Origin of the sequence: Streptomyces sp. NPDC029041 (assembly GCF_040637515.1) — a bacterium.
GTDB lineage: Bacteria > Actinomycetota > Actinomycetes > Streptomycetales > Streptomycetaceae > Streptomyces.
This window is the reverse complement of the sequence record NZ_JBEZWO010000008.1, coordinates 349,414-555,433: the sequence shown is the minus strand read 5'-3', so window position 1 is coordinate 555,433 and position 206,020 is coordinate 349,414. Positions and strand designations below refer to the sequence as shown.

Sequence of the window (206,020 nt, the reverse complement as noted above, 5' to 3'; positions counted from 1 at the left end):
GCTTTCCAGGTTCTCGCTTTCGCGTTTCCCTTTCCGGCGGTTCCGACTCTATCAGATCCTTTCGGGCCTGATCCCCGGTCAGCGGGGTTTGTCTTTGCGGCCGTTGGGCCGTTCCGACGAGTGAGACTTTAGCGGATTCCCCGGCTCCCGAGCCAATCGGGGGCCGCGTCCTTTCGAACGGGGATTCCTCAATCCGTAAATACACACGCCAATGAAGCGACGACAGAAGTACTGCGCGTCGAATACGTGGTGAGTACCTGCGGATTGGCCGCCCGGGGACCGACCGGAGTCGGCGCTCACGTCGGGCAACTCGGAGAACACTACGGATGGGGGTAGGGCGTGTCAACTCAGGGGCGGGCGGCGCTCTCGGGGCGTAGCCTGAGGTGCATGACGACGCGTACGTGCACCCAGCTGTGGTGGGCCGCCTGACGGCGGCCGCGCTCACGTACGCACTCAACGGCCGCCGCTTCGGCGGCCGTTTTCGTTTCTCCCTCCCGGAACCACGGAGGGGCGGCCGCCCGGGGCGGCGGTCCCGACCGGAAGGTGGAGGAGAGATGACGCGGGTCTTCAGCGGGGTCAAGCCGACGGGGCATCTGACGCTGGGGAACTATCTGGGGGCCATGCGGCGGTGGGCTGCCGTGGACCAGCACGAGGCGGAGGCGTTGTTCTGTGTCGTCGATCTGCACGCACTGACCGTGGACCACGATCCAGCTCGGGTACGCAGGCTGAGCCGGCAGTCGGCGACGCTGCTGCTGGCGGCCGGGCTGGATCCGGAGCTGTGCACGGTGTTCGTGCAGAGCCATGTGGACGAGCACGCCCGGCTGTCGTACGTGCTGGAGTGCGTGGCCACCGACGGTGAGATGCGGCGGATGATCCAGTACAAGGAGAAGGCCGCGCGGGAACGGCGTCGGGGCGGGAGTGTGCGGCTGTCGCTGCTGACGTATCCCGTGCTGATGGCGGCGGACATCCTGGCCTACGGGGCCGACGCGGTGCCGGTCGGGGACGATCAGCGGCAGCATGTGGAGCTGGCGCGGGACATCGCCGTGCGGTTCAACCAGCGGTACGGGCACACGTTCGTGGTGCCGCGGGCCACGCGGCCGGAGGTGGCGGCGCGGGTGATGAACCTGCAGGACCCGGAGTCGAAGATGGGCAAGAGCGACGACGTCGGGCCGGGGATCGTCTATCTGCTCGACGAGCCGGACGTGGTGCGGAAGAAGGTCATGCGGGCGGTGACCGACAGCGCGCGGGAGGTCGTCTACGACCGGGAGGGCCGGCCGGGGCTCGCGAACCTGCTGGAGATCCTCGCCGCGTGCACCGGTGGGGGTCCCGAGGAGCTGGCCGGGGCGTACACGTCGTACGGGGATCTGAAGAAGGACACCGCCGAGGCCGTGGTCGAGGTGCTCCGGCCGCTTCGGGAGAGGCACAAGGGGTTGTGCGCGGATCCCGCGTATGTGGAAGCGGTGCTGCGGGAGGGGGCGGAGCGAGCCCGGGGGATGGCCCGGCCGACGGTGGATGCCGCGTACCGCGCGATCGGGCTGCTGCCGGCCGTGCCGGAGGCGGCCGGGGCCGTGGTGGCCGTGTGAGGTGACGTCGGTGCGGGGGCGGGGTGTGGGCCCGCCCCCGGTGTCAGCTGTTGTTGCCGGAGGCCAGGGCGCGGCTGCGGTCGCGGGCGGCTTCGAGGGCGGCGATGAGGGCGGCCCGTACGCCGTGGTTCTCCAGTTCGCGGATGGCGTTGATCGTCGTGCCGGCGGGGGACGTGACGTTCTCGCGCAGCTTGACCGGGTGTTCGCCGCTGTCGCGGAGCATCGTCGCGGCGCCGATGGCGGACTGGACGATGAGGTCGTGGGCCTTGTCGCGGGGCAGGCCGAGGAGGATGCCGGCGTCGGTCATGGCTTCGACCAGGTAGAAGAAGTACGCCGGGCCGGAGCCGGAGAGGGCGGTGCAGGCGTCCTGCTGGGACTCGGGGACGCGGAGCGTCTTGCCGACGGCGCCGAAGATCTCCTCGGTGTGGGCGAGGTGGTCGGCGGTGGCGTGCGTGCCGGCGGAGATGACGGACATGGCCTCGTCGACGAGGGCGGGGGTGTTCGTCATGACGCGGACGACGGGGGTGTCGGGGGCCAGGCGCTCCTCGAAGTAGGCCGTGGGGATGCCGGCGGCGCCGCTGATGACCAGGCGGTCGGCGGGGACGTGCGGGGCGAGCTCGTCGAGGAGGGTGCCCATGTCCTGCGGTTTGACCGTGAGGATCAGGGTGTCGGCGGTCTTGGCGGCTTCGGCGTTGGTGACCGGGGTGACGCCGTAGCGGGTGCGGAGTTCTTCCGCTCGTTCCTGGCGGCGGGCGGTGACCAGGAGGTCGGACGGGGACCAGCCGGCGCGGATCATTCCGCTGAGCAGGGCTTCGCCGATCTTGCCGGTGCCGAGGACTGCGACTTTCTGGGTCATGGCGCGGGATGCCTCCGAAGGGTGCGTCGTCCGGGGTCCATCCTCGCACCGGGGAGTGGGGGACGGCTCGGGTGTCCGCTGGGCGGGATGTCGCGCCGGGCCGGCTACGCCGTCCGGCGCCTCAGGGTCGCGGCGCCCAGGGTGAGGACCAGGAGGGCGCAGCCCGCGACGATCAGGGCGTCCCGGACGAAGGTGGCGGTCATGTCGGTGTGGCGCAGGACCTCGTTCATGCCGTCGACGGCGTAGGACATGGGCAGGACGTCGGAGATGGCCTCCAGGACCGGGTGCATGTTGTCGCGCGGGGTGAACAGCCCGCACAGCAGGAGCTGCGGGAAGATCACCGCCGGCATGAACTGGACCGCCTGGAACTCCGAGGCCGCGAAGGCCGAGACGAAGAGGCCGAGGGCCGTGCCGAGGAGGGCGTCGAGGAGGGCCACCAGGAGGAGGAGCCAGGGGCTGCCGGTGACGTCGAGGCCGAGGAACCAGACGGCGAGGCCGGTGGCCAGGGCGGACTGGATGATCGCGAGGGTGCCGAAGGCGAGGGCGTAGCCGGCGATGAGGTCGCCCTTGCCGAGGGGCATGGCGAGGAGGCGTTCCAGGGTGCCGGAGGTGCGTTCGCGCAGGGTGGCGATGGACGTCACCAGGAACATCGTGATGAGCGGGAAGATCCCGAGGAGGGACGCGCCGATGCCGTCGAAGGTGCGGGGGCTGCCGTCGAAGACATAACGCAGCAGGAGCAGCATCACGCAGGGGATGAGGACCAGCAGCGCGATGGTGCGGGGGTCGTGGGTGAGCTGGCGCAGGACCCTGGCCGCGGTGGCGGTGGTGCGGGAGGCGTTCAGAGCCCTGGGCGGGGTGGTGGTCATCGGGTCGTCTCCTTCGTGCGGGTTGCTGCCTTTGCCTCGTCGACCAGGTGGAGGAAGGCGTCCTCGACCGTGTCGGTGCCGGTGCGGGCGCGCAGGGCGTCGGGGGTGTCGTCGGCCAGGAGTTCGCCGTCGCGCATGAGGAGGAGGCGGTGGCAGCGTTCGGCCTCGTCCATGACGTGGGAGGAGACCAGGAGGGTGGCGCCGCGGCGGGTCGCGATGTCGTCGAAGAGGTTCCACAGGTCGCGGCGCAGGACCGGGTCGAGGCCGACGGTCGGTTCGTCGAGGACGAGCAGGTCGGGGGCGCCGAGGAGGGCGACGGCGAGGGAGACGCGGTTGCGCTGGCCGCCGGAGAGGTTGCCGGCGAGGGAGTCGGCGTGGGTGGTGAGGTCGACGTCGGCTGTCGCCCGGGTGACGTCTTCGGCGCGGCGGTCGGCGGCGGCCCGGCCGGGGTTCAGGATCGCGGCGAAGTAGTCCAGGTTCTGGCGGACGGTCAGGTCGTCGTAGACCGAGGGGGCCTGGGTGACGTAGCCGATGCGGGTGCGCAGGGTGGGGTGGCCGGCGGGGTGGCCGAGGACGTCGAGGGTGCCGGTGACCTTGGCCTGGGTGCCGACGACGGCGCGCATGAGGGTCGATTTGCCGCAGCCGGAGGGGCCGAGGAGGCCGGTGATCTGGCCGCGGGGGACGGTGAAGCCGAGATGGCGCAGGACCGTGCGGGGGCCGCGGACGACGGTGAGGTTCTCGGCGTGGACGGCTGGGGTGTCCGGGGTCGGCGGACGGTCGGGGGTGGGGGCGGGGCCCGGGCGTGGTGAGCCTCCGGGAGCATTATTCATCATGCGATGAATAATGCTCCCGGGTGTCGGTCGCGTCAAGCGGCCGGGGGGTCTGAAGGCGGGTGCGTGGCCGCCTTGGGGCGGGTGTGCGTCAGGCCGGGGTCTCGGCGAGGAGGAGGACGACCTCGTAGACCTCCTCCACGGCTCCGTCCGGGAAGGCGCGGAGGAGGTGCTCGCGTTCCGCGGCCAGGAAGGATGCGGTGCGTTCCGGGTCGTGCGTGAGGAAGACCGAGTGGCTGCCGATGTTGGCGAGGTGCGTGTCGACCGGGACCCGGCGGCTCCAGCGGACCGTCCGGCGGGTGAAGTCGAGGAGGCCGGTGGGATCGGCGGCGCGGGCGTTGACGTTGCGCTTCTCGGCGGAGACGTCGATGCGGAAGTGGCGCTCGGTGCGGGCGGCGGCCTCGGCGATCCAGGGGACGTCCAGGGCATCGGTGTTCCACCACAGGGCGAGGGCGCCGCCGGGGCGCAGGACCCGCAGGGCTTCCGGGACGGCTCGGGCGGGGTCGGTCCAGTGCCAGGCCTGCGCGTAGGTGAGGAGGTCGACGGAGTCGTCGGTGAGGGGGAGGTCGTCGCCGGTGCCGCGGATGATCGGGATGCCCGGGAGGGTGCGGCGGAACTGGGCCGCCATGCCGTCACCGGGTTCCACGGCGATGACGTGCGCGCCCCTCGCGTGCAGGAGGGCGGTGGCGATGCCGGTCCCGGCGCCGACGTCCGCGACGCGGGTGCCGGTGAGGGGGCGGCCGGTCAGGTCTTCTATCGCGTCGAAGAGGGCCGGGGGGTAGGAGGGGCGGTTGGCCGCGTACTGGGCTGCGGCGGCGTTGAAGGAGTGGGCCCGGGCGGATCGGGCGGGCTCGGCGGTGCCGGCAGGGGGGTCGGGGGTCGGGTCGGTCCCGGTGGGGTGGTGGGCGGAGGGCGATGTGGTCATACGGCCATGGTGGCCGGGGGCGGGGTGGAGTGCGGTGAGATTTCGGTGAGATCGGCGGGGGGCCGGGGTGGACCCCTTTCCGCGAGGCTCAGTTGCCCGAGCAGATGCCGAAGTGGGGTGGGCGGTCGGGCTGTTCGGGAGTCGAGGGCTCGGGGAATGCCCTAGCGGCGGGTGAGGCGGGTGAGGGTGACGCCGCCGGGGAAGGCGGTGCGCTCGGCGACATCGAAGACAGTGGGGTCGAAGGCGCCGTCGAACGCCGGTACTCCTGCGCCGGCGACCACCGGGTAGTGCTTGACGATCAGTTCGTCGATCTCGGGCAGGAGGGCGCCGGCGAGCTTGCCGCCGCCGCAGAGCCATACGTTCAGGCCGGTGTCCTCATCCTTCTTCAGGGCGCGGACCAGACCGAGGGGGTCGCCCGGGACGACGGTGACGGCGGGGTCGGCGTCGGGCCGGAGCGTGCTGGACACCACGTACTGGCGCAGGTGCGCGTAAGGACTGGTGATCCCCTGTTCGAAGGGGGCGCGGTAGGTGCCGAGGCCCATGACGACGGTGTCGAAGTACCGGTTGGGGGTGTCGGCGAGGCCGGCGGCGGCGCGGTAGGCGGTCGGGACCGTCTCGGGGTACAGGGTGTTGACCCAGGCGCCGTAGGCGGCGCTCTGCCGTTCGTCGCCGGAGGGGAAGAAGCCGTACTCGCCGTGGGGGCCGGCGATTCGGCCGTCGAGCGTGACGGCGATGTAGTACACGAGCTTTCGCATCTCTTGTAACTCCATACGTAGTACTCTCCTTGAAGTGGTGTGAAAGTAGTACTACAACTGGAGTGGTGTCAATGGTGCGACGGAACGACCAGCGGCGTGCCGCTCTCGTCGACGCGGCGATCGAAGTACTGGCCAGGGAGGGTGCGCGGGGTCTGACGTTCCGGGCGGTGGACGCCGAGGCCGCCGTACCGGCGGGGACCGCGTCCAACTACTTCGCCAACCGGGACGACCTCCTCACCCAGGCCGGCGCCCGGGTCTACGAGCGGCTCCAGCCCGACGACGCGACGATCGCCCGGCAGCGGGACGCCGACCGCGACCGGGAGACCTACGTGGTGCTGATGCGGGAGCTCGTCGGCCGCGTCGCCGCGTTCCGCACCGGCTACCTCGCCCTGCTCGAGCTGCGCCTCGAGGCCACACGCCGTCCCGAGCTGCGCAAGGTCCTCACCGAGCGGGTTCGCGCGGACGTCGACGCCAACGTCGCGTACCACGAGGCCTCCGGCCTGCCCGGCGACGCCCTGGCCGTCAAGCTGCTCATGCTGACGCTGAACTGGCTGATCGTCGAGCAGCTCACCCTGCCGGACGTCTTCACCGAGGCGGAGCGCGAAGAACTGGTGGCGGCGGCGGTCGAGCGCATCGTGGCGGAGCGGTAGGCGGCAGGGCCCCCGCTGTTGGCGGCAGGGCCCCGCTGGTGGCGGCTACGCGCGGCGGCGGTTCTTCGGGTTGCCCGAGCGGCGCGACGTGCGCCTCTCGTACTGCTTGCGGGCCTCCTCGTACTCCTCGCGGTGGAGCTTCTCGCCGGGTGCCTCGGTGAGGGAGCGCAGGAAGTAGGCGAGGAGGGAGCCGACGAAGCCGACGGCCAGGAGGCCACGCAGGGACGCCTGGCGTTCGGGGTCGGGGCGGCTGATGAAGCCGGCCCAGGTCTGGCGGAAGGCCATCGCGCTGCAGAGGGCGAACATCGCGACCATGAGCACCGTGACGAAGCCGCCGATCGCGGCGATCTGGAGGCCCTGGTAGGCGAGGCGGAGGACGAGGCACGAGACGGCCGCGGCAGCGAGGGAGCCCACGGCGACGGCGATCCGGCGGGGCGCGTAGCCGTGGTCGTGGTTCAGCCAGGTCGTGCCGAAGAAGCGCAGGGGCTCGGGCCGGGGGCCGGGGGCCCCGGCCGTGGAGCCCGCGGCGGCGGCAGGGGTGCTGTCTTCTGCACTCACGGGTCGATTATGACCCTTGCCGGGCCGCGGGCTGGGGGCGGGCTAGCCGCAGCGGGAGGCGACGTAACCGTCGCTGCCCGTCTTCACGTACGCGTCCGCGACGAACTCACCGTTGCTGATGTTGTCCCAGATGTTCGACGTGCCGTACGTGCCGGTGACGGTGGTCCCGGGGGTCTGGCAGTAGATCGGCACCTGGGCGCCGACGGGGAGGTAGCGGATGATCCCGTACGAGGTGCCGGGCCCGCTGCGGACGGCGAGGCTGACGCCGGGTGCGACCGGGTATTAACGCACAGCCGCCTCCGCGGTGGCCGCGCCGACCATGAGGAGCGCTCCGGTGAGCCCGGCGAGCATCATGGATCTGCGTTTCAAGGAGGGCATGGGTGGTCCTGGCGTAGTGGTGGTGGGTTCAGGCGCAGCGCGGGCGGACATAGCCGTCGCTGCCGGTGTTCACGTAGGCGTCCGCGACGTACTCGCCGTCGTCGATGTTGTCCCAGAGGTTCGAGGTGCCGTAGGGGCCCGACACCGTGGAGCCGGGCCGCTGGCAGAAGATGGTGACCCTGGCTCCCTCGGGCAGGACGCGGACGATGCCGTAGCCGGTGCCGGGGCCGCTGCGGACGTTCAGGCGGACGCCGGGTGCGACGGCGTACGAGCGCAGGGCCGACGCCGCCGTGGTGACGGTCTCGCCCTCGCCTGCGCCCTCGAGTGCCTCGACATGGTCGACAGACATGGTTTTTGCTCCCCCGTTGAACCCCATGGCCGCCATGGCCGCCATAAGGTGCCGTTGATTCCCTCGAGTCACACGATGAAACACATGTGCGCAACTCGTGCGTGGAGGCTAGCAAGCCGCCTCTGTCCCGTACGAGTCTTCGACTAGGCTCCGTGCGTCGCGCGCGCGGACGAACAGCACGGGGGTGGTTCCATGGCGCCGCAGCGGAATGCCGGAGCGGGCGCGGAAGCGGAACTTCCCGAACACGCCGGTCACTACCGTCTGGAGTCCCGTCTGGGATCGGGCGGGATGGGTGTCGTGCATCTGGCTTGGAGCACGTCCGGGATGAAGCTCGCAGTGAAGGTCGTGCACGCCCAGTTCGCCAAAGACCCTGATTTCAGAGGGCGTTTCCGGCAAGAGGTGGCGGCCGCGCGCAGGGTGAGCGGCGCCTTCACCGCGCCCGTCGTCGACGCCGACCCGGACGGTGCACGGCCTTGGATGGCCACGCAGTACATCGCCGGCCCGACCTTGTCCGACCATGTGAAGCGGAACGGCCCCATGGAGCCGGCTCAACTGCGGCGCCTGATGGCGGGGCTGGCCGAGGCGCTGCGTGACATCCATCGTGCCGGGGTCGTCCACCGGGATCTGAAACCGAGCAATGTCCTGCTCGCCGACGACGGACCGAAAGTCATCGACTTCGGCATCTCCCGGCCGGTGGACAGCGAACTGCGCACCGAGACCGGCAGGTTGATCGGCACGCCGCCCTTCATGGCGCCCGAGCAGTTCCGGCGCCCGCGCGAGGTCGGTCCGGCCGCCGACATCTTCGCGCTCGGGTCGGTGATGGTGCACGCGGCCACAGGGCAGGGGCCGTTCGACTCCGACAGCCCGTACATCGTCGCCTACCAGGTGGTGCACGACGAGCCCGATCTGACCGGTGTACCGGACGAGGTGGCGCCGCTGGTACGGCGGTGTCTCGCCAAGGAGCCGGAGGAGCGGCCGACCCCGGACGAGTTGATGCGGGAACTGCGGTCGGTGGCCGCCTCGTACGACACACAGACGTTCATACCGGCTGAGCGGACCTGGGACACCGAAGGATCGGGGCCGCCCGCCGGAAGACCTGCCGCTGCGGTGGAAGCCCGTCCTGCAGCGGAAGCCGGTCGTGGCAGGAAGCGGTGGCTCGGCAGGCGGGCGGCCCTGGGAGCCGGGGTGTTCGGCCTGGCCGTCGTCGGTGCCCTGGTCTCGCTCCCGTTGCTCGACGGCGACAGCGGTTCACCCCGGCACGCCTCCCCGCGGACCACGTCCGCAGCGTTCAGCGGGTGGCGGACGACACCGGCGGCCGGGGACGGCGCCCCCCTGTGCTCCCACGGGGCGGGAAGGCTGCTCTGCGCCAGGTCCGGACTGGTCTTCGCCCTCGATCCGTCCGACGGGCATCTGCTGTGGCGGTACCCCGTCGGCGGCGGGCCCCGGAAGGAGCCGCCGGTGCTGGCGGGAGGACTCGTGCAGCCCTCGATGGATCCTGGGGGTCGCCTGGAGGCGCTCGATCCGGTCTCGGGCGAGGTGCGCTGGCAGCGGGACGCACCGGGGACCGGTAGTGCGGTGTACGCCGGCGGCATGCTCCTGGTCACGGGCTCCGACGGGAAGGTCACCTGTGTGGACGGCGCCTCCGGTGATCAGCGGTGGAGCCACCGGATGCCGGGTCATGAGATGCCGTACGTCGCCGCCTTCACCGGCGACCCGCTGGCGTACCTCTCCACCGTGTCGGAGGACGGGAGGAGCACCCGGGTCACCGCCGTCGATCCGGAGACGGGCGACGTGCGGTCGGATGCCCGACTCGACGGGACGTTGAAGCCCTTCGGCGCGACGAACGGATCGGTGTTCCTGCTGTCCCTCGACGCGGTGCACGGCGATGTGCGGGCCGTGGTCCGCTACACCCCGGGGACGGGTGAGACCCGGCGGGTGCCCCTCACGGTCCCCCTCCAGCAGGCCCATGGCACCGTGCGCGGGAATGCGGCCTACCTCCTGGGGACCGGGGGTTCCATGGTGGCCGTAGACCTCGATGCGCGTGAGCGTCTGTGGGGTCTGGAGACGGGCACGATGCGGGGGTCCGCGCCGGTCGCCGGTGACCGGTACGTGTACGTGACGGCATCGGACGGACGGCTGCTCGCCGTCGACGCGAGGCGCGGGAAGCTGGTCGGGCAGACGTCCGCCCGGCTGGGCGACCGGTCGGACCGGTTCGTGGCCGAGCTGCCCGAGCCCGTGGTCGTGGGCGACCGGGTCTACGGCAGTGCGCCGGACGGGAGCGTGTTCGCCGTCAACGGGCGGGATCCGGCGGCCTGGTGAGCGCGTACGGCGAGGGCCGCCCCCCGGGTCGGGGAGGCGGCCCTCGGCGTGTGTGTGGTGCGGGCTCAGCCCAGCTTGGACACGTCCCGCACGGCGCCCTTGTCGGCGCTGGTCGCCATCGCCGCGTAGGCGCGCAGCGCCGCCGAGACCTTGCGCTCGCGGTTCTTCGGGGCGTACACGCCGTTCAGCGCCTGCTCGCGGCGGGCCAGTTCGGCGTCGTCCACCAGCAGCTCGATGGAGCGGTTCGGGATGTCGATGCGGATCCGGTCGCCGTCCTCGACCAGGGCGATGGTGCCGCCCGCGGCCGCCTCGGGCGAGGCGTGGCCGATGGACAGGCCGGAGGTGCCGCCGGAGAAGCGGCCGTCCGTGACCAGCGCGCAGGACTTCCCGAGGCCGCGGCCCTTGAGGTACGAGGTCGGGTAGAGCATCTCCTGCATGCCGGGGCCGCCCTTGGGGCCCTCGTAGCGGATGACGACGACGTCGCCGTCCTTGACCTGCTGGGTGAGGATCTTCTGGACGGCCTCCTCCTGCGACTCGCAGACGACCGCCGGGCCCTCGAAGGTCCAGATGGACTCGTCGACGCCGGCCGTCTTCACCACACAGCCGTCCACGGCCAGGTTGCCCTTGAGGACCGCGAGGCCGCCGTCCTTGGAGTAGGCGTGTTCGGCGGAGCGGATGCAGCCGCCCTCGGCGTCCTCGTCCAGCGCCTCCCAGCGCTCGGACTGGGAGAAGGCCTCGGCGGAGCGGACGCAGCCGGGGGCCGCGTGCCACAGCTCGACCGCCTTCGCGGAGGGGGAGCCGCCGCGCACGTCCCAGGTCTTCAGCCAGTCGGCGAGGGAGGGGCTGTGCACGGAGTGGACGTCCTCGTTGAGCAGGCCCGCGCGGTGCAGCTCGCCGAGCAGGGCGGGGATGCCGCCGGCGCGGTGCACGTCCTCCATGTAGTACGTGCGGTCCTTGGCCACGTTCGGGGCGACCTTGGCCAGGCACGGCACGCGGCGGGAGACCTCGTTGATCTCGTCGAGGCCGAAGGGGACACCGGCCTCCTGGGCGGCGGCCAGCAGGTGCAGGATCGTGTTGGTGGAGCCGCCCATGGCGATGTCGAGGGCCATGGCGTTCTCGAAGGCCGCGAAGGACGCCACGCTGCGGGGCAGGACCGTCGCGTCGTCCTGCTCGTAGTAGCGGCGGGTGATGTCCATGACCGTGTTGGCCGCGTCGACGTACAGCTGCTTGCGGGCCGTGTGGGTGGCGAGGACCGAGCCGTTGCCCGGCAGGGACAGGCCGATGGCCTCGGTCAGGCAGTTCATCGAGTTGGCGGTGAACATGCCGGAACAGGAACCGCAGGTCGGACAGGCGTTCTCCTCGATGCGGAGGATGTCCTCGTCCGAGATCTTGTCGTTCACGGCGTCGGAGATCGCGTCGACCAGGTCCAGGGTGCGGACCGTGCCGTCGACCAGTGTGGCGCGGCCGGACTCCATGGGGCCGCCGGAGACGAAGACCGTCGGGATGTTCAGCCGCAGGGCGGCGTTGAGCATGCCCGGGGTGATCTTGTCGCAGTTGGAGATGCAGATCAGGGCGTCGGCGCAGTGCGCCTCGACCATGTACTCCACGCTGTCCGCGATGAGGTCGCGGGAGGGCAGGGAGTAGAGCATGCCGCCGTGGCCCATGGCGATGCCGTCGTCGACGGCGATGGTGTTGAACTCGCGCGGGATGCCGCCGGCGGCGACGACCGCCTCACTGACGATCCGGCCGACCGGCGCGAGGTGCGTGTGCCCCGGCACGAACTCGGTGAAGCTGTTGGCGACCGCGATGATCGGCTTGCGGCCGATGTCCCCGCCCGGTACACCGGAGGCGCGCATAAGGGCGCGGGCGCCCGCCATGTTGCGGCCGTGGGTGACTGTGCGGGACCTCAGCTCGGGCATCGTCGCTCGCTCCTTCAGAGACGGCGTCAGAGAGTTCGGAGATTTCTGACTGCTACCGAGCGTACGCCCGTCATCCAGTGGGCGGGACGGAGCGTCCGAAATGCGGGACGCCCGTCTCGGACGACGGCACCCGTGACGGTCCCGCAGGCCTCACGGATCGGTCAGATGTCCCTGCACGACGGGGGCCAGTCGCGCGATGACCTGCTCCGGGTCCGCCGAGGCCAAGGGCTCGATCCTGAGCACGTACCGCAGGATCGCGGTGCCCACGAGCTGGGCGGCGGCCAGCTCGGCCCGCAGCTCGGCGTCCGGCAGCTCCAGCCGCACGGCGATGCGGCGCAGCACCTGGGTGGCGATGATCCGCCGGAAGACGGCGGCCGCGGTGTCGTTGGTGAGGGCGGAACGGACGACGGCGAGCAGCGGCGCGCGGGTCGCCGGGTTCTCCCAGACGCCGAAGAAGAAGCGGGCCAGGCGCTCCCCCACGCCGTCGAGCGGGCCCTCCTCGATGGCCTTGGGCGCTTGCAGGGCCGGTCCGAAGGACTGGGTGATCGCCGCCTCGAAGACCTGCTCCTTGGTCCCGAAGTAGTGGTGCACGAGCGCCGAGTCGACCCCGGCGGACTTGGCGATGCCGCGCACGGACGTCTTTTCGTAGCCGCGCTCGGAGAACTCGTCGCGGGCGGCGGTCAGGATGCGGTCGCGGGTGTCCGCCGACTCCGTGCGCGGGGGGCGGCCGCGGCGGCGGGCGGTGGTGCCGGACGCGCCGTCGGCCGGGGACGCACCGGACACGCCGTCGGCCGGGGACGCACCGGACACGCCGTCGGCCGGGGACGCACCCGACGCGCGGCCGGCCCGGGGCGTGCCGGTCATCGCCGTGGCACCTTCACCAACGAGGCCAGGTGCAGGCGGGTGAAGGCCAGGGCCTCCGCCAGGTCGGCCTCGCGCTCGGCGCTCGACATCGCGCGGCGGGTGTTGACCTCGATGACGACGTGCCCGTCGAAGCCGGTCAGGGCGAGGCGCTCCAGCACCTCGGCGCAGGGCTGGGTGCCGCGGCCGGGCACCAGGTGCTCGTCCTTGGCCGAGCCCCGCCCGTCGGCGAGGTGCACGTGGCCGAGGCGGTCCCCCATGCGGTCGACCATGTCGAGGGCGTCGGAGCGGGCCGTCGCGGTGTGGCTGAGGTCGATCGTGAAGTGCCGGTAGTCGTCCTTGGTGACGTCCCAGTCGGGGGCGTACGCGAGCATCTCGCGGTCGCGGTAGCGCCAGGGGTACATGTTCTCGACGGCGAACCGTACGTCCGTCTCGTTCGCCATGCGCCAGATGCCGGCGACGAAGTCCCGGGCGTACTGGCGCTGCCAGCGGAACGGGGGATGGACGACGACCGTGCTCGCGTCGAGCTTCTCGGCCGCCGCGCGGGCCCGCTGCAGCTTGGTCCACGGGTCGGTGGACCAGACCCGCTGCGTGATGAGCAGGCAGGGGGCGTGCACGGCCAGGATGGGGATCTGGTGGTAGTCGCTGAGCCGGCGCAGGGCCTCGATGTCCTGGCTGACCGGGTCGGTCCAGACCATGACCTCGACCCCGTCGTAGCCGAGGCGCGCGGCGATCTCGAAGGCCGTGGCCGTCGACTCCGGGTAGACCGAGGCCGTCGACAGGGCGACCTTCGCGTCCGGGATCTTCACGGCTGGGTCTGCCATGCAGGACAGATTACGGGGTGTGGTCGGGGTGGGGTGGGGGTCCTCCTGGCCGTTGTGGTGTTTGCCATAGCGTTCGGCCCCCTGACACCTGTCCTACTCGGACTCCATGTGATCCAGGCGACGCAGGATCACGCCTTCGCGCAGCGCCCAGGGGCATATCTCCACGCGCTCCACGCCGAAGAGGTCCAGCGTGGCCTCGGCGACCAGGGCGCCCGCCAGGAGCTGGCCGGCCCTGCCCTCCGAGACGCCCGGCAGCTCCGCGCGCTCCCGCTCGGTCATGGCGGCCAGTCGCGGAACCCAGCCCTCCAGGGACTCCCGCTTGAGCTCGCGCTGGACGTACAGGCCCTCCGCGGAGCGGGCCGCGCCGGCGATGCGGGCCAGCTGCTTGAAGGTCTTGGACGTGGCGACGACGTGGTCGGGCGTGCCGAAGCGGCTGAACTCGCCGACCGTGCGGGCGATCTCGGTGCGGACGTGGCGGCGCAGGGCGCGCACGTCCTCCGGGTCCGGCGGGTCACCGGGCAGCCAGCCGGCGGTGAGGCGGCCGGCGCCCAGCGGCAGCGAGGCGGCCGCGTCGGGCTCCTCGTCGATGCCGTAGGCCACCTCCAGGGAACCGCCGCCGATGTCCAGGACCAGCAGCTTCCCGGCCGACCAGCCGAACCAGCGGCGGGCGGCGAGGAACGTCAGCCGGGCCTCCTCGGATCCGGTGAGGACCTGGAGCTCGACGCCGGTCTCGGTGCGCACGCGCTCGAGGACGTCGTCGGCGTTGCGGGCCTCCCGCACGGCGGAGGTCGCGAACGGGAGGACCTCCTCGACACCCTTGTCCTCGGCGGCCTGGAGCGCCTCCTTGATGACCGAGACCAGCCGGTCGACACCGTGCGGGCCGATCGCGCCGTCGTCGTCGAGGAGCTGGGCGAGGCGCAGTTCCGCCTTGTGCGAGTGCGCGGGCAACGGGCACGCGCCGGGGTGCGCGTCCACCACGAGCAGATGCACCGTGTTCGATCCCACGTCGAGGACACCGAGTCTCATGTACGGAACGCTAGCGCCCTGTGGGCCCTCCGCCGTCCTCGGCGGGGGTACAAGGCCGGTGGCGGGGCCCGTACCCTGGACTCGTGCCAAAGACGAAAAAGGCGAAGCGCGACAAATCACCGGCTGTCGTGGACTCCGACGAGAAGGGCCTCGACTTCGCTCGCGCATGGGTGGAGTTTCCTGATCCGGCGGACGACGAGCAGGTGTTCCGCTGCGATCTGACATGGCTGACCTCTCGCTGGAACTGCATCTTCGGCAGCGGCTGCCAGGGCATCCAGGCGGGCCGCGCGGATGACGGGTGCTGCACGTTGGGTGCCCACTTCTCCGACGAGGACGACGAGAAGCGCGTCGCCGAGCATGTGGCCAGGCTCACGCCGGACATCTGGCAGCACCATGCCGAGGGCACACGGGGCGGCTGGGTCTCCGAGGACGAGGACGGTGAGCGGCAGACGCGGCCCTTCCAGGGCTCGTGCATCTTCCAGAACCGGCCCGGCTTCAAGGGCGGTATGGGCTGCTCGCTGCACATCCTCGCCGTGAAGGAGGGCCGCGAGCCGCTGGAGACCAAGCCGGACGTCTGCTGGCAGCTGCCGGTGCGCCGGACGTACGAGTGGATCGACCGGCCCGACGACACGCGTGTGCTGCAGGTGTCGATCGGTGAGTACGACCGGCGCGGCTGGGGCCCCGGCGGCCACGACCTGCACTGGTGGTGCACGTCGGCGACCTCGGCGCACGGCGCGGGCGACCCCGTCTACGTCTCCTACCGGCCCGAACTGATCGAGCTGATGGGCAAGGCCGGCTACGACCGGCTGGTCGAGCTGTGCGAGGAGCGGCTGGCCTCGCAGCTGCCGCTGCTGGCTCCGCATCCCGCGGATCCCGCGCATCCGGCGGGTCCTGCGGCCTGAGGGGCCGGCTATGACGTGACCGGGTCCGGGTCGCCGCTGTCCGAGGGCGGTGGCGTCGAGCCCTCGGGATCGGTCGGGTCCGGGTCCGTCGGCGTGGGTGTGGGGTCCGGGTCGGTCGACGGGGGCGGGGTGGTCGGCGTCGGGTCGGGGTCCGGGGCGGAGGTCGTGGGTGTCGGGTCGGGGTGGGTCGGCACCGGCTCGCCCGGGTCGCTGGGGCGGGGGTCCGGGCCGGAGGGGGTGGGCGCGGTGCCATAGCCCTCGATGCGGACGACGGCGCCCCCCGGTGCCACCGCCACCTGCGCCTGCCAGGCGCCGGCGGGCTCGCGCAGGTGGTCGACGTACACCTTGATCGTCAACGACTCGCCGGGCCGGAGCGTTCCCGAGGACTGGCTGAGGTAGAGCCAGGGGGCTCCGGTGGAGGCGGACCAGCGGACCGGGGCCGGGCCGCTCGCGGTCAGGGTGATCAGGGTGGTGTCGCCGCTGTTGTCGGCCGTGATCTCCAGGGCGCTCTCCCGTCCCGCGCCGGCCACGCCGAGGACCTCCACGGAGACGTCGGCCTTGCCGTCCTTGCCGAAGCGGGGACCGGGGCGCGTGCTCGCGTTGCCCGTGTTCTCGTAGCCGCCGCCCGCCATCTCCCCTTCCAGGCCGAACGGGTCGTCCACCTCGAGCGCGGAGGCCGAGCGGCCGTCCTGGCCCTCGCCGACGGGGGTGCCCCGGTAGGCGGCCCACAGGGCCAGCACGGGGGCGGCCACGACGGTGGCGACGACGGTCGTGGTGACGGCACGCGCGCGAAGGCGGTCCCTGCGGGCGGCGTGGTCCTTGGGATCCATCGGGAAGCCCCGCCGGTCGAAGCGGGGAGCGGCGCTCCGCGCGCGCGGGTGGTGGGCCATGGCGATGTGCACGGCCGCGCGGGGCGCCGGCAGGACGGGCAGTTCGGCGGGCGTGACGCTGGTACCGGGCCAGCGGCCGGGGATGGCGCGTTCGGCGGTGCGGCGGCAGCGCGGGCAGTCGTCGACATGCCGGACGAGTTCGCGGCGCAGGGCCGTGCCGAGGACGAGCCGGTCGTCGCCGACGAGGTGCGCGACGCTCGGGCACGCCCCGGTCTCGACCACGGCGAGGGCCGCACGCGTGCGTTCCACCTCGCAGGCGGCGGAGGCGAGCAGATCGCGCGCGGCGGCCAGGTCCTTGCCGAGGACGGCGGCGACCTCGTGGGCGGCGAGGTGGTGGCGCACGGCCAGTTCGAGCGCCTCGCGCTGCTCCGGGGTGGTGCCGGCGGCCTCCGGCCAGGCCAGCAGGGCCAGTTCGCGACGGCGCTGCTCCTGGACCTCCTCGGAGGGGGCGGGGGCGGCGGGACGGTCGGCGCGCTGCCGGTCGGTGCGGCCCGCCGCGTGGCTGCTCAGACGTTTCTGCTTGGCCTCGGCCAGCTTGCGCAGGCACGCCCAGCGGGCCAGCGCGTACAGCCAGGCCCTGCGGTCCCCGGGTGCCCCGGGTGCCTGCCGGCCGCGGCGTTCGGCGAGTGCGAGGACGTCGCCCAGGGCGGTGGTCGCCGCCTCGTGGTCGCACAGCACCGACAGGCAGTAGGTGAACAGGCCGTCCAGGTACGGCTCGTAGCGCGCGGGCGGCCGCTGCGCCAGCGTGCGCGCCGCCCCGCGGTCGCGCGCTTCCCGGTGCGCCCGGTGCGCGCCGGTCGAGCGGGTCGAAATCTCCGGAGTACTGCTCATCATTCGGCGACCGTAGGGGGCCGGGAGTGGCACCTTCCGGCGGCTTGGGCACTTTTAATCCGTACGGGTGAAACGATCCCTCAATCGGGGACATGAACCGGTTGTTCCGCCGCCGGCGGGGGGTGGCGAACCCCTGGCGCGCAGGAGGCCGCCGTCGGCCGGTCCCCGCGATGTCAGTGCCTGCGGCTACGGTTCCGTCCATGGCTGCCCGTACGAAGACCACCAAGGACCGCCCGTCCTACCGCTGCACGGAGTGCGGCTGGCAGACGGCGAAGTGGCTCGGCCGCTGCCCCGAGTGCCAGGCCTGGGGGACGGTCGAGGAGTACGGCGCGCCCGCGGTGCGTACGACGACACCGGGCCGGGTCACCACCTCCGCCCTGCCCATCGGTCAGGTGGACGGACGGCAGGCCACCGCCCGCCCCACCGGCGTGCCCGAGCTGGACCGCGTGCTCGGCGGCGGGCTGGTGCCCGGCGCGGTGGTGCTGGTCGCGGGCGAGCCGGGGGTCGGCAAGTCCACGCTGCTGCTCGACGTCGCGGCCAAGTCCGCGAGCGACGAGCACCGCACGCTGTACGTCACGGGCGAGGAGTCGGCGAGCCAGGTCCGGCTGCGGGCCGACCGCATCGGCGCCATCGACGACCACCTGTACCTGGCGGCCGAGACGGATCTGGCCGCGGTGCTGGGCCACTTGGACGCGGTGAAGCCGTCGCTGCTGATCATGGACTCGGTGCAGACGGTGGCCTCTCCCGAGATCGACGGCGCGCCCGGTGGCATGGCCCAGGTGCGGGAGGTCGCGGGCGCCCTCATCCGGGCCTCCAAGGAACGCGGCATGTCCACGCTGCTGGTGGGCCATGTCACCAAGGACGGCGCGATCGCGGGCCCGCGCCTGCTGGAGCACCTCGTGGACGTCGTCCTGCACTTCGAGGGCGACCGGCACGCGCGCCTGCGTCTGGTGCGCGGCGTGAAGAACCGCTACGGCACCACCGACGAGGTCGGCTGCTTCGAGCTGCACGACGAGGGCATCACGGGCCTCGCCGACCCGAGCGGCCTCTTCCTGACCCGCCGGGCCGAACCGGTCCCCGGCACCTGCCTGACCGTGACCCTGGAGGGCCGCCGACCGCTGGTCGCCGAGGTCCAGGCGCTCACGGTCGACTCGCAGATCCCCTCCCCGCGCCGCACCACCTCGGGCCTGGAGACCTCCCGCGTCTCGATGATGCTCGCGGTACTGGAACAGCGCGGGCGCATCAGCGCCTTGGGCAAAAGGGACATCTACTCCGCGACGGTCGGCGGGGTGAGGCTCTCGGAGCCGGCCGCCGACCTGGCCGTCGCCCTCGCCCTGGCGAGCGCCGCGAGTGACACACCTCTCCCGAAGAACCTCGTCGCGATCGGGGAAGTGGGCCTCGCGGGTGAGGTGAGACGCGTCACTGGTGTGCAGCGCAGACTGGCCGAAGCGCACCGTCTGGGCTTCACACATGCCCTGGTACCGGCCGATCCGGGCAAGGTCCCGCCGGGCATGAAGGTCCTGGAAGTCGCGGACATAGGGGACGCCCTGCGGGTCCTTCCCCGCTCCCGTCGCCGAGAGGCCCCACAGGACGAGGAGGGTCGCCGGTAGACTTTGCCCTGGTCTCGCCCGTCCGTGCGAACCGAGCGCGCGACACGGGGGCGCCCAGAACCTGCGACCGGAGGAGTGCAGTGGCAGCCAACGACCGGGCATCGGCTCCCGGAAAGTCCGGCGGGAGTGCCGGTACCGATGGCCTGATGCGCGCCTCCCTGAGCGCCGTGGCACCCGGCACCGCCCTGCGTGACGGCTTGGAGCGGGTGCTTCGCGGCAACACCGGCGGGCTCATCGTGCTCGGCTCCGACAAGACGGTCGAGGCGCTGTGCAGCGGCGGTTTCGTCCTGGACGTCGAGTTCACCGCGACCCGTCTGCGCGAGCTGTGCAAGCTGGACGGCGGCATCGTGCTGTCCTCGGATCTGTCGAAGATCCTGCGCGCGGGCGTGCAGCTGGTCCCGGACCCGACGATCCCCACGGAGGAGACGGGCACCCGGCACCGCACCGCGGACCGCGTCAGCAAGCAGGTCGGCTTCCCGGTGGTCTCCGTCTCCCAGTCGATGCGGCTGATCGCCCTGTACGTCGACGGCCAGCGCCGCGTCCTGGAGGACTCGGCGGCGATCCTGTCCCGCGCCAACCAGGCCCTAGCGACCCTGGAGCGCTACAAGCTCCGCCTCGACGAGGTCGCGGGCACACTGTCGGCGCTGGAGATCGAGGACCTGGTGACCGTCCGGGACGTCTCGGCGGTCGCCCAGCGCCTGGAGATGGTCCGCCGCATCGCCACGGAGATCGCCGAGTACGTGGTGGAGCTGGGCACGGACGGCCGGCTGCTGGCCCTCCAGCTCGACGAGTTGATCGCGGGCGTGGAGCCCGAGCGTGAGCTGGTCGTGCGGGACTACGTCCCCGAGCCCACGGCCAAGCGCTCCCGCACGGTCGACGAGGCCCTCGCCGAACTCGACGCCCTCAGCCACGCCGAGCTTCTCGAAATGTCGACGGTGGCCCGGGCGTTGGGCTACACCGGCGCGCCCGAGACGCTGGACTCGGCGGTCTCCCCGCGCGGGTTCCGCCTGCTGGCCAAGGTGCCCCGGCTGCCCGGCGCGATCATCGACCGCCTGGTCGAGCACTTCGGCGGGCTGCAGAAGCTGCTCGCCGCGAGCGTCGACGACCTGCAGACGGTGGACGGCGTGGGCGAGGCCCGGGCACGCAGCGTCCGCGAGGGCCTGTCGCGGCTGGCGGAGTCGTCGATCCTGGAGCGGTACGTCTAGGGCCTGTCGCACAGGCCTGACGCGCACGGTGCCTTGTGGCAACGGCTGAGGGCGGTACCCGGCAAGGGGTACCGCCCTCGGACGTTTCCGCGACCGTCTCTTCTGCTGACCCTCTGTGCCGGGCTCTGTCCCGGTTACTGGGCCGGCTTCTGTCCCGGCCTGTGCCCCGGCCTGCGCCCCGGCTTCTGCCCGGCCTCGGCGCCGGGACCTAGTCGGCCGAGAGCACGAACGACGTCTGCACCTTCCCGAAGCCCGGGGTCTTTGCTTCCACGAGGTACGTGCCCGACCCGGCCGAGCCGGCGGGAGGCGTGGCGCACTTGGGAGCGCTCGGCTTGCGGTCCCACTTCACGGTGTAGGTGATGTCGCTGCCGGCGGCGACCCGGTACAGCTGGTGCGCGGCGGCCTTGGGGCAGTCCCCGGAGGACCAGTAGTCGTCGTCGCTGCTCGCCGGGGCGATGGTGAACACCGTGTTCTTCGGCCCGAGATCGATCTTGCAGTCGCTGCCGGAGACGTTCCGCGCGGTCAGCAGGAACGTGGGCGTCTGCTCGGGATCGTAGGAGTTGTGCCGGCTGCGCAGGCTGAACTTGACTGCGGCCGCGGTGCAGTTGGGGAGGGTGGAGCCGGACGGCAGGGTGTCGCCCGCTCCGGCGCCGCCGGCGGAGGCGCCGCTGCCCGAGCCGCCCTCACCGCCCGCTCCCTCGGAGCCGCCGGTGCCGGAACCGTCACCGGAGCCGGAACCGTCGCCGGAGCCGTCTCCCGACCCGTTCCCCGAGCCGTCACCGGAGCCGTCGCCCGAGCCTGACGACGAACCGCCGGAACCGCCGCCGCCCGACTCGTCGCGTCCGCCGGGTGCTTGGCTGATGGCAGGACCCGAACCCGACGGCCCGGGTGTGATCGAGGGCGCGGGATTCTTGCCGTTGGCGCCGTTGCCGCCGTCCTTGCCGCCCCCGCCGCCCATCATCACGATCCAGGTGGTGAGCAGCGCCAACACGGCGACCACACACACCAGTACGACCCTCCGACGCCAGTAGATGGAGGAGGGGAGCGGACCGACCGGATTGCGCAGAGATCCCACGGCGCAAACCTTACGAGAGATCGGCGCGCCAACCCGTCCCACCCGCCGCGCGAAGTGACAACTTTTCCTGATCATCATTCCGGAAGTCGGGTTCTCACCCCCGTCTTTCGTCAGGTGCACAGCCTGACGATCGCTGGGTGTGACGGAACAGGCCATTCACCTACCGTCCGTGACCATGACCTTCCAGGACACGACGCTCTACCGCGACATCACCGACTTCGCCCGGACCACCCCCTCGTGGCTGCAACACGGAGCCACGACATGGACGGAGGCAGGACTGCTCGTCTTCGTCGCACTGTTCGCCGCCGGCTGGTGGCGGGCCCGCCGCGACAGCCCCCACGCGTTCGCGACAGCGGTCCTTGCACCTCTGGCCGCTGCTGCGGCGTACCTGTGCAGCGAGGTCCTCAAATCCGTGGTCACGGAGGAACGTCCGTGCCGGGCGGTGGCCGGTGCGGCCATGTCGCTGGCCGAATGCCCACCGCACGGCGACTGGTCCTTCCCGTCGAACCACGCCACGATCGCGGGCGCGTCGGCGGCAGCCCTGGCCCTGGTCCGGCGTGCGCTGCTGTGGCTGACCGCGCCGCTCGCCCTTCTCATGGCCCTCTCCAGGGTCTTCGTCGGCGTGCACTACCCGCACGACGTCCTGGCGGGCCTCGGGCTCGGCACACTCGTCGCTCTCGTCGCCGTACCGCTGGGCGCCAAACCGATGGCACGGCTGACCGGGGCACTGCGCACCTCGTCGGCACCGGCGGTGCGGTGGGTGCTGGGGCCGGGCCCGGCGCTCACCCCGGCGTACGAGACGGCCGCGCACCGGTGAGCCGGGACGCACGGCGCACAGCCGGGCCGAGACGCCCGCGCGCTGCTCAGCCGCTCCGCACGCGCGGGGCTGTGCCGCGGAGTGGCGCGCGTGTCCTGGAGCGGTTCGCGCCCGCACCGCCGACCGGTCGTCCGTCCTTCGCCGAACCACCGTGAGCCCCGGAGTCGTTCACGGCTCCACCAGCCCCGCCTCGTACGCCACGATCGCCGCCTGCACCCGGTTGCGCACGTCCAGCCGGTCCAGGACCGCACTGACGTAGGCCTTGACCGTGCCCTCGACCAGGTGCAGCCGGGCGGCGATCTCCGGGTTGGACAGGCCTGCGCCGACCAGGCCGAGCACCTCGCGCTCGCGGGGGCTCAGGACCGCCACCCGCGCGCGTGCCCGGGCCTCGCGGGTGAGGCGCCCGCCGCTCATGCCCTCGTCGATGACGAACCGGGCCACCTTGGGCGAGAGGAACGCGGCGCCTGCGGCCACCGCCCGCACACCCGCCACGAGTTCGTACGGATCCCCGGACTTCAGCAGGAAGCCGGTGGCGCCACCACCCAGGGCGCGCGTCACGTAGGCGCCCTCGGAGAAGGTGGTGAGCATCGCTACGGCCGTGCGGGGAACGGACCGCACGATCTCCTCCGCCGCCCGGAGGCCGTCCAGACGGGGCATGCGGATGTCCAGCAGGGCAACGTCAGGGCGGTGCACGCGGGCCAGCTCGACCGCCTCGCGCCCGTCGCCCGCCTCGGCGACGACCTCCGTCCCTCCACCACTGCCCAGGATGGCGCGTACCCCGGCCCGTACCATCGCCTCGTCGTCGGCCAGCAGCACCCGGATCGGTGCCCTGCTCGGGTCTCCTGTGCTCACCGTGCGAACTCCTCGTACTCTTCCCGGCCTTCGCCGGACATCCCGACCCCGGGGACCACGTCCTTGGCGACCAGCCGCCCGGCCTCGAAGCACAGTCTGAAGTGGTCCACGGAGACGAACAGTTCGCCGCTCGCGCGGTAGTAGCGGCACTCCGCCCCCGCGGGCGGAGCGGGAGCCCGGTCGGCGGGCGGGTCGTTCACATCGCGCTCGGGCAGCACGCGTTCGACCTCGGCCTTCGGGGCACCCTGGCGCAGTTTCGCGTACACGGCCGGTTCGAGCACCGAGTGTGTCTCGGCGTACGCGTACCAGCCGAAGGCGGCGCCGAGGAGCACGATGCCCGCGCCGGACGCGGTGCCGAGGCCGATGGCGACCCGGCGGCGGACCTGGGTGAACGGCGACCGGGCGGGGCGCGGAGGGGTGACGGCGGTCCGCTGCCGGGGGACGTACGCCCGCACCCGGAAGCCCTCTGCGTGACGGCCGGCCTCGAACTCCCCGCCGACCGAGGTCACCGCGGCCCGCAGCCCGAGCAGGCCCGTACCGCCTCCGGAAGGCGGGGAACCGTCCTGTGTCGCCCGGCCGCTGGTGATCGTGACGGCGGTGCCCGCGGCGTGTCCGGTGACCGCCACGACCACGGGGGCGCCCGGCGCGTGCCGTGCCGCGTTGGTCAGTGCCTCCCGGGTCACGCGGTGCAACAGCCGCTCGGCGACGTCGCCGAGGTCCGCGGGCGGGTCGTGTCCGGCGGGCTCCCAGCGCACGGGAAGGCCCGACTCGGCGGCACGGGTCACGAGTTGCTCCAGCGTCTCGCCCGCCGGGGTCAGCGGCACCGGCTCGTCGTCGTCCTCGCGCAGGACGCCGATGATGCGGTGCAGCCGGTCGGTGGCGTCGGCGGCGGCCACGCGCAGGTCGGCCGCCGCGGCCCGGTGTTCGTCGCCCAGGCCATGGGTGACCTGGAGGGCACCCGCGCGCAGGGCGATGAGGCTCAGCTCGTGGCCGAGGGAATCGTGCATGTCCTGGGCGATCCGGGCCCGTTCACGCAGCCGGGCGCGCTCCTCGGCGAAGCGGGCCTCGTCCTCCAGCCGGGCGGCACGCAGCCATCCCGCCTCGGCCAGCTCACGGCTCTGCCGCCAGTAGCGCCCGCCGAGCCAGGGAAAGACACAGCCGAAGAGCAGCGTGGCGGCCATGACGAGGCACTCGGGAGCCGGGTCGGCCCCGACGAGCGCGCTTCGCGCGGCGCCCGCGAAGCCGACGGCCGCGAAGCACACCAGGGCCGGGCCCGCCCGGCCCGCCCGCAGCCCGAGCAGCAGTGCGCACACGGCGAGGGCGGGACCGTAGGAGACGGTGAAGAGGGCCGGGGCGGCGGCGAGACTCAGGGCCGCCACCAGCCCGTAGGCGACCAGAGGCAGCCGCCGGGACGTGGCGGCGGCCCCGGCCAGCACGACCACACCGAGCAACTGCTGCCAGCCCGGCCGCGGCTCGTTCAGCCCGACCCGGTCCGCCGTGAGCGCCGGGACGGCGAAGGCGGCCCAGAGGAGGGCGCCACGGGCGAGAGAGGCCACGCCAGGACGTTCCATGCGCCTGACGCTACAAGCGCCCGACCCGCCCGCACTGCTGTCGATCGTCAGGTAGCTGTCTCCTTCAGGGGTGGCGGTTCAACCGAACAGGGGCCTCTGCGTGGCACCATCGAGAGGCCATGACTGCTCCCACGAAACCCCCGTGCCCCACCACCGCCTCCCCCTCCGCCCCCTCAGGCACCTCCTCCGGCGACACCCCTCCGGGCCCGGCCCTCGGAGAGAACCTGCACTCCCCCGTCATCGACTGGTTCGGCGAGCACGCCCGTGACCTGCCGTGGCGGCGTCCCGAGGCCGGGGCGTGGGGGGTGATGGTCAGCGAGTTCATGCTGCAGCAGACGCCGGTGAGCCGTGTGCTGCCCGTCTACGAGCAGTGGCTGGAGCGCTGGCCGCGGCCGGCCGATCTGGCCAAGGAGGCGCCCGGTGAGGCCGTTCGCGCCTGGGGGCGGCTCGGCTACCCCCGCCGCGCGCTGCGGCTGCACGGCGCCGCCGTCGCCATAACCGAACGGCACGGCGGTGACGTACCGGCCGACCACGCCCAGCTGCTGGCGCTGCCCGGCATCGGCGAGTACACGGCCGCCGCCGTCGCCTCCTTCGCCTACGGGCAGCGGCACCCGGTGCTGGACACCAACGTGCGCCGGGTCTTCGCCCGCGCGGTCACCGGTGTGCAGTACCCGCCGAACGCCACCACCGCCGCCGAGCGCCGGCTGGCCCGCGCGCTGCTGCCCGAGGACGAGCCGACCGCCGCCCGCTGGGCCGCCGCCTCCATGGAGCTGGGCGCGCTGGTGTGCACGGCGAAGAGCGAGTCGTGTCACCGCTGCCCGATCGCCGCGCAGTGCGCGTGGCGGCTGGCGGGCAAGCCGGAGCACGAGGGGCCGCCGCGCCGGGGCCAGACGTACGCGGGCACCGACCGTCAGGTGCGCGGACGGTTGCTCGCCGTGCTGCGGGAGGCCCCCGGGCCCGTTCCGCAGGCGGCTCTGGACCGGGTGTGGCACGAGCCGGTGCAGCGGGCCCGCGCCCTCGACGGTCTCGTCGCCGACGGCCTGGTGGAGCCGCTGGCGGGCGGTTCGTACCGGCTGCCGCTGACCTGATGTACAGACGGGTCACAGCCGCGGACCGGCGCCCGTAACAGAGAACGGGTGGACAAATCACCCCCAATCCGCCTCAACGCCCCCACCGCCCTACCCCGTTCGGATTTCCGTTACACAACCGACGGACAGCCGAGCGCTGGCCGCAGGCTGCTTCGGACAGTGCCGTGACAACGCCTCCGTACCTTCAGATGCGTTCCCGCAGGACAGGGGACGACTGAAGACCACAGCAGTGCACGGGCGGCGGGGAGCCGGCCCGAAACGGGGAAACGGGAGGCGGTTCACCATGGCGCAGGGCGAGGTGCTCGAGTTCGAGGAGTACGTCCGCACCCGGCAGGACGCGCTGCTGCGCAGTGCCCGCCGCCTGGTCCCGGACCCGACCGACGCGCAGGACCTGCTGCAGACGGCGCTGGTCCGGACGTACGGCCGGTGGGAGACCATCGAGGACAAGCGGCTGGCCGACGCCTACCTGCGCCGGGTGATGATCAACACGCGCACCGAGTGGTGGCGGGCGCGGAAGCTGGAGGAGGTCCCGACCGAGCAGCTCCCGGACGCCTCGGTCGACGACGCCACCGAGCAGCACGCGGACCGCGCCCTGCTCATGGACGTCCTGAAGGTCCTCGCCCCGAAGCAGCGCAGTGTCGTCGTGCTGCGACACTGGGAGCAGATGTCCACGGAGGAGACGGCCGCCGCCCTCGGCATGTCGGCCGGAACGGTCAAGAGCACGCTGCACCGGGCGCTCGCCCGGCTCCGCGAGGAGCTGGAGTCCCGCGATCTGGACGCACGCGCGCTGGAGCGTGAGGAGCGGGAGCGGTGCGCGGCCTGACCGGCGAGGGTTCTGCACGGACCCGGGGCAGTATCCAGGCGGTGAGCGCGGCCCTGGCCGTGCCCACCGCCCTCGCCCTTTTGGTGTCCGGCTGCGGTGCGGGCGGCACCGGCGCCCGTGACGAGGGCCCGGCGCACGCCGACGCGGTGGCCGGCGCCGCCGCCACCCCGTCCGCCGCGCCGTCGAAGTCGAAGTCCCCCGACAACGTGAACCCGGTCGCGCTCATCAAGGACGACCCGAAGGTCGCACCCGAGGTGAAGCGCGAGCTGAAGCCGTGCGTGGCGAACGAGTACCCGGTGGACGTCTCCTACGGCAATTTGACCTCAGGATCCGCCGACGACGTCGTCGTCAACGTGCTGACCTGCGGTGACGCGGTGGGCGTCGGCAGTTACGTGTACCGCGAGCAGGGCGGCTCGTACAAGAACGTGTTCACGTCCGAGGAGCCGCCGGTCTACGCGGAGATCGACCGCGGCGACCTGGTGGTGACCAAGCAGGTGTACGACAAGGGTGACCCGGTGTCGAGTCCGTCCGGGGAGAACGTGATCACGTACAGATGGACCTCCGGCCATTTCGCCGAGAAGTACCGCACGCACAATGACTACGGGAAGGTCGCCGTCGACAGCCCGACGCCGGCGCCCGCGAGCTGACGCGGGCGGAAGGTCGCGTGAACCGATCGGGACACTCGGACCGATCCCTCCGTGAACGCGTCGGGCGGACCGTGCGTCCCAGCAGGAGAACGCATCTCCATCAACCGCACATGCGTCCACAGCCGTAGAACGCACCCCCCATGGACCACAGAGGACAGAGAGCACCGGGATGGCAGACCAGACCCACGTCCTGTTCGTCGAGGACGACGACGTCATCCGCGAGGCCACGCAGCTCGCCCTGGAACGCGACGGCTTCGTGGTCACCGCCATGCCCGACGGGCTGTCGGGTCTGGAGGCCTTCCGGGCGGACCGCCCCGACATCGCACTGCTGGACGTCATGGTGCCCGGCCTCGACGGGGTCAGCCTGTGCCGCCGGATCCGGGACGAGTCGACCGTGCCGGTGATCATGCTGTCGGCGCGGGCCGACTCCATCGACGTGGTGCTGGGCCTGGAGGCGGGCGCCGACGACTACGTGACCAAGCCGTTCGACGGTGCCGTCCTGGTCGCCCGGATCCGCGCGGTGCTGCGTCGCTTCGGGCACGCGGGCGGCGGCCGGGGCGAGGAGCCGGCGGCCCCGGCGAGCGGCGGTGTCCTGGCCTTCGGGGACCTGCAGGTCGACACCGAGGGCATGGAGGTCCGCCGCGCGGGGCAGCCGGTGGCGCTGACGCCGACCGAGATGCGGCTGCTGCTGGAGTTCTCCTCCGCGCCCGGCACGGTGCTCTCCCGCGACAAGCTGCTGGAGCGGGTGTGGGACTACGGCTGGGGCGGGGACACCCGCGTCGTCGACGTGCATGTGCAGCGGCTGCGGCAGAAGATCGGCCAGGACCGGATCGAGACGGTCCGCGGCTTCGGCTACAAGTTGAAGGCCTGAGCAGGGGCAGGGGTATGAGGGGGCACTTCCGGCGCCTGGTCGCCGCGGGCTTGGAGCGTGCGGGCATCCGTACGGGCCTCAGATGGAAGCTGAGCGCTGCCATCGCCCTGGTGGGCGCACTGGTGGCGATCGCGCTGAGCCTCGTGGTGCACAACGCCGCACGAGTCTCGATGCTGGACAACGCGCGCGATCTCGCCGACGAGCGGATCATGATCGCCCAGCGCAACTTCGAGCTGTCCGGGCGGATGAACTTCCCCAACACCAAGATCAACGACCCGGATCTGCCGCAGGCGCTGCGGGAGCGGGTCGAGGCGGGCCGGCGGGCGACGTACGTGGCGGACCGGCCGGGCGACGTGCCCGACATATGGGCCGCCGTGCCGCTGAAGAACGGGCAGGTGATGTCGCTGCACTCGGGCTTCACCGACCGCAGCTCGGACATCCTCCAGGATCTCGACCAGGCCCTGCTCATCGGGTCCATCGCGGTCGTGCTCGGCGGCAGCGCGCTCGGGGTGCTCATCGGCGGGCACCTCTCGCGGCGGCTGCGCAAGGCGGCCGTCGCGGCGGGCCAGCTCGCCGGCGGCGAGACCGACGTGCGCGTGCGGGACGCCATGGGCGGGGTCGTACGGGACGAGACGGACGACCTGGCGAGCGCGGTGGACGCCATGGCGGACGCGCTGCGCCAGCGCATCGAGGCCGAGCGGCGGGTCACCGCCGACATCGCGCACGAGCTGCGCACCCCGGTGACCGGGCTGCTGACCGCCGCGGAACTGCTGCCGCCCGGGCGCCCCACCGAGCTGGTGCTGGACCGGGCGAAGGCCATGCGCACGCTGGTCGAGGACGTGCTGGAGGTGGCCCGGCTCGACGGGGCCTCCGAGCGGGCGGAGCTGCAGGACCTCATGCTGGGGGAGTTCGTCGCCCGGCGGGTGGCGGCCAAGGACCCCGCCATCGAGGTGCGCGTCGTGCACGAGTCGGAGGTGACCACCGACCCGCGCCGTCTGGAGCGCGTCCTGTTCAACCTGCTGGCCAACGCGGCCCGGCACGGCAAGCCGCCCATCGAGGTCAGCGTGGAGGGCCGGGTCATCCGGGTGCGCGACCACGGCCCGGGCTTTCCGGAAGAACTGCTCGCCGAGGGGCCGAGCCGCTTCCGCACGGGCAGCAAGGACCGGGCCGGGCAGGGTCACGGGCTCGGTCTGACCATCGCGGCCGGGCAGGCCCGGGTGATGGGCGCCCGGCTGACCTTCCGCAACGTCCGCACCCCCGGGACACCGGAGCATCTGCCGGCCGAGGGCGCGGTCGCCGTGCTGTGGCTGCCGGAGCACGCGCCGACGAACACCGGCAGCTATCCGGTGCTGCCGGGCTCGTGAGCCTCCCGGGCCTTCGGGACCGGCCGTGTCGACGTGGTCAGCAGGACCAGTCCTGGTCCATGTCGAGGCCGCCCTCGCGGGGCTGGGTGAACGAGAACCAGTTGCCGGAGTCGTCGCGGAAGAGCGCCTCCGTGCCGTACGGGCGCTCCTGCGGCTCCTGGAGGAACTCCACGCCCTTGTCCTTGAGCTTCTTGTAGTCGCCGTGGATGTCGTCGGTGGTCAGCACGCCCGCGCCGAGCGCGCCCTTCGTCACCAGCTTGCGGAGCATCTCGGCGGACTCGGGGTCCATCGCGGGCCCGCCGGGCACCATGAGCGTCAGCTCGACGTCGGGCTGGTTCGGCGAGCCGACCGTGAGCCAGCGCATCCCGCCCTCGCCCATGGTCATGTCCGTACGGACCTCCAGGCCCAGTTTCTCGGTGTAGAACTCCTTGGCCCGGTCCTGGTCGAGGACCCAGACGGTCGAGATGGCGAGACCCTTGATCATGGCGAACTCCTGCTCTGACGCTGCGGCCGGTGGTGCCTGCCCTGCCACGGTAGGCAGCGGGGGTGTCAGCGCGCTTCTCCGGAATTGCGCTTCTCGCCGGCGCCGGGCGCCGGACGGAAACCGCCCGCCCAGAGCATGGCGTAGCAGCCGGGTATGAGGGCGGCTCCCCGGCCCACGTGCTTGGTCCGGTACTCGCTCGGGGTGAGACCCGTCCAGGTCTTGAAGCGCGCCGAGAACGTGCCCACGCTGCTGAAGCCGACCAGGTGGCAGATCTCCGTCACCGACAGGTTCGCCGTGCGCAGCAGGTCCTCGGCGCGTTCTATCCGGCGGTGCGTGAGGTACTGGCCGGGGGTCTCGCCGTAGGCCTCCTTGAAGGCGCGGATGAAGTGGTAGCGCGAGTACCCGGCGTGGGCGGCGACGGTGTCCAGGTCGAGTCCGGGATCGGCCCAGTCCCGGTCCATCGCGTCCTTGGCCAGCCGGATCTGGCGCGTCTTGTCCATGCGACCGATGGTGGCACGGGGGTCCGACAACGGCCCCCGGCTCGCGGCCGGGCATGACGACAGGCCCCCGGGCGGACACTCCCGGGGGCCTCGTGCGGCGTGGTCAGACGGCCTCGACCATGGGCGGCTGCGCCGCCGGCGTGTCGGGCTTGCCGTCCTCCTTCGGTCCCGCCCCCTTCAGCGGCACCTCCTTGACGAACACGGCCGCCACGAGGGCGACCACCGCCACCACGGCCCCGAGCAGGAACGCCGCGTGCGTGCCGGCGGACACCGCGTGCTGGTACGCCTCCCGGACCAGCACCGGCAGCTTCTCCAGGCTCTTCGCGTCGAGCTGCGCCGACTGCTCGGTCACCTTGGAGCCCAGCGCACCGGCCCGCTCGCTCATGACGTCCTGGACGCGGTTGTTGAACAGCGCACCCATGATCGCGACGCCGAAGGAGGAGCCGAGGGTGCGGAAGAGCGTGGTGGAGGAGGACGCGACGCCCATGTCCTTCATCTCCACGCTGTTCTGCGCGACCAGCATGGTGATCTGCATCAGGCAGCCCATGCCGAGGCCGACCACGGCCATGAAGACGCCGGACGTCAGACGGGAGGTGCCGGTGTCCATCGTGGACAGCAGGTACAGCCCGACGATCATCAGCGCGCTGCCGAGGACCGGGAAGACCTTGTACTTGCCGGTGTTCGTGGTCACCCGCCCGGCGACCATCGAGGTCACCAGCATCGCGCCGAGCATCGGCAGGAGCAGCAGCCCGGAGTTGGTCGCGGAAGCGCCCTGCACGGACTGCTGGTACAGCGGCAGGAACAGCGTGGCACCGAACATCACGAAGCCGGTGATGAAACCGATGACCGACATCAGCGTGAAGTTCAGGCTGCGGAAGATGTGCAGCGGAACCACGGGCTCCGCGGCCCGGGTCTGCCAGAACACGAACCCGACCAGCGCGGCGACGCCGATGCCGATCAGCTCCATGATCCGCGCGGAGCTCCACGCGTACTCCGTGCCGCCCCACGTCGTCACCAGCACGATCGCGGTGATGCCGACGGTCAGCAACGCGGCGCCCAGGTAGTCGATCCGCGCCTTGGAACGCTTCCTCGGCAGGTGCAGCACGGCACTGACGGCGACCAGCGCGACCACGCCGAGCGGCAGGTTGATGTAGAACGCCCAGCGCCAGCCCCAGTTGTCGGTGATCGTGCCGCCGACCAGCGGGCCGCCGATCATGGCCAGCGCCATGACGCCGGCCATCATGCCCTGGTACTTGCCGCGCTCCCGGGGCGGGATCAGGTCGCCGATGATCGCCATGACGCCGACCATCAGACCGCCGGCGCCGAGGCCCTGCACCGCGCGGAAGCCGATCAGCTCGCCCATGTTCTGCGCCATGCCGCTCAGCGCGGAGCCGATCAGGAAGATCACGATGGACGACAGGAACGTGCCCTTGCGGCCGTACATGTCGCCGAGCTTGCCCCACAGCGGGGTGGAGGCCGCGGTCGCGAGGGTGTAGGCGGTGACGACCCAGGAGAGGTGTTCGAGCCCGCCCAGCTCACCGACGATCGTCGGCATCGCGGTGCCGATGATCATGTTGTCGAGCATCGCGAGCATCATCGCGATCATCAGCGCGAGCAGCACGACCCGTACGCTCTTGGGCTGTTTCTCCTCCGCGGCGCCTGCCGCCGGTGTGTCCGTCTTGTCCGCCATCGCTTCCCACTCCCCCAGCTACCGCTACTTACTTGCCGACCGGCTAGTGACTACACTCGGAAGCTAGCCGCGTAACTAGCCGGGCGTCAAGTAAGTTTTATGGAAAGCGGGGGGCGTAGGAGGATGGGCGGCACCATGGACGGCACCAAGCAGCGGCGCCGCGGGGACACCCGCCGGCGCATCCAGGACGTGGCCCTCGAACTCTTCGCCGAGCACGGCTACGAGAAGACCTCCCTGCGCGAGATCGCGGAGCGCCTGGAGGTCACCAAGGCGGCGCTCTACTACCACTTCAAGACGAAGGAAGAGATCCTCGTCAGCATCTTCGAGGACCTCACCCAGCCGATCGAGGACCTGATCGAGTGGGGCCGGCGGCAGCCGCACACCCTCGCGACCAAGCAGGAGATCATCCGCCGCTACGCCGACACGCTCGCCGAGGCCGCGCCGCTGTTCCGCTTTATGCACGAGAACCAGGCGACGGTACGGGACCTGCGGATCGGCGAGTCCTTCAAGGCGCGCATCCAGCGTCTGCGCGACATCATCGTCGACCCGGACGCGGACCTCGTCGACCAGGTCCGCTGCGCCAGCGCGATCTTCACGCTGCACGCCGGCATGTTCCTGCTCCAGGACATGGGAGACGACCCCGAGGAGAAGAACAAGGCAGTCCTCGAGGTCGCCACCGACCTGGTGACCCAGGCCCACCGGGGAGCCGGGGGCTCCTAGGCCTGCGCGGTCAGGCCGGTCAGACCGTCACGCCCTTGGCGCGCAGGAACTTCACCGGGTCGACCGCCGAGCCGTAGTTCGGGGTCGTACGGATCTCGAAGTGCAGGTGCGGGCCGCTGGAGTTGCCGGTGTTGCCGGACTTGGCTATCTCCTGGCCGGTCTTCACGATCTGGCCGACGCGCACCTCGACCTTCGACAGGTGGGCGTACTGGGAGTACGTGCCGTTGCCGTGCTTGATGACGACGGCGTTGCCGTACGCCGGACCGTCACCGGCGCCGTTGCCGCCGGCCTTGACCACGGTGCCGCCGTGGGTGGCGACGACCTGGGTGCCGCTCGGCACGGCGAAGTCCTGGCCGCTGTGCTTGTGCGCCCACATGCCGCCGTTCTGGGCGAAGCTCGCGGAGAGCGTGTACTTCTTCACCGGGTCGACCCAGGACGGCTTGGCCTTCTTGGCAGCCGCCTTCTTGGCGGCGGCCTTCTTCTCGGCCGTCTTCTTGGCGGCGGCGGCCTTGGCGGCCTTCTCGGCCTTCACGGCCTCGGCCTTGGCGACCTTGGCCTGGGCGGCGGCCTGCGCCTGGACGGCACTGGCGGCCCCGGACGCGGCCGTGGTGTCGGCGGCGGACGCGACCCCGGCTCCCAGTGCGACCGAGACACCAAGGCCGGCGGCCAGCACGGTCGCACGGGTGCGGAGCTGGGACGTACGGGAAGAACGGGACGTGACGCGCTGGGACATCGAAACCTCGTGGGGAAGGGGACGGAGAAAACCACCCGGCGCACAACCGCTCGCCGTGTGGCCATCCCTTGGTAACCCGAAGCCCGACAAAGCCCCAAAAGCGTGATCTACGGCTTTCTTTAGTAATTTGGTTCAGTGTTCTACGTCTCTTGACACAGCAGCCATTCGGGACAAATCAGGGCACTAGCCCCTACTTCCGCCCGTATCGCGGGCGGAGAATCCCTTTTCTTCCGGCCGTTCATCCACTATTCCGGCTAGTAACGGACATATCGCCTGTGCGCCATGTCACCGGGGGCCCTCTTCGGCCATTCAGAAAATGTGGCGCAGGCCTCTAGGCGCCTACCGTCCGGTAACCCTACGGTTCCCCTCACGCCACCCTCGAGCACAAGCATGCACACGACATGTTGGCAGCGTCACGGACGTGAGAGGACCCCCACGACATGCAGATCCGACGCCCCTGGTTGCGCCGCGCCTCAGTCACCGCCGTCTCGGCGGCAGCCCTCGTGACGATGGCCGCACCGGCCGACGCCGCGACCGCCGCACCGGCCTCCGCGACCACCACCGCCGCGGCCACGTCCGCGGCCGCAGACGTCGACTACGGCACCTGGCAGAAGGACTGCCAGGCCGTGATGGACCAGGCGCTGCCCTATCTGAAGCAGCGGATCGCGGCCACGAAGCCGGGCGAGAAGCAGGCGATCGTCTTCGACATCGACAACACGGCGCTGGAGACGGACTTCGGTTTCGCCTACCCGCAACCGGCCAACAAGCCGGTTCTGGAGGCCGCCAGATACGCACAGGAGCGCGGCGTCGCCCTGTTCTTCGTGACCGCCCGGCCGGACATCATCGCCTCGTTCACCCAGTACAACCTGAAGCAGACCGGCTACCAGGTCTCCGGACTCTACGTCCGCAACTTCATCGACCTCTTCAAGAACGTCGCCGACTACAAGACGGCCCAGCGCATCGACGTCGAGAAGAAGGGCTACACGATCATCGCGAACATCGGCAACAGCGCCACCGACCTGTCGGGCGGCCACGCCGAGAGGACGTTCAAGCTGCCGGACTACGACGGGCAGCTGTCCTGACCGCGACGGCTCAACTCCGGGTACGCTCGGCCCCGTTCACGCGATCACGGGGGTGCGGCGGTTGGATCCGACGGTACTCGGCGGCAAGCTGGCGTCCGGACTGGTCGCCCCGCTGCTGAAGAAGCTCGTGCGCCCGGACGGACCGGGAGCGGGCCTGGTCGACAAGCCCGTACGCCTGTCCGCTCTCGTGTCCTTCCGGGGTGAGAAGCGCACCCTCGACGAGCGGGACGTCCGGAAACTCGCCGCGCAGCTCGTGGCGCAGGCGGTGGACTCCCCCGGCGAGCCGCCCTTCCCGCCCGACGAACGGATCGCGGTCACCGACACGCTCGCCCGCAGACTGCTCGCCCTCGGCGACCTCGACATGGACGACGTACAGGCCGTCCGCCTGGGACACCGCGCACTGGCCGGGAAGCTGCACCGCGCGGCCCCGGCGCCCGACGGGTTGACCGCGGACTCCTGCCACTTCCTGGATCAGGCGACCGAGTGGGCGTGCCTGAACATCCTGGAGTTCTTCACCCGCCGCTCCACCTTTGTCGCCCGCACCCTCGTCGAGCAGACCCGCGGTCAGGCGGAACTGATCGCCAAGGTCGACGACCTGCTCACCCGCGCACCCCGTCCGTCCGCACAGGACGCCGCCTTCGAACGCCGTTACCGGTCGTACGTCACCGAGCGCCACAACCACCTCACGATCTACGGCATCGACCTGCGCGACTCCCCCGACAGCTGGCCGCTGGAGGTGGCGTACCTGACGCTGGAGGCGACCGCCGACCGGGAGGACGACCGGGCGGTCCCGCCCGGCGGGGAACAGCCGGCCCGCACCGGACGGATGCCCGCCGACGAGACGCTGAACCGGGACTCCAGGGTGCTGCTGCGGGGCGACGCGGGCTCCGGGAAGACGACACTGGTGCAGTGGCTGGCGGTGACCGCGGCCCGCGCCGGAACGCACATCCCGTACGTCCTCCCGCTGCGCACCCTGATCCGCACCGGCCCGCTGCCCGCACCGGCCGCCTTCCTGAGCGCCGTCGGCTGCCCGTTGTCGCCGCCCGGCGGCTGGGCGGAACGCGTGCTGGCCGCGGGCCGCGCGCTGGTCCTGGTCGACGGTCTGGACGAGGTCCCGGCAGCCGACCGCCACGGCACCCGGGACTGGCTGCGCGCCCTCATCCACGCCTACCCCGGCAACCGCTGGCTGGTCACCACCCGGCCCACCGCCGTACGCGCCGAGTGGCTGTCGCGGGAAGGCTTCCGGGAACTGTCCCTGGCGCCGATGGGCCGAGCCGAGGTGGCCACCTTCGTCCACCGCTGGCACCGGGCGGCACGCGCCCCGGAGTACGAGCAGCGGCTGCTGGACTCCCTGCGCACCAAGCGCGACCTGGCCCGCCTCACCTCCAACCCGCTGATGTGCGGGCTGATCTGCGCTCTGCACCGCGAGCGCCGCGGCTACCTGCCCACCGGCCGCAAGGAGCTCTACGACGCCGCCCTCGCCATGCTGCTCTCGCGCCGCGACCGGGAGCGGGGCATGGGCCCGGTCCACGGGGTCGAGCTGGGCGAGGAGGTTCAGCTGGAGTTGCTCCAGCGCCTCGCCTACGCCCTCGTGCTGAGCGGACGGACCGAGATGGACCTCGAGACGGCCGAGGGCATCGTGGGGCGCTGCCTGCCGACGATCGCACGGGTTCCGGATCAGCGGGACGCGGCCGAGGTGCTGCATGCCCTCATGCTCCGCAGCGGCCTGCTCCGCCAGCCGACCGAGGGCGTCGTCCACTTCGTCCACCGCACCTTCCAGGACTACCTGGGCGCCCGGTACGCCGTCGAGGAGGGCCACCTGGACGTCCTGGCCGGCCACGCGGGCGACAGCCTGTGGGAGGACGTGATCCGCATGGCGGTCGCGCACGCCCGGCCCCGGGAGCGGGCGATGCTGCTGCGCCGCCTGCTGGCCGAGGACACCCCACGGCTGACCCTCCTCGCCCTGGCCTGCCTGGAGCACGCCGCGGCCCTGGACCCCGGGGTACGGACCGAGGTGGAGGAACGGGCCGGAGCGCTCATCCCGCCACGCACGACGGAGGAGGCGAAGGCCCTGGCGGAAGCGGGTCCACTGGTGCTGGAGCTGCTGCCGGGCCCGGAGGGACTGACCGACGAGGAGGCCCACGGAGTCACCGTCACCGCGTCACTCCTCGGTGCCGAGGAGGACGAGGGCGCGCTGGCGGTGCTGCGCCGCTTCCGCGAGCACCCGGACCTCGACGTACGGCGCCAGCTGGCGGGCACGTGGAGCCGGTTCGACGCGCGGGAGTACGCGGTGGAGGTGCTCGACCATCTGAAGCGGGACGGACTCTCCGTGGTCTGCGAATCCGCCGAGCAGAGGGCGACGCTCCGGCTGATGCGCCCCTGGGGGAGGCTGCGGTTCGACGGCCCGCTGACCGCGGCGGAACTCCTCGCGTGCGTCTCGGAGCCCGCCGAGGTCCACCTGCTGCACCTGTGGAACAACCCGGTCCTCGGGCATCTGCGGGACCTGCGGGCGTTCCGCTCGCTGACCGGTCTGTGGCTCAGCCGCTGCACCGGCACGGAAGGCCTGTCGAGCCTGGCGGAACTGCCGCTGACGGACCTCGTGCTCTTCGACCGCGGAGCGGACCTCACCGGGCTGGGGACGCTGCGCCGGCTCACCCAGCTCTCGCTCGACCAGAACCTCCCGGGAGAATTCCTCACCGAGAGCCTGCCCACCGACGCGCCCCTGCGGCATCTCTTCCTGGGGATGGAGTCCATCCACTCGACCGGGCTGCGTGGTCTGAGCGGGTGGCCCACGCTCAGGTCGCTCGCCGTGGGTGTGTCGAGCCGGAGGCACCTGAGCGCCGAGGACTGGCACGAGGTGGCCGCCCTCCCGGCGCTCACCAACCTCCGTCTCTACGGGCGCTCGGAACACTACGGTTTCGACGCCATGCCGGAGCTGCCGGGCATCGAGGACTTCGAGTTTCCCGGGGACGGCGACCTGGGAGTTCTCCACGTCATCGCATCCCGGCTGCCCCGCCTGCGCAGGCTGACCGTCTCCGAGGCGCTCACCGGTACGCACTCCCCCGACGCGTGGGCCGGCATCTTCCCCACCGTCGAGATCGTCCGCGTCTGACCCCGGACACGGCGAAGGGGCCGGCGCCCCGGAAGGCGCCGGCCCCTCTCACTCTGCTGTGACGCTTACGCGTCCTTGCTCAGGTTCGGACCCGAGCCGCCGGCCGCCTGCTCGATCGGCGGGACGTCCGGCAGGGCCGCCTTCTCCTCGCCGCGGAAGGTGAAGGTCTTGGTCTCGCCCTCGCCCTCCGTGTCGACGACCACGATGTGACCGGGGCGCAGCTCGCCGAAGAGGATCTTCTCCGACAGCGAGTCCTCGATCTCGCGCTGGATGGTGCGACGCAGCGGACGCGCACCCAGCACCGGGTCGTAGCCCTTCTTGGACAGCAGCTCCTTGGCGGACTGGGAGAGCTCGATGCCCATGTCCCGGTCCTTCAGGCGCTCGTCCACCTTGCCGATCATCAGGTCGACGATCTTGAGGATGTCGTCCTGGCTGAGCTGCGGGAAGACGACCACGTCGTCGACACGGTTGAGGAACTCGGGCCGGAAGTGCTGCTTGAGCTCGTCCTGGACCTTGTTCTTCATGCGCTCGTAGTTGGTCTTCGTGTCACCCGAGGCCGCGAAGCCCAGGTTGAAGCCCTTGGAGATGTCCCGCGTGCCGAGGTTGGTCGTCATGATGATGACCGTGTTCTTGAAGTCCACGACCCGGCCCTGGGAGTCGGTCAGGCGACCGTCCTCCAGGATCTGCAGCAGCGAGTTGAAGATGTCCGGGTGCGCCTTCTCGACCTCGTCGAAGAGGACGACCGAGAACGGCTTGCGGCGGACCTTCTCCGTCAGCTGGCCGCCCTCCTCGTAGCCCACGTAGCCGGGGGGCGAACCGAAGAGACGCGAGACCGTGTGCTTCTCGCTGAACTCCGACATGTCGAGGGAGATCAGCGCGTCCTCGTCACCGAAGAGGAACTCGGCGAGCGCCTTGGACAGCTCGGTCTTACCGACACCGGACGGGCCGGCGAAGATGAACGAGCCACCGGGGCGCTTGGGGTCCTTCAGACCGGCACGCGTACGGCGGATCGCCTTCGACAGCGCCTTGACGGCGTCGTTCTGGCCGATGACCCGCTTGTGGAGCTCCTCCTCCATGCGCAGCAGGCGGGAGGACTCCTCCTCGGTGAGCTTGAAGACCGGGATGCCGGTGGCGGTCGCGAGGACCTCGGCGATCAGCTCGCCGTCGACCTCGGCGACGACGTCCATGTCGCCGGCCTTCCACTCCTTCTCGCGCTTGGCCTTGGCGGCGAGGAGCTGCTTCTCCTTGTCGCGCAGGGACGCGGCCTTCTCGAAGTCCTGCGAGTCGATCGCGGACTCCTTGTCGCGGCGGACGCCGGCGATCTTCTCGTCGAACTCGCGCAGGTCCGGCGGCGCGGTCATCCGCCGGATGCGCATCCGGGAACCGGCCTCGTCGATCAGGTCGATCGCCTTGTCCGGCAGGAAGCGGTCCGAGATGTACCGGTCGGCCAGGGTGGCGGCCTGGACCAGCGCCTCGTCGGTGATGGAGACGCGGTGGTGGGCCTCGTACCGGTCGCGCAGTCCCTTGAGGATCTCGATCGTGTGCGGCAGGGACGGCTCCGCGACCTGGATGGGCTGGAAGCGGCGCTCCAGGGCCGCGTCCTTCTCCAGGTGCTTGCGGTACTCGTCCAGCGTGGTCGCACCGATGGTCTGCAGCTCACCGCGGGCCAGCATCGGCTTCAGGATGGAAGCGGCGTCGATGGCGCCCTCGGCGGCACCCGCACCGACCAGCGTGTGCAGCTCGTCGATGAACAGGATGATGTCGCCGCGGGTGCGGATCTCCTTGAGCACCTTCTTCAGGCGCTCCTCGAAGTCACCGCGGTAGCGGGAGCCGGCGACCAGGGCACCGAGGTCCAGGGTGTAGAGGTGCTTGTCCTTGAGGGTCTCGGGCACCTCGCCCTTGACGATGGCCTGGGCGAGGCCCTCGACGACGGCGGTCTTGCCGACGCCGGGCTCACCGATCAGCACCGGGTTGTTCTTCGTACGGCGGGACAGCACCTGCATGACCCGCTCGATCTCCTTCTCGCGCCCGATGACCGGGTCGAGCTTGGACTCACGAGCGGCCTGGGTGAGGTTCCGGCCGAACTGGTCGAGGACCAGGGACGTGGAGGGGGTGCCCTCGGCAGGACCGCCGGCGGTGGCGGTCTCCTTGCCCTGGTAACCGGAGAGCAGCTGGATCACCTGCTGCCGCACGCGGTTCAGATCTGCGCCCAGCTTCACGAGGACCTGGGCGGCGACGCCCTCGCCCTCGCGGATCAGGCCGAGCAGGATGTGCTCCGTGCCGATGTAGTTGTGGCCCAGCTGAAGGGCCTCGCGGAGCGACAGCTCCAGGACCTTCTTGGCACGGGGGGTGAAGGGGATGTGGCCGGACGGGGCCTGCTGGCCCTGGCCGATGATCTCCTCCACCTGCTGGCGGACCGCCTCGAGCGAAATCCCGAGGCTCTCAAGGGCCTTGGCGGCGACACCTTCACCCTCGTGGATCAGGCCCAGGAGGATGTGCTCAGTGCCGATGTAGTTGTGGTTGAGCATCCGGGCTTCTTCCTGAGCCAGGACGACAACCCGCCGCGCGCGGTCGGTGAACCTCTCGAACATCGTTAATCGCTCCTCAGAGCGGTCAGGCAGTGGGGGGAACTTCCCCTCCCTGTCCTTCCGCAGCTTAGTCCCGCAAGCGGGGACCGCTCATTCCAACTGCCGACACCGTCGATGGCCTCCTGACCCGTGACGCCGACATCTGCTCCAACCCGATGGTGCGAGACGATGTTCCCGCAGGCCAGGCAGATACCCCACTCGCCAGTACGCCGATGGCGAACGCGAGACGCCCTTTCCTGCGTGTCGCCCCCTCCCACTAGGGATGTCTTACCCGCGGGGACCGGAAGTCCATGCCGAGCGGCCCCGTTCCCTCCGCTACGGGCGAACAACCTTGCGCCTCCCCGCACCCCCTTCACGCCCCCGATTCGCCACCCTGTGCGTCCGTGGAGCCACCCAGCGTAACCCGCACGGTCTTCCGGCTGTTGCACTTGGCATGTTCGGTGCCCCTCGTCCGGTGACCGCTTCCGCCTCCCCGGTCCTCCCGCTCCCCCGCCGGCCGCCCGAGTCGGCCGTCCACGCCGCGAGCGGCCCGGGCACGAGCCGTTCCACGAGCGGTCAGGTCCGGCGGTGGTACGAGGACGGGCTGGGCTGGCCCACGGCGCCCGGCGATCCCCTGCGGCTGGTGGTGGGGGTGCGCTACGACGTCCTGGACGTGCCGGGCGAGGTGGGGCACGCCGCTCTGCGGCACTCGGCGCCGGGCTCTCCCGTCGCCCTGCGCGGCGACCGGATGCTGCTCTGGGTGGCCGCGGGCAGCGCGGAGGAGCTTCCGGGGCTGCTGGAGTGGCTGGACTGGGGGGACCTGCCGCTGGATCTGGTGGCGATCGGTGCGGGTGGCCTCATGGAGGCGCCGTCACCCCCGGGGCCTCACGGGGAGAGGGCGGTGCCGTCGTCGTGCGCGTCGCACGCAGCGGCGCCCTGCGGGGCGGGTGTTCCGCCTGCTCCGCCGGGCCGGGTCGGTTCCCAGGGGGCCGCCGTGTGGCTGCGGCCCCCCGAGCCGGGATGCGAGGTCGAGGCCTCGCTGCCGACGCTGTCGGCGCCGGGGGGCGCTGGGGACGCCCCCGATCTCGCGCGGCTGGTGAACGCGGTGGCGACACAGTGCCACCGGGTCCGGCTGCGGCGCGCGTGCGCCCAGCCGCCGGCCATGCCCGCGCAGGGTCGGTAGTGCCGCTGTTCAGCCGTTGGCCTTCTCGTACGCCTCGCGGATGGTCGCGGGAACACGGCCGCGGTCGTTGACCTCGTAACCGTTCTCCTTCGCCCAGGCGCGGATCGCCGCGGTGTCCTGGCTGCCGCTCGAAGCCGCGCGCGCCTTTCCGCGACCGCCCGAAGCACGGCCTCCGGTACGACGACCGCCCTTCACGTAAGGCTCGAGAAGGCCACGGAGCTTGTCCGCATTGGACGTGGTGAGATCGATCTCGTACGTCTTGCCGTCCAGCGCGAACGTCACGGTCTCGTCCGCCTCGCCACCGTCGAGGTCGTCGACAAGAAGGACCTGAACCTTCTGTGCCACCGGATTTCCTTTCATCGATATCTTCAGGGCCGGGGGTGTGCCGGCGTCCGCCGTATCGCCGTCCCCTGTTATATGCAGTACTGCAGTACCTCGGAAAGCAAACCGCTTTTCCCGGGAAAACACAAACCCCCGGGAGAGACCGGCAGCCCGGGCTCGGCCCGGAAACGTGCGCGTTTCGGACATAGGGCACCGGGGCAGGGCGGGCCCGCGGAATATGCCTTGACGAACCCGACCGGCCCTCTTGCGACCGGCTAGTGGCCGACGATCACAGATGCAGAAGCATCCGACTGTTGCCCAAGGTGTTCGGTTTCACTCGTTCGAGTCCCAGGAACTCCGCGACACCCTCGTCATAGGAACGCAGCAGCTCCGCGTAGACATCCGTGTCGACGGGTGTCTCGCCGATCTCCACGAAGCCGTGCTTGGTGAAGAAGTCGACTTCGAAGGTCAGACAGAAAACGCGGCGAACACCGAGCCAACGGGCGGTCTGCAGCAACTTCTCCAGCACCCGGTGCCCGACGCCCGCGCCCTTCAGGCCGGGCTTCACCGCGAGAGTGCGGACTTCCGCGAGGTCTTCCCACATCACGTGCAGCGCACCGCAGCCGACGACCTCGGCGTTGTCGTCCCGTTCCGCGACCCAGAACTCCTGGATGTCCTCGTAAAGCGTCACCGTCGCTTTGTCGAGCAGGATGCGGTCGCGCACGTAGGCGTCAAGGAGGCCGCGCACGGCCGGGACATCGCTGGTGCGGGCCCGCCGGACGGTGATGGCTTTTGCGGTGACTTCGGGGCTGTTCGCGGACATGGCGGGACGCTATCGCCCGCCGAGGTCCTGAGGGGAGGCGGGGTTCTCCCCGGGACCTTCCCCGCGTTCCGGCCGTTCCGCCCGTTCCGAGGATTCCGACGGTTCGGTCGGTTCCTGGGTTTCCGGGCCCTGCACGATGCGCACGGCATCACTGAGAGACCGCCGTTGTTCCTCGCTCATCATGCCGAAGAACGCGACGAGAGCGGCGGCGGGGTTGTCGCTCTGCGACCAGGCGTCGTTCATCAGGGCGGCTGCGTAGGCGGCGCGGGTGGAGACCGCCTCATATCGATAGGCACGGCCTTCCGCCTCGCGGCGCACCCAGCCCTTCTGATGGAGATTGTCCAAAACGGTCATCACGGTGGTGTACGCGATGGACCGCTCCTTCTGAAGATCTTCCAGGACTTCTCGAACGGTCACCGGGCGGTTCCACTTCCACACCCGCGACATGACCGCGTCTTCGAGTTCTCCCAATGGGCGAGGCACAGCTCAGAACAATAGTGGGAGATCCCGGTAATGGCGTGGCGGACGTGCGCTTCACCGGCGAACGGGAACAAAAAGGGCGTACGGCTCGGAAGTGGCGGGCGCCCGCGGGGCGGGTCCGCCGAGTCGTACGCCCTCGGAGGGGGGTGGGTCAGGCGTCGGTCTTCGAAGGCGCCGTGCCGGACTGGCGGGCGCCCTCCGCGCGCGCGAGGGCGGCGTCCACGGCCGCGTCCTCCTTGGCCTTGTTGGCGCCGCCCTGGGTCTTCACGATCACCCGGATCACGCCGATGAAGAAGACGGCCATGACGACCGGAGGCAGCAGCGCGGAGACGTAGTCCATGGAGTCCAGGGTAGCCACGTCAGCCCGCGGCGAGCTGCTGGGGGTTCCCGGGTGGCGGCGGGGTCGGCTTGCGACGCGGGAAGACCTCGCCCGGGGTGGGGATCGGGCGGGAGGGCTTGGGCGTGCCGGGGGCGGGGGCCGGGGCGGGTTTGGGGGGTGCCGGCTTGCGTGTGGGCTTCTTCTCGGGCTGCTTCTCCGGACCGTCGGCGGCGGCGTCAACGGGGGCGCGGCGGCCGCCGGGGATCGACAGGAGGCGGGCGCGGGTGCGGATTTGGGCGTGGGGGGCGATGCCTGAGCCTGAGCCGGAGTGCGTGCGGGAGCCGGGAACGGCGGCCGCCGGGGCGGGTGCGGCGGGCGTGGGGGCGGGCGTGCAGCGGGCCAGGAGGGCTGCCGCGGCGGGATTGCCGCGCAGGGCGCGCAGGGCCGCGAGGTCGTCGGGGAGGGGGCGGTGACCGGCACCCAGGGCCTCGTCCAGGAGGGCGAGGTAGCCGGCGGCGGTGCCGGGGAGGGCGGCGCGGTAACGGCCCAGATCGGCCACGAGGAAGGCACGCAGCCTGGCCCCTTCCCGCAGCGCCTCGTCGAGCGACTCTGCGAGACGGAGACAGTCCTGGACGTCGTCGGCCGAGGCGGGGGCGGGGTGGAGGGCAAGGGCGAGGGCGCGGCGGAGCACACGCAGCTCCTCCACACCGAACGCCATGCCGCCGCGGGATCCGTGTGGCGTGGGCATGCGGCGACGATACGCGCTAATCAGACAAATCTCACATAGGGGGCACGGGTGTGGCGTGCGGGACCACTCGGGTGGGCGGGGTGCGCGGCTTCTGGGTGGGGTGCGTGTCTTCGCGTGTCGCTGGGTGGTGGGTCGGGGCCGCGCCGGGGGGTGTCCGTCCTCGGAACGTCGCGATGGGGTTGCGTGCCGACTGACTGTGCGTTGACGCGACAACCGCTGCGGGCGGACACCCCCCGACACGACCCCTTCCCGCCGTACGCGGGTGCGGGAGCGTCTCCGCTCAGCCTGCGGGCAGTCGTGCCGCCTGGGGCGGCACGGGTGGGCGCAGGCGGCACCACGCTCCGCCGGGTTGCGGACCCACCCGGCCCCGGCAAAGACGCCGAGCGGCGGCTCACATGCGTGACACGTTGCGCTCGTACACCAGGCGCAGCCCGATCAGCGTCAGCCACGGTTCGTGCTCGTCGATCACCGACGACTCGCCCAGCACCATCGGGGCCAGCCCGCCCGTCGCGATGACCGTGACGTCGTCGGGGTCGTCCGCCAGCTCGCGGGCCATGCGGTTGACCACGCCGTCGACCTGGCCGGCGAAACCGTAGATGACGCCCGACTGCATCGCCTCGACCGTGTTCTTGCCGATGACGCTGCGGGGCCGTGCCACCTCGATCTTGCGGAGCTGGGCGCCTCGGACGCCGAGGGCCTCGACGGAGATCTCGATGCCGGGTGAGATGACCCCGCCGACGTACTCACCGCGCGCGCTGACGGCGTCGAACGTCGTCGCCGTGCCGAAGTCGACGACGATCGCGGGACCGCCGTAGAGCTCGACCGCCGCGACCGCGTTGATGATGCGGTCCGCGCCGACCTCCTTGGGGTTGTCCATGAGGATCGGCACGCCCGTCTTGACGCCCGGCTCGACGAGGATGGCGGGCACGTCGCCGTAGTAGCGGCGGGTCACCTCGCGGAGCTCGTGCAGGACCGAGGGGACGGTGGCGCAGATGGCGATGCCGTCGATGCCGTCGCCCAGCTCGTCGCCGAGGAGCGGGTGCATGCCCATCAGGCCCTGGAGGAGGACCGCCAGTTCGTCGGCCGTGCGGCGCGCGTCCGTGGAGATGCGCCAGTGTTCGACGATCTCGTCGCCGTCGAACAGGCCGAGCACGGTGTGGGTGTTTCCCACGTCGATCGTCAGCAGCATGGCCCGTACCGCCCCTACTCCGCCGGCCGCAGGTCCAGGCCGATGTCCAGGATCGGCGAGGAGTGGGTGAGGGCTCCGACGGCGAGGTAGTCGACGCCGGTGTCCGCGTACGCCTTGGCGTTGTCGAGGGTGAGGCGGCCCGACGCCTCCAGGGCGGCGCGGCCCTGGACGATGGCCACCGCCTCCTCGCACTCGCCCGGCGTGAAGTTGTCCAGGAGGATCAGGTCGGCGCCCGCGTCCAGGACCTCGCGAAGCTGGTCCAGGGTGTCGACCTCGACCTCGATGGGCACGTCCGGGAAGCGTTCGCGGACCGCCTGGAAGGCCTGGGCGACGCCGCCCGCGGCGACCACGTGGTTGTCCTTGACCAGGGCCGCGTCCGAGAGGGACATGCGGTGGTTGACGCCGCCGCCGCAGCGGACCGCGTACTTCTCGAGGCTGCGCAGGCCGGGTGTCGTCTTGCGGGTGTCGCGGACCTTCGCCTTGGTCCCGTCGAGGGCGTCCGCCCACGCGCGCGTGGCCGTCGCGACGCCCGACAGGCGGCACAGGATGTTCAGCGCGCTGCGCTCGGCCGTGAGGAGGTCGCGGGTGCGGGTGGTGACCGAGAGGAGCTTCTGGCCCGCTTCGACGCGGTCGCCGTCCTCGGCGTGGCGCTCGATCTCGAGCTCCTCCTCGCAGACGACCGAGATGACCGCCTCGGCGACGCGCAGGCCGGACACGGTGCCCGCCTCGCGTGCGGTGAAGTCGGCCGTGGCCACCGCGTCCTCGGGAATGGTCGCCACCGTCGTCACGTCCACGCCGTGGGCCAGGTCCTCCTGGAGGGCCACGTTGGCGATGTCCTCGACCTCGACGGGGTCGAGACCGGCGTCGGCCAGGAGCTGGGCGAGTGCGGGGTCCAGGCCGCACTCCAGGTAGGCCTCGTCGTCCGCGCCGCAGGCGCAGCCGTCTCCGCAGCCTCCGGAGGAGGCGAGGGGAAGGTCGGGGGTGCTCACGTCGGTCACTGCTCCTGGGGGGCCTGGGTGGGGAGGGTCGGGGGAAAGTCTGTGGTGTCCGTGGTGTGCACGGCCAGCGTGCGGTCCGGATTCAGGGTCACGACGATGTGGCGCCGCCAGGCGTCGTCGTCGCGCTCGGGGCGGTCCTCGCGCCAGTGGCACCCCCGGGTCTCCTCGCGCAGCAGGGCGGCGGCGACCAGGACGCGGGCCACGCACAGCAGGTTGGTGGCCTCCCAGGTGTCGACGCCGGCCTCGGCCGTCCTGCCGTTCTCGGCGAGGGCCTCCCTGGCGTCGGTGTGCAGCCGCTGGAGCTGGTCGGCGGCCTTGGCGAGGGAGCCGGCCGAGCGCAGCACGCCCGCCCCGCCCGTCATGATCCGCTGGATCGCGAAACGGGCCTGAGCGGTTTGCAGGGGGTGCTCGGGGCTCTCCGGGTGCGGGACCGGCTGGGGCACGCGCGCGTGCAGGCCGTTCGCCGCGATGTCGGCCGCGATGCGCTCGGCGTAGACGAGGCCCTCGAGCAGGGAGTTGGACGCCAGACGGTTGGCTCCGTGCACGCCGGTGCAGGCGACCTCGCCGCACGCGTAGAGGCCCGGGACGGTCGTGCGGCCGTGGGAGTCCGTGCGGACGCCGCCGGAGGCGTAGTGGGCGGCCGGGGCGACCGGGATGGGGTCGGTGACCGGGTCGATGCCGTGGGCGCGGCATGCGGCCAGGATCGTCGGGAAACGGTGCTCCCACATGTCCGCGCCGAAGTGCCGGCCGTCGAGGTACATGTGTTCGGCGTCCTGCTCCAGCATGCGGCGCAGGATGCCCTTGGCGACGATGTCCCGGGGGGCGAGTTCGGCGAGTTCGTGCTGTCCGGCCATGAAGCGCACGCCGTCGGCGTCGATCAGGTGGGCGCCCTCGCCGCGCACGGCCTCGGAGACCAGGGGCTGCTGGCCCTCCGCGTCCGGGCCCAGGAACAGCACGGTCGGGTGGAACTGGACGAACTCCAGGTCGCTGACCTCCGCGCCGGCCCGCAGCGCGAGCGCCACGCCGTCGCCCGTCGACACCGACGGGTTGGTCGTCGCGGAGAAAACCTGGCCCATGCCGCCGGTCGCGAGGACCACGGCGGGGGCGTGGACGGCCCCGACGCCGTCGTGCGCGCCCTCTCCCATGACGTGCAGGGTCACGCCGGCGGTGCGGCCCTCGGCATCCGTGAGGAGGTCGAGGACGAGCGCGTTCTCGATGGTGCGCATGCCCCGCGCGCGTACGGCCTCGACGAGGGCGCGGGAGATCTCGGCGCCGGTGGCGTCACCGCCGGCGTGGGCGATGCGGCGGCGGTGGTGGCCGCCCTCGCGGGTCAGTTCGAGGTCGCCCTCGGAGGACTCGTCGAACCGCGCGCCGGTCTCGATGAGACGGCGCACGGCGTCGGGGCCCTCGGTGACCAGGAGCCGGACCGCGTCCTCGTCGCAGAGGCCGGCTCCCGCCACCAGGGTGTCGTCGAGGTGCTGTTCGGGGGTGTCGCCCTCGCCGAGCGCCGCGGCGATGCCGCCCTGGGCCCAGCGGGTGGAACCGTCGTCGAGGCGGGCCTTGGTGACGACGACCGTCCGCAGGCCGGCGGCCTCGCAGCGCAGGGCGGCGGTCAGTCCGGCGACCCCGGAGCCGACGACGACCACGTCCGCGGTGATGGACCACCCGGGGGCGGGGGCGTGCAGTCGTATGCCTGTGGTGCTCACGAGGCGGCTCCGAAACTGGTGAAGGTGAGCGGGACGTTGTCGATCAGCCGGGTCGCCCCGACCCGGGCGGCGACGGCGAGGATCGCGTCGCCGGTGAAGTCGTCCCCGATCTCGGTGAAGTCGGCCGGGTCCACCAGGGCGAGGTAGTCCAGCGCGAGCGGTGGTTCGAGGCGGGCGGCCTCGTCCAGGACCTGGCGGGCGGCGGCGCGGACGGCCGCCGGGCCGCCGGGGACGGCCGTCGCCACGGCGTGCGCGTCCGCCGCCGCGCGGGACTCGCCTATGGCGCTGAGCGCCTCGGCACGCGCACGCGTGGCGGGCACCTCACGCGCCCGGGCCCGCAGTGCCTCCTGTGCGGCGTGCCGGTCCTGGCCCGCGAACAGGGCACCGGACAGGGCGAGGGCGGTGCGCCGCTCGGCGGCCGACAGGTAGCGGTTGCGGCTGGACAGGGCCAGGCCGTCCTCCTCGCGGACGGTGGGCACCCCGACGATCTCCACGCCGAAGTTCAGGTCCCGCACCATGCGGCGGATCAGCGCGAGCTGCTGGGCGTCCTTCTGCCCGTACAGGGCCACGTCGGGGCGCGTGAGGTGCAGCAGCTTGGCGACGACGGTGAGCATGCCGTCGAAGTGGCCGGGGCGGGAGGAACCCTCCAGGCGCTCGCCCATGGGGCCCGCGGTGATGCGGACCTGGGGCTCGCCGCCCGGGTAGACCTCGTCCACGGCGGGCGCGAACACGACGTCCGCGCCCGACCGGCCGGCGAGTTCGACGTCGGCGTCCAGGGTGCGCGGGTAGCGGTCGAGGTCCTCGCCCCGGCCGAACTGCAGCGGGTTGACGAAGACGGTGACGACGACCTCGCCGTCCGGCCCGGCGAGGGTGCGCGCGGTACGGATCAGCGTGGCGTGGCCCTCGTGCAGCGCGCCCATGGTCATCACCACGGCGCGGCGGCCCGCACGCGCGCGTGCGTGCAGGTCGGCGGCGGTGCTGAGCACGGTGGTGGTCATCGGGCGTCCCCTTCGGTGCCGTCGGTGCCGTCGGTCCCGTCGGCGAGTACCCCGAGGAGATCCTCGGCCAGTTCCGGCTTCAGCAGGCCGTGCGCCAGGGCCCGGTCGGCGGTCGCGCGGGCCATCGCCAGGTACCCGGCGACGGCCTGCGGGGCGTGCCGGCGCAGCTCGGTGACGTGGGCGGCGACCGTGCCGGCGTCGCCGCGCGCGACCGGGCCGGTGAGGGCCGCGTCGCCGGAGCGCAGGGCGTTGTCCAGGGCCGCGCCGAGCAGCGGGCCGAGCATCCGGTCGGGAGCCGTGACGCCGGCCGCGCTCAGCAGCTCCATGGACTGGGCGACCAGCGTGACCAGGTGATTGGCGCCCAGGGCGAGCGCCGCGTGGTAGAGCGGACGGTTCTCCTCGGCGATCCACTCCGGCTCGCCGCCCATCTCGATGACCAGGGCCTCGGCGGCCAGGCGCAGTTCGTCGGGGGCGGTGACGCCGAAGGAGCAGCCGGCCAGCCGCTGGACGTCCACCGGCGTGCCCGTGAACGTCATCGCGGGGTGCAGGGCGAGCGGCAGGGCGCCCGCGCGCAGGGCCGGGTCGAGGACCCGTGCGCCGTACCGGCCGGAGGTGTGCACGAGGAGCTGCCCCGGCCGGACGGATCCGGTGTCGGCGAGGCCGGTGACGAGGTCGGGCAGGGCGTCGTCGGGGACGGTCAGCAGCACCAGGTCGGCCCGCTTCAGCACCTCGGCGGGCGGCATCACCGGCACGTCGGGCAGCAGGTGCGCGGCGCGGCGCCGGGAGGCGTCCGAGACGGCGGAGACGGCGACCGGGCGGTGCCCGGCGAGCTGCAGGGACGCCGCGAGCGCGGGCCCCACACGGCCGGCGCCGACGACGCCGACGGTGAGCCGCGCGGGGCGGTCCTTGGGGTCTGGCTGTGGGGTTGTGTTCACTCGACGGCGGCCTTCCCGTTCCAGTCCGCTCCGGGTACCGGACGATTTCTCGTCATGTTAACGCGATCGGTTCGAGGGGCGTTCGGTCGTCCACAGGCTGTGCATGCCGGTGCGGCATACCCGTCGCCGCATCCGGACATGGCGCCGCTTGCGGAAATGCGGATGCCCGGCCGCCCGCGCGCGGGGCAGGATCGCGGGCATGACGGATACGGCGGAGCACGACGCCCGGGTGACGGGCGAGAACCGGGTGACGGACGAGGGCTCGGTGACAGATGAGGGCTCGGTGGCGGACGAGGGCTCGGTGACCGGCGAGAGCGCGGTGACCGACGAGGACCGAGGGGCCCACGGGGACCGAGGGACCGACGAGGACCGGGTCGGGCGGCTGCGCGAGCGGCGGCTGGCCGCCCATCGCGGGGCCCGGCGCGTGTTCGCGCGCTTCGGCTTCCACCAGAGTCTCCGGGAGCGCCTGGCGCTGCTGGAGGAGGCGGCGGCCGTCCACGACCTCGACGAGCTGTCGGACGTGTACGGCGACGGTGTCGTCGAGGCGCTGGAGACGAAGGTCGCCGGGCTGCTCGGCACCGAGGCCGCCGCGTTCTTCCCGACGGGCACGATGGCCCAGCAGGTGGCCCTGCGCTGCTGGGCGGGCCGCACCGGGAACCCGACCGTCGCCCTGCACGCGCTCAGCCATCCCGAGGTGCACGAGCGGAACGCGTTCAGCGAGGTCGGCCGGCTGCGCCCGGTGCGGCTGACGAGCGAACCGCGGCTTCCGACCGCCGCCGAGGTGCGCGACTTCGAGGAGCCCTTCGGGGCGCTGATGATCGAACTGCCCCTCAGGGACGCCGGTTTCGTCCTCCCGGCCTGGGAGGAACTCACCGCGGTCGTCGAGGCAGCGCGGGAACGGGACGCGGTGGTGCACTTCGACGGGGCGCGCCTGTGGGAGTCCACCGTCCACTTCGGCCGCCCGCTGGAGGAGATCGCGGCCCTGGCCGACAGCGTCTACGTGTCGTTCTACAAGTCCCTCGAGGCCTTCGGCGGCGCGGCACTCGCGGGCCCGAAGGAGCTCGTCGAGGAGGCGAAGACCTGGCGGCACCGGTACGGCGGGATGGTCTTCCAGCAGTTCCCCACCGTGCTGTCGGCGCTGGTCGGGCTGGAGCGGCAACTGCCCCGGATGCCGGAGTACGTGGCCCACGCGCGCGTGGTGGCCGCCGCGATGCGCGAGGCGTTCGCGGCGGCCGGGGTGCCGTGGGCGCGAGTGCACCCCGAGGTGCCGCACACCCATGACTTCCAGGTGTGGCTGCCGTACGAGCCGGAGGTCCTCGGGGAGGCGGCGGTCCGCGTGGCCGAGGAGACGGGGGTCGTCCTGTTCGGAAACGGCTGGGACCGGGGCGGTCCCGGGCTGGCGCACACGGAGGTGCACGTGCGGGCCGACGGGCTGCAGTGGAGTGCCGAGGACGTGAAGGCGGCGGTGGCGGAATTCGTGGCCCGGCTGCCGGAGCAGGTCAGGTAAGGCGCCGCCACCGCCTCAGGGCGTCCCGGAGCGGGCTGCGGACCGGGCGGCCCGCAAGCGCGGCACGGAAGTTCCGTTCGTCGCGCCACTCCCTCACGACCTGCCAGTCGTGGGTGCCCGGCGCGGGCGGGGCGGGCTCGCCGAGGGAGCGGGCGCGGTAGGTGTCGAAGAGGTGCTGCTGTGTGATGCTCATGGTGAATGGCCTCTGCTGGACGGGGTGATGGAGGTCCGAAGGCTCCGCGGCTGCCCCGGTGGTCCCACCGTGCGTCCCAACGGGCAGCGGCGTCGCGTCGATTGACGGGGGACGTCAATCGACGGGGGCGTTGTCGGTGGCCGGGTGCACCATGAGGTCATGAGCGTGCACATCGACATCGAGGGGCTGCGGCCCGAGGCGGTCGCCGTCGTGCCGTCGCCCCTGGCCGAGCTCGGCATGGCCCTGCACGCGCTGTCCGAACCGGCGCACCACCCGGGCCTGCAGGGCTGGGTGACCGGGGTGACGGCCCGGCTCGACCCGCATCTGGCCGACCGGATGTGCGAGGCGGACTTCCTGTGGCGGACGACGTTCTCGGACCTGTTCCTGCCCTGGGCGGGCCTGCCGGACCGGCGCACGCTCCCGGCCGCGACCCTTGCCGAGGAGCTGGACCAGCTCGACAAGCTGTCCGACGAGCAGTTCGTGGACGCGGCGATGGAGTTCACGTGTGGCACCTGCTACGGCGACCAGGGACGGACGACGCTGTCCGACCCTGAGACCCGCCGCCGGGCACTGGAGCTGGCCGCCGCGCGCGGCCCGCGGCAACTGCGCTTCGGTGAGCGGCTGCTGGCGGACCCGCCCACGATCCGGGCCTGGCTGCGGCAGTTCCTGCGGGACTGCGAGGAGGCGTTCTTCGCGGAGGCCTGGTCCCGGCTGCGTCACCAGCTCGCGGCGGACGCCCGGCACAAGACGGATTTGCTGCGGCGCAAGGGCCTGGCCGAAGGGCTGGCCGCGGTGTCGCCGGCGATCACGCTCGACGCGGCCGGCACCCTGATCACGGTCGACAAGCTCGGCGACGGCCGTACGACCACGGGCGACGGCGGCCTGCTGCTCGTCCCGACGAGTCTCGGCTGGCCGCATCTGATGGTCCTGCACCGGTCCGGCTGGCAGCCGGTGCTGCACTACCCGGTGGGCCACCCGGAGCTCGCCGCACCGCAGGCACTCGAACAACTGGCCCTGCGGATGACCGCACTGTCCCATCAGGTGCGGATGCGCATGTGCCGCCATCTGGCCCGCAGCGCGCACACCACCAGCGAGCTCGCACAGGTGCTCGGCATGACGGCGCCGGAGATATCCCGGCACCTGGCCGTGCTGAAGAAGGCGGGCCTGATCACCACCCGCCGCCGCGGCCGCTACGTGCTGCACCAGCTGGACGTGACGGTGGTGGCCCGGCTCGGCAGCGAGTTCCTGGAAGGGATCCTCAGGTAACCGGCCCGCGCCGGCGGGCCGCCGGCCCGCCGCCCTCAGGTAACCGGCCCGCGCCGACGGGCCGCCGGCCCGCTCGGACGGGTCCGGTCGGGTCGGCGCGGACAGTCAGCCGTGCCCTCCGGCCCGCACCAGCCCCGTCTCGTAGGCCAGCACCACGACCTGCACCCGGTCCCTGAGCCCGAGCTTGGTCAGGATGCGGCCCACGTGCGTCTTCACCGTCGCCTCCGACAGCACCAGCCGCGCCGCGATCTCGCCGTTGGACAGGCCCTGCGCGACGAGCACCATGACCTCGCGCTCGCGGTCGGTGAGCCGCTCCAGCTCCTTGTGCCGGGGCTGCTGGGTGCCCGGCAGCATGGGGGCGAAGCGGTCCAGCAGCCGCCGGGTGGTGGAGGGCGCGACGACCGCGTCCCCGCTGTGCACGGCCCTGATCGCGGTCAGGAGCTCGGCCGGCGGGACGTCCTTGAGCATGAAGCCGGAGGCGCCCGCCTTCAGCCCGGAGAAGGCGTACTCGTCGAGGTCGAAGGTGGTCAGGATGAGCACCTTCGGCGGGTCGGTGTCCGCGCAGATCCGGCGGGTCGTCTCCACCCCGTCGAGCTTCGGCATGCGGACGTCCATCAGCACGACGTCGACCTCGGTCGTCCGCAGTTCCTGGAGGGCCTCGACGCCGTCACCCGCCTCGGCCACGACCTCCATGTCCGGCTGGGCGGCGAGCACCATCCGGAACCCGGTGCGCAGCAGCACCTGGTCGTCGACGAGCATCACGCGGATCGTCATCGGGCCTCTTCCATGTCGGGATCGTCCACAGGGGTCGTTTCAGTGCGTTACAGGGCGTTGCAGGTGTCGGCGAGGGGCGTGCGGCGGCGTCAGTGCGCGGGTTTGAGCGGCAGCAGGGCACTGATGCGGAATCCTCCGCCCGGGCGCGGGCCCGCGTCCAGGGTGCCGCCGACCATACCGACCCGCTCGCGCATGCCGATCAGCCCGTGGCCCTGGCCGTCGAACCCGCCCTCCTCGTACAGCTCGTGCGGGGCGCCCTTGCCGTCGTCCTCGACGAGCAGGCCGAGGCCGTCGTCGAAGTAGACCAGGCGCACGCTGGCGCCCGCGTTGGGCCCGCCGTGCTTGCGGGTGTTGGTGAGCGCCTCCTGCACGATGCGGTAGGCGGTGAGCTCCACGCCGCTGGGCAGCGGCCGGGGCGTGCCCTCGATCTTGAAGTCGACGGGCAGTCCGTGTCCCCGGCACTGCTCGACCAGGTCCTCGATCTGCTCGACGTCGGGCTGCGGCACGTACTCGCCGGCCTCCTGGTGCTCGCCGGTGCGCAGCACGCCGAGCAGGCGGCGCATCTCGGCGAGGGCCTGGCGGCCGGTGGAGGAGATGGTCTCCAGGGCCTTCTTCGCCTGGTCGGGCGCGGCGTCCAGGACGTAGGCGGCGCCGTCGGCCTGGACGACCATCACCGAGACGTTGTGCGCGACGACGTCGTGCAACTCGCGCGCGATCCGGGCCCGCTCGGCGGCGACGGCGACCTTGGACTGTGCCTCGCGCTCCTTCTCCAGGCGGGCGGCCCGCTCCTCCAGCTGCGCGAAGTAGGCGCGGCGGGTGCGGATGGAGTCGCCGAGCACCCAGGCGAGGGCGAAGGGGACCGTCTGGAGGACCGCCAGGGCGATGTCGCCCGCGACCCCCGTCTGCTCGTTCGACCAGCGCAGCTGCGCCAGGGGGGCCGCGCACAGGCCGGCGACCAGGGCGAAGCGGGAGGCCCACCGGGCCCCTTCCACCGCGACGGTGTAGACGATCACCAGCATGGCGAAGTCGGCGGGCAGGATCGCGACGTCGGTGACCAGCTGCGCCACGCCGACCGCCGCCGCGAGCAGCAGCATCTTCTCCGGCATCCGGCGGCGCAACGCGACCACCAGGCTCAGCAGCACCGTGATCGGGACGACCACGGACCAGGGGCCGACCTGCTCGGCCGCCGCTCCGCCCAGCACCGAAATCCCGAGGAGGACGACGGCCCAGGTGCCGTCGACCCACGTCGGGTGCCTGCGGAGGAAGTCATAGAGGCGCTGCACGTAACCCAGCGTAGGGAAGCGCGATAGGTGCAGGGGTCAACCGGAGGGCCGATCCGCACCGGGCGCGCGTACTCCGCAAGGTGGAGTTGCGTTCGTTCTGTCCACATAGCCTGGCCCGGTGACGGCAGGAACACGGGACGAGCGGGGCGAGCGGCACGAGGGGCAGGAGTGGCGCGGGTGGCGTGCGGCGGCGCAGGACGCGCTGTACGCGCCGGGGGGCTTCTACCGGCGCGTGGAGGGACCGGCCGGGCATTTCCGCACGTCCGTGCACGCGTCGCCGTTGTTCGCGGGGGCCGTGGCCCGGCTGCTGTGCCGGATCGACGAGGCGCTGGGGCGGCCCGCGAAGCTGGACTTCGTCGACATGGCGGCCGGGCGGGGCGAGCTGACGGGCGGGGTCCTCGCCGCGCTCCCCGCCGACGTGGCGGCGCGTACGCGCGCGTACGCCGTGGAGATCACCGAGCGGCCCACGGGGCTCGATCACCGGATCGAGTGGCTCGACGCACCCCCGGAGGGGGCGACCGGGTTGCTGTTCGCCAACGAGTGGCTGGACAACGTGCCCGTGGACGTCGTGGAGGTGGACGCCGAGGGCGTCGCGCGCCTCGTCATGGTCCGGCAGGACGGGACCGAGCTACTCGGGGAGCCGGCGGGCGGGGCGCCGGCGCGGTGGCTGGAGCGGTGGTGGCCGCTGCCCGGCGAGCAGGGGCTGCGCGCGGAGATCGGCCTGCCCCGGGACGAGGCCTGGGCCGGGGCGGTCGCGACGCTGCGGCGGGGGCTCGCCGTGGCCGTGGACTACGCGCACACGGCGGGCACCCGGCCGCCCTTCGGCACGCTCACCGGGTTCCGGGAAGGCCGCGAGACCGCCCCCGTCCCGGACGGCTCCTGCGACATCACGGCCCATGTCGCCCTGGACGCGTGCGCGCTGCCCGGCGGACGCCTGCTCCCCCAGCGCGAGGCACTGAACGCCCTGGACGTGACCGGCGCACGCCCCCCGCTGTCGCTGGCCTCCACCGACCCGGCCGCGTACGTACGCGCCCTCGCGAGCGCCGGTGAGGCCGCCGAGCTCACCGCGGCGGGCGGTCTCGGCGACTTCGGCTGGCTGGTCCAGCCGGTCGGGGTCGCGGACCCGTTCCCGGGGTGAGCCCCTGCCTTTCCGCGCGTGGGCCCTACTCGTGGGGCCCTACTTGTCGATGTCCCCGACCACGAAGAACATCGACCCCAGGATCGCCACCATGTCCGCGACCAGCGTCCCCGGCAGCAGCTCCGTCAGCGCCTGGATGTTGTTGTACGACGCCGAGCGCAGCTTCAGCCGGTACGGGGTCTTCTCGCCCCTGCTGACGAGGTAGTAGCCGTTGATGCCGAGCGGGTTCTCGGTCCAGGCGTACGTGTGCCCCTCGGGTGCCTTCAGGACCTTCGGGAGCCGCTGGTTGACCGGCCCGGGCGGCAGCTCGGCCAGCCGGTCGAGGCAGGCGTCGGCCAGGTCCAGCGCGTTGTGCGTCTGCTCCAGGAGGCACTCGAAGCGGGCGAGGCAGTCGCCCTCGGGCCGGGTGACCACCTTCAGGGTGTCCTGGAGGTCGCCGTAGGCGAGGTACGGCTCGTCCCGGCGCAGGTCGAAGTCGACGCCCGAGGCCCGCCCGATCGGCCCGCTCACCCCGTAGGCGTGCACGGCCTCCGGCGAGAGGGTGCCCACGCCCCGGGTCCTGCCCCGGAAGATCTCGTTGCCGAGCACCAGGTCGTCGAAGCGGTCCATGCGGGAGCGGACGTCGGCGACGGCGGTGCGTGCGCGCGTGGTCCATCCGGCCGGCAGGTCCTCCTTGAGGCCGCCGACGCGGTTGAACATGTAGTGCATCCGCCCGCCGGAGATCTCCTCCATGACGTGCTGGAGCTCCTCGCGCTCCCGGAAGGCGTAGAAGATCGGGGTGATCCCGCCGAGCTCCAGCGGGTACGAGCCGAGGAACATCAGGTGGTTGAGCACCCGGTTCAGCTCGGCGAGCAGCGTGCGCAGCCACACCGCGCGCTCGGGCACCTCCATGCCGAGCATCCGCTCCACGGCGAGGACGACGCCCAGTTCGTTGGAGAACGCCGACAGCCAGTCGTGCCGGTTGGCCAGCATGATGATCTGGCGGTAGTCGCGCGCCTCGAACAGCTTCTCCGCGCCGCGGTGCATGTAGCCGATCACCGGCTCCGCGTGCCGGATGCGCTCGCCGTCCAGGACGAGCTTCAGCCGCAGCACGCCATGGGTGGACGGGTGCTGGGGCCCGATGTTGAGCACCATGTCGGTGCTCTCCGCGGCGCCGCCGATTCCGACCATGGTCTCCGTCGTAGGAGTCATGGACACAGTCTCTCCTACGTACGCTGGCCCCATGGATACGGGGAGTCCGCACGAGGTGGGGCCGGACGGGACACAGGGCACGGTCGAGGCGGCCGGGGACGAGCCGGTGTGGATCGCACTGCCGCCCGGGCTGCTGAAGATGCGCCGGCTGCTGCTGGTCGTGTGGCTCGGGCTGATCGCCCTGGCGGCCGGGCTGCTGCCGGGGCTGCTGGCCGGTCCCGCCTGGGCCGCCTTCGCCCTGCCGCCGCTGGCGCTGCTGGCCTGGGGCTGGGTGATGACCGAGCGCAACTGGCGTTCCTGGCGGTACGCCGAGCGGGCCGACGACCTGCTGATCAGCCGGGGCGTGCTGTGGCGCGAGGAGACGGTCGTGCCGTACGGGCGGATGCAGCTGGTCGAGGTCACGTCCGGGCCCGTGGAGCGGCACTTCGGGCTGGCCAGCGTGCAGCTGCACACGGCCGCCGCGGCCACCGACGCGACGATCCCCGGCCTGGACCCGGCCGAGGCGGAACGGCTGCGCGACCGGCTCACCGAGCTGGGCGAAGCCCGGTCGGCGGGGCTGTGACGGCGCCGGAGGCCGCCGGGGCCCCGGAGGCCGCCGCCGAGGTGGTGGAGCGGCGGCTGCACCCCGTCACCCCGCTGCGCCGCGCCTGGGCACCGGTCGCCGTGCTCATCGGCTGGGCCGTGCACGACCCCGACGGGGCGCAGCGCCATCTGACCCGGCTGACCACGACCACGCTGCTGATCGGCCTCGCCGTGCTCGTCCCGGCCGCCGCCCTCTACGGCTTCTGCTCCTGGTGGTTCACGCACTTCGCGGTGACCGGGACCGAACTGCGCGTCCGTACCGGGCTCGTCTTCCGGCGGACCGCGCACATCCGGCTGGAGCGGATCCAGGCCATCGACGTCACCCAGCCGCTGCTGGCCCGGGTCGCGGGTGTCGCCAAGCTCAGACTCGACGTCATCGGCACCGACAAGAAGGACGAGCTGGCCTTCCTAGGCGCGGACGAGGCACGGACGCTGCGGGCCGAACTGCTCGCCCGGGCGGCCGGTTTCGCGCCCGAGACCGCGCACGAGGTGGGTGAGGCACCGTCCCGGCGGCTGCTGCGGGTGCCGCCCGGCGTGCTCGCCCTGTCGCTGGTGCTGACGGGTGCCACGTGGATGTCACTGGCCGCGGCGCTCGTCGTCCCGCCGGTGCTGTGGCTGGTCACCCACAGCCTGTGGACGGTCCTCGCGGTCGCCCTGCCGCTGCTGGGCACGGCGGGGGCGAGCAGCGTGGGGCGGTTCGTCGCCGAGTACGACTGGACGGTGGCCGAGTCGCCCGACGGGCTGCGCATCGACCACGGGTTGCTGGACCGGGCCCACGAGACGGTGCCGCCGGGGCGCGTGCAGACCGTGCGGATCGTGGAGCCGCTGCTGTGGCGGCGGCGCGGCTGGGTGCGGGTGGAGCTGGACGTGGCCGGTTCGTCCAACTCCGTGCTGGTGCCGGTCGCCCCGCGCGAGATCGCCGAGGACGTCGTCGCGCGCGTGCTGCCGGGGGTGAGCGTGCCGGGGCCCGCGGCCCTGTCACCGGCGCCGCGCGGCGCCCGCTGGTGCGTGCCGCTGTGGTGGCGCGGCTACGGACTCGCCGTCACGGACGCGGTGTTCGCGGCCCGGTCCGGGCTGCTGCGACGCAGCCTGGCGCTGGTGCCGCACGCCAAGGTGCAGAGCGTGCGGATGACGCAGGGGCCGTGGGAGCGGGCCCGGGGCGTGGCCGACGTGTGCGTGGACACGGGCGCGAACAAGACGGTGCGGGCCCGGCTGCGGGAGGCCGGTGAGGCGCGCGAGCTGCTGGCCGCGCAGGCGGAGCGGTCCCGGACGGGGCGCAGGGACGCGCGGCCCGACCGGTGGATGGCGTGAGGGCCGAACGGCGAAGGGCCCCTCGGTCATGACCGAGGGCCCTTCGTCACCACGGGCTTCAGGACACCGCGCTGCGCAGTCCCTGTACGTCGATCTGCTCGGTCTCGTCGTGTGCCGTCAGGTCGATGACCTGGCCGATGCCGCGCGACTCCTCGTCGGCCGGCTTGTAGCGGGCCTCGGTCTCGGCCTTGTGCAGGGCGAGCGCCTCCTGGCCGACGACATCGGCGAGGTCCTCGTTCTGCACGGCCTCCAGGGCCGCCGGGGACGTACCGGCCTTCGTGCCGAAGAAGTCGAACCCGCCCCCGGCCTGCGGGCGCCGCACCGGCGCCTGCGGCGGAACGGCCACGGCGGTCGGCACGGTGTAGTGCCCGGAGAGCCGGCCGGCGGGCTGCTCGGGCCGGGCGGACCGGTCGGGGCGCTCGGGCTGGCCGGGGCCGGTGACCTGTTCGGCCCGGGCAGACTCCTCGGGGCGCGCGGATTGCGGGAGTTGCCCTGACTCGATCCCCCCGGCCGGCACGGAGGACCCGGCCTCGTCGGCCGGCACGGTTCCCGCCACCGGCACGGTCGTCTCGGCCGCCGCGCGCTCGTGGCCGTCGGCCGCCTCGGACCGCTCCCGTGCCTCGCCGTCCTGCGCCTGCTCCCGCTGCTCCGCCTGGTCCCGCTCCGGCCCCTGCACGGCCTCCGGGACCTCGTCCTCGTCCTTGTCCTCGTCCTTCGGCACGCCGTCGCCGTCGCCGCCGCCGTCCGGGTCCGGCACCGTCTCACCGTCGAACCGGGCGAGTGCGGCCGCGGCCCGCCGGAACAGGCGGGAGCCCTCCGGGGAGAACACGGCGGGCACCGCGGGCTGCTCCTCGACGCCGAGTGCGGCAGGCGCGGCGGGCGCCTCGTCCGGCTCCGGCGATGCCGCCACCGCGTCCGGCGCCCCGGCCGGCAGCGCGGCCCGGACCGGAGCCGTCGCCTCTATCTCGAGGACCCGGCGTTCCTCCAGGACGCTCGCGCGTTCCGCCTCCGCCGTGGCGTACCGGCGCAGCAGCGCGGCGTGTTCGTTGCGCAGTCCGGCCAGCTCCGTGCGCTTGGCGCGCAGCCGCTGCTCCAGCTTCGCGCGCAGCTCGCGCGACTCCTCGAGGTCGGCCTCCAGTTCGGCGACGCGTTCCTCGAAGCGCCATTCGTCGCTCGCCCGCGCGCGCGTGAGGTCGGCGACGCGCTTGCCCGCCTGGGTGTCCCAGCGGCGCAGCACGACCGCGCCGATGACCGCCGTCGCCGCGGCGGCCGCGGCCAGACCGCGGAGCACCATCGGCTCCGTGAACACCCAGGGCCCCAGGGCGCAGACGAGGGAGACGCCTGCGATCGCCGACGGGGGCAGCATCCTGTGCAGGGGCGGGGAATGGCGGTGACGTCCACGTGGCATGGCCAGAAACTTACCGCGCGTAGGCGATTCATGGTGACCCACCCCGCAAAAACAAAGCCGTACCGAAACGTTCACACCACTTCAGAACTCGGCAACAACCGGAATCGTCCGCTCACTCCATTCTCAAGATCATTCTCAAGGCCCGGTCAGCCGCCCGCTCATCCACTCCAGGGCCGCCGGAATCTCGCGCCGCCAGGTGTTGAAGTTGTGCCCGCCGCTTTCGAGGATGATCGACGAGATCCGCGTCCCCCCGGTGCCCTCCACCCGCTCGATGAACCTCAGCGTGTCCTTGTAGTTGGTCTCTCCCTGTTTGCTGCTGCTGACCAGCAGGGAGGTATCGGGAGCGGGCTCGTGCGCGAGGTACCACTGCAGATCCGCGCGATTGCGCAACGCCTTGTCGCCCTGGAAGAGATCGCCTGTCGTGGCGTCGATCGGTGCCTTGTAGTAAGCCGACAGGCCGGCCCCGGCGGCGTAGACACCGGGATGGTGCAGGGCGATCTTCAAGGCGCAGTAACCCCCGGTGGAGTTGCCGATGATGCCCAGACCGCCCGGCTTTTCGGCCACCCTGTAGTGCGTGCGCAACGCGTCGGGAAGATCCTTCGCGAAGAACGACTCGGTCTGCGGACCGCCCGGGACGTCGACGCACTCCGTGTCCCGGGGCGGTGCCACGGTCGGCCGCAGCATCACGAGGATCATCGGCTTCGCCCGGCCCGCCCGCGCCAGTTCCAGGGCCGTACGCGGATAGCGGAGCTTTTCCACCAGCGCCGAGGCCGTACCCGGATAACCCGTCAGCACGACGGCGGTGGGAAAGCGCTGGGTGCGATACCGCGGCTGGAAGTACTCCGGCGGCAGATAGACGTACGCGGGTGTGGCGATGTGCGTCGTACGGCCCACGATGTCGACGTGCTGGATCCGGCCGCCGGCCTGCGGCAGCGCACCGCCCGCCCCCGGCACCCGGCGTGAGCCGAGCACCTTCAGCGGACCGCCGCCCGGGGTGTGGTCGACGACCACGCCCTGGTCCTTCTCCTGCCCGAACAGGTCCGCCCAGCTCGCGTAGAACCCGAAGGACTGATTGGCGGCCAGGCCCACCGCGGCGAACAGCGCCACCTGGGTGCCCAGCAGCAGGGCGACCCGCCCGCTCACGGCACGCAGGCTGCGCCGGGCCAGCCGCGGCCACAGCCACACCGTGCCGGCGAACAGCAGCACGGCGGACAGCACGGCCAGTGCCAGCACCTCGTTGCTCGTCAGACCCATGGATCGGTCACCTGTCCGCGCTCTCCGCCCGGGCCGCACCCCCTGACACCTTCGCAAGGGCTTGTCCCGGACTTTCCTCGGCCTTTGAAACGCCTTTGACGTGGGGAGTGAACCTCTCTCCCCGAGACACCGTCCTAGAGGGCGCAATGTCGCCGGATGCCCCAATCGGCACCGGATCCAAGGTCTCTCGCAGAACTACGGGATGCGATGTCTGTCAGGACAGATGAGGAAATGTCGGGTGGGGTTCCGCGTCGCGGCAGCGGCACGGCCCACCCGGGCCGGATGAGCCGGATACTGAGCGGACCGCGCCCCGAGGCCGTCCCCGCCCTCGTCGGCAGAGCCTGCGCCCTGGTGGGCGTCCTGGACATCGCCGCGGGCGTCTTCCCCCGCTTCCGGCACAGCAGGATGCACGCCGTCGCCGAGGTCCTGCCCGGCGCGCTCGGCCCGTTCGCGGCCGCCCTCTCCCTCAGCACCGGCGTGCTGTTGCTGCTGCTCGCCCACGGCCTCAAGCGCGCCAAGCGCCGGGCCTGGCGGGCGGCGGTGGCACTGCTGCCCGCCGGTGCCGTCGCCCAGTTCACCTACCGGCACTCGCTCGTCGGCGTCCTGATCTCCCTGCTGCTGCTCGCTCCCCTGCTGCGCCACCGCGACCAGTTCAACGCCCTGCCCGACCCGCGCAGCCGCTGGAAGGCCCTCGCCAACTTCGTGCTCATGAGCGCAGGTTCACTCGCGCTCGGACTGCTCGTCGTCAGCGTCCACAGCGGACGCATCATCGGCGACCCCAGCCTCGCCGACCGCATCACCCACGTCATCTACGGCCTGTTCGGCTTCGAAGGCCCGGTCGCCTACCGGGGCGACACCTCCTGGACCGTCGCCTTCTCCCTCGGCGCCCTCGGCCTGCTCACCGCCGTCACCACCATCTACCTGGCCTTCCGCCCCGAGCACCCGGCCGCACGGCTCACCGAGGAGGACGAGGCCCTGCTGCGCGCCCTGCTGGAGAAGCACGGGCGCCGCGACTCCCTCGGCCACTTCGCGCTGCGCCGCGACAAGGCCGTCGTCTTCTCCCCCAGCGGCAAGGCGGCGGTGACCTACCGTGTCGTCGCCGGCGTGATGCTCGCCAGCGGCGACCCGATCGGCGACGTCGAGGCCTGGCCCGGCGCCATCGAACGGTTCATGGACGAGGCCAGGGCCCACTCCTGGACCCCCGCCGTCATGGGCTGCTCCGAGACCGGAGGCGAGGTGTGGACCCGCGAGACCGGGCTCGACGCCCTCGAACTGGGCGACGAGGCGGTGGTGGACGTCGCGGATTTCTCCCTCGCCGGCCGCGCGATGCGCAACGTGCGCCAGATGGTCAAGCGCATCGAGCGCGCCGGTTACGAGACCCGGGTACGACGTGTCCGTGACCTCGGCGAGGCCGAGCTGGAACGCGTCCGCCGCGCCGCCGACGACTGGCGCGGCACCGACACCGAACGCGGCTTCTCCATGGCCCTGGGCCGCGTCGGCGACCCCGCCGACGGCGACTGCCTCATCGCCACCGCCCACAAACAGGACGACCACCCGGGCCCCTACGGCGACCTGAAGGCGATCCTGCACTTCGTGCCGTGGGGCACCGACGGCGCCTCCCTGGACCTGATGCGCCGCGACCGCTCGGCCGACCCCGGCATGAACGAGCTGCTCATCGTCGCCGCCCTCCAGGCCGCCCCCCGGTTCGGCATCACCCGCGTCTCCCTCAACTTCGCCATGTTCCGCGCGGCACTGGCCCGCGGCGAGAAGATCGGCGCCGGCCCGGTGCTGCGCGCCTGGCGCGGACTGCTGGTCTTCCTCTCCCGCTGGTTCCAGATCGAGTCGCTCTACAAGTTCAACGCCAAGTTCCAGCCACGCTGGGAGCCGCGCTTCGTCGTCTACCGCGCCCCGGCCGACCTGCCCCGGATCGGTTTCGCCGCCATGCAGGCCGAAGGCTTCGTCTCCCTCGCCCTGCCCCTGCCGCGCTTCCTGCGCCGCCGGCGCCTGACCACACCCCGCCCCTGCGCCCACGGCACCCCGGCGGAACGGGACGTCCGTGCGGCGTGAGACCGCCCCGCGGCGGGACCGTCACCCGGGCCGCAGCGCCGGACGGCCCCCGCCGGGGCCTACGCTGAACATATGAGCAACCTGAGCGGACGCGGGCGCGTGGCGGGCCTACCGGAACAGGACCGCTGCGCGGTCATGGGGGTCGTGAACGTCACCCCGGACTCCTTCTCCGACGGCGGCCGCTTCTTCGACACCACGGCCGCCGTCAAACGCGGCCTCGGCCTGGTCACCGAGGGCGCGGACCTGGTCGACGTGGGCGGCGAGTCCACCCGCCCCGGCGCCACCCGGGTCGACGAGGACGAGGAGCTGCGGCGCGTCATCCCCGTCGTCCGCGGCCTGGCCTCCGAGGGCGTCACCGTCTCCGTCGACACCATGCGCGCCTCCGTCGCCGAACGGGCCCTCGCATCCGGCGCCGCCCTCGTCAACGACGTCAGCGGAGGGCTCGCCGACCCCCGCATGATCCCGGCCGTCGCCGACGCCGGCGCCCCCTTCGTCGTCATGCACTGGCGCGGCTTCCTCCAGGGCGGCAACGTCAGGGGCGAGTACGCCGACGTCGTCACCGAGGTCGTCGACGAACTGCACGCGCGCGTGGAGGCCGTCCTGGCCGGCGGCATCGCCCCCGACCGCGTCATCGTCGACCCCGGCCTCGGCTTCTCCAAGGACGCCGAACACGACCTCGCCCTCCTCGCGGGCCTCGACCGGGTCCTCGCCCTCGGCCACCCGCTGCTCGTCGCCGCCTCCCGCAAACGCTTCCTCGGCCGGGTCCTCGCCGGCCCCGACGGCCCGCCGCCGCCCGCGCGCGAACGCGACGCGGCCACCGCGGCCGTCTCCGCGCTCGCGGCACACGCCGGCGCATGGGCGGTCCGCGTCCACGAGGTGCGCGCCACCGCGGACGCCGTACGGGTCGCCCGCGCCGTCGAAGGAGCCCGCACCGGCGCAGAAGGAGCCCGGTGAGCGCCCCGCACACCGACGTCGAACAGGTCGAGGCCGCCAACACCGCCTTCTACGAGGCACTGGAGCAGGGCGACTTCGAGGAGCTCGCGTCGCTCTGGCTGACCCCCTCCGACCTGGGCGTCGACGAGACCTACCACGACCCGGCCGACACCGGCGTGGTCTCCTGCGTGCACCCCGGCTGGCCCGTGCTCACCGGCCGCGGCGAGGTCCTCAGGTCGTACGCGCTGATCATGGCGAACACCGACTACATCCAGTTCTTCCTGACCGACGTGCACGTCTCGGTCACCGGCGACACCGCCCTGGTGAACTGCACGGAGAACATCCTCAGCGGCGGCCCCGCGCCCGAGGGCGCCGGCGAGGAGCTCGGCCCGCTCGTCGGACAGCTCGTGGTCGCCACCAACGTGTTCCGGCGCACGCCCCAGGGGTGGAAGATCTGGTCACACCACGCTTCCCCCGTCCTGGCGGAAACAGACGAGGACGAGCAGGACGACACCCCCGACTGAGTGGGTACGCGCCAGGAAGTGGTTGGAATCACGGACGCCCGGGTAGGGGCGGCTACCAACCTGTGCACCGGCGCCTTCCCCAGGGGAAACGCCGGATGAACCCTGCCGGACCCGGCGCCGGCCCAGGCCCCCGCGGCCCGGCCCCGCCCGTGCGCGCAGGTAGATTCGACCGAGGCCGGTGTGCCGACCGCACACGGCACCCACCGGCCCTGACCGACGATTGCAGGAGTGATTCGCGTGGATCGTGTCGCGCTGCGCGGCCTGAAGGCCCGCGGGCACCACGGCGTGTTCCCCGAGGAACGCGCGGAGGGCCAGACCTTCATCGTGGACCTCGTCCTCGGCCTGGACACCCGACCGGCCGCGGCCGACGACGACCTGGCGAAGACCGTGCACTACGGCATCGTGGCGGAGGAGGTCGTGGCCGTCGTCCAGGGCGAGCCCGTCGACCTCATCGAGACGCTCGCCGAACGCATCGCCCAGGCCTGCCTGAAGCACGAGGGAGTACAGGAGGTCGAGGTCTGCGTCCACAAGCCGAACGCCCCGATCACCGTCCCCTTCGACGACGTGACCGTCACCATCACCCGGAGCCGAGCATGACCGCGCCCTTCATCAAGGGTCCGACCGACCCGACCGTACAGCCGGTGCCCGCCTCCGTCGTCGAGAAGGTCGACGCCGCCGACACGACCCTGTCCAACCCCAAACGGGCCGTGGTCGCCCTCGGCTCCAACCTCGGCAACCGCCTGGAGACCCTCCAGGGAGCCGTCGACGCCCTGGAGGACACGCCCGGCGTCCGCGTCAAGGGCGTCTCCCCCGTCTACGAGACCGAGCCCTGGGGCGTGGACCCCGGCAGCCAGCCCGCCTACTTCAACGCCGTCGTGGTCCTCAAGACCACCCTCCCGCCGTCCTCGCTCCTGGAGCGCGCACACGCGGTCGAGGAAGCCTTCCACCGCGTCCGGGACGAGCACTGGGGCCCCCGCACCCTCGACGTCGACATCGTCTCCTACGCCGACGTCGTCTCCGACGACCCGCACCTCACCCTCCCCCACCCGCGCGCCCACGAACGCGCCTTCGTCCTGGCCCCCTGGCACGACCTGGACCCCGAGGCGCAGCTGCCCGGCCGCGGTCCCGTCGCCGGTTTCCTCGACACCGTCACCCGGGCCGGGGTCGCGCCCCGCCCGGACCTGGAACTCCGGCTGCCCGAGTAGCCGTTAAGGTCAAGACGGCCGCGAACCGGGCCGGAAGCCGGGGGAACGAAGGGACACCGTGAGAGAGCTGCGTATCCGGGTGCTGGCCGGCGTCTTCGTCGTGGCCGGCGTCCTGTCCTGGGCGGGAGCCCGCCTGTGGAACTCGGTCGGGACGCTCCCCAGCGTCCCGCTGGCCGCCCCCATCGTCCTGGCCGTGATCGCCGTGGTCCTGCTGGCCACGGCGCTGTCCATCCGCTCCCGTCTCAAGGCCCAGCGCGAGCGCCGCCCCGAGGCGAAGGGCGTCGATCCCCTCATGGCGGCCCGCGCGGTCGTCTTCGGCCACGCCAGCGCCCTGGTCGCCGCCCTCGTCGCCGGCATGTACGGCGGCACCGGCGTCTTCCTCCTGGAATCCCTCGACATCCCCGCCCGCCGCGACCAGGCCGTCTACGCCGGCTTCTCCGTCCTCGCGGGCATCGGCGTCATAGCGGCAGCCATCTTCCTGGAGCGGGTCTGCAAGCTCCCGGAGGACGACGAGAACGACGGCACGGGGGTGGCACCTACGGTCTGACGCCGTCGGCGCTCACCAGGGCTGACGGGCGAGATGCCCGTTGACGAGGAAGCCGGGTGGGGGTCGAGGCGGTAGCTGTAGAGCGTGAACGGTTTGTTGCTCGTCGTCCGTCGCCGGACCTCATTCACCTGGACCCACGTTGTCTCGCGTAGTTGCAGCGGGTGGTGCTCGGACTTGAAGGTGCCTCGGGAGAACCAGCTGTCGGCAATCACCAGGTGCGCTGCCGCCCCACCGCGACGCGGTGTGAATCTCGCTCCGACCACGTGTGCCAGCTCCTTGAGGAACGGCACGTTCTCACTGACCAACAGCCGTCCGGCCCAGGTCTTGGGCCGGTACCCATCACCGTCCGCGTACCCGTCCAGAAAACCCTCCAGGGTCTCCCTGTCCCGCAGAACGACGCGAGGAAACTGTTGCCGCATGTGGTGCGCGTCCCCGCCCACATACTGCCTCATGAGGTCTGCCAGGTAAGACGAGACCACGCGTACGCGGAAGCCGGGGACATCACGCTGGAGATAGCCGGAGGGCCGTGTCACCGGTTCCAGCCGAGCAGCCAACCCGGTGGCAGCTGTCAGACAGACCGCGTAGCGAGCAGCGAAGTCCTCGCTGTTGACGACGAGCGACACATAGTTCTTACCGACGGTCCCGTCGGCGCATGTGGCCCCGATGAAGTAACCGAAGTCGTAACCGGGCTTGATCGTCAGCCGCTCTCGGCACAGCTTCCGTGCGGGCGTCCAGACCAGGACGGTCCCTTCGGAGTCACGTGCATGCACCCAGCCGTCAGGCGTTCCCAGCATGTGATCCGGCGCCACCGTGAATGTCACATGGTCGGTAACGACATCCACGACCTCGCGGACCTGCCCAATCACCACTTTCATCGCGCGCCCGTAGGCGACCACCCACGGCGTTCACCGTCTGCCTGCTCGGCAACCCGTAGCTCACTCATTCCCCCTGATCAGCGCACAACCACACTGATCAGGAACGGTAGCGGGCACCACTGACAATCGGGCTATCGCGCCATGATCAGGCTCATGGCCTCATTACGGGTCGCCGGATCGCGAAGCTGCCCCCGGACCGCCGAGGTGATCGTTTTTGCGCCCGGCTTGCGGACCCCGCGCATCGACATGCACATGTGCTCGCATTCGACGACGACGATCACGCCACGCGGCTCCAGGATCGCCATCAGGGAGTCGGCGATCTGCGTGGTGAGCCGCTCCTGCACCTGTGGGCGCCGGGCATAGACGTCCACGAGGCGAGCCAGCTTCGACAAGCCTGTGATCTTGCCTTCGATGGACGGAATGTAGCCAACGTGCGCAACGCCGACGAACGGCACGAGATGATGTTCGCAGGAGCTCAGGACTTCAATGTCCTTCACGAGCACCATCTCGTCATGCCCGAGGTCGAACGTCGTCGTCAGTACGTCCTCCGGCTGCTGCCACAACCCCGCGAATATCTCCTTGTACGCCCGCGCCACCCGCGCCGGTGTCTCGCGCAGGCCCTCGCGGTCCGGGTCCTCGCCGACCGCGATCAGGAGTTCGCGTACGGCGTTCTCGGCGCGCTTCTCGTCGAACTCGCCGATCTGGCCGTCGCCGTCCAGCGCCACGGGGTCGGTCATCTGCTGCCTCGTTCCTCTGTCCTTCACGGGGCGGCCTGCGGAAATGGCGAAAAGCCGCGCCCCCCAGGCTAAAACCTGGGGGGCGCGGCATCCATTCCGGGGCGGTGGGCCGCCGGGAGAGCTCGGGTCAGCTCTCGGGCCGGTCCTCCGTGGTCCGCTCGGGCGCCGGGGCGGGCTCCGCCGCGGTGCTCTTCGCGGTGGAGATGGCCGGCGTCGCGCCGTTCGCCCCGTTCGTCAGGGCCAGCTCCTTGGGGGAGAGGACCGGCGGACGGGTGGACGGCGTACGGCGGGAGGAACCCGTCCAGGCAGGTCGCGGCGGGCGCTTGACGATCGGCGCGAAGATCTCGGCGATCTCCTCCTTGCCGAGCGTCTCCTTCTCCAGCAGCTGCAGCACGAGGTTGTCGAGGACGTCGCGGTTCTCGACGAGGATCTCCCAGGCCTCGTTGTGCGCCGTCTCGATGAGCTTCTTGACCTCTTCGTCCACGAGCGCGGCGACCTCTTCCGAGTAGTCGCGCTGGTGAGACATCTCACGGCCGAGGAAGGGCTCGGTGTTGTCGCCGCCGAACTTGATCGCGCCGAGCCGCTCGGTCATGCCGTACTGCGTGACCATCGCGCGGGCCAGGCCCGTGGCCTTCTCGATGTCGTTGGCGGCACCCGTGGTCGGGTCGTGGAAGACGAGCTCCTCGGCCGCGCGGCCGCCCAGCATGTAGGCCAGCTGGTCCAGCATCTCGTTGCGCGTGGTCGAGTACTTGTCCTCGTCCGGCAGCACCATCGTGTAGCCGAGGGCGCGGCCTCTCGACAGGATCGTGATCTTGTGGACGGGATCGGAGTTGGGCGAGGCCGCCGCGACCAGGGCGTGTCCGCCCTCGTGGTACGCGGTGATCTTCTTCTCCTTGTCCGACATGATCCGGGTCCGCTTCTGGGGGCCCGCGACCACACGGTCGATCGCCTCGTCGAGCATGTGGTTGTCGATCAGCTTCTGGTCGCTGCGGGCCGTCAGCAGGGCGGCCTCGTTCAGCACGTTGGCCAGATCGGCACCCGTCATGCCGGGCGTGCGGCGGGCGACGGCCGACAGGTCGACGTCGGGCGCGACCGGCTTGCCCTTCTGGTGGACCTTGAGGATCTCCAGACGGCCCTGCATGTCCGGGCGGTCGACGGCGATCTGCCGGTCGAAACGGCCGGGGCGCAGCAGCGCCGGGTCGAGGATGTCGGGCCGGTTCGTCGCGGCGATGAGGATCACGCCGCCCTTGACGTCGAAGCCGTCCATCTCGACGAGGAGCTGGTTCAGGGTCTGCTCGCGCTCGTCGTGACCACCGCCGAGGCCGGCGCCGCGGTGGCGGCCGACCGCGTCGATCTCGTCGACGAAGACGATCGCCGGGGCGTTCGCCTTGGCCTGCTCGAACAGGTCACGGACGCGGGAGGCACCGACACCGACGAACATCTCGACGAAGTCGGAACCGGAGATCGAGTAGAACGGGACGCCGGCCTCGCCCGCGACGGCACGCGCGAGCAGGGTCTTGCCGGTGCCGGGAGGCCCGTAGAGCAGGACGCCCTTGGGGATCTTGGCGCCGACGGCCTGGAACTTGGCCGGTTCCTGGAGGAACTCCTTGATCTCGTGGAGCTCCTCGACGGCCTCGTCGGACCCGGCGACGTCGGAGAAGGTGGTCTTGGGGGTGTCCTTGGTGATGAGCTTCGCCTTGGACTTCCCGAAGTTCATGACCCGGGAGCCGCCGCCCTGCATCTGGTTCATCAGGAACAGGAACACGACCACGATCAGCACGAAGGGCAGCAGGGAGAGCAGGATGCCGACGATCGGGTTCTGCTTGGACGGCGAGACCGTGTAGCCGTCCGGGATCTGCTTGTCCTGGTACTTGTTCTGCAGCGTGTTGGCGAGGTCGACGCCTTGGGTGCCGATGTAGCTCGCCTGGATCTTGGAGCTGTCCTCGACCTTTACGCCGTCCTTGAGCGTGACCTTGATGATCGATTCGTCACCGGTGGTCAGCTTGGCCGACTCGACCTTGTTCTGGTTGATCGCCTGGACGACCTGGCCGGTGTCCACCGTCTTGTAGCCGCCGGACGAGCCGACGACTTGCATCAACACGACCACGGCGAGGACGGCCAGCACGATCCACATGACCGGCCCACGGAAGTATCGCTTCACGTCCATCCATACGGAGCGGTGCCGCCCCGTCCCTCCTGCCATAGTGAGTTTGATAAAGACTGTTCTTCGGACGGTACCCCAGCATTGTCACCTGAAGCCGCGTGGGACAGCTGGCGATCCGCCTACGCCTGCTCCAACGGCGGGACGCCCGCTGGGGTTCCCGATCACCGTCACGGCACTCCGGCCGTGTTCTCAGCCGCCGTACACGTGGGGCGCGAGCGTACCGACGAACGGGAGGTTGCGGTACTTCTCGGCGTAGTCGAGTCCGTACCCCACGACGAATTCGTTGGGGATGTCGAAGCCGACCCATTCCACGTCGATGGCGACCTTCGCGGCCTCGGGCTTGCGCAGCAGGGTGCACACCTTGAGGGATGCGGGCTCGCGCGAGCCGAGGTTGGAGAGCAGCCAGGACAGGGTCAGGCCGGAGTCGATGATGTCCTCGACGATCAGGACGTGCCTGCCCTTGATGTCGGTGTCGAGGTCCTTGAGGATCCGCACCACACCGGAGGACTGGGTGCCCGCCCCGTACGAGGATACGGCCATCCAGTCCATGGTGACGGGGGTGGACAGTGCCCGCGCGAGGTCGGCCATGACCATCACCGCGCCCTTGAGCACTCCGACGATCAGCAGGTCCTTGCCCGCGTACTCCGCGTCGATCTTCGCGGCCAGCTCGGCCAGCTTGGCGTCGATCTCTTCCTTGGTGATGAGCACCTTCTCGAGGTCGGCACCCATGTCTTTCGCGTCCACCCGCATCACTTTCGGTCGTCCCACCGGCCGATCGGGCCCCTCCGCCGGCTGCGGGGAGGGGGCCTGGTTCAGCCTTGCCGAATCACCAGTCTGCCACCCTGGCGCCGGGCCACGACTTTGCCGGGGAGGTTGATGGCTCCCTGACCGCGCCAGCCGGTGATCAGCCGGTCGACTTCCTCGATGTGGCGGGCGAACAGGGAGCCGGCGGGCGCACCGGCCGCGATGGCGGCCCGGCGCAGGATGCGGCGGCGTACGGCGGGCGGCAGGGCGTAGAGCTTGGCGCAGTCCAGGAACCCGGCGGCGTCGCGGACGGTGGCCTCGGCCTGGCCGGCCCAGGAGTCCAGGGCGTCGGCGTCGTCGCGGGAGAGCCGGGCCGTCCGGGCGAGGGCTTCGACGACGCCTTTGCCGAGGGCCTTCTCCAGGGCGGGCAGGCCCTCGTGGCGCAGCCGGGAGCGGGTGTAGGCCGGGTCGGCGTTGTGAGGGTCGTCCCAGACGGGCAGGGACTGGACCATGCAGGCCTTGCGGGCGGTCTGCCGGTCGAGTTCCAGGAAGGGGCGCCGGTAACGGCCGCCGGCCCCCGAGACCGCGGCCATTCCGGACAGGGAGCGGATGCCGGAGCCGCGGGCGAGACCGAGCAGGACGGTTTCGGCCTGGTCGTCGCGGGTGTGGCCGAGCAGGACCGCGGCGGCGCCGTGGCGTTCGGCGGCGGTGTCGAGCGCGGCGTAGCGGGCGTCGCGGGCGGCGGCCTCGGGCCCGCCGGAGCGGCCGACGGTGACGGCGACGGAGTCGACGGGGTCGAGGCCGAGTTCGCGCAGGCGCTGGACGACTTCGGCGGCGCGCAGGTCGGAGCCGGTCTGGAGGCCGTGGTCGACGGTGACGCCGCCGGCCCTGATGCCGAGTTTGGGGGACTCGAAGGCGAGGGCGGAGGCGAGGGCCATCGAGTCGGCGCCGCCGGAGCACGCCACGAGCACGAGCGGCGGGGGTGGGGGCTCGTGCGAGAGGGCGTGCGGGACCGCGGCGGGGGCGCGGTGGTGTTCGGTGAGGAGGTCGTGGAGGACGCGGCGGACCGCCAGGCGTATCGCCGCGACCGCAGGATGGGGACCCATGTCCGGTTCCCTTCATGAAGTTTTCGGGGGGTGAGCCCGCGTGCCGGTCACGCAGAGTGTGTAGATGGTGACAGAACCGGGCCGTTCCCCGAGCATTGCACGCCTACCCCTGCCTCACGGTCCCTCGGACGGGTGATTGGAGGGGCGTTTGCCTGCCGTCGGCCGGTTTCCCTTCACGACCTTCCCGCGATGTTCACTACTCGGCCCTGCGATGCACCCGCGCGACCCAGTCCGCCGGTTTGGCGATCTCCGACTTGGTGGGGAGGGTGTTGGGCGAGGTCCACACGCGGTTGAAGCCGTCCATGCCGACCTCGTCGACGACGGCCCGCACGAAGCGTTCGCCGTCCCGGTACTGCCGGAGCTTGGCGTCCAGGCCGAGCAGCTTGCGCAGGGCCAGGTCCAGGCGGGAGGCGCCCTTGGCGCGGCGCTGCTGGAATTTCTCGCGGATCTCCCCGACGCTCGGCACGACGTCCGGGCCGACGCCGTCCATGACGAAGTCGGCGTGTCCCTCCAGCAGGGACATCACGGCCGTGAGGCGGCCGAGGATCTCGCGCTGGGCGGGGGTCTGGACGATCTCGACGAGGGAGCGGCCGCCGTCGTCCTCCTCGGCCTCGGGGCGGCCCCCGGCGAGGCTCTGGGCGGCTTCCCGGACGCGTTCCAGGACGGTCATGGGGTCGACGTCGGTCTCCTGGAGGAACGACTGGATCTCACCCTCCAGGTGGTCCCGCAGCCAGGGCACGGCGGTGAACTGGGTGCGGTGGGTCTCCTCGTGCAGGCAGACCCAGAGCCGGAAGTCGTGCGAGTCGACGTCGAGTTCGCGCTCGACGTGGACGATGTTCGGGGCGACGAGCAGCAGCCTGCCGCCGCCCGGTGCGCCGGGGGACCCGCCGGAGGGGAGGTCGCCGGTGGCGGGGGCGAAGGTCTCGTACTGGCCGAGGACGCGGGAGGCCAGGAAGGACAGCAGCATGCCGAGTTCCACGCCGGTGACCTTGCCGCCGACGGCGCTCATGACGGCACCGCCGGTGGTGCTGCCGCGCCGCTCCTGCATCTTGTCGAGCAGGGGCCGCAGGATCTCCCGGAACCCGGCGACGTTCGCCCGGATCCAGCCCGGCCGGTCGACGACGAGGACGGGGGTGTCGTGCCCCTCCTCGGTGCCCAGACGGGTGAATTCCCGGACGTGTACCTCCGAGGCCTTGGCATGCCGGCGCAGCTCCGCGACGACGGCCCGGGCCTCGTCGCGACTGACCTCGGGGCCCGGCCTCACGAGCCGGGTCGCGGTCGCCACCGCGAGGTTCCAGTCGACCATGCCGGTTGAAGCACCACCGATGCTCGTCATGCGTCAACCGTACGTGAGGCCCGCCCGCTGGGGCAGGGCGGCGACGGCCGGAGCCCCACCGGCACGCACGCCCCGGCCGAGGCACACCGGCGACCACGCGAACCCCGCCGGCGCGGGCACGTCCCGGTGCCGGAGCAGGTGCGGGTGGCCGAGGCACGCGCCGAGCCGCCGGTCCCGTCCGTCACCTGCAGCCGCACGCCGCCAGAGCCGTCGCGATCCGGTCCAGGGCCCGCTGGGACGCCGTCGGCGCGCCGGGGTCCGTGCCGGAGGCCATGAACGCGAAGGCCAGCAGGCGGCCGTCCTCGTCGACCAGGGTGCCCGCGAGGGTGTGGACACCGGAGAGCGTGCCGGTCTTGGCGCGGACGACACCGGACGCCCCGTCGTGGTAGCGGGTGGCGAGGGTGCCGGTGAAACCGGCGACGGGAAGGCCGGTGAGGGCCGGGCGCAGCTCCGGGCGGGAGGGGTCGCCCGCCTTCGCGAGCAGGGCGGTGAGGAGGCCGGGGGTCAGCCGGTCGGCGCGGTCGAGGCCGCTGCCGTCCTTGAAGGCGGCTCCCTTGAGGGGGAGGCCGAGCCCGCGCAGCTGTGAGCCGATGGCTTTGCCTGCTCCGGCGAAGTCGGCCCGTTCGCCCGTGGCGATCGCCGTCTGGCGGGCGAGGGCCTCGGCGATGTCGTTGTCGCTGTTGGTCAGCATGCGCTCGACCAGGGCGGAGAGCGGGGGCGAGGAGACGGCCGCGAGGGTCTCGGCGCGGGTCGTGGCCTTGGACGGGCCGGGGGCGGTGGTCTTGATGCCGTACGACGTCAGGAACTCCCCGAACCGGCGCGCCGCGTCCGCCGCCGGATCCTTCACTCGCTCGACCGGGCCGCGCACCGAATCGTCCGTGCGGCCCTCGTCGGCCATCAGGGGGCTGACGAGGGCGAGGTTGGGGTTGTCCCCGATCGGGTGTTTTTCGTCGCCCGCGTACAGGGTCGTGTCGTAGGAGAGGGTCGCCTCGCGCACACCCCGGTCGGCGAGCGCGGCGGCCGTCCGGGCGGCCAGGGCGCGCAGGCTCGCCGAGCCTCCGGGCTTCTCCCGGGCGGTGAGCGTGGGGTCGCCGCCCCCGACCAGGACGACTTCCCCGGTGTCGGGTTCCAGGGCGGCGCGGGTGGTGAGGCGGTGGTCGGGGCCCATCGCGGACAGCGCGGCGACGGCCGTGGCGATCTTCGTCGTGGAGGCCGGGGTGAGCCCGGCGCCCGCGCCGGAGCCGAACAGGCGCCGTCCGGTGGTCACGTCCATGACGGCCGCGGCGGGCCGGGGGCCGAGGGCGGGGTCCGCGAGCAGGGGGCGCAGGACGTCCGCGAGCGCCGTGCCGTCCGGGACGGACTTCACGGTGCTGACGCCGCCGAGGCCGGTCAGCACGGGTCCGGCGCTGGGGGCGGGCCGGGGCCGACCGGGTGCGCCGGGCGCCCTGCCGTGATCTGCGCCACCCGCGCGGCCCAGGGCCACTGCCCGGTCCCGCTCGGCCGTACGCTGACCCGAGGAGTCCCAGGGACCGGCGGCGGACACCACGCCGGCGGTCAGTGCGAGTCCGGCGGTGGCGGCGCCCGCGGTGTACTGCCAGGTCTTCGGCCGCGTAACCTTCGTGACCTGCGGTTTTCCGGTTCGGGCGAGCCGCGCGAGCCGTGGTTTCGCAGCCGCTGCGGCCCGGGCCAGGCGCGGTCGAACGGCATCCGCGAGCCGCACCACGTGCGGTTTCGCGGCCCGCCAAGGCCTCAGCTCTGGCACGACCACCAGCCCCTTTCGCGATCACACACCTGCGTGAGGGACACTTAACCACCAGAACTATGTGTTGATCATGGAGGAGCCACCGGTGGAGTTCGACGTCACGATCGAGATTCCGAAGGGTTCGCGCAACAAGTACGAGGTGGACCACGAGACCGGTCGTATCCGCCTGGACCGGCGACTCTTCACCTCGACCGCCTACCCGACCGACTACGGCTTCGTCGAGAACACCCTCGGCGAGGACGGCGACCCGCTGGACGCGCTGGTCATCCTCGACGAGCCGACGTTCCCGGGCTGCCTGATCCGCTGCCGCGCGATCGGCATGTTCCGTATGACGGACGAGGCCGGCGGCGACGACAAGCTGCTGTGCGTGCCGTCGACGGACCCGCGCGTGGAGCACCTGCGGGACATCCACCACGTGTCCGAGTTCGACCGCCTGGAGATCCAGCACTTCTTCGAGGTCTACAAGGACCTGGAGCCCGGCAAGTCGGTCGAGGGCGCCGACTGGGTGGGCCGCACCGACGCCGAGGCCGAGATCGAGCGGTCCTACAAGCGTTTCAAGGACCAGGGCGGTCACTGACCCCCTCCCCTTGATGCTCACGGGCCGCACGCCTGCGTGTGCGGCCCGTTCGTCCGTCTGTGCGCATACTGAGGCTGTGGGGGGTACGAGGCTGACGTGTCGTACAGGGAGCGCCAGGCAGTGACGGAAGCGGAGGACCGCAAACCGAAGTCGGACGAGGCGCGGAGTGCGTTCGTCCCTCCGGCCGGGACCGGCGTCGACGGGGACATGTCGACGACGTCGGAGTTCGCGATCCCCGAGGGGCTGGCCCTGCACAGAACGGCCGGTGCGGACTCCGACACGACGTCCGAGTTCGCCGTGCCGCACGGGCTGGACGTCCAGGCCGCGCCCTCGGCGGAGCAGGAGGGGTCGGCTTTCACCCCGCCGAGCACGTACAGCTCGAAGCACGCTCCGTCGGCCTTCACTCCGCCGAGCGGGATTCCCGTGGTCAGCCTGACCAAGGACGTGCCCTGGCAGGACCGGATGCGCACGATGCTGCGCATGCCGGTGGCGGAGCGGCCGGCGCCGGAACCGACCCAGCGCGGCAGCGACGACAGCGGGCCCGCGGTGCCCCGCGTGCTCGACCTGACGCTGCGTATCGGCGAGTTGCTGCTGGCGGGCGGTGAGGGCGCCGAGGACGTGGAGGCGGCGATGTTCGCCGTCTGCCGGTCGTACGGGCTGGACCGCTGCGAGCCCAACGTCACCTTCACGCTGCTGGCGATCTCGTACCAGCCGTCCCTGGTCGACGACCCGGTCACGGCGTCCCGGACGGTGCGCCGCCGGGGCACGGACTACACGCGGCTGGCGGCCGTGTACCAGCTGGTGGACGACCTCAGTGACGACGAGACGGCGGTCTCCCTGGAGGAGGCCTACCGGCGCCTGGCGGAGATCCGCCGTAACCGGCATCCGTATCCCGGCTGGGCGCTGACCGGGGCGAGCGGGCTGCTGGCCGGTGCGGCCTCCGTGCTGGTGGGCGGTGACCTGATCGTGTTCGTCGCCGCGGCGCTGGGCGCGATGCTCGGTGACCGGCTGGCGTGGCTGTGCGCGGGGCGCGGGCTGCCGGAGTTCTACCAGTTCACGGTGGCCGCGATGCCGCCGGCCGCGATCGGGGTCGCGCTGACGATCGGCCACGTGGACGTGAAGGCCTCCGCGGTCATCACCGGTGGGCTGTTCGCGCTGCTGCCCGGGCGGGCGCTGGTGGCGGGCGTGCAGGACGGTCTGACGGGCTTCTACATCACCGCGTCCGCGCGGCTGCTGGAGGTCCTGTACTTCTTCGTCGGCATCGTCGCCGGTGTGCTGCTGGTGCTGTACTTCGGCGTGCAGCTGGGCGCGCGGCTCAACCCCGACCAGGCGCTCGGGGCCTCCGACGACCCGGTGATGATGATCGGCGCGTCGATGCTGCTGTCACTGGCGTTCGCGGTGCTGCTCCAGCAGGAACGATCCACCGTGATGTGGGTGACGCTGAACGGCGGTGTCGCGTGGATCGTGTACGGCGCGATGCACTACGTGGGCGACATCTCACCGGTGGCGTCCACCGCGGCGGCCGCCGGGCTCGTGGGGCTGTTCGGGCAGTTGCTGTCCCGGTACCAGTTCGCCTCCGCCCTGCCCTACACGACGGCGGCGATCGGGCCCCTGCTGCCGGGTTCCGCGACGTACTTCGGGCTGCTGGCGATCGCGCAGAGCGAGGTGGACGAGGGGCTGGTGTCGCTGTCGAAGGCGGTGGCGCTCGCCATGGCCATCGCCATCGGGGTGAACCTCGGGTCGGAGATCTCCCGGATGTTCCTGAGGATCGGCTCCGCGGAGAAGCGGCGGGCCGCCAAGCGCACCAGGGGCTTCTAGCGCCGAGTGCCGACGGGGGCCCGGGCTGTGCGTGCGTCGGCGGCCGCGGGCCCGTGGGGCTGTTCGCGCGGTTCCCCACGCCCCATGGGAGGGCCGGCTCAGTAGCCGTTGTTGTAAGGCCCCTGCTGCGTGCCGTAGGGCTGCTGCTGCTGCTGCTGGGTGCCGTAGGGCTGCTGCGGCTGCTGCTGCCCGTAGCCCGGGCTCTGCGGGTACTGGTTGTAGTACTGCTGGTCGCTGTAGCCGTTCTGGTTTCCGTACTGCTGCTGCTGCGGCTGGTGGTGGGGCGGCTGGTCGTCGGGCGTGATGCGGCGGAGCTGGGTCGTCGCGTCGTCCCTGACGGGGGGCTGCTGCCGCTGCTCGGGAGCCTCGGCCGCCGCGCGCTTCTTCTTCGAGCGGTCCCGCAGGTACTCGATGATGATCGGGACGACGGAGAGCAGGACGATCAGGACGAGGATCGCCTCGACGTTCTTCTTGATGAAGCCGATCTGGCCGAGCCAGTAACCCGCGAGGGTGACGCCGGTGCCCCAGGCGATGCCGCCGATGACGTTGTACGTGAGGAACGTGCGGTACTTCATGCGGCCGGCGCCGGCCACGATGGGGGCGAAGGTGCGCACGATGGGGACGAAGCGGGCCAGGACGATCGCCTTGGGGCCGTACTTCTCCATGAACTCGTGGGCCTTGTCCAGGTTCTCCCGCTTGAAGAGCTTGGAGTTGGGACGGTTGAAGAGCTTCGGGCCCAGGAACTTGCCGATCATGTAGCCCACTTGGTCGCCGATGACGGCGGCGAGCACGATCAGCGTGCAGACCAGCCACAGCGGCTGGCTGATGTACTGCCCCTGGGCTACGAAGAGGCCCGCGGTGAACAGCAGCGAGTCGCCGGGAAGGAAGGCGAAGAGTCCGGACTCGGCGAAGACGATGAGCAGGATGCCCGGCAGGGCGAAGGTCTCGATCAGGTAGTCCGGGCTGAGCCACTCGGGGCCGAGCGCAAGCGTGGTCACGGGGATGTGGCTCCTGCTGCAGTGGGGTACGGGCGGGGGCTGGCTGCCTCAAGGTATCAACGCAGCCGTCATGGCCCAGGTTCCATGGGCGTACTCAGGATGCACTGTGCGCCCTCCCGGTCAAAGCTGTGCACCATGGGCATCGATGACTACGGCGGCGGACAGGGCCCGGAGCCCGAGGTTCTCGTCGTCACGACGAACGACGTACCCGGCTACCACGTGCGGGAGGTGATCGGCGAGGTCTTCGGCCTGACCGTGCGGTCCCGGCACGTGGGGAGCCAGATCGGCGCCGGGCTGAAGTCCATCGTCGGCGGCGAGCTGCGCGGGCTCACCAAGACGCTGGTGCAGACCCGCAACCAGGCGATGGAGCGGCTGGTGGAGCAGGCACGCGCGCGTGGCGCCAACGGCATCCTGGCCTTCCGCTTCGATGTGACCGAGGCGGCGGACGTGGGCACCGAGGTGTGCGCGTACGGTACGGCGGTGGTCCTGACCCGGGAGTGAGGCACTCCCGGGCCGGGATCAGGAGGTGTGGCGTGCCGCGTTGGCGGCGATCGCGTCCTTCAGGTGCTCGGCGAGACCCGGGCGCATCCCGTCGTAGAACGCCTTGAAGCGCTCGTCGGAGACGTACATCTCGCCGAGGCCGCGGTGCAGTTCGTGGGAGCACGCGTAGTACCACGTGCAGATGTGCTGCCGGTGCTCCTCCGCCAGGGCCATGGCCGCCTCGCCGGCGGGCGGCTCGTCCGCCGCCATCAGGGCGGCGTAGCGCTCCGCCCAGTCGGCGGCCTCGGCCTGGATGCGCTTCCAGTCCTCCTTGGTGTAGCGCGCGGTGCGGCGCTGCGACTCGGCGTACCGGTCCGTGCCGCCCCAGCGCGCTTCCGCCTCGTCGGCGTACTGCTCCGGGTCCTTGTCCCCGAAGACCTCGAACTTCTCCTCGGGCGTGAGGTCGATTCCCATCGTGCGTGCCTCCATGGCGTGCTCCACGGCCGCCGCCATCTTCCGCAGCTTCTCGATCCGGGCGGTCAGCAGGTCGTGCTGCCGGCGCAGGTGTGCGCGCGGGTCCGCGGCCGGGTCGTCGAGCAGGGCGGCGACCTCCTCGAGCGGGAAGCCGAGCTCCCGGTAGAACAGGATCTGCTGCAGCCGGTCGAGGTCGGCGTCGCTGTAGCGCCGGTGCCCCGCGTGGCTGCGTTCGCTCGGGACGAGCAGACCGATGTCGTCGTAGTGGTGCAGCGTGCGCACCGTGACGCCGGCGAAGCCCGCGACCTGTCCCACGGAGTAGCTCACTTCCGCGCCCTCCTTCTTCCGTCTTCTTCCGGGCTCCACGGTCGGTCCTCACGCCGCGTGAGGTGCAAGCGTGTTGCACGCTTATCCTGTTTGTACGAATTGATCCGTTTATCGTGTGCCCGTGGTCCAGGACTCAGAAGACCGGGCGCCCGCCGTCACCCCGTCGGCCCCCGCCCGCGCCCTGCTGCCGTCGGTCCTGCCCGCCGTCGTCGTGGGCGTGATCTCCAGCCTGATCCTGGTGGGGGTGGAGGCCGCCGCCGAGCAGCTGCAGGACGTGCTGTGGGAGACCGTGCCGGACGCGCTCGGGGTGGGCCGGTACTCCGTGGCGTGGATGTTCGCGGTGCTCTTCGCGACCGGCGTCGCGGTCGGGCTGGTGGTGTGGAAGGTACCGGGGCACGCCGGCCCGGATCCGGCGACCGTCGGACTGGACGCCCCGGTGCTGCCGCCGCTCGTCCTGCCGGGGCTGGTGCTGGTGACCGCGCTGATGCTGGCCGGCGGGCCCAGCCTCGGCCCCGAGAACCCGATCATCACCGTGAACGTGGGCCTCGCGGCCTGGCTGGGCGGCCGGTTCGTCCCCCGGGCACCGGGCCGGATCTGGCCGGCGCTGGCGGAGGCGGCGACCATCGGCGCCCTGTTCGGCACGCCGGTGGCGGCCGCCCTGGCGATCTCCGAGCTGCTGGCCCGCCGGGAGTCCCGCGGCGCGCTGTGGGACAACCTCTTCGCGCCGCTGACCGCCGCGGCCGCCGGTTCCCTGACCGTCACCCTCCTCGACCACCCGAGCTTCGCCCTGAACCTGCCGTCCTTCGGCCGGGCGGGCTGGTCCGATCTGCTGGCGGCGGTCGTGGTGGCCGCGGTGGGCACGCTGCTCGGCCTGTGCGCCGTGCGGGCCTTCCCCTACGTCCACGCGGCGTTCCGGCGGCTGCGGCACCCGATGCTGATGCTCCCCGCAGGCGGGCTCGTGCTCGGCGCTCTCGCGGCGGTGGGCGGCCATCTGACGCTGTTCAAGGGGCTCGACGAGATCGTCACGCTGGCGCACGACCCGGACGGCTGGTCGGCCGGGGAGTTCGCCGTCATGACGGTGGTGAAGCTGGCCGCGCTGGTCGTCGCCGCGTCCTGCGGTTTCCGTGGCGGGCGGATCTTCCCCGCCGTGTTCGTCGGCACCGCCCTCGGCCTGTGCGCGCACGCCCTGGTGTCCGGGGTGCATCCCTCGGTGGGGGTGTCCGCCGGTGTGCTCGGGGTGCTGCTGGCGATCACACGGCAGGGCTGGATCAGCCTGTTCGTGGCCGCGGTGCTGGTCGCCGAGCCGGGGATCATCGCCCTGCTCTGCATCGCCTCGCTGCCGGCCTGGCTGCTGGTCACGGGCCGGCCGCAGATGCAGCTGCGCAAGGACGGCACGTCGGTGCGCTGAAGCTCCCCTCCGAATCACCCCGTGAGCACCCACCCCTGGAGGCACCCATGCCGCTCCACGAAGGTCCCCGCCGGGCCGCGGAGAGCCGCCTGTCCGTCAACCCCTTCTACGGCCGCGCCAACCCGCTCGGCGACATGGCCGAGGCCCCGCCCACCCACCGGCTCCCGGACCGGCCCATCGCACCGGCGACCGCCCACCAGCTGGTGCGCGACGAGCTGATGCTCGACGGCAACGCCCGGCTGAACCTCGCCACCTTCGTCACCACCTGGATGGAGCCCGAGGCCGGGCTGCTGATGGCGGAGTGCCGGGACAAGAACATGATCGACAAGGACGAGTACCCGCGCACGGCCGAGCTGGAGCGGCGCTGTGTGGCGATGCTCGCCGATCTGTGGCACGCGCCCGACCCGGCGAGCGCCGTGGGGTGTTCGACGACCGGGTCGAGCGAGGCGTGCATGCTCGCCGGGATGGCACTGAAGCGGCGCTGGGCGAAGCGCAACGCCGACCGCTACCCGGGCGCCCGGCCCAACCTGGTGATGGGCGTCAACGTGCAGGTCTGCTGGGAGAAGTTCTGCAATTTCTGGGAGGTGGAGGCCCGGCTCGTCCCCATGGAGGGCGAGCGGTTCCACCTGGACCCGCAGGCCGCGGCCGAGCTGTGCGACGAGAACACCATCGGGGTGGTCGGCATCCTCGGCTCCACCTTCGACGGGTCCTACGAGCCGATCGCGGACCTGTGCGCGGCGCTGGACGCGCTGCGGGACAGGACCGGGCTGGACGTCCCGGTGCACGTGGACGGGGCCTCCGGGGCCATGGTCGCGCCGTTCCTCGACGAGGACCTGGTGTGGGACTTCCGCCTGCCGCGTGTGACGTCGATCAACACCTCGGGGCACAAGTACGGCCTCGTCTACCCGGGTGTCGGCTGGGCGCTGTGGCGGGACGCGGAGGCGCTGCCGGAGGAACTGGTGTTCCGGGTGAACTACCTGGGCGGCGACATGCCGACGTTCGCGCTGAACTTCTCCCGCCCGGGCGCGCAGGTCGTGGCGCAGTACTACACGTTCCTGCGGCTGGGCCGGGACGGCTACCGGGCCGTCCAGCAGGCCGCGCGGGACGTGGCCACGGGGCTGGCCGGGCGGGTCGGGGCGCTCGGGGACTTCCGGCTGCTGACCCGCGGCGACGAACTGCCGGTGTTCGCCTTCACGACCGCCCCGGACGTGACGGCGTACGACGTCTTCGACGTCTCCCGGCGGCTGCGCGAGCACGGCTGGCTGGTGCCCGCGTACACCTTCCCGGAGAACCGTCAGGACCTGTCCGTGCTGCGGGTGGTGTGCCGCAACGGCTTCTCCGCCGACCTCGCCGACCTGCTCGCGCAGGACCTGGAGCGGCTGCTGCCGGAACTGCGCCGGCAGCCGCGCCCGCTGACCGAGGACAAGGGCGCGGCGACGGGCTTCCACCACTAGGGCCTAACGGCTCAGTCGTCCGAACCGCCGTACCGCCAGCGGGAAGAACACCGCCAGCAGGGCCAGGGGCCACAGGACCGCGGCCCAGGCGTGCCCGGGCTCCGTGCCGGGCACGCCGAACAGGTCGCGTACGGCCGTGGCCGTGTGGGACATCGGGTTCCACTCGACGACCGTGCCCAGCCAGCCGGGCATCGATCCGGGCGCGGCCAGGGCGTTGGAGAGGAAGCCGACCGGCCAGACCAGGATCTGCACGGCCTGGACCATCTCCGGTCTCCCCGCCACCAGGGCCAGGTGGATGCCGATCCACAGCATCGCGAACCGGAACAGAAGCAGCAGGCCCACGGCCGCGAGGAGGGCCTGCGGGCCGCCGCCGGGCCGCCAGCCGAGCGCGGCGCCCACGCCGATCAGCACGACCAGGGCCATCGCCGACTGGAGCATGTCGGCGGCCGAACGGCCCACCAGTACCGCCCCGTTGGCCATGGGCATCGAGCGGAAGCGGTCGATGACGCCCTTGTTGAGGTCCTGCGTGACGGCGAGCATCGTGCCCTCCAGGCCGAAGGCCATGGTGAGCGCGAGCATGCCGGGGATCAGGTAGTCGCGGTATTCGCCGCTCACCCCGCGGCCGCCGCCGATGAGGTAACCGAACATCAGCAGCAGCATGACCGGGAAGACCAGATTGACGGCCAGCTGGACCGGCTGCCGCCCCCAGCGGGCGAGTTCCCGGCGGGTCATGGTCCAGGAGTCGGTCAGGGCGTGCGCGCTCACGCGGCCTCCTTCACCCGGTGGTCGTCCCCGGTGCGGTCGTCTCCGGTCAGGTGCAGGAACACCTCGTCCAGCGTCGGGCGGCGCAGGGCGACGTCCTCCGCCTCGATCTCGCCCTCCCGAAGGGCCCGTACGACCCCGGACAGCGCCTCCATGCGGTCGCTGACCGGGGCGCTCAGCAGCCGGCGGTCGGCGTCCACGCTGATCCCGGTCAGTGGCAGCAGGGCGACCGCGGCGCCCAGCTGACCGGCGTCGCGCAGGACCACGTCGATGCGGTCACCGCCCGTCTCGGCCTTCAGCTCGTCCGCCGTGCCCTCGGCGACGACCCGGCCGGCGTCGACGACCGAGATGCGGTCGGCGAGCTGGTCGGCCTCCTCCAGGTACTGGGTGGTGAGCAGGACCGTCGTGCCGCCGCCGACCAGGGAGCGGACGGACGACCACACCTCGGCCCGCCCGCGCGGGTCCAGACCGGTGGTCGGCTCGTCCAGGAACAGCACCTCCGGCTCGGTGATCAGGGACGCGGCGAGATCCAGCCGGCGCCGCATGCCGCCGCTGTACTGCCGTACCGCCTTGCGGCCGGTGTCGGCCAGACCGAAACGCTCCAGGAGTTCGTCCGCACGCGCGCGTGCCCGCCGCGCGCCCAGGTGGTGCAGCCGGCCGAACAGCTCCAGGTTCTGCCGTCCGCCGAGCTCCTCGTCGAGCGCGGCGTGCTGACCGAGCAGGCCGATGCGCAGCCGCACGGCGTAGGCCTCGCGCACCACGTCGCGCCCGGCCACCTCGATCCGGCCGGCGTCGGGCCGCAGCAGGGTGGACAGGATCCTCACCAGGGTGGTCTTGCCCGCGCCGTTGGGTCCGAGCACTCCGTGCACCGTGCCGCGCGCGACCGTGAGGCCGAGCCCGTCCAGCGCCTTCTTGTCGCCGTAGGTCTTCTCCGCGCCCTCGACGGTGATCGCCGTGTCGGCCACCAGGCCTCCCTCTCTAGTCAAACTTGACTACATGCTCGAAGGTAACCTGCGGGACGCCATTCGTCAAACTTGATTAGTGAGCGTCTCCGGGGTGCCGCTCCCCCGTCGCGTAGGGGTTCTCCTCGTCGTCGGCCAGGACGCCGACGAACGGATCGCCTTCGTCGGCGAAGGTGTAGGCGCCGCCCTCGATGCGCTCGATGAGACCGCGGGTCCACTCGCCCTCGGAGTCGGCCGTGTGGACCCACATGTTCATGATCTCGCCGATGTGCCCGAGCTGCCCGGGTCCGTCCTCGGGCACGTAGTGCTCCAGGACGGAGGCCCGCCACTGCTCGATCCGCAGGGTCCGTTCCTTCAGCAGCGCCACCGCCTCGGCCCGCGGCAGGTCGACGACGAAACCGACGGCGGCCGTCTTCACGTCCCCGCGCTGGTCGTAGGTGACCAGCGCCTCCCGCAGCAGCCGGAAGTACTCCTCGGTCCCCTGCTCGGTGATCTCGTACTCCGTGCGCGGAGGGCCGCCGGCCGTGGACGGGGCGATCTCGTGCGCGTGCAGCAGCCCCTGCTTCGCCATCTGTTTGAGGGCGTGGTAGATCGAGCCGGGTTTGGCGTTGGACCACTCGTGCGCGCCCCAGTACTCCAGGTCGTTGCGCACCTGGTAGCCGTGGGCGCGGCCGTGCATACGGACCGCGCCGAGCACGAGGAGACGGATCGCTGACATGCGGTCCAGGTTAGGACCCGGCCGCCGCCCGCTGTTCCTCGGCCACCAGCTCGAAGGCGGTCCTGCCGTCCAGGGACTCGCGGATGAGGTCGGCGTGACCGGCGTGCCGAGCCGTCTCGCGGATGAGGTGCAGGCAGAGCCAGCGGTGGGAGACCCGGCCGTCCGGCGGGAACCAGGGCTGGGCCGGCAGTGCGAAGGTGTCGTCGAGACTGGGGACCGAGCGGATGTACGCCTCGGTCTCGGCGGCGACCTTCTCCCAGTACGCCAGCTGCGAGGCGACGGTCTCGCCCTCGACCAGGCGGAAGCACTCGTGCCAGTTGCTCTGGTCCCGCACGACGGCCGGCGGCTCGCCCTTCGCGAGGGAGACCCACATCTGCTCGACCTCGGCGACGTGCTTGACCAGCCCGGCCAGGGACAGCTCGCTCGCGCTGGGGCGGGACGACGCCTGCTCGTCCGTCAGCCCGAGCACCGCCCGGCGCACGCCGCCGCGTTGCTCCGCGATGAAGGACAGGAGCGCTCCGCGCTCGTCGCCGTGTGCTTCCGCCGGAACGTGAGTGACCATGACCGCCGCCTTTCGCCACAACCGGGGGCTTCTCCCCCGACACCGACAAAGCTACGGGCCCTTGCGGTCAGGTTCTGTCCGCAAGGGCCCGGGGACGTACGAGGTCTAGAACGGGAACCCGCTCCGGCCGTGCTGCACCGAGATCCACTTGGTCGTGGTGAACGAGTCGAGCATCGTGTCGCCGTTGAGCCGGCCGATCCCCGAGTGCTTCTCACCGCCGAACGGGACGATCGGCTCGTCGTGCACGGTGCCGTCGTTCACGTGGAACATGCCCGTGTCGATCTGCCGGGCGAAGGCGACACCCCGCTCGACGTTCCCGGTGTGGACGGCACCGCTCAGGCCGTAGGGCGTGTCGTTGACGAGGCGTACGGCCTCCTCCTCACCGTCGAACGGGACGAGGAACGCGACCGGCCCGAAGACCTCCTGCCTCAGCAGCGCCGAGTCGGCGGGCAGGCCGGTCAGCACGGACGGCTCGACGAGGTTGTCGGTGCGCCCGCCGCGCAGCAGGGCCGTGGCCCCCTCGGCGAGGGCCTGCTCGACCACTGAGGAGACGGCGTCCGCCTGGGAGGAGTTGATGACCGGGCCGATGACGGTCTCCGGGTCGCGCGGGTCGCCCGCCTTGAGGGTCTTGACCTTGGCGACGAACTTCTCGGTGAACTCGTCCGCGACCGACCGGTCGACGAGGACCCGGTTGGCCGCCATGCAGACCTGGCCCTGATGGACGTACCGGCTGAAGACGGCCGCGTCGACCGCGTAGTCGACGTCGGCGTCGTCGAGGACCACCAGCGCGCTGTTGCCGCCCAGTTCGAGGACGGAGCGCTTGAACAGCCGGGCGCAGACGGTCGCCACGTGCCGTCCGACCGCGTCGGAACCGGTGAAGGAGATGACCTTGGGGACCGGGTGCTCGAGGAAGGCGTCGCCGATCTCCGCGATGTCGGTGATGACGACGTTCAGCAGACCGCCGGGCAGCCCCGCGTCCTCGAAGATCTTCGCCACCAGTGAACCGCCGACGATCGGGGTGTTCTGGTGCGGCTTGAGCACCACCGCGTTGCCCAGCGCCAGCGCCGGGGCGACGGACTTGATCGACAGCAGGAAGGGGAAGTTGAAGGGGCTGATCACGCCCACCACACCGACCGGCACGCGGTAGACGCGGTTCTCCTTGCCGTCCACCGGCGAGGGGATGATCCGCCCCTCGGGGGCCAGCGCCAGATGGACCGCCTCGCGCAGGAACTCCTTGGCGAGGTGCAGCTCGAAGGCGGCCTTCAGACGCGTGCCGCCGAGTTCGGCGATGATGGCCTCGGAGAGCTCGGCCTCGCGCTCCTCGATCAGGCGCAGCGCCTTCTCGAAGACCGCCCGGCGGGCGTAGGGGTTGGTCGCGGCCCACTGTTTCTGGGCGCGGGCCGCCGCCCGGTACGCCTGATCGACCTCGTCGGCCGTGGCTATGGTGATCGACGCCAGCTTCTCGTCGTCGTACGGGTTGAAGTCGATGATGTCCCAGGAACCGGTACCCGGGCGCCACTCACCGTCGATGTACTGCTGTGCGAGGTCGGTGAAGCAGGACGACGACATGTGTGATCCCTCGATCCCTGGAAGATCTCCGATCGCGCCTTCACGATCTGATCACACGTCATCGTACTGATGTTTCAGGCGAGTTGGAGGAGTACTTCAGGAGAGCTGGAGGAGGCCCCGCAGAAGGTCCCGGCTCTCCGAGGGACCCGGACTGTCGCTCTGCAGCTCCTTGAGCGCCTTCTCGTACTGGGCGACGTCCTCGGCCTTGTCCAGGTACAGCGCGCTGGTGAGCTGCTCCAGGTAGACGACGTCCGACAGGTCGGACTCCGGGAAGCTGAGGATCGTGAACGCGCCACTTTCACCGGCGTGGCCGCCGAGGCTGAACGGCACCACCTGGAGCCGTACGTTGGGCCGCTCGGAGATCTCGATGAGGTGCTGGAGCTGGCCCCGCATCACCTCGCGGTCGCCGTACGGGCGGCGCAGGGCGGCCTCGTCCAGGATGATGTGGAAGTCGGGAGCGCGCTCGTCGAAGAGGTACTTCTGCCGCTCCAGCCGCAGCGCCACCCGGCGTTCGACGTCGGCCTCGCTCGCGCCCTGCATGCCCCGCCGGACCACCGCGTGGGCGTACGCCTCGGTCTGCAGCAGACCGTGCACGAACTGGACCTCGTACGCCCGGATCAGCGAGGCGGCGCCCTCCAGGCCGACGTAGGTCGGGAACCAGCTGGGCAGCACGTCCGAGTAACTGTGCCACCACCCGGCGACGTTGGCCTCCTTGGCCAGGGACAGCAGGGAGGAGCGCTCCTGCTCGTCGGTGATGCCGTACAGGGTCAGCAGGTCCTCGACGTCTCTGGTCTTGAAGCTCACCCGGCCCAACTCCATCCGGCTGATCTTCGACTCGGAGGCGCGGATCGAATAGCCCGCCGCCTCGCGCGTGATGCCCCGCGCCTCACGCAGTCGCCTGAGTTGTGATCCGAGCAGCATGCGCCGCACCACCGATCCCGGCTCTCCCGCGCTCACGTTCGCCAGCCTCCCCAACGTCTTCAGGGGCCGCAGTCTGCCACTAAAACACTCCGAGCAGTACTCGTCCGGTTACGGAAACGGAATCGAGACGGTCGACGCTCGCGCGCGGGGGCAAGAAGAAGGCAAGTGAACGGCCAAAGAGCGACGCGAAGATGACGGAAAAATTGGCCAACAAGCGGTACGGGACATCTCATTCCGGTCACGTGCACGTGCATCTGCCCTTGCATCTGCTGTACGCATCCGAAACCATGGTCCCGCACCACCGCCGCATCGCACCGACCGCGAATTCCCGGGAGTGCCTCGCATGGGGACGAATGGATCGACCATGCTCGAGCCGTTACGGCAGGGCCTTCCGCCGCTGGATCCCGCGGCCGTGTCCGACGCCGCCTCCTGTGCTCTTCCCGCCCGCTACGAAGCGGTGCGCGAGGCACGGCGGTTCACCCGCGGAACCCTCGACCAGTGGGACATGGGCGAGCGGTTCGACGACGTCTGCCTGGTGGTCTCGGAACTCGTCACCAACGCGCTGCGGCACGGCCTGCCGGCGGGCAACGCGTGCACCGGCGACCGCGAACCCCCGGTCCGGCTGCACCTGATGCGGTGGGCCGAGCGGCTGGTGTGCGCGGTGCGCGATCCCAGTCACGACAGTCCGGTCGCCCGGGAGAGCGACGACTTCTCGGCCGAGTCGGGACGCGGACTGTTCCTCGTCGACTCCTTCAGCGACAGTTGGGGCTGGCACCCGCTCGCGGGCGCGCTCGACGGCAAGGTGGTCTGGGCGCTGTTCCGGCTGCCGCCCGCCGGTTCACGACCCCGCGGGGAATGAAAGACCGCGGCGCCTTCTCGCGTCGCGGTTCTACGCGCGTCACCGCGTATTGAGGGGCGGATCGCCCCGAGGTCACCGGGGGCTGCCGGAGTCTCAGCCGCCGACCAGGTGGTCGAACTCGCCGTCCTTCACGCCGAGCAGCATCGCCTCGATCTCCGCACGGGTGTAGACCAGCGCGGGACCGTCGGGGAAGCGCGAGTTGCGCACGGCCACGTCACCGCCCGGCAGCCGGGCGAACTCCACGCACGAGCCCTGCGAGTTGCTGTGCCGGCTCTTCTGCCAGGCCACACCGCGCAGTCCGGCGGCCGCCATACCGTTGTACACGTCGTGGTCCACAGGTCGCTCCCCGGTGGTGCACTGGCTGGTGTGGCCATTGGTGCAGTGGTCAACTGACCCGGATCATAGCCCTGTTCATGTGCAGATGCATGGGCAGATGCACGTGCACGCGGGGTGGTCCCGCGGTTACAGCTTTGACGACCGCTTGACCGAAGCCCTCGTCTGTTTGACGGCTCGTCCCCACCTCTCGTTCCCTGCGGCCCGCACCGAAGCGGCCCGGTCCGGGGAGGTCCGGTGGAGGCGGAGCATCCGCTCGGCGGCGGGGCGAGGCGGCGGCGCGGGGGCCGCACCGCAGAAGCGGGAGCTGAGGCGCACGGCCGCCCGAAGGGCGTTCGACCGGCCGACCCGCATCCGGAAGGCGGCCGTGGCCAGGGAGGACGGGGAGAAATGGGCCGGTCGCAGGAGACCGGGGTCGTCCTGGTGGCCGGTGCCCGGCTCGGACCATCGCCGGACACCCACTCAGCCGGCGTGCCCCCGCCGACTCGCGCGGCCCGCGCCCCGGACCACCCCGGCACGGCTCGCGGGAATGCCGCCGCGCGGCCCGTCCGACCGGCGTCCGGCCCGGTCCCCGGGGGGCCCGCCGCGCACCGTTGAGCCGGACGACAGGCGGTGGACCCCGGCCCCGTCGCGGCACGGGCAAAAGGTCCCCCACCCGTCAAGCGTGGGGAACCTCACCCGGGCCCCGGCGGGCTCGGCGTCAGCGGCCGGCGTACGGCAGGAGCGCCATCTCGCGCGCGTTCTTGATGGCCTTGGCCAGCTGCCGCTGCTGCTGGGACGTCACCCGGGTGACGCGACGGCTGCGGATCTTGCCGCGGTCGGAGATGAACTTCCTCAGCAGGTCGGTGTCCTTGTAGTCGATGTACGTGATCCCGGCCTGGTACAGGGGGTTGGGCCGGTCCTTGGCGGGCTTGCGGTCGGGCTTGCGGGGCATGGCGGGTCAGACCTCCAGGAGGGTGTCGAAGGCGTGCGGCAGGCGCTGCCAGGCATCGGGGCCTGCGGCGTACTCGGCGTCGGTCAGCAGGCAGGACTCCAGCAGCCGTTCCAGGCCGTCCCGGTCGAGGCCGGGCGAGGTGAAGACCAGGTGCTGGCCGCGGTCCCCGTGCTCGGGGTGCCAGTCCAGCGCGGCGGCGGCACGGCGCACCGGCGGGACCATCTCCCAGGCCGCGTCCGGGAGGGACGCCAGCCACGGGCCCGCGCTCTCCACGCACAGGGCCCCGCCCGCCGCGTCCCAGTGGAACAGCGTGTCGGGCTTGTCGGCGAGCCAGAACCGGCCCCGGCTGCGGGCGGCCGCGCAGGTCAGGTCCTCCAGCGCGGCGTACAGCCGCTCCGGGTGGAACGGGCGGCGCCGGTGCCACACCAGGGTGGAGACGCCGTGCGCGTCGGCCTCGGCGGGGAGCAGCGCGCAGGCCGGATGCTGGGCGGCGGCCGCCGCCTCGACGTCGAAGCCGGCCAGGGCGGCCTCGGCCAGGGGCGAGAGCGGACGCCTGCGCGGGGTCGGCACGGTCAGGCCGTCGTCGTCCCGGTCCGCGGGGGCACTCTGCCCGACCGGGGCCCGGCGGGCCGTCGGGTGCAGCTGGGCGAGCAGCTCGCGGTCCTCGTCGTCGGCCTCCGGGGAGTCGGCGACGGCGAGGACGGGGGCGTACTCCAGCTGGCGCGCGAAGGTGTCGGCGACCGTGCGCTGGTCGGTCGCGGCGGCGGCGAGACCGGCGTCGGCCAGGTCGTCGCCGTTGCCGAGGTACGGCAGGACCAGGGCCGGGTCGACGGCGGTGATCACGCCGGTGACGGTGAGGCCGCCCGCCGTGACGACCTCGGCCATGGCCTTGGGCTCGACGGAGTCCCACAGCTCGACGACGGCGAGCCGGGTGGATCCGGCGTCCCGCAGCCGCTCCAGCTCCGGCACCAGGTCCTCCCGCAGGGCGCAGCACGCGCAGTCGTTGACGAGCGGCGCCTCCCCCGCGTCGAGGACACCGGAGGTGTCCCGGATGGTCCGTACGACCGTGCCCGCGGCGGCCGTCGACAGGTCGTGGTGCAGGACGACACTGCCGGGCACGTCGGCGAGCAGCCGCGCGACGGCCGCCCTGCGGGCGTCGGCGTGCAGCCCGCCGACGATCACGACGGGGAGCCCAGGGGGGACAGCCACGGGATCAGCCCTTCTTTCCGTACCGGCGCTCGAAGCGCTCCACGCGGCCGGCGGTGTCCAGGACGCGGGCGGTACCGGTGTAGAAGGGGTGGCTGACGTCGGAGATCTCGACGTCGACGACCGGGTAGGTGTTGCCGTCCTCCCACTCGATCGTCTTCTCGCCCGCCGTGGCGGACAGGGTCGAGCGGGTGAGGAAGGCGTAGTCGGCGGCACGGTCGCGGAAGACGACGGGGCCGTACTCCGGGTGGATTCCCTCGCGCATGGTCAGCGCTCCTCTCGGAAGTCGACGTGGCGGCCGACGACCGGATCGAACTTGCGCAGGGTCATGCGGTCCGGGTCGTTGCGGCGGTTCTTGCGGGTCACGTAGGTGAAGCCGGTCCCGGCGGTGGACCGGAGCTTGATGACCGGACGGAGCTCGTTGCGTGCCATGCCGCTATGATACTGAAAATGAAATCCATTTCCACAACTTGAGCAGAGAGGTACGTCACCACCCATGTCCGCGCACTGCATGCTGACCGGCACACAGCCGGGCTTCGGCAACCGCATCTCCCACTCCCACCGGCGCACGCCGCGCCGGTTCGACCCCAACATCCAGTCCAAGCGCTACTGGCTGCCGAGTGAGGGCCGGTACGTCCGGCTCCGGCTCAGCACCAAGGGGATCAAGACCGTCGACACGATCGGGATCGAGGCGGCCGTCGCCCGGATCCGCGCCCGGGGAGTGAGGATCTGATGGCGAAGAAGAGCAAGATCGCGAAGAACGACAGGCGGCAGGAGGTCGTCGCGCGGTACGCCGCCCGGCGGGCCGAGCTGAAGGAGATCATCCGGCGGCCGTCGTCGACGGAGGCCGAACGGCTCGCCGCGCAGGCTGAGCTGCGCCGGCAGCCCCGCGACGCGAGCGCCACGCGCGTACGCAACCGCGACCAGGTGGACGGCCGGCCGCGCGGCTACTTCCGGGCGTTCGGGCTGTCCAGGGTGAGTCTGCGGGAGCAGGCGCACGCGGGGTATCTGCCCGGGGTGCGCAAGTCGAGCTGGTGAGGGGCGCTCCCGGGACGCATGCCGGACTGGGCGAACCGTCCCGGCAACCCGGTAAGGGGCGTTCCCGAGGGGCTCTTGACCGGCCCTGGTAGCTTGCTGCGGTCGTTCCGGCCACGGGCCGGCCGGTGCCGTCCGGGCCGGTCGGCCGGCTACACCTTGGGGGCTTGCAGTGACTTCGGTGATCTTCTCGCGCCGCTCCGGTGCCGTGCGCGTCGCTGCGGCGGCCGCGGGGCTGGCGGGCGCGCTCGTGCTGAGCGCGTGCAGCAGCGGCGGCGACTCGGGCGACGACGCGTCCGCCGGCCCCTCCCCGTCGGCCTCGTCGTCCGCCCCGGCGGGAGACTCCGGCTCCGGCGCCGGCGCATCGTCCGGTGGCCCGCTGGCGGGCAGCTGGCTCGCGACGACCGGTGGCAAGGCCGTGGCCCTGGTGATCACCGGCAAGCAGGCGGCGCTGTTCGCCACCGGCGGCAGTGTGTGCAGCGGCACCGCGGGCGAGGAGTCCGGCATGCGGATGATCCGACTGAAGTGCACGGACGGCTCCAAGAACCGGGCGACCGGCATGGTCGACTCGGTGGACAAGAACAGCCTGAAGGTCACCTGGGAGGGCGGCCTCGGCGCGGAGACCTACACGAAGGCCGAGGGCGGCAAACTGCCGACGGGCCTTCCTACGGCGAGCCTCGGCTGACGCACCGCCGACGGGCCCGGGGGCAGCGAGCCCCGGCCGACCGGCCGCCCGGGCCTGCCGGGACGGGCCCGGCGGACTCGCTGCCGACGGGCCCGGCGACGCAAACCGCGACTGACCCACTGCCGACGGGCCCGGCGACACAAACCGCGACTGACCCACTGCCGAGGACCTGCCGACACGGCAAGCCCCGGCAGACCCACCGCCGACAAACCCGACGACCGTTGAACCCCGGCAGACCCACAGCCGAGAAGCCTGCCGAGGGCGTGCCCCGGCGGGCACACCGGCTCCGTGCTCCCGGCCGCGGATCGCCCGTCGGCGCCGCGGCCCTTCCGGGGTGTGGATGCGTCGGGCGATCCGCGGCCGGGTCATGGGGGTACCACGCGTACGTACCGGAGTCCGGCGTTCGGGGGAATCGCAGGGGGTGCGTGGCCGTGCGGTGCGGGTGTGCGTGATGATCCAGGGGCCCGATGCCGCTTTCGTTCGACACGTCCAGAGGACCTCATGCGCACCTACCCCCTCACCCTCGCCGCCGCCCTCGCCGCTACGGTCCTGCTGACCGGCTGCAGCGACGACCCGTCCGGTGGTGACGACGTCAAGAACGCGGACCGGCCGAGCGACGCGGCCTGTGCGCTGGGCGACATGGGAGTGAAGGTCGGCGCCGCCGCCGCACCGGCCGCCGGCGACACCGGCACCGTCACCGTCACGCTCACCAACAAGGGCAAGCAGTGCACGCTGAAGGGCTTCCCGGGCGTGGACCTGCTGGCCGACGACAAGACGACGTCCGTCTCCCCGGACGAGGGCGCGAAGGCCCAGTCGCTGACCCTCGCGAAGGGCGCCACCACGTCCTTCACGATCACCTACGTCCGGGGCGAGGCGGGCTCCGCGGAGAGCCTCGCCGTACACAAGGCGTCCTTCACCCTGCCCGGCGACACCAAGGCCGCGCACGAACTGGCGTGGTCGTACGGCGAGGTCGACCGGGCGGAGGGCAAGGAGCCCTCGGTGAGCGGTTTCGAGACGTCGGGCGACTGACGGCACCCAGCGCGCCGAGGGCATTGACGGCAGGTCAGCGCAGGGGCGGCCGGTGCCTGACCCGGGCCCGGTCCGCTGCCTGCGCGCCCTGCGTCCAGCCCTCCGCGTCGCGCACCCCGCGCAGCCGGGTCGTGGTCGTCTCCGGGAACATCCGCTCCAGCCGTCCGGTGACGGCGACCTCGCGGGAGGCGAGGACCGGCAGCAGCTCGCCGGTCACCTGGGTCTCGGCGGCTGCCGCCAGCCGGGTGCCGATGCGATGGGCGTAGGCCGCGAGGAACGCCTGCCGGAACGTCTTGGTGCGCTTGCGGCCCCCCGCGCGCTGCGCCGCCTCCGCCTTCGTCATCGCGGTCGTGGCCTGCACGAGGAGTGAGGTGTGGAGGAGTTCCACCGCCTCCAGGTCGGTCTCGAAGCCGACGACGGTGGAGAAGCCGAGGGGTTCGTTCCACACCGCCCGGCAGCGGTTGGCACGGGCGACGGCGTCCAGCAGCACCGCCTTGGCCTCTTCGTACGGCGGCTCGACCCCGATCCGGCAGGCCCCCGGCGTGTCCGGCGAGGGTGCTCGCACCGCGAGAAACGCCTCGTCGACACTGTGCCGGGCCATCAGCTCCTGCGCCTTGGCGCTGAGCGCCTCCGCCTCCTCCGGGAACCCGGTCGCCTCGGCCTTGGCCAGCAGGGCACGGATGCGGGTGAGCATGCGCGACGCGCCCCCTGCATCCCCGGGCGCCGCTCCGCGCGCCTCGTCGAGGGCCTCCAGGGCGGGCAACCGCAGCAGCAGGCGGTACAGCTCCAGCACGGCCGTGGCGTACGAGAAGCGGTCGGTGCGGGGCGGGGCGTCGGCGGGGAGGTCCGCGAGCTGCCCCTTCCAGCGGCGGCCCCGGGGCACGTCGTCGGGGGCCTGGGCCCGGATCAGCGCCGCCGTGAGGAGCACGTGCACGTCGTCCAGCTCGCGCCGCACGATTCGTACGACGTCCGCCGGCTGCCAGCCGCGCCGCCAGGCCGCCGCCACGAACTCCTGTCCGCGCCGGTCGAGTTCGGTGTCCGCCGCCGGGTCGGAGGCGAGCAGGGAGGCGCCGGTGTCGAGGGCCGTCTCGCCGGTCTCGTAGAGGGCCGCTGCGAACGCGCGGTCGACGGTGCTGGACGTACTCACGGGCCGATGGTGCCATGGCCTCCCGGGGCGCCCGGCACCCCGGCCCCTGCATCTCACCCCCGAAACCGGCCCGCCCGCCGGCGGCGCGGCCACGAGGATCGCCCCCGTGGTGGACACGTCCCTGTACGCGGCGTTCCTCGTCGCCACCTGGCTCGTGGCCATGGGCTTCGGCCGGGACGGCAGCGTGGGCCTGGCCTCGCGGCGGTTGTCCCTGTTCCCGCGACGGTGTTCACGGGGCTCGCGGTGCGTCTGGTGGCGACCTCACCGAAGCAGCCGCGCAAGATGTCAACCCGTGGTTGACGCTCACGGGGGCGCAACCTACGGTTGACACATGACGAACCCCGACACCACGTCATCCGTCCGTCTCGACGACCTCATCGCGGCCATCAAAAAGGTCCACCAGGAGCCGCTCGACCAGCTCCAGGACGCGGTGATCGCCGCGGACCACCTGGGCGACGTGGCCGACCACCTGATCGGCCACTTCGTCGACCAGGCCCGGCGCTCCGGCGCGTCCTGGACCGACATCGGCAAGAGCATGGGCGTCACCCGGCAGGCCGCGCAGAAGCGGTTCGTGCCCAAGGAGTCGGCCGATCTCGACCCGAGCCAGGGCTTCAACCGGTACACGCCGCGCGCCCGCAGCGTGGTGATGGCGGCCCACAACGCGTCCAAGGCCGCTCACAACGCCGAGGGCCTGCCCGAACACCTCGTCCTCGGTCTGCTGGCCGAACCGGAGGGACTCGCCGCGAAGGCGATCGCCGAGCAGGGGGTCTCCCTCGACACGGTCCGCGCGGCGGCGACGGCGGCGCTCCCGCCGGCCGTCGAGGACGCCCCGGAGCTCGTGCCGTACGGCCCGGCCGCCAAGAAGGTCCTGGAACTCACCTTCCGCGAGGCTTTGCGCCTCGGCCACAACTACATCGGCACCGAGCACATCCTGCTCGCCCTCCTGGAGCACGAGAACGGCCAGGGGGTCCTCAGCGGCCTGGGCATCGGCAAGGAGCGGACCGAGCGGTTCGTGACCGAGGCTCTGGAGAAGATCGTGCAGGCGCGGAAGGACGTGCCGGACGAGTCCTGAGCCGCGCCGGCGGCGGCAGGAGGCATTGTCAGACCCTCCTGTCACACTCACCGCATGGCCGACCGCTGGGCACTCGCCCCGGCCGAGGACGGTGGCGTGGACGTCGCCCCCCTCGGCCCGGACGGGCTGCCCGCCGGACCGGTGCGGCGGGAGGCGGACGCGGCGGAGGCCGTGCGGAGCCGTCCCGGCGTCACACGATGGGTGTGGCGGTCCACCGCCGAGGTCTACCCGCGCCTGCTCGCCACGGGGGTGCGAGTCGAGCGGTGCTACGACATCGAGGCCGCCGAGACGCTCCTCCTCGGCCACGAGGGGCGGTACGGGGAACCACGCTCGGCCGCGGCCGCCCTGGCCCGGCTGCGCGGCGGCCCCGTACCGCCCGATCCGCCGCAGCGGTCCGCGGAACCGGGCTCCCAGTCCTCGCTGTTCGAGCCTCGGGGCGTCCATCTGCCCCTGGCGGACCTCCTCGCGGTCTACGCCGAGCAGCAGCGGCGGCACGACGGCGCCGAGCACCCCGACCGCATGCGGCTGCTCACGGCCGCGGAGTCGGCGGGCATGCTGGTGGCGGCCGAGATGAACCGCGCCGGGCTGCCCTGGAGCGCCGAGGTGCACCGCACACTGCTGCACGACCTGCTGGGCGAGCGGTACGCGGGTGGCGGCGAGCCACGCCGGCTCGCCGAACTGGCCGAGGAGGTGTCCACCGCGTTCGGCCGCCGCGTCCGCCCCGACCTGCCCGCCGACGTGGTCAAGGCCTTCGCGCAGGCCGGCATCAAGATCTCCTCGACCCGGAAGTGGGAGATCGAGACGGTCGACCATCCGGCCGTGAAGCCACTGCTGGAGTACAAGAGGCTGTACCGCATCTGGGTCGCCCACGGCTGGTCCTGGCTGCAGGACTGGGTCCGCGAGGGCCGCTTCCGGCCGGAGTTCCTCGCGGGCGGGACGGTCACCGGCCGCTGGGTCACCAACGGCGGGGGCGGGCTCCAGATCCCGAAGGTGATCCGGCGGGCCGTGGTCGCCGACCCGGGCTGGCGGCTCGTCGTCGCCGACGCCGACCAGATGGAACCGCGCGTCCTCGCCGCGATCTCCCGCGACCCGGGCCTGATGGAGGTGGCCGGCCGGGAGAGCGACCTGTACCAGTCGGTCTCCGACCGGGCCTTCTCCGGCGACCGCTCCCAGGCCAAACTCGCCGTGCTGGGCGCGGTGTACGGCCAGACCTCCGGCGACGGCCTGAAGAACCTCGCGGCGCTCAGACGCCGCTTCCCCCGGGCGGTGGCGTACGTCGACGACGCGGCCCGGGCCGGTGAGGAGGGCCGGCTCGTGCGGACCTGGCTCGGCCGGACCTGCCCGCCGGCGGCCCGCGGGACGGACGACGCGCCCGAGGAGGCGGGCATCCCGGCCGCCGCGGCGGACCAGCCCGACGACAGCGCCGCGTGGGTGCCCGGCTACGCCTCCACCAACGCGCGCGCCCGCGGCCGCTTCGCCCGCAACTTCGTCGTCCAGGGCAGCGCCGCCGACTGGGCGCTGCTGCTGCTCGCCGCGCTGCGCAGGACCTGCGCGGAGCTGGCGGCCGAGCTGGTCTTCTTCCAGCACGACGAGGTGATCGTGCACTGCCCCGCGGAGGAGGCCGAGCAAGTCGCGGCGGCGATCCGCGAGGCGGCGGCCCTGGCCGGGCGGCTGACGTTCGGCCGGACGCCGGTACGGTTCCCGTTCACGACGGCCGTGGTGGAGTGCTACGCCGACGCCAAGTGATCGTCGGGGAGCCGCCGGGACGTACGCCATGGCGGTCCGCGGTCGTTCAGGCAGCTGCGGATCCCGGAGGGACGTCGTCCCGGCCGAGACCGGGCCCCGCGGCCGCGGCGAGGACCTGCTCGGCGACGGCGGCGTACCAGCGCAGCGCCGAGCCGGCGGTGTCGACGTCGCTCCGCACTCCGGCCCGCTCACGGGCGAAATCGCGCACCAGGGGATGCGGCGCGTAACGGCCGTACGTCGTCTCCTCCAGCAGGGCCACGTCGAGGAGGCGGTCCAGGGCCGCCTCGGTGCGGGGTTCGCCGATGCCGGTGAGCCGGGCGAGGAGGGAGACACCGTAGCCGGGCAGGTCGAGCGTGCCGATACCGCGCAGGGTGCGGGCCGCGTCCCGGTCGGCCTCGCGCCCGGAGGCGGCGAGCGCGTCGTACGCGGCCGCCAGGGAGCGGCGGACGCTCAGGTCGTCGTACTCCAGGTGACGCAAGCGCCCCTCCGCGGTGGCGAGTTGCCGGGCGAGCGTCTCGGGCGTCAGGGCCCGGCGGGCGGCGAGCCGCGCGGCGAGGACCCGCAGCGCCAGCGGGAGTCCGCCGGTGAGCTCGACGAGGAGCCGGGCGGCGTCCGTGCCGTCCAGGCCGTCGCGCCCCGAGGCGCTGCGCAGGAGTTCGGCGCTCTCCTCCTCCGGCAGGGGGGCGAGCGGGAACCGGGCCGCGCCGTCGAGGGCGGTCAGCGGCGAGCGGCTGGTGACGATCACCGCGCACCCGGCACCGCCCGGCAGCAGCGGCCGTACCTGCGCGGCACTCGCCGCGTCGTCCAGCACCAGAAGGGTGCGGGCCGGTGCGAGCAGCGACCGGAGCAACGCGGCCGCGGCGTCCGGCTGCCCGGGGATGCGGCAGGGCTCGGTTCCGAGGTCCCGCAGCAGCGCGGTGAGCGCCTGAGCAGGGGTGAGAGGCCGCATGCCCGGAGTGGCGCCGTGCAGGTCGAGGTGCACCTGCCCATCGGGGAAACGTTCCGCCACCTGGTGGGCGACGTGCAGGGCGAGCGCGCTCTTGCCGACGCCGGCCATGCCGCTGATGACGGCGACGGGATGAGGGCCTGGCGCCGTGAGCGCGCGACGCAGACCCTCGCGTACGGCATCGCGGCCGACGAAGTGGGTGGGTGACGGGGGCAGTTGGGCGGGCGGAGGTACCGGCCGGCCCGGTTCACCGGTTGACGTCCCGCCGGGCGGACACACCGGCGTCCCGCCGCTGTCCCCCGGCTTCCCCGCACCACCGTCACCCACGGTCCCGCGCAGCACCTCCACGTGCGCTTGCCGCACCCCCGCCCCCGGTTCGATGCCGAGCCGGCCGACGAGGCGGTCGCGCAGTTCCTGGTGGACGGTCAGGGCCTCGGCCTGACGGCCGGTGCGGTGCAGGGCGAGCATCAACTGCCGGTGGTAGACCTCCCGCAGCGGGTACTCGCCGGTCAGCGCGGTCAGCTCCGGCACCAGCTCGCGCAGCCGCGGTCCGCCCAGCGCCAGCTCGGCGTCGTAGCGCCATTCCAGCAGCAGCAGCCGGGCCTCGCACAGCCGCTGCGCGAAGGCGTACCCGCCCACCTCGGGCGACAGCCCGGCGAGCGGCGCACCCCGCCACAGCCCGAGCGCCGCCGTGCTCACGCGCACGACCCGCTCCCAGGCCTGCCCCGTGTGCGCGGCACGCGCGGCGGTGACGTGTCCGTCGAAGACGTGGACGTCCAGCTCGCCCTCGTCGAGCCGCAGCACGTATCCGGACGGCACGGTGCGCAGCCGCCCGGGGTCGTCCAGCAGCCGCCGCAGCCGGGCGATGTGATTGTGCAGCGAGGCCCGGGCGGAAACGGGCGGCGCCCCGCTCCACAGCGCGTCCTCGAGCGCTTCGGCGGAGACGACCCGTCCGGCTTCGAGGAGCAATGTGGCCAGCAGGGCGCGGGACTTGGCGCTTGCGACGGGCCTGGCCTCGCACCGGGACCCGCCTTGGCCGTCGTTGAACAGCACCGGTGGGCCCAACAGCCCGAACCGCATCATCGCGCCCATCCCCCCGTGCATCCCGCCGCGCTCCCGCCCTGGCGGGTTTCCACCCCTGGGCGACGGGTTTCCGCCACCCGGCCTCACCTGCCGCGTCGGGATCAGCCGATGCCCCGGCCGTCCTCCGCCTCGGTTCGTCGACTTCCGGCCGATCGGCGGATGACGCAACGGCGAAGCATTGGCCACATGTTAGCGATCCGTTGGCAAAGCCTGATGTGATCACTACATCGGATCTGGCCCGGCGGTGCGCGCGTCTGGACGCGCAACTCGGGGGAGTGTCGCCGCCGCGGCCGGGTCCGGGTCCCGGTCGGCGAGGTGAACGGCCGGGGCCCTCTCCACCTTTCCGGCACGGCGGTCCCCCGTACGCCGGCAGGTCACATGACGGGCGGCCGTCCCAGCCGGGTCAGTCGCCACACCGTCCGCCACCGCATGGGACGCCGCTCCCCCGCCGGCTCCCGTACGCCCTCCACGAATCCGCCGAACCACGCGCGCAGCCCGGCGCCCGAACGGTTGCGGGCGAGGGTGAGCAGCACCCACACGCCCAGATGGACGGGCACGAGCGGGAGCGGCAGCCGGCGCCGGGCCAGCCAGACCCGGTTGCGGGCGTTCACCCGGTAGTAGATGGCGTGCCGTGCGGGCGAGGTCCTGGGATGCCGGAGCAGCAGCTCGGGCGCGTACAGGATTCGCCACCCGGCATCCACCGCCCGCCACGCGAGGTCGGTCTCCTCGTGCGCGAAGAAGAACTCGGCGGGCCAGTCGCCGATCTCGTCGAGCATCGCCATCCGCAGCCCGTGTCCGCCGCCGAGGAAGCCGGTGACGTAACCGCCCCGGTGAGGATCCGAGTTGCCGAGGCGGGGCACGTGCCGCTGCTGCGTCTCGCCGAGCTCGTCGGCGATGCGGAAGCCGACGATGCCGAGCCGCTCGTCGGCGGCGAACAGGTCCCGCACGCGACGCAGCACGTCGGGGTCGACGAGCAGTCCGTCGTCGTCCAGATTCACCACGACGTCGATGTCGCCGAACTCCCGCAGCCGCTCCAGGGCGGCGTTGCGCCCGCCGGGGCAGCCGAGGTTCTCGTCGAGCTCGACGGCGGTGACCTCGCCGGGCAGCGACAGCCGGCCGGCGAAATCGGGCAGCGGGCAGCCGTTGCCGACGACGACGATCCGCTCGGGCGGCACGTCCTGCTTGGCCACGGACTCCAGCAGGGCGTCGACCTCGTCGGGCCGGTTGCCCATCGTCACCACGGCGACGGCGATCCTGGGCGCCCCCATGTCCTCACCTCGTACCGGTCGGCAGCTGACTGATCGACGGGCGATGCTAGCCGTTCACTGTAGGGCCGTCCTAAGGACGCCTGCCGGACGGCGGTGCGCCTACGCCGTTCGGCGCAGGGCGGCACCCGACCGGAGCGGGCACAGGATGTCGGGTGCGGCAGGGCACGCGCTGCCTAGCGTGAGGGCACGAAAGGAAGGAGACCGGACGTGCTGGACCGGCTCAACCAGGCGATGGACCGGATCGAACGCGACCTCGGCCACACCGTCGACGCGGCCGAACTGGCGCGTACGGCATGCACGTCGGAGTACCACCTGCGCCGCATGTTCTCGGCCCTCGCCGGTATGCCGCTGTCGGAGTACATCCGCCGCCGCCGGCTGACGGTCGCGGGCGCGGAGGTGCTGGCGGGGGACGTGACGCTCCTGGAGATCGCGGTCCGCTACGGCTACGGCTCCGGGGAGGCGTTCGCGCGGGCGTTCCGAGCGATGCACGGCGTGGGCCCGGGCGAGGCCCGGCGCACCGGCGCCGCGCTCGTCTCCCAGCCCCGGTTGACCTTCCGCCTCACCGTCGAAGGGAACAGCAGCATGCACTACCGCGTCATGGACCGCCCGGCCTTCACCGTCACCGGCTTCAAGACCCGGATCCCCCTGATCCACTCCGGCCCGAACCAGGCGATCATCGACTTCGTCCGGGGCCTCGACAAGCCGGCCCTGGAACACCTGGAGAAACTCTCCGGCCAGGAGCCGCAGGGCCTCGTCGCGGTCTGCGACGACCTGGATCCGGGCCGCGCGGAGGGCACGGAACTCGACTACTACCACGCGGTGATCACCGCGGACCCGGCTCCGGCTCCGGCCCCCGAGGGCACCACGGTCCTCCCGGTCCCGCCGGGCACCTGGGCGGTCTTCACCACGTCGGGGCCCGCCCCGCAGGCCATCCAGCGCCTCTGGCACGACGTGTACACCGAGTGGTTCCCGTCCAACCCCTACCGCACCCGCCCCGGCCCGGAGATCCTCCGCACCCGCCTGTCACCGGACGGCGGGGAGGCGGACGCGGAGCTGTGGCTGCCGGTGGAGCGGGAGACCTCCCGCTGACACGCCCGGTCCCCCGCCACTCTGCGGACGTTGGCGGGGGACCTACCCGACACACTGCCCAAGTGCTCCGACGCCACGGCCGGTTGGGCTGCGAGCCGGGCCGTTCGCCGGGCGGGTGCCGAGTCCGCCGCTCCGGTTCCGCTGAGCGACAGATCACGACATACCGCTGTTCATGCTGCCGTGGCCGACACCCGATTGTCTGGCGCACGACCGCGGATCCCGCCTGCGATCCCCAGGGAAACGCGCAGTCCCCGAGCTCGTGACGCACAGGAGTGAGACACACATGAACAGCACGATCAAGCGGTCCGTGACGGCGGCCGCGGCTGTCGTGATGGCGGCGGCGGGCATAGTCGCCGCCGGCCCTCAGGCCAGTGCCAACCCGGCAGTGGGCACCAACATCCGCGGCAAGGAGTCCTTCAACACCGACACGTTCATGGACAAGCTCTGCGGCGACATCAGCACGCGGGACAAGGCGTTCGTCTTCAACGTCCACACGGGCGAGGTCGTGGACTCGGCTGCCGCGTACGAGAAGAAGCCGTACTACCAGCTCGTCGCCGGCGACTCCCACAAGGCCTACACCACCGCCCCGTACGGAACCCACTGGGCGCTCTCGCCGGGCTGGGAGGTCTTCGGCGGCACCTGCGAGTACCCGCAGTCGTCGACCTGGACCTGGTACGACAAGGAGCGGAAGATCTCCAACGACACCGTGACCAACTGCGGTTCCGGCACGGCCAGCCTCTCCGTCAACGAGTCGTACGCGACCACGAGCACCACCACCAAGACGGTAGGCGTCAACGCCAAGGCCTCGGCCAAGGTCCGCGACATCTACACCGGCGAGGTCGGCGCCAGCTTCAACTACTCCTGGGCCTTCAGCAAGACGCACACACTGGGCCGGCAGGCCACCATCTCGGTGCCGCCCGGCCGCCAGGGCTACATCAGCGCCCGCCCGCTGAAGCGGACGGTCCGCGTCAACCCGGTCTTCCACGTCGGGAGCTACACCTGGAGCGACGGCCAGTCCGAGAAGGGCACGACCGTCCACAACTGGCGGGGCCGCGGCTACGACCGCATCTGGTCCTACGGCTTTTTCACCGACGGCATCGCCGACGTAACCAACAGCGACGGCACCCCCGCGATGGACTACGTCACCCGCGACAAGGCCGGCCGCTGCTGAGCGGTCCACCCCGGCACCGAGAAACAAACGGAAAAACCGCAGGTCAGATTCCTGACCTGCGGTTCTCCACAGAGCCGCCTTCGGGATTCGAACCCGAGACCTACGCATTACGAGTGCGTTGCTCTGGCCATCTGAGCTAAGGCGGCGCGCTGTCCGCACTATGGTGCGATCAGCAACGACGGTAAGTCTACACAGTTTCCAAGGGTGCTCCGCACCAGCCCCGGAGGCGGGCCTTCCGGGGCCGGCAGCAGGGCTATGAGCAGCGCTTTCCGGCCGTGGGCGGGGTGCCGCGCAGGAGGTAGGCGTTGATCGTCTTGTCGATGCAGGAGCTGCCGCGGCCGTAGGCGGTGTGGCCGTCGCCCTCGTAGGTGAGCAGGCGTGCGGAGGACAGCTGGCCGGCCAGGGCCTGTGCCCAGCGGTAGGGGGTCGCCGGGTCGCGGGTGGTGCCGACCACGACGATGGGCGCCGCGCCCTTCGCCTCGATGCGGTGGGGCTCACCCGTGGCGTGCACCGGCCAGTAGGCGCAGTTCAGGGAGGCCCAGGCGAGGCCTTCGCCGAAGACCGGCGACGCCTTCTTGAACTCGGGCAGGGCCGTGCGCACCTGCTCCGGGGTGTCGAAGGCGGCCGGCAGGTCCAGGCAGTTCACCGCCGCGTTGGCGAACATCAGGTTGCTGTAGGCGCCGTCGGCGTCCCGCTCGTAGTAGCCGTCGGACAGCATGAGGAGTCCGGAACCGTCGTTCTCCTTCATCGCGGACGTCAGCGCCTCGCGCAGCTGCTCCCAGGAGCCCTCGTCGTACATGGCCGCGATCACACCGGTCGTCGCGAGCGACTCGGTGAGCCGGCGGCCGTCGGCGCCGCCGGTGGTCAGGGGCCGGGTGTCCAGCTTCCCGAAGAACGCCTTGAGGTTCGTGCCCACCCGCTCGGGCGAGGTGCCCTTGCCGCCCAGCGGGCAGTCGGCCTGACGCACGCAGTCCTTCGCGAACGACCGGAAGGCCGTCTCGAAGCCCGCCGTCTGCTCGAGGTTCAGCCGCCGGGCCGGCAGCGAGGGGTCCATCGCCCCGTCCAGCACCAGCCGGCCCGCCCGCTCGGGGAACAGCCCTGCGTACGTCGCCCCGAGGAACGTGCCGTACGAGGCCCCGACGAAGTTCAGCTTCTTGTCCCCGAGTGCCGCCCGCACGATGTCCATGTCCCGGGCCGCCTCCACGGTGGACACGTGGCGCAGCAGCCGGGGCGCGTCCGCGCCGCAGCCCTCGGCGAACGTCCGGTACGCCGCGACCAGCCCGTCGGTCTCCTTCGCGTCGTCGGGCGTGATGTCCGTGCGCGTGTACCTGTCCATCCCCGGCCCGTCCAGGCACTCCACGGGCTCGCTGCGGGCGACGCCGCGCGGGTCGACCGCCACCATGTCGTAGCGGGCCCGCACCTCGGCCGGGTAGCCGATGCCCGCGTACGTCTGCACGTACCCGATCGCCGAGCCGCCCGGCCCGCCCGGGTTCACCAGCAGGGAGCCCAGCCGTTTGCCCGGGCCGGTCGCCTTCTTACGGGTCAGGGCGAGCCGGACGTCGCCGGCGGACGGCTCGGCGTAGTCGAGCGGTGCCTTCAGGGTCGCGCACTGGAATCCGGGGGCACCGCAGTCGCGCCAGGCCGGCTTCTGCCCGTAGTACGAGGTGAGCGCCGCGGGCGTGGCCTTCGGCAGCGCGCCCAGGGCCGCTTCCTGAGCCGCGGAGGCGGCGGAGGTCGTCGCGCTCCCCGAGGAGCAGGCGGAGACGAGCAGCGCGGCCGCGGCGAGGAGACCGACGGCGGTCTCGGCCCGGTTGCGTGTCCTGCGGTGGAGACCCCCGGAACCGGAGGCGGAACGGGGGGTACGCCGTGTATCCATCCAGCGATCGTAACTCTGGGCGACGGCATGGGTGCCCTGTGTGCACGTCGTGCCTCGCACGAGTTACGGCGTCGACCGCATGCGCGGCGCTTGTGTCCCGCTTGCCCGGCCCCGGTGTGCTGCCGGGTCTCAGCCCGCTCTGAGCGCCATCGTCATCGCCTCCACCGCGAGCAGCGGCGCCACATTGCGGTCGAGGGCGTCCCGGCAGGCCGCGATCGCCTCGATACGGCGGAGTGTGGCCTCCGGGGAGCTGCCGCGGGCGAGGCGCTCCAGGGCGTCCTCGGCGTCCCCGTTGGCGATGGCCACGCGCGAGCCGAGCTGGAGGGCGAGGACGTCGCGGTAGAAGGCCGTGAGGTCGGTCAGGGCGAGGTCGAGGCTGTCGCGCTGCGTGCGCGTTCTGCGACGCTTCTGCTTGTCCTCCAGGTCCTTCATCACGCCCGCGGTGCCGCGCGGCATGCGACCGCCTTGGGCGGCGCCGAGAGCGGCCTTCAGTTCCTCGGTCTCCTTGGCGTCCGTCTCCTCCGCGAGCTGTTTGGCGTCCTCGGCGGCCGCGTCGACGAGTTCCTGGGCGGCCCTCAGCGCGCCGCCGATCTCCTCGACGCGCAGCGGCAGCCTGAGCACGGCGGCACGGCGTTCGCGCGCGGCCGGGTCGGTGGCCAGCCGGCGCGCCCGGTCGACGTGGCCCTGGGTCGCGCGGGCCGCCGCGGCGGCGACGTCCGGCTCGATGCCCTCGCGGCGGACGAGCATGTCGGCGATGGCGTCGACCCTCGGTGTGCTCAGGTTCAGGTGGCGGCAGCGGGAGCGGATGGTCGGCAGGACGTCCTCGATGGAGGGGGCGCACAGCAGCCACACCGTACGCGGGGCGGGCTCCTCCACGGCCTTGAGGACGGCGTTGGCCGACTTCTCGTTCAGCCGCTCGGCGTCCTCGACGAGGATGATCTGCCAGCGGCCGTTCGCCGGTGACGTGAACGACTTGCGGACGGTGTCGCGCATGTCGTCGGCGAGGATCTGCGTGCCGACGGCGGCGACGGTGGTGACGTCGGCGTGCGTGCCGACGAGCGCCGTGTGGCATCCGTCGCAGAAGCCGCAGCCCGGGGAGCCGCCGAGGGCCCGGTCGGGGCTGACGCACTGCAGCGCCGCCGCGAACGCACGCGCCGCCTGGTTCCGCCCGGCCCCGGGAGGGCCCGTGAACAGCCAGGCATGCGTCATCTTCGACGCCTCGGGCGGCGGGGCGCCGGTGGCGGCCGCGGTGACCAGCGCGTCGGCGTCCCGGGCGGCGGCGGCCAGCTGCTCGCTCACCCTCTCCTGCCCGACGAGGTCGTCCCACACGGTCATGGGTCACGCCGCCCTTTCGTCACGTTCCGCGTTGCGGGATCCATTGTGGGGGCGACCACTGACAGCGCCCGCCGCCCCCGGCCTCGCAGTCCGGTTCCCTGGTTCCCGCACCGGCCCGCCGGAGGCCTCAGCGCCCCCGGCCGCCCCTCCCGCGGCGCCCGCGGCCCTCGTCCGGCTCGTCGTCGTGCGGTCCGAGCAGCTCGTCCGCGAGCGAGGGCAGGTCGTCCAGCGGCGTCTCCTCGGCCCAGTCCGACCGGCGGCGGCGCGGCGTCCCCTCGGCGTCGACCTGGGGCATCTCCCGCGTACGGTCCTCGGTGCCGTCGGGCCGGGCGGCCGGGGCCTCCTTCCGGAAGTAGCCGGGCGGAACCCGGTCCGCCGGATCGTCCCCGCGCACCGGCGGAAGTACGGCCGTCTCCTCGGCGTCCTCGGACCGGACCGGGGGCAGCACCGCCGTCTCCTCGGCGTCACCCGGCCGGACCGGAGGCAGCACCGCCGTCTCGTCGGCCGCGCCGGAGGCGTCGGGTTCGCGCACCTGCGGCAGCACCTCGGTCTCGTCCCCGGGGCGGGGCGAGAACGGGGGCCGGACCTCCGTCTCCGACCCGGCCACCGGCGAAACCGGCGGCTTCGGCAGCTCGGCCGTCACCTCGGCGTCGGACTCACCGGAGGTCCGCCCCCGGTCCGCACGCTGCTCGTCGTCGCGCACCGGGCGCAGCACGGTCGTGTCGTCGGCCGCGCCGCCCGGTGTCACCACCGGCGTGGGGACGGTCGCCGCGTTCTGAGCGGTCGCCGGACCCGGGGCGCCCTTCTTCGCGGTGGAGCTCTTCGGGCCGGCCTCGGCCGCCGCGGCAGCCGCCTCCGCGAGTCGCCGGGCCTCCTCGGCCCGCAGCAGCGCCGCCTCGGCCTTGCGCTGCTTCTCCAGGCGGAGCGCCTCGGCCTCGGCACGCAGCCGCGCCTCCTCCTCGGCCTGCTTGCGGCGCCGCTCCTCCTCGGCCTTGCGGCGGGCCTCCTCCTCGGCGCGGGCCTTCTCCTCCGCGAGGAGCCGGGCCCGCTCCTCCTCGGCCTTCCTGCGCGCTTCCTCGGCCCGGCGGCGGGCCTCCTCCGCCTGCCGTTCGGCCTCGCGGCGCTGCGCCTCCTCCAGCTCGCGGCGCTTGCGCTCCTCCTCCTCGGCCCGCAGCTTGGCGAGCTGCTCCTGGCGCTCCCGCTCCAGGCGCTCCTCCTCCGCCTTGCGGGCGGCCTCTTCCTCGGCCTTGCGGCGTGCTTCCTCCTCGGCCTTCCTCCGCGCCTCCTCCTGGGCCTTGATCTCGGCCTCGGAGAGCGGCAGCACCTGGTCGAGGCGGTGCCGGATGACGGTCGTGACGGCCTCGGGCTCCTGGCCGGCGTCCACCACCAGGTACCGCCCGGCGTCGGCGGCGGCCAGGGTCAGGAAACCGGCCCGCACGCGCGCGTGGAACTCCGCGGGCTCCGACTCCAGCCGGTCCGGCGCCTCGGTGAACCGCTCGCGCGCGGTCTCCGGGGCGACGTCCAGCAGCACGGTCAGATGCGGCACCAGCCCGTTCGTCGCCCAGCGGTTGATCCGGGCGATCTCGGTCGGCGACAGGTCGCGGCCGGCGCCCTGGTAGGCGACGGACGAGTCGATGTACCGGTCGGAGATGACGACCGCGCCGCGCTCCAGGGCGGGCCGTACGACGGTGTCGATGTGCTCGGCCCGGTCGGCCGCGTACAGCAGCGCCTCCGCGCGGTGCGACAGGCCCGCGCTCGACACGTCCAGCAGGATCGACCGCAGCCGCTTGCCCACGGGCGTGGCCCCCGGCTCGCGCGTGAGCACCACCTCGTGGCCCTTGGCGCGGATCCACTCCGCGAGCGCCTCGGCCTGGGTGGACTTGCCGGCCCCGTCGCCGCCCTCCAGGGCGATGAAGAAGCCGGAGGCCGCGGCCGCCTGTTCGGGGTCGTCGCCGCCGAGCAGGGCGTCCTTCAGGTCCTTGCGCAGCGGCACACCGGAACGGTCGTCGACCTTGGCCAGCACCAGCGCGGCGACCGGCAGCAGCAGGGCGCCGGTCAGCATCAGCGTGAAGGCCGCGCCGCCGTGGGCGAAGACGAACTTGCCGCTCTCCAGCCGGTGCGGTCCGATCGCCGCCGCCACCAGCGGGGCGATCACGGCGCCGAGCGCGACGCAGACCCGCACGACCGCGTGCAGGTGCTCCGTCGTGCGGGCGCGCCGGCTCTCCTCGGTCTCCTGGTCGAGCAGGGTGTGCCCGATGTTGGCGGACAGGCCCGCGCCGACGCCGGCCAGCGCGAGGATCAGCAGCACGGTGGTGACGTCCGGGACCACTCCGGCGGCCAGCAGGGCGACACCGGTGAAGGCGATCGTCAGCGCGAGCAGCCGGCGGCGCGAGAGGGCGGGCACGAGGGCGGGCGCCGTACGGATGCCGACGACCACGCCGCCGGTCAGCGCGGCCACGAACAGGCCGTAGAGGACCGGACCGCCGCCCAGGTCCTTGGCGTGCAGGACGGCCACGGCGACGGCGGCGGACACCGCCGCGGCGACGGCCGCGCAGGACAGGACCAGCAGCGGCATCGCGCCGGTGCGGCCCTTGTCGGCGCCGTGGGTGGTCTTCGGGCGGCGCAGTCCCTCGAGCGGCGAGCGCGCGCGGGGGGTGCGCGTGCCGGGCAGTTCCAGGAAGGTCAGCAGGGACAGGGACGCGGCGAACAGTCCGGCGGCCACGTAGGAGGCGAGGGCCGCCTGATGCTGGCCGAACCAGTCGATGCCGGCGCCCAGCAGGTTGTTGAACAGGGCCGCGACGACCAGCACGACGGCGGCGAGGGGGATGGCCGCGAAGCCGGTGCGCAGCGACAGGCGGCGCAGGGCGTCCATGTGGTCGGGCAGCGGCCGGACCGTCGCCCCCTCCGGCGGCGGGGCGGGGAGCAGCGCGGGGGCCGCGCTTTCGCGGCACACCGTCCAGAGCCGCTCGGCGACCCCCGTCACGAAGGCCGTCACGAGGAGGAGGGCCAGTGCGTTGTCGGGCGTCCAGTCGATCCACAGGGGCGCGACGATGAGGAGCGCCGCGCGCACCCCGTCGGCGCCCACCATGGTCCAGCGGCGGTCGAGCGGGCCGTCCTGCGAGGTGAGGGCGGTGAGCGGGCCGAGCAGAACGGCGCCGAAAAGGAGTGTCGCGAGGATGCGCACCCCGAAAACGGTCGCCACTGCGAACGCCACGCCTCGGTAGCCGCCCCCGAACGAGCCTTCGGCGACGGCCGCCTGGAGTGCCAGGAGGACCAGTACGAGAAGGGCGAGGGTGTCCCCCACGCCGCCCACGAGCTGTGCGCTCCACAACCGCTTCAGCTGCGGTCGTCGCAGCAGGGCGCGGACGGCACGCTCGCGGGAGTCCGCGACCAGGGCGTCGTCGGGGGCGGGCTGAGGGGCCGTTGGGTGGTCGGCTCGCGTCATGCGTTCAGCCTATCGGGCGCCACCGACACCCCGGAGGGCGCGGGCTGGCATGCGCACGCCCCGACACCGAAGTGTTGCCGGGGCGTTCGCTTTCCGAACCCCGCGCGAATTACCGGACGCGGTCGTCCGGTTTCCGGACGGGCTCGAACGACCGCGATCCTCCGCTGACTTGAGGCGAATCCGTCGCTCAGCCGTCCACGGAGCTGGAGCGATCCGTCGCTCAGCCCACTACGGACCTGAAGCGATCCGTCGCTCAGTCCTCCGCGGAATTGGCGGCCGTCGCCGTCTTGGCGGCCGTCTTCTTCGCGGTGGTGGTCTTCTTCGCCGTCGTCTTCTTCGCGGTAGTGGTCTTCTTCGCCGCTGTCTTCTTGGCCGTCGTCTTCTTCGCCGGCGCCTTCTTGGCCGCCTTCTTCGCGGTCTTCTTCGCCGGACCCTTGGCGCGCTTCTCGGCGAGCAGCTCGAAGCCGCGCTCCGGGGTGATCGTCTCGACGCTGTCGCCGGAGCGCAGGGTCGCGTTGGTCTCGCCGTCGGTGACGTACGGGCCGAAGCGGCCGTCCTTGACCACGACCGGCTTCTCGCTCACCGGGTCCGTGCCGAGCTCCTTCAGCGGCGGCTTGGCCGCCGCCCGGCCACGCTGCTTGGGCTGGGCGTAGATCGCCAGCGCCTCCTCCAGCGTGATCGTGAACAGCTGCTCCTCGGCCTGCAGCGAGCGCGAGTCGGTCCCCTTCTTCAGGTACGGGCCGTAGCGGCCGTTCTGCGCGGTGATCTCCTGGCCCTCGGCGTCGGTGCCGACGACACGCGGCAGCGACATCAGCTTGAGGGCGTCGTCGAGGGTCACCGTGTCCAGGGACATCGTCTTGAACAGGGACGCCGTGCGCGGCTTGACGGCGTTCTTGCCCGTCTTCGGGGTGCCCTCGGGGAGGACTTCCGTCACGTACGGGCCATAGCGGCCGTCCTTGGCTACGATCGCGTGGCCGGTCGCCGGGTCCGTACCCAGCTCGAAGTCGCCGCTGGGCTTGGCGAGCAGTTCCTCCGCGAGGTCGACGGTCAGCTCGTCGGGCGCCAGGTCGGCGGGGATGTCGGCGCGCTGATGCTGCTCGGTGTCCTTCTCGCCGCGCTCGATGTACGGGCCGTAGCGGCCGACCCGCAGCACGATGTCATGGGCCACCGGGAACGACGACACCTCGCGCGCGTCGATCGCGCCCAGGTCCGTCACCAGCTCCTTGAGGCCGCCGAGGTGGTCCCCGTCGCCGTTGCCCGCGTCGGCGGCGGCGCCGCCGACCGTGCCCTCGCCGAAGTAGAACCGCTTCAGCCACGGCACGGACTGCGCCTCACCGCGGGCGATCCGGTCGAGGTCGTCCTCCATCTTGGCGGTGAAGTCGTAGTCGACGAGCCGCCCGAAGTGCTTCTCCAGGAGGTTGACCACGGCGAAGGACAGGAAGGACGGCACCAGGGCCGTGCCCTTCTTGAACACGTAGCCGCGGTCCAGGATCGTGCCGATGATCGACGCGTACGTCGACGGGCGGCCGATCTCGCGCTCTTCCAGCTCCTTGACCAGGGAGGCCTCGGTGTAGCGGGCCGGGGGCTTGGTGGCGTGCCCGTCGACCGTGATCTCCTCGGCGCTCAGGGCGTCGCCCTCGGAGACCTGCGGCAGCCGGCGCTCGCGGTCGTCCAGCTCGGCGTTCGGGTCGTCGGCGCCCTCGACGTAGGCCTTCAGGAAGCCGTGGAAGGTGATCGTCTTGCCGGACGCGCTGAACTCGACGTCCCGGCCGTCGGCCGCCGTGCCGCCGATCTTCACCGTGACGCTGTTGCCGGTCGCGTCCTTCATCTGGGAGGCGACGGTCCGCTTCCAGATCAGCTCGTACAACTTGAACTGGTCACCGGTCAGTCCGGTCTCGGCGGGAGTGCGGAAACGGTCACCCGAGGGGCGGATCGCCTCGTGGGCCTCCTGCGCGTTCTTGACCTTCCCGGCGTACGTCCTAGGCTGCGGCGGCAGGTAGTCGGCGCCGTACAGCTGCGTGACCTGGGCGCGGGCGGCGGAGACCGCCGTGTCGCTCAGGGTCGTGGAGTCCGTACGCATGTAGGTGATGTAGCCGTTCTCGTACAGCTTCTGCGCGACCTGCATCGTGGCCTTCGCGCCGAAGCCGAGCTTGCGGCTGGCTTCCTGCTGCAGCGTCGTCGTACGGAACGGGGCGTACGGCGAGCGGCGGTACGGCTTGGACTCGACGGAGCGCACGGCGAACCGCGTCTGCTCCAGGGCGGCGGCCAGGGCGCGGGCGTTCGCCTCGTCGAGGTGGAGGGTGTTCGCGCTCTTCAGTTGTCCCAGGGAGTCGAAGTCGCGGCCCTGCGCGACCCGCCTGCCGTCGACGGTCTGCAGGCGCGCGACCAGCGACGACGGGTCCGACGGATCTCCCGCGCGGCCGGTCGCGAAGGTGCCCGTCAGGTCCCAGTACTCAGCCGAACGAAAGGCGATGCGCTCACGTTCCCGCTCCACGACGAGACGGGTCGCGACCGACTGGACACGGCCCGCGGACAGCCGCGGCATGACCTTCTTCCACAGGACCGGCGAGACCTCGTAGCCGTAGAGGCGGTCGAGGATGCGGCGGGTCTCCTGGGCGTCGACGAGCTTCTGGTTGAGCTGGCGCGGGTTGGCCACGGCGGCCTGGATCGCGGCCTTGGTGATCTCGTGGAAGACCATCCGCTTGACCGGGACCTTGGGCTTGAGCACCTCCTGGAGGTGCCAGGCGATGGCCTCGCCCTCGCGGTCCTCATCGGTGGCGAGGAAGAGTTCGTCGGACTCCTTCAGGAGGTCCTTGAGCTTCTTGACCTGTGCCTTCTTGTCGGCGTTGACCACATAGATCGGCGCGAAGTCGTGTTCGACGTCCACACCGAGGCGGCGGACCTCGCCGGTGTACTTCTCGGGCACCTCGGCGGCGCCGTTGGGAAGGTCGCGGATGTGCCCGACGCTCGCCTCGACGATGTATCCGGGGCCGAGATAGCCCTTGATCGTCTTCGCCTTGGCGGGCGACTCGACGATGACGAGTCGGCGGCCGCCCTCTGCGGTCTCGCTGGTCGGGGACAACTTCGCTCTTCTCTCCGGTCGACGCTGGGGCCTCCCCGGAGTGCTCACCGGGGCTGGGTACGTGGTGACGCTGCGGAGTGTGACGGTACATCCCGCCCCCGTGTCAAACGGGAAAAGCCCGCAACGGCCACTCGAACGGTAACCCGACTACCACCGATCCTGCCGCCCGGAGTCCCGGGGCCCGGCCTTGCCCTGCGCGGAACGCGACCTCCCGGTCACCGGCGGTTGCGTCGTCGGCGCGACTCTCAGAGGCGGCTGAAGCACCACGCTCCGAGCACCAGGGCGAGCACCGCGACGACGCTCGCGAGGGCCGCCGAGGGGACCGGCCTCACCCCGTCGGCGACGGGCAGGTGCCGCCGCACGCGCATCGTGGTCCAGGCCAGCAGTGCGCCTCCGAACAGGGAGAACACCACTCCCGCGAAGATCGCTGGTTCGCTCTCCATGCCCCGTCGTGCCCCTTTTCCCCTGTCGCGCGTCCCCGGCGACGGGAGGCTGACACGCGTGGGCGGCGGGCAGGCGAACCCGAGGTGAACGCCGGGGCGACGCGACGGTGGATCAAGGGCCTCCGCTTCTCCGTGACCCGTTTCGGACGAGGTGTTCAAATCGACTCGAATTTATTGGCGGGCCCCCTCGACGCCCTCGGGCGGCCGCCCCTCGGCCGGCCGCTCAGCGGACCGGTTCGAGGAACCCCTGCTCGACCAGCAGCCGGATCTGGGCCGGGGTGCGGTCGCGCAAGCGCACCGGGTCCTCGCCGATCAGCTGGGCGATCGCGTCGAGGATGCGGCCGGCGCTCATCGTGCCGTCGCAGACCCCCGCGAAGCCCGCGCCGACCGTGTCCACCCGGGTCGCCCGGCGCATGCCGCGGTTCTGGCGCAGCACGACGTGCTCGGGGTCCTCCGCGCCGGGCAGCCCGACCTGCTCCTGCACGATCTCGGCGGCGAGCCGGAAGTGCCCTTCGAGCAGGGCGGCGTCGTCGTGGTCGCGCAGGTGGTCGAGCCGGTCGAAGTGGGCGCGGATCGTGTCGCCCAGCGGCTGCTCGACCGGGTGCGGCCACTCCTCGACCGTGAGCGAGGGCACGGCGGCGTCCGTCCTGCGCAGGGTGATCCAGCCGAAGCCGACGGCCTTCACCTTGCGCGCCTCGAACTCGTCGAGCCATGCGTCGTACCGCGCCTGGTACTCCGCCGCGTCGCCCTGGTGGTCACCGGCGTCCCGCAGCCACAGCTCGGCGTACTGATTGATGTCCTGCACCTCGCGCTGCACGATCCACGCGTCGCACCCGCGGGGCACCCATGACCTGAGCCTGTCCTGCCAGTCCTCCCCTTCCACGTGCTGCCAGTTGGCGAGGAACTGCGCGAACCCGCCCTGGTTCAGCCGCTCCCCTGCCTCCTGAACGAGCGTGCGGCACAGATCGTCCCCGCCCATCCCGCCGTCGCGGTAGGTGAGCCGGGCGCCGGGCGAGATCACGAACGGCGGGTTGGAGACGATCAGGTCGTACGTCTCGTCGCCCCGGACCGGTTCGAAGAGGGAGCCCTCGCGCAGGGCGGCGGCCGCGGTGCCGGACAGCGCCAGCGTGAGGCCGGTGATGTGCAGGGCGCGCGGGTTGAGGTCGGTGGCCACCACGCGCGTGGCGTGCTGTGCGGCGTGCAGGGCCTGGATGCCGGAGCCGGTGCCGAGGTCGAGTGCCGCGGCGACGGGCGTACGCACGGTGATGCCGGCGAGGGTCGTGGAGGCGCCGCCGACCCCGAGGACGACTCCCTCGTCCCGTCGGCCGATCCCGCCGGCGCCGCCGACCGCGCAGCCGAGGTCCGACACGATGTACCAGTCCTCGCCGCCGGGACCGCCGTAGGGCCGGACGTCGACCGTCGCGGAGATGTCGGTTCCGCCGGTCCGGGTCAGCCAGCCGGTCTCCAGGCAGACGTCGACGGGCAGGACCTCCGCCACGCGCGCGTGCGGCACGGGCTGCTGGAGCAGGAACAGCCGGACGAGCATCTCCAGCGGCGTGTCCCCGCGCGTCGCCCGGAGCGCGGGCACGGTCTCGCTCCGGGCGAGCGCCGCGTACGCGGGGGCGCCGAGCAGGTCGAGCAGCCCGTCGGCGGTGAAGGAGGCCGCGAGCAGGGCGTCCCGGAGCCGGGCGGCGACATCGGGACGGTCGGAGGAGGGCAGCGGGGGCAGGGGTGTCTGGCTGGCGTTACTCACGCCCCCATTGTGGCCGCCGGGGCGGATGCCGCACGTGCCCGTGCAGGGGCGAGCTGCCCCTGCGGCGCGTTTTCCCTCAGCTCTGGGTGGCCCCCGCCGACGCCGTGGCCGCCTTGCAGCTCGGCTGCTGGGCCATCGCCTGGCCGACCTCGCCCTCCTCCAGGTTCCTCAGGGCGTCGTTCCCGCTCTGGCTCAGCTTGTCCAGCTCGGTGGCGATGTCCTTCAGACCGTCGGCGAACTTGCCCTGGTCCTTGGTGTCGAGCTCGTCGACCTGCTTCTTGAGGGAGGCGTACGAGGCGGAGATCGAGTTGAGCTCCTTGACCGCGTCTTTCTGCTTCTTCTCGCCGTTCTCGACGTCGGGCGCCCCGGCCTTGTTCACAGCGTTCCCGATCGCCTTGTAGGCGTCGGACATGTCCTGGAAGGCCTGCGCATCGGTCTTCTGGACGTCCTTCGGCGTGCTGTTGTCCGAGGTCTCCTTCTGGATCGCGGCATTGGCCGACTCGATCTTCTTGGCCTGCGGCTGAACGGCGTCACAGACCTGCTTGGCCCAGGAGTCCAGCTTGTCGTTGCCGTCGTCGCCGCCGCAGCCCGACAGCGCCAGTACCAGTACCGCACCGCCGGACAGTGCGGCCGCGAGCTTCTTGTTCACCGGATTGGTCCCTTCCATGGCTCTCGGCCCCGGAACATACACGCCAGATGCACGACAACCGCACGCCAGTCATCTATTAAGACCGTTTTGTAACCTTTTGCATCAAGCGAGAGAAGGCTCACGCGTGATCGTGTACCCACGCAGCGCGGGCGGACGACACGCCAACGCGTGCCGCCCGCCCGCACCTTGAGCTGGGGCTGGACAAACCTCCCTACGAAACCACCGCCGGATCGGCGGACTTGGGCTGTGATCCGGCGTTGTCTTCATCACCCATGGCGATTCCGCGCCGCTTTGAGACGTACACCGCCCCGGCGATCACCAGGAACGCCAGGACGGCGATCATGATCCGCACCCCGATGCTCCTGTCCGGGCCGTAGGAGAACTTGATCACCGCGGGCGCGATGAGCAGCGAGACCAGGTTCATGACCTTCAGCAGCGGGTTGATCGCGGGGCCCGCGGTGTCCTTGAAGGGGTCGCCGACCGTGTCCCCGATCACCGTCGCCGCATGGGCCTCGCCGCCCTTGCCGCCGTGGTGGCCGTCCTCGACGAGCTTCTTGGCGTTGTCCCAGGCGCCACCGGAGTTGGCGAGGAACACCGCCATCAGCGTGCCCGCGCCGATCGCGCCCGCCAGGAACGCCCCGAGCGCTCCCACACCGAGCGTGAAGCCGATGAAGATGGGAGCCATCACGGCCAGCAGACCGGGCGTGGCGAGCTCGCGCAGGGCGTCCTTGGTGCAGATGTCGACGACCTTGCCGTACTCCGGTTTCTCGCTGTAGTCCATGATCCCGGGCTTCTCACGGAACTGCCGGCGCACCTCGTAGACCACCGAACCCGCCGACCGGGACACGGCGTTGATCGCGAGCCCCGAGAAGAGAAAGACGACCGCCGCGCCTGCGACGAGACCCACGAGGTTGTTGGGCTGCGAGATGTCCATCATCAGGCTCATCGGGGCGCCTTCCCCGCTGAGTTTCTCGCCCACGTCCCGTGCGCCGGTGATGATCGCGTCGCGGTAGGACCCGAACAGCGCCGCCGCCGCGAGCACGGCCGTGGCGATCGCGATGCCCTTGGTGATCGCCTTGGTGGTGTTGCCGACCGCGTCCAGGTTGGTGAGCACCTGCGCGCCCGCGCCCTCGACGTCACCGGACATCTCCGCGATGCCCTGGGCGTTGTCGGAGACCGGCCCGAAGGTGTCCATCGCGACGATCACACCGACCGTGGTGAGCAGGCCGGTGCCGGCCAGCGCCACCGCGAACAGCGCCAGCATGATCGAGGTGCCGCCGAGCAGGAACGCCCCGTACACACCGAGCCCGATCAACAGGGCGGTGTAGACGGCCGATTCGAGACCGACGGAGATACCGGCGAGGACAACGGTGGCCGGGCCGGTGAGCGAGGTCTTGCCGATGTCCCTCACGGGCCGGCGGGTGGTCTCGGTGAAGTAGCCGGTCAGTTGCTGGATGAGGGCGGCGAGCACGATGCCGATGGCCACCGCGACCAGCGCGAGGACCCGCGGGTCGCCGTCCTTGCCCAGGATCGCGGTGTCGGTGACCCCGTCGAGCTCGGAGTACTTCCCCGGCAGGTACACGAAGACGGCGACCGCGACCAGCACCAGCGAGATCACCGCGGAGATGAAGAACCCCCGGTTGATGGCGCTCATGCCGCTGCGGTCGGCGCGCCGGGGCGCCACCGCGAAGATGCCGATCATGGCGGTGATCACACCGATCGCCGGCACGAGCAGCGGGAAGCCGAGCCCCACGTCGCCGAAGGCCGCCGAGCCCAGGATGAGCGCGGCGACCAGGGTCACGGCGTACGACTCGAAGAGGTCGGCCGCCATGCCCGCGCAGTCGCCGACGTTGTCGCCCACGTTGTCGGCGATGGTCGCGGCATTGCGCGGATCGTCCTCCGGAATGCCCTGTTCGACCTTGCCGACCAGGTCGGCGCCGACGTCGGCGGCCTTGGTGAAGATGCCGCCGCCGACCCGCATGAACATCGCGATCAGCGCGGCTCCGAGACCGAACCCCTCGAGCACCTTGGGCGCGTCGGCCGCGTAGACCAGCACGACGCAGGACGCGCCGAGCAGGCCGAGGCCCACGGTGAACATGCCGACCACGCCACCCGTACGAAAGGCGATCTTCATCGCCTTGTGCGAGACGGCGGTCAGATCCTTTTCCGGCTCGCCTTCGGCCGGGGTCGCTTCACGTGCCGCCGCGGCGACACGCACATTGCTGCGCACGGCGAGCCACATGCCGATATAGCCGGTGGCCGCCGAGAACGCCGCTCCGATCAGAAAGAACACCGACCGTCCGGCACGCTGGCTCCAGTCGTCCGCGGGCAGCAGCATGAGCAGGAAGAACACGACCACGGCGAATACGCCGAGCGTGCGCAGTTGCCGGGCCAGATAGGCGTTGGCGCCTTCCTGGACCGCTGCCGCGATCTTCTTCATGCTGTCGGTGCCCTCGCCGGCCGCGAGCACCTGGCGCACCAGGACGCCCGCGACCGCCAGCGCCGCCAGGGCGACGACCGCGATGACCACGATGAGAACGCGGTTGCCATCGGTCAGTACGGCGGCTGCGAGGTCTGTGGGATGGCCCGACTGTGATGAGAGGGAAAGCCCCGCCATTCGTCCTCCTTGACGCTTGGGCTGAGCTCAAGATGTGGACGGGATTGTAGGTATCGGAACCTGATCAAAACAGAGCGCGATAAACGGAATTGGCCTTCCGGGGTAATGCCCTGAAAGCATTCTGGGACTACCGGGAGCACGCGAATGATCGTGAACGAATTCACGCATTGAACGGCTCAGGAACTACTGTAAAGGCGACCACTGACACCCGCACATGACGAAGGGCCCCACGGGTGGGGCCCTTCGGAAGAACGGGTGTGCGCGGTGGCGGTGTCAGACCAGAATCGTCGGCGGCGGCGTGGTCGGCCAGGTCATCTTGATCAGCCCGCCGTGCTCGCCCGCGCTGACCTCGACGTCGTCGACGAGACCGCTGATGACCGCGAGGCCCATCTCGTCCTCGTCGGCCTCACCGTCGGAGTCGCCGGGTCCGTCGCCGGGGGCGCGCCCGCCGGCCACCATGTGCGGGGCCTCGTCGCCGACCTCGATGGAGAACTGCTTCTCCTCCTCGATCAGCAGCACCTTCACCGGTGCCGAGATCCCGACGGTCTGGTGCAGCCCGACCGCCCGGCTGCACGCCTCGCCGACGGCGAGCCTGACCTCGTCGAGGACGGCCTCGTCCACTCCGGCCCTGCGCGCCACCGCTGCCGCCACCAGCCGGGCGGTCCTGACGTGCTCGGGCAGCGCGCTGAAGCGGAGCTCAACGGTGGCCATGCATCCCCCTCGCAACTTCGGGCGTGCTGTCGAGAGGCTCCGGGCCGCCGAAGCCCGGGCCCCCTCGGTCTTCTTTCGCCGACCGTCGGCCGTCCCGGGCACATGGCCCGGGACCGGCGTCAGTCGGTGGCCGCAACCGCTTCCTCGACCGAGGTGTGAATCGGGAACACCTTGGTGAGGCCGGTGATACGGAAGATCTTCAGAATGCGCTCCTGGTTGCAGACCAGGCGCAGTGAGCCCTCATGGGCTCGCACACGCTTCAGGCCGCCGACCAGTACGCCGAGTCCGGTGGAGTCGAGGAAGTCCACGCCCTCCATGTCGACGACAAGGTGGAAACTGCCGTCGTTCACCAGCTCGACCAACTGCTCGCGCAGCTTGGGCGCGGTATATACGTCGATTTCGCCACCGACCCTGACGATCGTGCGATCGCCCATGGTTTCGGTCGACAGGGACAGGTCCACGGATCCTCCAGCACCTTGCTATCGAGCGGTCGCCCTTGGGGCATTCGGCTTCAGCCCCTGGACGCTTCGCCAGCCGCGATGGCATTCAATCACTTACCGGCAGGCGTGCACGACGCCTTGGCTCCATTGTCCGTCACTCCAGTGACACACTCGGTGCCGATGGCCAAGAATCACCGATCCGATCGGACCCCGACGGGCCCCGCCTCCCGGCCCGCGCCGGGCGCGGTCCTGGACCGCCTCGCGTCCGGTCCGGGCAGGGCTTCGCGCATTACTCATACGGAGCACTTGCCCCCGCGCGAGGGTCGGCATGCCGTCTGGCCCGACCGGATCCGCGCGGAGGTCGTGGCGGCCGTGCGGGCCGCGGGCATCGAGCATCCCTGGGCCCACCAGGCACGGGCGGCCGAGCACGCCCTGGACGGCGAGTCCGTCGTCGTCGCCACCGGCACGGCCTCCGGCAAGTCCCTGGCCTATCTCGTGCCGGTCCTGTCCACCCTCCTGGAGGGTGCCGAGGCCCCGAACGGCCGCGGCGCGACCGCCCTCTACCTTGCTCCGACCAAGGCGCTCGCGGCGGACCAGTGCCGGTCGGTGAAGGAACTTTCACACCCGCTGGGCCATTCGGTGCGCGCGGCCGTGTACGACGGCGATACTCCGTTCGAGGAACGCGAGTGGATCCGCCAGTACGGCAACTACGTCCTGACCAACCCGGACATGCTGCATCGGGGCATCCTGCCCTCCCACCCCCGCTGGTCCTCCTTCCTGAAGTCACTGAAGTACGTCGTCGTCGACGAGTGCCACACCTACCGCGGTGTCTTCGGCTCGCACGTCGCCCAGGTGCTGCGCCGACTGCGCCGTCTGTGCGCCCGCTACGGCGCGTCGCCCGTGTTCCTGCTGGCCTCGGCGACGGCCGCGGAGCCCTCGGTGGCCGCCCGCCGCCTCACCGGCCTGCCGGTGCTGGAGGTGGCCGACGACGCCTCCCCACGCGGTGAACTGGTGTTCGCCCTCTGGGAACCGCCGCTGACCGAGCTGCACGGCGAGAAGGGCGCCCCTGTCCGCCGCACGGCCACCGCCGAGGCCGCCGACCTGCTGACCGACCTCACCGTGCAGGGCGTGCGCTCGGTCGCCTTCGTCCGGTCCCGGCGTGGCGCCGAGCTGATCTCGGTCATCTCCCAGGAGCGTCTCGCCGAGGTGGACCGGTCCCTGACCCGGCGTGTCGCGGCGTACCGGGGCGGCTATCTCCCGGAAGAACGCCGCGCTCTCGAACAAGCCCTCCATTCGGGTGAACTCCTGGGCCTCGCCGCGACGAACGCCCTCGAACTCGGCATTGACATCTCCGGCCTCGACGCGGTCGTCATCGCCGGCTACCCGGGCACCCGGGCCTCCCTGTGGCAGCAGGCGGGCCGGGCCGGACGGTCCGGACAGGGGGCGCTGGCCGTCCTGGTCGCCCGCGACGACCCGCTGGACACCTTCCTCGTCCACCACCCCGAGGCCCTGTTCGACCAGCCCGTCGAATCGACCGTCCTCGACCCCGACAACCCCTACGTCCTCGCCCCGCACCTGTGCGCGGCCGCGGCGGAGCTGCCCCTGACGGACGAGGACCTCGGGCTGTTCGGCCCGGCCAGCGAGGGTCTGCTGCCCCAGCTGGAGGCCGCGAAGCTGCTGCGCCGCCGCACCAGGGCCTGGCACTGGACCCGCCGCGAGCGCGCCGCCGACCTGACCGACATCCGCGGGGAGGGCGGGCGCCCTGTCCAGGTCGTCGAGACCGGCACGGGCCGGCTGCTCGGCACGGTCGACGCCGGCGCCGCGCACTCGACGGTCCACGAGGGGGCGGTCCACCTCCACCAGGGCCGCACCTATCTGGTGCGGTCGCTGGACCTGGAGGACTCCGTCGCGCTCGTCGAGGAGGCCGCCCCGCCCTACTCCACGGTCGCCCGCGACACCACGTCCATCTCCGTCCTGGAGACGGACGTGGAGATCCCCTGGGGCGACGGCCGCCTCTGCTACGGCTCCGTCGAGGTCACCAACCAGGTCGTCTCCTTCCTGCGCCGCCGGCTCATCACGGGTGAGGTCCTGGGCGAGACGAAGCTCGACCTTCCTCCCCGTACGCTGCGCACCCGCGCCGTGTGGTGGACCGTCACCGAGGACCAGCTGGACCGCGCCCGGATCAACCCGGAGATCCTCGGTGGCTCCCTGCACGCCGCCGAACACGCGTCGATCGGCCTGCTGCCCCTCTTCGCGACCTGCGACCGCTGGGACATCGGCGGCGTCTCGATCCCGCTCCACCCCGACACGCTCCTGCCCACGGTCTTCGTCTACGACGGCCACCCGGGCGGTGCGGGCTTCGCGGAGCGCGCCTTCCACACCGCCCGCACCTGGCTGACCGCCACCCGCCAGGCCATCGCGTCCTGCGAGTGCGACGCCGGCTGCCCGTCCTGCATCCAGTCCCCCAAGTGCGGCAACGGCAACGACCCGCTGCACAAGAGGGGGGCGGTGCGGCTCCTCACGGTGTTGCTGGAGGGGGCACCGGAGGAAAAGGAGCCGGGGGACGAGGCGCCGTCCCCTCCGAAGCCGCCGAGTGGCCCGGCGGAGCCGTCGGAGGCCCCGCCCGCGCCCTGACCTCCACCGTGAACGGTCCCCGGCCCGACGCCACCGTCACGTCGGAAACGTCACCGGCGACCTCGCACCGCACGAGCCGCACACCCTGCGCCCCGGCCACCCGGCCGGCCCGGGCGCAGGCCGTCGTGCCGCCGTCGGCCCAGTGATCCGCCGCGGCGAGCGCCGCGAGATCGGCCCCGCCCGCCGCACGATGCCGGACGACCACGGCCTGCCCGAGCGCGAGAACGACACCGAACACCACGCACAACACGGCGATCGCCCCGACGCTCCAGACGGTGGCGGAGCCGCGGTCCGACCCCACCACCGCTCGGCCCCCTCTCACGTGCCCACCGCCTCCTCCACCGACGCCACGGCCTCCTCGCGCACGGCGAAGGACAGACCCCGCAGCACCGGCGGTTCGGCCACGACGGTCACCCGGACGTGCTCCGCGTCCCGGCTGACCGTCACCTTCGCGCCGGGCGGCGCCGCCTCGCGGGTCAGTCTCACGACCGCGCCGGGCGGGTCCTGGCGGGCCGCGGCACGCGCGCCCGTCCGCGCCGCGTCCACGCATTGAATCTGCGCGGCCACGACCAGCAGCCCCCACACCAGCGCCATCGCGAACATCACCAGCACCGGCAGCACCACGGCCGATTCCGCCGTGACGAATCCCCGGTCCGCGCCCCGCTCACATCCGCGCATTGAGGGCGTCCTTCACGATCTTCTGCAGCTCCGCGCTGACCGCGCCGCTCGTGACGACCTTGTAGAGCACCACGGCGAACGCCACCGCCGCGACGATCCCCATCGCGTACTCGGAGGTGACCATCCCACCGTCCCGCCGCGCCGCGCGCATCCCGCACACCAGGGCACACAGCCGTGCCCGTACCACCTGATACATCTCAACCCCCGTAGGAAAGAGTCAGAACCACCATCGTTTGTCCCTCACGTGCTCCGGGTCCGTCGCCGCGTCACCCACCACCCCCTCCGAGCACCCCGCCCGCGAGTCCGATCACCACGGGCAGCACACCGACCGCGATGAACGCGGGCAGGAAACACAGCCCGACCGGGGCGCTGACCATCACGCCCGCTCGACGGGCCCTGGCCGTGGCGGCGCGGCCCCAGTCGGCCCGGGCCTCAGCCGCGAGCCGTGCGACCGGCACGGCCGCGGGCAGCCCGGACACATCGGCCCGTTCGAGCAGCCGGGCCAGCCCTTCGGCGCCCGGCACAGCACTCAACCGCCGCCACGCCGAGCCCGGTTCGCCACCCAGCCGCACCTCCGCCGCACCCCGGGCGAGGGCATCGCCGACGGGGCCGCCCAAGGCCTCACCCACCGCCCGGGCCGCGATCACCGGGCCGGCGCCCGCCGCGATGCAGGCCGCCAGCAGGTCGGCGGCGAGAGGCAGTTGCCGTGCCGCCTCCGCGAGGTCGGGGGCGCCCGGGTCCGCGTCGGCCGTCTCCCTGCTCGATCGCCACCGCCACACCCCCACCGCCCCGGCCAGTCCCACGGCGGCCCCCGTGAGGCCACCGATCAGCACCCAACCGGCGCACGCCACGCCCACCGGAGCCAGCCAGGTCCGTGCGGCCCGGCGCCAGGCCGGCCGCCGGAGAGGAACCGTTGCCCGCCGCACCCCCGACAGCTCGGTCAGTCGACGGCGCATCCTGCGACGGCGCCGCGCCCGGACCAGCCGGCGCGCCAGCCATCCGGCGACCAGCACGATCCCCACGGCCGCCCCCAGCCTGTGGACGACATCCCCGCTCATGCCGCCGCCTCCGCGCCCCGCACGATCCGCCGCACCCACCACAGCCCCAGGCCCTCCAGCACCCCGCCGGCCACGAGACAGCCCAGGCCCGCCCCGGTGTGCAGCAGGACGTGGAGGGGGTCGGCCCCGAGGGCGGTCCCGATGAGAAGTCCCAGCGCGGGCAGCCCGGCGAGCATCACCGCCGTGGCCCGGGCCCCCGCCAACTGGGCCCGCAGATCACACTGCTGGTCGCGTTCGGCGCGCAGGGCGGCGGCGAGCCGGTCGAGTCCGGCCGCGAGCCCCGCGCCCTGGTCGACGGCCACCCGCCAGCACGCCGCGAGTCCGCGCAGGCCCTCGGCGCCCGGTTGCCGTGCCGCCGTGGCGAGCGTGTCCGGCACGTCACCGCCGAACCGCGCCGCGGCCAGCACCGTGGGCTGGGCGTCCGCGAGACCGTCGCAGTCCCGGGCGGCCCGGAGCAGCGCCTCACCCGGCTGGCGTCCGGCCCGCACCTCGCCGCCGAGCGCCCCGCACAACGCGATCACCGCGTCGGTCCGGCGTTCTCGGTCCCGCCGCGCCCGGCCGGCCAGCCGGGCCCGCCGCAGCAACGGCACCCCGGCCGCGCCCAGGACGATCGGCAGCACAGACGCCCCGAGCACCGCCAGCACCAGCCCGGCCACCGCCGACCACCACTCGGCCCGCAGCCGCCCACGGACGCGGCGCAGGTCACCGGCCGCGCTCCGCCAACCGAGGGGCCCTCTCCGGGCGGGGCCACCGTCCGCGAGCAACCACCGCGCCCGCCGTGCCGTCTCCTCCCGCTCGCCCAGCATCCAGACAGCCGCCCCCATGCACATCCCGGCCGCACCCACCGTCATCTCAGGCACCCCCGTCATCGCTTCCCCCCTGGTCCGCACCCGGCTCGATCCCACTCGTCCCGCCCCGCAGCAGCCCCCTCAGCCGCTCCCATCCGCGCTCGCGCACGAACGCCTCCGCTCCCCACCGCAGCGCCGGTAGCGTCCGCACCAGGCCCGACGCGTCCCGTTCCAGGACGTGCACCTCGGCGATCCGCCGCCGCCCGGCCCGGTCGCGCACCAGGTGCAGCACCACGGAGAGGGCGGCCGCCAACTGGCTGTGCAATGCGGCCCGGTCCAGGCCCGCCGCCGTGCCGAGCGCCTCCAACCGGGCGGGCACATCGGCGGCGGCGTTGGCGTGCACGGTCCCGCACCCGCCCTCGTGGCCGGTGTTCAACGCGGCCAGCAGGTGCACCACTTCGGGCCCGCGCACCTCGCCCACGACCAGCCGGTCGGGCCGCATCCGCAGGGCCTGGCGCACCAGATCCTCCAGCGTGACGAGGCCCGCGCCCTCCTGGTTGGCGGGTCTGGTCTCCAGTCGCACGACGTGCGGGTGGTCGGGCCGCAGCTCCGCCGAGTCCTCGGCGAGGACGATCCGCTCCCTGGGCCCCACCAGCCCCAGCAGGGCACTCAGCAGCGTCGTCTTGCCGGTGCCGGTGCCGCCGCTGACGAGGAAGGACAGCCGGGCGTCGAGCAGGGCGCGCAGCATGCGGTCCCCGCCCGGCGGCACGGTGCCCGCCGCGACCAGTTCGCCGAGTGTGAAGGCACGCGGCCTCACGACCCGCAGGGACAGGCACGCGCAGCCCACGGCCACCGGCGGCAGCACCGCGTGCAGCCGCGTCCCGTCGGGCAGCCGGGCGTCGGCCCAGGGCCGGGCGTCGTCGAGGCGGCGTCCGGCCACGGCGGCGAGACGCTGGGCGAGCCGTCGCACGGCCGCCGCGTCCGCGAACCGCACCTGCGTCAGCTCCAGTCCGCCGCCCCGGTCCACCCAGATCCGGTCCGGTGCCGACACCAGCACGTCCGTCACCGACGGATCGGCGAGGAGCGGCTCCAGCGGTCCGCTGCCGACCAGTTCGGAGCGCAACTGCGCTGCGGCGCCGAGGACTTCGGCGTCCCCGAGGACCCGTCCTTGCTCCCGCAGGGCCTGCGCCACGCGCGCGGGGGTCGGCTCGGCCCCGCTCTCGGCCAGCCACCGCCGCACCCCGTCCAGCAGCGCCGCGCCCTCGAGCCCCGCCAGGGTGCTCATGCCGTACCCGCCTCGATGAGCGCGCGCTCCCAGAACCCCTTGCAGAACCGGGCCAGCGGTCCGCGCGGGGCGCCGCCCGGGGGTGCCATGCCCGCATCCGGGCGCGCCAGCCCAGGTTCGACCGGCACCTCGCCGACCAGGGGCAGTCCGAGCAGCCGGGCCACCTCGCGGTCGTCGAGCCCGGGCGGGTACGGCCCGCGGACCGCCACCCGCAGGTCCCGCAGAACCATGCCGACCGCGGAGGCGACCCGCCCCGCGGCCGCGACGGCCCGCAGCTCGGCGGGCACCACCAGAACGCCCACGTCCAGCTGGGAGAGGACCTCGGCGACGCCGTCGTCGATCCGGCGCGGAAGGTCGACCACGACGGTGCCGCCCCGGCGCCGGGCCGCCGCGAGCACCGCGCGCACCGCCTGCGGCGGGACCGCGATCCGGTCACCGCGGTCCCAGCTGAGCACCCGCAGTGCGTGCAGCTCGGGCAGCGACTCCTCCAGGGCTCCGCCACCGACCCTTCCGCGCGAGGACGCGAACGCGGGCCAGCGCAGTCCTTCGGCCGTCTCACCGCCGAGGAGCACGTCGAGTCCGCCGCCCAGCGGATCGGCGTCCACCAGGAGGGTGCGCAGCCCCTCCCGCGCGGAGGTGACGGCCAGGGCGCACGCGAGCGTGGACGCCCCGGCACCGCCCCGGCCGCCGATGACGCCGACGGTGAGGGCGGGCCGGCCGACACCCTCGGCCACGTCGGCGATGCGGTCGACCAGCCACTGCTCGCCGTCGGGCAGCATCAGGACGTGCTCGGCGCCGATCTCGACGGCCCGCCGCCACACCCCGGAGTCGTCCTGGTCCCGGCCGACGAGGACGACGCCCCTTCTGCGCGCGGCCCCGCGTACCCGCCGCGCGGCGTCGTCGCCGACCAGGACGAGCGGGGCGGCCTCCCAGCTGCCCCTGCGCTCCGGCACCCCGTGGTGCACTTCGGGTGTGGCGCCGGCTGCCGCGCACAGGCGCAGCAGATCGTCGAGGAGCTCGGTGTCCTCGGTGACGATCAGCGGTCCCCCCTGCCGCCCTCCGGCGGCCGGCGGCGGATCGTGTGTGACGGTTCCGGCCACGGTTTCCAACCCCCTTCGCTGCACGACTCGCGCGGCCCCTGCGGCCCCGTGATTCCCATACGTGGGAAGAACCGACAAGCGGCCTCCCTGTGAACGGCCGACAGAATCCGGCCAAACGCCCCCGGGTACTCGGAACCGGCCATGAACTCGCCGCGAGCGGGACGCGTTGGAATCACGGTGCAGCGATCCCGGAAATCGTGTGGATCTTGGTCAATAACTGTGGACGTCCCGGGAGTTGTGAATATCGCCGTCACCCATACCGGTGAGCGGCTCGGCCCCCTGCGCACCACTCCCGCAGAGCAGCCCGTCGGCTACACACCGTAGTAAGTCATGAGCATGACAACACTGCACGGGCAGTCGCACGGGAGCAGCCGTCAGGCCGCGCGAAGAAGGAAAACCCACCCGGACATGCGACGACCCCCGCCGGGGGGGAGAGCGGGGGTCGTCCCCACGGCCGACTCGGGGGGGGAGGAGTCGGGCCGGGTTAGCACGGTCGCGAACGATCCGTGACTTCCATGGTGTACCCGAGAGCCTTCTCAGGCAAACCCACGTGCCCCACCTTACGCCGAATGGGCTGCCTCTATGCTCTGGGTCGTGGAAAACCACTCGTTGCCCCGCACAGCGGCCTTCTTTGACCTGGACAAGACGGTCATTGCGAAGTCGAGCACGCTCACGTTCAGCAAGTCGTTCTACCAAGGCGGTCTGATCAACCGCAGGGCCGTCTTGCGCACCGCATATGCCCAGTTCGTCTTCCTCGCCGGCGGCGCCGACCACGACCAGATGGAGCGCATGCGCGCATATCTGTCCGCCCTGTGCCGCGGCTGGAACGTGCAGCAGGTCAAGGAGATCGTCGCCGAGACGCTGCACGACCTGATCGACCCGATCATCTACGACGAGGCCGCCTCCCTCATCGAGGAGCACCACACCGCCGGTCGTGACGTGGTGATCGTGTCCACGTCGGGCGCCGAGGTGGTCGAGCCGATCGGCGAGCTGCTGGGCGCGGACCGCGTGGTCGCCACCCGCATGGTCGTGGGCGACGACGGCTGCTTCACCGGGGAGGTGGAGTACTACGCGTACGGCCCGACCAAGGCGGAGGCCGTGAGGGAGCTCGCCGAGTCCGAGGGATACGACCTCAGCCGCTGCTACGCCTACAGCGACTCGGCGACCGATGTGCCGATGCTGGAGTCCGTGGGCCATCCCCACGCCGTGAACCCGGACAGGGCACTGCGACGCGAGGCCCTCGCGCGCGGGTGGCCGATCCTGGACTTCCACCGCCCGGTCCGGCTCAAGCAGCGCATCCCCGCCTTCTCCGTACCGCCGCGTCCGGCGCTCGTCGCGGTCGCCGCGATAGGCGCCGCCGCGGCCACCGCGGGACTCGTCTGGTATGCGAACCGGCGCCGGACGGCGGTCGCTTGACCTGTGGCGATCACCCTTACTGTGTGAATCCGAAAGTAAAGAAGTAAGGCCTGGACTTCCGCTTGCTGCGGGGCAGGAGTACAAAGGACTCAACGGCCCGCGAGACCAAGGACATCCGAGAGGATCACCTTTTTACGCATGTGGCCCCACGGACCGAGCATGAACACCGGGCACCCACGCGACGTCGACCCGTCGAATACGGGCCAGCCGCACCAGGGGACGGGCAAAGCTCCCGACCTGATGGGCACATATCGAGGACGCTTGGTAACCCGATGCTCATGCCAGCGGCGGTACGAGAACTCGTACCGCCGCATCATTTGTGCGGCCGGGCGATGTCACGCCGCTCCGCGTTGCAATGCCTCGCACACCGCCATCGACTCGCGAGCCCCCAGTTCGACCGCCCTGCCGCAGTGGGCGATCCAGGCGGCGACGCCCTCCGGAGTACCGGAGACGTACCCGGCCAGGGCCTCCAGGTAGGCCTCGCGTCCCAGTTCGGCGTGACCGACCTCTGCTGCGCAGACCGACTTCGGGTCCAGTCCGCTGCCGACCAGGACGATGCGCTCGGCCGTGCGTGCGACCAGGCCGTTGTGGGACGTGAAGGGACGCAGCGCGAGGAGTTCGCCATGCACGACCGCGGCCGTCACCAGCGCCGGAGCGGAGCCGCCCGCGATGATCAGCCCGGCCAGTCCGTCCAGCCTGCCGTGCGTTTCGGTGGCGCTCGGCAGCGGCAGCCCGACGAGCGGCTCGTCGACCGGCTCGCCCTCCTTGCGGGGCCGTCCCACCTGGTCGCCCTGGTCCGCGGCAGCCACCAGATGCAGCCGGGCCAGCACCCGCAGGGGTGACTGCCGCCAGATCGACAGCAGCTGGCCCGCCTCCGCGGTGAGCCGCAGGGCGGCCCCTACCGTGCGGGCCTCGTCGTCACCGCTGAAGTCCGTGCGCCGGCGCACCTCCTCCAGGGCCCAGTCCGCACCGGACAGCGCGGCCGAGCCGCGGGCGCCGCGCAGTGCTGCCTCGGAGGTGATCGCGTTGCTGCGCCGCCGCATGACCCGGTGTCCGTAGACCCGGTCCACGGCCTTGCGCACGGACTCCACGGAATCGGCCACTCCGGGCAGCGCCCCCAGGGCCGCGAGGGGATCGGCGGTCGCGCCTGCTGTACTCATGAGTACGACCCTACGCACCCCGGGGCCCCGCCCCACGGCGGAGTGGCCTTCTTCACGCGCGCGTGTGCCACCCGGACCGCGCGCGTGCACCACCCGGACCCCGCGCGTGCACCACACTCGGGCATGCGCGCGTGCACCGCATTCGGCACACGTGCGGGCACCGCACTCGGCACACACGCGTGCACCGCATTCGGCACACGCGCGTGCACCGCATTCGGCACACGCGCGTGCACCACCCGGCGTCCGCCCGAAGGACTACCTTCCGGCCGCCGGAGCCCCGGGCACGCCCCTGGGTGCCGGGGCGGGCCGGTCCGACAGGAAGGCCGCCCAGCCACCCTTGGGCGCCTGGCCGACCGGCAGCGTGCGCAGCTTTTCCAGCGTCTTCGGGTCCTGGGCGTCGAGCCAGTCCACGAGCTGCCGGAACGAGACGCAGCGCACCTCCTGCTTGGTGCACACCGTCTCGATGACCTCCTCGACGGCCCGCATGTAGGTGCCGCCGTTCCAGGACTCGAAGTGGTTGCCGATGATCAGGGGCGCGCGGTTGCCCTCGTAGGCCCGGGTGAAGCCCCTGAGCAGGCCGTCCCGCATCTGGTCGCCCCAGAAGTCGAATTTGGCGGGGTTGCCCTGGGTGCTGGTGCCCGACTGGTTGACCATGAAGTTGTAGTCCATGGTGAGCTGCTCGAAGGAGTGGCCGGGGAACGGTACGAGCTGCATGGACACGTCCCACAGGCCCATCTTCTTTCTCGGCCAGACCTGGTCGTTCACGCCGCTGGTGTCGTAGCGGAAACCCATGTCGCGGGCCGCCCTCATGAAGTTGCGCTGGCCCTCCAGGCACGGGGTGCGGGCCCCGATGAGCTCCTTGTCGTAGTCGAAGGGCAGCGGTGAGGCGCTTTTCAGGCCGGTGTTGGTCTTCCAGGTCTTCACGAACTGCTTGGCCTGGGAGATCTCGTCCTTCCAGTCCTGCACCGACCATTCGCCGACGCCGCCGCCGCTGCCGCAGAAGTGGCCGTTGAAGTGGGTGCCGACCTCGTTGCCCTCCAGCCACGCCAGACGCAGCTGCTTCGCGGTGGCGGCGATGCCGCGGCGGTCGTTGAAGCCGATGTCGGAGCGGCCCGGGGAGTGCTGCGGCGGCCGGTACCGGTCACGCTTGTCCTCCGGCAGCATGTACACGCCGCTCAGGAAGTACGTCATGGTCGCGTTGTTCTCCCTGGCGACCTTGCGGAAGTGCGAGAACAGCTTCTGGCTGTCCTCGCCCGCGCCGTCCCAGGAGAAGACGACGAACTGCGGGGGCCGCTGGCCGGGCCGCAGGCGTTCGGGTCGGGGCAGGTGCGGCTGGGCCCCCGTGTAGGCGGTGGAGCCGTCGCCGATCAGCCGGACCGCGCTCTTCGGTGCCTGTGCGGGCGGCGCCTTCGGCGGGTCGGGGGCCTCTTGCCGGGGGGTGTCGGTCGCGCAGCCGGCGAGCGATGCGGCGCAGACCGCTGCGATCACGGAACCCGCAGCGATCCTGTGGGTGGCGGCCATGTCCGTCCACCTTCTTCCTTCTCTCGGGTGCGGACAGCGCCGCCAAATTCGCACGAGACCGGGAAGGAATTAGTAGGACAAGCCGATCAAATGGCCACTTCACTCTTCAGAGTGATCTATTCACCCATTTGCCCGTAAAGTCCATGCTCTTCCTTTACTCTGCATTACGATCCGTTTACCGAGCGTTGATTCATCCCGCCGATTTACGCCGTGACCGCCGCGACCGACACCCCGCCCCGAGCGGACCCCCATCACGCGACCGCGCAGCCCCGGAGGAGACGGGAAAACCATGTCAGCCTGCGTCCCCACACGCGCCGCCGACCCGAACCGAACCGAGCGCACCCATCCGCCCCACAGCCCGCCGCCGGCCGGGCCCCGCCGATTCCGGATCGCGGGTGCCGACGTGTCGGCCTCGATCGCGGTCTTCCTGATCGCGCTGCCCCTCTCCCTGGGCATCGCCCTGGCCACCGGCGCCCCCCTCCAGGCCGGCCTCGTCGCCGCCGCCGTGGGCGGGCTGGTCGCCGGGCGGCTCGGCGGCTCCCCGCTCCAGGTGAGCGGACCGGCCGCCGGACTCACCGTCGTCACCGCCGACCTCATCCAGCGTTACGGCTGGCGGACGACCTGCGCCATCACCGTCCTCGCAGGCCTCGCCCAACTGGGCCTCGGCTGCCTGCGCGTGGCCCGTGGCGCCCTCGCCGTCAGTCCCGCGATCGTGCACGGCATGCTCGCCGGGATCGGCGTCACCATCGCCGTCGCCCAACTGCACATCGTGCTCGGCGGCACACCGCAGAGCTCCGTCCCGGACAACCTCCGCGCCCTGCCCGCCCAGTTGGCGGCCATGCGCCCCGCGGCGGTGTCGGTGAGCGTGCTGACCCTGGCGCTGCTGCTGCTCTGGCCGCGCCTGCCCGGCCGGGCCGGCCGCCTGCTGCGCAAGGTACCGGCGGCGCTCGTCGCCGTCGCCGGAGCCACCGCGGCCGCCGCCCTCGCCGGACTCCGCCTGCCCAAGGTCGACCTGCCGTCCTGGAGCAACCACGCCCTGGCCGGTCTGCCCGAGGGCCCCGTGCTGGGCCTGGTCGCGGCCGTGCTCACCACCACGCTGGTGTGCAGCGTGCAGTCGCTGCTCGGCGCGGTCGCCGTGGACAAGCTGGTGGCCGGCCGCCCCGGTCCGCCGCCCCGCGGCGGGCGCTCCAACCTCGACCGCGAACTCCTCGGGCAGGGCGCCGCCAACATCGTCTCCGGCTCGCTCGGCGGACTGCCCATCGCCGGTGTGGCCGTGCGCAGTTCGGCGAATGTGCACGCGGGTGCGGTCAGCCGGAACTCCACGATGCTGCACGGCGTTCTCGTAGTGATCGCCACGCTGCTGATGGTCCCGATCCTGGAGCTCATCCCGCTCGCCTCGCTCGCCGCCCTGGTGATGGCCGTCGGCATCCAGATGGTGTCCCTGAACCACATCCGCACAGTGACCCGCCACCGCGAAGTATGGGTCTACGCCGTCACCACCCTCGGCGTGGTCTCCCTCGGCGTCCTGGAGGGCGTGGCGCTCGGCATCGCCACGGCCGTCGGCGTCGCCCTGCACCGCCTGACCCGTACCCGCATCACGCACGAAGAGAGGGAAGGAGTCCATCACGTACACGTCAGAGGACAGTTGACGTTCCTCGCGGTGCCACGGCTCAGCCGGGCCCTGCATCTCGTGCCGCACGGTGCCGACACCGTCGTCGAGCTGGACGGGTCGTTCATGGACCACGCGGCGTTCGAGACGCTGCAGGACTGGCAGAAGACGCACACCGCGCAGGGCGGCACCGTCGAGATCACCGGCCGGCACCCCGGCACCCGTATCTCCGAGCCCCAGGCCACCGGCGACTGCCGCTGCCGGCCCTGGACTCCCTGGCGCAACCACCAGTGCGACGGCCCCCGTTCCGTACCCCCTGCCGAGCAGAGCACGCAAGGACCGGACCGCTCCGAGCCCGACCCGACGGCCACTGGCGGCCCCAGCGGCTCCAGCGGCTCCAGCGGCTCCAGCGGCCCCAGGGGGCACGAACTGGCGCGAGGCATCAGCGCGTTCCAGCGCAACACCGCGCCCCTGGTGCGCAGCGAGCTGGCGCGGCTGGCGCGAGAGGGCCAGCAGCCTTCACAGCTGTTCCTGACCTGCGCCGACTCCCGGCTGGTCACCTCGATGATCACCTCCAGTGGTCCGGGCGACCTGTTCGTCGTGCGCAACGTGGGCAACCTCGTACCGCGCCCGGGCGAGGAGAGCGGTGACGACTCGGTGGCGGCGGCGATCGAGTACGCCGTGGACGTGCTGCAGGTGCGGTCCATCACGGTGTGCGGGCACTCGGGTTGCGGCGCCATGCAGGCACTGCTCAGCTCCGAGCCCGGCGGCGCCCGAAGCCCGCTGAAGCGGTGGCTGCGGCACGGGCTGCCCAGCCTGGAGCGCATGGCCGACGACAGTCTGCCCGGAGGCAGACTGGCCGGGCGTTCCCCCGCAGACGCGGTCGAACAGCTCTGCCTGACCAATGTGGTGCAGCAGTTGGAGCATCTGCGCGCCCACGACTCGGTGGCCCGGGCCATCGAGCAGGGCAGCCTGGAGCTGCACGGGATGTACTTCCACGTCGGCGAGGCGGAGGCGTACCTGCTCACCGAGACGGACGCCGGCGGCGTCTTCGACCGGGTCCGGGAGTCGGACCTGACGGCGTGAACCGGGAGCCGGGCCGGGACGTGTTCCCGCCCGGCCCCGAATGAAGGGGCTGCCCCGGCCGTCTGCGCCGGGGCGGTCCAGGCCCCGCGGGGCTGGACAACGCCCGTGAGGGCCGCCGACAGGCCCGCTGCTGCCGCCCCGCCCCGCGGGTCCCGCTCCGGTCCCCGTCACGACACATACGACGGGCAGCACACGCACTGAACTTTCCCTGGTCGGCGTCCGTGGGTACGGGTGACCGCGGTCCCCGACAGCACCGCCCGACAGGTCTAAACCAATCGGCCGTCGGCCCTTGTCATCGCACCCCCGGGTCTGATGAGCTGTGGCCTGGGACACAACGGACACCCTGGGAAAGGCAGATGCCGTGAGCAACGAGAGCCTGGCCAACCTGCTCAAGGAAGAGCGCAGGTTCGCACCCCCCGCCGACCTGGCCGAGAACGCCAACGTCACCGCGGAGGCGTATGAACAGGCCAAGGCTGACAGGCTCGGCTTCTGGGCCGAGCAGGCCCGCCGGCTGACCTGGGCCAAGGAGCCCACCGAGACCCTCGACTGGTCGAACCCGCCGTTCGCCAAGTGGTTCAAGGACGGCGAGCTCAACGTCGCCTACAACTGCGTCGACCGCCATGTGGAGGCCGGGCACGGTGACCGGGTCGCCATCCACTTCGAGGGCGAGCCCGGCGACAGCCGCGCCATCACCTACGCCGAGCTCAAGGACGAGGTCTCCAAGGCGGCCAACGCCCTGCTGGAGCTGGGAGTCCAGGCGGGCGACCGGGTCGCCGTCTACATGCCGATGATCCCCGAGACGGCGGTCGCGATGCTGGCCTGCGCCCGGATCGGCGCCGCCCACTCGGTCGTCTTCGGCGGCTTCTCCTCCGACGCCCTCGCCACCCGCATCCAGGACGCCGACGCGCGCGTGATCATCACCGCCGACGGCGGCTACCGGCGCGGCAAGCCGTCCGCGCTCAAGCCGGCCGTGGACGAGGCCGTCGAGAAGGCCGGCATCGTCGAGCACGTCCTGGTCGTACGCCGCACCGGCCAGGAGGTCGCCCTCACCGAGGGCCGCGACGTGTGGTGGCACGACCTGGTGGAGCGGCAGAGCGCCGAGCACACCCCGCAGGCCTTCGGCGCCGAGCACCCGCTGTTCATCCTCTACACCTCGGGCACCACGGGTAAGCCGAAGGGCATCCTGCACACCTCCGGCGGCTACCTCACGCAGACCGCCTACACCCACCACGCCGTCTTCGACCTCAAGCCGGAGACGGACGTCTACTGGTGCACCGCCGACGTCGGCTGGGTCACCGGCCACTCGTACATCGTCTACGGCCCGCTGGCGAACGGCGCCACCCAGGTCATGTACGAGGGCACGCCCGACACCCCGCACCAGGGCCGCTTCTGGGAGATCGTGCAGAAGTACGGCGTGACGATCCTCTACACCGCGCCGACCGCGATCCGCACGTTCATGAAGTGGGGCGACGACATCCCCGCCAAGTTCGACCTGTCCAGCCTGCGGGTGCTGGGCTCGGTGGGCGAGCCGATCAACCCCGAGGCGTGGGTCTGGTACCGCAAGAACATCGGCGGCGACCGCACCCCGGTCGTCGACACCTGGTGGCAGACCGAGACCGGCTCGATGATGATCACCCCGCTGCCGGGCGTGACCGCGACGAAGCCCGGCTCGGCCCAGACGCCACTGCCCGGCATCTCCGCCACCGTCGTCGACGACGAGGCCAACGAGGTGCCGAACGGCGGAGGCGGCTACCTGGTGCTGACCGAGCCGTGGCCGTCGATGCTGCGCACCATCTGGGGCGACGACCAGCGCTTCATCGACACCTACTGGTCGCGCTTCGAAGGCAAGTACTTCGCCGGTGACGGTGCCAAGAAGGACGACGACGGCGACATCTGGCTGCTCGGCCGGGTCGACGACGTCATGCTCGTGTCGGGGCACAACATCTCCACCACGGAGGTCGAGTCGGCGCTGGTCTCCCACCCCTCGGTCGCCGAGGCGGCCGTGGTGGGCGCGGCGGACGAGACGACCGGGCAGGCGATCGTCGCCTTCGTGATCCTGCGCGGTACGGCCGCCGAGACCGAGGAGCTGGTCGGCGAGCTGCGTACGCACGTGGGCAACACCCTCGGCCCGATCGCCAAGCCGAAGCGGGTCCTGCCGGTGGCGGAGCTGCCCAAGACGCGCTCCGGCAAGATCATGCGCCGGCTGCTGCGGGACGTCGCCGAGAACCGCCAGCTGGGTGACGTCACCACGCTGACCGACTCCACGGTCATGGACCTCATCCAGTCCAAGCTGCCCGCCGCGCCCAGCGAGGACTGAGCACGGCACCGGCATGACCGAGCCGGCGGAGGGCACCCATGTCGGGGTGACCTCCGCCGGGGCGTACCGACGGCGCGGACCGCCGGATGCGCGCTGCCGTACGGTTACCTAAACTCAGCAAAACAAGTGCTCCATGGTGCGCCGGGAAGTCTGGTCGGCATGTGCTGCGTCCTGCCCACCGACCGGAGGTCTCCTCGTGACCGCGCCCCGCCCCACCACCCCCCGCAAAGTGTTCGGCCGGCTGTCGCTGCCCGAGCGGACGTACGTGGCGGACGCGCTGCGCACCGAGACCGTCGGCGGGGTGCTGCTGCTCGCCGCCGCTGTCATCGCGCTGCTCTGGGCGAACATCCCCGCCCTGCACGACAGCTACGAGAGCGTCTCCCACTACCACCTGGGCCCTGCCGCACTCGGCCTCGACCTGTCCGTCGCGCACTGGGCCGCCGACGGACTGCTGGCGATCTTCTTCTTCGTCGCCGGGATCGAGCTCAAGCGGGAACTCGTGGCGGGTGACCTGCGCGACCCGAAGGCCGCCGCGCTGCCGGTCATCGCCGCGCTGTGCGGCATGGCCGTACCGGCCCTCGTCTACACGCTCACCAACGTCACCGGCGGTGGCTCCCTGGCCGGCTGGGCCGTGCCGACCGCGACCGACATCGCGTTCGCGCTCGCCGTACTCGCCGTGATCGGCACCTCCCTGCCGAGCGCGCTGCGGGCCTTCCTGCTCACGCTCGCCGTCGTCGACGACCTCTTCGCGATCCTGATCATCGCGGTGTTCTTCACCGCCGACCTGAACTTCGCCGCGCTCGGCGGTGCCGTCGCGGGCCTGGTGCTCTTCTGGCTGCTGCTGCGCGCGGGCGTACGCGGCTGGTACGTGTACGTGCCGCTGGGCCTCGTCGTCTGGGCGCTGATGTACAACAGCGGCATCCACGCCACCGTCGCCGGTGTCGCCATGGGCCTCATGCTGCGCTGCCACCGCCACGAGGGCGAGGACCGCTCCCCCGGCGAGCGCATCGAGCACCTCGTGCGGCCCCTGTCGGCGGGGCTCGCCGTGCCGCTGTTCGCGCTGTTCAGTGCCGGCGTCGCGGTGTCCGGCGGGGCGATCACCGACGTGTTCACCGAACCGGAGACCCTCGGTGTGGTCCTCGGACTCGTCGTCGGCAAGTCGCTCGGCATCTTCGGCGGGACGTGGCTGACGGCGCGATTCACCCGCGCCTCGCTCAGCGACGACCTCGCCTGGGCGGACGTGTTCGCGGTGGCGACCCTCGCCGGCATCGGCTTCACCGTGTCGCTGCTCATCGGCGAACTCGCCTTCGACGGCGACCAGACGATGACGAACGAGGTGAAGGCCGCCGTCCTGCTGGGCTCGCTCATCGCCGCGACACTCGCGACCGTCCTGCTGAAGATCCGCAACGCCAGGTACCGGCGCATGTGGGAGGACGAGGAGCGCGACGAGGACGCCGACGGCATCCCGGACGTGTACGAGGAGGACGACCCGGCGTACCACCTGCGGCTCGCCGCCCTCTACGAGCGCAAGGCCGCCGAACACCGCCGGATCGCCCAGGAGAAGGCAGCGGCGCGCCACGCGCTTGCCGAAGTACCGGGCGGGGCAGGCGAGGACCACCACCGTCCGGCATGATCTGACGAGACGGTACAAAAGACGGGACCGTACGCAGTCAGGCCGTACCCAGTCGGACGACTGCGGCGGGTCAGGCACAAGACGCGAAAAAACGGACCGTACGCAGAAGAGGGAGACCCGCGATGAGCGCACCCGACGGCAGCCCGGTCGGCGCCGAACGCAGCATCGGCCAGCTGTTCGCCTCGGCGACGGCGGAAATGTCGGCGCTGGTGCACGACGAGATCGCGCTGGCGAAGGCTCAGCTCAAGCAGGACGTCAAGCGCGGCGCGACCAGCGGCGGCGCCTTCTCGGCGGCCGGCGCGGTGCTGATCTTCTCCCTGCCGATGCTGAACTTCGCGCTGGCGTACGGCATCCGCACCTGGAGCGACTGGAACCTCGCGGTCTGCTTCCTGCTGTCGTTCGCGGCGAACGTGCTGGTCGCCGGTGTGCTCGCGCTGATCGGCGTGACCTTCGCGAAGAAGGCCAAGAAGAGCAAGGGCCCGCAGAAGGTCGCCGCGTCGATGAAGGAGACCGCGGTCGTGCTCCAGAAGGCCAAGCCGCACCCGCGGCCGGAGCTGCAGCAGGACCGGGTCCCCGAGGCCATCGAGGCTGTGGCACGCTCGTCGTCATGACGGACCCCGCCCCTGCCCCGGCACAACCGGCCCCGGCCGTACTCCTGGACGGCCCCTGGAGCCATCGCGACGTCGCCGCCAACGGCGCCCGCTTCCACATCGCCGAGCTGGGCGACGGGCCGCTGGTGCTGCTGCTGCACGGGTTCCCGCAGTTCTGGTGGACCTGGCGGCACCAGCTGGTGGCGCTCGCCGACGCGGGCTTCCGGGCCGTCGCCATGGACCTCAGGGGCGTCGGCGGCAGCGACCGCACACCGCGCGGCTACGACCCCGCGAACCTCGCGCTCGACGTCACCGGCGTCATCCGCTCCCTCGGCGAGCCCGACGCCGCGCTGGTCGGCCACGACCTGGGCGGATACCTCGCGTGGACGGCGGCCGCGATGCGTCCCAAGCTGGTGCGGCGCCTGGCGGTCGCGTCCATGCCGCACCCGCGGCGCTGGCGCTCGGCCATGCTGCGGGACGTCAAGCAGACCCGCGCCGGGTCACACATCTGGGGATTCCAGCGGCCCTGGATCCCGGAGCGGCAGCTCACCGCCGACGAGGGGGCGCTCGTGGCGGAGCTGATCCAGGACTGGTCCGGGCCGCGCCCGCCCGAGGACGAGGCGCTGCAGACGTACCGCCGCGCCATGTGCATCCCCTCCGCGGCGCACTGCGCGGTCGAACCGTACCGCTGGATGGTGCGCTCCCTGGCCCGCCCCGACGGCATCCAGTTCAACCGCCGGATGAAGCGGCCCGTGCGGGTGCCGACCCTCCATCTGCACGGCTCGCTCGACCCCGTGATGCGCACCCGCAGCGCGGCCGGGTCCGGCGAGTACGTCGAAGCCCCCTACCGCTGGCGTCTGTTCGACGGCCTCGGGCACTTCCCGCACGAGGAGGACCCGGTCGCGTTCTCCTCGGAACTCATCAACTGGCTGCGGGATCCCGAACCCGACCGGTGACCGGTCGACCGCGCCCGGTACCCGGCTGGTGAACGCTTGTCCTACGAACGGCCACTTGCCCGGCGCATAGGCCAATTGGACGCCCCGGGCGCGGTTATCGACCATGGGGCGGGGGCACACGTCGGGGTATGGGCTGGACGCACGACTACAGTGACGCAACCCGCAATCGCCGCTCGGCGGGCGGTGCGAACCCCCACCATCGAAGCGGCGCACCGCAGATGGCCACCAGGGACCCCCGGGGCGGGATTCCGCGTATCCTCCGCCGCCGCGCGCGCTGGGTCTCCGTACGTCTTCGCCCCACACGCGACTGAGGCGTCACTCGCGCGAGTGACACCCCGACACCTGCGACACCTGCCGCTTCGGGGCCGCCGTTCCTAGAGGGCGCAGCTGTCGCTGCCCACCTGCCGGTTGGCCGTGCGCCCCTTGGTGATGTCCTCCCGGATCTCGTCCACGGTCAGCGCGTAGCCGGTCTCGGCGTCGTCGAGCGACTTGGCGAAGACGACGCCGTAGACCTTGCCGTCGGGTGTGAGCAGCGGGCCGCCCGAGTTGCCCTGACGGACGGTCGCGTAGAGGGAGTAGACGTCGCGGCGGACGGTGCCGCGGTGGTAGATGTCCGGGCCGTTCGCCGTGATGCGGCCGCGCACGCGGGCGGCGCGCACGTCGTACGCCCCGTTCTCCGGGAAGCCCGCGACGATCGCGCTGTCGCCGCTGGTCGCGTCCTTCTCGGTGAACCGCAGCACGGGCGCCTTCAGGTCCGGTACGTCGAGGACGGCGATGTCACGCCGCCAGTCGTAGAGCACGACCCTGGCGTCGTACTTCCTGCCCTCGCCGCCTATCTGCACGGTCGGCTCGTCGACTCCGCCGACCACGTGCGCGTTGGTCATCACACGGCGGCCGGAGAAGACGAAGCCGGTGCCCTCCAGGACCTTGCCGCAGCTCGGGGCCGTCCCCATGACCTTGACGATGGAGCGCTGGGCGCGCTCGGCCACGGGGCTGTTCGCGAGCGCCGGGTCGGGCGGCTGGACGTCGGTGATCGGCTCGTTGGAGAACGGGCTGAAGACCTGCGGGAAGCCGTTCTGCGCGAGGACGGAGGAGAAGTCCGCGAACCAGGTGGCCGCCTGGTCCGGCAGGGCCTGCGAGACGCCCAGCAGCACCTTGGAGTTGCGGACCTCCTTGCCGACGGTCGGCAGGGTCGTGCCCGCGAGGGCGGAGCCGATCAGCCAGGCGACCAGGAGCATCGCCACGACGTTGACCAGGGCGCCACCGGTGGCGTCGAGGGCCCGGGCCGGGGACCAGGTGATGTGCCGGCGCAGCTTGTTGCCGAGGTGGGTGGTCAGGGCCTGGCCGACGGATGCGCAGACGATGACGACGACGACCGCGACGACGGCGGCGGTCGTGCTCACCTCGGCGTTGTCGGTCAGCGCGTCCCAGATGACGGGCAGCACGTAGACCGCGACGAGGCCGCCGCCCAGGAAGCCGATCACCGACAGGATGCCGACGACGAACCCCTGGCGGTACCCCACGACCGCGAACCACACGGCGGCGACCAGCAACAAGATGTCCAGCACGTTCACGGAGGCCACCCTGTCATGCGCGCCAGTCGAGGGGGACCTGCTTCTCGCGGTCCCAGGGCCGCTCCCAGCCCGCGAAGTGCAGCAGCCGGTCGATGATTCCGGCCGTGAAACCCCAGACAAGGGCTGATTCGACCAGAAATGCCGGACCTCGGTGGCCGCTGGGGTGGACGGTGGTCGCGCGGTTGGCCGGATCCGTGAGATCCGCCACGGGGACGGTGAAGACCCTGGCGGTCTCGTTCGGATCGACGACTCCGACCGGGCTCGGCTCGCGCCACCAGCCCAGCACGGGTGTGACGACGAAGCCGCTGACCGGGATGTAGAGCCGCGGCAGGACGCCGAAGAGCTGGACGCCGGAGGGGTCGAGACCGGTCTCCTCCTCGGCCTCCCGCAGGGCGGCCCGCAGCGGGCCGTCACCGCCGGGGTCCCCGTCCTCGGGGTCGAGGGCGCCGCCCGGGAAGGAGGGCTGCCCGGCGTGCGAGCGCAGGGAGCTCGCGCGCTCCATGAGCAGCAGCTCCGGGCCGTGCGCCCCCTCACCGAAGAGGACCAGCACGGCGGACTGCCGCCCCGCTCCGTCCTCCGGCGGCAGGAACCGGCTCAGCTGCGTCGGCCGGACCGTCTCGACGGCGTGCACCACGGGGTCGAGCCAGCCGGGCAGCCCGTCCTTGCTCAGCGTCACCGGGCCACCCTGTGTGTCGCTCGCGCGCGTCATCGCCACCCCCGTCGTCCTGCCGCATCCAACGCACGACGGCCCTGAGATCGTTCCGCGAGCGCCCGGGATCCCCTGAACGGGCGGCGCGCCGGGCTCGCGGGGCGGCGCATCGGGACCACCGGGTGGTGCATCGGATCCACCGGGTGGTGCCTGGAGTCCGCCCGGCCGGGCAAGGAGCCCCTTCGGTGGCTCGGGTGACTCATCCGGCCCCCAGCGGCGGCGCCGGTTTGCCGCCCGCGTCCAGGTAGGCCTGCGGCGGGTTCAGCCGCTGGCCGGGGAAGCCGCCCTTCTCGTACTTGAGGAGCTTCTTCGCCTTCTCCGGGTCGGTCTCGCCCTCGCCGTACGCCGGGCACAGCGGAGCGATCGGGCAGGCGCCGCACGCGGGCTTACGGGCGTGACAGATGCGGCGGCCGTGCCAGATCACGTGGTGCGACAGATCCGTCCAGTCGCTCTTCGGGAAGAGGGCGCCGACGGCGGCCTCGATCTTGTCGGGGTCGGTCTCGCCGGTCCACTGCCAGCGGCGCACCAGGCGCTGGAAGTGGGTGTCCACGGTGATGCCGGGACGGCCGAAGGCGTTGCCGAGCACGACGAACGCGGTCTTGCGGCCGACGCCGGGCAGCTTGACCAGGTCTTCGAGCCGGCCGGGGACCTCGCCCCCGAAGTCCTCCACCAGAGCCTTCGACAGCCCTATGACGGACTTCGTCTTGGCCCGGAAGAAGCCGCACGGGCGGAGGATCTCCTCCACCTCCTCGGGGTTGGCGGCGGCCAGGTCCTCCGGGGTCGGGTACTTCGCGAAGAGGGCGGGTGTCGTCTGGTTGACGCGCAGGTCGGTCGTCTGGGCGGACAGGACCGTGGCGACGACCAGTTGGAAGGGGTTGGCGAAGTCCAGCTCGGGGTGGGCGTACGGAAAGACCTCGGCGAGCTCGCGGTTGATACGGCGGGCCCGGCGGACCAGGGCGGTACGCGACTCGTCGCCCGGCGGGCGGACGACGGCCTTGGCGGGGGCGGTGCCCTCGAGACGGGCCGTGGCCTTCTTCGGCGCGACGGTGACCTTCCTGGCGGCGGGCGCCTTCTTCACGGCGGCGCCCTTCGTGGCTTTCCCGGAAACGGCCTTCTTGGACGCAGCCTTTTCGGAAGCGGCCTTCCTGGCAGCGGCCTTCTCGGAAGCAGCAGTCTTCGACGTAGCCGTCTTCGCTGCAGTCCCCTCGGAAGCAGCCCTCTTCGCGGACGCCGCCTTCCTCGCCGGTTCCGTCTTGTTCTCTTTCGCCGTTTTCCTGCCGCCATCGGGGCTCTGTTCGCCCACAGCGGAATCGCGACGTACAACCACCCGCGCAGCCCCCTCGGCCTGTGCTCTCACCGGCGATTTGGACACCCGGCCAGCCTAAGCCCCGGCACAGACATCCGCCCCGGCCCCTGAAGATCGGCGCCCAATTGGACCCCTGCCGCGTACCCCGGGACACGTGTGCGGCATCCTTGTGACAGATCACACTGTTTGGACCGCCCGACAAAATGGGCACCACGGTCCCTCGGTACACGGGGGAGCAAGATCCCCTGAGCAGGTCGACAAGGAGAGAACTCGTGGACGACGTTCTGCGGCGCAATCCGCTCTTCGCGGCGCTCGATGACGAGCAGGCCGCGGAGCTCCGCGCCTCCATGAGTGAGGTGACCCTCGCTCGCGGTGACTCGCTGTTCCATGAGGGCGACCCCGGTGACCGCCTGTACGTGGTCACGGAGGGCAAGGTGAAGCTCCACCGCACGTCCCCCGACGGCCGCGAGAACATGCTGGCCGTGGTCGGCCCCGGTGAGCTCATCGGTGAGCTCTCGCTGTTCGACCCGGGCCCGCGCACCGCGACGGCCACGGCCCTGACCGAGGTCAAGCTGCTCGGCCTCGGCCACGGCGACCTCCAGCCCTGGCTGAACGCCCGCCCGGAGGTGGCCACGGCGCTCCTGCGCGCCGTCGCACGCCGGCTGCGCAAGACCAACGACGCGATGTCCGACCTCGTCTTCTCGGACGTCCCGGGCCGCGTCGCCCGCGCCCTGCTGGACCTGTCGCGCCGGTTCGGCGTGCAGTCCGAGGAGGGCATCCACGTCGTGCACGACCTCACGCAGGAGGAGCTGGCCCAGCTGGTCGGCGCGTCCCGCGAGACGGTCAACAAGGCCCTCGCGGACTTCGCCCAGCGCGGCTGGCTCCGCCTGGAGGCCCGCGCCGTGATCCTCCTGGACGTGGAGCGCCTCGCCAAGCGCTCACGCTGACGCGCACTGCCGTACGTCATCGGGCCCCGTCTCCGCGCGAGACGGGGCCCGACGTCGTCAAGGAACCGGAAAGCGCGCCCCATCAGGGTTCCGCTCAGGGCACGGTGGGCGCATGACCGGCAGCCCCGCCCACCGCCCCGGGCTCGACGCACAGGGCTTCCTCACCAGAGAGGGTTCGCTCGCGCGCGTGCCCCCGGCCTTCCGGCCGGTCGTCGCCGCGGCCCGCGACCGGCTGGCCGACGTGTTCGGGCACCGGCTGCACAGCGCGTACCTCTACGGGTCGATACCGCGCGGCACCGCGCGCGTGGGCCGCAGCGACCTGGACCTGCTGCTCGCCCTGCACCAGGAGCCGACCGCGGCGGACCGGGACGACGCCCGGGCGCTCGGCGCCGCCCTGGACGAGGAGTTCGAGCAGATCGACGGGCACGGCACCCTGCTGTTCAGCCGGGAGCGGTTGCTGAGCGGCCTGGAGAGGCACGACCTCGGCTGGTTCGTCGCCTGCCTGTGCACTCCCCTGCTGGGCGAGGACCTGGCCGCGTGCCTGCCGCGCTACCGCCCCGACGCCCTGCTGGCCCGCGAGACCAACGGCGACCTGGCGGTGCTCCTCCCCCACTGGCGCCGGCGGATCGCCGAGGCGGACGACACCGAGGAGGCCCGGAGGCTGCTGGTCCGCTTCATGTCCCGGCACCTGGTCCGTACCGGCTTCACCCTCGTCATGCCCCGCTGGAAGGGATGGACCAGCGACCTGCACGAGATGGCCGAGGCCTTCGCGGGGTACTACCCCGAGCGGGGCGAGCAGATGCGGGCCGCGGCTGCCCTGGGGCGCGAGCCGGCCGGGGACGCCGCCGTGCTCGCGGCGTACGTCGGCGATCTGGGTCCCTGGCTCGCCGGGGAGTACGCGCGCTTGCACGGCGTCAAAGCGCCGCGTCCTGAGGGCCCTAGATGAGCCCGTGTTCTTCCAGGTAGTCCATCTGTGCCCGTACCGACAGTTCCGCCGCCGGCCACAGGGAGCGGTCCACGTCGGCGTAGACGTGGGCGACGACCTGAGCGGGGGTGCGGTAACCGTCCTCCACGGCCGTCTCGACCTGGGCGAGTCGGTTGGCGCGGTGGGCGAGGTAGTACTCGACGACGCCCTGGGCGTCCTCCAGGACGGGGCCGTGGCCCGGCAGGACCGTGTGGACGCCGTCGTCGACCGAGAGGGAGCGCAGGCGGCGCAGGGAGTCCAGGTAGTCGCCGAGACGGCCGTCGGGGTGGGCCACGACCGTCGTGCCACGGCCGAGGACCGTGTCGCCGGTGAGGACCGCCCGGTCGGCCGGGAGGTGGAAGGACAGGGAGTCCGCGGTGTGGCCGGGGGTCGGTACGACGCGCAGTTCCAGCCCGCCGGTGGTGATCACGTCTCCGGCGGCCAGGCCCTCGTCACCCAGGCGCAGGGCCGGGTCGAGGGCACGCACGCGCGTGCCGGTCAGTTCGGCGAACCGGGTGGCGCCCTCCGCGTGGTCGGGGTGGCCGTGGGTCAGCAGGGTCAGGGCGACGCGTTTGCCGGCCTGCTCGGCCGTGGCGACGACCCGGCGCAGGTGCCCGTCGTCCAGCGGCCCCGGGTCGATCACCACGGCCAGGTCCGCATCCGGCTCCGAGACGATCCAGGTGTTGGTGCCGTCCAGGGTCATGGCCGACGCGTTGGGGGCCAGGACGTTGACGGCCCGCGCGGTGGCGGGCCCCGAGAGGACTCCGCCACGGGGCCGGCCGGGAAGGGCGCTTGCGTCCGTCATGCGGTGGCTCCACCGGTCGGGATGTGCTTGGTGAACTCGTCGTGGCCCGGCCAGGAGAGCACGATCCTCCCCTCCACCAGGCGGGCGGTGGCCAGGACGGGCGTGAGGTCACGCCCCTGGGCCGCGTCGAGTGCCCCGGCGGCCGTCTCGTATGCCGTCAGCTGGCGCAGGGTCGCGATCGTCGGCGGCATCATCAGCAGCTCGCCCTTGTCGTACCCGTCCGCCGCCTCGCGCGGGGCGATCCACACCGTGCGGTCGGCCTCCGTGGAGGCGTTGCGGGTGCGCTGCCCCTCGGGGAGCGCGGCCACGAAGAACCAGGTGTCGTAGCGGCGGGCCTCGAACTCCGGAGTGATCCACCGGGTCCAGGCGCCCAGCAGGTCGGAGCGCAGGACCAGGCCGCGGCGGTCCAGGAACTGCGCGAAGGACAGGTCCCGGGCGACCAGGGCGGCCCGGTCGGCCTCCCAGTCGGCACCCGTGGTGTCACCGACGACCGAGTCGTGGGCCCGCCCGGCGAGCAGGACGCCCGCCTCCTCGTACGTCTCGCGCACGGCCGCGCAGACGATCGCCTGGGCCGCCGTCTCGTCGACGCCGAGCCGCTCGGCCCACCACGCGCGCGTGGGGCCCGCCCAGCGGACCTGCTGGTCGTCGTCCCGCGGGTCGACACCGCCGCCCGGATACGCGTACGCGCCTCCGGCGAAGGCCATGGAGGCGCGTCTGCGCAGCATGTGGACGGCCGTGCCGCTGTCCGTGTCCTTCAGGAGCATGACGGTGGCCGCGCGTTTGGGGGCCACCGGCGTGAGGGTGCCGGCCGCGAGTGCGCGGATGCGGTCCGGCCACTCCGGGGGGTACCACTGACCGTTCGCCATGGGCGCGAGGCTATCCCGTGACGGGCGGATGTTCGAGTGGCCCCCGGGACCGGATCCCGCAGCTGGGGCCCGTGAAGGGCCCCGGGGGTGTCACGCGAGTTCGACCTGGATCTCGACCTCGACGGGCGCGTCCAGCGGCAGCACCGCGACGCCCACGGCACTGCGCGCGTGCACGCCCTTGTCGCCGAGGACCTCGCCGAGCAGTTCGCTCGCGCCGTTCAGCACCGCGGGCTGGCCCGTGAAGTCCGAGGCCGAGGCCACGAAACCGACGACCTTCACCACGCGCGCGATGCGGTCCAGGTCACCGGCGACGGACTTCACGGCGGCCAGGGCGTTCAGCGCGCACGTACGCGCCAGCTCCTTGGCCTCCTCCGCGGTGACCTCCGCACCGACCTTGCCGGTGACCGGAAGTTTGCCCTCCACCATCGGCAGCTGCCCGGCGGTGTACACGTACGGGCCGGACTGCACGGCCGGCTGGTAGGCGGCGAGCGGCGGGACGACGTCGGGCAGGCTCAGGCCCAGCTCGGCGAGCTTCGCCTCGACGGCGCCCACTACTGCTTCTCCCGCTTCAGGTAGGCCACGAGCTGCTCGGGGTTGTTCGGCCCGGGCACGACCTGGACGAGCTCCCAGCCGTCCTCGCCCCAGGTGTCCAGAATCTGCTTCGTGGCGTGGACGAGCAGCGGCACAGTCGAGTATTCCCACTTGGTCATGCGGCCGACTCTAGCCCCTGGCGGGCAGGGGCTCGCGGCCCACCACCGCACCGCTTGTCCACAGCCTCCCGCGTAGCCCGGGCGCGGACTGGTTAGGCTCGAATACGTGAGCAGGCTCCAGGTCGTCAGCGGCAAGGGCGGTACCGGCAAGACCACGGTGGCCGCGGCCCTAGCGCTGGCCCTGGCCACGCAGGGGAAGCGGACGCTTCTCGTCGAGGTCGAGGGCCGTCAGGGCATCGCGCAGCTCTTCGAAACGGAGGCGCTGCCTTACGAGGAACGGAAGATCGCGGTAGCACCCGGGGGCGGGGAGGTGTACGCCCTCGCCATCGACCCCGAACTGGCCCTTCTGGACTACCTCCAGATGTTCTACAAGCTGGGCAGCGCGGGACGGGCCCTGAAGAAGCTCGGCGCGATCGACTTCGCCACCACCATCGCGCCCGGCCTCAGGGACGTCCTCCTGACCGGCAAGGCGTGCGAGGCGGTGCGCCGCAAGGAGCGCAGCGGGCGGTTCGTCTACGACTACGTCGTCATGGACGCCCCGCCGACCGGGCGGATCACGCGCTTCCTGAACGTGAACGACGAGGTCGCCGGTCTCGCCAAGATCGGCCCGATACACAATCAGGCGCAGGCCGTGATGCGGGTGCTGAAGTCGCCGGAAACGGCCGTGCACCTGGTGACGCTGCTGGAGGAGATGCCCGTCCAGGAGACCGTGGACGGCATCGCCGAGCTGCGTTCGGCCCGGCTGCCGGTGGGCCGGATCATCGTGAACATGGTCCGGCCGGAGGTGCTGGACGAGACCGACCTGGAACTCCTGCGGACGGTCCCGCGTTCCACTGTCGCGCGGTCCCTTGCGTCCGCGGGGCTCGGCGGGGCGCGGCGCGGGGGGCACGCCGAGCGGCTGGTGGGCCCGCTGCTCACGCAGGCCGAGGAGTACGCCGAGCGGTACACGCTGGAGCACGAGCAGCGTGCGGTCCTGGCCGAGGTGGGCCTGCCGCTGCACGAACTGCCGCTGTTCGCCGAGGGCATGGACCTGGCGGGGCTGTACGAACTGGCCCGCGAGCTGCGCGGACAGGGCGTGTCATGAAGCGGGGGCGGACAGGGCACGCGGGCAGGGCGCGTCACGAGCCGGCACGGACAGGGCACGCGGGCAGGGCGCGTCACGAGCCGGCACGGACAGGGCACGCGGGCAGGACCTGGCACGAGCCGGCACGGACAGGGCACGCGGGCAGGACCTGGCACGAGCCGGCACGGACGAGCACACGAGCAGGGCACGTCATGAGCCAAGACCGACAGGCAACACCCGTCATGAGTCGGAAGCAGGGGATGTCATGAGTCGTCCGGACCCGGCCCACCACCGTCTGTCGCCGGCGCGCCTGCTCGACGTCGATCCGCTGCTGGAGGACCCGGAGACCCGGATCGTGGTGTGCTGCGGGTCGGGCGGGGTCGGCAAGACGACGACCGCTGCGGCTCTGGGGCTGCGCGCGGCCGAGCGGGGCCGCAAGGTGGTCGTCCTGACCATCGACCCGGCCCGCAGGCTGGCCCAGTCCATGGGCATCGACTCCCTCGACAACACCCCGCGCCGGGTGAAGGGCATCGACGACGCGGCGGGCGGCGAGCTGCACGCGATGATGCTCGACATGAAGCGCACCTTCGACGAGATCGTCGAGGCGCACGCGGACCGCGAGCGGGCGGCCGCCATCCTGGGCAACTCCTTCTACCAGTCGCTCTCGGCGGGCTTCGCGGGCACGCAGGAGTACATGGCGATGGAGAAGCTCGGGCAGCTGCGCGCCCGGGACGAATGGGACCTGATCGTCGTCGACACACCGCCGTCCCGTTCGGCGCTGGACTTCCTGGACGCGCCCAAGCGGCTCGGCTCGTTCCTGGACGGCCGGTTGATCCGGCTGCTGACGACCCCGGCGAAGCTGGGCGGCCGGGCCGGGATGAAGTTCCTGAACGTCGGGATGTCGATGATGACCGGCACCCTCGGCAAGCTGCTGGGCGGTCAGCTCCTCAAGGACGTGCAGACGTTCGTGTCCGCGATGGACACCACCCTCGGCGGCTTCCGTACCCGCGCGGACGCCACGTACAAGCTGCTCCAGGCGCCCGGCACGGCGTTCCTCGTGGTCGCGGCCCCGGAGCGGGACGCGCTGCGTGAGGCGGCCTACTTCGTGGAGCGGCTGGCCGCGGAGGACATGCCGCTGGCGGGTCTGGTGCTCAACCGGGTGCATGGCAGCGGTGCCGACGGGCTGTCGGCCGAGCGGGCGCTCGCCGCCGCGGAAAATCTTGAAGAGCCCGGCATTGTGGATCAGGAGGACGGGAAAGCAGTACTTCGTAACTCCCCCGACGCACAGGACAGTTCAGACTCTCCCACGCCCGGAACACCAGCTCGGGCATCGGCTCCCGAAGGTGGCTCCCCCGCCGACAACGCCGAGGACACCGAGCACACCGGGGACACGGAGCACATGGAGGACCCCGAGCGGTCCGTCGACCAGCTCACGGCAGGCCTGCTGAGGCTGCACGCCGATCGTATGCAGCTGCTCTCCCGTGAGCAGCGCACACGGGACCGCTTCACCGCGCTCCACCCTGAGGTGGCCGTGACGGAAGTGGCCGCACTGCCCGGGGACGTGCACGACCTCGCGGGACTGCGCGACATCGGCGACCGGCTCGCGGCCGGCGCGCGTGAGCTTCCCGACCTCGCCGACCTGCCGGAAACGCCCGAGGCGAGTGCCTGAGCGCAACCGGGTGAGGGCGCGGGGCGCCTGAGAGGGGCCAGGAACCCGCAGGTGATGACGAGGGGCCCGGACAGGGCCCTCGGACCTGGACCTGGGGCGCTCCCGAGAGGGGCTCCTCAGCTCACCGCCGCGTAGTTCTCGTAGATCTCGTCGTCGTCGAGGGGCAGAACACCGCACCCCCGCTCGTACTCCGAGCGCGCCGTCTCCAGCAGCCGGCGCCAGGAGGTCACCGTGGGACGCCTGCGCAGCAGTGCGCGGCGCTCCCGCTCCGTCATGCCTCCCCACACACCGAACTCGACGCGGTTGTCGAGCGCGTCGGCCAGGCACTCCGTACGCACCGGGCATCCGGTGCACACCGCCTTGGCCCTGTTCTGCGCTGCTCCTTGAACGAACAGTTCATCCGGATCGGTAGTGCGGCAGGCCGCCTGCGCACTCCAGTCGACTACCCAGCCCATACCGGCGCCGTCCTCTCCCGAATCGAGGCTCCCCCACGGCGGCAGCGGCATATTCACCGCCGCCAGTTGAGGACGTTACGGAAGGTGGGCACAGCGCAACACCCCCAGCGGGCCCAATCTTGAATGGCCCGAACGGACTATGGGTAAGCGGCAGATCACCCGGGGGAGTGAGCTGGCGGCATACGTAACTTTCCCGGCAAACCAGGACAGTTCAGTTGCGTCACAAGGGACGCCGTATGACACACAAGGCGGATTCGGACACGACCCCAACAAAAAAGTTGGAGAACACCCAGAACGATTCGGGGTCGCCGGACGTATTGATACGTGGCCTCACTGCTGTGACAGTTGAGAGCAGCTTAGGCCAAGGCCTATACGCCTGTCCGGCGAATGAGAACGTAGGCTGCCCTCATGCCAAAGAAGCGCTCGGGCGGTGGTCTGTCTCCTACGCAGCAGGCCGCCAAGTTCCTCGGTGTCAGTGTCCTCGCGGGAGCCGTGCTGGCCGGCATCGCCCTGCCGGCCGTGGGCGCGCTGGGCCTGGCGGCCAAGGGATCGGTCGAGAGCTTCGACGAGCTCCCGGTCAACATGAAGACCCCGCCGCTGAGTCAGCGCACCACGATCCTCGACGCCGACGGCGGCCAGATCGCCACGGTCTACTCGCGCGACCGCACGGTGGTTCCCCTCAAGGACATCTCGCCGTACATGCAGAAGGCGATCGTCGCGATCGAGGACTCGCGCTTCTACCAGCACGGCGCGGTCGACCTGAAGGGCGTCCTGCGCGCCCTCGACAAGAACGCGCGCAGCGGAGAGGTCTCCCAGGGCGCCTCGACGCTGACACAGCAGTACGTGAAGAACGTCTTCGTCGAGGAGGCGGGTGACGACCCGACGAAGGTCGCGCAGGCCACCCAGCAGACCATCGGCCGCAAGATCCGCGAACTCAAGTACGCGATCCAGGTCGAGGAGGAGCTGGGCAAGAAGAAGATCCTCGAGAACTACCTGAACATCACGTTCTTCGGCCAGCAGGCCTACGGCGTCGAGGCCGCCGCCCAGCGCTACTTCTCCAAGTCCGCCAAGGACCTCACCCTCGAGCAGTCGGCCCTGCTCGCCGGCATCGTCCAGTCGCCCAGCCGGTACGACCCGGTCAACGACGAGACGGAGGCCATGAAGCGCCGCAACACCGTGCTGCAGCGCATGGCGGACGTCGGCGACATCTCCACGGCGCAGGCCGCCGACGCGATGAAGGCGCCGCTCGGCCTGAAGGTCAGCAAGCCCAAGAACGGCTGCATCACGTCGGTCAAGGGCGCGGGCTTCTTCTGCGACTACGTGCGCGAGGTCTTCCTGACCGACCCGGTCTTCGGCAAGACCAAGGAGCAGCGCGCGAAGATCTGGAACCAGGGCGGCCTGACCATCCGCACGACGCTGGACCCGCAGGCCCAGAAAGCGGCGCAGCGGTCCATCAAGGACCACGTCTACAAGAGCGACGAGGTGGCCACCGCCGCCACGATCGTCCAGCCCGGCACCGGCAAGATCCTCGCGATGGGCCAGTCGCGGCCGTACGGCGTCGACATCAAGGAGGGCGAGACGACCCTCAACCTGTCCGTCGACGGCGACATGGGCGGCGGCATGGGCTACCAGCCCGGTTCGACGTTCAAGCCGATCGTGGCCGCCGCGGCCCTCGAGGACGGCATGCCGGCGAACAAGGTGTACTCCTCGCCGTACCAGATGGCGTACCCGAGCCCGGTCTCGGCCTGTGACGGCAAGCGGTGGATGAACGACCCCGCCAACCCGGCCAAGCTGGAGAACGAGAACTCCTCCGAGGTCGGCCCGTACGACATGCGGGAGGCGACCGCCAAGTCGGTCAACACCTACTACGTGCAGATGATCAGCGACATCGGCATCTGCCCGGTGACGACGATGGCGAAGAAGATGGGCGTCGTGCGGGCCGACGGCAACAAGATGCCGCAGGTGCCCTCCATCGCCCTCGGCACCCAGGAGATGTCCCCGCTGACCATGGCGAACGCGTACGCCACCTTCGCCGCGCGGGGCATGCACTGCACGCCGGTCGCCATCGAGTCGGCCAGCCGGCGCGTCGGTGACAAGACCACGTCGCTCGAGGTCCCCAAGTCGACCTGCTCGCGCGCGATGTCGGAGAACACCGCCGACACGATCAACACGCTGCTGAAGGGCGTGGTCGAGGACGGTACGGGCAGGAAGGCCGGCCTCGGCAGCCGCCCCAGTGCCGGCAAGACCGGTACGACGGACGAGCGTTACGCCGCCTGGTTCGTGGGCTACACGCCGAACATGGCCGGCGCGGTCTGGGTCGGCGACCCCGCGCACAAGCGCAAGATGGTCGGCATCACCATCGGCGGCCGGTCGTACCCCAAGGTCTTCGGTGGTGAGGTCCCCGGCCCGATCTGGGGCGACATGATGTCCGGCGCGCTGGAGGGCAAGCCCGTCGAGAACTTCAACACCGTCCACATCCCCGACAGCAAGCCGCGGGACCGCGGTGACGGGGACGACGACGGAGGCGGCCGCGGTGACGGCGGCAACGACGACAACGACAGCTTCATCGGCGGTCTGGTCGGCGGCAACAACAACGGCGGAGGCGGCGGCGAGCCCTTCCCGACGCCGTCGTTCTCCATCCCGGAAGGCTTCTTCCGGGGCCAGAGCAACGGCGGCGGCAACGGCAACGGCGGCCGGTTCGGCTGAGCCGGCCGCCTGGACGGCCCGAGGGCCCGAGGGTCCGACGGAACGCAGACGGCCCCTTCCTACCCGCGTGGGTGGAAGGGGCCGTCGTTCCTACCGCAGGGGTGGGAAGGGGCCGGCCTCGTCCGGTCGAACGGTCAGCCGGCCAGCAGCTTCTTCACCGCGGCGGCGACACGGCCGCCCTCGGCCTGCCCGGCCACCTTCGGGTTCACGATCTTCATGACCGCGCCCATGGCCCGCGGCCCCTCGGCACCGGCCGCCTTCGCCTCCTCGACGGCCTGGGCGACGATCTCATGGAGCTGCTCGTCCGACAGCTGCTTCGGCAGGTAGGTGGCGAGGACCTCGCCCTCCGCCTTCTCCCGCTCCGCCTGCTCGGCACGGCCGCCCTGGGCGAAGGCGTCGGCCGCCTCACGGCGCTTCTTCGCCTCCCGGGTGATCACCTTCTGGACCTCGTCGTCGGAGAGCTCGCGCTTCTCCTTGCCCGCGACCTCCTCCTTGGTGATCGCGGCGAGCGTCAGCCGGAGCGTCGAGGAGCGCAGCTCGTCGCGCTCCTTGATCGCAACGTTGAGGTCATCCTGCAGCTTCGACTTGAGCGTGGTCATGCGGTCGATTGTCGCAGGTCCGGGAGGAACGGCGCCCTCGATTTAGGCGGCCGCGGCCGAAGGGCCGGTGCGATCAGGGGATTTCGGGCACCGCCCGGCACGGACCACGGCCGGGGTCTGACACGATGGTCGTATGCGCGCGCGATACGGAGTCCCCCTGGGAATCGCGGCGGCTGGCGCCGCCGGTCTGGTGTACGCGGCGGGCTTCGAGGCCCGCTCCTTCCGCCTCCGCCGGGTCACCGTCCCGGTCCTGCCCCCGGGTATGCGCCCCCTGCGCGTGCTCCAGGTCTCCGACATCCACATGGTCGGCGGCCAGCGCAAGAAGCAGCGCTGGCTGCGGTCCCTGGCGGGCCTGCGCCCCGACTTCGTGATCAACACCGGTGACAACCTCTCCGACCCGGAGGGCGTCCCGGAGGTCCTGGACGCCCTCGGCCCCCTGATGGAGTTCCCCGGGGCGTACGTTTTCGGGTCCAACGACTACTACGGCCCCAAGCTGCGCAACCCCGCCCGCTACCTGCTCGAGAAGGCCCAGGGCCGCCACGGGCTCAACGGCAACGCGCCGGCCGAGGGCGTGGTGCACAACCCGTGGGAGGACCTGCGGGACGGCTTCGACGCGGCGGGCTGGCTCAACCTGACCAACACGCGCGGCGAGCTCAAGCTCGAGGGCGGTTCGGTGGAACTCACGGGCCTGGACGACCCGCACATCAAGCGGGACCGCTACGCGCGGGTGGCGGGCGGCCCGTCCGAGTCGGCCGACTTCTCGATGGGCGTGGTCCACGCCCCCTACCTGCGCAGCCTGGACGCCCTCACGGCCGACGCCTACCCCCTGATCCTGGCCGGCCACACCCATGGCGGCCAGCTGTGCATCCCCTTCTACGGCGCCCTGGTCACCAACTGCGACCTGGACACGGAGCGGGTGAAGGGCCTGTCCACGCACACGGCGGAGGGCCGTACGTCGTACCTGCACGTATCGGCGGGCTGCGGCACGAACCGCTACACCCCCGTACGGTTCGCGTGCCCGCCGGAGGCGACGCTGCTGACGCTGGTGGGGCGCGAGGCCGTGAGGAGCTGAGGCCGGCAGGGGGAGGTGACGGGGCGGGGGCGGCCTCGTCCCGGGTGGACGTAACCCGCACAGCCCCGCCCACATCGCCCCCTATGTCCGTTTCTGTCAGCGTGGGGGCATGACCGCCCCGATACCCCGGGACATCCCGGACCTCCCAGCGATACCGTCCCCGCCGGCACTGAAGCCCGCTCCCGTGCCCGCCACGGCCGTCGTCACGCCGGTCCGCCGCCCCGCTGCCGCGGCCTTCCGCCTGTCGGTCGCCCTCGCGGCGGCCGGGGGCGTGGCCCTGGAACTGCTCCTCGGCGAGCCGACCCGGGCCCTGAGCTACTTCGTGATCCAGAGCAATCTGCTGCTGGCCCTGGTCATGACCCTGTCGGCCCGCCGCGCGTGGACGACCGGCCGTCCCCTGCCGGGCGCCGTCATGGGCGCGACGCTGCTCTACGTCGTGATCGCGGCCTCGGTGCACCACCTGCTCCTGGCGAACGAGGCGAGCCCGTTCTCCCTCACGGGGGACGCCGCCACCCCGACGGGCTGGCAGGCCGTCTCCCATGCGGTCCTGCACACGGTGACCCCGATCGCCGCGGTACTGGACTGGCTCCTGCTCACGTCCCCCGGCCGCCTGCACCTCCGCCAGGCCAGCACCTGGCTGCTCTACCCCATGGCCTACCTGGCCTTCTGCCTCACCCGGGGCGAGCTGCTCCTCCCGGGCACCCCCGACCGCTACCTCTACCCCTTCCTTGACGTCGGCCAGGACGGCTTCAAGCGGGTCCTCGGCAACGCGCTCCTCCTGGGCCTCTCCTTCTACGCCCTGGCCGTCCTCCTCGTGGCCCTCGACCACGCCCGCCCGAACCCCATCCGCCACCGCGGCAAAACCGGATTTCGTCTCTAGCCACCGGTGGGCTAAAGTAAACGTCGTCGCCGCGACAGCAGCGACATCGGGGTGTAGCGCAGCTTGGCAGCGCGCTTCGTTCGGGACGAAGAGGTCGTGGGTTCAAATCCCGCCACCCCGACAGTGAAGTACAAGGTCAGACCCACCTAGGAACGTTCCTAGGTGGGTCTGATTCGTTTTGCGTGTCTATCTGCGTGACTACCGCTCCGAGGCCCGCTTAAGGATGCCGTCCATGACCACGGCACCGGTCTGGATGACGGGCCGGATCTGCTTCCGGTACACCTCCGGTCACGGCCGTACCGGAGTGGCCGACGAGCCGGGAGATCTTCTCCAGCGGGACACCACGGTCGGACAGCAGCGACACGAAGCTGTGCCGCAGCTCCCGAGGCGTCCACTCGTCGACGTTGAGCCCCTGGGCGTCCTTGAGCGCCTGGCGGAAGGCCCGTCGGACATTGGTCGCGTCGAGCGGCTTGCCGACGGCCGAGGAGAAGACCAGCCCGTGTTCCTCCCAGCTGTCGCAAGCGGCGAGCCGCTCCCAACCCTGGTCCTCGAAATGCTGCCACAGGACCCCAGGTCTCGGGCGACGCCTCGGCGCCGATCAGGGGCAGTGGCAGCCAGACCACGTTGGAGAGGATGAGAAGTAAGGTCAGCGAGCCCAGGTGCGACGGAGTTGGTGAACAGTCCCGACGCCGATGCCACGTGCTTCCACGCATGGCGAGCCTCCCCCGAGTTCTGTGCGCATCCGTGGCGCGGGTGCGCATGCCGCGCTCACGCTAATGGCCGTTTGTGGTCGATCCGGAGCGCTTGGGCAGCCCTTACCGAGTAATTGTGAGGATTTTTAGTTTGGTTGAGGGCGTTTCATGCCGCGGTCGAGCCTCGGGGCGCTCAATGCGGGGAGCCTCACCACACGCACGAGCGCCAGGCCCCCGACCGTGTCCTTAAGGTCTTCCGGATCTCCGAGCCGACCGGCCACACGGGCCCCGGCCCGCCGATCCTCACCGCAGAGATTGCGAGGACTCCAGTTGTTCGCTCCGGGCGCCGGGGAGGTCGCTCTCCTTGCCTCGCAGACGCAGGTCGCAGAGGTAGGCCAGGGCCGCTGTGAGTGCGGCCGTGGTGCCGAACGCGGCGAAGGAAGCGGCGGGGCCGCCGTGGTCGAGGACCGTGCCGGCCAGCGGCGAGCCGATCACGTTGCCGACCAGGATCGCACTGGCGTACGTGCCCATGGCCACGCCCTTGCTGTCGTCGGGTGCGAGCCGGCTCACGGCCCCGGCACTGGCCGACAGGGCGGGTGCCACGAGGAGGTTGGCGGGGACGGCGAGCACGCACAGCCAGTACCACTCGGTCGCGAGCCCGATCGGGATGCAGCACACGCCGAGGAGCGCACCGATCGCGAACACCGACGGCGGGCGGCGCAGGCCTCCGTAGAGGAATCCGCCTGCCACCGAAGCGAGGCCTGCGGCCACCAGCAGCAGCCAGCTCCAGTGCAGCTGGCCGGACTTCTGCAGGGTGCCGATGGCGGCGACCTCGAAGCCGATCACCGCGATCGAGGTCGCGACGGTGATGCTCAGTGCGCACACCATCCGCGCGGTCAGCCAGCCGCGCAGCCGGGGCTTGCCGCCGTCCGCGACAGGACCCGCCGCCTTGAGGGGCGGGTCGAGCAGCAGGTACGCCCCGCCTGCGACGAACAACAGTGCGCCCATGGTCAGGAACGCCACCGTGGGCGACGCCAGGGAGGCGAGCAGGATGCCGAAGGACGGGCCCGCCATGTAGGCGACGTCGGTGGTGATCGCCTCGACCGCGTAGGCGGTGTGCCGGTTCTCCTCGGTGACCATGTCGGCCAGGGCCAGGCGGATGACCGTGAAGGCCGGCAGTGTGGTCAGGCCTCCGATGAACGCGGTGGCCACCAGGGCGGGGAACGGCAGGAAGTGGGCCAGCCCCCAGAACAGCGACTGGGCGATCACCAGCAGACCGAAGACCTTGCGCAGACCGAAGCGGTCGAGACCACGGCCCTGCAGAGGGGCTCCCAGGCCCGCCCCGGCCGTCCAGGACGCGGCCACCAGACTGCCCGCCCCGAAGCCGCGGTCCATGTTTCCCACCACGTGCAGGATGAGGACCGAGGAGATCCCGAGGCCCGGCATCTTCGCCAGCAGCCCCACGGCCATGAGGGGGCGGATTCCGGGTTCGGAGAACAGCCGCCTGTAGGCAGAGAACACGTGCACACCTCTTGCGTCACAAAGGGAGAATGCGTAAGCAGCTCCTGATCATCGCCCCTGTCGCCGTCCACCGGCCCCGGATTTCTGAGACCCGTCTCGTACGGAGCGAGAAACGGCGGACCTCGCCACGCGTCAGGTGCCGGGAGCGGCCGGCCGGTCGATGAGCCGCCGCCTGAGAGACGCCGGCCCGCTTCCGCCGCCACCGGCGCGCGGCCTTCGAACGCATCACCCCGGACTGACCGGAGCAGGAGCGGCTCGAGTTCGCCCGTCCGCTGATCGAGTACGTGGACTCCGTGGGCGAGTTGCGGCACGACGGCTCCGCGGAGACGACGCCGGGCGGCCGGTCTAGGAGAGCAGCCCCGTCAGCGTCCCCGCGAGGGTCAGGGCGAGGAACGCCGCCCCCCACGTCATCGCGTGCCGTATCCGGCGGTGCTTGACGCGGGTGGTCCGGGTCAGGAGCTGCGGCGGGGTGTCGGCGGTGGGGGCCGGGTGCGGCGCCCTCGCCAGGCTCAGCAGGACCAGGGACGGGGCGCAGGCCGCGCAGCCGGTCCAGAGCAGGAGCTGGGGGATCGCGGCGTACTGGGCGGGGGTGATGACACCGGCGGTGATCGCGGTGAGGAGGGCGGCCAGGACGGCGCCCAGGGTGGCCAGGGTCAGACCCGCCCGGTGGTCGGCCTTCGCCAGTTCCTCGCGGGCCGCCTCGGGCGGAAGCGGCCGGCCGAGGTCCGCCGTGCGCTCGTCTCGGAGTGTGGTCATGCCTACCCCTCGCTGATCAGCGGTCTTCTCCGAGTACCCCAAAAGGGCTTCTCCACACCGTAGTTCAGGAGTTCCAGGTCTCGTCGTACGGGTCGTGCGGGGTGGGGACCGGCCTCGCGGTCGTCACCCGCAGGTAGGGGATGGGGCCGTTGTTGACCGGGTCCTTGGTGCGGCGGGGGGTGTAGGTGCCCGTGATCTCCAGCCAGGTGTCCGGCCTCAGGACCGGCGGGGTGTTGCCCGTCAGGGCGATCTTGACCGGCTGGGCGTCGGCGGCACAGCAGTTGAGGCCCATGCGGACCAGATAGGGGGCGCCCTCGCGGTCCAGGCTGACGAAGCCGGTGATCTTCAGCTCGCGGTCGTGGAGGGCGCGGCCGTCGTCGTAGATCGCGCGGCCGGCGTAGTCCGCCACGGCCAGCCGCAGCGGCGTGTCGCCGGCGGGCAGGGCCGGGAAGCCGAAGGGTTTCGTCAGCGCCGTACCGGTGTGTGCCGCGCTGTAGGAGCCCAGGGCCGGCGGGGCGACCAGGATCAGCGCGAGGACGGGGAGGGCGAGGAGCCAGGAGACGCGGGGTTCGCGGTGGTGGTCGGGCGCGGGGGTGCTGCGGCGGTCGTACCAGAGGGTGGCCGCCGCCGTGGCGATCAGGACCGCGCCCGCCAGGAGGACCAGGGGGCGCAGGCCCTCCTTGACGTAGCGCAGGTAGAGGTCGGTCGTGCCGGCGTGCAGGAGGGTCGCGCCGAGCAGGAAGAGGAGGGCCGTCTGGGCCTGGCGGTTCACAGCAGGACCGTTCCGGTCAGGGCCGATACGACGACGGCCAGGGCGAAGGTCGCGGGGGCGAAGCGCAGGGCGAAGGCGCGGCCGAAGGTGCCCGCCTGCATCGCGAAGAGCTTCAGGTCGATCATCGGGCCGACGACCAGGAACGTCAGACGGGCCGTCAGGGAGAACTGGGTCAGGGAAGCCGCCACGAACGCGTCCGCCTCCGAGCAGAGGGAGAGCAGGACGGCCAGGGCCGCGAGGACCAGGACCGACAGCACGGGATGGCCGGCCGCGAGGCTCAGCCACTGCACGGGGACGACCGCCTTCAGGGTGGCCGCGGCCATCGCGCCGATCACCAGGAAGCCGCCCGCGTGCGTCACGTCGTGGCGGACCGAGCCCCAGAAGGCCGCTCCCCTGCCCTGCCCCTCGTGCGACGCGCGGGCCGGAGGGCGGAGCCAGTCCGTGCGGCCGAGGCGGTGCCAGAGCCAGCCCATCGAGCAGGCCACCAGCAGGCTCGCGACGAAACGGGCCAGGACCATCTCCGGGTTGCCGGGGAACGCCACGGCCGTCGCCGTCAGCACGATCGGGTTGATGGCGGGCGCCGACAGGAGGAAGGCCAGGGCCGCCGCCGGTGTGACCCCGCGGCGGACCAGGGCGCCGGCCACCGGCACGGACGCGCACTCGCAGCCCGGCAGCACCGCGCCCGCCGCCCCCGCGACCGGCACCGCGAGGGCCGGGTGCTTCGGCAGGGCCCGGGCGAAGAACGACGGCGGCACGAACACCGCGATGGCCGCCGACAGCAGCACCCCGAGCACCAGGAACGGCAGTGCCTGGACCATGACCGCGACGAACACGGTCATCCAGCTCTGCATCACGGGAGCGGACAGGGCGCCGCGGATCGGGCCCTGGAACATCACCGCCGTGAGCAGCAGAAGCGTCAGCAGCAGCGGGGAGTTGAGCTGCGGGGCCTCCTCCGCGCCCGGGGCCGTCTCCTTGCCCGGGCCTGTCTCCTTGCCCGGGTCCGTCTCCTTACCCAGGCCCGTCTGCGTGCCCGGGCCTGTCTCCGTGCCCGGGCCCGTCCCCGTTCCCCGGTCCTCCCCGGCGCCGCCGCGCTCATCGCTGTCCTGCGGGGCTCTGTTCGTGATGGCCACGGGCCCGGTACCTCCGGTGGTGCGCGAGGGCATTCCCCATTCCCTCCCCTTGCGTACGGGCGGCGGCGGCCGGGCGTTCACGCCGCACCGGCCCCTTCTGGAACCGGTCGTCCCGGTGAGGCAGTCTTCTCCTCGTGGGGAGCGTTCCGAACCAAGGTCAGCCGAGTGATCCGGCCACGCACATGATCGTGTGCGGTGACGACGGTCTCGCGCACCGGCTGGCCGCCGAACTCCGCGGCGTCTACGCCGAGCAGGTCACGCTGGTCGTGCCGCCCTCCGGCCGGCGGGTGCGGCAGCCCGTGGTCGGGCGGGCGCGGGCCGTCTCGGCCGCGCTGCTGGACCGGGTCGTGAACGCGGCCGCCAACCGGACCGGCGCGAGCGGCGAACCGGCCGCGAGCGAACAGGTCGTGGAGGCACCGGAGATCACCGAGACGGTGCTCACCGAGGTGGGCGCCGACCGGGCGGCGGCGCTGGCGCTGGTCTTCGACGACGACGAGACCAACATCCGCGCCGCGCTCACGGCCCGCCGGCTCAACCCGCGCATCCGCCTCGTACTGCGGCTCTACAACCGGCGGTTGGGCCAGCACATTGAGGAACTGCTGGACCAGACCGCCGCCGTCGCCGCCGGCGGCGGCGACCAGGGGGCGGGCCTCGACGCGTCGACGACCGTGCTGTCCGACGCCGACACGGCCGCGCCCGCGCTGGCCGCCACCGCTCTCGTCGGCACCAGCAAGGTCGTCCAGACGGAGGGACTGGTGCTGCGCGCGGTGGAACGGCAGCCGCCGCGGCCGGGCGAGGTGGCCGACCCGGGTCTGTGCACCCTGGCGCTGCTGTCCGCGACGAGCAACGACCCGGCCGGCGCGGACGGTTCCGAGGGCAGCGGGGAGCACGGACCGCACCTGCTGCCGGACGAGGCGGCGGTGGCGGCGGCGACCGGGCGCGGGACCGTCGTCCTGGAGCAGGTGTCGTACTCCGGGCCTTCCCTGCCCGCGGGCCGGGGCGGTGTGCCGCCGTTCGCCTCGCTGTTCTCGCGGCGGCTGCGGTGGTCGCTGGCCGGGCTGGTGGGCTGCGTGCTGGCGCTCGCCGTCGCGTTGATGATCGTGACCGACGAACATCCGCTCTACGCCACGTACGTGACGCTGCTCGATCTGTTCGGCATCAACGATCCCGCGTTCCACGAGTCGACGGCGCGGCAGGTGCTGCAACTGCTGTCCGGCCTGGTGGGGTTGCTGCTGCTGCCGGTGCTGCTGGCCGCGGTACTGGAAGCGCTCGGTACGTTCCGCAGCGCGTCCGCGCTGCGCAAGCCGCCCCGGGGGCTCGGCGGGCACGTGGTGCTGCTCGGGCTCGGCAAGATCGGGACGCGCGTGCTGACGCGGCTTCGGGAACTGAACATCCCCGTGGTGTGCGTGGAGTCCGATCCGGACGCGCGGGGGCTGGCCACGGCACGGCGGCTGCGGGTACCGGTGGTGCTCGGCGACGTCACGCAGGAGGGCGTGCTGGAGGCCGCGAAGATCCACCGTGCCCATGCCCTGCTGGCCCTGACCAGCGCGGACACGACGAACCTGGAGGCGTCGCTGTACGCGCGGTCCGTACGGCCCGACCTGCGGGTCGTGCTACGGCTGTACGACGACGACTTCGCGACGGCCGTGTACCGGACGCTGCGGGCCGCGCACCCGTTCGCCCTGACGCGGAGCCGGAGTGTGTCGCATCTGGCCGCGCCCGCCTTCGCCGGGGCGATGATGGGGCGGCAGATCCTGGGGGCGATCCCGGTCGAGCGGCGGGTGCTGCTGTTCGCGGAGGTGGAGGTGGCCGGGCATCCGCAGTTGGAGGGGCGGACGGCCGGCGAGGCGTTCCGGGCCGGGGCCTGGCGGGTGCTGGCGCTCAACACGTCACCTCCCGGGGGCCGTCGGGGAGAGGCCGGCCCTCCGGGCGAGGAGCGGATGCGGGCTTCGGGTCTCGTGTGGGACCTGCCTCCCGCGTATGTGCTGGGGCCCGGGGACCGGGTGGTGCTGGCGGCGACGAGGCGGGGGCTCGCGGAGCTGCTGGGACGCAGACGGCGGGAGCGGTCGGGGGCGTGACGGGGCGCCCCGCGCCCCGAGGGGCGCGGGGAACCGCGCGATCAGCCACGACCCACCCGCAGCAGCCGAACCGCCCCCGCCCCCGGGCTACTGGGCGCCCGGCCCTCCCTTCAGGTACCGCTCCGCGAACTCCAGCTCCAGCCGCACCTGCTTGATCCGCTCGTCCACCACCAGCGACCCGTGCCCGGCGTCGTAGCGGTACACCTCGTGCACCGCGCCCCGCGCCTCCAAGCGCTTGACGTAGTTCTCGATCTGCCGGATCGGGCAGCGGGGGTCGTTGACACCGGCCGAGATGTAGACCGGCGCCTTGACCCGGTCGACGTAGGTGAGGGGGGACGACGCCTCGAAGCGGTCGGGGACCTCCTCCGGCGTGCCGCCCAGAAGCGTGCGGTCCATCGCCTTCAGCGCTTCCATCTCGTCGTGGTAGGCCGTGACGTAGTCGGCGACGGGCACCGCCGCGATGCCCAGGGTCCACGCGTCGGGCTGGACGCCGAGGCCGAGCAGGGTGAGGTAGCCGCCCCAGGAGCCGCCGGTGAGGACGAGGCGCTCGGGGTCGGCGACACCGGAGGCGATGGCCCATTCGCGGACCGCGGCGATGTCCTCCAGTTCGATGAGGCCGACGCGGTGCTTCAGGGCGTCCGTCCAGGCACGGCCGTAGCCGGTGGAGCCGCGGTAGTTGACACGGATCACCGCGTAGCCGTGGTCCACCCAGGCGGCGGGGCCCGCCGCGAAGGAGTCGCTGTCGTGCCAGGTGGGGCCGCCGTGGATGTCGAAGACGGTGGGGAGCGGGCCGGTGGTGCCCGCGGGCCGCTGGAGGAGGGCGTGGATGCGGCCTCCCGGCCCCTCCACCCACACGTCCTCCACCGGCACCGAGCCGGGCGACTTCATGCCGGGCGGGTCGAGCACGACACCGCCGGTGGTGGAGCGGACCGCCGACGGCTCGGCCGACGAGGACCACAGGAACTCCACGCTGCCGTCGGGCCGGGCCGTCGCTCCGGACACCGTGCCCTTCGGGGTCGGGATCTCCGACAGGGTGCGGCCGGCCAGGTCGTAGCGGAACAGCTCGCTGCGGGCCTCGAAGCTGTGCGCGATGAGCAGGCCGCTGCCGTCCGGGTACCACTCGGCGCTGACGTCGCCCGGCAGCTCCAGCGCCAGGTCCGTCTCCTCGCCGGTGGCCACGTCCCACACCAGGGGCTCCCAGCGGCCGCGGCGCTGGTGGCCGATGAGCAGACGCGTGTCACCGTCGACGGGAGCGAAGCCGAGGACCTCCAGGCCCAGCTCCCGGGTGCCGCCCTCGGTGTCGTCGAGGTCGGCGACCGCGGTGCCGTCGGGGCGCAGGACGCGCAGCGCTGAGTGCATCGCGTCGCCGTGCTCGGTGTGCTCGACGGCGATGAGCGAGCCGTCGTGGGAGAGGTCGCCGACGCCGGCCGACTCGCGGTGGCGGTAGATCTCCACCGGGTCCTCGCCGGTGCGCACCAGGTGGATGGTCGTGCCGTCCTCGTCGGTGGAACGGCCCACGACCGCCGTACGCCCGTCCCGGCCGAGGGCGAGGCCCGCGGGGTAGGAGGGCTCCAGGCCCGCGGCGGCCGGCTCGTCCGCGCCGCCCTCGAAGGGCTGGCGGCGCCACACGCCGAACTCGTCGCCGTCCTTGTCGTCGAACCACCAGATCCACGCGCCGTCCGGGGACAGCACGCCGTCCGTCGTGCCGTTGGGCCGGTCCGTCACCTGGCGCTGCTCTCCCGTCGACCGGTCCCAGGCGTACACCTCGTAGGTCCCGGTCGCGTTCGAGACGAACAGGGAGCGGTCCGGCGCGTCCTCCGCCCAGTCGGGCAGGGAGACCCGCGGCGCCCGAAAGCGCTTCTCCCAGTCCGGCATCCGCTCCTGCCGCCCCGCCTGTACCGCTTGCTCGTGCTGGTCCCGCCGGTCGCGTGCGTCGGACCCGTTGCTCTCAGTCATGGCCCCATAGTGCCCGCCCCGGCCGGCAATCCGCTCGCGAGGTCCCCAGCCTGTGGATAACCTCCGTCGGGTTCGGTCTCGCCGCGGCCGACGGGGGCGGCAACCGCTCTCTGCCACGCCTCGGGTGCCGGGGTGGCAACGACGGCCGGCAGGGCGCGGTCCGGGCCGGCGAGAACCGGCCGCGGACGGCTCCCCCGCCGTCCGGAACCGGCCGACGGGCCCGCTTCCTCGCCGACCCCCACGGTACGGGGGCGCCCGGCGCCCCCGTACCGTGGGGGTGTGTACCGGTTTCTGCTGACGCCCCGATGGTGGGGGATCAACGTCTTCGTGCTGTTGTCCATCCCCTTCTGCATCTTCATGGGGTCCTGGCAGCTGAGCCGGTTCGAGGACCGTGTGCGGGACCATCGCACCGCGACCGAGCAGGTCTCCGAAGCCCGGCACGAGGCGCCGCGGCCCCTGAAGGACATGCTGCCGGTGGACAAGGCGACGTCCGGGAAGCTGGTCACCGCGAGCGGGCGGTACGGCAAGCAGCTGCTCGTGCCCGGGCGGGAGCTCGACGGCAAGCAGGGCTTCTACGTGCTGACGCTGCTGCGGACCGACTCGGGTGAGGCGCTGCCGGTCGTGCGGGGATGGCTGCCCGGGGCCGCCGCCACGGCGAAGGTCCCCGCCCCGCCGTCCGGTGAGGTCACGATCACCGGGGCGCTGCAGGCGTCGGAGACGCCCGGGGACAACGGCGTCAGCGCGCAGGGCGGCCTGCCGGCCGGGCAGACCGCGGCGATCAGCGCGGCGTCCCTGGTCAACCTGGTGCCCTACGACGTGTACGACGCGTGGGTCACCCTGTCGAAGGGCGACGCCGGGATGAAGGCGGTGCCGGCTGCCGCGCCGCCGGACTCGGGCCTGGACCTGAAGGCGTTCCAGAACCTCGGCTACACCGCCGAGTGGTTCGCCTTCGTCGGGTTCGTCATCTTCATGTGGTTCCGGTTGCTGCGCCGCGAGACGGAGTTCGCACGGGACGCGGAGCTGGGGCTGGTCGCGGACGAGGAGCCCGTCACCGTGGACGCCGCTGTGAAGTGAGCGGCGCCCTCGCCCTGCCGGGCGGGCCAGCCCGTGACGGGTGAGTCCACAGCCGTGGCGGGCGGGCCCGCAGCCCTGCCGGATGAGCCCACAGCCCTGCCGGGCGGCCCACAGCCCCGCCGGGTAGGCCCGCAGCCCTGCCGTGTGGGTCCGCAGCCCCTCTAGTCCAGAGCCCGCCGGGCGGCCCCCAGCCCCGCCGGGTGAGCCCACAACCCTGCCCTGCGGGTGCGCAGCCCGTCGGGCGGCCCACACCCCCGCCGGGTAAGCCCACAGCCCTGCCGGGTGAGTCCACAGCCCTGCCGGGGGGCCCGCAGCCCCGCCATGTAGGCCCGCAGCCCTGCCGTGTGGGTCCGCGGCCCTCGCAGTCCAGAGCCCGCCGGGCGGCCCCCAGCCCCGCCGGGTGAGCCCACAACCCTGCCCTGCGGGTGCGCAGCCCCGTCGGGCGGCGGCCCCAAACCCGCCGGGTAAGCCCACAGCCCCGCCGGGTGAGTCCACAGACCCGCCTTGTGGGTGCGCAGCCCCGTCGGGCGGTCCGCAGCCCCTGACGGGCTGCGCCCATGCCTACGACCCTGCCAGCACGCCCGTCCAGTACACCGTGCCCGCGCACGCGTTGGACACCGTCACCGAGCTCGCGCCCGAGCCGGTGGCCGGGGTGTACGTCACCGCGACACTGCCGTCGACCGTGCCGTCCTCCCGGACCAGCTGCGGGGCTGTGCCCGTGTCGCCGCCGGTGGAGGTGCCGGCCGTGGTCGTCGGGTCCTCCGACGGGGTCGGGTCCGGGCTGGGGTCGGGGCCGCCGACGCTGCCGCCGGGAGCGGGGCAGGTCTCGGAGGGGACCCAGGCGAACTTCACGTCGTAGCCGATGCCCGGCTGGAGCACCAGCTGGGCGGCCTCCAGGGACGGGTCGGGCAGCAGACCTGCCGCCGCGTCGCCCGCGGTGTGCCGGGCCTGACCGACCTTGTTCACGTCCGCCGCGCCCTGCGGCAGCGCGCTGACCGAGCCGGGACCGGTGACCGTGCAGGCCGCGCCGGAGACGTTGGTGACGCGGAAGGAGCCGGAGACCGCACCGGTGGAGTCGGGGGCGCCCGCGCTTCCGGAGGCGGGTCCGAGCTGGGCCGCGGTGCACGCCGGGATGCCGGCGGCGGCGGTGGAGGAAGGGCCGGTACCGCCCTGGGACGCGCCGGTGGAGGCTCCGCCGGACGCCTTGCCCTTGTCCTTCTCCTTCTTCTCGCCCTTCTCCTTGCCCTCGGTCTTGCCGGAGGAGCCGCCCGCGGTGCTCTCGCCGCCGTCCGGTCCCTTGCCCTGGCCCGCACCGCCCTGGGTCTGAGAGGAGTGGCCGGCGACGGCCGGGTTGGCCTCGGAGCCGGTGGCGTTGGAGACGTGCACGAGGGCGGGGACGGCCGTGCCGATGAAGAGCGCGGCGGCCGCCATGCCGACGACGGCCTGCCGCTTGCGGGCCCGCCGCTGCGGTACCGCCTTGCGCAGGTAGTCCAGGGTGCCGTCGCGCGGTTCCACCTCCTGCACCACCTGGTGCAGCATCGAGCGCAGGTCCAGCTCGTCCGAGTCGAGCCCGTCGGGGCTCTGGTCGTCGGGGCCGTGGTTCACAGTTCCGTTCCCAGCGTGCGATTGCTTCGGATCTTGCCCGTGCAGCCTTGTCGGCTCGTGCCATTCGAAGGGCTCGTGCCGGTCGCGCCCGTCACGGCGCGCCCCGTCTCCGTCACTCATGCCGACGCCTCCATGGCCAGCCGGAGCGCCGCGATACCGCGCGATCCGTAGGCCTTGACGGAGCCGAGGGATATGCCGAGCGTCTCGGCGACCTGCGCCTCGGTCATGTCCGCGAAGTAGCGCAGCACCAGCACCTCGCGCTGGCGGCGCTGCAGCCCCTTCATCGCCTTGATGAGGGAGTCGCGCTCCAGTTGGTCGTAGGCACCTTCCTCGGCGCTGGCCATGTCGGGCATGGGCTTCGACAGCAGCTTCAGGCCGAGTATGCGGCGGCGCAGCGCGGAGCGCGAGAGGTTGACGACGGTCTGGCGCAGGTACGCCAGGGTCTTCTCGGGGTCCCGGACGCGCTTGCGGGCGGAGTGGACACGGATGAACGCCTCCTGGACGACGTCCTCGCAGGAGGCGGTGTCGTCGAGGAGAAGGGCGGCGAGACCCAGCAGCGAGCGGTAGTGCGCCCGGTAGGTCTCGGTGAGGTGGTCGACGGAGGTCCCGGCCGCGACACCGTCCTCAGCGCCGTCACGCTGGTTGGGTATGCGGGTCGGCCGCGCTGCGGGCACGGGCGCGATCACCGGCATGCCACCGGGCGTACCGGCCATGCGGGGTCGGAGGGCCGCCGGGCGGGGCGGTCGAAGGACCGTGCCGCGCGCCGCGCTGAAGTCGAGTACCTCTGCCACGCCTGTTGGACACGCTGACCCCCGTGAGGGTTGTACGTGCCGGGCATCACTTTCACGCCGATCGTCGCCGTTGCCGGTCTACCCGCGTCAGGCAGCACAGTCGATGGTGCGTTCATGGCCCTCATGCGTCCCGCTCTTCCCTTATATCCAAATGTGAACGGACGTCCCCACGCCCGGTTCCAGGCGTCCCCACGCCTGTAAGCGCTCCCACGGCCGAAGGGCGACCGCAAAGACGCTCCCCGCCCTTCGCGCGGTTGCGGAGAGCGGGGAGGTAAATCCTCTGATGCCGAAGCGCCACCGACAAGTGGTCCGGATCATCGATCGGCTCACATGTCGTCCACAGATCCTACAAACCACCTCTGACATCGGCTGAGGGTTCCGGCGCCGCGGAAACTGCGGGAAGCAGCCGGGGGGAGCCCGGTCAGGACAGCTCGGCCGCGACCAGCTCGGCGATCTGGGCGGTGTTGAGCGCGGAGCCCTTGCGCAGGTTGTCCCCGCACACGAACAGTTCGAGCGCCGTGGGGTCGTCCAGCGCACGCCGGACCCGGCCGACCCAGGTGGGGTCGGTGCCGACCACGTCGGCGGGGGTCGGGAACTCCCCGGCCGCCGGGTTGTCGAACAGCACGACGCCGGGCGCTGTGGCGAGGATCTCGCGGGCCTTGTCGACGGTGACCTCGCCCTCGAAGCGGGCGTGCACGGTCACCGAGTGGGTGGTGATCACCGGCACCCGGACACAGGTGACGGCCACGGGCAGGCGGGGCAGTCCGAGGATCTTGCGGGCCTCGTTCCGTACCTTCAGCTCCTCCGACGACCAGCCGTCCTCGCACGCCGTACCGGTCCAGGGCACGACGTTCAGCGCGACCGGCTCGGGGAACGGGCCGGTGTCGTCGCCGACGGCCCGGCGTACGTCGCCGGGGTGCACGCCGAGCTCCGTGCCCGCGACCAGGGACAGCTGCCGGCGCAGGGTCTCCACACCGGCGCGCCCGGCGCCGCTGACGGCCTGGTACGAGGAGGCGACCAGTTCGCGCAGCCCGAACTCGGCGTGCAGCGCGCCCAGGGCCACGATCATGGAGAGCGTCGTGCAGCTGGGGTTGGCGATGATCCCGCGCGGGCGCATCCGCACGGCGTGCGGGTTGACCTCGGGCACGACGAGCGGCACGTCCGGGTCCATCCGGAAGACGCCGGAGTTGTCGACGACGACCGCGCCCTTGGCGGCGGCGACGGGCGCCCACCGCTCGGCGATCTCGTCGGGGACGTCGAACATGGCGACGTCGACCCCGTCGAAGGCCTCCTCGGTGAGCGCGAGGACCTCGGTCTCCTCGCCGCGCACGGTCAGTTTGCGGCCGGCCGAGCGCGGGGAGGCGATCAGCCGGATCTCGCCCCAGACGTCGGCCCGCTGGGACAGGATCCGGAGCATGACCGTGCCGACGGCTCCGGTCGCCCCCACCACGGCAAGCGTCGGACGCCCGGACCGTCCGGTCCGGGCGTCCTGTCGGAGGTCGGCCATCAGCGGCCGGTGCCTCCGTAGACGACGGCCTCGTCGCTGTCGGAGTCGAGCCCGAACGCGGAGTGCACGGCGCGGACGGCCTCGGGTACGTCGTCGGCGCGGGTGACGACCGAGATGCGGATCTCGGAGGTCGAGATCAGCTCGATGTTCACGCCCGCGTCGGACAGGGCCGTGAAGAAGTCGGCCGTGACGCCGGGGTTGGTCTTCATGCCGGCGCCGACGAGGGAGATCTTGCCGATCTGGTCGTCGTAGCGCAGGGAGTCGAAGCCGATGCCGGCCTTGTTCTTCTCCAGCGCGTCGATGGCCTTGCGGCCCTCGGTCTTCGGCAGCGTGAAGGAGATGTCCGTCAGGCCCGTGGAGGCGGCGGACACGTTCTGCACGACCATGTCGATGTTGATCTCGGCGTCGGCGATCGTGCGGAAGATCGAGGCCGCCTCGCCCGGCTTGTCCGGCACGCCGACGACCGTGACCTTGGCCTCGGAGGTGTCGTGCGCGACACCGGAGATGAGAGCCTGCTCCACCTGCTTTTCCCCTTGCGTAATCGGCTCGCTGCTGACCCATGTGCCCTGCAGTCCGCTGAAGCTGGACCGGACGTGGATCGGGATGTTGTACCGGCGGGCGTACTCCACACAGCGGTGGAGCAGCACCTTGGACCCGGAGGCGGCCAGTTCGAGCATGTCCTCGAAGGAGATCCAGTCGATCTTCCGGGCCTTCTTCACCACGCGCGGGTCGGCGGTGAACACGCCGTCGACGTCGGTGTAGATCTCGCACACGTCGGCGTCGAGGGCGGCCGCGAGAGCCACCGCGGTGGTGTCCGAGCCGCCGCGGCCGAGGGTGGTGATGTCCTTGGTGTCCTGGCTGACGCCCTGGAAACCGGCGACGATCGCGATGTTGCCCTCGTCGACCGAGGTCTTGATCCGGCCGGGCGTGACGTCGATGATCCGGGCCTTGTTGTGGACCGAGTCGGTGATGACACCCGCCTGGCTGCCGGTGAACGACTGGGCCTCGTGGCCCAGCTTTTTGATCGCCATGGCCAGCAGGGCCATGGAGATCCGCTCTCCGGCGGTCAGCAGCATGTCGAGCTCGCGCCCGGCAGGCATCGGGGAAACCTGCTCGGCGAGATCGATCAGCTCGTCCGTCGTGTCGCCCATCGCGGAAACCACGGCAACCACCTGGTGGCCGTTCTGCTTCGCTTCCACGATCCGCTTGGCGACGCGCTTGATGCCCTCGGCATCGGCTACGGAGGAGCCTCCGTACTTCTGCACGACAAGGCCCACGTGCGCTCCTCGCTCAATCCGTCTCTATCCGCTCATACGCATTCGTACCGCGGTCGGCTCAGTCTAACGAGCGTCCGAAAAACCCCTCCGCGATATCGCATGGTGAGATCTCGGGCAGCCCGTCCAGATTCGCTCATGCCCATCTGGGCACACGCCACTCGGGAAAGTGCCCGGCGTCACAGTCGCACCCGACTCCACCGGAGATCGCACAACTTTCAAGCACTAGGGTGCGGCTGTGCGCGTACTCCTGGTGGAAGACGATGAACCGGTCGCCGAGTCCCTGCGCCGTGGCCTCCAGCGCTACGGCTTCGAGGTGGAGTGGGTCACCACGGGCGAGGCGGCCCTGCGGCACGAGGGTCCCTACGAGGTCGTCCTGTTGGACCTCGGCCTGCCCGACACCGACGGGCTGGACGTCTGCAGGGCGCTGCGCGAGCGGGGCGACGTCCCGATCATCGTGATCAGCGCCCGCAGCGACGAGACGGACCGGGTGGTCGGCCTGGAGCTCGGCGCGGACGACTACGTCTCCAAGCCGTTCGGCGTCCGGGAGGTCATCGCGCGGATACGGGCCGTCATGCGCCGTACCCGGCCCCGCACCCCCACGGGCACGCCCGACGCCGGCCCCGACCGCTACGGCACCCGCCTGACGATCGACCGCAAGGCCGCCCGGGTGCGCCTGGACGGCGAGGAGGTCGCCCTCGCACCCAAGGAGTACGACCTGCTGGCCTTCCTCACCGAGGAGCCCGGGGCGCTGATGTCGCGCGAGCAGATCATGGAAGCGGTCTGGGACGCCAACTGGTTCGGCCCGACGAAGACCCTGGACGTGCACGTGGCGGCGCTGCGGCGCAAGCTCGCCGGGGCGATCACCATCGAGGCGGTGCGCGGGGTCGGCTTCCGGCTGGAGATCGCGAAGGACGCGGGTGAGGACGGAACCGCCTCATGATCCGTCAGCTCGTCCGCAGCTACGTGCTGCTCGTCGCGGTCGCCATCGCGCTGTTCACCGTGCCGGTGGCGTTCACGCTCACGGACCAGCTGCGCGACGACACCAAGGCGGCCGTCACCCGTGAGGCCGACGCCATGGCCCTGCTGCTCGGCGACGGCCGCGCCGCCTCCTGCCGGGCCCTGGAGGAGATGGCCAGGGCCTACGACGACGAGATCCAGGTGACCCGCACGGCGGACTGCGCGGCGGACCTTCCGCGACCCACCCCGGACGCGGCCCTGGCGAGGGCCCTGGAGGACGGCACCCCCACGACGGACTGGGGCTCCTCCTTCATCTGGGGCCCCGAGCTGGTGATCACCGTGCCCGCCCGGGCGGCCGGCACGGACCGGGTCGTCGGCGCCGTACGCATCGTGTACTCGACCGGCGAGATGACCGGCCGGCTGTGGCGGATCTGGGGCTTCCGGGCGGTCCTCGCCGTGCTGGTCCTGGGCGTGGCCGCCCTGCTCGGCGTGGCCGTGGCCCGGCGCCTCACCCGGCCGCTGCGCCAGCTCAACGACATGGCCAGCAAGTTCAGCGACGGCGACCTGACCGCCCGCTCCCCCGTGACGGGCCCGCCCGAGACCCAGACCCTGGCGCGCACCCTCAACCAGGGCGCCGAACGCCTGGACACCCTCATCGCGGCCCAGCGCATCTTCGTCGCGGACGCCTCCCACCAGCTGCGCACCCCGCTCACGGCGCTGCGGCTGTCCCTGGACAACATCGCCGACGGCGTGGACGACGAGTTCGTGCGGGAGGACGTGGAGCAGGCGACGGCGGAGGTCGTCCGGATGAGCCGGCTGGTCAGCGGGCTGCTGGTACTGGCCCGGGCCGAGGCGAAGGTGACGGCGGCCGAGCCGCTCCCGCTGCTGGACATCGTGCGGGAGCGGCTCGCCGTGTGGAGGCCGGCCGCCGACGAACGCGGTGTCGCCATCGCGCTCAGGGGGAGTACCGACGGCCGGCCGTCTGTGCTGTCCAGTCCCGGTCATCTGGACCAGATGCTGGACAACGTGCTCTCCAACGCCCTGGAGGTTTCGCCCGACGGCGGGACGATCACCGTGCGGGTGGAACCCCTGGGCGATGTCGTGGAGGTACGGATCCTGGACGAGGGTCCCGGCATGTCGGACGCCGAGAAGTCCCGCGCCTTCGACCGGTTCTGGCGCGGCCAGGGCCTGACCGGGAAGTCGGGCTCCGGCCTCGGTCTCGCCGTCGTCCGGCAGCTCGTGACGGACGACGGCGGGACGGCGGCGCTGACGGACGCCCCGGGCGGGGGCCTGTGCGTGACGATCACGCTCCGGGCGTCCCCACGGGGCGGCGGCTGACCGGGCTCAGCCCTGCGGCATCTTCGAGGAGTGGTGGTTCACGATCAGCCACTTCCCGTTCGGCTGCTTCTCGTAGGCGTAGGTGTAGCGGGCCTTGACGGTGCTCTTCTCGCCCGTGGCGTGGTCGGTGAACGCGAACTCGTAGACGCCGGTGTCGATGACGGTGTCGCGGTCGAGGACGTTGACGACGGACTCGACCTTGGTCCCATGGGGCTTGTTCCGCAGGAAGTGCTCGAAGTAGTCGACGATCGCGGCTCTGTCGGTGCGGACCTGGTTGGAGACGGTCGGCAGCAGGACCGCGTCCTTCGCGTACAGGTCCGCGACCTTCTTCGGATCGCCGGTCTGCAGGGCGGCGTTCCAGGCGTCGAACAGTCCGAGCACCTGCGCCTTGGTCGCCGGCTTGGCGTGCCTGTCGCCCTTGCCCTGCGCGTCCGCTCCGGCGACCCCGGTTCCGAGGGCGAAGGTGCCGGCGGCCAGGACTGCGGTGGCGGTGGTGAGGGCGGCTATGTGCCGGCGGGCGGGGCGGCGGTCCATGACGTCTCCTGAGGGATCGAGGGGAGTCTGCTTCCCTCCGCGTTCTCCGCGGTGGAAGTGACTCCAGCCTCGCGTCCCACGGGCCAGGGCCCGTGCAGCCCGCGTACAGGGGACGTACAAGAGGCATCCAAATCACGCGGCGTGAACGGGGATCGGGCGCTACGGTCGGCGCATGGAGACCTTGCGCTACGTGGCGTTCAGCACGGATCCCGAGGGCGGCAACCCCGCGGGGGTGGTGCTCGACGCGAGCGGCGCCGACGACGCGGCGATGCTGGCGACGGCGGCCGAAGTCGGCTACTCGGAGACGGCGTTCGTCGTGGACTCCGGCGACGGGCCCTTGGACGTGCGCTACTTCAGCCCGCTCGCCGAGGTGCCGTTCTGCGGCCACGCGACGATCGCCACGGCGGTGGCGCACGCGGAGCGGCACGGCACCGGACGGCTGTCGCTGCGCACCCCGGCCGGCCCGGTCAGCGTGAGCACCGACCGGGCGGCGGACGGCAGCCTCGTGGCGACCCTGGTCAGCGTCGCGCCGCGCAGCGTCCCGCTCGAGGAGGGCGACCTCGCCGAACTGCTGGCGATCCTGGGCTGGGCCGCCGATGACCTGGACCCGGCGCTGCCGCCCCGGGTGGCCTTCGCCGGGGCCTGGCACCCGGTCATCGCCGCCGCGAGCCGCGAGCGGCTGGCGGACCTGGACTACGACATGGCCGCGCTGGCCGCCCTCATGGCACGCCGGGACTGGACCACGATCGACCTGGTCTGGCGGGAGTCCCCCACCGTCTTCCACGCCCGCAACCCCTTCCCGCCCGGCGGCGTGGTGGAGGACCCGGCGACGGGGGCGGCTGCGGCCGCGTTCGGCGGCTACCTGCGCGAGTTCGGCCTGGTACCGACCCCGGCGACCCTGACGGTCCACCAGGGCGCGGACCTGGGACGCCCGAGCACGATCACGGTGACGGTACCGGCGGAACCGGACACGGGCATCGGCGTGACGGGGACGGCCGTACGGATCTGATCCTCAGCGGCTCAGCCGGCTACGGCGCAACGGCCGGACCGCCGAGACGAAGGCCGCCCAGGCGGGCGCGGTGACGTGGAGCTGTGGGCCGCCGGGGGTCTTGGAGTCGCGGATGTGGATGGGGGTGGACACGGCGACTTCGACGCAGTTGCCGCCCTCGGAGTCGCTGTAGCTCGACTTGATCCAGCGCAGCTGGTCCTTCATGACTGATCCACCATCCGCTCGATGAAATGGGCCGACTCAGTGGGATCGAGAGCCTGCGTGCGGATCATGCTAAGCCGCTCCGCCGCGAGGCGGACAACCCCCGGATCAGCCGAGAACTCACTCACCAACGGCCCTTCCGCGAAGGCGAACCGCTCATGGTCGCGCGTCTCCAGGAGCACCATGGGTCCCATCAGGGCGGTGGGAACGGTCCCTGCGAACGGCAGCACCTGGAGCACGACGTTGCGCAGCCTGGACACCTCCAGCAGGTGACTCAGCTGCCCCACGTCAACCAGCGGATTGCGCAGTGCGGCCTCGTAGACGACGAAGCAGAAGGCGACTGGCGGTTTCCCTTCGGTCAGGAGCACCTGCCGTGCCAAGCGTGCGGCAATCCGTTCCTCCACCGTGTCGTCGTCCAGGGGCGGGACATGGTTCTCGATGAGGGCACCTGCGTAGTGCCGCGTCTGCAAGAGACCCGGCACATAGGTGACTTCGTAGGACCAGTGACTGATCGCGTCCCGCTCCCTCTCCATGAAGTCCTGCGCCCGCGCCGGGAACCTCTCCCTCTGCAGGTACTCCTTGGCCGCGCTCAGCAGCCCCTCCGCCCGGCACAGCTCGTCAGCCGCGTCGAGGACCCGGGGCGTCGGCATGCGGACGCCCTGTTCCATGGACTTGATCGTGTCCGGGGAGTAGTTGGCGGCGACGGCCAGTTCCTCACGGCTGACGTTCGCCTTCGTGCGCCAGCGCTTCAGCTGGTTGCCGCTGTAGCGCCAGGCGACCGGCGGCTGGGAATTGGAGTTGTACTGGCCCGGCACAGCGCCCACCTCCGACGGTTACATCAGCGTGTGTACCACCACAGTCGCTACCGACCGTAGCCGAGCGGGCAGCACAGTGTGGCCATGACGAACGCGATTCACCGCCCCGAGTGGGTTCCGGTGGCAGATCATCAACTCCACGTGGCGGGCGTGCACTTCGACGCGGTGCGGGTCGAGGGCGTGCGGGGGGAGCTGGTCGCCGAGTGGCTGGCCGAGGTGTCGGACGGGGACGCGGGGCCGATCGTGTGCGAGGCGAGCGGGCCGCGGTGGGTGTACTTCCTGCTCGCCCCCGGCGCGGTACGGGGGCGCGACTGGCCGCTCGGCGTGCAGCGGTTGGGCGGCCGGGACCCGCGTACGGTCACGGTCACGTACATCGGGATCCCGGCCCTCGAGGGAAACACCTGGCCGCTCAGGTGGTACAGCGAGCCGACGCCGACCGCTCCCTACGTCGACGGGGAGGCCCTGGCCACCGCCTTGGGCAGGTGAGGGGAACCGGAGTCGACTACGTGGCCGGGCGGATGCCCAGGGGGCCCGCGATCTCCTCCGCCATCACGCGGCCCGCCTCGATCTCCAGTGTGTCGTCGCCCATGCCCTGGTCGGTGTCCAGGCCGTCGAGTTCGGCGAGGGGCTGGTTGAGGCGGACGTGGGCGAGCACCGACTGCAGGGCCCGCAGGCTCGCGGAGGCGGTGGAGCCCCAGTTGGAGAAGTAGGAGAACTGCCACCACCACAGGGCCTCGGTGGTGCGGCCCGCCCGGTAGTGGGACATGCCGTGGCGCAGGTCCGTGATGACGTCCGTGAGGTCGTCGGAGATACGGGCCGGAACCGGGGCCTTGCGGGGCTCGTAGGGGTCGAAGACCTCGGAGTAGACGTCGATCGGGTCCAGCAGGCGGGCCAGGTTCTCGCGGAGCTCGTCGACGTCCGCCTCGGGGCCCGAGTCGGGTTCGTAGCGTTCGTCGGGCACGATGTCCTCGTGCGCGCCGAGGCGGCCGCCGGCCAGGAGGAGCTGGGAAACCTCCAGGAGGAGGAAGGGCACGGCCGATTCCGGCTCGTCGCCCTTGGCGACCTCCGTGACGGCGACCAGGAAGCTCTCGATCTGGTCCGCGATCTGGACCGCGAAATCGTCCGGGTTCTGGCCGGTCGCGTGCAGCGTGGCGTCAGACATCTAGGAGTCGTCTCCCCTCGAAGGCGCGTCCGAGAGTGACCTCGTCCGCGTATTCCAGGTCCCCACCCACCGGGAGGCCGCTGGCCAGGCGGGTGACCTTCAGGCCCATGGGCTTGATCATGCGGGCGAGGTACGTCGCCGTCGCCTCGCCCTCCAGGTTCGGGTCCGTGGCGAGGATGAGCTCGGTGACCGTCCCGTCCGCGAGGCGGGCCAGGAGTTCCCTGATGCGCAGGTCGTCGGGGCCCACCCCGTCGATCGGGCTGATCGCGCCGCCCAGGACGTGGTAGCGGCCCCGGAACTCACGCGTGCGCTCGATCGCCACGACGTCCTTCGGCTCCTCGACCACACAGATGACGGCAGGCTCGCGGCGGGTGTCGCGGCAGATGTTGCACAGCTCCTCCTGCGCGACGTTGCCGCAGGTCGCGCAGAAGCGGACCTTCGCCTTGACCTCCATCAGGGCCTGTGCGAGACGCCGTACGTCCGTCGGCTCGGCCTGGAGAATGTGGAAGGCGATCCGCTGGGCGCTCTTCGGACCGACGCCGGGCAGCCGCCCCAGCTCGTCGATCAGGTCCTGGACCACGCCTTCGTACAACGGACTGCCCTTCCTGGGTCTTCGGGGTCGGTGCGTACCGTCCCGTACGTACCGTAGTTGTCTGCCGCCTGTCGGAGGAAGGCGGTGCGCCGGGTCAGAACGGCAGGCCGGGGATACCGCCGCCGCCCAGGCCCTGTGCGAGCGGTCCGAGCTTTTCCTGCTGGAGCGTCTGCGCGTTCTCGTTGGCCGCCTGCACGGCCGCCACGACCAGGTCGGCGAGGGTCTCGGTGTCCTCCGGGTCCACCGCCTTCGGGTCGATCTTCAGGGCGCGCAGCTCGCCGGCGCCGGTGACGGTGGCCGTCACCAGACCGCCGCCCGCCTGCCCGTCGACCTCCGTCTGCGCCAGTTCCTCCTGCGCCTGTGCCAGGTCCTGTTGCATCTTCTGGGCCTGCTGGAGCAGCTGCTGCATATTGGGCTGGCCACCACCGGGGATCACGATCAGCTCCTTGCTCGGTACGGGTTTTCCCGTTCGGCACGAGCCTACGTGGTCGGGGCTGCCGTCGCCGCAACACTCTTTCGAGTGAGTCCCCCTCGCGCCCTATACCTGATCAAGGAATACTTCCGGGCGGAAAAGAGGCGAAAGCTACGTCTTCGCCACCCATTGGGGGGTAGGAAGGGTCGGGCGCGTTCCGGATGCGGCTTTCGTCCATCGCGCAGCGTGATCGGTGGGTGAACCGTACGTGGTCATTCGTGGTCAGTGAGGAGTGCCGGGTGGGTCAGCCGGAGATGCAGCCCGAGGGGCCGCCTCAGGACGGGCGGGGCGAGCAGGCGGCGGCCGGGCTGCGGCCGGGCGATCTGACCGGGCGGGTCTTCCCGCTCGGGGACTGGGGCGAGCCGGCGGTCCGGCTGGACGACCTGTACCGGTGGGTGGAGCGCGGGGCCCTGCGGACGGCGGCCTGGTACCTCGCCGACCGGGTGTGGAAGCGGCGGTGCGCGCGGGTGCTGCGCTGCGGGGCCGCGTCCGGGGCGGTCACCGGGGTCGCGCTGCCGCTGCTGGATCTGACCGGGGTCGCGGGCGGGGTCGCGCCCTGGGGGTGCCTGGCGCTGCTGTTGGGGGTGGCGTGCGTGGCCGTCGACCGGTACTTCGGGGTGACGTCCGGCTGGATGCGGGACGTGGCCACCGCGCAGGCCGTGCAGCGGCGGCTGCAGGCCCTGCAGTTCGACTGGGCGGCCGAGAGCGTGCGGGAGGTGCTGGGCCCGGCCGAGGGGACGGCCGGGGAGGCCGCCGAGCGGTGCCTCGGGGTGCTGCGGAGGTTCTCCGAGGACCTGACGGAGCTGGTCCGGGTGGAGACGGCGGACTGGATGGGGGAGTTCCGGGCGGGGGCCGCCGCACCGGCGGGGTTGCAGGCGGTGGTGTTCCCGGCGCCGGGACGCGGGGCCGAGGCGGGGGTGAACGGACGCTTCACGGTGCCCCCGCACGGCGGCACCCGGCCGAACATGCCCCGCCAGCGCCCGCCCGAGCCGAGGTGAGAGGCCTCGGCCCGGCCCGCTCTGGCCGCCGGCCCGAAGACGCATGAGGTCCGACGCGGCGGTGGCCGACGGGCGTTCACCGCCGGCCGGCCCCCGGCGAGGTGACCGGGAACGTCGGCGAGCTCGTCCCCGGCTCGGCGTCGGTCACTGCTTCGTGTACGCCAGTCGTTCCCCGCTGCTCGTGTTCACGCGTTCCAGCGTGCCGTTCGTCAGGAGCGTCACCTCGGTGGCCGCACCGGGGGTGCAGGCGGTGCGCGGCTGACCGACCTTGACGGTGGTGGGGCCGATCTGCAGCGCGCCGCCGGTGCCGGGGTCCGCGGTCAACCGGCCCTCGAAGACGCAGTGGTAGGTGCCGCCGCCCCGGGTCGGGCCGTCGGCCACGAGGGACAGGACGGTGTCGCCCGGTTCGCCCTGCTGGAGGGTGAGCGAACGGCTGTGCTCGCCGTCGGCGTTGTCGATGGTCGTGCTCCAGGTGCCGAGGTATCCGGCCGGGATCGTGCCGTCCGCCGGGGAGGGCGAGGTGTCCGGCTGCGAGGTCGTCGGGGAGGGGCCCGGGGCGGTCGGTGACGGGCCCGTGCTCTGCGTGCCGCCGCGGCCGTCGTCGGCCCGGTCGTCGCCGCCCTGCATCAGGGCGTACACCGACCCGCCCGCGGCGAGCGCGACGACCAGGGCGATCACGACGAGCAGCGCGGTGGAACGGCCGTCCCCCCGCGTCGGCCGGGGCTGCGGGGGGCCGTACGGCGGAGTCGTGCCGTAGGGCGGCGGGCCGTACGGCGGGGTGGAGCCGAGACCCCCGTAGGCGGGGTGCGCCGGGGGGACGCCCGGGGCGCCGGGCTGGGGGTGCTGCTGGGGGTATCCGTACGCCGGGTGCGGGGGCGTCTGCGGCCGGGGCTGCGGGTGGGGCGGTGCGCCCGGGCCCGGCAGGTGGTGAGGTGCCGGGGGCGCGCTCTGCCCGGCGGCCAGGGTGGGCAGATGGTTCACCGGCGGCCCGCCGCCCTGCGGGCCGGGCAGACCGGGCGAGGGCGGGGCGGGGGTCGCCGCGGGCGCCGTCGCGGGGACGTGGGGCACGGCGGGGCGCGGTGCCGACTCGTCGGCGGTGGGGGCGTGTTCGGGGGTGGGGCCGGGGCCGGACCCGGCCGTGGGGACGGCGCCCGGCTGCTTCCCGGCGCCGCTGTCCGCCTGCGGGCCGGTGGGGGCCGGTCGCACGGGTCCCCGGTCGGCCTCGCCGGCGGGCCGGGCCTGCCCGGTCTCCCCCTCCGGATCCTCCGTCTCCAGCAAGCGCACCGCGTGCCGCCCCAGTTGGGCCACCAGTGCGCTCGGCAGCCAGGGGTCGAGGGCGCGGCCGTCGGAGACGGTGTCGTCCGCGCCCGTGCGCTGCAGGACGCGGTCGAGGGAGGGCCGGGCGGCGGGGTCCTTGCGCAGGCAGTCCCGGACGAGGTCGGCGATGCCCTCGGGGACGCCCTCCAGGTCCGGTTCCTCCTGGGCGATGCGGAACATCAGGGCGTGCACGCCGCTGTTGGCGCTGCCGAACGGCAGGGCGCCGGTGGCGGCGTAGGCGAGTACCGAGCCGAGGCAGAAGACGTCGCACGCCGGGGTGATGCGGTCGCCCCGCACCTGCTCGGGCGCCATGAAGCCGGGCGACCCGACGAGCGCGCCGGTGCGCGTGAGTCCGCCGTCCGTCACGGTCTCCAGGGCGCGGGCGATGCCGAAGTCGATGACGCGCGGGCCGTCGATGGTGACCAGCACGTTGGACGGCTTGAGGTCGCGGTGGACGATGCCGGCCGCGTGGATGTCCTGGAGCGCGTGCGCGAGCCCGGCCGCGAGGATGCGCACCGTCCGTTCGGGCAGGGCACCGTGGTCGTGCCCGACGACCTGCTGCAGGCTCGGCCCGGCGACGTACCCGGTGGCGACCCACGGCACGGCCGCCTCGGTGTCGGCGTCCAGCACCGGCGCCGTCCAGTACCCGCCGACCCGCCGTGCGGCCTGCACCTCCTGCCGGAACCGCTCACGGAACTCCTCCTGCGCGGCGAGTTCCTCGCGCACGAGCTTCACGGCGACCGTACGGCCCCGCCCGGAGCGGGCCAGGTACACGTGGCCCATGCCCCCCGCGCCGAGCCGCGCCAGCAGCCGGTACGAACCGATGTGCTGCGGATCCCCGGGCCCCAGCTTCTCCATCGCTCAGCCGCCTTCCCCCCACACGTGAGCAACAGACCGAGAATAGTGCGGGGCCGGGGCGGGGTGACCTGGACAACTTCTACGGTTCCGTAACAGGCGGACCCACCTGGTCGAGCACCGTGGACAGGCGTTCCAGCAGCCGCACCGCCTCCGCCAGCTCCTCCTGACCGAACGCCTCGGCCAGCCGGTCGGCGAACGCCGCGTGCCCGGGGTCGATCCGGGCGATCGCCGCACGTCCCTCCGCCGTGGGCGCGAGGAGCTTGGCGCGGCGGTGCGCCGGGTTCGGCCGGTACTCGGCGAGCCCCTTGCCGACGAGCAGGTCGGCGATGCGCTGGACGCTCTGCCGTGTGATGCCCATGGCGCGGGCGATGCCGGAGACGGGCAGCGGCTCCCCGAGGACCGCGCCGAGCACCTGCCACCAGGCGGCGGTGAGCCCGGCGGGCCGGGCCAGTTCCTCCGCGACGGCGAGGAACTGGCCGTTGAGCCGGAACACCCCGAGGGCGCTGCTGCTGAGCAGGTCCTGACGCTCCCGGCTCACAGCGCCCCGGCCTTCTCCAGCACCTCGTACGCCGCCGCGTCGGAGTCGTGGAAGAGCCGGTACCAGGCGTCCAGCACCTCGCCCTCGTACACCCCGAGCAGCCGGAGGATCTCCCGGGCGAAGGCGACGGGCTCGGTCGGGCCGGCGGTGACCAGGTCGCCGTCGGTGACGGCGTCGGCCTCGACGTAGCGCCCGCCGCCCGCGTAGCCGGTCGCGGCCAGGTAGAAGGAGATCGCACTCGTGTGATCACGGTCGTCGAGCAGGCCCTCGCGGGCGAGCCCGGCGGTGGCGCCGCAGATCGCGGCGACCGGGACGCCCGCGTCGAGGAAGGCCCGGGCGGTGCGGGCGAAGGGGGCGAGGTCGCCCGAGGTGTCCCAGAGGTCGGCGCCCGGGAGGATCAGCAGCGCGCTGTCCTCGGGGCGCAGGTCCGCCAGGGCCAGGTCGGGCTGGATACGCAGTCCGCCGGTGCTCCGCACGGGGGCCGTGGACGGGCCGACGGTGCGGATCTCGTGGCCGGCGCGGGCGAGGTGGGCGGTTGCGTGGCCGGTCTCCCAGTCGGCGAGGGTGTCGTACACGGCGAGATGGACGGGTTTGCCGCTCATGGCTCCTCCTCGGTTCTGCATGACAACACACTGTCAAAAAGACAGCATATTGTCAAGAGATCCGCCGCGCGGCGCCTTCCCGTCGACAACCTGTCGCGGAAACCCCCGGACCTCACACACGACGCCGATTTCCCGCCCCCGCCCGCCCTGCCTACGCTCGCCCGCATGACCCCTCAGCCGAACCCCGAAGCCGGCGCCGCCGTCAAGGCCGCCGACCGTGACCACGTGTTCCACTCCTGGTCCGCTCAGGAGCTCATCGACCCGCTCGCCGTCGCCGGTGCCGAGGGGTCGTACTTCTGGGACTACGACGGCCGCCGCTACCTCGACTTCTCCAGCGGGCTCGTCTACACCAACGTCGGCTACCAGCACCCGAAGATCGTCGCCGCGATCCAGGAGCAGGCGGCGAAGATGACGACCTTCGCACCCGCCTTCGCCATCGAGGCGCGATCGGAGGCGGCCCGGCTGATCGCCGAGCGGACCCCGGGCGACCTGGACAAGATCTTCTTCACCAACGGCGGTGCCGACGCCGTCGAGCACGCCGTCCGGATGGCCCGGCTGCACACCGGCCGCCCGAAGGTGCTCTCGGCGTACCGCTCGTACCACGGCGGCACCCAGCAGGCCGTGAACATCACCGGCGACCCGCGCCGCTGGGCCTCCGACAGCGGCACGGCCGGGGTCGTGCACTTCTGGGCGCCCTACCTCTACCGCTCCCGCTTCTACGCCGAGACCGAGGAGCAGGAGTGCGCCCGGGCGCTGGAGCACCTGGAGACGACGATCCGCTTCGAGGGCCCCTCGACCGTCGCGGCGATCATCCTGGAGACGATCCCGGGCACGGCCGGGATCATGGTCCCGCCGCCCGGCTATCTCGCGGGCGTGCGCGAGCTGTGCGACACGTACGGGATCGTCTTCGTCCTGGACGAGGTCATGGCCGGCTTCGGACGGACCGGCGAGTGGTTCGCGGCGGACCTGTTCGGTGTCACGCCCGACCTGCTGACCTTCGCCAAGGGCGTGAACAGCGGCTACGTCCCGCTCGGCGGTGTCGCGATCTCCGGCGCGATAGCCGAGACGTTCGGCAAGCGGCCCTACCCCGGCGGTCTGACGTACTCCGGGCACCCGCTGGCGTGCGCGGCGGCGGTGGCGACGATCGAGGTCATGGCGGAGGAGGGCGTCGTCGAGAACGCGGCCCGGCTCGGCGCCGACGTCGTCGGACCGGAGCTGCGGGCGCTCGCCGAGCGGCACCCGAGCGTCGGCGAGGTGCGCGGCACCGGCATGTTCTGGGCGCTGGAGCTGGTGCGCGACCGCGAGACGCGGGAGCCGCTGGTGCCGTACAACGCGGCCGGTGAGGCGAACGCCCCCATGGCCGCCTTCGCCGCCGCCGCGAAGAAGGGCGGACTGTGGCCCTTCGTGAACATGAACCGGACGCACGTCGTGCCGCCCTGCAACATCAGCGAGGCCGAGCTCAAGGAAGGCCTGGCGGCGCTGGACGCGGCGCTGTCGGTGGCGGACGAGCACACGCGGTAGACACGGGCACCCGGCAGACACCGGACACCCACGGTAAACACCTGTAAACCCGTCAGTAACCGACATCCTCGCGCCTCATTCGAACGCGTAAGGTGGCGTGCTCGTAGACATCCATAACACGCGCACGCCACCCGAACGCGACGAGGGAGACGCCCTGACAATGCCCGCCAGCTCCGGCAACGGCGCCGTGACGCGCAACACCCTGCGACAGCAGATCGCCGACGCGCTTCGTGACGAGGTGCTGGCCGGGCGGCTCCAGCCGGGGCAGGAGTTCACCGTCAAGGAGATCGCCGAGCAGTACGGGGTCTCCGCGACGCCGGTGCGCGAGGCGCTCGTCGACCTCTCCGCGCAGGGACTTCTCGACGCCGACCAGCACCGCGGCTTCCGGGTCCACGAGTACTCGGTCGAGGACTTCCGCGGCATGATCGAGGCGCGCGGTCTCGTCATCGAGGGCATGTTCCTCGCACTGACCGAGGGGCACCCGGGCGCGGTGCGGCCGGACGATCCCCGGTACGCCGCCGTCGTCGCCGGGGTCCGCAGGCGCGGCGAGGAGGCGCAGCGGGCCGCCGCGGCCGGTGATCTCAGCGTCCTCATCGGGTACGACCTGCGCTTCTGGCGCGAGCTCGGCGCCTGCTTCGGCAACCCCTACCTCGCCGACTTCCTGAACCGGCTGCGCGTGCAGACCTGGGTCTGCGCGGTGCCGCACCTGCGCCGGCTCACCGATCTGCGCGGCGAGCTGTGGGCCGGTCACACCCAGCTGGTCGACGCCCTGATCGACCGCGACAACGACGCCGCCCGGGCGATCATCGCCGCGTACAACACGCACTCGCTCACCCTGATCGAGCGGCTCGCCACCGGATGAGCCGCGTCGCGGCTGTCCGTATGGGTATGGGACATGCACGGCGGGCGCCGTGACCGCGGCGCACCGCTACCCTTCTTGACCACCGTGTTACCCGACCACCGCGCTGAGCGAGGAGCCCTCTTTGGCCTGTGACCTGTGGCTGGTACCGCTCGTCGACGTGTTGTGCCACACGCCGGACAATCCCTTCGCCGAGGAACTCGCGCAATACAACAAGGTGCTCGCCGAGGCCGGTCTGCCGCCGGTGCCGGTGTACCAGTACATGCCGGGCCTCACCGGCGACGTCGCCCCGGTCGCGGGCTTCGACTACGACGCGCTGCACTTCCTGCGCCGTGCCTATCTGCTCCAGGTCTGCGGCCTGCCGGTGACGCCCGTGGACGAGCTGGGCGGCGACTACGAACAGCTGCTGGAGATGTTCGAGTCGACGGCCCAGCAGTCGCACCTGGTCTGGCACTACGACCACGCGGGCGCCTACGTCCCCGTCGACTTCCCCGGGCCGCTCGCCGACGACGATCTCCTCGCCGGCGGCGGACCGCTGGGCTCCTCGCACGCCCTGCTGCGGGAGCTGGAGGTGGTCGCCCCGGCCATCGGGATCGACCCGGCCAACCCGCCGGCGGCCCCCCAGCCGCCGCTCGCCCCGACGGAACTGGAGGAACCCGCCGTTCCCGCCCCGTACGATCCGAGCCCCTTCGCCCGTGAGCGGCACGTCTGGCTCGGACTGCACGCGGCCGTGACCCGCAGTCTGGCCCAGGGTTCGATGATCGTCTTCAGCTGAGCGTGCGGTTCACCGTCCCAGCTGGGAGAGGCCCTTCTGCACGTCCTCCATGTTCATCACCGGCGTGTAGGAGATCTCCGCGCCCAGCTGGAGGAAGTAGGGCTCGCTGATGACCGGCATCTGCCAGCTGTCCTGCATGTCGAAGACCACGTAGGCGGTGCGCTTGCCGTGGTCGGAGGTGAAGTAGGCCGCTTCGGGCTTGATCTGTTCCATCGACTCCTGGATCAGCTTCCCCAGGGTGCCGTTACGGATGGCCTCGTTGGCCTTCTCCGTGTCCATGGACGCCTTGAGCAGTACGCGCATCGCACTCACCTTCTCCTGGCCGACGCGCACGGGGTACGGCTTCAGCGTATGCCCGTTCGCGGCAACTCTCCCGGCGGAGAAAAGCGGGCCGCCCCCCGTGTGCACGAGGGGCGGCCGGCCGGGGTCGGGGCGACTCAGAGGAACGAGTTGATCTCGATCGTCTCGTCCCGGCCCGGGCCCACGCCGATCGCGGAGATCGGGGCGCCGGACATCTCCTCCAGCGCCTTCACGTACGCCTGGGCGTTCTTCGGCAGGTCCGAGAACGACTTGGCCTTGGAGATGTCCTCGCTCCAGCCCGGCAGCATCTCGTAGACCGGCTTCGCGTGGTGGAAGTCGGTCTGCGAGTAGGGCAGCTCCTCGACGCGCCTGCCGTCGATCTCGTACGCGACGCAGACCGGGATCTGCTCCCAGCCGGTGAGGACGTCGAGCTTGGTGAGGAAGAAGTCGGTCAGGCCGTTCACGCGGGTCGCGTAGCGGGCGATGACCGCGTCGAACCAGCCGCAGCGGCGGTCACGGCCGGTGGTGACACCGCGCTCCCCGCCGATCCGGCGCAGCGCCTCGCCGTCCTCGTCGAACAGCTCGGTCGGGAACGGGCCGGCGCCGACACGGGTCGTGTACGCCTTGAGGATGCCGATGACCCGGCTGATCTTCGTCGGGCCCACGCCGGCACCGGTGCAGGCGCCGCCCGCGGTCGGGTTCGACGAGGTGACGAAGGGGTACGTGCCGTGGTCGATGTCGAGCAGCGTGCCCTGGCCACCCTCGAACAAGACGACCTTGTCGTCCTCCAGCGCCTGGTTGAGCACCAGGACGGTGTCGGAGACGTACGGCGCGAGCTTGTCGGCGTAGCCCAGCAGCTCCTCGACCACCTGGTCCACGGCGATCGCGCGCCGGTTGAAGAGCTTGGTGAGGACCTGGTTCTTGACGTCGAGGGCCGCCTCGACCTTCTGCGTGAGGATCGACTCGTCGTACAGGTCCTGCACGCGGATGCCGACGCGGTTGATCTTGTCGGCGTAGGTCGGGCCGATGCCGCGCCCGGTGGTGCCGATCTTCCGCTTGCCGAGGAAGCGCTCGGTCACCTTGTCCACCGTCACGTTGTACGGCGTGATGATGTGCGCGTTTCCGCTGAGGAGGAGCTTGGACGTGTCGACGCCACGCTCGTTCAGACCGCTCAGCTCGGAGAGCAGGACCGACGGGTCGACGACGACGCCGTTACCGATGACCGGCGTGCAGCCGGGAGACAGGATTCCGGAAGGGAGGAGGTGCAGTGCGTACTTCTGGTCACCGACGACCACCGTGTGGCCGGCGTTGTTGCCGCCCTGGTAGCGCACCACATAGTCCACGGATCCACCGAGAAGGTCGGTGGCCTTTCCCTTGCCTTCGTCACCCCACTGAGCACCGAGCAGCACAAGTGCGGGCACGCGCGTACACCCCTTCCGGGCGGGGCATGTCCATGGTCGAGGGCGCACGCGGATAATCGCAGCCGCGTGCACCGCGACCGCCGTTGGCCGCCAACCGTCGGACCGGATGCCCCGGAATAGACGAAGCCCCTGGCGCAATAGCGCAAGGGGCTCTTGCACAAAGATGCTACCCGAGGAAGCGAGGCATGGCCGAGGTGGCGACTTCCGCGACGTCCGAGCAGCTGCTGGTGGTGGTCGACCCGGTCGCCCGTAGGTCGGACGGCGAGTCCGTTCGGATCGCGAAAGACGTGCTCGGCGCGGGTGCGGGCATGAAGCTGTGCCTGCCGGACGGACCGGAGGAGTTCGCCCGGGCCCTGGCCCGGCGGGGCTCGCGGCGACCGGTGGTGGTGGGCGACGACCGGACCCTGATCCGCGCGGTGGCGCTGCTGCACCGCCACCGGGAGCTGGCCGGATGCGCGCTGTCGGTGGTGCCGGTCGGGGGCGCGCATTCCCTGGCCCGGTCGCTGGGGATACCCACGGGGACGGTGGCGGCGGCGCGTGCGGTGCTCGACGGGGTCGAGCGGCGCATGGACCTGATGGTCGACGACAGCGACGGGGTGGTGCTCGGCACGCTGCGCATACCGCCGCTGCGGCCGGCCGGGGCGAGCGCCGGGGCCGCGCCGGATCCGGACGACGTCCCGGGCCGCCCCTGGCTGCGGACCTGCCAGTCCCTGGTCCGGACGCTGGTTCCGGCGGGCCGCCCGTCCCGGCTCGCCGCCCTGCCCGAGCCGGGGCCGTCCCGGCTGCGGGTCGAGGTGGACGGGGAGACCCTCGTCGATCTGGACCAGCCGGTGGAGGCGGTGTCCGTGGCACCGGCCGCGGCGGGGGTGGCGTCGGTGGAGGTCAGACCCGTGTCGGTGGGCGCGGAGGCCTCACCGCTGCTGGCACAGGGCCGGACGGTGACGGTGTCCGGGGCGCACTTCCGCTACCGCGCGGACACCGTGGTGTCAGGGCCGGTACGGACCCGGACGTGGGTGGTGCGGGAGGGCGCGTGGGGGCTGACGGTGCCGGCGGGGCAGTGAGTCGGCCGCCGGTCATTCGGCCCGAACGTCTTCTCCCGGTGCATGCGCCAGCGCTCCATCATCTCCACGATCTCGGCCTCGATGAACTCGAAGAAGGCCAGCGTCTCGGCCATGCGGCGCCCGGCCGGGGTGCCGGCGCCGAGGCTGGTCACGCCCTCGCGCAGGGCGCCTTCCCAGCGCTTGATGACGGCCTCGCGGTTGGTCAGCGCCTCGTACCACTGGTTGCCGTGCACCCGGTAGCGCTCCCGGCGCGATCCCGGCTCCCGTTCGCGCGAGACCATGTGCGTCTGGGCTAGGTAGCGCACCGCCCCGGTCCTGCTCGGCCTGCTGCGCGCCGACTCGGGCGCCGCGCAGGTGCTCGGCCGCGACCCCTGGGCGGACGCCGTGGAGGTGCACCGCCGGATCGCCTACGTCCCCGGGGACGTGACGCTGTGGCGCAACCTCTCCGGCGGCGAGGTCATCGACCTCTACGGCCGGCTGCGCGGAGGGCTCGACGCGGGGCGCCGCGCGGAGCTGACCGAGCGTTTCGAACTCGACCCCACCAAGAAGGGCCGCACCTACTCCAAGGGCAACCGGCAGAAGGTCGCCCTGGTCGCCGCGTTCGCCTCGGACGTCGACCTGCTGATCCTGGACGAGCCGACCTCGGGCCTGGACCCGCTGATGGAGGAGGTCTTCCGGCGCTGCGTCGAGGAGGAGCGCGACCGGGGCCGCACGGTCCTGCTCTCCTCCCACATCCTCAGCGAGGTCGAGGAGCTGTGCGACCGGGTGAGCATCATCCGGGGCGGCCGTACGGTCGAGAGCGGTTCACTCGCCGACCTGCGCCATCTGACCCGCACCAGCGTCGTAGCCGAACTCGCCGGGCCGCCCGACGGATTGTCGGCGCTTCCCGGCGTGCACGACCTCGACGTGCGGGGGCGCCGCGTCCGCCTCCAGGTCGACACCGACCGGCTGGACGGCGTCCTGCGGTCGCTGAGCGAGTCGGGCGTGCGGTCGCTGACGTCGACGCCGCCCACGCTGGAGGAACTCTTCCTGCGGCACTACCAGGACGAGGTGGCGGGCCGATGACGACCGTCGCGGTACGGCACGGCGGCTCGCGCCAACTCGCCGGTACAGGCACGCTGCTGCGCTTCGCCCTGCGCCGCGACCGACTGATGATCCCCGTCTGGATCGCGGTCAACGCGTTGATGGTCCTCTCCATGCCGGGCACGCTGGAGGGCTTGTACGGCACCCCGGCCGAACGCGCCGACCTGGTCCGGCAGATGGAGACCAACTCCTCACTGCGCGCGATGGTCGGCCCGGTCTTCGGCGACTCACTGGGCGCCCTCACGGCCTGGCGCGTCGGCATCTACGCCGGTGCCCTGGCGGCCGTGATGAGCCTGCTGGTCGTCGTACGGCACACCCGGGACGAGGAGGAGAGCGGCCGTCAGGAACTGGTCGTGTCCGGGGCGGTGGGCCGCCGGGCCTCGCTGACGGCGGCCCTGCTGGCGGCGGCCGTCGCGAACGCGGTGCTGGCGCTGCTGGTGACGGCGGGGCTGGCCGGACAGGGCGCGGCCGGGGCCCTGGCCCTCGGGCTCGGGATCGCCGGGGTCGGGATGGTCTTCGCCACGATGGCGGCGATCGTCGCGCAGCTGACGGAGAGCGCACGGCTGGCCCGCGGCCTGACGGCGGCGGTGCTCGGAGCCGCCTTCGTCCTGCGCGCGGCGGGCGACTCGGGGACGGACGACGGCTCGTCGGTTCTGACCTGGCTCTCGCCGCTGGGCTGGCTGGTGAACCTGCGGCCCTACGCCGCCGAACGCTGGTGGGTGCTCGCGCTCCTGGCCGGGGCGGCCGTCCTCCAAGGGGCGCTGGCCTACGCCCTGGCCGGCCGCCGGGACCTCGGCATAAGCTTCCTGCCGACCCGGCCGGGCCCCGCGTCCGGCCGGCTGGGCACGGCGGGCGCCCTGGCCTGGCGGTTGCAGCGGGGTGGCGTGCTCGGCTGGAGCATCGGCTTCTTCGCCGCCGGGGTCGTCTACGGCGGCATGACCGAGGGCGCGGCCGACCTGGTCGGCGACAACGACAACGCCCGGCGGATCATCGAGCGGATGGGCGGGCAGTCCGGCCTGACGGACGCGTTCCTGGCGTCCATGATCGGCATGCTGGGCCTGGTCACGGCGCTGTACATCGTTTCCTCGGTGCTGCGCCTGCACGGCGAGGAGACCTCGGGCCGGGCGGAACCGGTGCTGGCGAACGCGGTGGGGCGGTTGCGCTGGGCCGCCGGGCACTTGGTGATCGCCTTCGGCGGTGCCGCCAGGATCATGCTGCTGGCCGGACTGGGCTTCGCCGTCGGTTACGGCAGGCAGGTGGGGCCGGTCCTGGCCGCCTGCCTGGTGCAGCTCCCGGCGGTGTGGATGGTCGGCGGCGTGGCGGTGCTGCTGCACGGCGCCCTGCCCCGGGCGGCCGCCGCGGCCTGGGGTGTCGCCGGGGCGGTGCTGCTGATCGGCTGGGTCGGGCCCGCGCTGGATGTGCCGCGGGCGGTGCTGGACGTCTCCCCGTTCGGGCATCTGCCGAAGCTGCCGGGCGGCTCCATGGAGTGGGGGCCGGTGGCGGTGCTGACGGGGGTGGCGGTGCTGCTGGTGGCCGGGGGGCTCGCAGGGTTGCGGAGGCGGGACATGCTTACGTGATCAGTCGACGTACTGCTTGAGCTTCTCGGTGTCCAGTTCGATGCCGAGGGGCTCAGGGATCAGCAGGGCGGCCCCGAAAGGTGCCGTGCGGCAGTTGCCGTATCCGACGCCCGGGTCCGGATCACTGTAGAGCTTGACGGCGCAGGCATCCCGATCGACCAGCAGATAGAAGGGAATGCCGGCGGCGCCGTAGGCGACGGGCTTCTCCTGGCGGTCGCGCCGGTCGGTGTCGGAGTCGTACGACGTGACTTCGAGAACCAGGAGCACCCCGCTCGGGTCAGCCCATTCCCCGTGCCCCGCGAAGTGTTCCTCGGGCACGAGCACGGCGTCGGGGCGGGCCCGGCCATCTCGGTACTTCTCCACGCGCAGGCCCTGCCCTTGGTAGAGGTCGAGGTCGGGCCTGTATTGCATGCAGCGCCGCAGCAGCCACGTGACGATGGTGTTGTGGTCCCCGTCGGCCACCCTCTTGACCCCGATCCGTCCGTTGATGAACTCCAACCTGACGGCGTCGTCGGTCTCCTTGGCCGCGAAGGCGGCGATCCTCTCGAACTCGTCGACCGACATCTGGGGCGTCTGCAAGCCGCGCTCTGCCATAACCGTCATGGTGCACCGCCTTTCAGGTTGTGGCCAGTGTGGCGAGGCCCGGACGACAGCGGGTCGATACGCATTCCTGCTCATCCGAACGGGTGATCACCCCACCTCGACAGTCAGACACTCCAAGCCTCTGATCACAAAGTTCGGCTTCCTCACCGGCTCGGCGGCGAGTCGTAGCGTCGGGGCCCTCTCCAGCAACGCCCCCATCGACGCCGCCAGTTCGATCCTGGCCAGCGGTGCGCCGATGCAGTAGTGGATGCCGGCGCTGAAGGAGATGTGGGGGTTGTCGGTGCGGGTCAGGTCGAGGGCGGACGGGTTGCGGAACACCGTGGGGTCGTGATTGGCGGAGCCGAACAGCATCGCGATCTCCGCGCCCCGGGGGATCGTCGTGCCGTCGATCTCGATCTCGTCCAGGACCCAGCGTTCGAAGAGCTGCAGCGGGGTGTCGTAGCGCATCAGCTCCTCGATCGCGGACGGGATCAGCGTGTGGTCCGCGCGCAGCAGCTCCAGCTGCGCCTCGTTGCGGAACAGCGCGTACCAGCCGTTCACCGTGGCGTTCACCGTGGCCTCGTGACCTGCGTTGAGCAGCAGGACACAGGTGGAGATCATCTCCTGCTCGGTGAGGCGGTCACCCTCGTCGTGGGCCTCGATGAGACCGGAGACGAGGTCGTCGCCTGGCTCCTTGCGGCGCGCCGCGATCAGCTCGCGCAGATAGTCGGTGAACTCGACCGACGCGCGGACCGCCCTGGCCGCGGTGTCCTCGGACGGGTTCAGCTCGTACATCCCGCAGATGTCCGCCGACCAGGGGCGCAGCGGGGCCCGGTCGGACTCCGGGATGCCGAGCATCTCCGCGATCACCGCGACCGGGAGGGGCTCGGCGACGTCCTTCAGCAGGTCGCCGCCGCCCGCCGCGACCAGCCCGGACACCAGGTCGTCGGCCAGGGCGCGCACGTACGGCTTCAGCCGCTCCACCGTGCGCGGGGTGAACGCCTTCGACACCAGGCGGCGGATCCGGGTGTGGTCCGGCGGCTCCAGGTCGAGCATCCCGTGGTCGTTGAGCGTGTGGAACGGCTCGTGCTCCGGCGGGGGCGCGGTACGGCCGAACTCCTCGTGCGTGAACCGGTGCTGGTACGTGCGCCCGAGGCGACGGTCGCGCAGCAGGGCCGAGACGTCCGCGTGGTGCGCGACGAGCCACTGGTTCGTGGGCTCGAAGTACCGCACGCGGCCCTGGGCACGCAGGTCGGCGTAGGCGGGGTACGGGTCGGCGAGGAACGCCGGGTCCCACGGGTCGAACCCGAGGTCGGAAACAGCTGCCATGAACGGACGCTAGCCCGGCACCCCCCACTCTGACCAGGGACGGCGCTCCCTGTCACCCCGGCGTCACCAACCGTGCCTCGTAGGCGAACACCGCCGCCTGCGTGCGGTCCCTGAGGCCCAGCTTCACCAGGATCCGGCTGACATGCGTCTTGATCGTCGACTCGGCGACCACCAGCCGCTGCGCGATCTCCGCGTTCGACAGGCCCTGCGCGATGAGCACCAGCACCTCCGTCTCCCGGTCGGTGAGATCCCCGTAGGCCGCCTGCGCGGAGGGCATCAGGGCCGGCTTCTCGGAGAGCTTGGAGAACTCGGTGATCAGCCGCCTGGTCACCGACGGCGCCAGCAGCGCCTCCCCCGAGGCCACCACCCGCACCCCGTCGGCGAGCTGGCGGGCCGAGGCGTCCTTGAGGAGGAAGCCGGAGGCTCCCGCGCGCAGCGCCTGATACACGTACTCGTCGAGGTCGAAGGTGGTGAGCACCAGCACCTTGGCCGCGCCGTCGGTGGCGACGATCTCGCGGGTCGCCTCGATGCCGTTCAGCTCGGGCATGCGGATGTCCATCAGCACCACGTCCGGGCCGAGCTCGCGGACCTTGGCGACGGCTTCCCGGCCGTTCACCGCCTCGCCGACGACCTCGATGTCCGGCATCGCGTTCAGCAGGACCGAGAACCCCTCGCGCACCATCATCTGGTCGTCCGCGATCAGCACGCGGATGGTCATACGTCACCCTCGTCCGGCAGGGCGACCGGCAGGAACACCGCCACCTCGTAACCTCCGTCGTCCGTGCCGCCCGCCGTCATCTCGCCGTTCAGCATCGACACCCGCTCCCGCATGCCCGTGATGCCGTGCCCGGCGCCCGGCGAGGGCTTGATCAGGCTCGGGTTCGGCGGCGGGCCGTTGACGATGCGCAGGCCCAGGCCGCCGAGAACGTATCCGATCTCGACACGTGCGGTCGCGCCCGGCGCGTGCCGCAGGGTGTTGCTCAGGGCCTCCTGCACGATCCGGTACGCCGACAGCTCCACGCCCTGCGGCAGCTCTCGCACCGCGCCGGTCACCACCTTCTCGACACCCAGCCCGGCCTCCCGGACATTGGCCAGCAGCCCCTCCAGGTCCGCGAGGGTGGGCTGCGGGGCGTCCGGGGCCTCGTAGTCCTCGGCGCGGACGACGCCCAGCACGCGGCGCAGTTCGGTCAGGGCCGCCACCGCGTTCTCCCGGATCGTGGCGAACGCCTTCTCCAGCTCCGGCGGCGGGTTCTCCACCCGGTAGGGCGCGGCCTCCGCCTGGATGGCGACCACCGACATGTGGTGGGCCACCACGTCGTGCAGCTCGCGGGCGATCGTGGTGCGCTCCTCCAGCAGGGTGCGGCGGGAGCGCTCGTGCGCGGTGACCGTCTGCTGGGCGGTGACCTCCTGCTCGGCGTTGCGGCGGATGTGCCACACGGTGACGCTGAGCAGGATCAGGGCCGATATGACCAGCATGGCAGCGGAGTTGCTGCCGTACTCGTAGTAGGTCGGGCCGATGCCGGTGTCCGCGAGGAGGGCGTACAGCCCGGTCAGCGCCCACATCCACGCGGCCGTGCGCGGCCGCGTGCGGATCGCCACGACCGTCAGCACGGTCAGATGGCAGGCGAAGCTGCCGGGTGTCCAGGGCCATTCCCCCCAGCGGCTGCCGAGCACGGAGGCGATCGGGGTGGAGACCATGGACGCCCAGAAGGCGCCGACCGGCCGCACCATGGTCAGCAGCACGGGAATCGCGCAGAGCAGACCGACCAGCAGGGCCGGGCCTCCGGTGTCGACCGTGGAGAAGGCCAGGGTGATCAGGGCCGTCGCGGTGATCACGGCGTGCGGGAGCCACTGCGCGTACTCCCGCAGCCGGCCCGGCAGCCGCCGGACGATCCGCCCGTCCGTGTGCCGGCCCGGCAGCGGCCGGTAGGCGAACGCGTCGTGGATCAGGTCCTGCCGCAGCCCGCGCAGGGCGTCCACCGCCAGCCGGTACTCCGGGCTGCGCGATGCCGCCCCGTCCCCCGGCGGCCTGGTCTGCATGTGAGTCGTCTCGGTCACGTACAGAACGGTATGCGGCCCCCCGGCCCCGGTCGTCCCCTTGGAGAGGGGTTCCTCGTCGTCCCTCTCAGGTACTACGGGGCCCCGTCGGCCACCCCTCAGTACCCCGCCGGCCGCACCAGCCCCGACTCGTAGGCGAACACCGCCGCCTGGGTCCGGTCCCTGAGGCCCAGCTTCACCAGGATCCTGCCGACGTGGGTCTTCACCGTCTGCTCTGCCACGAACAGGTGCTGGGCGATCTCCGCGTTCGACAACCCCTGGGCGATCAGCGAGAGCACCTCCGTCTCCCGCTCGGTCAGATCGCCGACGCGTTCCTTCAGCGGGGCGCGGGGCTTGCCGTCGAGCCGGGAGAACTCGGCGATCAGCTTGCGGGTGATGACCGGGGCGAGCAGCGCCTCCCCGGCCGCCACCACCCGGACCGCCTCGGCGAGCTGCTCGGACGAGGCGTCCTTCAGCAGGAAGCCGGAGGCTCCGGCACGCAGCGCGTCGTACACGTACTCGTCGAGGTCGAAGGTGGTCAGGACCAGCACCCTGATGTCCGGGTGGGCGGCGGTGATGCGCCCGGTGGCCTCGATGCCGCCGATGCCGGGCATGCGGATGTCCATCAGGACGACGTCGGGGGCGAGCTCCGCGGCCAGGGCCACGCCGCCCTCACCGTTCTTCGCGTCGCCGACGACCTCTATGTCGGGCTGGACGCCGAGCAGCACGGTGAAGCCCTGCCGGACCATCGCCTGGTCGTCGACGATCAGAACCCGGATGGGTTCGCCGGTGCCGCTCGTCATGAGGTCCTTCTCCGGGGTGCGGTGGGTGGGTGGGTGCCCGGGGTGTCGGCGGGCGGGCTGTCCGGGAGGAAGGCGGTGACCTTGAAGCCGTCCCAGTGCCACGGGTGGGCCGTCATCGTGCCGCCGAGCATCGCGACCCGCTCCCGCATGCCGAGCAGTCCGTGTCCCGCGCCGGTCGACGGCGGGGGCGGTCCGGTGGGGCGGCCGTTGACGATCTCCACCTCCAGGCCGTCCGGCTCGTAGGCGAGACGGACCGTGATCCTCGCGCCGGGCGCGTGCCGCAGGGCGTTGCTCAGCGCCTCCTGCACGATCCGGTACGCCGACAGCTCCACGCCGGGCGGCAGTGGGCGCCGCTCGCCCGTGATGTCCGTGACGACCTCACGTCCGGCCGCCCTGGTGTTCTCCACCAGCGCGTCGAGCCGGTCGAGCGTGGGCTGCGGGGTGTGCGGTGCGGTCTCGTCACCGGCGTCGGCGAACGGCTCCCCCGGCCCGGGGTGCTCAGAGCGCAGCACGCCCAGCACGCGGCGCAGTTCGGTCAGGGCCTCCAGGGCGTTCTGCCGGATGCCCGCGAGGTTCTCCCTGAGCTCGTCGGGCGGGTTCTCGACGAGGTGCGGGGCGACCTGCGCCTGGATGGAGATGACCGACATGTGGTGGGCGACCACGTCGTGCAGCTCCCGCGCGATGCGGCTGCGCTCCTCCAGGAGGGTGCGGCGGGTGCGTTCTTCGGCGGTGAGGGTGGTCTGCTCGACGAGCTGCGCGCGGGCCTCGCGGCGGCCGCGCAGGGCGGTGCCGAGTATGACGACGACGGTGAACAGGGTGACCGCGAGTACCCCGGTGGGCGAATAGCCGGCCGCGCCCAGCAGCCCTTGGACGACGTAGGTGAGAAGCACGGTCAGCGCGAGCGCCTCGACGGATGCCCGGGCCCGCACCCGCAGGGCGAGCAGCAGCAGCACCGCCATGTGTCCGATCATCCCGGCCGACGTCCAGGGCCAGGTGAAGTCGGGGGCGCCGCCGGCCAGCAATTGGCGGCGCACTTCCAGCGCGCCCAGCAGCGTGGCCGCCGTCGAGAGCCACCACGCCGGGATGGGCCGCCACAGCGCGAGCACCATGGCACCGCCTTGCGCCAGCCCGAGCGGGAAGGCGATCTGCGGGCCCACCCCGCCGTTGTCGACGAGCTGCCCCACCGCGCCGAGGGTGACACCGAACGCGGCCAGGCACACCAGGCCGTGCGGCAGCCAGCGCAGCCACGTGGAGGCCGGCATCGGATCTGCCCGGAAGGTCCACAGGTCGTCACGCAGCACCCGCAGCCAGCCCCTGCCCCACGCCCGCAGCGCGCGGCCCACCCCCGTGTCCGTCACACGGCCCAGCCTAGACATGACGTGCCTCCGTCGCCGCGCCCCGGTCGGACGGACGGTGCGCCCGCACCACCCGCGACCTGCGGCCCCGGCCGCCGCCGCCTCGCTCGAAGGAGCGGAAGGCGGCCCAGCAGACCGCGAGGGCCAGCGCGAACACGGGCAGCCAGAGCAGCCGGGCCCCGACCCAGCCGAGGTCGTCGGGCCGCGTGTGCAGCCCGGGGAGCCGGCCGACGAGGAGGCCGCTGGCCGTGGTCGCCATCAGGGCCGTCTGGTGCCAGAGGAAGACGGTCATCGCGGAGAGGTTGACGAGCGCCACCGCCGCCCACGCCACGGGCCGGCGCATCGCCCGCCGCAGCCGCTCGCGCAGCAGCAGGGCGCCACCGCACTGGGCCAGGCCGAACGTGACGACGGCCAGGGTGGGCGGATACAGGTTGGACATGGCCTCGCCCGGGACGCCGACCATGGCCGCCGGATAGCCCGCCCACGCCACGAGCGCCGCGGTCGCCGCCGCCCCGGCACCCAGCAGGACCCAGCCCGCACGCCTGCGCTCCAGTTCGCCGCGGGTCCAGGCCGCGCCCAGCGTGTAGGGCACCATCCAGGCGGCCGCCACGTTCACCCAGCCCAGCCAGGCGGGGCCTCCGAGGCCGAAGCGCAGCAGGTCCACGTGCAGGACGACGGCCAGCGGCCACAGCGGGTTGAGCCGGGTGAGCAGCGGGGTCGCCGCCGTCAGACCCGCGAACACCACGAGGAACCACAGGGGGGACAGGGCCAGCTTCACCAGCGTGCGCACCGTGCCGTACTCGGTGCCCGACAGCAGCAGCGCGACGGCGGCGACCGTCCACAGGGTGAGGACGGCGGCCACCGGCTTGAACAGCCGGGACAGCCGGGCCGTCAGCCACTGGTGGTACGGGATTCCCCGGGCCCGGGCCGAGGCATGACTCCGGGTGGCGACATGGCCCCCGACCAGGAAGAACACGGCGAGTGTCTGGAACATCCAGGACACGGGCGTCAGCCAGGGCATGTGCTGCAGCGGGCTCGCCGTGCGCAGGACGCGGCCGTCGGAGACCAGGGCCGTGACGAGCCAGTGCCCGAGGACGACACCGAGGACGGCGGCGGCCCGCAGGGCGTCCACGGCCCGGTCGCGGCCGGGCGGGGTGGCCGCGCCGATGCGCTCGGCGCCACGGCGCACGGCCTGCCGGGCGGCGCGGGTGCCGATGTCAGTCATGGGTCACCGCCCCGGTCTCGCCCAGGACGATCCGGGCCAGGTTGGTCAGGGAGACCGTGCCGGGTCTGAAGTAGTCGCTGTGGCCGCCGTCGCCCGCCGTGAACACCCGGGCGCCGAAGGCCGGGGTGACGGGGTCGGTGCCGAAGCCGACGGTGGTGCCGAACAGGTCCAGGTCGACGTGCGGGACGTTCTCCACCCAGTCGTCACCGCCCCGGGCCGCCCAGACGCGGGCGCGGGTGCGCAGGCCGGCGGCTGTGTCGGCACCCGTACCCGGGCTGCCGACGAGCGCTATGTCGTCGACGGCGAGCCCGGGGGCGGCACGGCCGCAGACCACCGAGGCGTACGAGTGGCACAGCAGCGCGATGCGCGGTCCGGCGCCCGCTATGGCCCGCAGGTCGGCGACGAGCGCCCGCAGGTGCGGGGCCGCCTGATCCGCCCTCCCGGTCGTGGTGACCGTCGTGCTGACCGTGCCCGGCGTCTCGTAGCCCAGCCAGGCCACGACCGCGGTGCGCGTGCCCGCCGGGGCCTGCCGGCCGAGCTGCCGGTGCAGGGCGGCGGCCGCCGCGTGGAACCGGCCGTAGGTGTCGAGGCTCGTGTCGGATCCGGGGACCAGGACGGCGATGCGGTCGGCCCGGGCGAGGTCGCCGAGGACCTCCGTCACCCGGCCGGAGCCGCGGCCGTCGAACCGCAGGAGGTGCCGGGTCGGTGCGGCCAGACGACGGTCCGTCGCGGCGCGGTCCCGGTCGTGGTGGGCGGCGGCCGTACGGGCCGCCTCGGCGGCGTTGGCCCGGTTGGCCGCGTACGCCTCGTCGAGCGTCGACGCGGTGAGGGGGGCGAGGTTGGCGGGGGCCGGTGCGGGGGTCTGCGGTCGTACGGCCCCGGACAGCGGGACGACCACCGCACCGGTGATGAGGGCCGCGAGCGCGGCCCGGCGCCATCGGCCGGCGCGGCGCCTGCCGCCGCCACGACGGTACTTCGGTGCGGACCCCATGGTCGTCCCCCTCCAGCGCACCCGGCCATCGGGTCTGCGTGGAAGGGAAGTTACGGAGCGCGGCACCTCGTCCGCGTCACACCGGGGAACTCACCTGCGGCGTAGCTCTCAGGTACTACGGGTTTGACTTCTCCCCCTCCTGAAGGAGGGGGATTCTCACGGCTTGCGCTGTGAGGGTTTCTGCTTCGTCGCCGACTGCCCGCCCGGAGTGCTCCGTTGAGGTCTTACACCGGCTCCACAGACTGTCACCGCCAGCCCGGCGGCCAGAAGGTTCTTCGCCGCGTTCACGTCCCGGTCGTGGGTCGTGCCACAGCTGCCGCACGTCCAGGTACGGACGTGCAGCGGCATCTTGTCCTGCAAGGCACCGCAGCCGGAGCACAGCCTGGACGAGGGGAAGAAGCGGTCCACCGCGATCACTTCCCGCCCGTACCAGGCGGCCTTGTACTCCAGAAGGCTCCGGAACTGCGCCCAGGCGGCATCCGAGATGGCACGGGCCAGGCTCCGGTTCCTGACCATGGTGCGCACGGTCAGGTCCTCGATCACGAGCGTTTGGTTTTCACGCACGAGCCGGGTGGTCAGTTTGTGCAGGTGGTCACGGCGCCGGTCGGCAATCCTCGCGTGGACCTTCGCGACCTTCCTGCGCGCCTTGGCCCGGTTGTTCGACCCCTTGGCCTTGCGCGACAGTTCCCGCTGAGCCTTGGCCAAGCGGGCGCGGTCGCGGCGCTCGTGCCGGGGGTTTGTGATCTTCTCGCCGGTGGAGAGGGTCAGCAGGTGGTCCAGGCCGACATCCACGCCGATCGCCGTATCGGCGGCCGGGAGCGGCTTGACGCCAGGGTCGTCACACAGCATGGAGACGAACCAGCGTCCAGCCGCGTCCTGGGAGACGGTCACCGTGGACGGCGTCGCCCCCGGCGGGAGCGGGCGCGACCACACGATGTCCAGTGGTTCCGTCATCTTCGCCAGGGTCAGCTTCCCCTCGCGGAAACGGAATCCGGACGTGGTGTACTCGGCGGACCTGCGCGACTTCTTCCGCGACTTGAAACGCGGGTACTTCGCCCGCTTGCCGAAGAAGTTCGTGAACGCTGTCTGCAGGTGCCGCAGGCACTGCTGCAACGGCACCGACGACACGTCGTTGAGGTAGGCCAGTTCCTCGGTCTTCTTCCACTCCGTGAGCATGGCCGAGGTCTGGTTGTAGTTCACCCGCTCCTGACGCGCCCACGCCTCGGTGCGGGCCGCGAGCGCCAGGTTGTAGACCTTGCGCACACATCCGAACGTGCGCGACAGCTCAGCTGCCTGCACATCGGTCGGGTAGAAGCGGTACTTCAATGCCCGCTTCACGCACGTCGTGGCCACGCTCACAAACTAGCGTTCCCACAGGTGAAGATCAAACCTGCGGATCAGAGCACTGCGATCCGCCTTGACGGCGAATCACAGCTCCCTGCCCTGCTACCGCCGGAGTCCGATTCCTCCCCCGCCTGAAGGCGGGGGTCTCCTCGGAGGCAACTGATGACCGGGGCCCTCTTGAGGGGCAGACCTTGAGGGTCAGCTCTCAAGGGTCGGATTTCAAGGGGCAGACCCCTGAGGCGGCCGCCCCTCACCAGGCCAGCTGCGCGATCTCCTCCACGGCGACCGCGCACGCGTCCGCCGCCGGGTCGATCAGAGGGAAGTGCCCCACGTCCTCCAGCAGCGTCACCCCCACCATCTCCCCCGCCTTCGCCGCCGCTTCCGCGTACGACTCGGCGACCGCCTGCGGCACGTCCAGGTCCGCACGGCCCTGGACGAGGGTGGTGGCGATCCCGGTGGGCAGCAGCAGCGCCGGGTCCGCGTACGGCTGCCGCTCGGCGAAGTACTCGTCACCGCCCAGGAATTGGCGGGCCGCACCGCCGCACACATCCAGCTTGTCGGCGATGGCGAGGTCCGCGATCGGGGCGAGGGCGACGACGCCGCGCAGGGACAGCGGACTACCGCTGCGCCAGGGCGAGTCGGCCGGCAGGACGTGCCGGGCGGCGCCCCACAGGGCGAGATGCCCGCCCGCCGAGTGGCCGGTGAGGACCGTACGGCGCGGGTCGGCCTGCGGCAGCACCTCCCGTACCAGCGCGGGCAGGGCGTCCAGCGCGGCGGCGACGTCGTCGAAGGTGTCGGGCCAGCGGCCCGCGACCGGGTCGTCACCGCCGCCGCGCCGGTACTCGGCGCTGGCCACGGCGAAACCGCGGCGGGCCAGGACGTCCGCGAAGGGGCTGATGTGACGCCGGTCGTACGGCGCCCGCCAGGCACCGCCGTGCAGCACGACGACGACCGGGGCAGGTCCGGGTCCGCCCGCCCGGCGCGGTGCGAAGAAGTCGATCACCTGGTCCGGGTGGTCGCCGTAGGCCGCGGTGGCGTCGGGGCCGACGGGCGCGTGGGAGAAGGCCGACTCCTCCTCGGCAGCGGCCCGTGCTGCTGCGACGTCGTCCGTCATGCTCCAACCCTCCAGCGATGAACCGTACGCGGCGGCCCTGTTGAGGGGGCCGTCCGTTGGCCGGGACGGTACCAGGCGCGTGACGTGCGGTGACACGCAGATGTGACGCTCGGTGAGACCGGAGAGGAGACCGGGGGACCAGCCGCGGGGCCGGGACGTCGCAGGGGCGTCCGGCCCCGCCCCCGATCAGGCCAGCGTCCGGGCCAGCACCCGCGCCGCCCGCTCGACGTCGGCGAACCCGACGTACAGCGGTGTGAAGCCGAAGCGCAGCACGTCCGGCGCCCGGAAGTCGCCGACCACACCCTGCTCGATCAGCCGCTTCATCACGTCACCGGCATCGTCACAGCGCAGCGCGATCTGACTGCCCCGCTCCGCGTGCGCCACCGGCGTCACGCACTCCACCCTGCCCCCGGGCACGTACGCCGCCACGCATTCCAGGAAGAAGTCCGTCAGCGCCAGCGACTTGGCCCGCACGGCCTCGACCGACACCCCGTCCCAGACCTCCAGGGCCGCCTCCAGGGCGAGCATGGAGAGGATGTCGGGCGTGCCGACCCGGCCGCGCAGGGCGCCGGGGGCGGGTTCGTAGCCGGTGCGCATCCCGAACGGCTCGGCGTGCGAGTTCCAGCCGGGCAGCGGCGAGTCGAAACGGTCCTGCAGCTCCCGCCGCACATACAGGTACGCCGGTGAACCGGGCCCGCCGTTCAGATACTTGTAGGTGCAGCCCACCGCGAGGTCCACGCCGTGCGCGTCCAGCCCGACCGGCAGTGCGCCCGCGCTGTGGCACAGATCCCAGACGGCGACCGCCCCGGCCTCGTGCGCGGCGGCCGTCAGACCGGGCAGATCGTGCAGCCGGCCGGTGCGGTAGTCGACGTGGTTGAGCAGGACGGCGGCGGTGCGCTCACCCAGCGCGGCAGGCACGTCCGCGGGTGCCACGGGGCGCAGGGTGCAGCCGGTCATGCGGGCGGCGGACTCGGCGATGTACCCGTCGGTGGGGAAGGTCGTCGCGTCGACGAGGAGCTCGTCACGGCCCTCCCCGGCCAGCCGCACCGCGCCCACGAGTGCCTTGAAGACGTTGACACTCGTGGAGTCGCCCACGACGATCTGCCCGGGCGCCGCCCCGACCAGCGGGGCGATCCGGTCACCGATCCGCTCGGGCGCCGTCCACCAGCCGCTCTCCTCCCAGGACCGGATGCGCAGCTCGCCCCACTGGCGGCGTACGACGTCCTCGACCCGGCCGGGGACCACGGCGGGCAGCGCGCCGAGGGAGTTGCCGTCGAGGTAAACGACGTCGTCGAGAACGAAGTCCGCGCGCCTGCCGCCCAGTTCGTCGACGGCGTCCCGCTTTTCCGCCACGATCGCCAGGTCAGACATAGGACCGCGCCGTCCACAGCTCGGGGAACACGTTCTTCTGCGCGCGCTTCTCCAGCCAGGCCACCCCGGCGGAGCCTCCCGTGCCGGTCTTGGCGCCCATCGCGCGGCGCGTGGCGACCAGATGGTCGTTGCGCCAGCGCCACACCAGCTCGGCGACGTCGCTCAGCGCCTCGCCCAGCCGGGCGACCTCGTCGCTCTCGTCGCCCGAGTAGACGGCCGTCCAGGCCGCCTCCACCTCCGGGGACGGCTCGTAGCGCTTCGACACGTCGCGCCGCAGCACCGCCTCGGGGATGTCGTGCCCACGCCGCGCCAGCAGCCGTACGACCTCGTCGTACAGGCTCGGTTCGTGCAGCGCCTTCTCCAGCTCCGCGTGCACACGCGGCGCGCCCCGGTGCGGGACGAGCATGGACGCGGACTTGTCACCGAGCAGGAACTCCATGCGCCGGTACATCGCCGACTGGAAGCCGGAGCCCTCGCCGAGTGCGCTGCGGTACGAGTTGAACTGGGCCGGCGTCAGCTGGGCCAGCGGCTTCCAGGAGTGGTTGAGCGCCTCCAGCTCGCGGACGGACCGCTTGAGCGCGGCGATGGCGGTGGGGATGTCGTCGCCCCTGAGCGCGCCCGCCGCCGTCTCCCACTCGTGGACGATGACGGTGAACCACAGCTCCATCACCTGGGTCGTCACCAGGAAGACCATCTCTCCGGGATCGTCGGAGAGGGTGTGCTGGAGGTGGGTGAGTACGTCGGCCTTGACGTAGTCCTCGTACGGCGTCGTGCCGTGGAAGTCGAGATGCGGGGTCTCGGGCTCGTGAGCCTCGTGGGACATCGCTGTCTCCTGCGTATTACTCCGGGTAGCGGTCCGCCCCTGCCGAATCCGACACGGGGGCCCCGGTCCCCGAGGGCATCTTGCGCAATCGTCCCCCGAAACCGCAAGGCCCGCCTTTCGCGGACGGGCCTCGCGGGCACGGACCGTGTGTCAGCCCAGGACCTGCGCCGCCGTCGGCGAGGAGTCCTTCAGGAACTGGGAGCAGCGCTCGTACTCCTCCTGCTCGCCGATCGCCTGGGCGGCGCGGGCGAGGGCGTGCAGGGCACGCAGGAAGCCGCGGTTCGGCTCGTGCTCCCACGGCACCGGGCCGTGGCCCTTCCAGCCGTTGCGGCGCAGTGCGTCCAGACCGCGGTGGTAGCCCGTGCGGGCGTACGCGTAGGACTCCACGGCCGCGCCCCGCTCGAACGCCTCGTCGGCGAGCTGCGCCCAGGCGAGCGAGGAGGTGGGGTGCGCACCGGCGACCTCGACGGACGCGGCGCCCGACGCGAGCATTTCCCGCGGCCCGGGGTCGTCGGGGAGATGGGTCGGGGGCGGACCCCCGAGAAGGTTCTCGTGAATGGACATGAGGTCAAGTCTGCGCCATGCCGCCCGCCGCGGCGTAGCGGGCGGGGGGATCGGCCCGGACGACTCCCGCGACCGGCCGCGTCGGCTCCCGCGACCGGCCCGCCGCACCGCTCCTGCGGGGCTTGGGCCCGGCGACAGCGGTGCGGGCGGGTGTCCCTCGGCCGGGCGGCGCGGCGGCCTGGCAAAGGCCAGGCAGGCGGTCGGCACGACGGCAGGCGGCCCGGCCCGGCAGCGGCCGGCACGACGGAAAGCAAAGCGGCCCCGCAGTGGCCGGCAGGAAGGAAGAGCGCCCGACGGCACGACGACCAGCAGGACGCCGGACGACGCGACGGCCGGCCGACCCCCCGGCGCCGCCGAGGCAGCCGGGTCTCGCGCGGCAGGCGGCGCGACCGGGCGGCGCGGCGCCTCCCACGACGGGCCGGGCACCTCCTAGGACGGCAGCCTCTTGCGTAC

186 protein-coding genes, 2 tRNA genes and 5 pseudogenes are annotated in these 206,020 nt (G+C 72.0%); 70 read left to right on the top strand and 123 right to left on the bottom strand.

All coding sequences use genetic code 11. The annotated features are described in order from the left end of the window. The first annotated feature begins 554 nt into the window (after positions 1–554). A complete protein-coding gene (trpS, locus tag AB0F04_RS23840) occupies positions 555–1,583 on the top strand; it encodes a tryptophan--tRNA ligase (RefSeq protein ID WP_362044254.1) in 1,029 nt (342 codons plus the stop codon). 43 nt (positions 1,584–1,626) lie between these two features. On the opposite strand, the gene proC is transcribed toward trpS, so the two are convergent. The 5 genes from proC to AB0F04_RS23815 form a co-directional block, all read right to left on the bottom strand. After that, on the bottom strand, positions 1,627–2,439 hold the full coding sequence (gene proC, locus AB0F04_RS23835; protein WP_362044252.1) for a pyrroline-5-carboxylate reductase: 813 nt from the start codon (positions 2,437–2,439) through the stop codon (positions 1,627–1,629). A gap of 104 nt (positions 2,440–2,543) precedes the next feature. Further along, positions 2,544–3,305: an ABC transporter permease gene (locus tag AB0F04_RS23830; RefSeq protein ID WP_362044250.1), complete on the bottom strand. Its 762-nt coding sequence runs from the start codon at positions 3,303–3,305 to the stop codon at positions 2,544–2,546. Continuing rightward, positions 3,302–4,138, bottom strand: coding sequence for an ABC transporter ATP-binding protein (locus tag AB0F04_RS23825; protein ID WP_362044248.1), 837 nt, complete (start codon positions 4,136–4,138; stop codon positions 3,302–3,304). Before AB0F04_RS23825 ends, AB0F04_RS23830 begins: the two co-directional genes overlap by 4 nt. An 88-nt stretch (positions 4,139–4,226) precedes the next feature. Then, positions 4,227–5,060, bottom strand: coding sequence for a class I SAM-dependent methyltransferase (locus AB0F04_RS23820; RefSeq protein ID WP_362044246.1), 834 nt, complete (start codon positions 5,058–5,060; stop codon positions 4,227–4,229). A gap of 161 nt (positions 5,061–5,221) precedes the next feature. Beyond that, on the bottom strand, positions 5,222–5,815 hold the full coding sequence (locus AB0F04_RS23815) for a dihydrofolate reductase family protein (RefSeq protein WP_362044244.1): 594 nt from the start codon (positions 5,813–5,815) through the stop codon (positions 5,222–5,224). Between the two features lie 71 nt (positions 5,816–5,886). Between AB0F04_RS23815 and AB0F04_RS23810 the strand changes: the two genes are divergently transcribed. After that, positions 5,887–6,465 carry a TetR family transcriptional regulator gene (locus AB0F04_RS23810; protein ID WP_362044242.1) on the top strand — a complete coding sequence of 193 codons (579 nt, stop codon included), beginning with the start codon at positions 5,887–5,889 and terminating at the stop codon, positions 6,463–6,465. A 45-nt stretch (positions 6,466–6,510) separates the two neighbouring features. Here AB0F04_RS23810 and AB0F04_RS23805 read toward each other — a convergent pair whose 3' ends face one another. From AB0F04_RS23805 to AB0F04_RS23795, 3 genes and pseudogenes are all read right to left on the bottom strand, one after another. Further along, on the bottom strand, positions 6,511–7,023 hold the full coding sequence (locus AB0F04_RS23805) for an EamA/RhaT family transporter (protein WP_362044240.1): 513 nt from the start codon (positions 7,021–7,023) through the stop codon (positions 6,511–6,513). A gap of 42 nt (positions 7,024–7,065) precedes the next feature. Beyond that, positions 7,066–7,374 (bottom strand): annotated as a pseudogene (locus tag AB0F04_RS23800) (SH3 domain-containing protein). Between the two features lie 55 nt (positions 7,375–7,429). Then, complete coding sequence (locus AB0F04_RS23795) at positions 7,430–7,750, bottom strand: SH3 domain-containing protein (RefSeq protein WP_362044238.1); 321 nt, start codon at positions 7,748–7,750, stop codon at positions 7,430–7,432. A gap of 192 nt (positions 7,751–7,942) precedes the next feature. Between AB0F04_RS23795 and AB0F04_RS23790 the strand changes: the two genes are divergently transcribed. Continuing rightward, a complete protein-coding gene (locus tag AB0F04_RS23790; protein ID WP_362044236.1) occupies positions 7,943–10,069 on the top strand; it encodes a serine/threonine-protein kinase in 2,127 nt (708 codons plus the stop codon). A gap of 65 nt (positions 10,070–10,134) precedes the next feature. Here AB0F04_RS23790 and ilvD read toward each other — a convergent pair whose 3' ends face one another. The 4 genes from ilvD to AB0F04_RS23770 all read right to left on the bottom strand — a co-directional run bounded on the left by ilvD (position 10,135) and on the right by AB0F04_RS23770 (position 14,699). Beyond that, positions 10,135–11,988 carry a dihydroxy-acid dehydratase gene (gene ilvD, locus AB0F04_RS23785; RefSeq protein WP_362044234.1) on the bottom strand — a complete coding sequence of 618 codons (1,854 nt, stop codon included), beginning with the start codon at positions 11,986–11,988 and terminating at the stop codon, positions 10,135–10,137. A gap of 150 nt (positions 11,989–12,138) precedes the next feature. Then, positions 12,139–12,798, bottom strand: coding sequence for a TetR family transcriptional regulator (locus AB0F04_RS23780; RefSeq protein WP_362044305.1), 660 nt, complete (start codon positions 12,796–12,798; stop codon positions 12,139–12,141). Positions 12,799–12,848: 50 nt separating this feature from the next. Beyond that, positions 12,849–13,673, bottom strand: a complete 825-nt coding sequence (locus tag AB0F04_RS23775) for a sugar phosphate isomerase/epimerase (RefSeq protein WP_362044232.1) — start codon at positions 13,671–13,673, stop codon at positions 12,849–12,851. Between the two features lie 93 nt (positions 13,674–13,766). Continuing rightward, positions 13,767–14,699 (bottom strand): Ppx/GppA phosphatase family protein, encoded by a 933-nt coding sequence (locus tag AB0F04_RS23770; RefSeq protein ID WP_362044230.1) that lies wholly within the window; start codon positions 14,697–14,699, stop codon positions 13,767–13,769. Between the two features lie 83 nt (positions 14,700–14,782). On the opposite strand from AB0F04_RS23770, the gene AB0F04_RS23765 reads away from it, so the two are divergent. Further along, positions 14,783–15,601, top strand: coding sequence for a hypothetical protein (locus AB0F04_RS23765; RefSeq protein WP_362044228.1), 819 nt, complete (start codon positions 14,783–14,785; stop codon positions 15,599–15,601). Positions 15,602–15,609: 8 nt separating this feature from the next. On the opposite strand, the gene AB0F04_RS23760 is transcribed toward AB0F04_RS23765, so the two are convergent. Further along, positions 15,610–17,325: a hypothetical protein gene (locus tag AB0F04_RS23760; RefSeq protein WP_362044226.1), complete on the bottom strand. Its 1,716-nt coding sequence runs from the start codon at positions 17,323–17,325 to the stop codon at positions 15,610–15,612. Positions 17,326–17,522: 197 nt separating this feature from the next. Between AB0F04_RS23760 and radA the strand changes: the two genes are divergently transcribed. Further along, positions 17,523–18,932, top strand: a complete 1,410-nt coding sequence (radA, locus tag AB0F04_RS23755) for a DNA repair protein RadA (RefSeq protein ID WP_362044224.1) — start codon at positions 17,523–17,525, stop codon at positions 18,930–18,932. Between the two features lie 80 nt (positions 18,933–19,012). Continuing rightward, positions 19,013–20,137 (top strand): DNA integrity scanning diadenylate cyclase DisA, encoded by a 1,125-nt coding sequence (disA, locus tag AB0F04_RS23750; protein ID WP_361949538.1) that lies wholly within the window; start codon positions 19,013–19,015, stop codon positions 20,135–20,137. Between the two features lie 208 nt (positions 20,138–20,345). Here the strand turns inward: disA and AB0F04_RS23745 are convergent, their stop codons facing one another. Further along, positions 20,346–21,212: a hypothetical protein gene (locus AB0F04_RS23745; protein ID WP_362044222.1), complete on the bottom strand. Its 867-nt coding sequence runs from the start codon at positions 21,210–21,212 to the stop codon at positions 20,346–20,348. A gap of 175 nt (positions 21,213–21,387) precedes the next feature. Here AB0F04_RS23745 and AB0F04_RS23740 point away from each other — a divergent pair, with 175 nt between their 5' ends. Next, complete coding sequence (locus tag AB0F04_RS23740; protein WP_362044220.1) at positions 21,388–22,029, top strand: phosphatase PAP2 family protein; 642 nt, start codon at positions 21,388–21,390, stop codon at positions 22,027–22,029. A gap of 168 nt (positions 22,030–22,197) precedes the next feature. Here AB0F04_RS23740 and AB0F04_RS23735 read toward each other — a convergent pair whose 3' ends face one another. Further along, positions 22,198–22,881: a response regulator transcription factor gene (locus tag AB0F04_RS23735; protein WP_362044218.1), complete on the bottom strand. Its 684-nt coding sequence runs from the start codon at positions 22,879–22,881 to the stop codon at positions 22,198–22,200. Then, positions 22,878–24,452 carry a histidine kinase gene (locus AB0F04_RS23730; RefSeq protein ID WP_362044217.1) on the bottom strand — a complete coding sequence of 525 codons (1,575 nt, stop codon included), beginning with the start codon at positions 24,450–24,452 and terminating at the stop codon, positions 22,878–22,880. The genes AB0F04_RS23735 and AB0F04_RS23730 overlap by 4 nt, the downstream gene beginning before the upstream one ends. A gap of 119 nt (positions 24,453–24,571) precedes the next feature. On the opposite strand from AB0F04_RS23730, the gene AB0F04_RS23725 reads away from it, so the two are divergent. The 5 genes from AB0F04_RS23725 to cseC all read left to right on the top strand — a co-directional run bounded on the left by AB0F04_RS23725 (position 24,572) and on the right by cseC (position 29,245). Continuing rightward, on the top strand, positions 24,572–25,540 hold the full coding sequence (locus tag AB0F04_RS23725) for an A/G-specific adenine glycosylase (protein ID WP_362044215.1): 969 nt from the start codon (positions 24,572–24,574) through the stop codon (positions 25,538–25,540). A gap of 283 nt (positions 25,541–25,823) precedes the next feature. Then, on the top strand, positions 25,824–26,363 hold the full coding sequence (locus AB0F04_RS23720) for a SigE family RNA polymerase sigma factor (RefSeq protein WP_053673910.1): 540 nt from the start codon (positions 25,824–25,826) through the stop codon (positions 26,361–26,363). Continuing rightward, a complete protein-coding gene (locus AB0F04_RS23715; protein WP_362044213.1) occupies positions 26,351–27,010 on the top strand; it encodes a hypothetical protein in 660 nt (219 codons plus the stop codon). The genes AB0F04_RS23720 and AB0F04_RS23715 overlap by 13 nt, the downstream gene beginning before the upstream one ends. Before the next feature lie 169 nt (positions 27,011–27,179). Then, positions 27,180–27,881: a two-component system response regulator CseB gene (gene cseB / locus AB0F04_RS23710; RefSeq protein WP_362044211.1), complete on the top strand. Its 702-nt coding sequence runs from the start codon at positions 27,180–27,182 to the stop codon at positions 27,879–27,881. Between the two features lie 14 nt (positions 27,882–27,895). Next, positions 27,896–29,245, top strand: a complete 1,350-nt coding sequence (gene cseC / locus AB0F04_RS23705; protein WP_362044209.1) for a two-component system sensor histidine kinase CseC — start codon at positions 27,896–27,898, stop codon at positions 29,243–29,245. 37 nt (positions 29,246–29,282) lie between these two features. Here the strand turns inward: cseC and AB0F04_RS23700 are convergent, their stop codons facing one another. The 3 genes from AB0F04_RS23700 to AB0F04_RS23690 all read right to left on the bottom strand — a co-directional run bounded on the left by AB0F04_RS23700 (position 29,283) and on the right by AB0F04_RS23690 (position 31,919). Then, a complete protein-coding gene (locus AB0F04_RS23700; protein WP_053673914.1) occupies positions 29,283–29,729 on the bottom strand; it encodes a VOC family protein in 447 nt (148 codons plus the stop codon). A gap of 65 nt (positions 29,730–29,794) precedes the next feature. Then, on the bottom strand, positions 29,795–30,229 hold the full coding sequence (locus AB0F04_RS23695) for a helix-turn-helix transcriptional regulator (protein WP_362044207.1): 435 nt from the start codon (positions 30,227–30,229) through the stop codon (positions 29,795–29,797). Between the two features lie 103 nt (positions 30,230–30,332). Next, positions 30,333–31,919, bottom strand: a complete 1,587-nt coding sequence (locus tag AB0F04_RS23690) for an MDR family MFS transporter (RefSeq protein WP_362044205.1) — start codon at positions 31,917–31,919, stop codon at positions 30,333–30,335. A gap of 123 nt (positions 31,920–32,042) precedes the next feature. Here AB0F04_RS23690 and AB0F04_RS23685 point away from each other — a divergent pair, with 123 nt between their 5' ends. Next, positions 32,043–32,639 (top strand): helix-turn-helix domain-containing protein, encoded by a 597-nt coding sequence (locus AB0F04_RS23685; protein WP_362044203.1) that lies wholly within the window; start codon positions 32,043–32,045, stop codon positions 32,637–32,639. Between the two features lie 19 nt (positions 32,640–32,658). Here AB0F04_RS23685 and AB0F04_RS23680 read toward each other — a convergent pair whose 3' ends face one another. Further along, complete coding sequence (locus tag AB0F04_RS23680) at positions 32,659–33,372, bottom strand: M23 family metallopeptidase (RefSeq protein ID WP_362044201.1); 714 nt, start codon at positions 33,370–33,372, stop codon at positions 32,659–32,661. 440 nt (positions 33,373–33,812) lie between these two features. On the opposite strand from AB0F04_RS23680, the gene AB0F04_RS23675 reads away from it, so the two are divergent. After that, positions 33,813–34,454 (top strand): HAD family acid phosphatase, encoded by a 642-nt coding sequence (locus tag AB0F04_RS23675; protein ID WP_362044199.1) that lies wholly within the window; start codon positions 33,813–33,815, stop codon positions 34,452–34,454. Between the two features lie 61 nt (positions 34,455–34,515). Continuing rightward, positions 34,516–37,566: an NACHT domain-containing protein gene (locus AB0F04_RS23670; RefSeq protein ID WP_362044198.1), complete on the top strand. Its 3,051-nt coding sequence runs from the start codon at positions 34,516–34,518 to the stop codon at positions 37,564–37,566. A 65-nt stretch (positions 37,567–37,631) separates the two neighbouring features. Here AB0F04_RS23670 and AB0F04_RS23665 read toward each other — a convergent pair whose 3' ends face one another. Next, positions 37,632–40,157, bottom strand: a complete 2,526-nt coding sequence (locus AB0F04_RS23665; RefSeq protein WP_362044196.1) for an ATP-dependent Clp protease ATP-binding subunit — start codon at positions 40,155–40,157, stop codon at positions 37,632–37,634. A gap of 430 nt (positions 40,158–40,587) precedes the next feature. Between AB0F04_RS23665 and AB0F04_RS23660 the strand changes: the two genes are divergently transcribed. Then, the gene (locus AB0F04_RS23660) at positions 40,588–41,316 is read left to right on the top strand and encodes an SCO3374 family protein (RefSeq protein WP_362044194.1); all 729 of its coding nucleotides are present in this window, start codon (positions 40,588–40,590) and stop codon (positions 41,314–41,316) included. Positions 41,317–41,325: 9 nt separating this feature from the next. On the opposite strand, the gene AB0F04_RS23655 is transcribed toward AB0F04_RS23660, so the two are convergent. From AB0F04_RS23655 to AB0F04_RS23610, 10 genes are all read right to left on the bottom strand, one after another. Continuing rightward, on the bottom strand, positions 41,326–41,661 hold the full coding sequence (locus AB0F04_RS23655) for an Lsr2 family protein (protein WP_053673923.1): 336 nt from the start codon (positions 41,659–41,661) through the stop codon (positions 41,326–41,328). Between the two features lie 265 nt (positions 41,662–41,926). Then, positions 41,927–42,460 (bottom strand): amino-acid N-acetyltransferase, encoded by a 534-nt coding sequence (locus AB0F04_RS23650; RefSeq protein ID WP_362044192.1) that lies wholly within the window; start codon positions 42,458–42,460, stop codon positions 41,927–41,929. 9 nt (positions 42,461–42,469) lie between these two features. Then, on the bottom strand, positions 42,470–42,907 hold the full coding sequence (locus AB0F04_RS23645) for a BlaI/MecI/CopY family transcriptional regulator (protein ID WP_362044190.1): 438 nt from the start codon (positions 42,905–42,907) through the stop codon (positions 42,470–42,472). 184 nt (positions 42,908–43,091) lie between these two features. Then, a complete protein-coding gene (locus AB0F04_RS23640) occupies positions 43,092–43,280 on the bottom strand; it encodes a hypothetical protein (protein WP_053673925.1) in 189 nt (62 codons plus the stop codon). A gap of 19 nt (positions 43,281–43,299) precedes the next feature. Continuing rightward, positions 43,300–44,007, bottom strand: coding sequence for a hypothetical protein (locus tag AB0F04_RS23635; RefSeq protein ID WP_362044188.1), 708 nt, complete (start codon positions 44,005–44,007; stop codon positions 43,300–43,302). A 391-nt stretch (positions 44,008–44,398) separates the two neighbouring features. Beyond that, entirely contained in the window at positions 44,399–45,196 is a 798-nt protein-coding gene (locus tag AB0F04_RS23630) for a type III pantothenate kinase (protein ID WP_362044186.1), read from the bottom strand. 14 nt (positions 45,197–45,210) lie between these two features. Continuing rightward, positions 45,211–46,185, bottom strand: coding sequence for a carboxylating nicotinate-nucleotide diphosphorylase (nadC, locus tag AB0F04_RS23625; protein WP_362044184.1), 975 nt, complete (start codon positions 46,183–46,185; stop codon positions 45,211–45,213). A gap of 5 nt (positions 46,186–46,190) precedes the next feature. Continuing rightward, a complete protein-coding gene (locus AB0F04_RS23620; protein ID WP_362044182.1) occupies positions 46,191–47,900 on the bottom strand; it encodes an L-aspartate oxidase in 1,710 nt (569 codons plus the stop codon). Then, positions 47,897–48,898: a pantoate--beta-alanine ligase gene (gene panC, locus AB0F04_RS23615; protein ID WP_362044180.1), complete on the bottom strand. Its 1,002-nt coding sequence runs from the start codon at positions 48,896–48,898 to the stop codon at positions 47,897–47,899. Before panC ends, AB0F04_RS23620 begins: the two co-directional genes overlap by 4 nt. Further along, positions 48,895–49,833, bottom strand: coding sequence for a DUF2520 domain-containing protein (locus AB0F04_RS23610; RefSeq protein ID WP_362044178.1), 939 nt, complete (start codon positions 49,831–49,833; stop codon positions 48,895–48,897). The genes panC and AB0F04_RS23610 overlap by 4 nt, the downstream gene beginning before the upstream one ends. 199 nt (positions 49,834–50,032) lie before the next feature. Here AB0F04_RS23610 and AB0F04_RS23605 point away from each other — a divergent pair, with 199 nt between their 5' ends. Next, positions 50,033–51,340: a beta-eliminating lyase-related protein gene (locus AB0F04_RS23605; RefSeq protein WP_362044176.1), complete on the top strand. Its 1,308-nt coding sequence runs from the start codon at positions 50,033–50,035 to the stop codon at positions 51,338–51,340. On the opposite strand, the gene AB0F04_RS23600 is transcribed toward AB0F04_RS23605, so the two are convergent. Continuing rightward, a complete protein-coding gene (locus AB0F04_RS23600) occupies positions 51,333–51,533 on the bottom strand; it encodes a hypothetical protein (RefSeq protein ID WP_362044174.1) in 201 nt (66 codons plus the stop codon). The two genes, AB0F04_RS23605 and AB0F04_RS23600, sit on opposite strands and share 8 nt — an antisense overlap. 159 nt (positions 51,534–51,692) lie before the next feature. Here AB0F04_RS23600 and AB0F04_RS23595 point away from each other — a divergent pair, with 159 nt between their 5' ends. After that, complete coding sequence (locus AB0F04_RS23595; protein ID WP_362044171.1) at positions 51,693–52,799, top strand: DUF5937 family protein; 1,107 nt, start codon at positions 51,693–51,695, stop codon at positions 52,797–52,799. A gap of 105 nt (positions 52,800–52,904) precedes the next feature. Here the strand turns inward: AB0F04_RS23595 and AB0F04_RS23590 are convergent, their stop codons facing one another. Together AB0F04_RS23590 and AB0F04_RS23585 are read right to left on the bottom strand one after the other, a co-directional pair. Beyond that, on the bottom strand, positions 52,905–53,573 hold the full coding sequence (locus AB0F04_RS23590; RefSeq protein WP_053669760.1) for a response regulator transcription factor: 669 nt from the start codon (positions 53,571–53,573) through the stop codon (positions 52,905–52,907). Positions 53,574–53,662: 89 nt separating this feature from the next. Continuing rightward, positions 53,663–54,856: a sensor histidine kinase gene (locus AB0F04_RS23585; RefSeq protein WP_362044169.1), complete on the bottom strand. Its 1,194-nt coding sequence runs from the start codon at positions 54,854–54,856 to the stop codon at positions 53,663–53,665. A 118-nt stretch (positions 54,857–54,974) separates the two neighbouring features. Between AB0F04_RS23585 and AB0F04_RS23580 the strand changes: the two genes are divergently transcribed. Continuing rightward, positions 54,975–55,994 (top strand): SAM-dependent methyltransferase, encoded by a 1,020-nt coding sequence (locus AB0F04_RS23580; RefSeq protein ID WP_362044168.1) that lies wholly within the window; start codon positions 54,975–54,977, stop codon positions 55,992–55,994. 39 nt (positions 55,995–56,033) lie between these two features. Here the strand turns inward: AB0F04_RS23580 and AB0F04_RS23575 are convergent, their stop codons facing one another. Further along, entirely contained in the window at positions 56,034–57,185 is a 1,152-nt protein-coding gene (locus AB0F04_RS23575; RefSeq protein ID WP_362044166.1) for an NADH-quinone oxidoreductase subunit D, read from the bottom strand. A gap of 31 nt (positions 57,186–57,216) precedes the next feature. Between AB0F04_RS23575 and AB0F04_RS23570 the strand changes: the two genes are divergently transcribed. Both AB0F04_RS23570 and AB0F04_RS23565 read left to right on the top strand, forming a co-directional pair. Then, positions 57,217–57,747 (top strand): PH domain-containing protein, encoded by a 531-nt coding sequence (locus AB0F04_RS23570; protein ID WP_362044164.1) that lies wholly within the window; start codon positions 57,217–57,219, stop codon positions 57,745–57,747. After that, positions 57,744–59,078 (top strand): PH domain-containing protein, encoded by a 1,335-nt coding sequence (locus AB0F04_RS23565; protein ID WP_362044162.1) that lies wholly within the window; start codon positions 57,744–57,746, stop codon positions 59,076–59,078. Before AB0F04_RS23570 ends, AB0F04_RS23565 begins: the two co-directional genes overlap by 4 nt. A gap of 58 nt (positions 59,079–59,136) precedes the next feature. On the opposite strand, the gene AB0F04_RS23560 is transcribed toward AB0F04_RS23565, so the two are convergent. Together AB0F04_RS23560 and AB0F04_RS23555 are read right to left on the bottom strand one after the other, a co-directional pair. Continuing rightward, on the bottom strand, positions 59,137–60,486 hold the full coding sequence (locus AB0F04_RS23560) for a hypothetical protein (RefSeq protein ID WP_362044160.1): 1,350 nt from the start codon (positions 60,484–60,486) through the stop codon (positions 59,137–59,139). A gap of 135 nt (positions 60,487–60,621) precedes the next feature. Further along, the gene (locus AB0F04_RS23555) at positions 60,622–61,740 is read right to left on the bottom strand and encodes an alpha/beta hydrolase-fold protein (RefSeq protein WP_362044158.1); all 1,119 of its coding nucleotides are present in this window, start codon (positions 61,738–61,740) and stop codon (positions 60,622–60,624) included. A gap of 231 nt (positions 61,741–61,971) precedes the next feature. Here AB0F04_RS23555 and AB0F04_RS23550 point away from each other — a divergent pair, with 231 nt between their 5' ends. The 6 genes from AB0F04_RS23550 to AB0F04_RS23525 all read left to right on the top strand — a co-directional run bounded on the left by AB0F04_RS23550 (position 61,972) and on the right by AB0F04_RS23525 (position 67,016). Then, entirely contained in the window at positions 61,972–63,807 is a 1,836-nt protein-coding gene (locus AB0F04_RS23550; RefSeq protein ID WP_362044156.1) for a phosphatidylglycerol lysyltransferase domain-containing protein, read from the top strand. Positions 63,808–63,879: 72 nt separating this feature from the next. After that, complete coding sequence (gene folP / locus AB0F04_RS23545; protein ID WP_362044154.1) at positions 63,880–64,761, top strand: dihydropteroate synthase; 882 nt, start codon at positions 63,880–63,882, stop codon at positions 64,759–64,761. Next, positions 64,758–65,264 carry a nuclear transport factor 2 family protein gene (locus AB0F04_RS23540; RefSeq protein ID WP_362044152.1) on the top strand — a complete coding sequence of 169 codons (507 nt, stop codon included), beginning with the start codon at positions 64,758–64,760 and terminating at the stop codon, positions 65,262–65,264. The genes folP and AB0F04_RS23540 overlap by 4 nt, the downstream gene beginning before the upstream one ends. 237 nt (positions 65,265–65,501) lie before the next feature. Further along, positions 65,502–65,861 carry a dihydroneopterin aldolase gene (gene folB / locus AB0F04_RS23535; protein ID WP_033310312.1) on the top strand — a complete coding sequence of 120 codons (360 nt, stop codon included), beginning with the start codon at positions 65,502–65,504 and terminating at the stop codon, positions 65,859–65,861. Next, complete coding sequence (gene folK / locus AB0F04_RS23530) at positions 65,858–66,469, top strand: 2-amino-4-hydroxy-6-hydroxymethyldihydropteridine diphosphokinase (RefSeq protein WP_362044150.1); 612 nt, start codon at positions 65,858–65,860, stop codon at positions 66,467–66,469. The genes folB and folK overlap by 4 nt, the downstream gene beginning before the upstream one ends. Positions 66,470–66,527: 58 nt before the next feature. Continuing rightward, on the top strand, positions 66,528–67,016 hold the full coding sequence (locus AB0F04_RS23525; RefSeq protein WP_362044148.1) for a DUF3180 domain-containing protein: 489 nt from the start codon (positions 66,528–66,530) through the stop codon (positions 67,014–67,016). A 1,006-nt stretch (positions 67,017–68,022) separates the two neighbouring features. On the opposite strand, the gene folE is transcribed toward AB0F04_RS23525, so the two are convergent. From folE to dacB, 6 genes are all read right to left on the bottom strand, one after another. Further along, positions 68,023–68,628, bottom strand: coding sequence for a GTP cyclohydrolase I FolE (gene folE, locus AB0F04_RS23520; RefSeq protein ID WP_362044147.1), 606 nt, complete (start codon positions 68,626–68,628; stop codon positions 68,023–68,025). Positions 68,629–68,755: 127 nt separating this feature from the next. Next, the gene (gene ftsH, locus AB0F04_RS23515; protein WP_362044145.1) at positions 68,756–70,795 is read right to left on the bottom strand and encodes an ATP-dependent zinc metalloprotease FtsH; all 2,040 of its coding nucleotides are present in this window, start codon (positions 70,793–70,795) and stop codon (positions 68,756–68,758) included. A gap of 186 nt (positions 70,796–70,981) precedes the next feature. After that, positions 70,982–71,542 (bottom strand): hypoxanthine phosphoribosyltransferase, encoded by a 561-nt coding sequence (hpt, locus tag AB0F04_RS23510; RefSeq protein ID WP_053669745.1) that lies wholly within the window; start codon positions 71,540–71,542, stop codon positions 70,982–70,984. Between the two features lie 62 nt (positions 71,543–71,604). After that, positions 71,605–72,642: a tRNA lysidine(34) synthetase TilS gene (gene tilS / locus AB0F04_RS23505; protein ID WP_362044143.1), complete on the bottom strand. Its 1,038-nt coding sequence runs from the start codon at positions 72,640–72,642 to the stop codon at positions 71,605–71,607. 196 nt (positions 72,643–72,838) lie between these two features. Continuing rightward, the gene (locus AB0F04_RS23500) at positions 72,839–73,978 is read right to left on the bottom strand and encodes a zinc-dependent metalloprotease (protein ID WP_362044141.1); all 1,140 of its coding nucleotides are present in this window, start codon (positions 73,976–73,978) and stop codon (positions 72,839–72,841) included. A gap of 181 nt (positions 73,979–74,159) precedes the next feature. Next, positions 74,160–75,746, bottom strand: a complete 1,587-nt coding sequence (dacB, locus tag AB0F04_RS23495; protein WP_362044139.1) for a D-alanyl-D-alanine carboxypeptidase/D-alanyl-D-alanine-endopeptidase — start codon at positions 75,744–75,746, stop codon at positions 74,160–74,162. 79 nt (positions 75,747–75,825) lie between these two features. Between dacB and AB0F04_RS23490 the strand changes: the two genes are divergently transcribed. After that, entirely contained in the window at positions 75,826–76,317 is a 492-nt protein-coding gene (locus AB0F04_RS23490; protein WP_007452023.1) for an inorganic diphosphatase, read from the top strand. Between the two features lie 120 nt (positions 76,318–76,437). Beyond that, entirely contained in the window at positions 76,438–78,135 is a 1,698-nt protein-coding gene (locus AB0F04_RS23485; protein ID WP_362044137.1) for a threonine/serine exporter family protein, read from the top strand. A 98-nt stretch (positions 78,136–78,233) separates the two neighbouring features. Here AB0F04_RS23485 and AB0F04_RS23480 read toward each other — a convergent pair whose 3' ends face one another. After that, complete coding sequence (locus AB0F04_RS23480; protein WP_362044135.1) at positions 78,234–79,133, bottom strand: VTT domain-containing protein; 900 nt, start codon at positions 79,131–79,133, stop codon at positions 78,234–78,236. A gap of 135 nt (positions 79,134–79,268) precedes the next feature. Here AB0F04_RS23480 and AB0F04_RS23475 point away from each other — a divergent pair, with 135 nt between their 5' ends. Beyond that, entirely contained in the window at positions 79,269–79,634 is a 366-nt protein-coding gene (locus AB0F04_RS23475) for a YbjQ family protein (protein WP_362044133.1), read from the top strand. Positions 79,635–79,652: 18 nt separating this feature from the next. Here AB0F04_RS23475 and AB0F04_RS23470 read toward each other — a convergent pair whose 3' ends face one another. After that, a complete protein-coding gene (locus tag AB0F04_RS23470; protein ID WP_362044131.1) occupies positions 79,653–80,414 on the bottom strand; it encodes a MerR family transcriptional regulator in 762 nt (253 codons plus the stop codon). A 121-nt stretch (positions 80,415–80,535) separates the two neighbouring features. Between AB0F04_RS23470 and AB0F04_RS23465 the strand changes: the two genes are divergently transcribed. Both AB0F04_RS23465 and AB0F04_RS23460 read left to right on the top strand, forming a co-directional pair. Further along, positions 80,536–81,822: an ion channel protein gene (locus AB0F04_RS23465; protein WP_362044129.1), complete on the top strand. Its 1,287-nt coding sequence runs from the start codon at positions 80,536–80,538 to the stop codon at positions 81,820–81,822. A gap of 47 nt (positions 81,823–81,869) precedes the next feature. Continuing rightward, positions 81,870–83,276, top strand: a complete 1,407-nt coding sequence (locus AB0F04_RS23460; protein ID WP_362044127.1) for a glutamate decarboxylase — start codon at positions 81,870–81,872, stop codon at positions 83,274–83,276. Positions 83,277–83,279: 3 nt separating this feature from the next. Here AB0F04_RS23460 and AB0F04_RS23455 read toward each other — a convergent pair whose 3' ends face one another. From AB0F04_RS23455 to AB0F04_RS23430, 6 genes are all read right to left on the bottom strand, one after another. Then, positions 83,280–84,041, bottom strand: coding sequence for an ABC transporter permease (locus AB0F04_RS23455; RefSeq protein ID WP_362044125.1), 762 nt, complete (start codon positions 84,039–84,041; stop codon positions 83,280–83,282). Further along, positions 84,038–85,003, bottom strand: coding sequence for an ATP-binding cassette domain-containing protein (locus AB0F04_RS23450; protein WP_362044123.1), 966 nt, complete (start codon positions 85,001–85,003; stop codon positions 84,038–84,040). Before AB0F04_RS23450 ends, AB0F04_RS23455 begins: the two co-directional genes overlap by 4 nt. A gap of 73 nt (positions 85,004–85,076) precedes the next feature. Next, positions 85,077–85,718, bottom strand: a complete 642-nt coding sequence (locus AB0F04_RS23445; protein ID WP_362044121.1) for a PadR family transcriptional regulator — start codon at positions 85,716–85,718, stop codon at positions 85,077–85,079. Between the two features lie 10 nt (positions 85,719–85,728). Further along, positions 85,729–86,280 (bottom strand): DinB family protein, encoded by a 552-nt coding sequence (locus AB0F04_RS23440; RefSeq protein ID WP_362044119.1) that lies wholly within the window; start codon positions 86,278–86,280, stop codon positions 85,729–85,731. 105 nt (positions 86,281–86,385) lie between these two features. Next, a complete protein-coding gene (locus AB0F04_RS23435) occupies positions 86,386–87,849 on the bottom strand; it encodes an aldehyde dehydrogenase family protein (RefSeq protein WP_362044117.1) in 1,464 nt (487 codons plus the stop codon). A 96-nt stretch (positions 87,850–87,945) separates the two neighbouring features. After that, on the bottom strand, positions 87,946–88,770 hold the full coding sequence (locus AB0F04_RS23430) for a helix-turn-helix transcriptional regulator (RefSeq protein WP_352098873.1): 825 nt from the start codon (positions 88,768–88,770) through the stop codon (positions 87,946–87,948). A 343-nt stretch (positions 88,771–89,113) separates the two neighbouring features. On the opposite strand from AB0F04_RS23430, the gene AB0F04_RS23425 reads away from it, so the two are divergent. Further along, complete coding sequence (locus tag AB0F04_RS23425) at positions 89,114–89,629, top strand: ATP-binding protein (protein ID WP_362044115.1); 516 nt, start codon at positions 89,114–89,116, stop codon at positions 89,627–89,629. 93 nt (positions 89,630–89,722) lie between these two features. Here the strand turns inward: AB0F04_RS23425 and AB0F04_RS23420 are convergent, their stop codons facing one another. The 5 genes from AB0F04_RS23420 to rpmG form a co-directional block, all read right to left on the bottom strand. After that, complete coding sequence (locus AB0F04_RS23420; protein ID WP_050810297.1) at positions 89,723–89,941, bottom strand: DUF397 domain-containing protein; 219 nt, start codon at positions 89,939–89,941, stop codon at positions 89,723–89,725. Between the two features lie 721 nt (positions 89,942–90,662). After that, a complete protein-coding gene (gene rpsR, locus AB0F04_RS23415; RefSeq protein WP_362044113.1) occupies positions 90,663–90,896 on the bottom strand; it encodes a 30S ribosomal protein S18 in 234 nt (77 codons plus the stop codon). A 6-nt stretch (positions 90,897–90,902) separates the two neighbouring features. Continuing rightward, positions 90,903–92,105, bottom strand: coding sequence for a GTP-binding protein (locus AB0F04_RS23410; RefSeq protein WP_362044111.1), 1,203 nt, complete (start codon positions 92,103–92,105; stop codon positions 90,903–90,905). Positions 92,106–92,109: 4 nt separating this feature from the next. After that, positions 92,110–92,367, bottom strand: a complete 258-nt coding sequence (locus tag AB0F04_RS23405; protein ID WP_362044109.1) for a type B 50S ribosomal protein L31 — start codon at positions 92,365–92,367, stop codon at positions 92,110–92,112. Between the two features lie 2 nt (positions 92,368–92,369). Next, positions 92,370–92,534 carry a 50S ribosomal protein L33 gene (gene rpmG, locus AB0F04_RS23400; protein ID WP_053669727.1) on the bottom strand — a complete coding sequence of 55 codons (165 nt, stop codon included), beginning with the start codon at positions 92,532–92,534 and terminating at the stop codon, positions 92,370–92,372. A 64-nt stretch (positions 92,535–92,598) separates the two neighbouring features. Here rpmG and rpmB point away from each other — a divergent pair, with 64 nt between their 5' ends. The 4 genes from rpmB to AB0F04_RS23380 all read left to right on the top strand — a co-directional run bounded on the left by rpmB (position 92,599) and on the right by AB0F04_RS23380 (position 94,851). Beyond that, on the top strand, positions 92,599–92,835 hold the full coding sequence (gene rpmB / locus AB0F04_RS23395) for a 50S ribosomal protein L28 (RefSeq protein WP_344461052.1): 237 nt from the start codon (positions 92,599–92,601) through the stop codon (positions 92,833–92,835). Then, on the top strand, positions 92,835–93,140 hold the full coding sequence (rpsN, locus tag AB0F04_RS23390) for a 30S ribosomal protein S14 (RefSeq protein ID WP_062928325.1): 306 nt from the start codon (positions 92,835–92,837) through the stop codon (positions 93,138–93,140). Before rpmB ends, rpsN begins: the two co-directional genes overlap by 1 nt. A gap of 178 nt (positions 93,141–93,318) precedes the next feature. Next, positions 93,319–93,822 carry a hypothetical protein gene (locus AB0F04_RS23385; protein WP_362044107.1) on the top strand — a complete coding sequence of 168 codons (504 nt, stop codon included), beginning with the start codon at positions 93,319–93,321 and terminating at the stop codon, positions 93,820–93,822. A 501-nt stretch (positions 93,823–94,323) separates the two neighbouring features. Continuing rightward, positions 94,324–94,851, top strand: coding sequence for a DUF4232 domain-containing protein (locus tag AB0F04_RS23380; RefSeq protein WP_362044105.1), 528 nt, complete (start codon positions 94,324–94,326; stop codon positions 94,849–94,851). Positions 94,852–94,885: 34 nt separating this feature from the next. Here the strand turns inward: AB0F04_RS23380 and AB0F04_RS23375 are convergent, their stop codons facing one another. Beyond that, positions 94,886–95,998 (bottom strand): DUF2786 domain-containing protein, encoded by a 1,113-nt coding sequence (locus tag AB0F04_RS23375; RefSeq protein WP_362044103.1) that lies wholly within the window; start codon positions 95,996–95,998, stop codon positions 94,886–94,888. 331 nt (positions 95,999–96,329) lie between these two features. Between AB0F04_RS23375 and AB0F04_RS23370 the strand changes: the two genes are divergently transcribed. Then, entirely contained in the window at positions 96,330–97,070 is a 741-nt protein-coding gene (locus tag AB0F04_RS23370; RefSeq protein WP_362044101.1) for a Clp protease N-terminal domain-containing protein, read from the top strand. A 54-nt stretch (positions 97,071–97,124) separates the two neighbouring features. Continuing rightward, positions 97,125–98,816: a bifunctional 3'-5' exonuclease/DNA polymerase gene (locus AB0F04_RS23365; RefSeq protein ID WP_362044099.1), complete on the top strand. Its 1,692-nt coding sequence runs from the start codon at positions 97,125–97,127 to the stop codon at positions 98,814–98,816. A gap of 73 nt (positions 98,817–98,889) precedes the next feature. Here AB0F04_RS23365 and AB0F04_RS23360 read toward each other — a convergent pair. Both AB0F04_RS23360 and AB0F04_RS23355 read right to left on the bottom strand, forming a co-directional pair. Further along, positions 98,890–100,854, bottom strand: a pseudogene (locus tag AB0F04_RS23360) (BTAD domain-containing putative transcriptional regulator); the annotation flags it as partial. 365 nt (positions 100,855–101,219) lie between these two features. Next, positions 101,220–102,113, bottom strand: coding sequence for a glycosyltransferase (locus AB0F04_RS23355; protein ID WP_362044097.1), 894 nt, complete (start codon positions 102,111–102,113; stop codon positions 101,220–101,222). 207 nt (positions 102,114–102,320) lie between these two features. Here AB0F04_RS23355 and AB0F04_RS23350 point away from each other — a divergent pair, with 207 nt between their 5' ends. After that, positions 102,321–103,202, top strand: a complete 882-nt coding sequence (locus AB0F04_RS23350) for an AraC family transcriptional regulator (protein ID WP_362044095.1) — start codon at positions 102,321–102,323, stop codon at positions 103,200–103,202. Positions 103,203–103,485: 283 nt separating this feature from the next. Beyond that, positions 103,486–104,373 (top strand): hypothetical protein, encoded by an 888-nt coding sequence (locus AB0F04_RS23345; protein ID WP_362044093.1) that lies wholly within the window; start codon positions 103,486–103,488, stop codon positions 104,371–104,373. Between the two features lie 72 nt (positions 104,374–104,445). Here the strand turns inward: AB0F04_RS23345 and AB0F04_RS23340 are convergent. The 11 genes from AB0F04_RS23340 to bldG form a co-directional block, all read right to left on the bottom strand. Continuing rightward, positions 104,446–104,519: transfer RNA gene (locus AB0F04_RS23340), tRNA-Thr, on the bottom strand. A 107-nt stretch (positions 104,520–104,626) separates the two neighbouring features. Further along, complete coding sequence (locus AB0F04_RS23335; protein ID WP_362044091.1) at positions 104,627–106,249, bottom strand: alpha/beta hydrolase; 1,623 nt, start codon at positions 106,247–106,249, stop codon at positions 104,627–104,629. Positions 106,250–106,378: 129 nt separating this feature from the next. Further along, the gene (locus AB0F04_RS23330; protein WP_362044089.1) at positions 106,379–107,584 is read right to left on the bottom strand and encodes a DNA polymerase III subunit delta'; all 1,206 of its coding nucleotides are present in this window, start codon (positions 107,582–107,584) and stop codon (positions 106,379–106,381) included. A 127-nt stretch (positions 107,585–107,711) separates the two neighbouring features. Beyond that, a complete protein-coding gene (tmk, locus tag AB0F04_RS23325; protein ID WP_362044087.1) occupies positions 107,712–111,029 on the bottom strand; it encodes a dTMP kinase in 3,318 nt (1,105 codons plus the stop codon). A gap of 253 nt (positions 111,030–111,282) precedes the next feature. Beyond that, on the bottom strand, positions 111,283–114,111 hold the full coding sequence (gene topA / locus AB0F04_RS23320) for a type I DNA topoisomerase (RefSeq protein ID WP_362044085.1): 2,829 nt from the start codon (positions 114,109–114,111) through the stop codon (positions 111,283–111,285). A gap of 245 nt (positions 114,112–114,356) precedes the next feature. Next, positions 114,357–114,554: a hypothetical protein gene (locus AB0F04_RS23315; RefSeq protein WP_362044083.1), complete on the bottom strand. Its 198-nt coding sequence runs from the start codon at positions 114,552–114,554 to the stop codon at positions 114,357–114,359. A gap of 223 nt (positions 114,555–114,777) precedes the next feature. Then, on the bottom strand, positions 114,778–116,307 hold the full coding sequence (locus AB0F04_RS23310) for a methyltransferase (RefSeq protein WP_362044081.1): 1,530 nt from the start codon (positions 116,305–116,307) through the stop codon (positions 114,778–114,780). A gap of 76 nt (positions 116,308–116,383) precedes the next feature. Next, positions 116,384–116,974 (bottom strand): small secreted protein, encoded by a 591-nt coding sequence (locus AB0F04_RS23305; protein ID WP_362044079.1) that lies wholly within the window; start codon positions 116,972–116,974, stop codon positions 116,384–116,386. 193 nt (positions 116,975–117,167) lie between these two features. After that, a complete protein-coding gene (locus AB0F04_RS23300; protein ID WP_362044077.1) occupies positions 117,168–119,573 on the bottom strand; it encodes a sodium-translocating pyrophosphatase in 2,406 nt (801 codons plus the stop codon). A gap of 273 nt (positions 119,574–119,846) precedes the next feature. Beyond that, positions 119,847–120,284: an ATP-binding protein gene (locus AB0F04_RS23295; protein WP_362044075.1), complete on the bottom strand. Its 438-nt coding sequence runs from the start codon at positions 120,282–120,284 to the stop codon at positions 119,847–119,849. Between the two features lie 119 nt (positions 120,285–120,403). Continuing rightward, positions 120,404–120,745, bottom strand: coding sequence for an anti-sigma factor antagonist BldG (gene bldG, locus AB0F04_RS23290; RefSeq protein WP_003991900.1), 342 nt, complete (start codon positions 120,743–120,745; stop codon positions 120,404–120,406). 78 nt (positions 120,746–120,823) lie between these two features. On the opposite strand from bldG, the gene AB0F04_RS23285 reads away from it, so the two are divergent. After that, the gene (locus tag AB0F04_RS23285) at positions 120,824–123,358 is read left to right on the top strand and encodes a DEAD/DEAH box helicase (protein WP_362044073.1); all 2,535 of its coding nucleotides are present in this window, start codon (positions 120,824–120,826) and stop codon (positions 123,356–123,358) included. Here the strand turns inward: AB0F04_RS23285 and AB0F04_RS23280 are convergent. From AB0F04_RS23280 to ssd, 7 genes are all read right to left on the bottom strand, one after another. Further along, positions 123,243–123,680, bottom strand: a complete 438-nt coding sequence (locus tag AB0F04_RS23280; RefSeq protein WP_362044071.1) for an Rv3654c family TadE-like protein — start codon at positions 123,678–123,680, stop codon at positions 123,243–123,245. The two genes, AB0F04_RS23285 and AB0F04_RS23280, sit on opposite strands and share 116 nt — an antisense overlap. Beyond that, positions 123,677–124,036, bottom strand: coding sequence for a TadE family type IV pilus minor pilin (locus AB0F04_RS23275; RefSeq protein WP_362044069.1), 360 nt, complete (start codon positions 124,034–124,036; stop codon positions 123,677–123,679). The genes AB0F04_RS23280 and AB0F04_RS23275 overlap by 4 nt, the downstream gene beginning before the upstream one ends. Continuing rightward, positions 124,023–124,232, bottom strand: coding sequence for a DUF4244 domain-containing protein (locus AB0F04_RS23270; protein WP_362044067.1), 210 nt, complete (start codon positions 124,230–124,232; stop codon positions 124,023–124,025). The genes AB0F04_RS23275 and AB0F04_RS23270 overlap by 14 nt, the downstream gene beginning before the upstream one ends. A gap of 70 nt (positions 124,233–124,302) precedes the next feature. After that, positions 124,303–125,094, bottom strand: coding sequence for a type II secretion system F family protein (locus AB0F04_RS23265; protein WP_362044065.1), 792 nt, complete (start codon positions 125,092–125,094; stop codon positions 124,303–124,305). Continuing rightward, positions 125,091–125,963 carry a type II secretion system F family protein gene (locus AB0F04_RS23260; RefSeq protein ID WP_362044063.1) on the bottom strand — a complete coding sequence of 291 codons (873 nt, stop codon included), beginning with the start codon at positions 125,961–125,963 and terminating at the stop codon, positions 125,091–125,093. Before AB0F04_RS23260 ends, AB0F04_RS23265 begins: the two co-directional genes overlap by 4 nt. Next, positions 125,947–127,167 (bottom strand): TadA family conjugal transfer-associated ATPase, encoded by a 1,221-nt coding sequence (locus AB0F04_RS23255; protein WP_362044061.1) that lies wholly within the window; start codon positions 127,165–127,167, stop codon positions 125,947–125,949. The genes AB0F04_RS23260 and AB0F04_RS23255 overlap by 17 nt, the downstream gene beginning before the upstream one ends. Continuing rightward, entirely contained in the window at positions 127,164–128,267 is a 1,104-nt protein-coding gene (ssd, locus tag AB0F04_RS23250; protein ID WP_362044059.1) for a septum site-determining protein Ssd, read from the bottom strand. Before ssd ends, AB0F04_RS23255 begins: the two co-directional genes overlap by 4 nt. A gap of 582 nt (positions 128,268–128,849) precedes the next feature. On the opposite strand from ssd, the gene AB0F04_RS23245 reads away from it, so the two are divergent. Continuing rightward, positions 128,850–129,683, top strand: a complete 834-nt coding sequence (locus AB0F04_RS23245; protein ID WP_362044057.1) for an HAD-IB family hydrolase — start codon at positions 128,850–128,852, stop codon at positions 129,681–129,683. Between the two features lie 335 nt (positions 129,684–130,018). Here the strand turns inward: AB0F04_RS23245 and AB0F04_RS23240 are convergent, their stop codons facing one another. Together AB0F04_RS23240 and AB0F04_RS23235 are read right to left on the bottom strand one after the other, a co-directional pair. Next, entirely contained in the window at positions 130,019–130,843 is an 825-nt protein-coding gene (locus AB0F04_RS23240) for an oxidoreductase (RefSeq protein ID WP_362044055.1), read from the bottom strand. 255 nt (positions 130,844–131,098) lie between these two features. Next, a complete protein-coding gene (locus AB0F04_RS23235; protein ID WP_362044053.1) occupies positions 131,099–132,364 on the bottom strand; it encodes a hypothetical protein in 1,266 nt (421 codons plus the stop codon). Positions 132,365–132,653: 289 nt separating this feature from the next. On the opposite strand from AB0F04_RS23235, the gene AB0F04_RS23230 reads away from it, so the two are divergent. From AB0F04_RS23230 to AB0F04_RS23205, 6 genes are all read left to right on the top strand, one after another. Further along, a complete protein-coding gene (locus AB0F04_RS23230; protein ID WP_362044051.1) occupies positions 132,654–135,059 on the top strand; it encodes a SulP family inorganic anion transporter in 2,406 nt (801 codons plus the stop codon). A 361-nt stretch (positions 135,060–135,420) separates the two neighbouring features. Continuing rightward, entirely contained in the window at positions 135,421–137,376 is a 1,956-nt protein-coding gene (gene acs / locus AB0F04_RS23225; protein WP_362044049.1) for an acetate--CoA ligase, read from the top strand. 196 nt (positions 137,377–137,572) lie between these two features. Continuing rightward, positions 137,573–139,009 carry a Na+/H+ antiporter NhaA gene (nhaA, locus tag AB0F04_RS23220; RefSeq protein ID WP_362044047.1) on the top strand — a complete coding sequence of 479 codons (1,437 nt, stop codon included), beginning with the start codon at positions 137,573–137,575 and terminating at the stop codon, positions 139,007–139,009. A 122-nt stretch (positions 139,010–139,131) separates the two neighbouring features. Next, on the top strand, positions 139,132–139,620 hold the full coding sequence (locus AB0F04_RS23215) for a phage holin family protein (RefSeq protein ID WP_053669677.1): 489 nt from the start codon (positions 139,132–139,134) through the stop codon (positions 139,618–139,620). Next, entirely contained in the window at positions 139,617–140,555 is a 939-nt protein-coding gene (locus tag AB0F04_RS23210; RefSeq protein ID WP_362044046.1) for an alpha/beta hydrolase, read from the top strand. Before AB0F04_RS23215 ends, AB0F04_RS23210 begins: the two co-directional genes overlap by 4 nt. A gap of 128 nt (positions 140,556–140,683) precedes the next feature. After that, a complete protein-coding gene (locus AB0F04_RS23205; RefSeq protein WP_078955891.1) occupies positions 140,684–140,866 on the top strand; it encodes a hypothetical protein in 183 nt (60 codons plus the stop codon). 63 nt (positions 140,867–140,929) lie between these two features. Here AB0F04_RS23205 and AB0F04_RS23200 read toward each other — a convergent pair whose 3' ends face one another. The 3 genes from AB0F04_RS23200 to nth all read right to left on the bottom strand — a co-directional run bounded on the left by AB0F04_RS23200 (position 140,930) and on the right by nth (position 143,916). Then, the gene (locus tag AB0F04_RS23200; RefSeq protein ID WP_362044044.1) at positions 140,930–142,129 is read right to left on the bottom strand and encodes a MarP family serine protease; all 1,200 of its coding nucleotides are present in this window, start codon (positions 142,127–142,129) and stop codon (positions 140,930–140,932) included. A 13-nt stretch (positions 142,130–142,142) separates the two neighbouring features. Next, positions 142,143–142,838, bottom strand: coding sequence for a CoA pyrophosphatase (locus AB0F04_RS23195; protein WP_362044042.1), 696 nt, complete (start codon positions 142,836–142,838; stop codon positions 142,143–142,145). A gap of 199 nt (positions 142,839–143,037) precedes the next feature. Next, positions 143,038–143,916, bottom strand: coding sequence for an endonuclease III (nth, locus tag AB0F04_RS23190; protein ID WP_362044040.1), 879 nt, complete (start codon positions 143,914–143,916; stop codon positions 143,038–143,040). Positions 143,917–144,416: 500 nt separating this feature from the next. On the opposite strand from nth, the gene AB0F04_RS23185 reads away from it, so the two are divergent. Continuing rightward, positions 144,417–145,091 (top strand): Crp/Fnr family transcriptional regulator, encoded by a 675-nt coding sequence (locus AB0F04_RS23185; RefSeq protein ID WP_010031945.1) that lies wholly within the window; start codon positions 144,417–144,419, stop codon positions 145,089–145,091. Positions 145,092–145,203: 112 nt separating this feature from the next. After that, positions 145,204–146,037 (top strand): nucleotidyltransferase, encoded by an 834-nt coding sequence (locus AB0F04_RS23180; protein ID WP_362044038.1) that lies wholly within the window; start codon positions 145,204–145,206, stop codon positions 146,035–146,037. Here the strand turns inward: AB0F04_RS23180 and AB0F04_RS23175 are convergent. The 4 genes from AB0F04_RS23175 to AB0F04_RS23160 all read right to left on the bottom strand — a co-directional run bounded on the left by AB0F04_RS23175 (position 146,030) and on the right by AB0F04_RS23160 (position 148,436). Further along, positions 146,030–146,860 carry an MBL fold metallo-hydrolase gene (locus AB0F04_RS23175; protein WP_362044036.1) on the bottom strand — a complete coding sequence of 277 codons (831 nt, stop codon included), beginning with the start codon at positions 146,858–146,860 and terminating at the stop codon, positions 146,030–146,032. The genes AB0F04_RS23180 and AB0F04_RS23175 overlap by 8 nt on opposite strands. Continuing rightward, positions 146,857–147,726 (bottom strand): NUDIX hydrolase, encoded by an 870-nt coding sequence (locus tag AB0F04_RS23170; protein WP_362044034.1) that lies wholly within the window; start codon positions 147,724–147,726, stop codon positions 146,857–146,859. The genes AB0F04_RS23175 and AB0F04_RS23170 overlap by 4 nt, the downstream gene beginning before the upstream one ends. 90 nt (positions 147,727–147,816) lie before the next feature. Then, positions 147,817–148,278, bottom strand: coding sequence for a RidA family protein (locus AB0F04_RS23165; RefSeq protein ID WP_053669671.1), 462 nt, complete (start codon positions 148,276–148,278; stop codon positions 147,817–147,819). After that, positions 148,278–148,436 carry a DUF4177 domain-containing protein gene (locus AB0F04_RS23160; protein WP_097218487.1) on the bottom strand — a complete coding sequence of 53 codons (159 nt, stop codon included), beginning with the start codon at positions 148,434–148,436 and terminating at the stop codon, positions 148,278–148,280. Before AB0F04_RS23160 ends, AB0F04_RS23165 begins: the two co-directional genes overlap by 1 nt. Positions 148,437–148,542: 106 nt before the next feature. Between AB0F04_RS23160 and AB0F04_RS23155 the strand changes: the two genes are divergently transcribed. After that, complete coding sequence (locus AB0F04_RS23155) at positions 148,543–149,520, top strand: ArsA-related P-loop ATPase (protein WP_362044032.1); 978 nt, start codon at positions 148,543–148,545, stop codon at positions 149,518–149,520. 244 nt (positions 149,521–149,764) lie between these two features. Beyond that, complete coding sequence (locus tag AB0F04_RS23150) at positions 149,765–151,168, top strand: ArsA-related P-loop ATPase (protein WP_362044030.1); 1,404 nt, start codon at positions 149,765–149,767, stop codon at positions 151,166–151,168. Between the two features lie 116 nt (positions 151,169–151,284). On the opposite strand, the gene wblA is transcribed toward AB0F04_RS23150, so the two are convergent. Next, positions 151,285–151,623, bottom strand: a complete 339-nt coding sequence (gene wblA / locus AB0F04_RS23145) for a transcriptional regulator WblA (protein ID WP_053669668.1) — start codon at positions 151,621–151,623, stop codon at positions 151,285–151,287. 408 nt (positions 151,624–152,031) lie between these two features. Between wblA and AB0F04_RS23140 the strand changes: the two genes are divergently transcribed. Then, complete coding sequence (locus AB0F04_RS23140; protein ID WP_362044027.1) at positions 152,032–154,329, top strand: transglycosylase domain-containing protein; 2,298 nt, start codon at positions 152,032–152,034, stop codon at positions 154,327–154,329. Between the two features lie 134 nt (positions 154,330–154,463). On the opposite strand, the gene AB0F04_RS23135 is transcribed toward AB0F04_RS23140, so the two are convergent. Beyond that, positions 154,464–154,928 (bottom strand): GatB/YqeY domain-containing protein, encoded by a 465-nt coding sequence (locus tag AB0F04_RS23135; protein ID WP_362044026.1) that lies wholly within the window; start codon positions 154,926–154,928, stop codon positions 154,464–154,466. 133 nt (positions 154,929–155,061) lie between these two features. On the opposite strand from AB0F04_RS23135, the gene AB0F04_RS23130 reads away from it, so the two are divergent. From AB0F04_RS23130 to AB0F04_RS23120, 3 genes are all read left to right on the top strand, one after another. Beyond that, positions 155,062–156,000 carry a metallophosphoesterase gene (locus AB0F04_RS23130; protein ID WP_362044024.1) on the top strand — a complete coding sequence of 313 codons (939 nt, stop codon included), beginning with the start codon at positions 155,062–155,064 and terminating at the stop codon, positions 155,998–156,000. Positions 156,001–156,109: 109 nt separating this feature from the next. Then, entirely contained in the window at positions 156,110–156,880 is a 771-nt protein-coding gene (locus AB0F04_RS23125; protein ID WP_362044022.1) for a Pr6Pr family membrane protein, read from the top strand. 47 nt (positions 156,881–156,927) lie between these two features. Then, positions 156,928–157,001: transfer RNA gene (locus tag AB0F04_RS23120), tRNA-Pro, on the top strand. A gap of 77 nt (positions 157,002–157,078) precedes the next feature. Here AB0F04_RS23120 and AB0F04_RS23115 read toward each other — a convergent pair. From AB0F04_RS23115 to AB0F04_RS23095, 5 genes and pseudogenes are all read right to left on the bottom strand, one after another. After that, positions 157,079–157,445: pseudogene (locus AB0F04_RS23115) on the bottom strand (tyrosine-type recombinase/integrase); the annotation flags it as partial. A 430-nt stretch (positions 157,446–157,875) separates the two neighbouring features. After that, entirely contained in the window at positions 157,876–159,093 is a 1,218-nt protein-coding gene (locus AB0F04_RS23110; RefSeq protein ID WP_362044020.1) for an MFS transporter, read from the bottom strand. A 345-nt stretch (positions 159,094–159,438) separates the two neighbouring features. Next, positions 159,439–159,849 carry a hypothetical protein gene (locus AB0F04_RS23105; RefSeq protein WP_362044018.1) on the bottom strand — a complete coding sequence of 137 codons (411 nt, stop codon included), beginning with the start codon at positions 159,847–159,849 and terminating at the stop codon, positions 159,439–159,441. 64 nt (positions 159,850–159,913) lie between these two features. Beyond that, complete coding sequence (locus AB0F04_RS23100; protein WP_362044016.1) at positions 159,914–160,621, bottom strand: TIGR03943 family protein; 708 nt, start codon at positions 160,619–160,621, stop codon at positions 159,914–159,916. Further along, complete coding sequence (locus AB0F04_RS23095; protein ID WP_362044014.1) at positions 160,618–161,784, bottom strand: permease; 1,167 nt, start codon at positions 161,782–161,784, stop codon at positions 160,618–160,620. Before AB0F04_RS23095 ends, AB0F04_RS23100 begins: the two co-directional genes overlap by 4 nt. Before the next feature lie 149 nt (positions 161,785–161,933). Between AB0F04_RS23095 and AB0F04_RS23090 the strand changes: the two genes are divergently transcribed. After that, positions 161,934–163,829: an NAD-binding protein gene (locus tag AB0F04_RS23090; protein ID WP_362044302.1), complete on the top strand. Its 1,896-nt coding sequence runs from the start codon at positions 161,934–161,936 to the stop codon at positions 163,827–163,829. An 87-nt stretch (positions 163,830–163,916) separates the two neighbouring features. On the opposite strand, the gene AB0F04_RS23085 is transcribed toward AB0F04_RS23090, so the two are convergent. Next, complete coding sequence (locus AB0F04_RS23085; RefSeq protein ID WP_362044012.1) at positions 163,917–165,785, bottom strand: prolyl oligopeptidase family serine peptidase; 1,869 nt, start codon at positions 165,783–165,785, stop codon at positions 163,917–163,919. Positions 165,786–166,064: 279 nt separating this feature from the next. Between AB0F04_RS23085 and AB0F04_RS23080 the strand changes: the two genes are divergently transcribed. After that, positions 166,065–166,859 carry an SURF1 family protein gene (locus AB0F04_RS23080; RefSeq protein WP_362044010.1) on the top strand — a complete coding sequence of 265 codons (795 nt, stop codon included), beginning with the start codon at positions 166,065–166,067 and terminating at the stop codon, positions 166,857–166,859. 561 nt (positions 166,860–167,420) lie between these two features. Here AB0F04_RS23080 and AB0F04_RS23075 read toward each other — a convergent pair. From AB0F04_RS23075 to AB0F04_RS23060, 4 genes are all read right to left on the bottom strand, one after another. After that, positions 167,421–168,464 carry a hypothetical protein gene (locus tag AB0F04_RS23075; RefSeq protein WP_362044008.1) on the bottom strand — a complete coding sequence of 348 codons (1,044 nt, stop codon included), beginning with the start codon at positions 168,462–168,464 and terminating at the stop codon, positions 167,421–167,423. Positions 168,465–168,580: 116 nt separating this feature from the next. Beyond that, on the bottom strand, positions 168,581–169,156 hold the full coding sequence (locus AB0F04_RS23070) for a SigE family RNA polymerase sigma factor (protein WP_362044300.1): 576 nt from the start codon (positions 169,154–169,156) through the stop codon (positions 168,581–168,583). Positions 169,157–169,676: 520 nt separating this feature from the next. Next, positions 169,677–170,762, bottom strand: a complete 1,086-nt coding sequence (locus AB0F04_RS23065; protein ID WP_362044006.1) for an aspartate-semialdehyde dehydrogenase — start codon at positions 170,760–170,762, stop codon at positions 169,677–169,679. Then, on the bottom strand, positions 170,762–172,039 hold the full coding sequence (locus AB0F04_RS23060; RefSeq protein ID WP_362044004.1) for an aspartate kinase: 1,278 nt from the start codon (positions 172,037–172,039) through the stop codon (positions 170,762–170,764). Before AB0F04_RS23060 ends, AB0F04_RS23065 begins: the two co-directional genes overlap by 1 nt. A 235-nt stretch (positions 172,040–172,274) precedes the next feature. Between AB0F04_RS23060 and AB0F04_RS23055 the strand changes: the two genes are divergently transcribed. Continuing rightward, on the top strand, positions 172,275–172,979 hold the full coding sequence (locus AB0F04_RS23055) for a response regulator transcription factor (protein WP_362044002.1): 705 nt from the start codon (positions 172,275–172,277) through the stop codon (positions 172,977–172,979). Continuing rightward, positions 172,976–174,334 (top strand): HAMP domain-containing sensor histidine kinase, encoded by a 1,359-nt coding sequence (locus AB0F04_RS23050; protein WP_362044001.1) that lies wholly within the window; start codon positions 172,976–172,978, stop codon positions 174,332–174,334. Before AB0F04_RS23055 ends, AB0F04_RS23050 begins: the two co-directional genes overlap by 4 nt. Positions 174,335–174,340: 6 nt before the next feature. Here the strand turns inward: AB0F04_RS23050 and AB0F04_RS23045 are convergent, their stop codons facing one another. Continuing rightward, positions 174,341–174,868: an SgcJ/EcaC family oxidoreductase gene (locus tag AB0F04_RS23045; protein WP_362043999.1), complete on the bottom strand. Its 528-nt coding sequence runs from the start codon at positions 174,866–174,868 to the stop codon at positions 174,341–174,343. Between the two features lie 172 nt (positions 174,869–175,040). On the opposite strand from AB0F04_RS23045, the gene AB0F04_RS23040 reads away from it, so the two are divergent. Then, positions 175,041–175,877 carry a PhzF family phenazine biosynthesis isomerase gene (locus AB0F04_RS23040; RefSeq protein ID WP_362043998.1) on the top strand — a complete coding sequence of 279 codons (837 nt, stop codon included), beginning with the start codon at positions 175,041–175,043 and terminating at the stop codon, positions 175,875–175,877. Positions 175,878–175,880: 3 nt separating this feature from the next. On the opposite strand, the gene AB0F04_RS23035 is transcribed toward AB0F04_RS23040, so the two are convergent. Continuing rightward, positions 175,881–176,081 (bottom strand): DUF397 domain-containing protein, encoded by a 201-nt coding sequence (locus AB0F04_RS23035; protein WP_362043996.1) that lies wholly within the window; start codon positions 176,079–176,081, stop codon positions 175,881–175,883. Then, positions 176,078–176,893, bottom strand: a complete 816-nt coding sequence (locus AB0F04_RS23030; protein ID WP_362044298.1) for a helix-turn-helix transcriptional regulator — start codon at positions 176,891–176,893, stop codon at positions 176,078–176,080. The genes AB0F04_RS23035 and AB0F04_RS23030 overlap by 4 nt, the downstream gene beginning before the upstream one ends. A gap of 84 nt (positions 176,894–176,977) precedes the next feature. On the opposite strand from AB0F04_RS23030, the gene AB0F04_RS23025 reads away from it, so the two are divergent. Next, positions 176,978–177,379 (top strand): hypothetical protein, encoded by a 402-nt coding sequence (locus AB0F04_RS23025; protein WP_362043994.1) that lies wholly within the window; start codon positions 176,978–176,980, stop codon positions 177,377–177,379. Positions 177,380–177,395: 16 nt separating this feature from the next. On the opposite strand, the gene AB0F04_RS23020 is transcribed toward AB0F04_RS23025, so the two are convergent. From AB0F04_RS23020 to AB0F04_RS23010, 3 genes are all read right to left on the bottom strand, one after another. Next, positions 177,396–178,055, bottom strand: a complete 660-nt coding sequence (locus tag AB0F04_RS23020) for a DUF5063 domain-containing protein (RefSeq protein WP_362043992.1) — start codon at positions 178,053–178,055, stop codon at positions 177,396–177,398. Then, entirely contained in the window at positions 178,048–178,647 is a 600-nt protein-coding gene (gene recR / locus AB0F04_RS23015) for a recombination mediator RecR (protein ID WP_362043990.1), read from the bottom strand. Before recR ends, AB0F04_RS23020 begins: the two co-directional genes overlap by 8 nt. 94 nt (positions 178,648–178,741) lie before the next feature. Then, the gene (locus tag AB0F04_RS23010) at positions 178,742–179,083 is read right to left on the bottom strand and encodes a YbaB/EbfC family nucleoid-associated protein (RefSeq protein WP_362043989.1); all 342 of its coding nucleotides are present in this window, start codon (positions 179,081–179,083) and stop codon (positions 178,742–178,744) included. 275 nt (positions 179,084–179,358) lie between these two features. Between AB0F04_RS23010 and AB0F04_RS23005 the strand changes: the two genes are divergently transcribed. After that, complete coding sequence (locus AB0F04_RS23005) at positions 179,359–180,117, top strand: SLATT domain-containing protein (protein WP_362043987.1); 759 nt, start codon at positions 179,359–179,361, stop codon at positions 180,115–180,117. 144 nt (positions 180,118–180,261) lie between these two features. Here the strand turns inward: AB0F04_RS23005 and AB0F04_RS23000 are convergent, their stop codons facing one another. From AB0F04_RS23000 to AB0F04_RS22990, 3 genes are all read right to left on the bottom strand, one after another. Next, positions 180,262–182,292 (bottom strand): protein kinase, encoded by a 2,031-nt coding sequence (locus AB0F04_RS23000; protein WP_362043985.1) that lies wholly within the window; start codon positions 182,290–182,292, stop codon positions 180,262–180,264. 79 nt (positions 182,293–182,371) lie between these two features. Further along, positions 182,372–182,830, bottom strand: coding sequence for a MarR family transcriptional regulator (locus tag AB0F04_RS22995; RefSeq protein WP_362043983.1), 459 nt, complete (start codon positions 182,828–182,830; stop codon positions 182,372–182,374). Beyond that, complete coding sequence (locus tag AB0F04_RS22990; RefSeq protein WP_362043981.1) at positions 182,827–183,432, bottom strand: DJ-1/PfpI family protein; 606 nt, start codon at positions 183,430–183,432, stop codon at positions 182,827–182,829. The genes AB0F04_RS22995 and AB0F04_RS22990 overlap by 4 nt, the downstream gene beginning before the upstream one ends. A gap of 165 nt (positions 183,433–183,597) precedes the next feature. On the opposite strand from AB0F04_RS22990, the gene AB0F04_RS22985 reads away from it, so the two are divergent. The 3 genes from AB0F04_RS22985 (at position 183,598) to AB0F04_RS22975 (ending at position 186,587) form a co-directional block, all read left to right on the top strand. After that, positions 183,598–184,953 (top strand): aspartate aminotransferase family protein, encoded by a 1,356-nt coding sequence (locus AB0F04_RS22985; RefSeq protein ID WP_362043979.1) that lies wholly within the window; start codon positions 183,598–183,600, stop codon positions 184,951–184,953. A gap of 160 nt (positions 184,954–185,113) precedes the next feature. Beyond that, positions 185,114–185,815: a GntR family transcriptional regulator gene (locus AB0F04_RS22980; protein WP_362043977.1), complete on the top strand. Its 702-nt coding sequence runs from the start codon at positions 185,114–185,116 to the stop codon at positions 185,813–185,815. A 121-nt stretch (positions 185,816–185,936) separates the two neighbouring features. Continuing rightward, complete coding sequence (locus AB0F04_RS22975) at positions 185,937–186,587, top strand: hypothetical protein (protein WP_351629854.1); 651 nt, start codon at positions 185,937–185,939, stop codon at positions 186,585–186,587. Positions 186,588–186,596: 9 nt separating this feature from the next. On the opposite strand, the gene AB0F04_RS22970 is transcribed toward AB0F04_RS22975, so the two are convergent. Both AB0F04_RS22970 and AB0F04_RS22965 read right to left on the bottom strand, forming a co-directional pair. Continuing rightward, on the bottom strand, positions 186,597–186,890 hold the full coding sequence (locus tag AB0F04_RS22970; protein WP_053670518.1) for a hypothetical protein: 294 nt from the start codon (positions 186,888–186,890) through the stop codon (positions 186,597–186,599). A 134-nt stretch (positions 186,891–187,024) separates the two neighbouring features. Next, positions 187,025–188,308 (bottom strand): adenylosuccinate synthase, encoded by a 1,284-nt coding sequence (locus AB0F04_RS22965; RefSeq protein ID WP_362043975.1) that lies wholly within the window; start codon positions 188,306–188,308, stop codon positions 187,025–187,027. Positions 188,309–188,493: 185 nt separating this feature from the next. Between AB0F04_RS22965 and AB0F04_RS22960 the strand changes: the two genes are divergently transcribed. After that, complete coding sequence (locus AB0F04_RS22960) at positions 188,494–189,369, top strand: diacylglycerol kinase family protein (RefSeq protein WP_362043973.1); 876 nt, start codon at positions 188,494–188,496, stop codon at positions 189,367–189,369. Between the two features lie 20 nt (positions 189,370–189,389). Here AB0F04_RS22960 and AB0F04_RS22955 read toward each other — a convergent pair. Further along, a pseudogene (locus AB0F04_RS22955) lies at positions 189,390–189,683 on the bottom strand (MarR family transcriptional regulator); the annotation flags it as partial. On the opposite strand from AB0F04_RS22955, the pseudogene AB0F04_RS22950 reads away from it, so the two are divergent. Together AB0F04_RS22950 and AB0F04_RS22945 are read left to right on the top strand one after the other, a co-directional pair. Next, positions 189,682–190,434 (top strand): annotated as a pseudogene (locus AB0F04_RS22950) (ABC transporter ATP-binding protein); the annotation flags it as partial. The pseudogenes AB0F04_RS22955 and AB0F04_RS22950 overlap by 2 nt on opposite strands. After that, a complete protein-coding gene (locus tag AB0F04_RS22945; RefSeq protein ID WP_362043971.1) occupies positions 190,431–192,029 on the top strand; it encodes an ABC transporter permease in 1,599 nt (532 codons plus the stop codon). The pseudogene AB0F04_RS22950 and the gene AB0F04_RS22945, both read left to right, overlap by 4 nt. Here the strand turns inward: AB0F04_RS22945 and AB0F04_RS22940 are convergent, their stop codons facing one another. From AB0F04_RS22940 to AB0F04_RS22880, 13 genes are all read right to left on the bottom strand, one after another. After that, positions 192,030–192,632, bottom strand: coding sequence for a Uma2 family endonuclease (locus AB0F04_RS22940; protein WP_362043970.1), 603 nt, complete (start codon positions 192,630–192,632; stop codon positions 192,030–192,032). Positions 192,633–192,719: 87 nt separating this feature from the next. Next, entirely contained in the window at positions 192,720–193,940 is a 1,221-nt protein-coding gene (locus AB0F04_RS22935; protein WP_362043968.1) for a cytochrome P450, read from the bottom strand. 52 nt (positions 193,941–193,992) lie between these two features. Further along, positions 193,993–194,658 (bottom strand): response regulator transcription factor, encoded by a 666-nt coding sequence (locus AB0F04_RS22930; RefSeq protein ID WP_362043966.1) that lies wholly within the window; start codon positions 194,656–194,658, stop codon positions 193,993–193,995. Beyond that, positions 194,655–195,980, bottom strand: a complete 1,326-nt coding sequence (locus AB0F04_RS22925) for a histidine kinase (RefSeq protein ID WP_362044296.1) — start codon at positions 195,978–195,980, stop codon at positions 194,655–194,657. The genes AB0F04_RS22930 and AB0F04_RS22925 overlap by 4 nt, the downstream gene beginning before the upstream one ends. 116 nt (positions 195,981–196,096) lie before the next feature. Continuing rightward, positions 196,097–196,780 carry a response regulator transcription factor gene (locus AB0F04_RS22920; RefSeq protein WP_362043964.1) on the bottom strand — a complete coding sequence of 228 codons (684 nt, stop codon included), beginning with the start codon at positions 196,778–196,780 and terminating at the stop codon, positions 196,097–196,099. Continuing rightward, on the bottom strand, positions 196,777–198,156 hold the full coding sequence (locus AB0F04_RS22915; RefSeq protein ID WP_362043962.1) for a sensor histidine kinase: 1,380 nt from the start codon (positions 198,154–198,156) through the stop codon (positions 196,777–196,779). Before AB0F04_RS22915 ends, AB0F04_RS22920 begins: the two co-directional genes overlap by 4 nt. Beyond that, entirely contained in the window at positions 198,149–199,360 is a 1,212-nt protein-coding gene (locus tag AB0F04_RS22910) for an acyltransferase (protein ID WP_362043960.1), read from the bottom strand. The genes AB0F04_RS22915 and AB0F04_RS22910 overlap by 8 nt, the downstream gene beginning before the upstream one ends. Beyond that, the gene (locus AB0F04_RS22905; RefSeq protein ID WP_362043958.1) at positions 199,353–200,351 is read right to left on the bottom strand and encodes an alpha/beta hydrolase; all 999 of its coding nucleotides are present in this window, start codon (positions 200,349–200,351) and stop codon (positions 199,353–199,355) included. Before AB0F04_RS22905 ends, AB0F04_RS22910 begins: the two co-directional genes overlap by 8 nt. Positions 200,352–200,507: 156 nt before the next feature. After that, positions 200,508–201,704, bottom strand: coding sequence for an RNA-guided endonuclease TnpB family protein (locus tag AB0F04_RS22900; RefSeq protein WP_362043957.1), 1,197 nt, complete (start codon positions 201,702–201,704; stop codon positions 200,508–200,510). 241 nt (positions 201,705–201,945) lie between these two features. Then, the gene (locus AB0F04_RS22895) at positions 201,946–202,809 is read right to left on the bottom strand and encodes an alpha/beta hydrolase (protein WP_362043955.1); all 864 of its coding nucleotides are present in this window, start codon (positions 202,807–202,809) and stop codon (positions 201,946–201,948) included. A gap of 186 nt (positions 202,810–202,995) precedes the next feature. Then, entirely contained in the window at positions 202,996–204,180 is a 1,185-nt protein-coding gene (gene kynU / locus AB0F04_RS22890) for a kynureninase (RefSeq protein ID WP_362043953.1), read from the bottom strand. Beyond that, the gene (locus tag AB0F04_RS22885) at positions 204,173–205,003 is read right to left on the bottom strand and encodes a tryptophan 2,3-dioxygenase family protein (protein ID WP_362043951.1); all 831 of its coding nucleotides are present in this window, start codon (positions 205,001–205,003) and stop codon (positions 204,173–204,175) included. Before AB0F04_RS22885 ends, kynU begins: the two co-directional genes overlap by 8 nt. A gap of 150 nt (positions 205,004–205,153) precedes the next feature. Further along, the gene (locus tag AB0F04_RS22880) at positions 205,154–205,567 is read right to left on the bottom strand and encodes a DUF3151 domain-containing protein (RefSeq protein WP_053670459.1); all 414 of its coding nucleotides are present in this window, start codon (positions 205,565–205,567) and stop codon (positions 205,154–205,156) included. Between the last annotated feature and the right edge of the window lie 453 nt (positions 205,568–206,020).

What these genes read in the sequence shown, in the direction of transcription:
- AB0F04_RS23430 (WP_352098873.1), bottom strand. Translation starts at nt 88,770, where the DNA reads ATGCTGCTCGGATCACAACTCAGGCGACTGCGTGAGGCGCGGGGCATC.
- AB0F04_RS23420 (WP_050810297.1), bottom strand. Translation starts at nt 89,941, where the DNA reads ATGGCGGCCGCCGGACTGCGCGGTGTGGCCTGGCAGAAGAGCCGGCAC.
- rpsR (WP_362044113.1), bottom strand. Translation starts at nt 90,896, where the DNA reads ATGCCCCGCAAGCCCGACCGCAAGCCCGCCAAGGACCGGCCCAACCCC.
- AB0F04_RS23790 (WP_362044236.1), top strand. Translation starts at nt 7,943, where the DNA reads ATGGCGCCGCAGCGGAATGCCGGAGCGGGCGCGGAAGCGGAACTTCCC.
- AB0F04_RS23435 (WP_362044117.1), bottom strand. Translation starts at nt 87,849, where the DNA reads ATGTCGTCGTCCTGCTTCACCGACCTCGCACAGCAGTACATCGACGGT.
- AB0F04_RS23575 (WP_362044166.1), bottom strand. Translation starts at nt 57,185, where the DNA reads ATGACTCCTACGACGGAGACCATGGTCGGAATCGGCGGCGCCGCGGAG.
- AB0F04_RS23035 (WP_362043996.1), bottom strand. Translation starts at nt 176,081, where the DNA reads ATGAAGGACCAGCTGCGCTGGATCAAGTCGAGCTACAGCGACTCCGAG.
- AB0F04_RS23810 (WP_362044242.1), top strand. Translation starts at nt 5,887, where the DNA reads ATGGTGCGACGGAACGACCAGCGGCGTGCCGCTCTCGTCGACGCGGCG.
- hpt (WP_053669745.1), bottom strand. Translation starts at nt 71,542, where the DNA reads ATGCGGGTGGACGCGAAAGACATGGGTGCCGACCTCGAGAAGGTGCTC.
- AB0F04_RS22935 (WP_362043968.1), bottom strand. Translation starts at nt 193,940, where the DNA reads ATGGCAGCTGTTTCCGACCTCGGGTTCGACCCGTGGGACCCGGCGTTC.
- AB0F04_RS23815 (WP_362044244.1), bottom strand. Translation starts at nt 5,815, where the DNA reads ATGCGAAAGCTCGTGTACTACATCGCCGTCACGCTCGACGGCCGAATC.
- AB0F04_RS23090 (WP_362044302.1), top strand. Translation starts at nt 161,934, where the DNA reads ATGATCGTGTGCGGTGACGACGGTCTCGCGCACCGGCTGGCCGCCGAA.
- AB0F04_RS22910 (WP_362043960.1), bottom strand. Translation starts at nt 199,360, where the DNA reads ATGACTGACATCGGCACCCGCGCCGCCCGGCAGGCCGTGCGCCGTGGC.
- AB0F04_RS22990 (WP_362043981.1), bottom strand. Translation starts at nt 183,432, where the DNA reads ATGAGCGGCAAACCCGTCCATCTCGCCGTGTACGACACCCTCGCCGAC.
- AB0F04_RS23040 (WP_362043998.1), top strand. Translation starts at nt 175,041, where the DNA reads ATGGAGACCTTGCGCTACGTGGCGTTCAGCACGGATCCCGAGGGCGGC.
- AB0F04_RS22880 (WP_053670459.1), bottom strand. Translation starts at nt 205,567, where the DNA reads ATGTCCATTCACGAGAACCTTCTCGGGGGTCCGCCCCCGACCCATCTC.
- AB0F04_RS23330 (WP_362044089.1), bottom strand. Translation starts at nt 107,584, where the DNA reads ATGACCGTGTGGGACGACCTCGTCGGGCAGGAGAGGGTGAGCGAGCAG.
- AB0F04_RS23740 (WP_362044220.1), top strand. Translation starts at nt 21,388, where the DNA reads ATGACCTTCCAGGACACGACGCTCTACCGCGACATCACCGACTTCGCC.
- rpmB (WP_344461052.1), top strand. Translation starts at nt 92,599, where the DNA reads ATGTCCGCGCACTGCATGCTGACCGGCACACAGCCGGGCTTCGGCAAC.
- AB0F04_RS23725 (WP_362044215.1), top strand. Translation starts at nt 24,572, where the DNA reads ATGACTGCTCCCACGAAACCCCCGTGCCCCACCACCGCCTCCCCCTCC.
- rpmG (WP_053669727.1), bottom strand. Translation starts at nt 92,534, where the DNA reads ATGGCACGCAACGAGCTCCGTCCGGTCATCAAGCTCCGGTCCACCGCC.
- AB0F04_RS22960 (WP_362043973.1), top strand. Translation starts at nt 188,494, where the DNA reads ATGGCCGAGGTGGCGACTTCCGCGACGTCCGAGCAGCTGCTGGTGGTG.
- AB0F04_RS23630 (WP_362044186.1), bottom strand. Translation starts at nt 45,196, where the DNA reads ATGCTGCTGACGATCGACGTGGGAAACACCCACACCGTGCTCGGCCTG.
- AB0F04_RS22925 (WP_362044296.1), bottom strand. Translation starts at nt 195,980, where the DNA reads ATGCAGACCAGGCCGCCGGGGGACGGGGCGGCATCGCGCAGCCCGGAG.
- AB0F04_RS23460 (WP_362044127.1), top strand. Translation starts at nt 81,870, where the DNA reads ATGCCGCTCCACGAAGGTCCCCGCCGGGCCGCGGAGAGCCGCCTGTCC.
- AB0F04_RS23260 (WP_362044063.1), bottom strand. Translation starts at nt 125,963, where the DNA reads ATGACGGGGGTGCCTGAGATGACGGTGGGTGCGGCCGGGATGTGCATG.
- AB0F04_RS23105 (WP_362044018.1), bottom strand. Translation starts at nt 159,849, where the DNA reads ATGACCACACTCCGAGACGAGCGCACGGCGGACCTCGGCCGGCCGCTT.
- AB0F04_RS22945 (WP_362043971.1), top strand. Translation starts at nt 190,431, where the DNA reads ATGACGACCGTCGCGGTACGGCACGGCGGCTCGCGCCAACTCGCCGGT.
- AB0F04_RS23130 (WP_362044024.1), top strand. Translation starts at nt 155,062, where the DNA reads ATGCGCGCGCGATACGGAGTCCCCCTGGGAATCGCGGCGGCTGGCGCC.
- AB0F04_RS23500 (WP_362044141.1), bottom strand. Translation starts at nt 73,978, where the DNA reads ATGACGAGCATCGGTGGTGCTTCAACCGGCATGGTCGACTGGAACCTC.
- radA (WP_362044224.1), top strand. Translation starts at nt 17,523, where the DNA reads ATGGCTGCCCGTACGAAGACCACCAAGGACCGCCCGTCCTACCGCTGC.
- AB0F04_RS23555 (WP_362044158.1), bottom strand. Translation starts at nt 61,740, where the DNA reads ATGGGTCTGACGAGCAACGAGGTGCTGGCACTGGCCGTGCTGTCCGCC.
- panC (WP_362044180.1), bottom strand. Translation starts at nt 48,898, where the DNA reads ATGACCACCACCGTGCTCAGCACCGCCGCCGACCTGCACGCACGCGCG.
- AB0F04_RS23135 (WP_362044026.1), bottom strand. Translation starts at nt 154,928, where the DNA reads ATGACCACGCTCAAGTCGAAGCTGCAGGATGACCTCAACGTTGCGATC.
- AB0F04_RS23255 (WP_362044061.1), bottom strand. Translation starts at nt 127,167, where the DNA reads ATGAGCACCCTGGCGGGGCTCGAGGGCGCGGCGCTGCTGGACGGGGTG.
- AB0F04_RS23425 (WP_362044115.1), top strand. Translation starts at nt 89,114, where the DNA reads ATGGGGACGAATGGATCGACCATGCTCGAGCCGTTACGGCAGGGCCTT.
- AB0F04_RS23770 (WP_362044230.1), bottom strand. Translation starts at nt 14,699, where the DNA reads ATGAGACTCGGTGTCCTCGACGTGGGATCGAACACGGTGCATCTGCTC.
- AB0F04_RS23095 (WP_362044014.1), bottom strand. Translation starts at nt 161,784, where the DNA reads ATGCCCTCGCGCACCACCGGAGGTACCGGGCCCGTGGCCATCACGAAC.
- AB0F04_RS23270 (WP_362044067.1), bottom strand. Translation starts at nt 124,232, where the DNA reads ATGTATCAGGTGGTACGGGCACGGCTGTGTGCCCTGGTGTGCGGGATG.
- AB0F04_RS23000 (WP_362043985.1), bottom strand. Translation starts at nt 182,292, where the DNA reads ATGGAGAAGCTGGGGCCCGGGGATCCGCAGCACATCGGTTCGTACCGG.
- ilvD (WP_362044234.1), bottom strand. Translation starts at nt 11,988, where the DNA reads ATGCCCGAGCTGAGGTCCCGCACAGTCACCCACGGCCGCAACATGGCG.
- AB0F04_RS23640 (WP_053673925.1), bottom strand. Translation starts at nt 43,280, where the DNA reads ATGGACTACGTCTCCGCGCTGCTGCCTCCGGTCGTCATGGCCGTCTTC.
- AB0F04_RS23235 (WP_362044053.1), bottom strand. Translation starts at nt 132,364, where the DNA reads ATGGCCGCCACCCACAGGATCGCTGCGGGTTCCGTGATCGCAGCGGTC.
- AB0F04_RS23720 (WP_053673910.1), top strand. Translation starts at nt 25,824, where the DNA reads ATGGCGCAGGGCGAGGTGCTCGAGTTCGAGGAGTACGTCCGCACCCGG.
- AB0F04_RS23305 (WP_362044079.1), bottom strand. Translation starts at nt 116,974, where the DNA reads ATGGAAGGGACCAATCCGGTGAACAAGAAGCTCGCGGCCGCACTGTCC.
- AB0F04_RS23560 (WP_362044160.1), bottom strand. Translation starts at nt 60,486, where the DNA reads ATGCCACGTGGACGTCACCGCCATTCCCCGCCCCTGCACAGGATGCTG.
- AB0F04_RS23405 (WP_362044109.1), bottom strand. Translation starts at nt 92,367, where the DNA reads ATGCGCGAGGGAATCCACCCGGAGTACGGCCCCGTCGTCTTCCGCGAC.
- AB0F04_RS23760 (WP_362044226.1), bottom strand. Translation starts at nt 17,325, where the DNA reads ATGATGAGCAGTACTCCGGAGATTTCGACCCGCTCGACCGGCGCGCAC.
- AB0F04_RS23685 (WP_362044203.1), top strand. Translation starts at nt 32,043, where the DNA reads ATGGGCGGCACCATGGACGGCACCAAGCAGCGGCGCCGCGGGGACACC.
- tmk (WP_362044087.1), bottom strand. Translation starts at nt 111,029, where the DNA reads ATGACGCGAGCCGACCACCCAACGGCCCCTCAGCCCGCCCCCGACGAC.
- AB0F04_RS23275 (WP_362044069.1), bottom strand. Translation starts at nt 124,036, where the DNA reads ATGCGCGGATGTGAGCGGGGCGCGGACCGGGGATTCGTCACGGCGGAA.
- folP (WP_362044154.1), top strand. Translation starts at nt 63,880, where the DNA reads ATGAGCAACCTGAGCGGACGCGGGCGCGTGGCGGGCCTACCGGAACAG.
- AB0F04_RS22940 (WP_362043970.1), bottom strand. Translation starts at nt 192,632, where the DNA reads ATGACGGTTATGGCAGAGCGCGGCTTGCAGACGCCCCAGATGTCGGTC.
- AB0F04_RS23380 (WP_362044105.1), top strand. Translation starts at nt 94,324, where the DNA reads ATGCGCACCTACCCCCTCACCCTCGCCGCCGCCCTCGCCGCTACGGTC.
- AB0F04_RS23550 (WP_362044156.1), top strand. Translation starts at nt 61,972, where the DNA reads ATGTCGGGTGGGGTTCCGCGTCGCGGCAGCGGCACGGCCCACCCGGGC.
- AB0F04_RS23650 (WP_362044192.1), bottom strand. Translation starts at nt 42,460, where the DNA reads ATGTCCGCGAACAGCCCCGAAGTCACCGCAAAAGCCATCACCGTCCGG.
- AB0F04_RS22885 (WP_362043951.1), bottom strand. Translation starts at nt 205,003, where the DNA reads ATGTCCCACGAGGCTCACGAGCCCGAGACCCCGCATCTCGACTTCCAC.
- AB0F04_RS23295 (WP_362044075.1), bottom strand. Translation starts at nt 120,284, where the DNA reads ATGGCCACCGTTGAGCTCCGCTTCAGCGCGCTGCCCGAGCACGTCAGG.
- AB0F04_RS23355 (WP_362044097.1), bottom strand. Translation starts at nt 102,113, where the DNA reads ATGGGGGCGCCCAGGATCGCCGTCGCCGTGGTGACGATGGGCAACCGG.
- AB0F04_RS23140 (WP_362044027.1), top strand. Translation starts at nt 152,032, where the DNA reads ATGCCAAAGAAGCGCTCGGGCGGTGGTCTGTCTCCTACGCAGCAGGCC.
- AB0F04_RS23440 (WP_362044119.1), bottom strand. Translation starts at nt 86,280, where the DNA reads ATGGTCACTCACGTTCCGGCGGAAGCACACGGCGACGAGCGCGGAGCG.
- AB0F04_RS23695 (WP_362044207.1), bottom strand. Translation starts at nt 30,229, where the DNA reads ATGGACAAGACGCGCCAGATCCGGCTGGCCAAGGACGCGATGGACCGG.
- AB0F04_RS23045 (WP_362043999.1), bottom strand. Translation starts at nt 174,868, where the DNA reads ATGGACCGCCGCCCCGCCCGCCGGCACATAGCCGCCCTCACCACCGCC.
- AB0F04_RS22980 (WP_362043977.1), top strand. Translation starts at nt 185,114, where the DNA reads ATGCCCGCCAGCTCCGGCAACGGCGCCGTGACGCGCAACACCCTGCGA.
- AB0F04_RS23245 (WP_362044057.1), top strand. Translation starts at nt 128,850, where the DNA reads ATGCTCTGGGTCGTGGAAAACCACTCGTTGCCCCGCACAGCGGCCTTC.
- proC (WP_362044252.1), bottom strand. Translation starts at nt 2,439, where the DNA reads ATGACCCAGAAAGTCGCAGTCCTCGGCACCGGCAAGATCGGCGAAGCC.
- AB0F04_RS23210 (WP_362044046.1), top strand. Translation starts at nt 139,617, where the DNA reads ATGACGGACCCCGCCCCTGCCCCGGCACAACCGGCCCCGGCCGTACTC.
- AB0F04_RS23645 (WP_362044190.1), bottom strand. Translation starts at nt 42,907, where the DNA reads ATGTCGCGGGTGTGGAAGTGGAACCGCCCGGTGACCGTTCGAGAAGTC.
- AB0F04_RS23240 (WP_362044055.1), bottom strand. Translation starts at nt 130,843, where the DNA reads ATGAGTACAGCAGGCGCGACCGCCGATCCCCTCGCGGCCCTGGGGGCG.
- folK (WP_362044150.1), top strand. Translation starts at nt 65,858, where the DNA reads ATGACCGCGCCCTTCATCAAGGGTCCGACCGACCCGACCGTACAGCCG.
- AB0F04_RS23180 (WP_362044038.1), top strand. Translation starts at nt 145,204, where the DNA reads ATGACCGGCAGCCCCGCCCACCGCCCCGGGCTCGACGCACAGGGCTTC.
- AB0F04_RS23025 (WP_362043994.1), top strand. Translation starts at nt 176,978, where the DNA reads ATGACGAACGCGATTCACCGCCCCGAGTGGGTTCCGGTGGCAGATCAT.
- AB0F04_RS23315 (WP_362044083.1), bottom strand. Translation starts at nt 114,554, where the DNA reads ATGGAGAGCGAACCAGCGATCTTCGCGGGAGTGGTGTTCTCCCTGTTC.
- AB0F04_RS23570 (WP_362044164.1), top strand. Translation starts at nt 57,217, where the DNA reads ATGGATACGGGGAGTCCGCACGAGGTGGGGCCGGACGGGACACAGGGC.
- AB0F04_RS23365 (WP_362044099.1), top strand. Translation starts at nt 97,125, where the DNA reads ATGGCCGACCGCTGGGCACTCGCCCCGGCCGAGGACGGTGGCGTGGAC.
- AB0F04_RS23175 (WP_362044036.1), bottom strand. Translation starts at nt 146,860, where the DNA reads ATGACGGACGCAAGCGCCCTTCCCGGCCGGCCCCGTGGCGGAGTCCTC.
- AB0F04_RS23730 (WP_362044217.1), bottom strand. Translation starts at nt 24,452, where the DNA reads ATGGAACGTCCTGGCGTGGCCTCTCTCGCCCGTGGCGCCCTCCTCTGG.
- AB0F04_RS23020 (WP_362043992.1), bottom strand. Translation starts at nt 178,055, where the DNA reads ATGTCTGACGCCACGCTGCACGCGACCGGCCAGAACCCGGACGATTTC.
- AB0F04_RS22915 (WP_362043962.1), bottom strand. Translation starts at nt 198,156, where the DNA reads ATGTCTAGGCTGGGCCGTGTGACGGACACGGGGGTGGGCCGCGCGCTG.
- AB0F04_RS23605 (WP_362044176.1), top strand. Translation starts at nt 50,033, where the DNA reads ATGACGGATACGGCGGAGCACGACGCCCGGGTGACGGGCGAGAACCGG.
- AB0F04_RS23680 (WP_362044201.1), bottom strand. Translation starts at nt 33,372, where the DNA reads ATGTCCCAGCGCGTCACGTCCCGTTCTTCCCGTACGTCCCAGCTCCGC.
- AB0F04_RS22920 (WP_362043964.1), bottom strand. Translation starts at nt 196,780, where the DNA reads ATGACGAGCGGCACCGGCGAACCCATCCGGGTTCTGATCGTCGACGAC.
- AB0F04_RS22895 (WP_362043955.1), bottom strand. Translation starts at nt 202,809, where the DNA reads ATGACGGACGACGTCGCAGCAGCACGGGCCGCTGCCGAGGAGGAGTCG.
- AB0F04_RS22970 (WP_053670518.1), bottom strand. Translation starts at nt 186,890, where the DNA reads ATGCGCGTACTGCTCAAGGCGTCCATGGACACGGAGAAGGCCAACGAG.
- AB0F04_RS23690 (WP_362044205.1), bottom strand. Translation starts at nt 31,919, where the DNA reads ATGGCGGACAAGACGGACACACCGGCGGCAGGCGCCGCGGAGGAGAAA.
- AB0F04_RS23335 (WP_362044091.1), bottom strand. Translation starts at nt 106,249, where the DNA reads ATGGATACACGGCGTACCCCCCGTTCCGCCTCCGGTTCCGGGGGTCTC.
- AB0F04_RS23825 (WP_362044248.1), bottom strand. Translation starts at nt 4,138, where the DNA reads ATGATGAATAATGCTCCCGGAGGCTCACCACGCCCGGGCCCCGCCCCC.
- AB0F04_RS23170 (WP_362044034.1), bottom strand. Translation starts at nt 147,726, where the DNA reads ATGGCGAACGGTCAGTGGTACCCCCCGGAGTGGCCGGACCGCATCCGC.
- AB0F04_RS23475 (WP_362044133.1), top strand. Translation starts at nt 79,269, where the DNA reads ATGGGCATCGATGACTACGGCGGCGGACAGGGCCCGGAGCCCGAGGTT.
- ftsH (WP_362044145.1), bottom strand. Translation starts at nt 70,795, where the DNA reads ATGGACGTGAAGCGATACTTCCGTGGGCCGGTCATGTGGATCGTGCTG.
- AB0F04_RS23660 (WP_362044194.1), top strand. Translation starts at nt 40,588, where the DNA reads ATGTTCGGTGCCCCTCGTCCGGTGACCGCTTCCGCCTCCCCGGTCCTC.
- tilS (WP_362044143.1), bottom strand. Translation starts at nt 72,642, where the DNA reads ATGGGTCCCCATCCTGCGGTCGCGGCGATACGCCTGGCGGTCCGCCGC.
- cseC (WP_362044209.1), top strand. Translation starts at nt 27,896, where the DNA reads ATGAGGGGGCACTTCCGGCGCCTGGTCGCCGCGGGCTTGGAGCGTGCG.
- cseB (WP_362044211.1), top strand. Translation starts at nt 27,180, where the DNA reads ATGGCAGACCAGACCCACGTCCTGTTCGTCGAGGACGACGACGTCATC.
- AB0F04_RS23795 (WP_362044238.1), bottom strand. Translation starts at nt 7,750, where the DNA reads ATGTCTGTCGACCATGTCGAGGCACTCGAGGGCGCAGGCGAGGGCGAG.
- AB0F04_RS22930 (WP_362043966.1), bottom strand. Translation starts at nt 194,658, where the DNA reads ATGACCATCCGCGTGCTGATCGCGGACGACCAGATGATGGTGCGCGAG.
- AB0F04_RS23065 (WP_362044006.1), bottom strand. Translation starts at nt 170,762, where the DNA reads ATGGCCGACCTCCGACAGGACGCCCGGACCGGACGGTCCGGGCGTCCG.
- AB0F04_RS22985 (WP_362043979.1), top strand. Translation starts at nt 183,598, where the DNA reads ATGACCCCTCAGCCGAACCCCGAAGCCGGCGCCGCCGTCAAGGCCGCC.
- AB0F04_RS23775 (WP_362044232.1), bottom strand. Translation starts at nt 13,673, where the DNA reads ATGGCAGACCCAGCCGTGAAGATCCCGGACGCGAAGGTCGCCCTGTCG.
- trpS (WP_362044254.1), top strand. Translation starts at nt 555, where the DNA reads ATGACGCGGGTCTTCAGCGGGGTCAAGCCGACGGGGCATCTGACGCTG.
- AB0F04_RS23595 (WP_362044171.1), top strand. Translation starts at nt 51,693, where the DNA reads ATGAGCGTGCACATCGACATCGAGGGGCTGCGGCCCGAGGCGGTCGCC.
- AB0F04_RS23205 (WP_078955891.1), top strand. Translation starts at nt 140,684, where the DNA reads ATGGGCTGGACGCACGACTACAGTGACGCAACCCGCAATCGCCGCTCG.
- AB0F04_RS23050 (WP_362044001.1), top strand. Translation starts at nt 172,976, where the DNA reads ATGATCCGTCAGCTCGTCCGCAGCTACGTGCTGCTCGTCGCGGTCGCC.
- rpsN (WP_062928325.1), top strand. Translation starts at nt 92,835, where the DNA reads ATGGCGAAGAAGAGCAAGATCGCGAAGAACGACAGGCGGCAGGAGGTC.
- AB0F04_RS23160 (WP_097218487.1), bottom strand. Translation starts at nt 148,436, where the DNA reads ATGACCAAGTGGGAATACTCGACTGTGCCGCTGCTCGTCCACGCCACG.
- AB0F04_RS23635 (WP_362044188.1), bottom strand. Translation starts at nt 44,007, where the DNA reads ATGCCCACGCCACACGGATCCCGCGGCGGCATGGCGTTCGGTGTGGAG.
- AB0F04_RS23445 (WP_362044121.1), bottom strand. Translation starts at nt 85,718, where the DNA reads ATGTCAGCGATCCGTCTCCTCGTGCTCGGCGCGGTCCGTATGCACGGC.
- AB0F04_RS23590 (WP_053669760.1), bottom strand. Translation starts at nt 53,573, where the DNA reads ATGACGATCCGCGTGATGCTCGTCGACGACCAGGTGCTGCTGCGCACC.
- kynU (WP_362043953.1), bottom strand. Translation starts at nt 204,180, where the DNA reads ATGTCTGACCTGGCGATCGTGGCGGAAAAGCGGGACGCCGTCGACGAA.
- AB0F04_RS23195 (WP_362044042.1), bottom strand. Translation starts at nt 142,838, where the DNA reads ATGACGCGCGCGAGCGACACACAGGGTGGCCCGGTGACGCTGAGCAAG.
- AB0F04_RS23600 (WP_362044174.1), bottom strand. Translation starts at nt 51,533, where the DNA reads ATGAGCATCACACAGCAGCACCTCTTCGACACCTACCGCGCCCGCTCC.
- AB0F04_RS23665 (WP_362044196.1), bottom strand. Translation starts at nt 40,157, where the DNA reads ATGTTCGAGAGGTTCACCGACCGCGCGCGGCGGGTTGTCGTCCTGGCT.
- AB0F04_RS23230 (WP_362044051.1), top strand. Translation starts at nt 132,654, where the DNA reads ATGTCAGCCTGCGTCCCCACACGCGCCGCCGACCCGAACCGAACCGAG.
- AB0F04_RS23265 (WP_362044065.1), bottom strand. Translation starts at nt 125,094, where the DNA reads ATGAGCGGGGATGTCGTCCACAGGCTGGGGGCGGCCGTGGGGATCGTG.
- folE (WP_362044147.1), bottom strand. Translation starts at nt 68,628, where the DNA reads ATGACCGACCCCGTGGCGCTGGACGGCGACGGCCAGATCGGCGAGTTC.
- AB0F04_RS23700 (WP_053673914.1), bottom strand. Translation starts at nt 29,729, where the DNA reads ATGATCAAGGGTCTCGCCATCTCGACCGTCTGGGTCCTCGACCAGGAC.
- AB0F04_RS23370 (WP_362044101.1), top strand. Translation starts at nt 96,330, where the DNA reads ATGACGAACCCCGACACCACGTCATCCGTCCGTCTCGACGACCTCATC.
- AB0F04_RS23830 (WP_362044250.1), bottom strand. Translation starts at nt 3,305, where the DNA reads ATGACCACCACCCCGCCCAGGGCTCTGAACGCCTCCCGCACCACCGCC.
- AB0F04_RS22905 (WP_362043958.1), bottom strand. Translation starts at nt 200,351, where the DNA reads ATGGGGTCCGCACCGAAGTACCGTCGTGGCGGCGGCAGGCGCCGCGCC.
- AB0F04_RS23125 (WP_362044022.1), top strand. Translation starts at nt 156,110, where the DNA reads ATGACCGCCCCGATACCCCGGGACATCCCGGACCTCCCAGCGATACCG.
- AB0F04_RS23675 (WP_362044199.1), top strand. Translation starts at nt 33,813, where the DNA reads ATGCAGATCCGACGCCCCTGGTTGCGCCGCGCCTCAGTCACCGCCGTC.
- AB0F04_RS23070 (WP_362044300.1), bottom strand. Translation starts at nt 169,156, where the DNA reads ATGCCGGTGATCGCGCCCGTGCCCGCAGCGCGGCCGACCCGCATACCC.
- AB0F04_RS23300 (WP_362044077.1), bottom strand. Translation starts at nt 119,573, where the DNA reads ATGGCGGGGCTTTCCCTCTCATCACAGTCGGGCCATCCCACAGACCTC.
- AB0F04_RS23345 (WP_362044093.1), top strand. Translation starts at nt 103,486, where the DNA reads ATGAACAGCACGATCAAGCGGTCCGTGACGGCGGCCGCGGCTGTCGTG.
- AB0F04_RS23215 (WP_053669677.1), top strand. Translation starts at nt 139,132, where the DNA reads ATGAGCGCACCCGACGGCAGCCCGGTCGGCGCCGAACGCAGCATCGGC.
- AB0F04_RS23085 (WP_362044012.1), bottom strand. Translation starts at nt 165,785, where the DNA reads ATGACTGAGAGCAACGGGTCCGACGCACGCGACCGGCGGGACCAGCAC.
- AB0F04_RS23285 (WP_362044073.1), top strand. Translation starts at nt 120,824, where the DNA reads ATGGCATTCAATCACTTACCGGCAGGCGTGCACGACGCCTTGGCTCCA.
- wblA (WP_053669668.1), bottom strand. Translation starts at nt 151,623, where the DNA reads ATGGGCTGGGTAGTCGACTGGAGTGCGCAGGCGGCCTGCCGCACTACC.
- AB0F04_RS23820 (WP_362044246.1), bottom strand. Translation starts at nt 5,060, where the DNA reads ATGACCACATCGCCCTCCGCCCACCACCCCACCGGGACCGACCCGACC.
- AB0F04_RS23150 (WP_362044030.1), top strand. Translation starts at nt 149,765, where the DNA reads ATGAGTCGTCCGGACCCGGCCCACCACCGTCTGTCGCCGGCGCGCCTG.